Annotated in this window: 221 protein-coding genes, 6 tRNA genes and 5 pseudogenes (2 of these 232 cut by a window edge); 87 read left to right on the top strand and 145 right to left on the bottom strand. The window is 60.9% G+C overall.

Annotated features, from left to right (window positions below):
• The 3 genes in view from uvrA to ACD590_RS09690 are tightly spaced (at most 24 nt apart) and all read left to right on the top strand, a layout consistent with a single transcriptional unit that may run on beyond the window.
• Nucleotides 1-2791 carry the 3' portion of an excinuclease ABC subunit UvrA gene (gene uvrA / locus ACD590_RS09700; RefSeq protein ID WP_018242012.1) on the top strand. Its footprint begins 131 nt before the window's first position, so 2791 of the gene's 2922 nt are visible here — the last part of the coding sequence; its start codon lies off the left edge, out of view; its stop codon occupies nucleotides 2789-2791.
• The gene (locus ACD590_RS09695) at nucleotides 2788-3249 is read left to right on the top strand and encodes a GNAT family N-acetyltransferase (RefSeq protein WP_018242011.1); all 462 of its coding nucleotides are present in this window, start codon (nucleotides 2788-2790) and stop codon (nucleotides 3247-3249) included. The genes uvrA and ACD590_RS09695 overlap by 4 nt, the downstream gene beginning before the upstream one ends.
• A gap of 24 nt (nucleotides 3250-3273) precedes the next feature.
• Nucleotides 3274-4080 (top strand): DUF72 domain-containing protein, encoded by an 807-nt coding sequence (locus ACD590_RS09690; protein ID WP_130652381.1) that lies wholly within the window; start codon nucleotides 3274-3276, stop codon nucleotides 4078-4080.
• Between the two features lie 109 nt (nucleotides 4081-4189).
• Here ACD590_RS09690 and ACD590_RS09685 read toward each other — a convergent pair whose 3' ends face one another.
• Both ACD590_RS09685 and ACD590_RS09680 read right to left on the bottom strand, forming a co-directional pair.
• A complete protein-coding gene (locus ACD590_RS09685; protein WP_018242009.1) occupies nucleotides 4190-5209 on the bottom strand; it encodes a DUF808 domain-containing protein in 1020 nt (339 codons plus the stop codon).
• A 478-nt stretch (nucleotides 5210-5687) separates the two neighbouring features.
• The gene (locus ACD590_RS09680) at nucleotides 5688-7160 is read right to left on the bottom strand and encodes a bifunctional ADP-dependent NAD(P)H-hydrate dehydratase/NAD(P)H-hydrate epimerase (protein WP_018242008.1); all 1473 of its coding nucleotides are present in this window, start codon (nucleotides 7158-7160) and stop codon (nucleotides 5688-5690) included.
• Between the two features lie 343 nt (nucleotides 7161-7503).
• Between ACD590_RS09680 and ACD590_RS09675 the strand changes: the two genes are divergently transcribed.
• From ACD590_RS09675 to hspQ, 3 genes are all read left to right on the top strand, one after another.
• Nucleotides 7504-7842 (top strand): P-II family nitrogen regulator, encoded by a 339-nt coding sequence (locus tag ACD590_RS09675; protein ID WP_003579240.1) that lies wholly within the window; start codon nucleotides 7504-7506, stop codon nucleotides 7840-7842.
• Between the two features lie 78 nt (nucleotides 7843-7920).
• Complete coding sequence (glnA, locus tag ACD590_RS09670) at nucleotides 7921-9330, top strand: type I glutamate--ammonia ligase (protein ID WP_011651961.1); 1410 nt, start codon at nucleotides 7921-7923, stop codon at nucleotides 9328-9330.
• 159 nt (nucleotides 9331-9489) lie between these two features.
• A complete protein-coding gene (hspQ, locus tag ACD590_RS09665; protein WP_018242006.1) occupies nucleotides 9490-9819 on the top strand; it encodes a heat shock protein HspQ in 330 nt (109 codons plus the stop codon).
• A 113-nt stretch (nucleotides 9820-9932) separates the two neighbouring features.
• Here the strand turns inward: hspQ and ACD590_RS09660 are convergent, their stop codons facing one another.
• Entirely contained in the window at nucleotides 9933-10595 is a 663-nt protein-coding gene (locus ACD590_RS09660; protein WP_017994059.1) for an invasion associated locus B family protein, read from the bottom strand.
• 284 nt (nucleotides 10596-10879) lie between these two features.
• On the opposite strand from ACD590_RS09660, the gene ACD590_RS09655 reads away from it, so the two are divergent.
• Nucleotides 10880-12682 (top strand): extracellular solute-binding protein, encoded by a 1803-nt coding sequence (locus tag ACD590_RS09655; RefSeq protein WP_130652380.1) that lies wholly within the window; start codon nucleotides 10880-10882, stop codon nucleotides 12680-12682.
• Nucleotides 12683-12749: 67 nt separating this feature from the next.
• Nucleotides 12750-13421 (top strand): DsbA family oxidoreductase, encoded by a 672-nt coding sequence (locus tag ACD590_RS09650; protein WP_028731931.1) that lies wholly within the window; start codon nucleotides 12750-12752, stop codon nucleotides 13419-13421.
• A gap of 17 nt (nucleotides 13422-13438) precedes the next feature.
• Here the strand turns inward: ACD590_RS09650 and ACD590_RS09645 are convergent, their stop codons facing one another.
• From ACD590_RS09645 to ACD590_RS09635, 3 genes are all read right to left on the bottom strand, one after another.
• Complete coding sequence (locus ACD590_RS09645; protein ID WP_439002487.1) at nucleotides 13439-13906, bottom strand: OsmC family protein; 468 nt, start codon at nucleotides 13904-13906, stop codon at nucleotides 13439-13441.
• A gap of 88 nt (nucleotides 13907-13994) precedes the next feature.
• On the bottom strand, nucleotides 13995-17498 hold the full coding sequence (gene mfd, locus ACD590_RS09640; RefSeq protein ID WP_018242002.1) for a transcription-repair coupling factor: 3504 nt from the start codon (nucleotides 17496-17498) through the stop codon (nucleotides 13995-13997).
• Complete coding sequence (locus ACD590_RS09635; protein ID WP_018242001.1) at nucleotides 17495-17800, bottom strand: succinate dehydrogenase assembly factor 2; 306 nt, start codon at nucleotides 17798-17800, stop codon at nucleotides 17495-17497. Before ACD590_RS09635 ends, mfd begins: the two co-directional genes overlap by 4 nt.
• A 92-nt stretch (nucleotides 17801-17892) precedes the next feature.
• On the opposite strand from ACD590_RS09635, the gene recG reads away from it, so the two are divergent.
• On the top strand, nucleotides 17893-19998 hold the full coding sequence (recG, locus tag ACD590_RS09630; RefSeq protein ID WP_439003522.1) for an ATP-dependent DNA helicase RecG: 2106 nt from the start codon (nucleotides 17893-17895) through the stop codon (nucleotides 19996-19998).
• 81 nt (nucleotides 19999-20079) lie between these two features.
• Here recG and ACD590_RS09625 read toward each other — a convergent pair whose 3' ends face one another.
• The 14 genes from ACD590_RS09625 to pcsA form a co-directional block, all read right to left on the bottom strand.
• The gene (locus ACD590_RS09625) at nucleotides 20080-20787 is read right to left on the bottom strand and encodes a DUF502 domain-containing protein (RefSeq protein WP_018241999.1); all 708 of its coding nucleotides are present in this window, start codon (nucleotides 20785-20787) and stop codon (nucleotides 20080-20082) included.
• 135 nt (nucleotides 20788-20922) lie between these two features.
• Nucleotides 20923-22749 (bottom strand): glutamine--fructose-6-phosphate transaminase (isomerizing), encoded by a 1827-nt coding sequence (glmS, locus tag ACD590_RS09620; protein WP_131703142.1) that lies wholly within the window; start codon nucleotides 22747-22749, stop codon nucleotides 20923-20925.
• Nucleotides 22750-22857: 108 nt separating this feature from the next.
• Nucleotides 22858-24219: a bifunctional UDP-N-acetylglucosamine diphosphorylase/glucosamine-1-phosphate N-acetyltransferase GlmU gene (gene glmU, locus ACD590_RS09615; protein WP_131606737.1), complete on the bottom strand. Its 1362-nt coding sequence runs from the start codon at nucleotides 24217-24219 to the stop codon at nucleotides 22858-22860.
• A 164-nt stretch (nucleotides 24220-24383) separates the two neighbouring features.
• Entirely contained in the window at nucleotides 24384-25169 is a 786-nt protein-coding gene (locus ACD590_RS09610; RefSeq protein WP_018241996.1) for a FadR/GntR family transcriptional regulator, read from the bottom strand.
• 16 nt (nucleotides 25170-25185) lie between these two features.
• On the bottom strand, nucleotides 25186-26154 hold the full coding sequence (yjfF, locus tag ACD590_RS09605; RefSeq protein ID WP_065277512.1) for a galactofuranose ABC transporter, permease protein YjfF: 969 nt from the start codon (nucleotides 26152-26154) through the stop codon (nucleotides 25186-25188).
• Nucleotides 26151-27164 carry an ABC transporter permease gene (locus tag ACD590_RS09600; RefSeq protein ID WP_439002486.1) on the bottom strand — a complete coding sequence of 338 codons (1014 nt, stop codon included), beginning with the start codon at nucleotides 27162-27164 and terminating at the stop codon, nucleotides 26151-26153. Before ACD590_RS09600 ends, yjfF begins: the two co-directional genes overlap by 4 nt.
• A complete protein-coding gene (ytfR, locus tag ACD590_RS09595) occupies nucleotides 27161-28684 on the bottom strand; it encodes a galactofuranose ABC transporter, ATP-binding protein YtfR (protein WP_439002485.1) in 1524 nt (507 codons plus the stop codon). Before ytfR ends, ACD590_RS09600 begins: the two co-directional genes overlap by 4 nt.
• A 230-nt stretch (nucleotides 28685-28914) precedes the next feature.
• Complete coding sequence (gene ytfQ, locus ACD590_RS09590) at nucleotides 28915-29877, bottom strand: galactofuranose ABC transporter, galactofuranose-binding protein YtfQ (protein WP_003559333.1); 963 nt, start codon at nucleotides 29875-29877, stop codon at nucleotides 28915-28917.
• A gap of 145 nt (nucleotides 29878-30022) precedes the next feature.
• Nucleotides 30023-31099, bottom strand: a complete 1077-nt coding sequence (locus ACD590_RS09585) for a BMP family ABC transporter substrate-binding protein (protein WP_018241992.1) — start codon at nucleotides 31097-31099, stop codon at nucleotides 30023-30025.
• 49 nt (nucleotides 31100-31148) lie between these two features.
• Nucleotides 31149-32069, bottom strand: coding sequence for an ABC transporter permease (locus tag ACD590_RS09580; RefSeq protein WP_439002484.1), 921 nt, complete (start codon nucleotides 32067-32069; stop codon nucleotides 31149-31151).
• Nucleotides 32066-33151: an ABC transporter permease gene (locus ACD590_RS09575; protein ID WP_183620410.1), complete on the bottom strand. Its 1086-nt coding sequence runs from the start codon at nucleotides 33149-33151 to the stop codon at nucleotides 32066-32068. The genes ACD590_RS09580 and ACD590_RS09575 overlap by 4 nt, the downstream gene beginning before the upstream one ends.
• A complete protein-coding gene (locus ACD590_RS09570; protein WP_439002483.1) occupies nucleotides 33141-34709 on the bottom strand; it encodes an ABC transporter ATP-binding protein in 1569 nt (522 codons plus the stop codon). The genes ACD590_RS09575 and ACD590_RS09570 overlap by 11 nt, the downstream gene beginning before the upstream one ends.
• A 39-nt stretch (nucleotides 34710-34748) precedes the next feature.
• The gene (locus tag ACD590_RS09565) at nucleotides 34749-35729 is read right to left on the bottom strand and encodes a quinone oxidoreductase family protein (RefSeq protein WP_439002482.1); all 981 of its coding nucleotides are present in this window, start codon (nucleotides 35727-35729) and stop codon (nucleotides 34749-34751) included.
• Between the two features lie 9 nt (nucleotides 35730-35738).
• A complete protein-coding gene (pcsA, locus tag ACD590_RS09560; RefSeq protein ID WP_439002481.1) occupies nucleotides 35739-36467 on the bottom strand; it encodes a phosphatidylcholine synthase in 729 nt (242 codons plus the stop codon).
• Between the two features lie 345 nt (nucleotides 36468-36812).
• Between pcsA and ACD590_RS09555 the strand changes: the two genes are divergently transcribed.
• The gene (locus ACD590_RS09555) at nucleotides 36813-37625 is read left to right on the top strand and encodes a ferredoxin--NADP reductase (RefSeq protein ID WP_018241987.1); all 813 of its coding nucleotides are present in this window, start codon (nucleotides 36813-36815) and stop codon (nucleotides 37623-37625) included.
• A gap of 49 nt (nucleotides 37626-37674) precedes the next feature.
• Here ACD590_RS09555 and ACD590_RS09550 read toward each other — a convergent pair whose 3' ends face one another.
• The 7 genes from ACD590_RS09550 to ACD590_RS09520 form a co-directional block, all read right to left on the bottom strand.
• A complete protein-coding gene (locus tag ACD590_RS09550) occupies nucleotides 37675-38289 on the bottom strand; it encodes a GntR family transcriptional regulator (RefSeq protein WP_439002480.1) in 615 nt (204 codons plus the stop codon).
• Between the two features lie 209 nt (nucleotides 38290-38498).
• The gene (locus tag ACD590_RS09545) at nucleotides 38499-38858 is read right to left on the bottom strand and encodes a VOC family protein (protein WP_439002479.1); all 360 of its coding nucleotides are present in this window, start codon (nucleotides 38856-38858) and stop codon (nucleotides 38499-38501) included.
• 75 nt (nucleotides 38859-38933) lie between these two features.
• Nucleotides 38934-40136: an ABC transporter permease gene (locus tag ACD590_RS09540; RefSeq protein ID WP_003559312.1), complete on the bottom strand. Its 1203-nt coding sequence runs from the start codon at nucleotides 40134-40136 to the stop codon at nucleotides 38934-38936.
• Nucleotides 40126-40842: an ABC transporter ATP-binding protein gene (locus ACD590_RS09535; protein WP_439002478.1), complete on the bottom strand. Its 717-nt coding sequence runs from the start codon at nucleotides 40840-40842 to the stop codon at nucleotides 40126-40128. The genes ACD590_RS09540 and ACD590_RS09535 overlap by 11 nt, the downstream gene beginning before the upstream one ends.
• A gap of 12 nt (nucleotides 40843-40854) precedes the next feature.
• On the bottom strand, nucleotides 40855-42147 hold the full coding sequence (locus ACD590_RS09530; protein WP_018241982.1) for an efflux RND transporter periplasmic adaptor subunit: 1293 nt from the start codon (nucleotides 42145-42147) through the stop codon (nucleotides 40855-40857).
• A 261-nt stretch (nucleotides 42148-42408) separates the two neighbouring features.
• Nucleotides 42409-42783, bottom strand: a complete 375-nt coding sequence (locus ACD590_RS09525) for a GFA family protein (RefSeq protein ID WP_018241981.1) — start codon at nucleotides 42781-42783, stop codon at nucleotides 42409-42411.
• A gap of 8 nt (nucleotides 42784-42791) precedes the next feature.
• A complete protein-coding gene (locus tag ACD590_RS09520) occupies nucleotides 42792-43001 on the bottom strand; it encodes a hypothetical protein (protein ID WP_018241980.1) in 210 nt (69 codons plus the stop codon).
• A 380-nt stretch (nucleotides 43002-43381) separates the two neighbouring features.
• On the opposite strand from ACD590_RS09520, the gene ACD590_RS09515 reads away from it, so the two are divergent.
• Nucleotides 43382-43561, top strand: coding sequence for a hypothetical protein (locus ACD590_RS09515; protein ID WP_439002477.1), 180 nt, complete (start codon nucleotides 43382-43384; stop codon nucleotides 43559-43561).
• A gap of 153 nt (nucleotides 43562-43714) precedes the next feature.
• Here ACD590_RS09515 and ACD590_RS09510 read toward each other — a convergent pair whose 3' ends face one another.
• Nucleotides 43715-44269 carry a cytochrome c gene (locus tag ACD590_RS09510; protein ID WP_020572877.1) on the bottom strand — a complete coding sequence of 185 codons (555 nt, stop codon included), beginning with the start codon at nucleotides 44267-44269 and terminating at the stop codon, nucleotides 43715-43717.
• 217 nt (nucleotides 44270-44486) lie between these two features.
• Between ACD590_RS09510 and ACD590_RS09505 the strand changes: the two genes are divergently transcribed.
• The 8 genes from ACD590_RS09505 to ACD590_RS09470 all read left to right on the top strand — a co-directional run bounded on the left by ACD590_RS09505 (nucleotide 44487) and on the right by ACD590_RS09470 (nucleotide 50037).
• Nucleotides 44487-44990 carry a cytochrome b gene (locus ACD590_RS09505; protein WP_018241976.1) on the top strand — a complete coding sequence of 168 codons (504 nt, stop codon included), beginning with the start codon at nucleotides 44487-44489 and terminating at the stop codon, nucleotides 44988-44990.
• A 153-nt stretch (nucleotides 44991-45143) separates the two neighbouring features.
• On the top strand, nucleotides 45144-45557 hold the full coding sequence (locus ACD590_RS09500) for a hypothetical protein (RefSeq protein WP_245506135.1): 414 nt from the start codon (nucleotides 45144-45146) through the stop codon (nucleotides 45555-45557).
• Nucleotides 45558-45650: 93 nt separating this feature from the next.
• The gene (locus ACD590_RS09495) at nucleotides 45651-45878 is read left to right on the top strand and encodes a hypothetical protein (protein ID WP_018241974.1); all 228 of its coding nucleotides are present in this window, start codon (nucleotides 45651-45653) and stop codon (nucleotides 45876-45878) included.
• Entirely contained in the window at nucleotides 45875-47341 is a 1467-nt protein-coding gene (locus ACD590_RS09490) for a TolC family protein (RefSeq protein WP_439002476.1), read from the top strand. The genes ACD590_RS09495 and ACD590_RS09490 overlap by 4 nt, the downstream gene beginning before the upstream one ends.
• Before the next feature lie 13 nt (nucleotides 47342-47354).
• Complete coding sequence (locus tag ACD590_RS09485) at nucleotides 47355-48701, top strand: multicopper oxidase family protein (protein WP_018241972.1); 1347 nt, start codon at nucleotides 47355-47357, stop codon at nucleotides 48699-48701.
• A 32-nt stretch (nucleotides 48702-48733) separates the two neighbouring features.
• Nucleotides 48734-49213, top strand: coding sequence for a cupredoxin domain-containing protein (locus tag ACD590_RS09480; protein WP_018241971.1), 480 nt, complete (start codon nucleotides 48734-48736; stop codon nucleotides 49211-49213).
• 22 nt (nucleotides 49214-49235) lie between these two features.
• Entirely contained in the window at nucleotides 49236-49523 is a 288-nt protein-coding gene (locus ACD590_RS09475) for a copper-binding protein (RefSeq protein ID WP_247265356.1), read from the top strand.
• Nucleotides 49524-49578: 55 nt separating this feature from the next.
• Nucleotides 49579-50037, top strand: a complete 459-nt coding sequence (locus tag ACD590_RS09470; RefSeq protein WP_113544201.1) for a DUF411 domain-containing protein — start codon at nucleotides 49579-49581, stop codon at nucleotides 50035-50037.
• Nucleotides 50038-50071: 34 nt separating this feature from the next.
• Here the strand turns inward: ACD590_RS09470 and ACD590_RS09465 are convergent, their stop codons facing one another.
• The 6 genes and pseudogenes from ACD590_RS09465 to ACD590_RS09440 all read right to left on the bottom strand — a co-directional run bounded on the left by ACD590_RS09465 (nucleotide 50072) and on the right by ACD590_RS09440 (nucleotide 54417).
• Entirely contained in the window at nucleotides 50072-50440 is a 369-nt protein-coding gene (locus ACD590_RS09465) for a hypothetical protein (RefSeq protein WP_130716369.1), read from the bottom strand.
• A gap of 92 nt (nucleotides 50441-50532) precedes the next feature.
• Nucleotides 50533-50910, bottom strand: a pseudogene (locus ACD590_RS09460) (EF-hand domain-containing protein); the annotation flags it as partial.
• A gap of 69 nt (nucleotides 50911-50979) precedes the next feature.
• A complete protein-coding gene (locus ACD590_RS09455) occupies nucleotides 50980-51606 on the bottom strand; it encodes a methyltransferase family protein (protein ID WP_130652357.1) in 627 nt (208 codons plus the stop codon).
• Between the two features lie 90 nt (nucleotides 51607-51696).
• A complete protein-coding gene (locus tag ACD590_RS09450) occupies nucleotides 51697-52404 on the bottom strand; it encodes a helix-turn-helix transcriptional regulator (protein ID WP_115157554.1) in 708 nt (235 codons plus the stop codon).
• Complete coding sequence (locus ACD590_RS09445) at nucleotides 52401-53333, bottom strand: NAD(P)-dependent alcohol dehydrogenase (protein ID WP_115157677.1); 933 nt, start codon at nucleotides 53331-53333, stop codon at nucleotides 52401-52403. Before ACD590_RS09445 ends, ACD590_RS09450 begins: the two co-directional genes overlap by 4 nt.
• A 343-nt stretch (nucleotides 53334-53676) precedes the next feature.
• On the bottom strand, nucleotides 53677-54417 hold the full coding sequence (locus ACD590_RS09440) for an SDR family oxidoreductase (protein WP_130652356.1): 741 nt from the start codon (nucleotides 54415-54417) through the stop codon (nucleotides 53677-53679).
• A gap of 454 nt (nucleotides 54418-54871) precedes the next feature.
• Between ACD590_RS09440 and ACD590_RS09435 the strand changes: the two genes are divergently transcribed.
• From ACD590_RS09435 to ACD590_RS09420, 4 genes are all read left to right on the top strand, one after another.
• On the top strand, nucleotides 54872-55252 hold the full coding sequence (locus tag ACD590_RS09435) for a DUF2255 family protein (protein ID WP_439002475.1): 381 nt from the start codon (nucleotides 54872-54874) through the stop codon (nucleotides 55250-55252).
• 92 nt (nucleotides 55253-55344) lie between these two features.
• Nucleotides 55345-56328: an aldo/keto reductase gene (locus ACD590_RS09430; protein ID WP_130652355.1), complete on the top strand. Its 984-nt coding sequence runs from the start codon at nucleotides 55345-55347 to the stop codon at nucleotides 56326-56328.
• A gap of 135 nt (nucleotides 56329-56463) precedes the next feature.
• On the top strand, nucleotides 56464-57258 hold the full coding sequence (locus tag ACD590_RS09425) for a carboxymuconolactone decarboxylase family protein (protein WP_130652354.1): 795 nt from the start codon (nucleotides 56464-56466) through the stop codon (nucleotides 57256-57258).
• 133 nt (nucleotides 57259-57391) lie between these two features.
• On the top strand, nucleotides 57392-58285 hold the full coding sequence (locus ACD590_RS09420) for a LysR family transcriptional regulator (protein WP_011651929.1): 894 nt from the start codon (nucleotides 57392-57394) through the stop codon (nucleotides 58283-58285).
• A gap of 82 nt (nucleotides 58286-58367) precedes the next feature.
• Here ACD590_RS09420 and ACD590_RS09415 read toward each other — a convergent pair whose 3' ends face one another.
• Entirely contained in the window at nucleotides 58368-59273 is a 906-nt protein-coding gene (locus tag ACD590_RS09415) for a LysR family transcriptional regulator (protein WP_026230533.1), read from the bottom strand.
• A 209-nt stretch (nucleotides 59274-59482) separates the two neighbouring features.
• Here ACD590_RS09415 and ACD590_RS09410 point away from each other — a divergent pair, with 209 nt between their 5' ends.
• The 4 genes from ACD590_RS09410 to ACD590_RS09395 all read left to right on the top strand — a co-directional run bounded on the left by ACD590_RS09410 (nucleotide 59483) and on the right by ACD590_RS09395 (nucleotide 62197).
• Complete coding sequence (locus ACD590_RS09410; protein ID WP_018445403.1) at nucleotides 59483-60052, top strand: flavodoxin family protein; 570 nt, start codon at nucleotides 59483-59485, stop codon at nucleotides 60050-60052.
• Nucleotides 60053-60081: 29 nt separating this feature from the next.
• Nucleotides 60082-60381 (top strand): superoxide dismutase, encoded by a 300-nt coding sequence (locus ACD590_RS09405; protein WP_439002474.1) that lies wholly within the window; start codon nucleotides 60082-60084, stop codon nucleotides 60379-60381.
• Between the two features lie 138 nt (nucleotides 60382-60519).
• A complete protein-coding gene (locus tag ACD590_RS09400; RefSeq protein ID WP_439002473.1) occupies nucleotides 60520-61209 on the top strand; it encodes a type 1 glutamine amidotransferase domain-containing protein in 690 nt (229 codons plus the stop codon).
• Nucleotides 61210-61225: 16 nt separating this feature from the next.
• Nucleotides 61226-62197: an amidohydrolase family protein gene (locus ACD590_RS09395; RefSeq protein ID WP_439002472.1), complete on the top strand. Its 972-nt coding sequence runs from the start codon at nucleotides 61226-61228 to the stop codon at nucleotides 62195-62197.
• 16 nt (nucleotides 62198-62213) lie between these two features.
• Here the strand turns inward: ACD590_RS09395 and ACD590_RS09390 are convergent, their stop codons facing one another.
• The 5 genes from ACD590_RS09390 to ACD590_RS09370 all read right to left on the bottom strand — a co-directional run bounded on the left by ACD590_RS09390 (nucleotide 62214) and on the right by ACD590_RS09370 (nucleotide 69264).
• Nucleotides 62214-63293 carry an ABC transporter ATP-binding protein gene (locus tag ACD590_RS09390; protein WP_047621784.1) on the bottom strand — a complete coding sequence of 360 codons (1080 nt, stop codon included), beginning with the start codon at nucleotides 63291-63293 and terminating at the stop codon, nucleotides 62214-62216.
• Nucleotides 63294-63321: 28 nt separating this feature from the next.
• Nucleotides 63322-64371 carry a carbohydrate ABC transporter permease gene (locus tag ACD590_RS09385; protein ID WP_168278050.1) on the bottom strand — a complete coding sequence of 350 codons (1050 nt, stop codon included), beginning with the start codon at nucleotides 64369-64371 and terminating at the stop codon, nucleotides 63322-63324.
• Nucleotides 64368-65405: a carbohydrate ABC transporter permease gene (locus ACD590_RS09380; protein ID WP_018241965.1), complete on the bottom strand. Its 1038-nt coding sequence runs from the start codon at nucleotides 65403-65405 to the stop codon at nucleotides 64368-64370. Before ACD590_RS09380 ends, ACD590_RS09385 begins: the two co-directional genes overlap by 4 nt.
• 11 nt (nucleotides 65406-65416) lie before the next feature.
• Nucleotides 65417-66676 carry an ABC transporter substrate-binding protein gene (locus ACD590_RS09375; RefSeq protein WP_018241964.1) on the bottom strand — a complete coding sequence of 420 codons (1260 nt, stop codon included), beginning with the start codon at nucleotides 66674-66676 and terminating at the stop codon, nucleotides 65417-65419.
• Nucleotides 66677-66741: 65 nt separating this feature from the next.
• Entirely contained in the window at nucleotides 66742-69264 is a 2523-nt protein-coding gene (locus ACD590_RS09370) for a hypothetical protein (protein WP_439002471.1), read from the bottom strand.
• 246 nt (nucleotides 69265-69510) lie between these two features.
• On the opposite strand from ACD590_RS09370, the gene ACD590_RS09365 reads away from it, so the two are divergent.
• The gene (locus tag ACD590_RS09365; protein WP_439002470.1) at nucleotides 69511-70566 is read left to right on the top strand and encodes a LacI family DNA-binding transcriptional regulator; all 1056 of its coding nucleotides are present in this window, start codon (nucleotides 69511-69513) and stop codon (nucleotides 70564-70566) included.
• Nucleotides 70567-70587: 21 nt separating this feature from the next.
• Here the strand turns inward: ACD590_RS09365 and ACD590_RS09360 are convergent, their stop codons facing one another.
• From ACD590_RS09360 to ACD590_RS09340, 5 genes are read right to left on the bottom strand one after another with little or no spacing between them, the layout of a single operon-like run.
• The gene (locus ACD590_RS09360; protein ID WP_439002469.1) at nucleotides 70588-71331 is read right to left on the bottom strand and encodes an ABC transporter ATP-binding protein; all 744 of its coding nucleotides are present in this window, start codon (nucleotides 71329-71331) and stop codon (nucleotides 70588-70590) included.
• Entirely contained in the window at nucleotides 71328-72173 is an 846-nt protein-coding gene (locus ACD590_RS09355) for an ABC transporter ATP-binding protein (RefSeq protein WP_018445413.1), read from the bottom strand. Before ACD590_RS09355 ends, ACD590_RS09360 begins: the two co-directional genes overlap by 4 nt.
• On the bottom strand, nucleotides 72160-73062 hold the full coding sequence (locus ACD590_RS09350) for an ABC transporter permease (RefSeq protein WP_018241959.1): 903 nt from the start codon (nucleotides 73060-73062) through the stop codon (nucleotides 72160-72162). The genes ACD590_RS09355 and ACD590_RS09350 overlap by 14 nt, the downstream gene beginning before the upstream one ends.
• Nucleotides 73059-74087, bottom strand: a complete 1029-nt coding sequence (locus tag ACD590_RS09345) for an ABC transporter permease (protein ID WP_018241958.1) — start codon at nucleotides 74085-74087, stop codon at nucleotides 73059-73061. The genes ACD590_RS09350 and ACD590_RS09345 overlap by 4 nt, the downstream gene beginning before the upstream one ends.
• A gap of 21 nt (nucleotides 74088-74108) precedes the next feature.
• On the bottom strand, nucleotides 74109-75704 hold the full coding sequence (locus ACD590_RS09340; protein WP_018445414.1) for an ABC transporter substrate-binding protein: 1596 nt from the start codon (nucleotides 75702-75704) through the stop codon (nucleotides 74109-74111).
• Between the two features lie 133 nt (nucleotides 75705-75837).
• Between ACD590_RS09340 and ACD590_RS09335 the strand changes: the two genes are divergently transcribed.
• The 3 genes from ACD590_RS09335 (at nucleotide 75838) to kdgD (ending at nucleotide 78547) form a co-directional block, all read left to right on the top strand.
• Nucleotides 75838-76548, top strand: a complete 711-nt coding sequence (locus tag ACD590_RS09335) for a FadR/GntR family transcriptional regulator (RefSeq protein WP_018241956.1) — start codon at nucleotides 75838-75840, stop codon at nucleotides 76546-76548.
• A gap of 65 nt (nucleotides 76549-76613) precedes the next feature.
• Entirely contained in the window at nucleotides 76614-77588 is a 975-nt protein-coding gene (locus tag ACD590_RS09330; RefSeq protein WP_018445415.1) for a mannonate dehydratase, read from the top strand.
• Nucleotides 77589-77620: 32 nt separating this feature from the next.
• The gene (gene kdgD, locus ACD590_RS09325; RefSeq protein WP_112902968.1) at nucleotides 77621-78547 is read left to right on the top strand and encodes a 5-dehydro-4-deoxyglucarate dehydratase; all 927 of its coding nucleotides are present in this window, start codon (nucleotides 77621-77623) and stop codon (nucleotides 78545-78547) included.
• Between the two features lie 95 nt (nucleotides 78548-78642).
• On the opposite strand, the gene ACD590_RS09320 is transcribed toward kdgD, so the two are convergent.
• The 6 genes from ACD590_RS09320 to ACD590_RS09295 form a co-directional block, all read right to left on the bottom strand.
• On the bottom strand, nucleotides 78643-79143 hold the full coding sequence (locus ACD590_RS09320) for a GFA family protein (RefSeq protein ID WP_193442164.1): 501 nt from the start codon (nucleotides 79141-79143) through the stop codon (nucleotides 78643-78645).
• Nucleotides 79144-79229: 86 nt separating this feature from the next.
• Nucleotides 79230-79997 carry an alpha/beta hydrolase family protein gene (locus ACD590_RS09315; RefSeq protein ID WP_439002468.1) on the bottom strand — a complete coding sequence of 256 codons (768 nt, stop codon included), beginning with the start codon at nucleotides 79995-79997 and terminating at the stop codon, nucleotides 79230-79232.
• Nucleotides 79998-80339: 342 nt separating this feature from the next.
• A complete protein-coding gene (locus ACD590_RS09310) occupies nucleotides 80340-81413 on the bottom strand; it encodes an ABC transporter ATP-binding protein (RefSeq protein WP_439002467.1) in 1074 nt (357 codons plus the stop codon).
• Between the two features lie 22 nt (nucleotides 81414-81435).
• On the bottom strand, nucleotides 81436-82284 hold the full coding sequence (locus tag ACD590_RS09305; RefSeq protein WP_003539503.1) for a carbohydrate ABC transporter permease: 849 nt from the start codon (nucleotides 82282-82284) through the stop codon (nucleotides 81436-81438).
• Nucleotides 82277-83215 carry a carbohydrate ABC transporter permease gene (locus tag ACD590_RS09300; RefSeq protein WP_003559249.1) on the bottom strand — a complete coding sequence of 313 codons (939 nt, stop codon included), beginning with the start codon at nucleotides 83213-83215 and terminating at the stop codon, nucleotides 82277-82279. Before ACD590_RS09300 ends, ACD590_RS09305 begins: the two co-directional genes overlap by 8 nt.
• Before the next feature lie 82 nt (nucleotides 83216-83297).
• Nucleotides 83298-84602: an ABC transporter substrate-binding protein gene (locus ACD590_RS09295; protein ID WP_018445421.1), complete on the bottom strand. Its 1305-nt coding sequence runs from the start codon at nucleotides 84600-84602 to the stop codon at nucleotides 83298-83300.
• A gap of 202 nt (nucleotides 84603-84804) precedes the next feature.
• Here ACD590_RS09295 and ACD590_RS09290 point away from each other — a divergent pair, with 202 nt between their 5' ends.
• The 3 genes from ACD590_RS09290 to ACD590_RS09280 are packed head-to-tail and all read left to right on the top strand — an operon-like array spanning nucleotide 84805 to nucleotide 87810.
• Complete coding sequence (locus tag ACD590_RS09290) at nucleotides 84805-86004, top strand: ROK family transcriptional regulator (RefSeq protein ID WP_003559245.1); 1200 nt, start codon at nucleotides 84805-84807, stop codon at nucleotides 86002-86004.
• Between the two features lie 45 nt (nucleotides 86005-86049).
• Nucleotides 86050-87150, top strand: coding sequence for a Gfo/Idh/MocA family protein (locus tag ACD590_RS09285; RefSeq protein ID WP_439002466.1), 1101 nt, complete (start codon nucleotides 86050-86052; stop codon nucleotides 87148-87150).
• A gap of 18 nt (nucleotides 87151-87168) precedes the next feature.
• Nucleotides 87169-87810: a ThuA domain-containing protein gene (locus ACD590_RS09280; protein WP_182565974.1), complete on the top strand. Its 642-nt coding sequence runs from the start codon at nucleotides 87169-87171 to the stop codon at nucleotides 87808-87810.
• A 245-nt stretch (nucleotides 87811-88055) separates the two neighbouring features.
• Here the strand turns inward: ACD590_RS09280 and ACD590_RS09275 are convergent, their stop codons facing one another.
• Nucleotides 88056-88532: a DUF2938 domain-containing protein gene (locus ACD590_RS09275; RefSeq protein WP_439002465.1), complete on the bottom strand. Its 477-nt coding sequence runs from the start codon at nucleotides 88530-88532 to the stop codon at nucleotides 88056-88058.
• 111 nt (nucleotides 88533-88643) lie between these two features.
• Nucleotides 88644-89168, bottom strand: coding sequence for a MarR family winged helix-turn-helix transcriptional regulator (locus tag ACD590_RS09270; protein WP_183620179.1), 525 nt, complete (start codon nucleotides 89166-89168; stop codon nucleotides 88644-88646).
• Nucleotides 89169-89212: 44 nt separating this feature from the next.
• Here ACD590_RS09270 and ACD590_RS09265 point away from each other — a divergent pair, with 44 nt between their 5' ends.
• Nucleotides 89213-90709 (top strand): FAD-dependent oxidoreductase, encoded by a 1497-nt coding sequence (locus tag ACD590_RS09265; RefSeq protein ID WP_439002464.1) that lies wholly within the window; start codon nucleotides 89213-89215, stop codon nucleotides 90707-90709.
• A 286-nt stretch (nucleotides 90710-90995) separates the two neighbouring features.
• Here the strand turns inward: ACD590_RS09265 and ACD590_RS09260 are convergent, their stop codons facing one another.
• The 3 genes from ACD590_RS09260 to ACD590_RS09250 all read right to left on the bottom strand — a co-directional run bounded on the left by ACD590_RS09260 (nucleotide 90996) and on the right by ACD590_RS09250 (nucleotide 91815).
• Nucleotides 90996-91262, bottom strand: a complete 267-nt coding sequence (locus tag ACD590_RS09260; RefSeq protein WP_018445427.1) for a hypothetical protein — start codon at nucleotides 91260-91262, stop codon at nucleotides 90996-90998.
• Entirely contained in the window at nucleotides 91262-91432 is a 171-nt protein-coding gene (locus ACD590_RS09255) for a hypothetical protein (RefSeq protein ID WP_162039352.1), read from the bottom strand. Before ACD590_RS09255 ends, ACD590_RS09260 begins: the two co-directional genes overlap by 1 nt.
• A gap of 125 nt (nucleotides 91433-91557) precedes the next feature.
• On the bottom strand, nucleotides 91558-91815 hold the full coding sequence (locus tag ACD590_RS09250) for a DUF982 domain-containing protein (protein WP_011651896.1): 258 nt from the start codon (nucleotides 91813-91815) through the stop codon (nucleotides 91558-91560).
• Between the two features lie 438 nt (nucleotides 91816-92253).
• Between ACD590_RS09250 and ACD590_RS09245 the strand changes: the two genes are divergently transcribed.
• Together ACD590_RS09245 and ACD590_RS09240 are read left to right on the top strand one after the other, a co-directional pair.
• A complete protein-coding gene (locus tag ACD590_RS09245; RefSeq protein WP_439002463.1) occupies nucleotides 92254-93081 on the top strand; it encodes a nickel-binding protein in 828 nt (275 codons plus the stop codon).
• A gap of 302 nt (nucleotides 93082-93383) precedes the next feature.
• Nucleotides 93384-94046 (top strand): glutathione S-transferase family protein, encoded by a 663-nt coding sequence (locus tag ACD590_RS09240; RefSeq protein ID WP_047621762.1) that lies wholly within the window; start codon nucleotides 93384-93386, stop codon nucleotides 94044-94046.
• Nucleotides 94047-94335: 289 nt separating this feature from the next.
• Here the strand turns inward: ACD590_RS09240 and ACD590_RS09235 are convergent, their stop codons facing one another.
• Nucleotides 94336-94626: a DUF982 domain-containing protein gene (locus ACD590_RS09235; RefSeq protein WP_439002462.1), complete on the bottom strand. Its 291-nt coding sequence runs from the start codon at nucleotides 94624-94626 to the stop codon at nucleotides 94336-94338.
• A 595-nt stretch (nucleotides 94627-95221) separates the two neighbouring features.
• Complete coding sequence (locus tag ACD590_RS09230) at nucleotides 95222-95371, bottom strand: hypothetical protein (RefSeq protein ID WP_439002461.1); 150 nt, start codon at nucleotides 95369-95371, stop codon at nucleotides 95222-95224.
• Nucleotides 95372-95696: 325 nt separating this feature from the next.
• Here ACD590_RS09230 and ACD590_RS09225 point away from each other — a divergent pair, with 325 nt between their 5' ends.
• Nucleotides 95697-96434 (top strand): hypothetical protein, encoded by a 738-nt coding sequence (locus tag ACD590_RS09225; protein WP_439002460.1) that lies wholly within the window; start codon nucleotides 95697-95699, stop codon nucleotides 96432-96434.
• 18 nt (nucleotides 96435-96452) lie between these two features.
• On the opposite strand, the gene ACD590_RS09220 is transcribed toward ACD590_RS09225, so the two are convergent.
• Nucleotides 96453-97946, bottom strand: a complete 1494-nt coding sequence (locus ACD590_RS09220; RefSeq protein WP_439002459.1) for an FAD-dependent monooxygenase — start codon at nucleotides 97944-97946, stop codon at nucleotides 96453-96455.
• Between the two features lie 651 nt (nucleotides 97947-98597).
• Between ACD590_RS09220 and ACD590_RS09215 the strand changes: the two genes are divergently transcribed.
• Nucleotides 98598-98825 carry a hypothetical protein gene (locus ACD590_RS09215; RefSeq protein ID WP_439002458.1) on the top strand — a complete coding sequence of 76 codons (228 nt, stop codon included), beginning with the start codon at nucleotides 98598-98600 and terminating at the stop codon, nucleotides 98823-98825.
• 71 nt (nucleotides 98826-98896) lie between these two features.
• On the opposite strand, the gene ACD590_RS09210 is transcribed toward ACD590_RS09215, so the two are convergent.
• Nucleotides 98897-99100 (bottom strand): CsbD family protein, encoded by a 204-nt coding sequence (locus ACD590_RS09210; protein WP_018241935.1) that lies wholly within the window; start codon nucleotides 99098-99100, stop codon nucleotides 98897-98899.
• Nucleotides 99101-99355: 255 nt separating this feature from the next.
• Between ACD590_RS09210 and ACD590_RS09205 the strand changes: the two genes are divergently transcribed.
• Both ACD590_RS09205 and ACD590_RS09200 read left to right on the top strand, forming a co-directional pair.
• The gene (locus ACD590_RS09205) at nucleotides 99356-99550 is read left to right on the top strand and encodes a hypothetical protein (RefSeq protein ID WP_047621758.1); all 195 of its coding nucleotides are present in this window, start codon (nucleotides 99356-99358) and stop codon (nucleotides 99548-99550) included.
• 125 nt (nucleotides 99551-99675) lie between these two features.
• Nucleotides 99676-99876, top strand: coding sequence for a hypothetical protein (locus tag ACD590_RS09200; RefSeq protein ID WP_018241933.1), 201 nt, complete (start codon nucleotides 99676-99678; stop codon nucleotides 99874-99876).
• Nucleotides 99877-99906: 30 nt separating this feature from the next.
• On the opposite strand, the gene ACD590_RS09195 is transcribed toward ACD590_RS09200, so the two are convergent.
• Nucleotides 99907-99982: transfer RNA gene (locus ACD590_RS09195), tRNA-Lys, on the bottom strand.
• A gap of 254 nt (nucleotides 99983-100236) precedes the next feature.
• On the opposite strand from ACD590_RS09195, the gene ACD590_RS09190 reads away from it, so the two are divergent.
• The 3 genes from ACD590_RS09190 (at nucleotide 100237) to ACD590_RS09180 (ending at nucleotide 103289) form a co-directional block, all read left to right on the top strand.
• Nucleotides 100237-100986, top strand: coding sequence for a cytochrome c biogenesis CcdA family protein (locus ACD590_RS09190; protein WP_018241932.1), 750 nt, complete (start codon nucleotides 100237-100239; stop codon nucleotides 100984-100986).
• A 246-nt stretch (nucleotides 100987-101232) separates the two neighbouring features.
• Entirely contained in the window at nucleotides 101233-102168 is a 936-nt protein-coding gene (locus tag ACD590_RS09185; RefSeq protein ID WP_439002457.1) for an MBL fold metallo-hydrolase, read from the top strand.
• 158 nt (nucleotides 102169-102326) lie between these two features.
• A complete protein-coding gene (locus ACD590_RS09180) occupies nucleotides 102327-103289 on the top strand; it encodes an AEC family transporter (protein ID WP_439002456.1) in 963 nt (320 codons plus the stop codon).
• Here ACD590_RS09180 and ACD590_RS09175 read toward each other — a convergent pair.
• From ACD590_RS09175 to cysG, 5 genes are all read right to left on the bottom strand, one after another.
• A complete protein-coding gene (locus tag ACD590_RS09175) occupies nucleotides 103257-104468 on the bottom strand; it encodes a UbiH/UbiF family hydroxylase (protein WP_439002455.1) in 1212 nt (403 codons plus the stop codon). The two genes, ACD590_RS09180 and ACD590_RS09175, sit on opposite strands and share 33 nt — an antisense overlap.
• 89 nt (nucleotides 104469-104557) lie before the next feature.
• Nucleotides 104558-105070, bottom strand: a complete 513-nt coding sequence (locus ACD590_RS09170; protein WP_028731978.1) for a DUF934 domain-containing protein — start codon at nucleotides 105068-105070, stop codon at nucleotides 104558-104560.
• A gap of 10 nt (nucleotides 105071-105080) precedes the next feature.
• The gene (locus ACD590_RS09165) at nucleotides 105081-106751 is read right to left on the bottom strand and encodes a nitrite/sulfite reductase (RefSeq protein WP_439002454.1); all 1671 of its coding nucleotides are present in this window, start codon (nucleotides 106749-106751) and stop codon (nucleotides 105081-105083) included.
• An 8-nt stretch (nucleotides 106752-106759) separates the two neighbouring features.
• The gene (locus ACD590_RS09160) at nucleotides 106760-107074 is read right to left on the bottom strand and encodes a DUF2849 domain-containing protein (protein ID WP_439002453.1); all 315 of its coding nucleotides are present in this window, start codon (nucleotides 107072-107074) and stop codon (nucleotides 106760-106762) included.
• 2 nt (nucleotides 107075-107076) lie between these two features.
• Nucleotides 107077-108513: a siroheme synthase CysG gene (gene cysG / locus ACD590_RS09155; protein ID WP_439003521.1), complete on the bottom strand. Its 1437-nt coding sequence runs from the start codon at nucleotides 108511-108513 to the stop codon at nucleotides 107077-107079.
• 268 nt (nucleotides 108514-108781) lie between these two features.
• Between cysG and ACD590_RS09150 the strand changes: the two genes are divergently transcribed.
• Both ACD590_RS09150 and mazG read left to right on the top strand, forming a co-directional pair.
• Complete coding sequence (locus ACD590_RS09150; RefSeq protein ID WP_183620188.1) at nucleotides 108782-109369, top strand: deaminase; 588 nt, start codon at nucleotides 108782-108784, stop codon at nucleotides 109367-109369.
• Nucleotides 109370-109420: 51 nt separating this feature from the next.
• Entirely contained in the window at nucleotides 109421-110266 is an 846-nt protein-coding gene (mazG, locus tag ACD590_RS09145; protein ID WP_439002452.1) for a nucleoside triphosphate pyrophosphohydrolase, read from the top strand.
• Between the two features lie 31 nt (nucleotides 110267-110297).
• Here mazG and hflX read toward each other — a convergent pair whose 3' ends face one another.
• From hflX to ACD590_RS09110, 7 genes and pseudogenes are all read right to left on the bottom strand, one after another.
• A complete protein-coding gene (gene hflX, locus ACD590_RS09140) occupies nucleotides 110298-111623 on the bottom strand; it encodes a GTPase HflX (protein ID WP_018241923.1) in 1326 nt (441 codons plus the stop codon).
• Nucleotides 111624-111700: 77 nt separating this feature from the next.
• On the bottom strand, nucleotides 111701-111943 hold the full coding sequence (gene hfq, locus ACD590_RS09135) for an RNA chaperone Hfq (protein ID WP_003539403.1): 243 nt from the start codon (nucleotides 111941-111943) through the stop codon (nucleotides 111701-111703).
• A 112-nt stretch (nucleotides 111944-112055) separates the two neighbouring features.
• Entirely contained in the window at nucleotides 112056-112919 is an 864-nt protein-coding gene (locus ACD590_RS09130; protein ID WP_183620192.1) for a D-amino-acid transaminase, read from the bottom strand.
• Nucleotides 112920-112985: 66 nt separating this feature from the next.
• The gene (ntrX, locus tag ACD590_RS09125) at nucleotides 112986-114350 is read right to left on the bottom strand and encodes a nitrogen assimilation response regulator NtrX (protein WP_018241921.1); all 1365 of its coding nucleotides are present in this window, start codon (nucleotides 114348-114350) and stop codon (nucleotides 112986-112988) included.
• The gene (locus tag ACD590_RS09120; protein WP_439002451.1) at nucleotides 114340-116610 is read right to left on the bottom strand and encodes an ATP-binding protein; all 2271 of its coding nucleotides are present in this window, start codon (nucleotides 116608-116610) and stop codon (nucleotides 114340-114342) included. Before ACD590_RS09120 ends, ntrX begins: the two co-directional genes overlap by 11 nt.
• A 331-nt stretch (nucleotides 116611-116941) precedes the next feature.
• Complete coding sequence (locus tag ACD590_RS09115; protein WP_018241919.1) at nucleotides 116942-117931, bottom strand: potassium channel beta subunit family protein; 990 nt, start codon at nucleotides 117929-117931, stop codon at nucleotides 116942-116944.
• A gap of 606 nt (nucleotides 117932-118537) precedes the next feature.
• A pseudogene (locus ACD590_RS09110) lies at nucleotides 118538-118743 on the bottom strand (nitrogen regulation protein NR(I)); the annotation flags it as partial.
• Between the two features lie 78 nt (nucleotides 118744-118821).
• On the opposite strand from ACD590_RS09110, the gene ACD590_RS09105 reads away from it, so the two are divergent.
• The 3 genes from ACD590_RS09105 (at nucleotide 118822) to ACD590_RS09095 (ending at nucleotide 120798) form a co-directional block, all read left to right on the top strand.
• Entirely contained in the window at nucleotides 118822-119205 is a 384-nt protein-coding gene (locus ACD590_RS09105; protein WP_245484464.1) for an EF-hand domain-containing protein, read from the top strand.
• Nucleotides 119206-119403: 198 nt separating this feature from the next.
• Nucleotides 119404-120237, top strand: coding sequence for a universal stress protein (locus ACD590_RS09100; protein WP_245498939.1), 834 nt, complete (start codon nucleotides 119404-119406; stop codon nucleotides 120235-120237).
• Between the two features lie 204 nt (nucleotides 120238-120441).
• Complete coding sequence (locus ACD590_RS09095) at nucleotides 120442-120798, top strand: TraR/DksA family transcriptional regulator (RefSeq protein WP_018241915.1); 357 nt, start codon at nucleotides 120442-120444, stop codon at nucleotides 120796-120798.
• A 148-nt stretch (nucleotides 120799-120946) separates the two neighbouring features.
• Here ACD590_RS09095 and ntrC read toward each other — a convergent pair whose 3' ends face one another.
• Genes ntrC through dusB form a run of 3 tightly spaced genes read right to left on the bottom strand, consistent with a single transcriptional unit; the run spans nucleotide 120947 to nucleotide 124562 of the window.
• A complete protein-coding gene (gene ntrC / locus ACD590_RS09090) occupies nucleotides 120947-122398 on the bottom strand; it encodes a nitrogen regulation protein NR(I) (protein ID WP_017964172.1) in 1452 nt (483 codons plus the stop codon).
• Nucleotides 122395-123549, bottom strand: a complete 1155-nt coding sequence (locus ACD590_RS09085; RefSeq protein WP_018241914.1) for a two-component system sensor histidine kinase NtrB — start codon at nucleotides 123547-123549, stop codon at nucleotides 122395-122397. Before ACD590_RS09085 ends, ntrC begins: the two co-directional genes overlap by 4 nt.
• Nucleotides 123546-124562, bottom strand: coding sequence for a tRNA dihydrouridine synthase DusB (gene dusB / locus ACD590_RS09080; protein WP_439002450.1), 1017 nt, complete (start codon nucleotides 124560-124562; stop codon nucleotides 123546-123548). Before dusB ends, ACD590_RS09085 begins: the two co-directional genes overlap by 4 nt.
• A 145-nt stretch (nucleotides 124563-124707) precedes the next feature.
• On the opposite strand from dusB, the gene ACD590_RS09075 reads away from it, so the two are divergent.
• The gene (locus ACD590_RS09075) at nucleotides 124708-125925 is read left to right on the top strand and encodes a bifunctional 2-C-methyl-D-erythritol 4-phosphate cytidylyltransferase/2-C-methyl-D-erythritol 2,4-cyclodiphosphate synthase (protein ID WP_439002449.1); all 1218 of its coding nucleotides are present in this window, start codon (nucleotides 124708-124710) and stop codon (nucleotides 125923-125925) included.
• Nucleotides 125922-126425: a CinA family protein gene (locus ACD590_RS09070; RefSeq protein ID WP_197728257.1), complete on the top strand. Its 504-nt coding sequence runs from the start codon at nucleotides 125922-125924 to the stop codon at nucleotides 126423-126425. The genes ACD590_RS09075 and ACD590_RS09070 overlap by 4 nt, the downstream gene beginning before the upstream one ends.
• Nucleotides 126426-126439: 14 nt before the next feature.
• On the opposite strand, the gene ACD590_RS09065 is transcribed toward ACD590_RS09070, so the two are convergent.
• The 16 genes from ACD590_RS09065 to ACD590_RS08990 form a co-directional block, all read right to left on the bottom strand.
• Nucleotides 126440-126892 carry a type II toxin-antitoxin system RatA family toxin gene (locus ACD590_RS09065; RefSeq protein WP_003559123.1) on the bottom strand — a complete coding sequence of 151 codons (453 nt, stop codon included), beginning with the start codon at nucleotides 126890-126892 and terminating at the stop codon, nucleotides 126440-126442.
• A 9-nt stretch (nucleotides 126893-126901) separates the two neighbouring features.
• Nucleotides 126902-127498, bottom strand: a complete 597-nt coding sequence (locus ACD590_RS09060; protein WP_113542273.1) for an AAA family ATPase — start codon at nucleotides 127496-127498, stop codon at nucleotides 126902-126904.
• Nucleotides 127499-127538: 40 nt separating this feature from the next.
• Complete coding sequence (locus ACD590_RS09055; protein WP_247265550.1) at nucleotides 127539-128087, bottom strand: AAA family ATPase; 549 nt, start codon at nucleotides 128085-128087, stop codon at nucleotides 127539-127541.
• Between the two features lie 68 nt (nucleotides 128088-128155).
• Nucleotides 128156-129127: a lipoyl synthase gene (gene lipA / locus ACD590_RS09050; RefSeq protein ID WP_247265551.1), complete on the bottom strand. Its 972-nt coding sequence runs from the start codon at nucleotides 129125-129127 to the stop codon at nucleotides 128156-128158.
• Between the two features lie 46 nt (nucleotides 129128-129173).
• Nucleotides 129174-129422, bottom strand: coding sequence for a GlsB/YeaQ/YmgE family stress response membrane protein (locus ACD590_RS09045; protein WP_012757333.1), 249 nt, complete (start codon nucleotides 129420-129422; stop codon nucleotides 129174-129176).
• Nucleotides 129423-129442: 20 nt separating this feature from the next.
• Complete coding sequence (locus tag ACD590_RS09040) at nucleotides 129443-129697, bottom strand: GlsB/YeaQ/YmgE family stress response membrane protein (protein ID WP_003539329.1); 255 nt, start codon at nucleotides 129695-129697, stop codon at nucleotides 129443-129445.
• Nucleotides 129698-129773: 76 nt separating this feature from the next.
• The gene (gene lpdA / locus ACD590_RS09035; protein WP_439002448.1) at nucleotides 129774-131222 is read right to left on the bottom strand and encodes a dihydrolipoyl dehydrogenase; all 1449 of its coding nucleotides are present in this window, start codon (nucleotides 131220-131222) and stop codon (nucleotides 129774-129776) included.
• A 16-nt stretch (nucleotides 131223-131238) separates the two neighbouring features.
• A complete protein-coding gene (locus tag ACD590_RS09030; protein ID WP_247265553.1) occupies nucleotides 131239-131820 on the bottom strand; it encodes a GNAT family N-acetyltransferase in 582 nt (193 codons plus the stop codon).
• 2 nt (nucleotides 131821-131822) lie between these two features.
• On the bottom strand, nucleotides 131823-132464 hold the full coding sequence (locus ACD590_RS09025) for an SGNH/GDSL hydrolase family protein (RefSeq protein WP_018241905.1): 642 nt from the start codon (nucleotides 132462-132464) through the stop codon (nucleotides 131823-131825).
• Nucleotides 132465-132483: 19 nt separating this feature from the next.
• Complete coding sequence (locus ACD590_RS09020; RefSeq protein ID WP_439002447.1) at nucleotides 132484-133827, bottom strand: pyruvate dehydrogenase complex dihydrolipoamide acetyltransferase; 1344 nt, start codon at nucleotides 133825-133827, stop codon at nucleotides 132484-132486.
• Nucleotides 133828-133842: 15 nt separating this feature from the next.
• Nucleotides 133843-135228: a pyruvate dehydrogenase complex E1 component subunit beta gene (locus ACD590_RS09015; protein WP_018241903.1), complete on the bottom strand. Its 1386-nt coding sequence runs from the start codon at nucleotides 135226-135228 to the stop codon at nucleotides 133843-133845.
• A gap of 15 nt (nucleotides 135229-135243) precedes the next feature.
• The gene (gene pdhA, locus ACD590_RS09010) at nucleotides 135244-136290 is read right to left on the bottom strand and encodes a pyruvate dehydrogenase (acetyl-transferring) E1 component subunit alpha (RefSeq protein WP_247266260.1); all 1047 of its coding nucleotides are present in this window, start codon (nucleotides 136288-136290) and stop codon (nucleotides 135244-135246) included.
• Between the two features lie 145 nt (nucleotides 136291-136435).
• A complete protein-coding gene (locus ACD590_RS09005) occupies nucleotides 136436-136756 on the bottom strand; it encodes an FtsB family cell division protein (protein ID WP_018241902.1) in 321 nt (106 codons plus the stop codon).
• Between the two features lie 137 nt (nucleotides 136757-136893).
• Nucleotides 136894-138168 carry a phosphopyruvate hydratase gene (eno, locus tag ACD590_RS09000; RefSeq protein ID WP_018241901.1) on the bottom strand — a complete coding sequence of 425 codons (1275 nt, stop codon included), beginning with the start codon at nucleotides 138166-138168 and terminating at the stop codon, nucleotides 136894-136896.
• 248 nt (nucleotides 138169-138416) lie between these two features.
• The gene (gene kdsA / locus ACD590_RS08995; RefSeq protein WP_439002446.1) at nucleotides 138417-139262 is read right to left on the bottom strand and encodes a 3-deoxy-8-phosphooctulonate synthase; all 846 of its coding nucleotides are present in this window, start codon (nucleotides 139260-139262) and stop codon (nucleotides 138417-138419) included.
• Nucleotides 139259-140155: a VOC family protein gene (locus tag ACD590_RS08990; RefSeq protein WP_115157589.1), complete on the bottom strand. Its 897-nt coding sequence runs from the start codon at nucleotides 140153-140155 to the stop codon at nucleotides 139259-139261. Before ACD590_RS08990 ends, kdsA begins: the two co-directional genes overlap by 4 nt.
• A 198-nt stretch (nucleotides 140156-140353) precedes the next feature.
• On the opposite strand from ACD590_RS08990, the gene lexA reads away from it, so the two are divergent.
• Nucleotides 140354-141073, top strand: coding sequence for a transcriptional repressor LexA (lexA, locus tag ACD590_RS08985; protein WP_003539306.1), 720 nt, complete (start codon nucleotides 140354-140356; stop codon nucleotides 141071-141073).
• Here the strand turns inward: lexA and ACD590_RS08980 are convergent.
• Complete coding sequence (locus ACD590_RS08980; RefSeq protein WP_439002445.1) at nucleotides 141054-143486, bottom strand: ComEC/Rec2 family competence protein; 2433 nt, start codon at nucleotides 143484-143486, stop codon at nucleotides 141054-141056. The two genes, lexA and ACD590_RS08980, sit on opposite strands and share 20 nt — an antisense overlap.
• A gap of 290 nt (nucleotides 143487-143776) precedes the next feature.
• Here ACD590_RS08980 and gltA point away from each other — a divergent pair, with 290 nt between their 5' ends.
• On the top strand, nucleotides 143777-145066 hold the full coding sequence (gene gltA / locus ACD590_RS08975) for a citrate synthase (RefSeq protein WP_018241898.1): 1290 nt from the start codon (nucleotides 143777-143779) through the stop codon (nucleotides 145064-145066).
• Between the two features lie 31 nt (nucleotides 145067-145097).
• Here gltA and lpxB read toward each other — a convergent pair whose 3' ends face one another.
• The 14 genes from lpxB to ACD590_RS08905 form a co-directional block, all read right to left on the bottom strand.
• Nucleotides 145098-146276, bottom strand: a complete 1179-nt coding sequence (gene lpxB, locus ACD590_RS08970; protein WP_439002444.1) for a lipid-A-disaccharide synthase — start codon at nucleotides 146274-146276, stop codon at nucleotides 145098-145100.
• Nucleotides 146273-147154: an LpxI family protein gene (locus ACD590_RS08965; protein WP_018241896.1), complete on the bottom strand. Its 882-nt coding sequence runs from the start codon at nucleotides 147152-147154 to the stop codon at nucleotides 146273-146275. The genes lpxB and ACD590_RS08965 overlap by 4 nt, the downstream gene beginning before the upstream one ends.
• Before the next feature lie 3 nt (nucleotides 147155-147157).
• Nucleotides 147158-147976 carry an acyl-ACP--UDP-N-acetylglucosamine O-acyltransferase gene (gene lpxA / locus ACD590_RS08960; RefSeq protein ID WP_439020858.1) on the bottom strand — a complete coding sequence of 273 codons (819 nt, stop codon included), beginning with the start codon at nucleotides 147974-147976 and terminating at the stop codon, nucleotides 147158-147160.
• The gene (gene fabZ, locus ACD590_RS08955; protein WP_018241894.1) at nucleotides 147973-148440 is read right to left on the bottom strand and encodes a 3-hydroxyacyl-ACP dehydratase FabZ; all 468 of its coding nucleotides are present in this window, start codon (nucleotides 148438-148440) and stop codon (nucleotides 147973-147975) included. The genes lpxA and fabZ overlap by 4 nt, the downstream gene beginning before the upstream one ends.
• Entirely contained in the window at nucleotides 148433-149500 is a 1068-nt protein-coding gene (gene lpxD, locus ACD590_RS08950) for a UDP-3-O-(3-hydroxymyristoyl)glucosamine N-acyltransferase (RefSeq protein WP_018445462.1), read from the bottom strand. The genes fabZ and lpxD overlap by 8 nt, the downstream gene beginning before the upstream one ends.
• 50 nt (nucleotides 149501-149550) lie before the next feature.
• Nucleotides 149551-151890, bottom strand: coding sequence for an outer membrane protein assembly factor BamA (gene bamA / locus ACD590_RS08945; protein WP_113542290.1), 2340 nt, complete (start codon nucleotides 151888-151890; stop codon nucleotides 149551-149553).
• A 199-nt stretch (nucleotides 151891-152089) separates the two neighbouring features.
• Nucleotides 152090-153223, bottom strand: a complete 1134-nt coding sequence (rseP, locus tag ACD590_RS08940; RefSeq protein ID WP_018241891.1) for an RIP metalloprotease RseP — start codon at nucleotides 153221-153223, stop codon at nucleotides 152090-152092.
• Nucleotides 153224-153251: 28 nt separating this feature from the next.
• Entirely contained in the window at nucleotides 153252-154082 is an 831-nt protein-coding gene (locus ACD590_RS08935) for a phosphatidate cytidylyltransferase (protein ID WP_018445464.1), read from the bottom strand.
• The gene (locus tag ACD590_RS08930; RefSeq protein WP_247264243.1) at nucleotides 154082-154825 is read right to left on the bottom strand and encodes an isoprenyl transferase; all 744 of its coding nucleotides are present in this window, start codon (nucleotides 154823-154825) and stop codon (nucleotides 154082-154084) included. Before ACD590_RS08930 ends, ACD590_RS08935 begins: the two co-directional genes overlap by 1 nt.
• A gap of 37 nt (nucleotides 154826-154862) precedes the next feature.
• Complete coding sequence (gene frr / locus ACD590_RS08925) at nucleotides 154863-155423, bottom strand: ribosome recycling factor (RefSeq protein WP_018241888.1); 561 nt, start codon at nucleotides 155421-155423, stop codon at nucleotides 154863-154865.
• Nucleotides 155424-155474: 51 nt separating this feature from the next.
• Nucleotides 155475-156197: a UMP kinase gene (gene pyrH / locus ACD590_RS08920; RefSeq protein ID WP_003539289.1), complete on the bottom strand. Its 723-nt coding sequence runs from the start codon at nucleotides 156195-156197 to the stop codon at nucleotides 155475-155477.
• Between the two features lie 96 nt (nucleotides 156198-156293).
• Nucleotides 156294-157220, bottom strand: a complete 927-nt coding sequence (gene tsf / locus ACD590_RS08915) for a translation elongation factor Ts (RefSeq protein ID WP_018241887.1) — start codon at nucleotides 157218-157220, stop codon at nucleotides 156294-156296.
• A gap of 241 nt (nucleotides 157221-157461) precedes the next feature.
• Nucleotides 157462-158229, bottom strand: a complete 768-nt coding sequence (gene rpsB, locus ACD590_RS08910) for a 30S ribosomal protein S2 (protein WP_003559062.1) — start codon at nucleotides 158227-158229, stop codon at nucleotides 157462-157464.
• Nucleotides 158230-158604: 375 nt separating this feature from the next.
• On the bottom strand, nucleotides 158605-159441 hold the full coding sequence (locus ACD590_RS08905; protein ID WP_018241886.1) for a cell envelope integrity EipB family protein: 837 nt from the start codon (nucleotides 159439-159441) through the stop codon (nucleotides 158605-158607).
• A gap of 136 nt (nucleotides 159442-159577) precedes the next feature.
• Between ACD590_RS08905 and ACD590_RS08900 the strand changes: the two genes are divergently transcribed.
• The 4 genes from ACD590_RS08900 (at nucleotide 159578) to ACD590_RS08885 (ending at nucleotide 162620) form a co-directional block, all read left to right on the top strand.
• Nucleotides 159578-160048 carry a RidA family protein gene (locus tag ACD590_RS08900; RefSeq protein ID WP_018241885.1) on the top strand — a complete coding sequence of 157 codons (471 nt, stop codon included), beginning with the start codon at nucleotides 159578-159580 and terminating at the stop codon, nucleotides 160046-160048.
• Nucleotides 160045-160764 carry a glycerophosphodiester phosphodiesterase gene (locus ACD590_RS08895; RefSeq protein WP_439002443.1) on the top strand — a complete coding sequence of 240 codons (720 nt, stop codon included), beginning with the start codon at nucleotides 160045-160047 and terminating at the stop codon, nucleotides 160762-160764. The genes ACD590_RS08900 and ACD590_RS08895 overlap by 4 nt, the downstream gene beginning before the upstream one ends.
• Before the next feature lie 78 nt (nucleotides 160765-160842).
• Nucleotides 160843-162033 (top strand): GNAT family N-acetyltransferase, encoded by a 1191-nt coding sequence (locus ACD590_RS08890; RefSeq protein ID WP_439002442.1) that lies wholly within the window; start codon nucleotides 160843-160845, stop codon nucleotides 162031-162033.
• A 155-nt stretch (nucleotides 162034-162188) separates the two neighbouring features.
• On the top strand, nucleotides 162189-162620 hold the full coding sequence (locus ACD590_RS08885) for an HIT family protein (protein WP_028732006.1): 432 nt from the start codon (nucleotides 162189-162191) through the stop codon (nucleotides 162618-162620).
• Between the two features lie 73 nt (nucleotides 162621-162693).
• Here ACD590_RS08885 and clpA read toward each other — a convergent pair whose 3' ends face one another.
• From clpA to ACD590_RS08855, 6 genes are all read right to left on the bottom strand, one after another.
• Nucleotides 162694-165186 (bottom strand): ATP-dependent Clp protease ATP-binding subunit ClpA, encoded by a 2493-nt coding sequence (gene clpA, locus ACD590_RS08880; RefSeq protein ID WP_018241881.1) that lies wholly within the window; start codon nucleotides 165184-165186, stop codon nucleotides 162694-162696.
• Between the two features lie 10 nt (nucleotides 165187-165196).
• Nucleotides 165197-165547 (bottom strand): ATP-dependent Clp protease adapter ClpS, encoded by a 351-nt coding sequence (gene clpS / locus ACD590_RS08875; protein ID WP_017988219.1) that lies wholly within the window; start codon nucleotides 165545-165547, stop codon nucleotides 165197-165199.
• 277 nt (nucleotides 165548-165824) lie between these two features.
• On the bottom strand, nucleotides 165825-166196 hold the full coding sequence (locus ACD590_RS08870) for a phasin family protein (protein ID WP_047621678.1): 372 nt from the start codon (nucleotides 166194-166196) through the stop codon (nucleotides 165825-165827).
• A gap of 274 nt (nucleotides 166197-166470) precedes the next feature.
• The gene (locus ACD590_RS08865; protein WP_003539277.1) at nucleotides 166471-166674 is read right to left on the bottom strand and encodes a DUF3126 family protein; all 204 of its coding nucleotides are present in this window, start codon (nucleotides 166672-166674) and stop codon (nucleotides 166471-166473) included.
• Between the two features lie 140 nt (nucleotides 166675-166814).
• Nucleotides 166815-167648 carry a serine O-acetyltransferase gene (gene cysE / locus ACD590_RS08860; RefSeq protein WP_003539276.1) on the bottom strand — a complete coding sequence of 278 codons (834 nt, stop codon included), beginning with the start codon at nucleotides 167646-167648 and terminating at the stop codon, nucleotides 166815-166817.
• A 128-nt stretch (nucleotides 167649-167776) separates the two neighbouring features.
• The gene (locus ACD590_RS08855; protein WP_028732008.1) at nucleotides 167777-168562 is read right to left on the bottom strand and encodes an alpha/beta fold hydrolase; all 786 of its coding nucleotides are present in this window, start codon (nucleotides 168560-168562) and stop codon (nucleotides 167777-167779) included.
• A gap of 158 nt (nucleotides 168563-168720) precedes the next feature.
• Between ACD590_RS08855 and ACD590_RS08850 the strand changes: the two genes are divergently transcribed.
• Both ACD590_RS08850 and ACD590_RS08845 read left to right on the top strand, forming a co-directional pair.
• Entirely contained in the window at nucleotides 168721-168966 is a 246-nt protein-coding gene (locus ACD590_RS08850; RefSeq protein WP_018241878.1) for a zinc-finger domain-containing protein, read from the top strand.
• Nucleotides 168967-168993: 27 nt separating this feature from the next.
• Entirely contained in the window at nucleotides 168994-170148 is a 1155-nt protein-coding gene (locus tag ACD590_RS08845) for an FAD-dependent monooxygenase (RefSeq protein ID WP_439002441.1), read from the top strand.
• A 31-nt stretch (nucleotides 170149-170179) separates the two neighbouring features.
• Here the strand turns inward: ACD590_RS08845 and ACD590_RS08840 are convergent, their stop codons facing one another.
• Nucleotides 170180-171370 (bottom strand): cystathionine beta-lyase, encoded by a 1191-nt coding sequence (locus tag ACD590_RS08840; protein WP_247264252.1) that lies wholly within the window; start codon nucleotides 171368-171370, stop codon nucleotides 170180-170182.
• A gap of 362 nt (nucleotides 171371-171732) precedes the next feature.
• Between ACD590_RS08840 and ACD590_RS08835 the strand changes: the two genes are divergently transcribed.
• The 4 genes from ACD590_RS08835 (at nucleotide 171733) to ACD590_RS08820 (ending at nucleotide 176028) form a co-directional block, all read left to right on the top strand.
• A complete protein-coding gene (locus ACD590_RS08835) occupies nucleotides 171733-172758 on the top strand; it encodes an amino acid ABC transporter substrate-binding protein (RefSeq protein WP_018241875.1) in 1026 nt (341 codons plus the stop codon).
• A 103-nt stretch (nucleotides 172759-172861) separates the two neighbouring features.
• Nucleotides 172862-174064: an amino acid ABC transporter permease gene (locus ACD590_RS08830; protein ID WP_026230541.1), complete on the top strand. Its 1203-nt coding sequence runs from the start codon at nucleotides 172862-172864 to the stop codon at nucleotides 174062-174064.
• A gap of 1 nt (nucleotide 174065) precedes the next feature.
• Complete coding sequence (locus ACD590_RS08825) at nucleotides 174066-175220, top strand: amino acid ABC transporter permease (RefSeq protein ID WP_247264253.1); 1155 nt, start codon at nucleotides 174066-174068, stop codon at nucleotides 175218-175220.
• Between the two features lie 34 nt (nucleotides 175221-175254).
• Complete coding sequence (locus ACD590_RS08820; protein WP_003559021.1) at nucleotides 175255-176028, top strand: amino acid ABC transporter ATP-binding protein; 774 nt, start codon at nucleotides 175255-175257, stop codon at nucleotides 176026-176028.
• Nucleotides 176029-176190: 162 nt separating this feature from the next.
• Here ACD590_RS08820 and ACD590_RS08815 read toward each other — a convergent pair whose 3' ends face one another.
• Nucleotides 176191-176862 carry a hypothetical protein gene (locus ACD590_RS08815; protein WP_018445476.1) on the bottom strand — a complete coding sequence of 224 codons (672 nt, stop codon included), beginning with the start codon at nucleotides 176860-176862 and terminating at the stop codon, nucleotides 176191-176193.
• Between the two features lie 399 nt (nucleotides 176863-177261).
• On the opposite strand from ACD590_RS08815, the gene ACD590_RS08810 reads away from it, so the two are divergent.
• Together ACD590_RS08810 and ACD590_RS08805 are read left to right on the top strand one after the other, a co-directional pair.
• Nucleotides 177262-177711 carry a DUF3597 domain-containing protein gene (locus ACD590_RS08810; RefSeq protein ID WP_247264254.1) on the top strand — a complete coding sequence of 150 codons (450 nt, stop codon included), beginning with the start codon at nucleotides 177262-177264 and terminating at the stop codon, nucleotides 177709-177711.
• 170 nt (nucleotides 177712-177881) lie between these two features.
• Nucleotides 177882-178193, top strand: coding sequence for a hypothetical protein (locus ACD590_RS08805; RefSeq protein WP_080764114.1), 312 nt, complete (start codon nucleotides 177882-177884; stop codon nucleotides 178191-178193).
• 123 nt (nucleotides 178194-178316) lie between these two features.
• Here the strand turns inward: ACD590_RS08805 and ACD590_RS08800 are convergent, their stop codons facing one another.
• Nucleotides 178317-178496 (bottom strand): hypothetical protein, encoded by a 180-nt coding sequence (locus tag ACD590_RS08800; RefSeq protein ID WP_018241869.1) that lies wholly within the window; start codon nucleotides 178494-178496, stop codon nucleotides 178317-178319.
• Nucleotides 178497-178950: 454 nt separating this feature from the next.
• On the opposite strand from ACD590_RS08800, the gene ACD590_RS08795 reads away from it, so the two are divergent.
• Complete coding sequence (locus tag ACD590_RS08795; protein WP_247264255.1) at nucleotides 178951-179298, top strand: hypothetical protein; 348 nt, start codon at nucleotides 178951-178953, stop codon at nucleotides 179296-179298.
• A gap of 140 nt (nucleotides 179299-179438) precedes the next feature.
• Entirely contained in the window at nucleotides 179439-179729 is a 291-nt protein-coding gene (locus ACD590_RS08790; protein WP_018241867.1) for a DUF982 domain-containing protein, read from the top strand.
• A gap of 195 nt (nucleotides 179730-179924) precedes the next feature.
• Here ACD590_RS08790 and ACD590_RS08785 read toward each other — a convergent pair whose 3' ends face one another.
• The 7 genes from ACD590_RS08785 to ACD590_RS08755 all read right to left on the bottom strand — a co-directional run bounded on the left by ACD590_RS08785 (nucleotide 179925) and on the right by ACD590_RS08755 (nucleotide 187014).
• Nucleotides 179925-180320, bottom strand: coding sequence for a hypothetical protein (locus ACD590_RS08785; protein ID WP_439002440.1), 396 nt, complete (start codon nucleotides 180318-180320; stop codon nucleotides 179925-179927).
• A gap of 156 nt (nucleotides 180321-180476) precedes the next feature.
• Complete coding sequence (locus ACD590_RS08780) at nucleotides 180477-181454, bottom strand: formylglycine-generating enzyme family protein (RefSeq protein WP_439002439.1); 978 nt, start codon at nucleotides 181452-181454, stop codon at nucleotides 180477-180479.
• 297 nt (nucleotides 181455-181751) lie between these two features.
• Nucleotides 181752-182534, bottom strand: coding sequence for a hypothetical protein (locus ACD590_RS08775; RefSeq protein ID WP_247264258.1), 783 nt, complete (start codon nucleotides 182532-182534; stop codon nucleotides 181752-181754).
• A 138-nt stretch (nucleotides 182535-182672) separates the two neighbouring features.
• Nucleotides 182673-183962: an alpha/beta hydrolase gene (locus ACD590_RS08770; protein WP_439002438.1), complete on the bottom strand. Its 1290-nt coding sequence runs from the start codon at nucleotides 183960-183962 to the stop codon at nucleotides 182673-182675.
• Nucleotides 183963-183977: 15 nt separating this feature from the next.
• Nucleotides 183978-184190: a hypothetical protein gene (locus ACD590_RS08765; protein ID WP_018241862.1), complete on the bottom strand. Its 213-nt coding sequence runs from the start codon at nucleotides 184188-184190 to the stop codon at nucleotides 183978-183980.
• Entirely contained in the window at nucleotides 184187-184993 is an 807-nt protein-coding gene (locus ACD590_RS08760; protein ID WP_247264260.1) for a DUF2092 domain-containing protein, read from the bottom strand. Before ACD590_RS08760 ends, ACD590_RS08765 begins: the two co-directional genes overlap by 4 nt.
• A gap of 218 nt (nucleotides 184994-185211) precedes the next feature.
• Nucleotides 185212-187014: an adenylate cyclase gene (locus ACD590_RS08755; protein WP_439002437.1), complete on the bottom strand. Its 1803-nt coding sequence runs from the start codon at nucleotides 187012-187014 to the stop codon at nucleotides 185212-185214.
• A gap of 626 nt (nucleotides 187015-187640) precedes the next feature.
• Here ACD590_RS08755 and ACD590_RS08750 point away from each other — a divergent pair.
• The 3 genes and pseudogenes from ACD590_RS08750 (at nucleotide 187641) to ACD590_RS08740 (ending at nucleotide 193394) form a co-directional block, all read left to right on the top strand.
• A pseudogene (locus tag ACD590_RS08750) lies at nucleotides 187641-190057 on the top strand (arylsulfatase).
• A 50-nt stretch (nucleotides 190058-190107) separates the two neighbouring features.
• On the top strand, nucleotides 190108-190521 hold the full coding sequence (locus ACD590_RS08745; protein ID WP_247264263.1) for a hypothetical protein: 414 nt from the start codon (nucleotides 190108-190110) through the stop codon (nucleotides 190519-190521).
• Nucleotides 190522-191312: 791 nt separating this feature from the next.
• Nucleotides 191313-193394, top strand: a complete 2082-nt coding sequence (locus ACD590_RS08740) for a choice-of-anchor Q domain-containing protein (protein WP_247264264.1) — start codon at nucleotides 191313-191315, stop codon at nucleotides 193392-193394.
• Nucleotides 193395-193622: 228 nt separating this feature from the next.
• Here ACD590_RS08740 and ACD590_RS08735 read toward each other — a convergent pair.
• From ACD590_RS08735 to ACD590_RS08725, 3 genes and pseudogenes are all read right to left on the bottom strand, one after another.
• Nucleotides 193623-194196: pseudogene (locus ACD590_RS08735) on the bottom strand (AAA family ATPase).
• Between the two features lie 168 nt (nucleotides 194197-194364).
• Nucleotides 194365-194441 (bottom strand) — tRNA-Arg (locus tag ACD590_RS08730).
• Nucleotides 194442-194498: 57 nt separating this feature from the next.
• The gene (locus ACD590_RS08725; RefSeq protein WP_018241855.1) at nucleotides 194499-194804 is read right to left on the bottom strand and encodes an ETC complex I subunit; all 306 of its coding nucleotides are present in this window, start codon (nucleotides 194802-194804) and stop codon (nucleotides 194499-194501) included.
• A 659-nt stretch (nucleotides 194805-195463) separates the two neighbouring features.
• On the opposite strand from ACD590_RS08725, the gene ACD590_RS08720 reads away from it, so the two are divergent.
• A tRNA-Pro gene (locus ACD590_RS08720) sits at nucleotides 195464-195540 on the top strand.
• Nucleotides 195541-195601: 61 nt separating this feature from the next.
• Here ACD590_RS08720 and ACD590_RS08715 read toward each other — a convergent pair.
• Both ACD590_RS08715 and ACD590_RS08710 read right to left on the bottom strand, forming a co-directional pair.
• Nucleotides 195602-196090 (bottom strand): DUF192 domain-containing protein, encoded by a 489-nt coding sequence (locus ACD590_RS08715; RefSeq protein ID WP_018445583.1) that lies wholly within the window; start codon nucleotides 196088-196090, stop codon nucleotides 195602-195604.
• 1 nt (nucleotide 196091) lies between these two features.
• Nucleotides 196092-196670 (bottom strand): cold-shock protein, encoded by a 579-nt coding sequence (locus ACD590_RS08710; protein ID WP_018241851.1) that lies wholly within the window; start codon nucleotides 196668-196670, stop codon nucleotides 196092-196094.
• Nucleotides 196671-196865: 195 nt separating this feature from the next.
• Between ACD590_RS08710 and gloA the strand changes: the two genes are divergently transcribed.
• The 5 genes from gloA to ACD590_RS08685 all read left to right on the top strand — a co-directional run bounded on the left by gloA (nucleotide 196866) and on the right by ACD590_RS08685 (nucleotide 199214).
• A complete protein-coding gene (gene gloA / locus ACD590_RS08705) occupies nucleotides 196866-197306 on the top strand; it encodes a lactoylglutathione lyase (RefSeq protein ID WP_247264304.1) in 441 nt (146 codons plus the stop codon).
• 166 nt (nucleotides 197307-197472) lie between these two features.
• Nucleotides 197473-198540, top strand: a complete 1068-nt coding sequence (locus ACD590_RS08700; protein ID WP_247264301.1) for a YcbK family protein — start codon at nucleotides 197473-197475, stop codon at nucleotides 198538-198540.
• 197 nt (nucleotides 198541-198737) lie between these two features.
• Nucleotides 198738-198812, top strand: a tRNA-Glu gene (locus ACD590_RS08695).
• Between the two features lie 76 nt (nucleotides 198813-198888).
• A tRNA-Glu gene (locus tag ACD590_RS08690) sits at nucleotides 198889-198963 on the top strand.
• Between the two features lie 176 nt (nucleotides 198964-199139).
• Nucleotides 199140-199214, top strand: a tRNA-Glu gene (locus tag ACD590_RS08685).
• A 419-nt stretch (nucleotides 199215-199633) separates the two neighbouring features.
• Here ACD590_RS08685 and ACD590_RS08680 read toward each other — a convergent pair.
• Nucleotides 199634-200743 (bottom strand): DegT/DnrJ/EryC1/StrS family aminotransferase, encoded by a 1110-nt coding sequence (locus ACD590_RS08680; RefSeq protein ID WP_026188378.1) that lies wholly within the window; start codon nucleotides 200741-200743, stop codon nucleotides 199634-199636.
• A gap of 248 nt (nucleotides 200744-200991) precedes the next feature.
• Between ACD590_RS08680 and ACD590_RS08675 the strand changes: the two genes are divergently transcribed.
• On the top strand, nucleotides 200992-202971 hold the full coding sequence (locus ACD590_RS08675) for a glycosyltransferase family 1 protein (RefSeq protein ID WP_247266173.1): 1980 nt from the start codon (nucleotides 200992-200994) through the stop codon (nucleotides 202969-202971).
• A gap of 24 nt (nucleotides 202972-202995) precedes the next feature.
• On the opposite strand, the gene recJ is transcribed toward ACD590_RS08675, so the two are convergent.
• From recJ to ACD590_RS08650, 5 genes are all read right to left on the bottom strand, one after another.
• The gene (gene recJ / locus ACD590_RS08670; RefSeq protein WP_018241846.1) at nucleotides 202996-204798 is read right to left on the bottom strand and encodes a single-stranded-DNA-specific exonuclease RecJ; all 1803 of its coding nucleotides are present in this window, start codon (nucleotides 204796-204798) and stop codon (nucleotides 202996-202998) included.
• Between the two features lie 185 nt (nucleotides 204799-204983).
• Nucleotides 204984-205226 (bottom strand): hypothetical protein, encoded by a 243-nt coding sequence (locus ACD590_RS08665; protein ID WP_193443343.1) that lies wholly within the window; start codon nucleotides 205224-205226, stop codon nucleotides 204984-204986.
• A gap of 160 nt (nucleotides 205227-205386) precedes the next feature.
• Nucleotides 205387-206712, bottom strand: a complete 1326-nt coding sequence (locus ACD590_RS08660) for a homoserine dehydrogenase (protein WP_115157606.1) — start codon at nucleotides 206710-206712, stop codon at nucleotides 205387-205389.
• A gap of 61 nt (nucleotides 206713-206773) precedes the next feature.
• On the bottom strand, nucleotides 206774-207991 hold the full coding sequence (locus ACD590_RS08655; protein WP_018445590.1) for an LL-diaminopimelate aminotransferase: 1218 nt from the start codon (nucleotides 207989-207991) through the stop codon (nucleotides 206774-206776).
• Between the two features lie 221 nt (nucleotides 207992-208212).
• On the bottom strand, nucleotides 208213-208626 hold the full coding sequence (locus ACD590_RS08650; protein ID WP_027684875.1) for a hypothetical protein: 414 nt from the start codon (nucleotides 208624-208626) through the stop codon (nucleotides 208213-208215).
• 149 nt (nucleotides 208627-208775) lie between these two features.
• Here ACD590_RS08650 and ACD590_RS08645 point away from each other — a divergent pair, with 149 nt between their 5' ends.
• Entirely contained in the window at nucleotides 208776-210611 is a 1836-nt protein-coding gene (locus ACD590_RS08645) for a PHA/PHB synthase family protein (protein WP_439003520.1), read from the top strand.
• 209 nt (nucleotides 210612-210820) lie between these two features.
• On the top strand, nucleotides 210821-212161 hold the full coding sequence (locus tag ACD590_RS08640; RefSeq protein ID WP_028732027.1) for a DUF2778 domain-containing protein: 1341 nt from the start codon (nucleotides 210821-210823) through the stop codon (nucleotides 212159-212161).
• Between the two features lie 39 nt (nucleotides 212162-212200).
• Here ACD590_RS08640 and ACD590_RS08635 read toward each other — a convergent pair whose 3' ends face one another.
• A complete protein-coding gene (locus tag ACD590_RS08635) occupies nucleotides 212201-213358 on the bottom strand; it encodes a pyridoxal phosphate-dependent aminotransferase (RefSeq protein ID WP_439002436.1) in 1158 nt (385 codons plus the stop codon).
• 207 nt (nucleotides 213359-213565) lie between these two features.
• Between ACD590_RS08635 and ACD590_RS08630 the strand changes: the two genes are divergently transcribed.
• The 6 genes from ACD590_RS08630 (at nucleotide 213566) to ACD590_RS08605 (ending at nucleotide 218503) form a co-directional block, all read left to right on the top strand.
• On the top strand, nucleotides 213566-214324 hold the full coding sequence (locus ACD590_RS08630; RefSeq protein WP_028732029.1) for a DsbA family protein: 759 nt from the start codon (nucleotides 213566-213568) through the stop codon (nucleotides 214322-214324).
• Between the two features lie 262 nt (nucleotides 214325-214586).
• Entirely contained in the window at nucleotides 214587-215024 is a 438-nt protein-coding gene (gene aroQ, locus ACD590_RS08625) for a type II 3-dehydroquinate dehydratase (RefSeq protein WP_439002435.1), read from the top strand.
• A gap of 20 nt (nucleotides 215025-215044) precedes the next feature.
• Nucleotides 215045-215515, top strand: a complete 471-nt coding sequence (accB, locus tag ACD590_RS08620; protein ID WP_047622256.1) for an acetyl-CoA carboxylase biotin carboxyl carrier protein — start codon at nucleotides 215045-215047, stop codon at nucleotides 215513-215515.
• Nucleotides 215516-215519: 4 nt separating this feature from the next.
• Nucleotides 215520-216875, top strand: a complete 1356-nt coding sequence (gene accC, locus ACD590_RS08615) for an acetyl-CoA carboxylase biotin carboxylase subunit (protein WP_018241835.1) — start codon at nucleotides 215520-215522, stop codon at nucleotides 216873-216875.
• A 7-nt stretch (nucleotides 216876-216882) separates the two neighbouring features.
• Nucleotides 216883-217497, top strand: coding sequence for a leucyl/phenylalanyl-tRNA--protein transferase (aat, locus tag ACD590_RS08610; protein WP_018445596.1), 615 nt, complete (start codon nucleotides 216883-216885; stop codon nucleotides 217495-217497).
• Nucleotides 217498-217573: 76 nt separating this feature from the next.
• Nucleotides 217574-218503: a DUF2167 domain-containing protein gene (locus ACD590_RS08605; protein WP_439002434.1), complete on the top strand. Its 930-nt coding sequence runs from the start codon at nucleotides 217574-217576 to the stop codon at nucleotides 218501-218503.
• 50 nt (nucleotides 218504-218553) lie between these two features.
• On the opposite strand, the gene ACD590_RS08600 is transcribed toward ACD590_RS08605, so the two are convergent.
• The 5 genes and pseudogenes from ACD590_RS08600 to gatB all read right to left on the bottom strand — a co-directional run bounded on the left by ACD590_RS08600 (nucleotide 218554) and on the right by gatB (nucleotide 222101).
• Nucleotides 218554-218994, bottom strand: coding sequence for a DUF2155 domain-containing protein (locus ACD590_RS08600; protein WP_018241832.1), 441 nt, complete (start codon nucleotides 218992-218994; stop codon nucleotides 218554-218556).
• Between the two features lie 116 nt (nucleotides 218995-219110).
• A complete protein-coding gene (locus ACD590_RS08595; protein ID WP_018241831.1) occupies nucleotides 219111-219509 on the bottom strand; it encodes an NADH:ubiquinone oxidoreductase subunit NDUFA12 in 399 nt (132 codons plus the stop codon).
• A 103-nt stretch (nucleotides 219510-219612) separates the two neighbouring features.
• A pseudogene (locus ACD590_RS08590) lies at nucleotides 219613-220087 on the bottom strand (GNAT family N-acetyltransferase).
• Between the two features lie 4 nt (nucleotides 220088-220091).
• Complete coding sequence (locus ACD590_RS08585) at nucleotides 220092-220595, bottom strand: GNAT family N-acetyltransferase (RefSeq protein ID WP_439002433.1); 504 nt, start codon at nucleotides 220593-220595, stop codon at nucleotides 220092-220094.
• Between the two features lie 3 nt (nucleotides 220596-220598).
• A complete protein-coding gene (gene gatB / locus ACD590_RS08580; RefSeq protein ID WP_115157613.1) occupies nucleotides 220599-222101 on the bottom strand; it encodes an Asp-tRNA(Asn)/Glu-tRNA(Gln) amidotransferase subunit GatB in 1503 nt (500 codons plus the stop codon).
• Between the two features lie 129 nt (nucleotides 222102-222230).
• On the opposite strand from gatB, the gene ACD590_RS08575 reads away from it, so the two are divergent.
• The gene (locus ACD590_RS08575; RefSeq protein ID WP_210067348.1) at nucleotides 222231-222533 is read left to right on the top strand and encodes a DUF1294 domain-containing protein; all 303 of its coding nucleotides are present in this window, start codon (nucleotides 222231-222233) and stop codon (nucleotides 222531-222533) included.
• A 13-nt stretch (nucleotides 222534-222546) separates the two neighbouring features.
• Here ACD590_RS08575 and ACD590_RS08570 read toward each other — a convergent pair whose 3' ends face one another.
• Nucleotides 222547-223056: a GNAT family N-acetyltransferase gene (locus ACD590_RS08570; RefSeq protein WP_003558950.1), complete on the bottom strand. Its 510-nt coding sequence runs from the start codon at nucleotides 223054-223056 to the stop codon at nucleotides 222547-222549.
• 309 nt (nucleotides 223057-223365) lie between these two features.
• Between ACD590_RS08570 and ACD590_RS08565 the strand changes: the two genes are divergently transcribed.
• Nucleotides 223366-223623, top strand: coding sequence for a YjhX family toxin (locus ACD590_RS08565; protein ID WP_018241825.1), 258 nt, complete (start codon nucleotides 223366-223368; stop codon nucleotides 223621-223623).
• 49 nt (nucleotides 223624-223672) lie between these two features.
• Here the strand turns inward: ACD590_RS08565 and ACD590_RS08560 are convergent, their stop codons facing one another.
• The 4 genes from ACD590_RS08560 to ACD590_RS08545 all read right to left on the bottom strand — a co-directional run.
• Nucleotides 223673-223948, bottom strand: a complete 276-nt coding sequence (locus ACD590_RS08560; protein ID WP_047622260.1) for a hypothetical protein — start codon at nucleotides 223946-223948, stop codon at nucleotides 223673-223675.
• A 104-nt stretch (nucleotides 223949-224052) separates the two neighbouring features.
• The gene (gene gatA / locus ACD590_RS08555) at nucleotides 224053-225534 is read right to left on the bottom strand and encodes an Asp-tRNA(Asn)/Glu-tRNA(Gln) amidotransferase subunit GatA (protein WP_439002432.1); all 1482 of its coding nucleotides are present in this window, start codon (nucleotides 225532-225534) and stop codon (nucleotides 224053-224055) included.
• A 57-nt stretch (nucleotides 225535-225591) separates the two neighbouring features.
• Nucleotides 225592-225879, bottom strand: coding sequence for an Asp-tRNA(Asn)/Glu-tRNA(Gln) amidotransferase subunit GatC (gene gatC / locus ACD590_RS08550; RefSeq protein WP_003558942.1), 288 nt, complete (start codon nucleotides 225877-225879; stop codon nucleotides 225592-225594).
• A 69-nt stretch (nucleotides 225880-225948) separates the two neighbouring features.
• A protein-coding gene (locus tag ACD590_RS08545; protein WP_334543779.1) for a metal-dependent hydrolase crosses the window boundary here: on the bottom strand, nucleotides 225949-226221 show its 3' end. The gene runs 432 nt beyond the window's last position; the window shows 273 of its 705 coding nt (coding positions 433-705); its start codon lies beyond the right edge, outside the window — the gene reads right to left on this strand; it ends in the stop codon at nucleotides 225949-225951.

The raw sequence follows: 226221 nt of genomic DNA, 5'->3' as shown, positions 1-226221 counted from the left end.
CTTCGACACGATCTATGCCGAGGGCCAGCGGCGCTATGTCGAGAGCCTGTCGGCCTATGCCCGCCAGTTCCTCGAAATGATGCAGAAGCCGGATGTCGACCAGATCGACGGGCTGTCGCCGGCGATCTCGATCGAGCAGAAGACCACCTCGCGCAACCCGCGCTCGACGGTCGGCACCGTCACCGAGATCTACGACTACATGCGCCTGCTCTTTGCCCGCGTCGGTGTTCCCTATTCGCCGGCGACCGGCCTGCCGATCGAGAGCCAGACCGTCAGCCAGATGGTCGACCGCATCCTCGACTTCGGCGAAGGCACCCGTCTTTATATTCTTGCGCCGCTCGTGCGCGGCCGCAAGGGCGAATACAAGAAGGAACTGGCCGAGCTGATGAAGAAGGGCTTCCAGCGCGTCAAGGTCGACGGCCAGTTCTACGAGATCGCCGAAGCGCCGGTGCTCGACAAGAAATACAAGCACGACATCGACGTGGTGGTCGACCGCATCGTCGTGCGCTCGGATGTCTCGGCGCGCCTAGCCGACAGCCTGGAAACCTGCCTGAAGCTCGCCGACGGGCTGGCGGTCGCCGAATTCGCCGACAAGCCGCTGCCGCCGGAAGAGACGTCAGCCGGCGGATCCGCCAACAAGTCGCTGAACGAGACGCATGAACGCGTGCTGTTTTCGGAGAAGTTCGCCTGCCCAGTCTCTGGCTTCACCATTCCCGAGATCGAACCCAGGCTGTTCTCCTTCAACAACCCGTTCGGCGCCTGCCCGACCTGCGACGGCCTCGGCGCCCAGCAGAAGATCGATCCGGATCTGATCGTGCCCGAGCCCGAGCGGACGCTGCGCGACGGGGCGATCGCACCCTGGGCCAAGTCGACCTCGCCCTATTACAATCAGACGCTGGAAGCACTCGGCAAACATTACGGCTTCAAGCTCGGCACTCGCTGGAACGATCTTTCCGATGAGGCCAAGGACGTCATCCTCAACGGCACCAACGACAAGATCGAATTCCACTACGCCGACGGCGCCCGCTCCTATACGACCCAGAAGAATTTCGAGGGCATCATCACCAATCTCGAGCGCCGCTGGAAAGAGACCGATTCCGCCTGGGCGCGCGAAGACATCGAGCGCTTCATGTCGGCGGCCCCCTGCCCGGCCTGCAACGGCTTCCGCCTGAAGCCGGAGGCCCTGGCGGTGAAGATCGACACGCTGCATATCGGCGAAGTGACGGGTATGTCGATCCGCGTCGCCCGCGACTGGTTCGAGACACTGCCGGCAAGCTTCAATGCCAAGCAGAACGAGATCGCCGTGCGCATCCTCAAGGAGATCCGCGACCGGCTGCGCTTCCTCAACGATGTCGGACTGGAATATCTCAGCCTTTCGCGCAATTCCGGCACGCTGTCGGGCGGCGAGAGCCAGCGTATCCGGCTCGCCTCGCAGATCGGCTCCGGGCTGACGGGCGTGCTTTACGTGCTCGACGAACCGTCGATCGGCCTGCATCAGCGCGACAATGCCCGGCTGCTCGACACGCTGAAGCACCTGCGCGACATCGGCAACACCGTCATTGTCGTCGAACATGACGAGGATGCGATCTTGTCGGCCGACGACGTCGTCGATATCGGCCCGGCGGCCGGCATTCACGGCGGTCAGGTCATCGCCCATGGTACGCCGCAGGATATCATGGACAGTCCGAATTCGCTGACCGGCAAATATCTCTCCGGCGAACTCGGCGTTCCCGTTCCCGACGAGCGCCGCAAGCCGAAGAAGGGCCGCGAGATCAAGGTGGTCGGGGCGCGAGGCAACAATCTGAAGAACGTTACGGCGTCGATCCCGCTCGGTGTCTTCACGGCGGTGACCGGCGTTTCCGGCGGCGGCAAATCCACCTTCCTGATCGAGACGCTCTATAAATCGGCGGCACGCCGCGTCATGGGCGCGCGTGAAAATCCGGCCGATCACGACCGCATCGACGGCTTCGAGCATATCGACAAGGTGATCGATATCGACCAGTCGCCGATCGGCCGCACGCCGCGCTCGAACCCGGCGACCTATACTGGCGCCTTCACGCCGATCCGAGACTGGTTCGCCGGTCTGCCGGAGGCCAAGGCACGCGGCTACCAGCCGGGCCGTTTCTCCTTCAACGTCAAGGGCGGACGCTGCGAGGCCTGCCAGGGCGACGGCGTCATCAAGATCGAGATGCACTTCCTGCCCGATGTCTACGTCACCTGCGACGTCTGCCATGGCAAGCGCTATAACAGAGAGACGCTCGATGTTACCTTCAAGCAGAAGTCGATCGCCGAGGTGCTCGACATGACGGTGGAGGAAGGCGTCGATTTCTTCGCGGCAGTGCCTGCGGTGCGCGACAAGCTGCAATCGCTGAAGGATGTCGGCCTCGGTTACATCAAGGTCGGCCAACAGGCGAATACGCTCTCCGGCGGGGAAGCGCAGCGTGTCAAGCTTGCCAAGGAGCTGTCAAAACGCTCGACGGGGCGCACGCTCTACATTCTCGATGAACCGACGACCGGCCTGCATTTCCACGACGTCGCCAAATTGCTCGAAATGCTGCACGAACTGGTCAACCAGGGTAACTCGGTGGTGGTGATCGAGCACAATCTCGAAGTCATCAAGACGGCCGACTGGGTGCTCGATTTCGGCCCCGAAGGCGGCGACGGCGGCGGTGAGATCGTCGCGACCGGAACGCCGGAGGCGATCGTCAAGGAGAAGCGGTCCTATACCGGGCACTTCCTGAAGGAATTGCTGGAGCGACGGCCGGTGAAGAAGGCGGTTGCGGCGGAATGACGATGAGGCCAGCGTCGCCCGATGATCTGGAAACGATCGCGATGCTGACAACCGCCGCCTATCGGCCCTATACCGAGTTGTTCGGCGCTCCGCCGATCCCGGTGAGGGAGGATTACGCGCCGCGGATCCAACGCGGCGAGGTCTGGCTGCGCGAGATCGGCGGGCAAACGGCCGGCCTGGTGGTCGTCGAGCGGCATGCCGATCACCTGATGCTGTTCAGCATCGCGGTCTCGCCGGCCTTTCAGGGTGCCGGGCATGGAGTGGCGATGCTGCGCTGGCTGGAGGGCAAGGCGCGGGAATGGGCCGTGCCGGAGATCCGGCTCTACACCAATGCGCGGATGGAGCGGAACATCGCTCTCTACAGCGCCTTCGGGTTTCAGGAAACGGGTCGCCGGCCGAGCCCATATCGGCCAGGATGGACGCTCGTCGATATGACCAAAGAGATCGATGCGGCCTGAGCGGCTGCGAATGGGGAGGACAACATGACGAAATCCGGCACTATCCGCACCGGCATCGGCGGCTGGACCTTCGAGCCCTGGCGCGGGCATTTCTTTCCCGATGACCTGAAACAGAAGGACGAGCTGAATTACGCCAGCCGCCAGCTGAAGGTCATCGAGGTCAACGGCACCTATTACAGCACGCAAAAGCCTGCGGTCTTTGCCAAATGGGCGGCGGACGTGCCCGACGGGTTCATCTTTTCGCTGAAGGCGACACGTTTCGTCACCAATCGGCGGGTGCTTGCCGAAGCCGGTGAATCGATGGAGCGATTTCTGTCATCGGGCATCAGCGAACTCGGCGATCATCTCGGGCCGCTGCTCTGGCAGTTCGCGCCGACGAAGAGGTTCGATGCAGACGATTTCGAAGCCTTCCTGAAGCTGCTGCCGGCAAAACAGGACGGGCTGACGCTCCGCCACGTGGTCGAGGTACGGCACGATTCCTTCAAGGTGTCGGAGTTCGTGGCGCTGCTTTCGAAATACGGCGTGGCGCCGGTTTGCGCCGAACATTTCGAATATCCGATGATCGCCGACGTGACCGCCGATTTCGTCTATGCGCGGCTGCAGAAGGGCTCGGACGATATTGCGACCTGCTATCCGGAAAAGGACATGAAGGCCTGGGCAGACCGGCTCAAGACCTGGGCCGAGGGCAAGGTTCCTGATGACCTGCCGCTGATCGATGGCGATCGCAAAGTGAAGACCGAGCCGCGCGACGTCTTCGCCTTCATGATCCATGAGGGCAAGGTCAATGCGCCGCATGGGGCAATCGCCCTGCAGCAGGCGCTAGCGAAATAGGCGAGGCTGGATAGTCACAACAGGGATCGTGACATTGTGGGTATCACATCGTCGGTCACGCATTCCATGAGGCTGGATATGACGCCTTGCTCGTCGACGGACTCTGGCTTTATTTTTTCCCGTCCGCCAGCGCCTCTTTTCGCCGGCGCGGCAGGAGCGATTTGAGGTACCGCCATATCGGCGAGACGGCGTAGCCTGTGACCGGAATTGCGATCAAGCCGACGACGATACCGACGATGCCCGCGCCTGCGGCCTCGACGATCCAGCGCAGCACTGATGCCAGAACGGGAACTGCATGCGCCGTCGCCTCGCCGGCATCATGGATCAGATGCGCAAGTCCGCTGATGCCATAGGCTTCGAGGCCATGAACGATGATGCCGCCGCCGACCCAGATCATGGCCGCCGTTCCGACGATGCCGAGCACTTTCAGAAAATAAGGCATGCCCGTGACAAGCCCCTTCCCGATCGAACGCAAGAAGGCGCCCATTGGAGATGCCGTCTGCAGACGCGCCAGCATCAGACCCAGATCATCGGCCTTCACGATAAGCGCCACGCCGCCATAGACCATGATCGTGATCCCCAGTCCAACGACGGCAAGGATGAGGGCCTGCGTGAACATGCTGCCTGACGGCACCGCAGCGAGCGTAATCGCCATGATTTCGGCCGACAGGATGAAATCCGTCTTGATTGCGCCGGCAACCTTCTCGTCTTCTAGCGATTTGGCATCGAGGCTTGTCGTCTCGAGTGCCGATTCATGGGCATGGGCTGCATGCGGCATCACCAGTTCGTAGACTTTTTCCACACCCTCGTAGCAGAGATAAAGCCCGCCGATCATCAGCAGCGGCGTGATCGCCTGCGGTGCGACAAGGCTCAGGATCAGTGCTGCCGGAAGCAGGATCAGAAGCTTGTTCTTCAGCGAGCCGAGCGTGATCTTGCCGATGATCGGCAATTCGCGTGCTGCCGAAAATCCGGTGACGTAGCGGGGTGTGACTGCCGCATCATCAATGACGACACCAGCCGCTTTCGCGCCTGCCTTGGCAGCCTGGCCGGCAATATCGTCGAGCGACGCCGCAGCCACCTTGGCCAATGCCGCGATATCATCAAGAAGGGCGATCAGGCCAATACTCATTCGAGCCTCCGTCGAGAAGACAGACTTACGCAGTAAAAAACGGAAAGCCCGTCAACGAGAGGTGGAATCCTCCGCCGGGAAGATGCCACGCAAGGAGCGCGACGACAATGGCCGTTATTCAGCCGACATAGGGCTCAACCCGCCCTCGTCCAACGAAGGACGGACCTGCCCATTCCCGTTTCTGCGAAATCCGCGACAGAACACCCTGGCCGCATTTGCAATTGTAAAACAACCCAGCCTGCGCCCGGCCACACAGGTCGGGTGACGATGCGGATTGCTTCCGCGTTCGAGGTGCCGGAAGCCCGCAGCGCGCAGATCCGCCAGATGGCCGGATCCGCGGCGTCCGCGCTCCTAATCCTGGCCCATGCGGAGGCGCACGCGCATCGGCCCGAAAATCGGAATCGATTGCCGGAAAGCACGATGCGAGGATTAAAAGAGTTAGAGCGTCCTTTGCGCGTCCGAAAGGACGCACGGTGCTCTAAAGCGGCAATACACGGGCTGCAAGCTCCTCCGCCGTCAGCCCCTTGCCGGCGCGTTGACCTGCCTCGCCATGCAGCCAGACGCCGGCAGCCGCTGCCTCGAAGGCCGGCAGGCCCTGGGCGAGCAATCCGCCGATGATGCCGGCAAGCACGTCGCCGGAACCGGCGGTGGCAAGCCAGACGGGAGCGTTGGTATTGATGAGCGCCCGTCCATCAGGCGCGGCGATGACGGTATCGGCGCCTTTGTAAATTATCGCAGCATTGGCGCGGCGGGCGGCGGCCAAGGCCTTGTCCACCTTGCCGAGCCCCTCGTCGCCGCCGATATCGGGAAAGAGCCGCGCGAATTCGCCTTCGTGCGGCGTCAGCACCAGACGCGGCTCACCCCGGAAAAGATCAAACAGCTGTTGCGGATCGTCCTTGAACGAGGAGATGCCGTCGGCATCGAGCACCAGATGGCGATCGGCAAGGGCCGAGACGAAGCCGCGCGCCCTGGCGCCGATGCCGAAACCGGGGCCGAGGACGAAGGTTTGCAGCCGCTTGTCGGAGAGCCAGTCGCCGAGGTCGGCCTCGTCGTCGATGGCATGCAGCATGACGGCGGTCAGATGTGCGGCATTGGCGGCCATGGCCGCGCGGGGGGCGGCGATCGTCACCAGGCCGGCGCCGGCCTTCAGGCCCGAGATTGCCGACATGCGCGCGGCACCCGTCTTGTCGGCCGCGCCTGAGAAGACGACCAGATGACCGCGCTTGTATTTGTGGGTTTCCAGCTGCTCGGCCGGCAGCGCACGCTTCCAGGCGTCCGGCGTGTTCTCGGCGATGACACCGCCCGCCTCAGCGCGGATGATGCGGGCGGGAATGCCGATATCGAAGACCTCCAATTCACCGCAAAGCTCCCTGCCCGGCATCAGGAGATGGCCGGGCTTGCGGGTCATGAAGGTGATGGTATTGCAGGCCCGGAAGGCAGCCCCCAGCACCTTGCCGGTGCGGCCGTCGAGGCCGGAGGGCAGATCGATGGCCAGCACGGGAATAGCGGTCTCGGTGACGCGGCCGATCAGCGCGCGCACATCGGCCGGCACCTCGCGGCCAAGCCCCGCCCCGAACAGGCCATCGATGACGACGTCGCCGGTTTCGGGCCGATAGAGGTCGAGGTTTTGCCCCTGGAGCACGCAACCGGCTTGGGCACGGGCGGCATCGCCCTTCAGCCTGGAGGGATCGCCGAGGTGGAAGAGCGCCACCCTCGCCCCGCTCTCATGCAGATGACGTGCTGCGACATAGGCGTCGCCGCCATTGTTGCCGGGTCCGCAGAGTACGACGAAGCGCAACGCTCCGGGATGAAGGCGCAGAGCAGCGGCCGCGACCGCGGCGCCTGCCCTCTCCATCAGGCCGAAGGAGTCGATGCCGGATGCGGCAGCGGCCGCATCGACGGCGGCCATTTCGGCAGGCGTGAGAAGAAGGTCGGACAGATGTTTGATCATCACCCTATTCAATCAAAAAACGCCTAAAAAACAACCGCCTGAAACACCAAAGAGAAGGACGCAATTTAAGCATTTGCCTATATTTTCATCTCCTCGAGATGTGTATTCGCAGTTGCGAAAATACCTGACTTTTTCCGTTCCGGATGTGATTTTGATCGGAGACAATGTTTTTCCACCTATTCCGGCACCAAAACGACATGGAATTCCCCGCAAACGCGCCGGTTTTGGCAGAATCGACGACTTTTTTCGATAAGATGGATTTCAAACTGGCACGATATCTGCATCATATCCGGCGAGCGGGAAAATTCCTGCCATAACAAGAGAAGCGGAGAGACATTTTCTCATGAAAAAGATCGAAGCGATCATTAAGCCTTTCAAGCTGGACGAAGTGAAGGAAGCCCTTCAGGAAGTTGGCCTGCAGGGTATCACGGTCACGGAAGCCAAGGGTTTCGGCCGTCAGAAGGGCCACACGGAACTCTACCGCGGAGCTGAATACGTCGTCGATTTCCTGCCGAAGGTCAAAGTCGAGGTCGTACTGGCCGACGAGAACGCGGAGGCCGTCATCGATGCGATCCGCAAGGCGGCGCAGACCGGCCGCATCGGCGACGGAAAGATCTTCGTCTCCAATATCGAAGAGGTTATCCGCATCCGCACCGGCGAGACCGGCATTGATGCCATCTGACCACTTTGCCAATCGCGCAAAGTCCGTTACCGTCATCGCCGACCTAGACCGTCATCGCAAATCGGAGGAAACTCATTAATGGCGACCGCAAGCGAAATTCTGAAGCAGATCAAGGAGAACGACGTAAAGTTCGTCGATCTGCGTTTCACCGACCCGAAGGGCAAGCTGCAGCATGTGACGATGGACGTTGTCTGCGTCGATGAAGACATGTTCGCTGACGGCGTGATGTTCGATGGCTCCTCGATCGGCGGCTGGAAAGCCATCAACGAGTCCGACATGGTGCTGATGCCCGACACCGAAACGGTGCATATGGACCCGTTCTTCGCCCAGTCGACCATGGTCATCGTCTGCGACATCCTCGATCCGGTCTCCGGCGAGGCCTATAACCGCGATCCGCGCGGCACCGCCAAGAAGGCCGAAGCCTATCTCAAGGCATCCGGCATCGGCGATACGGTCTTCGTCGGCCCGGAAGCCGAATTCTTCGTCTTCGACGACGTCAAGTATAAGGCCGATCCTTATAACACCGGCTTCAAGCTCGATTCGACCGAACTGCCGTCGAATGACGACACCGATTACGAGACCGGCAACCTCGGCCATCGCCCGCGCGTCAAGGGCGGGTATTTCCCGGTTCCCCCTGTCGACAGCGCCCAGGACATGCGTTCGGAAATGCTGACGGTGCTCTCCGAGATGGGCGTCGTCGTCGAAAAGCATCACCATGAAGTCGCTGCCGCCCAGCACGAACTCGGCATCAAGTTCGATACGCTGGTGCGCAACGCCGACAAGATGCAGATCTACAAATATGTCGTGCACCAGGTAGCCAACGCCTATGGCAAGACGGCGACCTTCATGCCGAAGCCGATCTTCGGCGACAACGGCTCGGGCATGCATGTGCACCAGTCGATCTGGAAGGGCGGCAAGCCGACCTTTGCCGGCGACGAATATGCTGGCCTCTCCGAGAGCTGCCTGTTCTATATCGGCGGCATCATCAAGCATGCCAAGGCGATCAACGCCTTCACCAATCCGTCGACGAACTCCTACAAGCGTCTTGTCCCGGGTTACGAAGCACCTGTGCTGCTCGCCTATTCGGCCCGCAACCGTTCGGCCTCCTGCCGCATTCCGTTCGGCTCCAACCCGAAGGCCAAGCGCGTCGAAGTCCGCTTCCCGGATCCGACTGCCAACCCCTATCTCGCCTTCGCCGCCATGCTGATGGCCGGCCTCGACGGCATCAAGAACAAGATCCATCCCGGCAAGGCCATGGATAAGGATCTCTACGACCTGCCGCCGAAGGAATTGAAGAAGATCCCGACCGTCTGCGGCTCGTTGCGCGAAGCGCTCGAAAGCCTCGACAAGGACCGCAAGTTCCTGACAGCCGGCGGCGTCTTCGACGACGATCAGATCGATGCCTTCATCGAGCTGAAGATGGCCGAGGTGATGCGTTTCGAAATGACGCCGCATCCGGTCGAATACGACATGTATTATTCGGCCTGATCGGGCTCTGAACACAGAAAGTCCCGGCTCGCCGGGGCTTTCGCCTCCCAGGTCATGGACGCCACTAGGAGGATATGACGTTCATGTGACGAACTCGCGCAAAAATCTTGATTTGCGCGACACCAATCACCAAATTTGGTGATGAAAGGAAGTCGTACCATGAAAGAAAGAATAGCAAAGTTCAGTATTGGCGAAGTGGTTCGGCACAAGGTATTTCCGTTTCGCGGCGTCATCTTTGACGTTGATCCGGAGTTCGCGAATACGGAGGAGTGGTGGAATTCCATTCCGGCCGAGGTGCGCCCGAGCAGGGACCAGCCCTTCTATCACCTGCTCGCTGAAAATGACGAAAGCGAATATGTCGCCTACGTCTCCGAGCAGAACCTGATGAACGACGAAAGCGGCATGCCGCTTCGCAACCCACAGATCTACCAGATTTTCGATCAGGCCCCGTCAGGGCAGTTCAAACCCAAGATGAGCTTCGCCCACTAACTCAGTCGTGCCGATCGTTGAATCAAGGCCTCGCTTCTCCCGGCGAGGCCTTTTCTTTGCGCAACAAAAAACCCGGCGCAAAGCCGGGTTTCTGTTTAGTGATGGCGGCAGGATTACTGCGCCTTGGCTGCCTTCTGGGCGTCTTCCAGTTTCTTGCGGGCTTCCTCGGCCTTCTTCTGCATGCTGTCCTGCAGGCTGCGCTGGCTTTCGGCAAGCTTGGATTCGGAAACTGGTTCGCCGTCATACGCGCCAGTGAAGCCTTCAAGCGAAATCTTGATCGGGTTCGGAGCGCGGCGGAAGTTGATCGAGGTGAAGATCACGTCGCTGCCCTTCTTGAGGCTGGCGATCATCGCGTCGGTCAGCGGAATTTCGGCGGTGCACTTGTCTGGCAGGCAGACAGCGTAGTCGAGCTTCTGGCCCTTGCCGCCGTCGATCTGCATGATGACGCCGGGAGGAACGAGGCGTGCCGTGGGAACCGAGACCTGCAGGAGCTTGCGGTTGATCTTGCCGGAAACCGAGATCAGGCCGACGGCCGTAACGAGCTGGCCGCCATTGGCGAGGATCAGGTTCTGGACAACACAGATGTCGTTGTCTTCCTGCTTGCTGCAGGTCTTGTACCAGCCGAGCTTCGGCGCTCCTGCGGCCTGTGCCGGGGCATCGGCCGGAGCCTGCGCCGCCGCATCCTGTGCGAAGGAGGAGACCGGAGCCGAAGCGCCGAACACCACCGCCAGAACGGACAGTGCTGCCCGCATTTTCTTTTCAGACTTGAACATCATAACGAATTCCGTCTCCTGATATCCGTTCGGGGCAGCGTCTTGCCGCCCCAACCATCGGGTCGTTCGGCACTCCACCTCTTAAAAAAATAAGGCAAATGCATGACCCCGAAACTTCGGGTTCACCTGTTACATCGCAGCGTTCAAGATATCCAGCATTTCTTTGGCAATTTGAGGTGCATTTCGTCGCGATGCCAAAGAAATCGCCGCTCCGTGTTGGAATCGGTCGACCCCATGATAATCTCCGCGGTGAATCATGCCCGTTTTCACGGATCAAGGATTGCCGAATGCTCCGGATCGTCGTCCCCCTCGTCCTCTCGCTGCTGTGCGGCACCGTCGCCGCCGAGCCGCTGCATGGCATCGCGATGCATGGCGAGCCGGCTTTGCCGGCCGATTACAAACACTTCCCTTACGTCAATCCCGACGTGAAAAAGGGCGGCAAGATCACCTATGGCGTGGTCGGCACCTTCGACAGCCTCAATCCGTTCATCCTGAAGAGCATGCGCACGACGGCGCGCGGCATGTGGGATCCGGACTACGGCAATCTCGTCTACGAATCGCTGATGCAGCGCTCCAGGGACGAGCCCTTCACGCTCTACGGCCTGCTCGCCGAAACGGTCGAATGGGACGACGACCGGAGCTTCATTCAATTCGACCTCAATCCGAAGGCGAAATGGGCCGATGGCCAGCCGGTGACGCCCGAGGATGTGATGTTCACCTTCGAGCTGATGCGCGACAAGGGCCGCGTGCCCTTCGCCAACCGCCTCAACGTCGTCGCCAAGATGGAAAAGGTCGGCGAGCGCAGTGTGCGTTTCACCTTCAACGACAAGGCCGACCGGGAGACGCCATTGATCTTCGGTCTCTTCCCGGTGCTGCCGAAACATGCGATCGACCCCGAAACCTTCGACCGTTCGTCGCTGACGCCGCCGGTCGGCTCCGGTCCCTACAAGGTGAAGACGGTGAAGCCCGGCGAGAGCATCACCTATGAGCGCGATCCGAACTACTGGGGCAAGGACATTCCCGCCAAGGTCGGCACCGACAATTACGACCAGATCACCGTCCAGTATTTCCTGCAGGATACGACGCTGTTCGAGGCCTTCAAGAAGGGCGATGTCGACATCTATCCCGACGGCAATCCCGGTCATTGGGCCAATGCCTATAATTTCCCCGCCGTCACCTCGGGGGCTGTGGTCAAGGACGTGTTCACGCCGAAACTGCCGAGCGGCATGCTCGGCTTCGTGTTCAACACGCGCCGACCGATCTTTGCCGATCCCAAGGTGCGCGAAGGCCTGTCGCTGGTGTTCGATTTCGAATGGGCCAACAAGAACCTCTATTCCGGCGCCTACAAACGCACCCAGAGCTTCTGGCAGAATTCCGAGCTGTCAAGTTTCGGGGTTCCCGCCAATGCGGCCGAGCTTGCCCTGCTCGGGCCGATCAAGGACAAAATTGCGCCGGAGATTCTCGACGGCACCTACAAGCTGCCGGTCACCGACGGCTCCGGCCGCGACCGCAATGTGCTGAAACAGGCCGTCGAGCAGCTGAAACAGGGCGGCTACACGATCCAGGGCGGCAAGATGCTCGATGCCTCCGGCCGCCAGCTCGCCTTCGAGATCATGACGCAGAATGCTGACCAGGAGAAACTTGCTGTCGCCTATCAGCGTTCGCTGCAGACGATCGGCATTGCCGCTTCGATCCGCACGGTCGACGATTCGCAGTATCAGAGCCGGACGAACAGCTTCGACTTCGACATGATCATGAAGTCCTACACGTCCTCGCTATCGCCTGGAAACGAACAGCTCGGCCGCTGGTCTTCGGCCGCGAAGACCCGCGAGGGCAGCGACAGCTTCGCCGGCGCTGCGGACCCCGATCTCGATGCGTTGATCGATCACCTGCTCCGGGCGCGCTCGGCCGAGGATTTCACCGCGGCGGTGCGCTCCTACGACCGGCTGCTGCTGTCCAGCCATTACGTGCTGCCGCTCTATCATATGGGGCAGCAATGGGTGGCGCGCAGCAAACGCATCGGCCATCCCGATACGGTGCCGCTCTACGGCTACCAGCTGCCGCTCTGGTGGGATACGAGCGCCCAATAAGAAGCAGCCGGACCGCTCCGGCTTGAATGTCTCCCTTGGGGAGACGCACAGAATAAGGAAAATCATCATGGAGCGTATCACCATAGACGTCGTCTCGGATGTCGTCTGCCCCTGGTGCTATCTCGGCAAGGCGCGGCTGGAGCTCGCCATCGCCGAGGTGCAAGACCAAATCGGCGTCGACATCAACTGGCGGCCGTACCGGCTCAATCCCGACTATCCCAAGGAAGGCGTCGACCAGAAGAAGGCGCTGGCTGAGAAGCTCGGCGGCGAGGAGCGCGTGGCGCAGGCGCACAAGATGCTCTCCGATTACGGCCGCGAGGTCGGCATCGCCTTCGATTTCGAGGCGATCAAGATCGGCCCGAACACGCTCGATGCGCATCGGCTGATCCACTGGGCGATGATCGAAGGCCGCGAGAAGCAGGACAAGGTCGTTGCCGCACTGTTCAAGGCGAATTTCGAGGAAGGCCGCAATGTCGGCGACCATGCGGTGCTGCTCGATATCGCCGAGAAGGCCGGCCTCAACCGTTCGGTCATCGCCTCGCTGCTTGCTTCCGAGGCCGATCGCGATCTGATCGTCGCCGAGATCCAGGCAGCGCAGGAGATGGGCGTCAACGGCGTGCCATTCTTCATCTTCGACCAGCAATATGCCGTCAGCGGTGCACAGACGCCTGACGTCCTGGCGAACGCGTTGCGCGATATCGCCAAGGCGAAAGCCGAGGCACGGTCAGGCCTCAACTGACGTCGACGGCCCCAGCTCTAGCCTAGAACCGGAACACAACGCACCTCGGTCTTCACCGAATTGGCGATGAAACATTCGTCGTGGGCGCGATGGTGCAGGGCTTCGAGCTCGCTGAACGAGGGCTGCTTTTCGCCGCTGAAGACGACATGCGGACGGAGCGTCACGACGGTCATGGCAAGACGGCCGTCGGCATTCTTCTCCATGATGCCCTCGGCAGCATCGGTATAGCTGTCGACGCAAAAGCGCTGTTTGGCGGCGATCGACAGGAACCAGAGCATGTGGCAGCTGGAGAGCGAGGCGACGAAAGCCTCCTCCGGATCGACGGCATCCTCGGCGGAATAGGGCAGCGGAACGACATGCGAGGACGAGGATGCCTTCACCTCGATGCCGCCGTCGAAGGTCCAGCGGTGGGCACGGCTGTAGCGGTTGTCGGTGAAGGTTTCGCCGTTCCGCTGCCAGGCGATCGTTGCGCCGTATGTTCCCATCTCTATCTCCTTTTTCCATGCAATTCCCCGGCAAAATCGCTTCGCGCTTTGCCCAGCAAAACCGCGGCACAGTTTTGCTGGAATTGCTCTATTTCGCCAGTTCCGCCAGTTGCGTCATGATAACAGCTGCGCCCTGCAGGCGTTTTTCCGGCGTCGGCAGGTCGCGGGTCAGGAACAGGCTGTGATCGGGGCGGATCTTCGCCATCGTGCCCTGCTTGCCGATATAACCGACGAGGTTTGCCGGGTTGGGGAATTCCTTGTTGCGGAACTGCACGACGACGCCCTTCGGGCCGGCATCGAGCTTTTCGACATTGGCGGTGCGGCAGAGCGACTTGATGTAGACGATCTTCAGCAGATGCTGGACTTCGATCGGCATCGGGCCGAATCGGTCGATCATCTCGGCGCCGAAGCCATCGATCTCCTTGAGCTCGGTGATTTCGCCGAGACGGCGATAGAGCGCCATGCGCAGGTGCAGGTCGGGCACGTAGCCTTCCGGGATCATCACCGTCGTGCCGACCGAGATCTGCGGCGACCAGCCGGTGTCGTGGATCTCGTCGACACCCTTGACCTCGGCAACCGCCTCTTCCAGCATCTGCTGGTAGAGCTCGAAACCGACCTCCTTGATGTGGCCGGACTGCTCCTCGCCGAGCAGATTGCCGGCGCCGCGGATATCGAGATCGTGGCTCGCCAGCTGGAAACCGGCGCCGAGCGTATCCAGCGACTGCAGCACCTTGAGGCGGCGTTCGGCGGTGGCCGTCAGCACCTTGTTGACCGGCAGGGTGAAGAGCGCGAAGGCGCGCACCTTCGAGCGGCCGACACGGCCGCGCAGCTGATAGAGCTGAGCAAGGCCGAACATGTCGGCGCGGTGGACGATCAGCGTATTGGCCGTGGGGACATCGAGACCGGATTCGACGATGGTGGTGGACAACAGCACGTCGTAGCGGCCTTCATAAAAGGCGTTCATGATGTCTTCGAGTTCGCCGGCCGGCATCTGGCCATGGGCGATGGCGACCTTCAGCTCCGGCACATCCGATTGCAGGAAGGCATGCACGTCCTCGAGGTCGGCAAGCCTAGGGCAGACATAGAAGCTTTGGCCGCCTCGATAATGCTCGCGCATCAACGTCTCGCGGATGACCAGGCTGTCGAAGGGCGAGATGAAGGTGCGCACCGCCATGCGGTCGACCGGCGGCGTCGTGATCAGCGACAGTTCGCGCACGCCGGTCATGGCAAGCTGCAGCGTGCGCGGGATCGGCGTTGCCGACAGCGTCAACACATGCACGTCGCTCTTCAGCTCCTTCAGCCGCTCCTTGTGCTTGACGCCGAAATGCTGCTCCTCATCGATGACGAGCAGACCGAGATTGGCGAATTTGATGCCAGCGCCGAGCAGCGCATGGGTGCCGACGACGATATCGGTCTTCCCCTCAGCCACTTCCTTCTTGGTCAACGCCAGCTCCTTGGCGCCCACAAGGCGCGAGGCCTGCTGGATGCGCACCGGCAGACCGCGGAAACGCTCGGAAAAGGTCTTGAAATGCTGGCGGGAAAGCAGCGTCGTCGGCACGACGACGGCGACCTGGGCACCGTTCATCGCCGCGACGAAGGCGGCGCGCAGCGCCACTTCGGTCTTGCCGAAACCGACGTCACCGCAGACCAGACGGTCCATCGGCCGGCCGGCGCCGAGATCGGAGCGCACCGCCTCGATGGCGTTATCCTGGTCCTCGGTCTCGTCATAGGGGAAGCGGGCGGCGAATTCGTCGTAAAGGCCTTCAGGCGTCGTCAGCATCGGCGCATGGCGCGTCAGGCGCTCGGCGGCGATTCGGATCAGCGCATCGGCCATGTCGAGCAGGCGTTTCTTGAGCTTGGCCTTGCGCATCTGCCAGGCGCCGCCACCGAGCTTGTCGAGTTGGGCTTCGGTGCCCTCGCCGCCATAGCGCGAGAGAAGATCGATGTTTTCGACCGGCAGGAAAAGCTTGGCCTCGTCGGCATATTGCAGTTCGAGGCAGGCATGCGGAGCACCAGCGGCCTCGATGGTCCTCAGCCCTATAAAGCGGCCGATGCCATGTTCGGCGTGGACGACGATCGAGCCCTCGTCGAGGCCCGCGACTTCCGAGATGAAATCGGCTGCGCGCTTGCGGCGCTTGGAGCGGCGCACCATGCGGTCGCCGAGGATGTCCTGCTCGCCGATGACGACGAGGTCGCCGGCCTCGAAGCCGGCTTCGAGACTGAGCACGGCAGCGGCCGCCTCGCCTCTCGCCAGCGAACCGACATCCTTCAGCGCCTCGATCGGCTTGACCTTTTCCAGGCCGTGCTCGTTCAGCACCTGCAGCAGCCTCTCCAGCGAGCCTTCGGTCCAGGCGGTGACCAGCACTTTCGCGCCGGCGGCACGGCGATCGGCAATATGCTTGACGACGACGTCGAAGATGTTGATGCGTTCGGCATCGCCGCCGCCTTCGGCGTTCGAACGCGCCCAGCGCTGGCCCTGGCGGGCGTCGACATTGACGACCCGCCGCGCCTCACCCTCATGTTCATTGAAGGGGCTGATACGGATCGCGCCGAGCGCGTCCAGGGTTTTGACGAAAAGCTTGCTGTCGAGATAGAGCTGGCCCGGCGTCACCGGCTTGTAAGGCGTGCCCTGCGTCATCTGGCCCTTGGTCGGCTGGCCGGAATTCAGGCGGGCGTCGTAATAATCGAAAACGAGCTTGGAGCGCTCTTCTGCTGCCTCACGCACCGTATGGTCGATGACGATCCGGAAGCCGCTGAGATAATCGAAGACGGTATCGAGCTTCTCGTAGAAAAGCGGCAGCCAATGCTCCATGCCGGGGTAACGGCGGCCTTCGGAGACGGCGAGATAGAGCGCGTCGTCGCGTGTGGTCGCACCGAAGGCGGAGAGGTAATTCTTGCGGAAGCGGCTGATCGTATCCGGCGTCAGCGTCACTTCGCTCATCGGGTTGAGATCGAGGGATCGCACCTGCCCGGTCGTACGCTGGCTGGCCGGATCGAAGCTGCGGATGCTTTCCAGCGTATCGCCAAAGAAATCGAGGCGGACCGGCTCTTCGGAACCCGGCACGAAGACGTCGAGAATGCCACCGCGCACGGCATATTCACCGACCTCGCGAACGGTCGCGACCCGCTCGAAGCCATTGCGCTCCAGGCGACCGGCGAGATCGTCCATGCGCAGCTGGTTGCCGGGACGAGCCGAAAAAGTCAGGCTTTCGATGACATCCTGCGGCGCCACCTTCTGCAGCATGGCATTGGCGGTGACGAGCACGATTGCCGCGTGCGGCTTCTTGCGATGGGCGATGAGGCCGCCGAGTGCGGCAAGCCGGCGGGCCGAGGTGTCGGCACTCGGCGAGACGCGGTCATAGGGCAGACAGTCCCAGGCCGGCAGGGTGAGAACCGGAATGTCGGGGGCGACAAAGCCCAGCATCTGTTCCAGATCGGCCATGCGGTGGCCGTCGGACATGACATAGGCGACCGGCTCTCCCGTTCGGGCGAGCTCGGCGAGCAGCAGCGTCTCCAGACCTGCCGGCACATTGCCGATCGTCAGCGGCTCGGCAATGGCCGCAAGCTTCTTCGCATCGAAACCAGGGATCATTCCGGCGTCCTGAGGGGCTTGTCGAAATCGGGCTTGTAGGCGGCGATGCGGGCAAACATCGGTGTCTGGAAACGCTCAGGCACCGGCCATGTTCCCATGATCCAGCGGACGAGATCATTGTCCTCTTCCGCCATGATCGTCTCGAACTCGTCGAGTTCGGCTTCCGACAGATTCGCGACCTCGGCTTCGGCGAACTGGCCGAAGACCAGATCCATCTCGCGAATGCCGCGATGCCAGCAGCGGAAAAGGATTCTGCGGCGGCGCGGGTCAAGACCGGCACTCGTGAGCGTGACACCTGTCATGGCATTACCTTCCTGTTGATGCGCCTCTATAGACCCTGGAAAGCGGCTTGTCAGCCTTGCCAAGGCCGCATTGTTCATCGCATTTTGGCCACATGCGCCCCGCCATTCTCGATCCTCTGTTTTCCCCCATTTCGGGCCTTCCGGGCGTCGGCCCGAAGATCGCCGACCTGCTGGTCAAGCTGCTCGGGCGCGAGACGCTGGAAGATTGCCGGGTCATCGACCTGCTCTTCCACGCGCCCTTTTCGCTGATCGACCGGCGCAACCAGCCTGGAATCGCGCGCGCGCCGCAGGGCGCGATCGTGACGATCACGGCGCGCGTCGACCGGCACCAGCTGCCGCCGCGCGGCAAAAGCAACATTCCCTATCGCGTCTTCCTGCATGACGAGACCGGCGAGCTGACGCTGGTCTTCTTCCGCGGACAGGCGGCGTGGCTGGAAAAACAGCTGCCTGTTGACGCGGAGGTGACGGTCAGCGGCAAGATCGACTGGTTCAACGGCCGCGCCTCGATGGTGCATCCCGATTATATCGTCAGGGCGGACGAGACGGAGAGCCTGCCGCTGGTCGAGCCGATCTATTCGCTGACGGCGGGGCTCTCGCCGAAGACGCTGCGCAAGATCATCGACGCCGGCCTGCCGCGTTTTCCCGAGCTGCCGGAATGGATCGACCTGGCCTTGACTGAGAAACAGGGCCTGCCGTCGATCCGCGACAGTTTCCACATGCTGCACGAGCCGCGCGACCCTACCGATATCGACCCGCAGGCCCCTGCCCGGCGGCGGCTTGCCTATGACGAGTTCCTCGCCGGACAGCTGTCACTGAGCCTGGTGCGGCAGAGGCTGCGCAAGGTGGCGGGCCAGCCGGTGCATGCGACCGGCGCCATCAGCAGCAAGATCCTGAAGGCGTTGCCCTTCTCGCTCACGTCAAGCCAGAACGAGGCGATCGCCGAGGTTTTGAAGGATATGGCCGGCAACGAGCGCATGCTGCGGCTGCTGCAGGGCGATGTCGGTTCCGGCAAGACGCTGGTGGCACTGATGGCTATGGCGGCGGTGATCGAGAGCGGCGGCCAGGCCGTGCTGATGGCGCCGACCGAAATCCTGGCGCGGCAGCACCACGCGACAGTCTCGAAATTCGCCGCCGCCGCCGGACTCAGCATCGAGGTGCTGACCGGGCGCACCAAGGGACGCGAGCGGGAGGAAATCCTGGAGCGCATCGCCTCGGGTGCTGCCCAGATCATCATCGGCACGCATGCGCTGTTCCAGGACAGTGTCGCCTATGCCAATCTGATGCTTGCCGTCGTCGACGAGCAGCACCGTTTCGGCGTGCATCAGCGCCTGCGGCTGACCGCCAAGGGCCTCTCGCCGCATATGCTTGTCATGACGGCGACGCCGATCCCGCGCACGCTGGTGCTCGCCGCCTTCGGCGATATGGACGTCTCCAAGCTCACCGAAAAACCGGCCGGCCGCAGGCCGATCCAAACGATCACCGTGCCGATGGAACGGACCGGCGAAATCGTCGGCCGACTGCAAAGCGCGATCGCCGAGGGCAAGAAGGCCTATTGGATCTGCCCGCTGGTCGAGGAGTCCGAGGAGCTCGATCTGATGTCGGCCGAGGAGCGGCACGCGACGCTGGTCTCGGCACTCGGCCCGGATGTCGGCCTCATCCACGGCCGCATGAGCGGGCTGGAGAAGGACGCGGCGATGATGGCGTTCAAGAACGGCGAGACCCGGCTGCTCGTCGCCACCACCGTCGTCGAGGTCGGTGTCGACGTGCCGGATGCGACGATCATGGTGATCGAACATGCCGAACGCTTCGGCCTGGCGCAATTGCATCAGCTGCGCGGCCGCGTCGGGCGCGGCGACGAGGCCTCGACCTGCATTCTTCTCTACAAGGGACCACTCGGCGAGACCGGCCATGCCAGGCTTTCGATCATGCGGGAGACGGAGGATGGTTTCCGCATTGCCGAGGAGGACCTGAAGCTGCGCGGTGAAGGCGAATTGCTCGGCACGAGGCAATCGGGCACGCCGGGTTTCCGCATCGCCAGTCTCGAGGCGCATGCCGACCTGTTAGAGATCGCCCGCAAGGACGCCGCCTACCTCATCGAGCGGGATCCGGAACTGACCACGGAGAGGGGAACGGCGATCCGCACCCTGCTCTATCTTTTCCGCCGCGACGAGGCGATTCGGTTTCTCAGGGCTGGATAAAGCGCGCCGCGGCGCGCTTTAAGTCTTTGTTCTATGCATGTCGTTAACTCAAAACCGCTGAACACTTTTGGGCGACATGCATCAATCCGCTTTGGAAACCGCCACCGGCTTCGGCCGCGGCAAATGCTTCTGCTTGGGATCGGCCGGCTTGTGTTCGGGCGCCACAAGCCCGCCTGAAATCAGGTACTTGGCGGCGTCTTCCGGCGACATATCGAGCATGACGATCTTCTCGCGCGGCACGAAGATGAGGAAGCCGGCTGTCGGCACCGGCGTCGGCGGCAGGAAGACGGCGACCATATCCTGGCCCATGGCATTGAACTTCGAAGCGATTTCGCCCTTGGCGTCGGTGGCGATGAAGATCAGTGCCCAGAGGCCGGGACCCGGATACTCGATGAGGCCGACCTTCTTGAAGGAGTTCGCCTGTTCCTTCAGCACGGTTTCGAAAATCTGCTTCACGCTTCTGTAGATCGTGCGCACCAGCGGCATGCGTTGAACGATCGATTCGCCGAACCGGACGATGCTCTGGCCGATGAGGTTCTTGCCGAGGAAGCCGACGACGGTGATCAGGATAACGGCGGTCAGCAGACCGAAACCGGGAATGGCGAAATTGAGATAGCTTTCCGGATTCCAGCGCGCCGGAATATAGGGCCGGACCCAGCTGTCCGACCAATGGATGAAGGTCCAGGTCAGCCAGATGGTGATCGCGATCGGCGCGCAGATGATCAGCCCTGCGAGAAAATTATTCCTCAGCCGGGTCGCGACCGGCATTCTGGGGGTGTTGTCGGTCATCGTTTCCTGATGATCTCCATCTCAGTCGTGGACAGGCCGGTACGCCGGCCCTTCCCCCTTGTCCGTAGACCAAAATTGCCAGAATTCGGGGCCTGGCACAATATGTTTCGGCGCGAAGGTCCCGGCCTTACAGGCTTATTCCACGGTCACGGATTTCGCCAGGTTACGCGGCTGGTCGACATCGGTGCCCATGAAGACGGCAGTGTGATAGGCGAGCAGCTGGATCGGCAGCGAGAAGATCATCGGCGCGATAATTTCGTCGACCACAGGCAGGGTGATCGTCGCCATGGTCGGCAGTTTCGAGGCGGCCGCGCCGGCCTCGTCGGTGATGAAGATGATGCGGCCGCCGCGGGCTGCGACCTCCTGCATGTTCGAGACGGTCTTTTCGAAGAAACGGTCGTAAGGGGCGATGACGATGACAGGCATGTTCTCGTCGATCAGCGCGATCGGTCCGTGCTTCAATTCGCCGGCGGCATAACCCTCGGCATGGATATAGGAGATTTCCTTGAGCTTCAGCGCGCCTTCCATGGCGAGCGGGAAGCTGGTGCCGCGGCCGAGATAGAGCACGTCCTTGCACTTCGACAGCTCGCGCGACAGGCTTTCCATCTGCGGCTGGATAAGGTTCAGCACACGGCTCATGATGCGCGGCATTTCGGCGAGATGGCGCACCAGCGCCCTCTCCTCGTCGGCACTCACCGTGCCGCGCGCCTTGCCGGCGCCGATCGCCAGCGCTGCCAGCACCGCAAGCTGGCAGGTGAAGGCCTTGGTCGAGGCAACGCCGATTTCGGGGCCGGCCATGATCGGGAAGACGGCGTCGGATTCGCGCGCGATCGTCGATTCGCGGACATTGACGACCGCGCCGATTTTCAACCCGTTATCGCGGCAATAGCGCAGCGATGCCAGCGTATCGGCAGTCTCGCCGGACTGCGAGATGAAGAGTGCTGCCTGCGACGGCGACAGCGGCATTTCGCGGTAGCGAAACTCGGAGGCAACGTCGATCTCAACAGGCAGGCGGGCATAACGCTCGAACCAGTATTTGCCGACGAGGCCTGCGAGATAGGCGGTGCCGCAGGCCGAGATCGCAAGTCCGGTTGACGCCTTGAAGTCGATCGCGGCGGCATTGGCGCCGATCGTGTTCTCGGCGAAATCGACATAGTGGCTGAGCGCGTGGGAGATGACCTCCGGCTGCTCGTAGATTTCCTTTTCCATGAAATGGCGGTGGTTGCCCTTGTCGACGACATAGGCGGTCGCCTGCGAGATCTGGCGGGCGCGCTTGACCGGCTTGCCGGCGAAATCGAGCACTGCGACACCGTCCCGGGTGAGAACGGCGAAATCGCCGTCGACGAGATAGGTGATCTCGTTGGTGAAGGGCGAGAGCGCGATCGCGTCCGAGCCGAGGAACATCTCGCCGCGGCCGTAGCCGACGGCAAGCGGCGGTCCGGAACGGGCGGCCATGATCGTGCCGGGATGAGCCTTGAGCATAACAGCCAGCGCATAGGCGCCGGTCACCCGGTTCAGCATCTTCAGCATGGCGTCGCGCGGCTCGAGGCCCTCGCGCAGGTATTTCGCCAGCAGATGGGCGACCACCTCGGTATCGGTCTGGGTCTGGAAGACCGAACCCTCCTCGGTCAATTCGTCGCGAAGCTCGGAGAAATTCTCGATGATGCCGTTATGGACGACGGCGACGCCTTCGACGAAATGCGGATGGGCATTGGTCTCGTTGGGAACGCCGTGGGTCGCCCAGCGCGTGTGGGCGATGCCGACGGTGCCGGGCAGCGGTTCGCTGTCGAGGCGCTTTTCCAGATTGAACAGCTTGCCCTCGGCGCGGCGGCGATCCATCACGCCGTCATGAATGGTGGCGACACCGGCGGAATCGTAACCGCGATATTCGAGACGCTTCAGCGCATCGACCAGGCGCCCGGCAACAGGCGCAGTTCCGACGATCCCCACAATGCCGCACATGCAATATCCCCACTCGGTCTCAACAATGAGGCCAGTCCTAACGATTCCTGCTTATTTCTCAATCACCTCGGCGGTCACTTTGAATTTCCGCCGGTTACGCAAGGCCTGTCAGGCTTTCGCCTTCTTCGCCGCCTTGATGGCGAGCGCGCGTTCGCGCAGCAGCGTCGCGCGGCCGGGTTTGATCTCCTGCCGGGCGCGGCCGAGCGCCAGCGCGTCGGCCGGAACATCGACGGTGATGACGCTGCCGGAGCCGATATAGGCGCCGTCGCCGATCGTCACCGGCGCGACCAGCGAGGAGTTGGAACCGATGAAGGCGTTTTCGCCGATCACCGTCTCGCTCTTGTTGACGCCGTCATAGTTGCAGGTGATCGTGCCGGCGCCAATATTGCTGCCGGCGCCGATGACGGCATCGCCGATGTAAGTCAGGTGGTTGACCTTGGCGCCCTCGCCCAGCCGGCCGTTCTTGACCTCGCAGAAATTGCCGACCTTCGCGCCGTTGGCGAGATCGGCACCCGGCCGCAGCCGGGCGAAGGGCCCGACGGTCGCACCCTGGCTGACATGGGCGCCTTCGATATGCGAGAAAGCATGAATGACGGCGCCGCTGTCGATCACCGCGCCGGGACCGAAGACGACGTTCGGCTCGATCAGCGCATCCTGGCCGATGACGGTATCGTAGGACAGAAAAACCGTTTCCGGTGCGATCATGGTGACGCCGGCCAGCATCATCTCGTGGCGGCGGCGCTCCTGCCAGAAACGCTCGATGACGGCGAGTTCGGCACGGGTGTTGCAGCCGGTCATCTCGATCTCGGGAGCGTCGACGGCGGTGACGCGTCCGCCGAGCGAACGAGCGATCTCGACGAGATCGGTCAGATAGAATTCACCCTTGGCATTGGCATTGCCGATGCGCGCGAGAAGATCGAGCGCCTTTCTGCCGTTGATCGCCATCAGCCCGCTGTTGCACCAGGTGACGGTGCGCTCGGCATCGGTCGCGTCCTTCTCCTCGCGGATGGCGATGAGTTCGCCGTCCTTGACGAGCAGGCGGCCGTAGCCGGTCGGGCGGTCGGTGTGGAAGCCGATGACGACGACATCGCTGCCATCGGCAAGGCCCTGGCGTGCGGCTTTGAGCGGCCCGTCGGTCTGGAGCGGCACGTCGCCATAGGTGACGAGGATATCGTCGTAACCCTTGGCGATCGCGTCGCGCGCCGCCAGCACCGCGTGGCCGGTGCCGAGGCGTTCCTTCTGCAGATAGGATTCGATGCCGACGCCGTCGATGCTTGCGGCCTTCGCGACGTCCTCGGCGTCACGGCCGACGACAAGGGCGACGGACGAGATGCCGGCGGAGGCGACCGCCTCGACCACATGGGCGATCATCGGCCGTCCGGCGACCGGATGCAGCACCTTCGATTTCGAGGATTTCATCCGCGTGCTGTCACCGGCGGCGAGGATGACGGCAAGACAAGTGCGTTCCATGATTTGCTCCGCGAATCCGCGCCATGAGGCGGCTTTATCGCCTCATACTGCATAATTCCCCAAATCGGAATCGATTTAAGGATAAATTACGCAGCCATTCAAAGTGCTGCAGCGGCCTTTGCGGCTCTCGAAAAGACGCGCGGCGCTGTCGGAAAGCAAAGCCTTCACAAAGGTGAAATCGCGGCCGAAATCGGCCCCGTGACGGCGTCGGAACCGCGGGCCACGAAGGCTTCGTGCACATGAACGCGGCCATCCAGGATGACGTCCTCCATCGCGCGGCGCGCGGCGGCGTTATCGCCGGAAACGATCGCATCGACGATGCGCATATGGGTGTCGGCGATATTGGCGAAGCCGTTTTCGGTTGGCGGCGTGCTTATGCGGAACATGCCGACGAGAGCCGCTTCGATGAGGCTGCCGAGCGTCCGCATGAAGGGATTGTGCGAGGCTTCGGCGATCGCGAGGTGAAAACGAAGGTCGGCGAGTGCGAGGCTGTCGGCCGTATGACCGGCCGCGGCCATCTCGAGCGCCAGCCCACGCAGCATCTCGATATCCTCGGCATTCGCCCGCTCGGCGACGAGACCAGCGGCGAAGGGTTCGAAGGCGAGTCGAATATCGTAGAGCTGCAGCAGAAACTCTTCGGTCACACCATTATCGAAGTGCCAGGCAATGATCTCGCTGTCGAACATGTTCCAGAGGTTCTTCTCGGTCACACGCGTGCCGACCCGCGCCTTAGCGACGACCATGCCCTTGGCGGCAAGCGTCTTCATCGTCTCACGCAAGACGGTGCGGGACACTTTGAAACGCTGCGCCAGTTCCGTGTCACCTGGCAGGATCGAGCCAACGGGATAGGTGCCGGCGACGATCGCCTTGCCGAGTTCGTCGACGACCTGGGCGTGGCTCGTCCGGGTTCTGCGCCCCGTCTTGCGTGTCTCGTCCAATTTGTAGCGCAAGCGATCCGTCTCCCCCTCAGGCGTACCTCTTGTTCAGACTGGAAACGAACAGGATGGCTTTCTGCATCAGGATGAATGCAAATAGCAGAAGGCCAATCAGGATCTTGGTCCACCAGCTCGACAGCGTACCGTCGAAGGTGATGTAAGTCTGAATGAGCCCCTGGATCAGGATACCGATCAAGGTTCCCGCCACGAATCCCGCTCCTCCGGTCAGCAGCGTCCCTCCAATGACCACCGCCGCGATGGCATCGAGTTCGACGCCGACTGCTGCAAGAGAATATCCGGCAGAGGTGTACAGCGAAAAAACGATCCCGGATAGGCCTGCAAGAAAGCCCGACAGCGCATAGATCTGGATTGTCGTGCGTCCGACCGGCACGCCCATCAGCCGCGCCGTCTGCGTGCCGCCGCCGAGTGCATAGACGTTGGTGCCGAAGCGGGTGCGCTGGGCGATGAAGATGCCGACCGCAAAGACCAGAAGCATGATGCCGCCGATCAGCGTCAGCCGCCCGCCGCCGGGGAGACGGTAATAGAGGCTCGTCAGCGTCGAATAATATTCGTGATCGATCGGAATGCTGTCGATCGAGAGCACGAAGGCCATGCCGCGTGCCAGGAACATGCCGGCAAGCGTGACGATGAAGGCCGGCATTTCCAGATAGTGGATGATCGCGCCCATGATACCGCCAAAGGCAGTCGTGATGACGAGCACGATCGCAAAGGCGAGCAGCGGATGGATCGCGGTTTTCTGCAGGATCACCGCGAGGAACACGCCCGTAAAGGCGATGACCGAGCCGATCGACAGATCGATGCCGCCCGAAATGATGACGAAGGTCATGCCGACGGCGGCGATGCCGAGAAAGGCGTTGTCGGTCAAAAGATTGCCGATGACGCGCGTCGACAGAATGTTCGGATATTGCAGCGCGCATCCGGCATAGGCGAGCACGAAGATGACGATGGTCGCAAGCAGCGGCAGGTATTTTGAGTTCATTTCGGCTGCTCCCTTCCGCCCTGCCGGCGGCTGGCGAAGATGGCGAGCGATTGCACCGCCGGCGACTGGATGACGAGGATGACGATAATGATGACGGCCTTGATGATCAGGTTGAATTCAGGCGGGAAGCCGGCGGACAGGATGCCGGTATTCACCGCCTGAATGATCATCGCGCCGATCAGCGATCCGAGAATGCTGAAGCGACCGCCGAGCAGCGAATTGCCGCCGACGACGACGGCCAGGATCGCGTCGAGTTCCAGCCATAGGCCGGCATTGTTGGCATCGGCGCCCTTGATGTCGGCTGCAACGATGATGCCCGCAATCGAGGCGCAAATCCCGCTCAGCATATAGACCGCCATCAGCAGCACCGGCGTTTGAATGCCGGAGAGCGTGCTGGCGCGGCGATTTATGCCGACGGCCTCGATCAGCATGCCGAGCGCCGTGCGGCGAACGAGCAGGATGACGAGCAGGCCGACGAGAAGCCAGATGACGACAGGCATCGGCAGGAGCAGCAGCGAACCGCTGCCGAAGAAGGTCAGCCCGTCATCGTTGAAGGTCAGGATGGCGCCTTCGGTGATCAGCTGGGCGATGCCGCGGCCGGCCACCATTAGCACCAGCGTGGCGATGATCGGCTGGATGTTGAGGACTGCCACCAGGAACCCGTTCCAGACGCCGCAGGCAAGCCCAATCGCAAGTGTCAGGATAATGGTGTAGGCAACTGAATTTCCTGAAACAATCGACGATGCGGCGACGGCGCCGCAGATCGCGATGACCGCACCGACGGACAGGTCGATGCCCTTGGTGGCAATGATCAGCGTCATGCCGATCGCCAGCAGCGCCACCGGCGCGCCGCGGTTCAGCACATCGATCAGGCTGCCATAGAGCCGGCCATTCTGAACAACGACATTAAAAAACTGCGGTGACGTGATGAAATTCAACAAAAGAATGACAACGAGCGCAATCAATTGCGGCGCCAGGCGATATGCCAGCGCTTTCACGGAGGACCTCATGCATCCTCCATCTTGTGTTCGGCGGCGGCAATGGCTTCGACGATGCCGGCAGCGGTGATACGCTCGCCTGTCAGTTCAGCGATATGCTGTCTGTCGCGAAGTACGATGACACGTGAACTATAGGCGACAAGCTCTTCAAGTTCCGAGGAAATCACGATCAGCGACATGCCGCCGGCACAGAGCTCTTCGATGAGCCGGATGATCTCGGCATGGGCGCCGACATCGATGCCGCGGGTCGGCTCGTCGAGGATCAGAAACTTGGGATTGGTCGCCAGCCAGCGGGCGAGGATCGCCTTCTGCTGATTGCCGCCGGAGAGCAGCCGGATAGGCTTCTCGCGATCGGTGGTGCGGATATCGAGCGCCTTGATGTAGCGGTCGGCAAGCGTATTCTGTTCGGCGCGCGAGAGCGGCCGCGTCCAGCCGCGGCGAGCCTGCAGCGCAAGTGCGATGTTCTCCCTGATCGACAGGTCGCCGATGATGCCATCGGTTTTGCGGTCCTCGGGGCAGAAGCCGAAACCCTTTGCGATCGCGGTGCGCGGACTCGAAAGCGTGACCGGCTGGCCGTCGATCGTGGCGCTGCCGCTGTCGGCATGCTCGATGCCGAAAAGCAGTTCGGCGGTTTCGGTGCGGCCGGAGCCGAGCAAGCCGGCAACACCGACCACCTCTCCGGCGCGCACCTCAAGGTCGAATGGTTTGACCTTGCCGCGTTTGCCGTAGCCTGCGAAACGATATCGGACCTCGCCTGCCGCGAGGCTGTGTTGCTTGACCGTCTCCTCGACATGCGCCAGTTCGCGACCGAGCATCATGGCGATCAGGCCCTGGCGCGGCAGATCGGCGACCTCGCGGGTACCGACGAGCTTGCCGTTGCGCAGCACGGTAATGCGGTCGCTGATCGCATAGACCTGCTCGAGAAAATGGGTGATGAAGACGATGCCCAGGCCGCGCTTCTTGAGGTCTTCGATGATGCGGAAGAGCAGCGCCACCTCCTGATTGTCGAGACTTGCTGTGGGCTCATCGAGGATCAGCACCTTGCCTGAAAGATCAACGGCACGGGCGATGGCAACCACCTGCTGGACGGCGACGGAGAAACGGCCAAGTTCGGCGGTGACGTCGATATCGACGCCATAGCCGGCGAGCAGATCGCGTGCCTTGCGGTTCATCGAACGCACGTCGGTCATGCCGAACCGCCTTGGCTGGCGTCCGAGAAAGAGGTTTTCGGCGACGCTCAGATTGGAAAGGAGATTGACCTCCTGATAGACCGTGCCGATACCGAGCTTCTGGGCGGCGAGCGTATTGGCCGGATTGATTTCCTGGCCGTCCAGCGTCAGGCTGCCCTCGTCGCGATGATAGGCGCCGGTGATGCACTTGATCAGCGTCGACTTGCCGGCACCGTTTTCGCCCAGCAATGCGTGCACCTCGCCTCTGCGGAGCGTGAAATCGACCTTATCCAGCGCCACTGCGCCGGGAAAGAATTTCGATATTCCGGAGGCCGCGAGAACGTTCTCGAAATCGTGAATCATAAGGGTCTGTTTTCCTGATATTGACGGCAAAAGCCGCGCCGCGGCCGGACATGACGTCCCAAGGCGGCAAAGGCAGTTCCGCACCGGTCCATGACGGGCCGGTGCGGTTCTACAGCGCCGCCTGTGTCTTTCGAGACGCATAAGGACGCTGTAGCGCTTTGAATTGCTGCATGATTTTATCCCGAAATCGAGTTCCGATTTAAGGAATTATGCAGCGGTGTCACATCAGATCAGTAGCCCTGACCCTTCTTCTCTTCGTAGACCTTCATCGGTTCGTCGGCAGGCGTGTAGAGCTTCGACTCAGTCTGGATCCACTTGGCCGGAGCCTTCTTGTCCTTCAGATAGGCTTCGAGCGCATCGAAGGCCGGACCTGCCATATTCGGTGTCAGCTCGACCGTGGCATTGGCCTCGCCTTCGGACATCGCCTTGAAGATATCGGGCACGGCGTCGATGGAGACGACGAGGATATCCTTGCCGGGCTTCAGGCCGGCTTCCTTGATCGCCTGGATGGCGCCGACGGCCATGTCGTCGTTATGGGCGTAGAGAGCGCAGATATCCTTGCCGCCATTCTCGGCCTTCAGGAAGCTTTCCATGACTTCCTTGCCCTTGGTGCGGGTGAAGTCACCGGTCTGGCTGCGAACGATCTTGAGGTTGTCGTGGCCGGCAAGCGCCTCTTCGAAGCCCTTCTTGCGGGCGATGGCCGGCGACGAGCCGGTGGTGCCCTGAAGCTCGACGACATTGCACTTCTTGTCGCCGACGGTCTTGACCAAGAAGTCGCCTGCGACCTTGCCTTCATGGACCAGGTCTGACGTCACCGCCGTCAGGTAGAGATCGTCGGGAGCCTTGATGGTACGGTCGAGAAGGATGACCGGAATCTTGGCTTCCTTGGCTTCCTTGAGAACGTCGTCCCAGCCGGTTTCGACGACCGGAGCAATGAGAATGGCATCGACGCCCTGAGCAATGAAGGAGCGCAAAGCCTTGATCTGGTTTTCCTGCTTCTGCTGCGCATCGGCAAACTTCAGATCGATGCCGCGCTTCTTGGCCTGCTCCTTGGTCACAGTCGTTTCAGCCGCACGCCAGCCCGATTCCGAGCCGATCTGCGAGAAGCCGACAGTGAGGCCGGCGGCCGAAGCAGAACCGAACATGCAGGCAGCCAGAATCGTGGCACTCAAAAGTGCAGTCTTCAATTTCATGATTTCCTCCCAATGCCGCATCTCGCGGCGCAGGGTCAAAAAATCATATAGTATTACTTTTGTAAATCGGAATCTTGGGATGCATTGCAGCAAAAAAAGAGCGCCCACAGGGGCGCTCTTCGCATCTGCGAGACAGCTTGCGGGATTATTTGCCCGGCAGCTTGTCGTCGACGCCTTCGATGTAGAAGTTCATGCCGAGCAAAGTGCCGTCATCGGCCTTCTCGCCGGCCTTCAGCCAGGGCGTGCCGTCCTGCTTGTTGATCGGGCCGGTAAAGGGATGCAGCTCGCCTGATTTGATCTTGGCTTCGGTTTCCGAGGCGAGTTTCTTCACATCGTCGGGCATGTTGGTATAAGGCGCCATCGTCAAGATGCCGTCCTTCAGGCCGTCCCAGCTCTGCTCGGACTTCCAGGTGCCGTCGAGAAGCGCCTTGACGCGCTTGGAGTAGTAATTGCCCCAGGTGTCGATGATCGCAGTCAACTGGACGTTCGGGCCGGCCTTGATCATGTCCGAAGCTTGGCCGAATGCCTTGACGCCGCGTTGTTCGGCGACCTGCATCGGAGCCGTGGTGTCGGTGTGCTGGGCGAGGATATCGACGCCCTGGTCGATCAGCGCCTTGGCGGCGTCAGCTTCCTTGCCCGGATCGAACCAGGTATTGACCCAGATGACCTTCATCTTGAAGTTCGGGTTGACCGACTTGGCACCGGCTTCGAAGGCATTGATGCCCATCACCACCTCAGGGATCGGGAAGGTGGCGATATAGCCTGCCGTACCGGTTTTCGAGAGCTTGCCGGCGATGATGCCGCTGATATAGCGACCTTCATAGAAGCGCGAATTGTAAGTCGCGACGTTGTCGGCGGCCTTGAAACCGGTCGCATGCTCGAACTTCACCTTCGGGAACTTCTTGGCGACGGCAACGGTGGCGTCCATGTAGCCGAAAGACGTGGTGAAGATCAGCGAGCAGCCGGAGCGGGCCATGCGCTCAATGGCGCGTTCAGCATCCGGGCCTTCCGGGACGCTTTCGAGATAGGGCGTCTCGATCTTGTCGCCGAATTCCTTCTCGACCTGGAGGCGGCCGTTCTCATGGGCCTGCGTCCAGCCGCCGTCGGTGCGGGTGCCGACATAGACGAAGCAGACCTTGGTCTTGTCGGCGGCCTCGGCGGCCGAGCCGATGCTCAGGACGAGGGCAGCGGTTGCTGCGAGAGCAAGTGCTAGTTTTTTCATTTTGATCCCTGTTGGTTGGAAGTTTCGAAACCCGTCTTTTTGTTGTTGCTCACCGGTCGGGCACAAAGGCCTTGCCGAGCGATGCCGGCGTATTGATCAACGTCGTGCGTCGATTATGCGAGATGATGATGAGGACCACAACCGTCGCCGCGTAGGGCAGCATCGATAGGAACTGCGAGGGAATGCCGATACCGAAGGCTTGCGCATGCAACTGAAGGATCGTCACCGCGCCGAAGAGATAACCACCGGCCAGCAGACGCCACGGCCGCCAGGAGGAGAAGACCACAAGCGCGAGTGCGATCCAGCCGCGCCCGCCCGACATGTTCTCGGTCCATTGCGGCGTATAGATCAGCGATAGCTGCGCGCCGGCAAGGCCCGAGCAGGCGCCGCCGAACATCACGGCGAGGTAGCGCATGCGGATGACGTCGATGCCGAGCGCATGTGCGGAGGCGTGATTATCGCCGATGGCGCGGATCTTCAGGCCGGTGCGGCTCCTGAACAGGAACCAGTTGACGGCGATGACGAGCAGGATCGACAGGTAGAAGATCAGATCCTGCTTGAAGAGGACCGTTCCGATATAGGGAATGGCTGAAAGCACCGGGATTTCGATCGGCAGCAGCCGGATGCCGGGGGCGCCGACGAAGGCTTCGCCGAGCATGCCGGAAGCGCCGAGGCCGAGGATCGTCAGCGCAAGGCCTGTTGCCACCTGATTGGCGACGAGCGTCAACGTCAGGAAGGCGAAGAGCCAGGAAAACAGCGCACCGCTGACGATGCCCCCGACAATGCCGATATAGGCCGAACCGGTGAGCTGTGCCGCAGCAAAGGCGCCGACCGCACCCATGATCATCATGCCTTCGACACCGAGATTGAGAACGCCAGAACGCTCGGTCACCAGTTCACCGAGTGCGGCGATGACGAGCGGTGTGGAGGCGGTGATGACCGTCAGCAGAATGGCTTCGAAGATGCTCATGCCGCCCTGCCCCTTAGCCGCGACCAGACAATGCGGATTTTGTAATAGATCAGCGTATCACAGGAGAGCACGAAGAAGAGCAGCAGACCCTGGAAGACGCGGGTGACCTTGTCGGAAACGCCGAGCGAAAGCTGTGCTGCCTCGCCGCCGAGATAGGTCAACGCCAGCACCAGGCCGGATGCGATGATGCCGAGCGGATTGAGGCGGCCGAGGAAGGCGACGATGATGGCGGTGAAGCCGTAGCCCGGCGAGATCGCCGGCTGCAAATGGCCGATCGAGCCGGAAACCTCGCTGATGCCGGCAAGCCCGGCAAGCGCGCCGGAAAAGAGAAAGCTGAACCAGATCATCTTCTTGGAGGAGAAACCGGCAAAGCGCCCTGCCCGTTCCGATTGGCCGAGCACGACGATCTCGAAGCCTTTCAGCGTATAGCGCAGCATGAACCAGACGCCGATTGCGGCGACAATGGCGAAGATGAAGGCCCAATGGGCTCGGCCCGATTCCTCCCAGATCGCCGGCAGCACCGCTTCCGGTGCGAAATCGCGCGAGACTGGAAAGTTGAAGCCCTTTGGATCGCGCCAGGCGCCGCGGATCAGCCAGTCAAGGAAGAGCTGGGCGATATAGACCAGCATTAACGACGTCAGGATCTCGTTGGTATTGAAATGCGCCTTCAGCAGCGCCGGAATGGCGGCGAAGAGCGCACCGCCGAGCGCACCAAGAACTAGCATCAGCGGCAGCACGAGCGGCGAATGCCAGTCGTAGAAGACGATCGGCAGATAGGAGCCGGTGATGGCGCCGATGGTGAACTGGCCTTCGGCGCCGATATTCCAATTGTTCGAGCGATAACAGACGGCCAGGCCGACGGCGATCAGGATCAGGGGCGCGGCTTTGATCGCCAGCTCGTGCAGCGACCAGACCTCGAGCAGCGGCTCGATGAAGAAGGCGTCGAGTGCCTCGACCGGGTCCTTGCCGAGCATGGCGAACATGATGGCGCCGAACACCAGCGTCAGGACAAGGGCAAGCAGCGGCGAGACGAAGGCGAAGAGCTTCGAGACGTCGGGCCGTTTTTCAAGTTCAATGCGCATGGGGCGCCTCCGGGCGAGAGCTGCTCTCGTGCAGGCCGCCCATCAGCAGTCCGATCCTTTCCCGCGTCAGTTCGCCTGCCGGAAACGGGCGGGAAAGACGGCCTTCGCAGATGACGGCAATATCGGTCGCCACTTCGAAGATCTCGTCTAGATCCTGGCTGATGACGACGACAGCCGAACCAGCTCTTGCGAGATCGACGAGCGCCTGGCGAATGCGGCTTGCAGCCCCGGCATCGACGCCCCAGGTCGGCTGGTTGACGACGAGTACTGCGGGCTGCCGGTCGAGCTCGCGGCCGACGATGAACTTCTGGAGGTTGCCGCCTGACAAGGAGCCGGCAGCCGGGTCATCGCCGCTCTTGCGGACATCCATCGCCTCGGAAATGCGCCTTGCGGCAGATTTCACTGCCGCGTGGCGGATGATGCCGAGCAGGCCCAGGAACGCCTTGCGGTCCGACTGGCTGCGGGCAAGGACGAGATTGTCGGACAGTTTCATGGCGGAGACGGCGGCATGGCCGTGGCGCTCCTCCGGGACGAAGCCGGCGCCGAGAAGACGGCGAGCGGTAATGCCCTGATTGCCCACGTGCTTTTTGCGGATGACGATCGCCTCGGCCGAAGCAACCGGATATTCGCCGGACAGAGCGTCGAAGAGTTCACTCTGCCCATTGCCCGCGACACCGGCGATGGCGAGGATCTCGCCCGAGCGCACCGCCATCGACACATCGCGCAGCGGCATGGCGAAGGGTGTGCGGGCTGCGACGGAAAGGTTGGCAACGGCAAGCTGCACCTCGCCCTTGTCGCTACGCTCCGGATGCGTCACGGTCGCCACCTCGCTGCCGACCATCATGCGGGCGAGCGAGGCCGGCGTTTCATGCTTGGGATCGCAGGCGCCGGTCACACGGCCATGGCGCAGCACAGTGGCGCGATCGCAGATGCGCTGCACTTCCTCCAGACGGTGGCTGATATAAAGAACCGAACGCCCCTCGGCGCGCAGCTTGAACAGCGTCTCGAACAGCTTGTCGGCCTCCTGCGGCGTCAGCACCGAGGTCGGCTCGTCGAGGATGATGAGTTTCGGGTTCTGCAGCAGTGCGCGGACGATCTCGATGCGCTGGCGTTCGCCGACCGAGAGATCGGCGACATGGGCATGCGGATCGAGCGGCAGGCCGTAGGCGATGGACAGCGCCCTTGCCTCCTCGGCGATTTTGTCGATCGGGATAGCGTCATCGAGCGACAGGGCGATGTTTTCGGCCACCGTCAGCGCCTCGAACAGCGAGAAATGCTGGAAGACCATGCCGATGCCGAGCTTGCGGGCCTCCCCTGGCGAGGCGATCGCGACCGGCTGGCCCTGCCAGAGGATATGCCCGCCCGTCGGCTCGAGAACGCCGAATAGCATCTTCACCAGGGTGGATTTGCCTGCACCGTTTTCGCCGAGAAGCGCATGAATTTCGCCCGGCGCGATATCGAGATCGATTTCATTGCAGGCTGCAAAGCCACCGAAGAACTTCGTCAGCTTCTGAACCGATAATAACGCACCGGAATCCGGCACATTCAATGGCGACACGTTCCCCTCATTTCTTCTGCCAACCGGTCCGTTCGGATCTCATGGAATCAGCAGCGTCGTTCCTGTTGTTTTTCTTGTTTCCAGATCCGCGTGAGCCTGCCCAACCTCACGTAACGGATAGGTTTGATTGATATTGATACGCACTTTGTTGCTTTGCACAATATCAAATAGCGCTTTCGCACTGTCGATCAGTTCCTGGCGCGCGGCGATGTAGGTGAAGAGCGTTGGCCGCGTCGCAAAGAGCGATCCCTTCTGCGCCAGTGCCGCAAGGGTGAAATTCTCGATCGGCCCGGAGGATTGGCCGAAGGAGGCAAAAAGGCCGCGCGGCTTCAGGCAGTCAAGTGACTGTGGAAAAGTATCGCGGCCGATCGAATCGTAGACGACATCGACGCCCTTGCCGCCGGTGATTTCGCGGACACGGCCGACGAAATCTTCGCTCTTGTAGTTGATCACATTGTCGTAGCCATGGGCGAGCGCCAGCTCGATCTTGTCTTCAGAGCCCGCCGTGCCGATGACGGTGGCGCCGAGCGCCTTTGCCCATTGGCCGGCGATCAGGCCGACGCCGCCGGCAGCGGCGTGAAACAGCAGGACCGTCTGTGGGCCGACCTTGAAGGTGCGGTTCAAGAGATATTCGGCGGTCATGCCCTTCAGCATCATCGCCGCTGCCGTTTCGAGCTCTATGCCGTCAGGCACAAGCACCAGGTGCCGCGTCTCGATATTGCGTTCGGCGCTATAGGCGCCGTCGGCGCCGGCATAGGCGACGCGGTCGCCGACCTTGAAATCCTCGACGCCGGTGCCGACCGCTGTCACGGTGCCGGCGCCCTCCTTGCCGGTGACGAAGGGCAAATGCGGGGTCTTGTAGGTGCCGTTGCGGAAATAGACGTCGATGAAATTGAGCCCGACCGCCGCCTGCCTGATCTGCACTTCGCCCGCCGAGGGTGGCGGAAGATCGATCTCGACATAGTCGAAAACCTCTGGCCCGCCCGTCCTCGAAAATGAAACCGCCTGCGTTTTGGTCATCTGCCTATCCTAAGCTTCGCGTCCAAGAGCGGGGAAGAATTGCAGCACTGCGCCGATGACGTAAAGATAGATTCCGGTCACGATAAAGAGAATGAGCGCCCATTCGGGCGTGTCGAAATGCATCAGCAGCGAAAAAATCCCGAGCGCCGACCACAGCAAAAAGACGCCGAGATTGAGCGGGCGCAGCCTTTTGACCCGAACCGGGTGGAGGAAATTGATCGGCAGGAAGGTCAGCACCACCGAGACGATGACAACGGTGAGCGCCGTCGTGGCGCTCGCATCGATGACGAACAGCGTGAAGACGATCATGTTCCAGACGACGGGGAAGCCGGAGAAGAAATACTCGTCCGTCTTCATGCCCATATCGGCATAGTAGATGGCGCTGGAGACGACGATCATGCCGGCGGCGACGAACGACCAGGGCTCGCCTATCATGCCGCTCTGATAGAGCGCGAAGGCCGGCAGAAGCACATAGGTGACGTAATCGATGATATTGTCGAGCGTATCGCCCGACCAGTTCGGCAGCACTTCCTTGACGCGCACCTTGCGGGCGATCGGCCCGTCTATGCCGTCGACGAGAAGGGCAAGTCCCAGCCACCAGAACATGTCGATGAAGCGGTGTTCGGCGGCGGCAACGACGCCGAGAAAGGCAAGGAAGGAGCCGGATGCCGTCAGGATATGGACGGAAAAGGCGCGCATCTCCGCATAAGGAACACGCTTGTAGTTGAAAATCTTCATATTCCCCCGACCGCCCTATCGCGCTCGCCCCGGCAAGCATCTTTTTTTCGCCACTATCGCCGAACCCTGTTGCTGAATCGGGTTCGACGCCGTAGGTCTTTGTTGTCGCACCGTTTTTGCCGAAAACCGGCATCCATTTCCGGCGTGCTGCTCTAATATGCATCCTTTGCCGGGCTTCGCCAGCGGGAAATACGACTTTCCCGCCAGCCATTGAATCCTGACAATGACATGCATATTTCCCTTTAGAAGCGTCGCGTGGAATGGAATGCCTTTAATTCCGGCCCGATTTGTAATATCTCGCTCGCATCCGACTGTTCATCCGACGAAACGGGATCCGCTACCGAAATGAACGCGCCTGCAAAGACCGAAGACTTCGCCTTGTCCATCCCCGCCGGCGTCTATGCCGAGACGGTGCTCGATGTCACGCACTATACCGACCGGCTCTTCCGCTTCACGATGACCCGGCCGCAGGGCTTCCGTTTCCGTTCCGGCGAATTCGCGATGATCGGCCTGATGGTCGAGGGCAAACCGGTCTTCCGCGCCTATTCGATCGCCAGCCCCGCCTGGGCCGAGGAGCTTGAATTCTTCTCGATCAAGGTGCCGGACGGTCCGCTCACCTCACATCTGCAGGCGATCAAGCCGGGCGACCAGGTGCTGATGCGCAAGAAGCCGACGGGCACGCTGGTGCTCGATGCGCTGACGCCCGGCCGTCGTCTCTACATGTTCTCGACGGGAACCGGCATTGCGCCTTTCGCCAGCCTGATCCGCGATCCCGAGACCTATGAGAAGTTCGAGGAAGTCATCCTCACCCATACGACACGTGATGTCGCCGAGCTGAAATATGGCTTCGACCTCGTGCACGAGATCCAGAATGACGAGCTGCTGAAGGAAGTCGTCGGCGACAAGCTGCGCCACTATCCCACAGTCACGCGCGAGGATTTCGAATATCGCGGCCGCATCACCGACCTGATCTCCTCCGGCAAGCTTTTCACCGATCTCGGCGTGCCGCCGCTCGATCCGGAAATCGACCGCGGCATGATCTGCGGTTCCTCGGCCATGCTGAAGGATACCAAGGAACTGCTTGAGAAGGCCGGCCTCGATGAAGGCGCCAACAGCAAGCCCGCCGAATTCGTCATCGAGCGCGCTTTCGTCGGCTGACGTTTTCCGACAATCAGATCTGACAACGGCTCCGGAAACGGAGCCGTTTCTATGTCTGGCTGAGGTAATCGATCAGCACCGCCATGGCGGCGCGCGCCTCATCCGGCCTGCCCTGATGGATGGCGCGAATGACGGCGACGTGCAGCGCGATGGCGCGATCCATGCGCTCCGGGCTTGCCTTGGAGTACCAGAGGCGACGTGAATGTGTCTGCACCGGGCCGAGTGCTGCCGTGATGAAGCCGTTCGGGCAGGCATCCTCAAGGATTTCGTCGAAAGCCTTGTCGGCGGCGAAGAAGCCGGCGAGATCGCCGGTGACGGCGCATTCCTCCATCGCGCGGGCGCAGTCGATGAGGCGCGCGCGCTGCTCGTCGCTGGCATGTTCGGCGACCAGGCTTGCCGCGATCGGCTCCAACTCGCGGCGCACCTGCATGACGTTGCCGTGATCGTCAGGTGCGATTTCGGCCACCTGCAGCCCGACGCGCGGCTTGACCAGGATCAACCCCTGCCAGGCAAGCTTCTGGATCGCCTCGCGCACCGGCGTACGCCCGTGGCCCGCCATATCGATCAGCTGCTTTTCGGTGACGAGTGCACCGGGCTTCAGCGCCAGCGTCACGATCAGATGCTCCAGCGCGAGATAGGCAAGATGGCTTTGTGAAGTCTGCAATACGGAGCTCCGTCGCCAAATCTGATATATCACATTGTCGCACGGTCGAAAACCGAAGACAAGGCGGCACTGAATATCAGAATAGAGACAGATAGATAACAAGGCGAGGCTGCTGAAAACCGGCGAGGCATTGACGTCTGCGCTGTGAAGGCTCACCCGCCCCGATCTACAGAGGCATTTCGCGTCGGCTGCTTCATCAGGCCGGCAGATCACCGCTTGCGGAACGCCCGGCTGGAAACCGAGATCGAATTTTGACACGGGTCTTTTGCATTGGCGAACAAATAACCGTCAGCTTTATGGATCGGACCGAACTCCAGCCCATTCTCCGCGCATCGCCTGCAAAAAGCCTCGACATCCTCTACGTCGAAGACCAGCTTGACGATAGATTGACCGCTCCGCTGCCCCTTGGCGGCCTGGTGCAACATGATATTCGCACCACCGTCCTGAGCGATGAGTTCAACGATCCTGTCGCCAGGCTGGCTGGTCGCCTTGAAACCGAAGTGCTTCTCATAAAACCGCGCCGTTTCCTCGACGTTCCCAGCGTAGATCACCAGTCTGTTGAGCGGCATGATGGCGCCCTCCCGATAGCGCTTGCGTTCGATTAACAGGAGTAGAGGGACATCACGCGTTTTGCCACGGCCCTTTCACTCGTGCCGCAGCGCCTCGATGGGGTTCAACTGCGCTGCCCTTCTCGCCGGGAAATAGCCGAAGATCATGCCGATCGCCGCGGAGAACAGGAAGGCGACGGCGACCATCAGCGGACTGAAGACGAAGGGCACTTTCAGGAGCGTCACGGCGCCGAAGCCTAGGCTCAAGCCGAGCACGATGCCGGTGATGCCGCCGAACAGCGACAGCGCCACCGCTTCGACCAGGAACTGGGTGAGCACCTGGTTTTCGAGCGCGCCGATCGCCAGGCGGATGCCGATTTCGCGGGTGCGCTCGGTGACGGAGACCAGCATGATGTTCATGATGCCGATGCCGCCGACGAGCAGGCTGATCGCGGCGACGGCGCCGAGCAGGCCGGTCAGCAGCGTCGTCGTGCCGGTCATCGCCTCGGCGATCTGCGTCATGTCGTTGACGTTGAAATCGTCCTGGCGGCCGGGCACGATCTTGCGGCGCTCGCGCAGGAGATTTTCGACATCGGACTGCACCTTGGCTGTGGAGACGCCGTCGCGCGCCGAGATGATGATCTGCGGCACGTTGCTGTTGCCGCTGATGCGCCGCTGAAACACCTTGACCGGCATGATGACGACATCGTCCTGGTCGTTGCCCATGCCGGACTGGCCGCGCTTGGCAAGCACGCCGATGACGGGGCATGAGACCTTGCCGACGCGGATCTGCTGGCCTGTAGGGTCGGCGCTGCCGAAGAGCTGCGAGCGCACCGTTTCGCCGATGATGCAGCGCGCCTGGCCGCGTTCCTCGGCGGGCAGGAAATTGCGGCCGAGCGCCAGATTCCAGTCCTGTGCGATGAAATAGTCATTCGTGGTACCGGAGACGCTGGTCGAATGGTTCTGGCCGCCGAAAATGACGGTCGCTGTGGACTGGTTGAGCGGCGCCACGGCCCTGAGGCCGCCGATCTGGTCGCGGATAGCCGCGACGTCCTTGACGCTGAAGCGCTTGGCCTCGGAGCTCGCCCGGCCGGGGCCGAACTGGCCGGGGCGGACGAACAGCATGTTGGTGCCGAGCCGCGACAGCTCGGTCGAGACCTGTGCAGTCGTGCCGTTGCCGATCGTCACCAGCGCGATGACGGCGGCAACGCCGATGACGACACCAAGCACGGTCAGGAACGAGCGCAGCATGTTGCGGCTGATGGCCCGCAGCGCCAGCTTCAGCGTCTCAAAGAACATGATCCGCCCTCCTCCGGTGCTCGACCTCAGTCTCCAGCTTGCCGTCGACGAAACGCAGCAGCCGCTGGGCATAGGCGGCGATATCGGGCTCATGGGTGACCATGACGATGGTGATGCCCTGCTCGCGGTTCAGCCGCGTCATCAGATCCATGATCTCGACGCTGGTCCTGGTGTCGAGATTGCCTGTGGGCTCATCGGCGAGGAGCAGCGCCGGCTCGGTAACGATGGCGCGAGCGATAGCGACTCGCTGCTGCTGGCCGCCTGACAGTTCCAGTGTCTTGTGATGTTCGCGCCCGGTGAGACCGACCAGCGCCAGGGCTTCGCGGGCCCGCTCGCGCCGCTCGCGCACCGCCATGCCGCGATAGATCAACGGCAGCTCGACATTTTCGACGGCCGAGGTGCGCGACAGGAGGTTGAAGCCCTGGAAGACGAAGCCGAGCATGTGGCGGCGCAGCAGCGTCAGCTGGCTGCGGTCGAAGCCGCTGGTCGGAATGCCTTCGAAGATGTAGTCGCCGGCGCTCGGCACGTCGAGGCAGCCGAGAATATTCATCGCCGTCGACTTGCCGGAGCCAGACGGCCCCATGATCGCGACGAATTCATGGGCGTTGATCGCAAGGTCGACGTGGTCGAGCGCGCGGATCGCCGCCTCGCCCTCGCCGTAGATTTTCGAGACCTGTCTGAATTCGATGAGCGGCGGGCTTGCCATCCGTCTCTCCGCCTAGTTCGCACGCGTCGTGGCGTCGGTCACCAGTGCGTCGTTTTCCTTGATGTCGCCGGAGACGACCTGGGTGAACTGGCCGTCGGATGAGCCGACCTGGATGACAACAGGCGCCGGGCGACCGTTGCGCAGCACCCAGACACGGCGCTCAGCGCCCTTCAGCGCCGGGCCGGCATTGTTGTTGCGCTGGCGTGGCGGGCCGAAGATGCCGAAAATGCCGCGGCCGCGCCTTTCGGCCTGCGCCGGGGCGTAACGCAGCGCGGCGTTCGGCACCATCAGCGTATCCTTGACGGCCTCGACGGTGACGTCGGCCGTCGCCGTCATGCCGGGGCGCAGCAGCAGATCGGCATTGTCCACGGATAGAACTGCCTTATAGGTCACGACATTGTTGACCACTTCGGAGGCGAAGCGGATCTGCTCGATCTCGGCGGGAAAGCTCCGGTCGGGATAGGCGTCGACTGTGAATTTCGCCTTCTGGCCGACAGCGATCTGGCCGACATCGGCCTCGTCGACATCGACCTGCAACTCCATCTTCTTCAGGTCGCCGGCAATGGTGAAAAGGATCGGCGCCGAAAGCGAGGCTGCGACCGTGGCGCCCGGATTGACGGAGCGGGTGAGGATGACGCCGTCGATCGGCGAGATGATCTTCGCCTTGGCGAGATTGACTTCGGCAAGCTGCAGGTCGGCCTCCGAGGCAAGGACCTCGGCCTCATTGATCTGTTTGGCGGCGACGGCGGAATCATATTTGTAGCTGGCGTCGTCGAGGCTCTGCTGGGTGGAGACGTTGCTCCTGACCAGGCTCTTCAACCGCTCGAGCGAGGTGCCTGCCGATTGCATATCGGCATTGGCCTTGACGACGTTCGCCTTGGCCGAATTGAGCTTGGCGCGCGAACTCTTCACATCCGCCTCGAGCTTATTGGTATCGAGGAGAGCGAGCACTTCGCCTGATTTGACCGTGCTGTTGTAATCGACGTTGACGTCGCGAACCGTGCCGGAAAGCTCGCTCGATATATCCACCTGCTCGGTCGGCTGGACGGAGCCGGTGGCAGTGACCAGCACCGTCAGGTCGCCGCGTTTTGCTGGCTGGGTGTCATAGCTCAATTCGCTTTGCCCACGACCCATGTAGAAATAAACGGCGACTGCGGCAGCAGCGATGAGGATCAGCAGGATGATCAGGCGTCCGCGCCAGCGGCTGCGCTTGCCCTGCCGTCCCGATGCCGCAAGGACTGCGGCGAGATCGGACGCTGCGCCTGTCTTTGCTCCGGTTTCGCTGCCGCTTACGATTTTGTTCATGTCGTCCTCAATCAGTCAGTGGCCGCTTGCGGCCTCTGCGGCAAAATAATCACAACGCAGATGAACCGGCGATTAGCACTGCCGCCGAACTGGCACGGAATTGCAGATGGGTGAAATGAAATATTGGTAAGGAAAGTCAAGTTTCGGTGCGACTGAGCATGTCGCGCAAAACTGTGCAGCGGTTTTGCGATCACGACATGCGGAAAATCAAAGATCTAAAGCGTGGCAAGCGATCTCGATCGCGACGCGCTTTAGCGCCGGTCAGTTCGCATCCTCGGCAAATTGGGCCGCGCCGGGCAACGGATGCAACCACGGTTCACGCCGCTTGATCCAGACCTCATAGCTAGGCGCAAGGTCGGTCGGTGGAGTGTCTAGGGACCCCAGACGGAGTTCCGCCTCATCTTCCCTGAGGCAGAAAAGCCTGCCGCCGCAGACGGGGCAGAAGCTGCGACCAGCGAAGGTGGCGATCTCGCCGCTGTGGGAAAAAGCCTGGCGCGGCCAGACCGCAAAGAAGACGAAGGCGGAGCCGCTCGATTTGCGGCAATCGGCGCAGTGGCAGAGGCCGGTGCGAAGCGGCTCGCCTTCCACCCTGTAGGCGACCGCCCCGCAAAGGCAGCTTCCGGTTCGGATCCCCATGGCGCGCGTCAGGCGTCGAGATTAGTCGGCAGGCCCGGTGGGCGCCGCTTTGCCGCCATCAACAGGTCGAGTTCGGTGGCGGACGGGCCGAACTTCTCGTAGAGGCGCTTTGCCTCCTTGTCGTCGAGCCGATATTTCCTGGCAAATTCGCCGATGCTGTAGGGGCGGCCACGCAACACTCTCCGCGCCGGGGTCGCCGTATTCGGTGCGTCGGTCATGGTTTTCTCCTTTTCGTCAGGTACCCTTTAAGCTAGAGCGACCCGTCGATTTGGAAAGAGCCCGCAAGCCGCATTGAGGCTTCCGGCATGGATGGATGCGGTTGTTTTCCTGGAACCTTTTCGTCGACATGCGCATTTTTTTGATCGAGGTTGCGGGCCGCGCCAAGCGGACGCGGCGGTGCTGGAGAACATCGGGATTTTTCCGCTTTCTCCCGGTGGCCAACGCAATGGCAGGCGAGCTCCCTACCCGCCCGGTTCGCTTCCTTATCCGGTTCTTTTCGAGCGGAGATCACGAAATATTAAAATGCGGAACGCATGCGCCGGAGCGAGATTTCCCATCGAGGTCGACGTGGCCTCGTTCAACAACCAAGGAGAACCGAATGGCAAACCAAGGTGGATCCCATGAACAGCACGTCAAGGTTGGGCAGCAGAGTCACAAGAACGACTCGAATGCCCGCAACGCCTCAGCCGGCCGCGACGCGCAGTCCAGCGGAACCCGCGGCGGCAGCCAAGAACAGTATGTAAAGGCTGGTCAACAAAGCCACAAGAACAGCCACTAAAGCTGCTCTGATATGAATTAGGCTCGCGCTTCGGCGCGGGCTTTTCTTTGTCGAGTCGCTACGACTAGGGATCGACCGCTGCCGGGAAGCCGATCTGTCCTCAATCAGTATTCGGGCGTGTTGCGAGTAGACGCGTCCCGCGAGTGGCCGCCGTCATTCCATCCTGAACCGGGTGTGGCAGGTCGCGCAGGTCTGCAGCATGAGGTGGAACGCGTGTTCCGCCGGCATCGCCGACAGCTCGTGCTCGTTGCGGACGTGAGTGCCGAAAGGACCGCCGCCCATGGCCTCTCCGGGCTTCATGCGCATGCTGGCGGTCATCGGCCCAGGGTTCTTCTGCGCGGCGGCATCCAGCGCGACGGCGTAGTCGCGCAGGTCGTTGGCGATGCGGTCGAACCGGTCGCGCTCATTAAGAATGTTCGGTCCGGCCTTCGACTGCCGACTATCGGTCGCGGACGCGAAATGTGCAGAGAGAACGCCTCCAGACTTGTCGCGGATGGTGTCGGCCGCCCATTGAAACTCGCTGGCCTTGTAGGTCGTCGAATCCTTGAACATGCCGGAGATCGTCTTTGCCGCTGCGGCCATAGCTTTCATGTCCGCTTGCCGAATGGCGACGATGTCCTCCTCGGCGGAAACCATGGCCGCCGTCATCAGGACCGCCGCCATGAAGGCAAACAGTCCGAGTTTGCTGATGTCAGCTGTTAATCTCATCGACGAAGCCGTCTGGATTTGGTGACCATGATGCTGCACGGATATCCGATGCCGTGACCGGATATCCGTCTTTATCTGGGCAGCAAGAGGGCGGATGCGCGCCCGTCAGGCGGCGGGCGCATTCCCAGCTTCCAATCGGCGATTTTGCAACCGAGCGATGAGAAAGCATTAACTGCCGCCGGTTAGTCTGCGCCTCTCGCTCGGAGAGGATTGATCGATGAAGAGTGGCTACTCGCTCGCCCAGATAGGACTCCACTGGCTCGTCGCCTTCATGGTGCCGGTTCAGTATCTGACCGGCGGCAGCATCGAGAGAACCCACCACGCCGTCCACATGGGTCTCACACCGTCCTATTGGGACGTCGTCCAGCACCAGCTTCACAACTATGCGGGAATGGTGATCGGCCTGCTGATGGGCGTGCGGCTAGTTCTTCGTCTCCTTCAACCGCCCGAAACCAACGGGCCGAATTCATGGGCCGAGCGAGCCGCGAAGGCGCTTCACTACGGCTTCTACGCCGCAATCATCGGACAGGCCTGCATGGGGTTCGTCGCGAGCTATCTCTCGTTCGCCATCGCGCCGTATCACGTGATCGGGTCGAAGATTATCTTGGCGATGGTCGCGCTGCACTTCGCCGCGGCGGCCTTGCACACGCTGGTCGCCCGCGACGAGACGGTCGACCGCATGGTGTTCTCGCGCCGGAAGCGGTCAGCCGAGAATTTCTAGGGTGGCCAGCGTCAGCACAACATAGCGGCCGGTCTTGGCGGCGAACACAGGGATCGTGAACGGGATGATGTTCGTGCCACATAAAGGACTCGAACATTGACGACAGGTGAGTTGCAATTGAAATCGAGCTGCTTTGCATGTAGTTCGAGGGGCATGGGCAAGATGTACCGAATCGCAATGAGCAGGCTGCTCGTGATGATGCGGCTGGTGATGATCATATCACTGGCGGGGTACTCGCTGTCGAACGCCAGCGCCGCCATGCATGGCTCCTCGTTCCCCGAAATGGCAGCGGCCGTGTCAGAAACCGATGCCATGCAGCATCACGATGGCCATGACATGACGAAGATGGCTGTCCATGATCACTCCCAAGGCGAGGCCAGCGGTGACGCCGATGGCGTATCGAAGCCCGTCAAGCAAGAGTGCTGCAAGGATTTCTGTGGCGGGCTCGGCATTATTTGTGAAGGCCAGGACGTCGGCGGACCTGTCGTAACCTCGATCCGGCAGTTCATCGACGACCGGACGACCCTTGGCGAACTGCCGACCCTCAACCGTCCCCCGAATATCTGAATAGAGACGCACCCGCTTGATCGGGTCTAGTCGGACGCTTGCCTGTTTCTGGGCGAGCGCGCCGTAGGCTATCTCCTATTCGGATATTTCAAAATGAAACCCTCGCTTTTCGTGGTGGGGCTGCCGCTTGTTGCCGGTGGCTGCGCATCCACGCTTCCTCCCGACGTGGTGGCATTTCCCACCGCGGTCATTCAGCCGTCCGCGCTTCCGCCGGCATACAGGTCGCCGATCACAGGTTACGTCGCCCGCCAGCCGGTCGATCCCAAACCCTGGCGCAGACAGAACGATCTGCAGTCTCCCATGAATGGAGACGGCTCATGATCGGCACCACAAGACTGATCGCGGCGCTGGCATTCCCGCTCGCCTTGAGCGGCTGCGTTACAGGTACCGACTATTCCCGCAAGGAGGCGGGCTTCACCTCCGTTGCCAACAAAACCGCTACTGTCACGGCGAAAGAGACCGTCTGGATCCAAAACCAGAACCAGGCCCGATCGGCGGCCGCGCAGGTCAAAGGCCTGCTTGCTCGAACGAAGCCTCTCGACGTCGAGACGGCCGTCCAGATCGCGCTGCTCAACAACAAGGGCCTCCAGGCCGCCTATGCCGATCTCGGCGACAGCGCCGCCGACGCCTGGCAGTCGACGATGTTCATCAATCCGACCGTCTCCATCGGCACGACAGGCATGGGGACGCCGGAGCTGGGGGCGTTCAAAACGATCGAAGGAATGATCACGACGAACATCCTGGCGCTCGCCACGAGGAACCGGGACGTGGCGATCGCCGACACCCGCTTCCGGCAGGCGCAGTTGACCGCTGCAGTGAAGACACTCCAGGTCGCTGCTGACACCCGGCGCGCCTGGATCGGCGCGGTCGCGTCATGGGAAAACGTCGGGCAGCTCCAGCACGCCCAGGCGACTGCCGACGCAGCCTCGGAACTCGCCGAGAAGCTGGGCGAGACAGGCGCGATGGCCAAGGGCGCCCAGGCCCGTGAACATGTCTTCGTCGCCGAGCTCGCCGGAGAAACGGCAAAGGCCCGGCTGGCGGCCCGTCTCGCCAAGGAGGATCTAACGCGGCTGATGGGCCTCTGGGGCTCCGATCTGGACTACCAGGTCCCGAACAGCCTGCCCCCGCTCCCCAAATCCGTCGTCAGACGCGATACCATCGAGGCCGAAGCCCTCAGGAACCGTATCGACCTGCAGATCGCTAAGCTCGACCTTGAGGCCACGGCCAAGTCCTACGGCCTCACCGAGGCGACACGCTATGTGACCGACCTCGAAATCCTGACCGGTTTCGAAACGGAACGCGAAATCGAGGACGACGAGACGAAAACGAGGACCACTGCGCAGGTCGAGCTTGAGTTCGCCATCCCGATCTTCGACACCGGCAAGGCCCGGATGCGCAAGTCCGAGCTGGCCTACATGCGGGCGGCGAACCTGCTGGCCGAAAAAGCCGTCAACGTCCGATCGGAAGCACGCTCCGCCTACGAGGCTTACCGCTCGCACTACGATATCGCGCGGCACTACCGCAACAACGTCGTGCCGCTGCGCACCAAGGTCGAGGAGGAATCCCTGCTGACCTACAACGGCATGATCTCGAACACCTTCGAGCTGCTGACGGACACCCGCGACAAGATCAACTCCACCCTGCTTTCCGTCAACGCGAAGCGAGATTTCTGGCTGGCCGAAGCCGATCTGGCGCCTGCGATCTACGGCGGCGGCGCGACGAAGGCGGCGGCAGAGACCGAGGTCGCCGCTGCTTCCGAAAGCAGCGCTGGCGGCGGTCATTGAGAAAGGACACACCATGTTCAACAGACGACAACTTTTTGGAGCCAGCGCTGCCCTGCTCACCACAGCCGCCTGGACGAAGACCTCGGCGATGGGTCTGCCCGAGGCCCCGACGATGGAATCGGCCGACATGCAGCCGCCACTCCGCCCTAGCTCCGGTCCTGACTATCAGCCCGTGGTCACCCTCAACGGCTGGACCCTGCCGCACAGGATGAACAATGGCGTCAAGGAGTTCCACCTCGTCGCCGAACCGGTCGAACGCGAGATGGCGGACGGCATGACCGCCTATCTGTGGGGCTACAACGGGCAGTCACCGGGACCGACGATCGAGGCTGTCGAAGGCGATCGCGTCCGCATCTTCGTCACCAACAAGCTGCCGGAGCACACGACGATCCACTGGCACGGCATGATCCTGCCGTCGGGCATGGACGGCGTCGGCGGCCTGACGCAGCCGCATATTCCAGTCGGCAAGACCTACGTCTACGAGTTCGACCTCGTGAAATCCGGCACCTTCATGTACCACCCGCATTCCGACGAGATGGTGCAGATGGCCATGGGCATGATGGGTTTCTTCGTGATCCATCCGAAAGATCCCAAGTTCATGCGCGTCGACCGAGACTTCGTCTTCCTGCTCAACGCCTACGACATCGACCCCGGCTCCTACGTGCCGCGGATCATGGAGATGACCGACTTCAACATGTGGTGCTGGAACAGCCGCGTGTTCCCGGACATCAGTCCTCTCGTCGTGTCCAGGAATGACCGGGTGCGCGTCCGCGTCGGCAACCTGACGATGACCAACCATCCGGTCCACATGCATGGCTACGATTTCGAAGTGACCTGCACCGACGGTGGCTGGGTGCGGCCGGAAGCGCGGTGGCCGGAGGTGAGCATCGACATCCCCGTCGGCGCGATGCGTGCCTACGAGTTCGACGCCAAGTATCTCGGCGACTGGGCGATCCACTGCCACAAGTCGCACCACACGATGAACGCCATGGGTCACGACATCCCGACCTTCATCGGCGCGGACAAATCGAAGGTCGCCGAGAAGATCAGGAAGCTGCAGCCGGAATACATGCCCATGGGCACCAAGGGCATGGCCGACATGGGCGAAATGGAAATGCCCATCCCCGAGAACACCGTTCCGATGATGACCGGCTGGGGGCCGCATGGTCCGATCGAAATGGGGGGCATGTTCTCGGTCGTCAAGGTCCGCGAGGGGATCTCGGCAGACGATTACTCAGATCCCGGCTGGTACGAAAACCCGCCCGGAACGCAGGCCTGGGAGTGGACCGGAGAACTTCCGGACGCGACCAAGGCCAAAGACGCGGAAACGCAAATCACGCCGAAGCCGACAAACGGCTGAGGTCCAATCTCAACATCGAAAAGGAATTACGGATGAAGAATTATCTCATGGCACTGGCCTTCGCAGCAATCGCGTCACCAGCACTTGCCTCAGGCAACCACGCCGGCGGCCATGGCGAGAAGATGGCCATCGGAGAACCCGGCGACAAGGCCAAGGCGACGCAGACGATCCGCGTCACGATGAAGGAAACCGACGACGGGAAAATGTTGTTCACCCCCGCCGTCTTCAACGTCCGCAAAGGGCAGACGGTCAAGATCGCGATCAAGAACGCCGGAACAGTCGACCACGAATTCGTGCTCGATCAGGAAGACAAGATCCTGGAGCACAAGAAGGTCATGGAGAAGTTCCCGGAAATGGAACATGCCGACGCCAACTCCATCCGTCTTCCGGCCGGCCAATCCGGCGAGATCGTCTGGAAGTTCACCACCGACGGCGAGTTCAAGTTCGCCTGCCTGATCCCCGGCCACTACGAGGCCGGTATGCACGGCGACGTCACCGTCGCTGGCAAGTAACCCGCAAAAAGGAGCCACAAGCATGAAAACTGCAATGATCAAAATTGGCCTCGCCGCCCTGCTCTGCACCAGCGCAGCCTTCGGCGCACTCGCCGAAGAATACACCAAGGGTATCGTCAACAAGGTCGACACAAAGGCAAAGAAGGTCACCATCAAGCATGAGGACCTGAAGAACCTCGACATGCCGGCGATGACGATGGTCTTCCGGGTGGAAGACCCGGCTCTGCTCGAAAGACTGAAGGAAGGTTCGAACATCGAGTTCGTTGCCGAACGCGTGAATGGCAAGTTGACCGTCACCGAAGTAAAATAGCCACCTCCCGCCGCCCGGACGGGTCTGGGCGGCGGGACATCGAGGAGTGGAGACGATGCACAGGAGAAGCTTCATCGCGTTGGCGGCATCAGCCTTGGCTTTCCTTGGCGCAGGAGCCCGCGCCGCCCCGGCGAAGATGACCGTCTACAAGGATCCGAACTGCGGCTGCTGTCATGAATGGTCGAAGGCGATGGCCGCGGCAGGATTTTCCGTCGACGCCCGCGACACCGACGACCTTGGCGCGGTCAAGGCACGGCTGGGCGTACCTGCCGACTTGGAGGGGTGCCACACCGCCGTCGTCGAGGAATACTACCTTGAGGGACATGTTCCGCTCGAGGCCGTGCAGCGCCTGCTCCGAGAGCGGCCGCCGGTCCGAGGACTGGCCGTGCCGGGGATGCCGTCCGGCTCATTGGGAATGGGTGTCGATCCGGCCGCGGTCTATGACGTCTATGCGATCCCCTCGGGAACCGCCGCCCCATACGTGTTTATGGAGGTTCGTCCCCGGAAGGTCTGACGCCTCGATCAATCAAGCCACGCTAAGCTGCCGCTCAGGAAACCGGAGCGGTGCAGAGCGCCGCCCAGAGATCGTGCTTCCAGTCGGTTCCCGGCCGCGTCGACAGGTCGATCACATAGTCGGCGGAATTGATCCGCACCATGGCGGGCGCAACGCAGCGCACGCTCGCCTGGTGTCTTCCCCCGTCCCGATAGAGCACCGTCCCGTCACCGTCGAATTCCGACAACGTGATGACGACATCGAAATCAAAGGCGCGATCGCGGGCGGGACCGCCCTCTGCCAGGCTGAGGCTGACCGACCGGCTGCCGCCGAACGAAGCGGTGTGGAAAATGGCGAGCTCGGACGCCGCCGCCGTCGATGCGGATTGCGCGCAAAGGATCAGACACAGAAGGACTCGGCGCATTTACCCCTCCCGTGGTCAATGCATTGCGATCCTATCATATCCTCGGCGGCTCCGCGACTATTCGCAGAGCCGAGGCTGGATCCCAGGCCCCGCTACGGCCGCATGAACGCCTGCAATTCGTCGGTCGTGACCTTGCCGTCGTTGTTCGCGTCCACGCCGTCGAATATCCGCTTGTGGATCGCCGTCACCTCCTCGAAGGACAGCGCGCCGTCTCCGTCGGCGTCGGCGACCGCGAACATGATTTTCATCATGTGTCCGCGCATCGACATCATCGGCATGCCGTCCATCATGCCGGACGGCATCATCATGCTCCGCCCGATCATTCCGTCGGGCATCATGCCGGATCCGCCGGGCATAGCTTCCTGGCCCTGCCCCATCGTCCGTCGTCAGCGTCGGACGGCTGGCTTGCCTGCGCCGATGTCGCAGGATGATGGGGGGTCGGCGTCGTTTGTCTGCGCGAGCGCGAGACCTGCTCTCGCAGCCTATCAGGACAGGCGCCGCCCGTCCTCGCCGAAGAGGTGCTGTTCACACAGTCACTTTCAAGGAACAATAATAGCCATGGTTAGAAAGCCGCTTTCTCGAAGGTATTCGACCAGTTCGGAAAATGGGATCATGGCGATGGTGAAGAGAGAATCTCTTGATGTCACCAGCAGCGCCCGGTTGGAAATCACCGGAGCCTGCCCCCACTCAAAGTTGGAGAAATTGGGCCAGAACAACGGTGTGCGCCGGGCGTATTCCGCATATGGCTCAGCGAAGAGGTGAGACAAATATACAGCCTCCCGCTTCGCCGTATATCTGAACACAAGATAGGCGAGCAGCGTGAAAATTGCGGTGATAAGCAGACTTCCAAACACCAGGCAGACGCCGCTGATCGTGCAGAGCGAAAAGAGATAAAGAGGGTTGCGCGTGATCGAATAGGGTCCCTGGGTCACAAGCGCGGAATTCTTTCGACCTCCAATATAGATGGTCGCCCAGATTCGTCCGATTATGCCAAAAGCGATCAACAATGTTCCAAACTGAGCGAGCAGTGTGAGAAAAAGGCTTTCAGGTCCGAAGCCCGGATGCGCGATGAGCTGGAAGGTGACAAAGGCAACGGTCAGCACCCAAAAGGCCCAAATTCGCCGCTTCTGCTTGAAGGGGCGGTCGGAGGAAGTCGTATAAGCCATCATTATTTCCGATCTCTATAAAGTCTTCGAAACGCTCTGCAGGCATGCCTGCAGAGCGAGGTTAAATTCGGGGGCCGAGGCAACAATCAGCTATCCGCAATCCCTCTGTTTGCAGGGATGCTTTTCCTGAGCGCGCCACTCCTTGACGAGTTGGCGGCGGTTTCCCGGATAGTGATCGTCCAGGAAACTGACGGTCATGACGTGGTCAGCTTGGAAAATGCGAAAGTCGCCCAGCAATTCGCACCAACCCGCGATAAATCGCTGTGAATCAATGAATCCCAGCATGATTGGCCATATGTTCCTTTCGGACACAGCCCCGCTTTGATCTGCGTGCGTGATGCGGATCTTTCGCTGCTCGCGCATCGCTCGCCTGACCTGCGCCAGATCAAGCACCGATGAACCTTTTTCAGAACGACCAACAAAGAACGTGTTGTCGTCCAAGCCCCGTCGCAGGTCGGGGGGAAGCACACCGCCGATTTTTGCGAGCGCGTTTTGAACAGCGTGCGCCAAAGCATCGTCTGTGTGCCGACTAACCCACTGCGCGCCAGCGACAAGCGCCTGGATCTCTTCTTCCGTGAAAGACAGAGGCGGCAAAAGGAAACCCGGCTGCAGTATGTAGCCGACCCCGGGCTCTCCATCGATATCCGCGCCCATGGCCTGCAGCGTCACGATGTCACGACGGATGGTCCGCAGCGAAACGCCGAGCTCTCGCGCAAGCGTCAAGCCGGGTACCGTTCCGCGGTGACGACGAAGAACTTGCATCAGGTCAAATAATCGATGGCTTCGTGACACGCTCACTCCATCGTGACGAGGGCTTTTCCGGCGAGCTTCCGTCCGGACTCAAGAGCCGTGATGAGTGGAATGGCTTCGCTGAGAGGCACGATCTCGGCGATCGGAAGGCGAAGATTTTCGTCCTTGGCGGCACGAGCGATTCTATCGAGAATCTCGGACCTCGGTGTGCACACCACAACCTTCAGTCTTCGGTTGAACATCGACCGAATGAATTTCCCTGGCGTGGGATTGAGGTCGACGAACCGGCCATTCTGACGCAAGAGCCCAAGCCCCACGGCGTCCGTCATCGTCGCAGCCGTGTCGTAGACCACATCGAAACGCTCGCGAACCGTCGACAAATCAGTTGTCCGATAGTCGAACACGGTTTGAACGCCGAGGGCCCGCGCCCGTTCCGTCGCCACCGCGCTGCAACTGCCCGAGACCTTTGCGCCCAGAATCTGCGCGATCTGCACAGCCGCTTCGCCCACCGCACCGGTACAGCCATTGATGAAGACGTGCTCGCCGGCAGTCAGCTTCGCTTTGTCGACCAGCCCGTTCCAAGCAGTGGCTCCAGGCGTCCCGAGACAAGCCGCCTCCTCAAACGAAACGGTGTCGGGCTTCTTGGCCAAGAAGCTGTCCTTGGTGACGACAGCCTCTCCCAAGGCCCCGCTCTCCTTGAACCGGGCAAGACCGAACACGGCATCGCCGATCTTGAAGCGCGTCACCCCTTCACCGACCGAAATGACGGTCCCGGAAATATCCATCCCCATTGCGCGAGGAAAAGCCCTTCCCGTAACGATCTTCATCCGTCCCGCCCGCAGCTTCCAATCGATAGGATTGATCGCTGCGAACTTGATCTTAACCGCCACTTGTCCTTTACCCGGCGAAGCCAGTTCGAACTCCTCGAGCCGCATCAGATCGGGGCCGCCGTACTGGTGATATTGAATGCGTTTCATAGTGGGCCATTCTTCCTGTTTTGCTGAAGGCACGACTGTGACGGTGGCAGCCGCCGCGAGCCCGGGCAGCGCCATCGGCCCGATGACCAGGCAACCTCCCCTGCCCGCGTTTGATGGGAATGCTTGGGGATCGCATGGACATCCGCGGAGGCAATTTCCGGCGTCGCCGCGAAGTCTGATGACCATGGCTTTCCTGAATTCCGTCACGTCGATGCAGGTTAGACCACCACGGTGCCAAATTCTGGCACCATCGTTAGTGTGACGTCGTCCGCTTGCAGATCTAGCGGCCGAGCGGCGATCTTCGGGAGGGATTGCCGCGACCGGTCACGGCAATCCACACCCATCAGGAGCGGCTGTTCATGCGCTCGAACAGGGCTTCGCCCATCCGGCGCGTGTCGGCGGAGATACCGACGAGGATCTCATCCTTATCCGCTTCAAGCTGCGCCAGCGCATCGGCAGCGAACTCTTCCGAGGAGACCATCATGCGGCTTGCTGTGCCTTCGCTGCGCGTACCACCGCCGAGAGCGGTATCGACGATCGGTGGCGCGACCTCGATCACCCGAATTGCTGTGGATTTCAACTGATGGCGCAGGCTGAGCGTAAAGGAGTGGATCGCGGCCTTCGTGGCGCAATAGACCGGCACATCGGCCATCGGCGAAAAAGCGAGGCCCGAGCTGACGTTGATGATGAACGCATGTTCTTGCTGCCGCAAGGTAGCGAGCAGCTGAGCGATCAGATGGATCGGCGCCGTAAGATTGATCGCCACTTCCTGATCGAGAGTTTCGATCGCCGGATCCGTATTGAAATCGCGCCGATGCTGAACGCCGGCGTTGTTGACGACGACGTTGAGTGCCGGATGCTCCGCCTTCAGCCATTCGACCATAGAATGGCGGCTCTCGCCGTTGGCAAGGTCGCAAATGCGGGTGATCAGCGCAGGCACGTCCTCCTGTGCCTTCCGGAGCGCGCCTTCGCTTCTACCGCAAATGATGACGTGATTGCCCTTTTCGGAAAGGCGCCGCGCGAGCGCAAAACCGATGCCGGTTGCGCCGCCAGTAATGAGAATTGTGTTTCCTGTGAGCTTCAAGGTCGTCCATCCTTCCAACAGTTGAGAAGGTGCGCCGACGATGACGTGGTTATCAGCGGACACACCTTTGCGACCGGCAAGCCGGTCTCGGGTGTCGCGGATACCCTTGGAGGGAGAATTGCCGTCCCTTGAGACGGCGACCGGGCTACCATCCGGTCAGCACTCTTTCGACAGGCCGTTCGTAGCAGAATGCCGATCGAACCGCAATCGATCACCATGTTCCGGTGCGCCGAGTTAGCCCCCCTACTGATGTGAGCGAGGACGGATGTCCGCTTAAGCCACCCTTCCAGCCGAGTGGTTGCTTAGCCCCCTGTGACCGGCCCGCATTGATGATTCACGCTCATAAGTTCATGCGATTTGCTGTGCCTAATCATGGCTGGGGGGCGCCCTATATTCAGAGCATAAGATTGAGAAGCAGTATGACGGCTGCGGCCGACACAAGCGGAGAGCGACGATGAACTGGTCGGATGACGAACTTAGCAAAATCGATCAGGCCGACGATCTGAAAATCGCACCGTTTCGCGAAGATGGCGCCACCTATGGCACCCCGACCTGGATCTGGGAGGTCGTTGTCGATGGCTGGCTCTATGTACGCGGCTACTATGGTCAGAAGTCCAGATGGTATCAGGCGGCGGTCCACCAGAAGGCCGGACGGATCATTGCCGCCGGGATGACGCGCACGGTCGCCTTCGAGCCTGTGGACGGCCCAATCAACGATCGCATCGACGACGCTTACCGCGCCAAATACGGCAAGAGCCAGTATCTCGCGCCGATGGTCAGTGCCCGAGCACGCGCGGCAACCGTCCGGATCACGCCGCGCGAGGAAAAAACCTGACGGCGGTCGGATCGCATGAGATCGGCATGCGATCGCCTCAGGGCGCGCGTCGTCGATAGCTCTTCAAATCAACCTGAAAAGAGGAGAAGCAAATGATCAAGCGCACACTCGGCCAGGGCCTGGAGGTCTCCGCTTTGTCGCTGGGCGCCATGGGCTATGGCAAGGCCCGCGAGCTCCCCGACCGAATGGAGATGATCGACCTGCTTCGCACCGCTGTCGAACGCGGCATGGATTTCTTCGACACCGCTGAAGTCTACGGCCCCTGGACGAACGAGGAGATGGTGGGCGAGGCGCTTGCTCCGGTTCGCGCCAAGGTCAAGATCGCCACGAAATTCGGCTGGGACATCGATCAGCAGACGGGCGAGCACCGCGGTGGCGTCAATAGCAAGCCGGCGCAGATCCGCCGCGCCATCGAGGGCAGCCTAAAGCGCCTGCGCACCGACCACATCGACCTCTACTATCAGCACCGGGTCGATCCAGACGTGCCCATGGAAGATGTGGCCGGCACGGTCAGGGAGCTGATCGCCGAGGGCAAGGTGCGGTGGTTCGGTCTGTCCGAGGCCGGTGCCCGATCGATACGCCGTGCGCATGCGGTACAGCCGGTGGCCGCGTTGCAAAGCGAATATTCCTTGTGGACCCGCGAGCCGGAGGCCGAAATCATTCCGACGCTCGAGGAGCTCGGCATCGGGCTCGTGCCTTTCAGCCCTCTCGGCAAGGGATTTCTGACCGGCAAGATCGACCTCAACACCACATTCGACAGTTCCGATATCCGAGCGGGAATCCCCCGCTTCTCCGAGGAAGCGCGTCTTGCCAACCTGAAGCTGGTCGAGCTGACCGGCAAGATCGGCGAGAAGCATGGTGTGACGCCGGCGCAGGTCGCGCTAGCTTGGCTGCTGGCGCAGAAGCGCTGGATTGTTCCGCTGTTCGGCACCCGCAAGCTCGAACGGTTCGAGGAGAATATCGGGGCGCTGAACGTCACCTTGGACAAGGCCGATCTCGATGAGATCGAGCAGACCAACATCGTCATTCAGGGAGCTCGTTATCCCGAAGAAATGCTGCGTCGATCCGGTCTCTAGCGGCACATTCTGCAGCAGCAATACCACAGAACCGTGCTTCGACGCTGACGACGGGCGCATTGCGGCTTTCGTCGTTGCGCCGTTGCAGGCCCATTCCAGGCGATGCCGGAACAACCGAGTTGGAAGGATATCATCATGAAACGAATTTTGGCCGCCACGGCAATCTCGCTCACGATGGGCGAGCCTGTCATGGCCCAGGAAGGAAGTGGAGGCGGAGCCATGCCGGCAAGTGCTTCATCATTGTCGGTCAGCGATATCCAGTCCGTATCGCCGGCTCTTGGCCGATACGCTGAAGAGGACGTGCTCGGAAACCTGTGGCAGCGGCCGCAACTGTCACGTCGCGATCGCAGCATCGTCACGCTCGCCGTTTTGATCGCCCGAAACCAGGCAATCGATCTGAAGCACTACATCGACGTCGCTCTCGATAGCGGGGTGACCTCGACGGAGGTCTCCGAGATCATCACGCATCTGGCTTTCTACTCGGGCTGGTCGAACGCGATGTCGGCAGTCGCGGCGACCAAGGACGTCTTCAAAGATCGGGGCATCACCACCGATCAGCTGCCTGCGGCCTCTCCGCAACTGCTGCCACTCAACGAGGAAGCCGAGCGCCAACGCGCCACCGGCGTCGAAAAGAATGTCGGTCCGATCTCTCCGGGGCTCGTGCAGTTCACAACCGACCCGCTGTTCCTCGATCTCTGGCAGCGGCCGGGCCTTGCACCGCGAGACCGCAGCCTCGTGACGGTCAGCTCGCTGATCGCATCGGGCCAGAGCGCTCAGATCACCTATCACCTCAACCGCGCCATGGATAACGGCCTGACCGCCGACGAAGCCGGCGAGGTCGTTGCCCATACGGCCTTCTACGCCGGCTGGCCGAACGCCTTCTCTGCATCGTCGGTTGTCGGAGAGGTGCTGCGTAGCCGGGCAAAGTGAAGCTCCAGCCTGCAGCGAAAGCACGCCGGTCCGGCGCAAAGGGGTCCGGCGTGCTTGCTGGTCCAGAGTTGATTGCTACCATTTCATAGGCAGGCGTTTATGATGGGCGTCGGTCTATGAGGAGGAATCATCAGTGGAGCGCCAGAATATCAACGACCTGATGGTGTTCTTGGTGGTTGCGAGGGAGCGCAGTTTCACCAAAGCCGCCGCCAAGTTCGGCGTCTCGCAGTCGGCGCTGAGCCATACGCTCCGTCAGCTCGAGCAGCGGCTGGGGGTGCGGCTGCTGACAAGGACGACGCGCAGCGTCTCACCCACCGAGGCCGGCGAACGGATGCTGCAGAGCATCGGTCCGCTTTTCGACGAGATCGGATCTGCGCTCGATGGGCTCAACATTCTTCGGGACCAGCCGGCTGGAACCGTCCGATTGACCGCCGGCGATTACCAGATCCAGTGCTACATATGGCCAAAGCTTCGAACCTTTCTCCAACAATATCCCGACATCAGGCTCGAACTGGACGTGAACTACGGTCTGCAGGACATCGTCAGTGAAGGCTACGACGCCGGCGTGCGCTTCGGCGAACAGATCGCCAAGGACATGATCTCGGTGAGGATCGGGCCGGATGTTCGCTTCGCCGTCGTCGCCGCAGAATCCTACTTTGCCTCACGCGATATTCCAAGACATCCGAAGGACCTCATGCAGCACAGGTGCATCAATCTGCGCCTGCCCACCTATGGCGGTCTCTATGCCTGGGAGTTCGAAGAGAACGGCCGCGAGATCAAGGTTCGGGTGGACGGACAGCTGGTCTTCAACACGATCTACAACGTTCTTGAGGCGGCTCTCGACGGCTTCGGCTTTGCCTATGTCCCGGAAGATATCGCCAAGCTCCATCTCGGAACTGGTCGCCTCCACCGGTTTCTGGAAGATTTTTCGCCCTATTGGGAGGGCTTCCATCTCTACTACCCAAGCCGACGCCAGTCTTCGCCCGCTTTTTCCCTTCTCGTGAACGCATTGCGTTATTCAACGTGAGCGGCTGCGACGACACCATGGAGAGCCACTTCAGGCACCGTTGCGCGGCTCTTGCGGGAAATGAAGCCCGAAGGGATCCGCTTCAGACAACGAAACGCTTCGGCAATTCGGTGGCAAGCGCATCGATCGCCAGTCGCGACCGCAACGGCAGATATTGGGTGGTTGGCCAGACGGCGTAGCATTCCATCGCCGCCCTCGGTCGATCGGTCCAGAGTTCGATCAGTTCGCCTGCCTGCACGCGGTCATGGATCAGCCAGTAGGGAAGCCAAGCCAGGCCCATGCCATCGACGGCGGCATCGGCGATCACTTCGAGATCGTCAAAGCGCAGTCTTGAAGTGACCGACAGGTCGATGAGAGCACCGGTCGCATCGGGAAGCTGCCAGGTCAGGCCATAATCGTTGCGCCAATATACGAGCGTGTCATGTTCTGACAGATCCCCCAGAGAACTCGGCTCCCCTCGTGCGGCAAGATAGGCTGGAGAGGCGCAGAGCGCCTTGCGTGGGCTGACCAGTCGCCGGGCGTGGAGCGCGGTTCCGTTGCCAAGGGCGCCGTTGCGCACCGCCAAATCGAAGCCGTCGGCGATCAGATCGATCTGGCGGTCACTGAAGCTGAGTTCGAGTTCAAGCCTCTCGTGCTGGCGCGCATAGGCACGCAGGATGGGTGCGGCGCAGTAGCGGCCAAACAAGACGGGCAGCGACACGCGCAACCTGCCGACGACCTCGCGCCGGCCCGATTCCAGCAGACACTCGCCCGCGCGCAATTCCTCGATCGCACGCACACAGCGCTCGTAATATTGCTGACCATCCTCGGTCAGGCTCTGCGTCCGCGTGGTCCTGTGAAACAACCGGACGCCCAGGCGCTCCTCGAGACGCGCGATGGCCTTACCGACCGCGGAGCGCGTCAACGACAATCGCTCGGCAGCTTTGGCGAAGCCGCCCGTCTCGACTGCCTCGACAAAGACTTGCACCCCATCAAACCTGTCTCGCACCGTGCGGATCCTCGCAAAGAACGGTCCTGAGATTGGAGAACCTAAGGAACCAAAGAAGAGAAAAACGATTTCTAATCGTCAACTATATTCAACGATATAAGGCTGGCCAAGCAATCGATATTTCATGGCAACCGCAACCTGAGCAGGCCGGACACATCGCAAACATCGCCCACCGTTCGCGCGCCATCTCATCAACGGAAGGACGGCAATTGCTGGTATCCATCGTCTATGACAGCGGCTACGGCCATACCGCGCGTGTCGCCGAGGCGGTTGCCGAGGGCGTACGGGAAGTGGAAGGAACCGAGGCGAAACTGGTCGCCGTCGCGGATGGCGCGATGGACTGGAATGCGCTGGAACGGAGCGACGCCATTATCTTCGGGTCGCCGACCTATAACGGCCTCATTAGCGCCAAGCTCAAGCAGTTCTTCGAGGACTCCACCAAAGCGGCCTGGTCGGAGCTGAAGTGGCGCAACAAGATCGCTGCCGGGTTCACCAACTCCGGAGCCCAGCACGGCGACAAGCTGAACTCGCTCGTATCGATGGCGCTGTTTGCCGCGCAACACGGCATGATCTGGGTTGGTCTCGATCTGATGCCGGGCAACAGCAGCAGCACCGGCAGCACAGACGACCTCAACCGGCTCGGGAGCTGGCTTGGCGTCATGACCCAATCGAATGTTGATCAAGCGCCAGATATCACGCCGGCCGGAAGCGACCTCAACACCGCGGGCTACCTCGGTCGTCGCGTGGCCGAGACCGTGCGCCGGTTTCAACCCGCCTGATCCATCTTTCTCAACCAAGGAATTTTGCCATGAAACTGCTTTGCCTCGATATTCCCCAGCCTGGCGCTAGTCTGGAAAAGTACCAGCCGCATATGACGGATGAAGCCCGACACGCCTGGCAGATGTACAAGGGCGGCATCATCCGCGACATCTATTTTCGCCAGGACCGTCCGGGTGTCGCCATCATCGCCGAATGCGAGTCGGTCGAAGCCGCCAAGGAGGCCCTGAGCGAATTCCCGCTGGCCAAGGCCGGACTCATCGACTGGGAGGTCATCCCGCTTGGCCCCTTCCTCAACTGGGAATCGCTGTTTGCTTCAGGCAACGCCTGAGATTCCCCGTCTGCGATACAACGGAACAGTTTGCGCCCGATCGCGAATTCGGTGGGCGCAGCAGAGCCTACGAGCGCATGTTGAAGAGCGACCTTCGTGATCGACATTGCCTCGCTCAACTCGTGCGGAGCCAAGACAATGGCAAATAACATCAAGCCCATCCTTTGCGTGGTCACCAGCCATCCGATCAGAGGCGATACCGGCGAGCCGACCGGCTTTGCGATGGTCGAACTCACGCATCCACTCAAGGTTTTCCGCGCGGCCGGAATCCCGACCGAGATCGCCTCGATCCGGGGCGGCCATCCGCCGATCGACTTCTTCGACCTCACCGATCCGGTCAACGCCCGCTTCTGGAAGGACCGCGAGTTCCGCGATGCGCTCGCCCACTCGCTCATCCTCGACGAACTCGATCCCGCTCGCTACTCAGCGGTGTTCTTCGCCGGCGGTCATGGCACGATGTGGGATTTCGCCGACAGCCCGGCTGTGCAACGCGTCATCCGCGACATCTACGAAACCGGCGGCATCGTCTCGGCGGTCTGCCACGGCCCCGCTGCATTGGTGAACGCAACGCTCTCGGACGGCAGCCATTTGGTCGCGGGCAAGAAGCTCGCCGCGTTCACGGACGAGGAAGAGGCGGAGGTCAAGTACACCAAGGTCGTGCCTTATCTGCTGGCAACGACCCTCAAGGAGCGAGGCGCGCGGCATCAGCCGGCGCCGAACTGGACGGAGAAGGTGGTGGTCGATGGCCGTCTGATCACAGGTCAGAACCCCGCGTCTGCACACGGCGTCGGCCAGGCGATCGTCGATCAACTCACCCAAAAGTCCTGACCGAAGGAATTCACCAATGAAGATCATCGCAATCGAAGAGCATGTCCTGCCCGATGAGGTGAAGCATGGGTGGAACACGATCCCCGGCGCCGACGACGGAACGCTTGGGCTCAATCCGGGTCTGCTCGGCGAACGGCTGGCGGATCTTGGAGAGCAGCGGCTGGCTCTGATGGACGAGACCGGCGTCGATGTGCAGGTTCTGTCGTTGACGACCCCGGGTCTCAATAATCTCGGCCATCTTGGCATTGATCTTGCTCGTCGCGCCAATGATTATCTGGCCGAGGCTGTTTCGGCTCACCCATCCCGCTTCCAGGCGATGGCGGCTCTCTCCTTTGCGCAACCGGACGAGGCGGCGCGGGAGCTACAGCGAGCCGTCGAGGAACTCGGCTGCAAAGGTGCCGTTCTGTTCGGCCGGGTCGGCGACAAGAATCTCGATCATGTGATCTTCGAACCGACATTCGCCAGCGCAGCGGAACTCAATGTCCCGCTCCTGATTCATCCTCAGATCCCGCAGACAAGCATTAGCGACAGCTATTATGCGGGCTTCGGCGCACCCATCGATCTCGCCCTGTCCACATTTGCCCTCGGATGGCATTTCGAGGCCGGCATCCAGTTCGTGCGCCTGATCCTGGGCGGCGTCTTTGACCGTAACCCGAACCTCCAGGTCATCCTCGGGCACTGGGGTGAGCTGGTGCTGTTTTATCTCGAGCGGCTCGTCATGCTGGATCGGGTGTCCAAACTCCAGCGGCCATTCCTCGACTATGTCCGAAACAATCTCTATGTGACGGCAAGCGGCATGTTCAGCCCGGCCTATTTGCGACAGGCGATCGATGCCGTCGGAGGGGACCGCATCCTGTTCTCGACAGACTACCCATACCAATATCGCCCCGGAGGCGAGGCGCGGCGATTTGTCGAAGATCTGGAGCTCGATGCGGCCAAAAAGGCAAAGTTCGCGCATGCGAATTGGGAGCGCCTGACTGGAAGCTGACGAGCGGTTCAGCCCATCAGGACAGACGCCGGCCGTCCTCGCCGAAGAGGTGCAGCACATGGGGATCGAGATGCAGCGGCAGGCTGTCGCCCGATTTCATCCGCTGCTGGCCGGCAAAGACCGCAATCAGCTTCTTCCCGCCTGCGTCGGCGTGGACGACGGTCTCCGAGCCCAGTTCCTCGACAAGGGTGACGCGGGTGTCCAGTCTGCTCGCTGAGGCCGCATCGGCCAGGGTGATGTGTTGCGGGCGGATGCCGATGCTGACCCTTTCGCCCGTCGGGCGTGCCTCCTTGGCAATCACCGAGAGACGATGGCCACCAACGGTTTCGACCTCAGCGAAACCGCCCTGGTGACCGACAATCGCACCTTCGAGGAAATTCATGTGCGGCGCGCCGATGAAGCCGGCGACGAAACGATTGGCCGGGTTGTTATAGAGTTCCAGCGGCGTTCCCACCTGCTCGACCCTGCCGCTTCTCAAGACGACGATGCGGTCGGCCAGCGTCATCGCCTCGACCTGGTCATGGGTGACATAGATCATCGTCGCCTTCAGGCGGGCGTGAAGGGCCGCCAGTTCGGCCCGCATGCTGACCCTGAGTTCGGCGTCGAGATTGGACAGCGGCTCGTCGAGCAGGAAGGCATCCGGCCGCCGCACGATGGCGCGGCCGATCGCGACGCGCTGGCGCTGACCGCCGGAGAGCTGGCCCGGACGGCGCTGCAGGAAGGGCTCGATCTCCAACATGCGGGCGGCGTCCGTGATACGCGCTTCGATCTCGGCTTTCGCCACCTTGGTGTTCTCCAGACCGAAGGCGAGGTTTTCCCTGACACTCATATGCGGATAGAGCGCATAGGACTGGAAGACCATGGCCAGGCCGCGATCGGCGGCGCTGATAGCGGTGACATCCTTGCCGTCGATGGCGATGCTGCCGCCGGTGGGCTTATCGAGGCCGGCGATGAGGCGCAGCAGCGTCGATTTCCCGCAGCCGGAAGGGCCGACGAAAGCGACGAACTCGCCGTCATTGACATGCAGCGAGACATCGCGAATGACCTCGACGGCGCCGAAATTCTTGACGATGTTCCTGAGCTCGAGCCCGCTCATGCACTCTCCTGTTCAAATTATAGCTGGCCTATTTGAGCCCCGAGCCGGCGATGCCCGTCGTAATGAAGCGCTGCAGGAAGACGAAGATCAGCACGACCGGGATCATCGAGACGACGGTCATGGCGAGGATGTAGTGCCATTGCACATTGAGTTCGCCGGCATAGACGTTGAGGCCGACCTGCAGCGTATAGAGTTCCTTGCGCGAGAGCACGATCAGCGGCCAGAGGAAGTCGTTCCAGCGCCAGACGACCGAGAAGATCGCCAGCACCGCCAGTGCCGGCGCCGACAGCGGCAGGATGATGCGCCAGTAGATCTGCCATTCGCTGGCCTTGTCCATGCGCGCGGCGTCGAGCAATTCGTCGGGGATCGTCAGCATGTATTGCCTGAGCAGGAAGACGCCCGTCGGGGTGGCGACCGTCGGCAGGATGACGCCCCAGAGGCTGTCGAAGAGGTTCAGCGTGCCGATGACGGAATAGAGCGGCACGACGATGACCGAAAGCGGCACCATCAGTGTTGCCAGGATCATCAGCATGACGGCGGTGCGGCCGGGGAACTGGTATTTCGACAGCGCGAAAGCGGCCATGGAATTGACGAGCAGCGTGATGGCCGTCGCGACGACGGTGACGAAGACGGAGTTGCGCAGGAACAGGAAGAAATCGAAGCGCTGGAAAGGTTCGGTGTAGTTGCCGCCGGCGAATTTGACCTGGCGCACCGGTGTGCGGTCCTTGATATTCGCCTTGACGATTTCGCCCGGCTGTTTCGGATCGACCATCTGGCCGATGATGCCGATGCGGCGCACTTCGGCGAGCACACGGGTGCTGCCATCCGGCATTGCGACATTATAGAGCGGCAACGGCTTGTCGTAGCCCGGCACCACTGCCTGTTCGGTGACATAGGGCAGGAAGGACGGCGGAAACTCGGCAAGGGCGGCCGGCGTCTTGAACGATGAGAAGACCAGCCAGACGGCCGGGCCGAACATCAGGATCACGCCTGAGATCAGCCAGATCCAGGTGACGACATCCGTCCAGTGCCAGCCTCGGCCGCGGCGGCGGAGCAGGAAGGCAGAGACAGCGCTCATTGGCGTGCTCCCTTCTTCTCGTTGCGGCTACTGACGCCGAGCTGGACCAGCGTCAGGATGACGAGCACGAAACCCATCAGGATCGAGGCAGCGGAAGCCAGCCCCGGATTGCGCAGCGAACTCGCAAAGCCGGTCTCATAGATATACTGGGTGATGTACATGGTGCTGGTGCCCGGCCCGCCGCCGGTCAAAACGAAGACCTCGTCGAAGATCTGCACGGCGCGGATCAGCGCCAAGACCAGCACGACGATGAGGTTCGGCATTAGAAGCGGCAGGGTGATCCGCCGGAAAATGCGGGTTGGACGGGCGCTGTCCATCGCCGCCGCCTCGTAGAGATCCCGCGGGATCGCCTGCAGGCCGGCGAGCAGGATCAGCGCATAAAAGCCCATATGCGCCCAGACCGAGACGAAGACGGCGAAGAAGAAGGCCCAGAAACGATCGCTGAGCCAGGAGAACGGCTCGAAGCCGAAGGGGCTCAGCGCATAGTTCAACAGGCCCTCCCGCTGCAGTATCCATTTCCAGATCAGGCCGACGACGACGGGCGACAGCAGCACCGGAAAGAAGAAGACGGCGCGCCAGAAGCCGCGATTGGAAAGCTCACGGTTGAGGATCAGCGCCGTTGCGAGCGCTGCGACCAGCATCACAGTCACCTGGAAGACGACGAAGACGGCGGTGTTGCGCACGGCCGCCCAGAAGGTGTCGGCAGCGCAAGTCGAAGGGTCGAGATAGCTGCCGCAATCGAAGAGGATACGGTACTGGTCGGCGCCGACATAGGTCCTGTTCTGCAGGAAGATGGCGCTGCCGCTCGTCGTCGAATAGATGAAGTTGATGACCAGCGGCAGCAGCACGAAGACGGTGAAGATCAGCATGTTGGGCGCCAGGAAGACGCCCGCCATGCCGTTCAGCCCGGTCAGCTTCTGCCAGCCGCGCATGGGAATATCGACGAGCCCCATGGCAAGCCGGACAGGCGCCAAGAGCGCCTGCCGCAGACCGGTTTTGACAGGTGGTTCAGAAGAAACCGTCTTCGCCGTCATCTGTTCTTCCGTCAGTTGCCGGCAACCTTGGCCTTGATGTCCTCGTCGATGCGGGCATAGGCGTCGTCGAGCTTCATTTCGCCGGCGATCACCTGGCTGATGCGGGCGACGATGGCGCTGTAATAGGCGTCCGACCACTTCCAGCCCGGCAGCTTCATGGCCGGTGCCGCCGTCTGGCCGGCCGCTTCGACGAAGGCCTTCAGCGCCGCCTGCACATGCGGATTGTCGGTCTTGAAGTCCATCTGGCCGGCGGCAACGCCCTTATGCGCCGGAATGAACAGGCTGCGTTCGGCAAATTCCTTCTGCACGTCGGCACCTGCCAGGTAGTCCATCACCTTGGCGACGTCCTTCGGGTTCTTGGTGTATTTGACGGCAACCAGACCGGCGCCGCCCTGCATGCCGGAGCATGCGACCGAACCGCAGGGGCTGCCCGCCATCACCCAGTCGAAATTGTCGCCAATCTTCTGGGCAAAACCCGAAACCTGCCAGCTGCCCGAATAAAGATAGGCAAGGCCGCCATTGATGAAGTCCTCGGCGGCGGAGCGGTAGGTGGTGCCGGCAGCACTGACCCAGACATCCTTGTTGATGGTGCCGTCCTCATTCCACTTGACGAAGCGGCTGAGGAAGTCCTTGGCGCCCTGATCGATCGGCGCCGGCTTGCCGTCGGCGGCGATATAGTTGGCGCCGTAGGAGATGTTCGGGCCGGAGACGCGATGGCCGGAGCGGTCGATCGCCATGGCGAAGACCTTCTGGCTGTCGGCGACCTTCTTGGCGGCCGCCGCCCAGTCGTCCCAGGTGGCTTTCGGGCCGGGGATCTCGACGCCGGCCTGCTCGAACAGCGTCTTGTTGACGAAGCCGCCGGTCAGCGTCAGCTGCGTCATGAAGCCGGTGATGGCATTCGAGCCGTCCGGACGCATCCAGTCGGCCTGGGCGCCGAAATTGTCGTCCCAGTATTTCGCATCGGCAAGGAGTGGGCGAAGATCAAGCCAGTGCTGCGCCGGCGCCTTCAGATTGGTGACGCGGGCGATATCCGGGCCCTGCCCGGCTTCGAGCTGCACCGGCAGCTGTTCCTTGACGACGTCGTAGGAGACCTCGTCGAGGATGACGTTGACGTCGGGATTGGCCTTGGAGAAGCGCGAGAGCAGGTCCTTGATTACCTCGCCTTCGCCGCCGTCGGAATACCACATGATGCGCACGTCACCGGCATGGGCGGCAACGGAACTCAAGAGAACCGCAGCAAAAGCCGCGCCGATCGATTTCATTCTGGTCATTTTCTCCTCCTCTTGACCGATCAATTCCTGCGTCCGGCCGGTCCTCCACCTGCCGGACACGTCGTCTACGAGGCCGCGCGCCGAGGCTGCCTGCCCGGTATCTTCAGATGTACCGCGTCTCCCCGCACCGACCAGTCCGCCGGGCGAAGAATGCGGCCTTCGGCGCGCATGGTACCGTCCTCTTCGAAAACGACCCGGCCATAATCCGGATCGATAACGATCAATGCACCCTCGTCGTCTCGCCGCGCCGAGAGCGTGGCGAAACGCGCCTGCATGCCGTCAAGGCTACCCTCGCGCCCGACATCGGAGAGACGGACAATCCAGCGGCCCTTGCGGCCAGCCAGCCGCAGCTCGATATCCGTCGTCGGCCCTTGCTTTACCGGCTCCAGCGCGCCGTTGCCGATCAGCATCGCAATCCCGTTGCCTGAGCGGGCGAGCGCCAGATTGCCGTCGACCACCGTGTCGTCGAAGGCCTCGAGCGGGAACCAGGCATGGGTGAAATCCGGCTGGCCCTCATGGATCTCGAAATCGAGGATTGCCAGATCGCGATACTGATGGACGCGCGGCAGCGTTCCGCAGCCACCCCAGAAGCTCGGCCGGCCATACCCGAACTGGATGGTTTCGCCGGGATGGTTGATCCAGATCTGCGCTTCCGGCCGATCGCCCAAGCGCAGATGCAGCACCGTCTCCTGGTAGCCCCAGGCGCCGGGACGATAATGGGCGATGGTGCCAAGCGCGGTGTCGCGGGTCTTATAGTGGTAGAGCGCGGCGAAACGGTTCTCGCCCTGGGAAAAGGTCCATTCCTGCGCGTCGTCGGACTGGTGCGCCGCAATCGCCGCAAGAGCTTCTGGAAAACGCAGGCCATGATCGCGAATGCAGACGGCAAGCTGCGGCAAAGCGTGGACACGCCGGCCGTACCAGCCGCGGCCCCAGAGCAGCCTAGCAATAGCGGAGAGTTCGACCGAGCGGCCGGGGCGCAGCGTATGTTCGTAAGAACGGCCCTGGCTGCCGGTCAGCATGCCGTGATGGGCCGAGCGGGCGACGATCTCCATCAGGCGGACGATGCTAGCACTCGCCCGGCTGCGGATCGTCTCATCTGGCGCACAGGCGGCCAGCGCCGTCAGCCCCTTGAGGTCGATCGGGAAATAGGGAACGGAATTCCACTCGGCCATTTCCCAGCGCTCGAAATGATCGAGCCAGGCGCGAACACGCTGTTCGCCGACCTGCATCTGCTCGGCGCCGGTGCGGCCGGAACGGACGAAGACGGCATCGGGGAAAAGCCTGCCGCCGAGATAGGCGGCGGTATGGAAGAGAAGCGCGTGGTTTTCCGAAAAATACCACTGAACGTCGTTGCCCGGTTCGTCCATCCAATAGCGGTAATTGAGGACGGCGTGCTCGATCCTGTCGCGCAGCTCGGGTGACAGCAGATCGCTCCAGCGCGTATAGGCAAAGAGCAGCGGCACCAGCACGAAATCGGCGCAGTCGTGGCAATCCTCGATGACCGGCAGCATGGCCGAGATCATCGCCTCGGTTTCCTCGCCGCCCTGCCCCTGCGCAAGACGCGCGAAAGCACAGACCGTATCGGGTTCGGAATGGGCGGCGACCTCGGCCAGCGCCTCGGCGACGCGGTCCTCCAGAGCGGCGGGCGCTTCCCCCTGGCGTTGGGGATGACAGATCTCGACGCCGAGCGTTCGGCCGAGCGAGAGCTCGCCTGTTTTGAAGGTGATGCGGAAATGGCGGAAATCGGCGGGCATATCAGCCGAGGTTCCGAGTTCCAGCTTGGTTGCTCCCGCTTCCAGCTCGAAATCATAGTCGAAGCGCTCGATCGACATGAAGTCGCCTTCGATCTCGACATGGCAGCTCAGCGCCACCGGCAGCGGCACGGGGAAGAGGATCGTGACATCTTCGCCGAGATAGGCGGTGCGGTCGAAGCGCATGCCCTCGAGGATGACCTCCAGCGCATCCGCGTCGCCGGCGGCGATGGGAACGGGCACGGCGGCTTCAACTTCCGGTCCTTCGACATAATCCAGCTGGAAATAGAAACGCGCGTCGCGCTCGGCGAGATCGTCGAAATAGACGCGGATCTCGTTGAGGCCGGCCGCCAGTTCGATCTCGAAGAGCTGCTGGGCTTCAAGATTGCGCTGATAAGGCGCCATGAAGCCCTGCTCGCGGCCATTGACGAAGAGGATCGCACCGCCGCAGGTCGACAGGCGAAGCGTCGCGGGTCCCACTGAGCGGGCATCGAGGAAGGTGCGCGCCCAGCAGCCGATGCGCGTCGGGCGAAACCAGAAGCCGGAGAGATCGACACGCGGGGAGGCAAAGGGAAGCCACCACCGGACAGCGTCGAACTCGGCAGCCGGCTGCGGCCGCCGGCCGGAGAAGGATTTCTTGAATTCGGTGCGGCAGGGATATTCATGCGGGATGAAATTCTTCGTCTTGGTGACGAAGAAAAACGGATCCATGTTGCCGTCCATCGGACGGTCGGCGACGTCATAGCGCTCCTGCCACAGGTTGGCGAGCTGCCAGTAGACGATCGGGCTATCCTTCGCCGTTGCGCGGCGGAGATGGGATTGCTGCTCAGTGGTCATATTTCAGCCCGCCCCAGAACAGTTGGAGCATGATGTCGCCCGAAAACCGCTCACACTTTTCGGCATCATGCTCAAGCCTTGGGACGCCGGGTAAAACGCCGACGCATGGACTGGCCGCCTAGCCACATTTCAAAGCCTCCCTGCTCTGCCGCTTGTCGCGGACTCCTCAGGCAACAATTGTGCATAGGCATTCCATTTGCGCAATCTGAAAGATTTTTGCATAGTAGTCGGGAGCGAGGAGAGGACATGGCGGCGGAAGAGAAAAAAGGCAGGCGCACGCGCCTCGACAACATTGCCGCCAGATGCGGTGTCTCGATCAGCACGGTGTCGCGTGCGCTGGCTGGCGAAAAGGGCGTCAGGCCGGAGATTCGCAAGCTGGTGCTGGAAACGGCGAGTGCGGTCAGCTACGCCCTGCCGGCGAGCGTTGCCGGCAAGAAGGTCATGCTCGTCGCCTCCGGCGCGGCGATGATCGACTATGTCCGCAACCAGTTCACGCTCTATGTGCTCGAAGGATTGAATGCGCGCGCAGCCGCTCTCGGCATCGAACTGGCGATGCGCCCTATCGCCGACAAGGGGGATGAAGCCCGGGTCGTCGCCGAGATGCGTGACGATCCGAGTTTTGGCGGCATGCTGATCCTGACCGTCGACGAGGAGGAGATGCTGGCGGCGGCCGCCGATCTCGGAAAGCCCGTCGTGCTCGTCAACAGCGACGATCCCTATATGCGGCTTTCGAGTGTTACGCCCTGCAACCGATCGGCCGCCTTCATTGCCGCCGAGCGGCTGATCAAGGCGGGACATCAACGTATCCTGTTCATGCTGAGGCCGGGGCGGCGGACGATCGAGCGGCGCCTGGAGGGCTGGCGCGACGCCCTGCAGCATCATGGGCTGACGGCCGATGCCGATCTGGTGCTCGAGGTCGACGACTGGCTGCCGGAACTCGGCGCCGAGGCGGTCACCCGTCTCGTCCGCGAGAAAGGCCTCACCTTCACCGCGATCCTGACGGCGGGCGACAGTCTGGCCAATGGTGCCGTGCGCGGATTGCAGGCCATGGGTTATGCCGTCCCGCAGGACATCTCGGTGATGGGCATAGACGACCTGCCGCAGTCGGCCTTTCTCAATCCGCCGCTGTCGACGGTGCATATTCCGATGCGCGAACTCGGCGCCACCGCGCTCGATCTGCTGCGCGACATGATGCTCGGCCTTGCGGCCCCACGGCGGCGGGTAGAGCTTGCCTGCCATCTCGTCGAAAGGGGTAGCGTCGCAGCGGTCAACCGCGTCCATGTCGCAAAAGAGGATCGCTGAACCCCATCACGCTCGAGGATATCAAGCTTCGATAAAGCTCGCTTCGAACAGCTCTCGCGCATAGGCATCATGCGTGGTGCCGGCCTGCAGATCCGCTTTGGTGAGTTCGTCGACGAAGCAACCGTTCTTCATGATCAGCACCCGGTCGCACATATGGCCGATGACCGCGAGGTCGTGACTGACAAGCAGATAGGTCAGGCCCTTTTCCTCTCGCTGATCGGCAAGCAGGTTGAGGATCTCCGCCTGGACCGAGACATCGAGCGCCGATGTCGGCTCGTCGAGCAACAGGATGGGCGGCGACAGGATCAGGGCCCGGGCGATTGCCACCCGCTGTCGCTGGCCGCCGGAAAGCTCATGCGGAAAGCGGTTTGCGAAGCTCGCCGGCAGCCCCACCTGGATCAACGCCCTCTCGACCTTCGACCAGATATCGGAATGGCGCATGGCGCGCAGCGGCTCGGCCAAGGCGGTGCCGATACGATGGCGCGGATGCAGGGATCCGTATGGGTCCTGAAACACCATCTGGGCAAATTTCAGCTCCTCGCGAGAGCGCTTCTTGCCGATCGGTTTGCCGCCAAGCTCGATGTGACCGGTCCAGCCGGACTCCATGCCGGCGAGACACCGCAGCACCGTCGATTTGCCGCATCCGGATTCACCGACAATGCCAAGGGTCTCCCCCTGGTTGACCTGAAAACTGATGCCCCTGACGACATGGTTGCTTGATCTGCCGGAGGCAAAGACGACATCGAGGTCACGCACATTGATCATTGCGCCGTCTCCAGATCGAGTTTCGTCCTGTCGAGAACCGCAAGGCGGCGAACCGGGTTCCTGGGGTCGGGCAGCGCCGCGATCAGCCCGCGGGTATAGGGATGGCGGGCGTCTTCGAGACGAGTCAGGGTCTCGACGATCCGGCCGGCATACATGACGATGATGCGCTCGCAAAAGGCTGCCACCATGCGAATGTCGTGGCTGATCAGGAGCAGTCCGGAATTGTTCTCGCGCACCAGCTCATCGAGCAACAGCAGCACGTCCTTGCGGACGCTGACGTCAAGCGCCGAGGTCGGCTCGTCGGCGATGACAAGCTTCGGGCGCGCCAGCAGCATCATGGCGATCATCACGCGCTGGCCCATGCCGCCCGATATCTGGTGGGGATAAAGCGCCATGACCCGCTCCGGATCGCTGATGCGCACGCGCTCCAGCATGGCGCGGGCAGCCTCATGCGCCTGTTTCTTGTGAAGACCGAGGTGAAGGCGGGCGGCTTCGGCGATCTGTTTACCGATCGAAAGCACCGGGTTCAGCGAATAGCGCGGATCCTGCATGATCAAGGCGATGTCCTTGCCGCGCAGCGCGCCCATCTGACGTTCGGACTTCGACAGCAACGAACTGCCGGCGAGATCCAGACGTTCGGCGGAGACCACCGCGGCCGGCGGCAGAAGACGCATGATGGCGCGACCGGTCGTCGATTTTCCGGAACCGGATTCTCCGACGATCCCGACGCGTTCGCGCCCGACGTCGAAACTGACGTTGGAGACGGCAGGCACGGCGCCTCGCCCGAAACGGACGCTCAATCCTTCGACGGATAGAACGGGCTGCAGATCACGATCTTGCATGGCGGGGATCCAGAATGTCGCGCAGAGCATCTCCGGCGATGTTGAAGGCAAGGCTGGTGAGGAGGATGGCGATACCCGGCATCACGGCAACCCACCAATAATCCAGCATGAACTTGCGGCCGCTGGAGATCATCGCGCCCCATTCCGGCGCCGGCGGCTGGGCGCCAAGGCCGAGGAAGCCAAGTGACGCTGCCGTCAGAATGATACCCGCCATGTTGAGCGTCAGGCGAACAATGACCGACGGGACGCACATCGGCGCGATATAGAGGAGAAGAATGCGGATCGGCGAGGCGCCATAAAGGCGGGCGGCGACCACGTAATCGGCGTTTCTGACGACAAGCGCCTCGGCGCGCGCGAGCCTGGCAATCGGCGGCCATGCGGTCAGCGAGATCGCGATGATTGCCGTGGTCAAGCCGGCGCCGAGTGCCGCAGCAAAAGCCAGAGCCAGGATCAGCGACGGGAAAGACAGAACGATATCGGTGGCGCGCATCAGAAGCGCATCGATGCGTCCGCCGAAGAAGCCGGCGACAACGCCGATCAACAGGCCGATCGGGCCGACGATCAAGGAGATCGAAAGCACGGTCTGGATGGTGATGCGCGTGCCGAAGATGAGGCGGCTCAGGATATCCCGGCCGAATTCGTCCGTGCCTGCCAGATGCGCGAGGCTCGGCGGCTGCAAGGCATCGCCAAGCGCCTGTATCGCCGGATCGTAGGGCGCCAGGAGCGGCGCGAAGATCGCGATCAGGCAAAGCAGGCCGAGGATGACGAACCCTCCAAGACCAAGCGGCTCGGCCGCCAATTTGCGGCCGGCGCGCGCAAACGACGCCGCGACACGGGTCGACACGCTTGGAGGGCGGATCTGAATCTCGCTGCGGATGACGTCGCTCATCGGGCCGCCTCCCGCATGCGCGGATCAAAGACGGCGTAAGCGACGTCGGCCAGGAAGTTCAACAACATGAAAATGAATCCCACAATGATGGTGCCGGCGACGATGGCGTTCATGTCGCCGATCATCAGCGCGTTCGTCATGTACTGGCCGATGCCCGGCCAGGAGAAAACGATCTCGGTCACGACAGCGCCCTCGAGCAGACCGCCATAGGAAATGGCCAGGATGGTGATCAGCTGCACCGCAATGTTCGGCAGGACGTGGTGCCAGATCGTGCCGAGCGGGCTCACACCCTTGGCTCGGGCCGCAATGACATAATCCTGGCTCAACTGCTCCAGGGTGAAGCTGCGGGTCATGCGCGTGATGTAGGCCATCGCCGCATAGGCGAGGATGACGGCCGGCAGAATGATATGGCCGAGCGCATTCCAGAAGATTTCGGTCTCGCCCTGCAGCAGGCTGTCGACCAACAACAGGCCGGTGCGCGGTGTGACGAGGCCTTCGTAAAACACATCGATCCTGCCCGGCCCGCCGACCCAGTTGAGGCCGGCATAGAAGATGACGAGGCCGACGATGCCGAACCAGAAAACCGGGATCGAATGACCGACGAGCGCGACCACCCGGGCCGTCTTGTCGATGAAGCTATCGCGAAACAGCGCCGCGACCAGCCCGAGCGGGACACCGACGAAGGTCGAAATGATCACCGCCAGCGTCGCAAGTTCGAACGTCGCCGGAAAGGCCTGGGCGAGGTCCGAAGAGACGGGATTGCCGGTGAGGACGGCCGTGCCGAAATCACCATGCGCCAGCCCGTTCAGATAGAGGAAAAACTGCTGGTAGATCGGCAGATCGAGCCCCAGGCGCGCCCGCATCGCCGCATAGGCGGCGGGATCGGCGAGCTCGCCGACAATCGCGCCGACCGGATCGGTGGGCAAGACGCGGCCGATCACGAAGGTCACGCATAAGAGGATGAACAGGCTGACCAGCAAATGCGCCAGGCGTCGGCCAAATTCGGCTACGGAGAGTTCCTTCATGATCGGCTGTCCTGGGAAGTATTACTGGGTTTCGACCTTCGTCACGTTCTCGAGACGCGTTAACTGAGACGGATGCCCCACATATCCCTCGACCTTGCTGGACAGGACGATCGGCTCAAAGCGCTCGAAGAGCGGAAGCACCGCCGGCTTCTGTTCGACAAACATCTTCTGCATCTGAACGTAGAGTTCGCCGCGCTTCTTGGCGTCCGGTTCCATCGATGCTTTCGCCGTCAGCGCCGTGAGTTCCGGGATGTCCCAGGCCGAGCGCCAGACGAAATTGCCCGCATTGTTGGCTTCCTTCGAGTTGTCGGGATTGGAGGAAAACTGCTCCATCGAGCCGAGCACGTTCGGCATATAGGCACTGGTCTGCGGGATCAGCAGATCAAAATCCCTGGCGCGATGGGCGGCGATGATTTCCGAGCCGTTGCCCTGCTGGATGTCGATCTTGATGCCGACCTGGGCAAGCGATGCCTGGATGGCGGTGGCAAGATCGATGCGCGGCGTTTGCGCGATGGTCTTCAGCGAAAGCGAGAATCCGTCCTTGAAGCCTGCCTCGCTCAGCAGCTGCTTGGACTTTTCGACGTCGAGATGCCAATCGGGATTGGGGATGGCATATTCGAAATTCTCCGGAACGGGAACGTTTCTGGCCCGGCCGTAAGGACCCATGATGGTCTTTTCGATGCCCTTATAGTCGATGCCGTAGGCAATGGCTTCGCGAACCTTCGGGTTGGCGAGGTATTTGTTGCCGGCATTCATCGACAGCACATAGAAACCGCCCGTCGGAATGCGCTGGATGGCAAAGCCCTTCTTGCTCTGGAAAGTCGCGAGATCCGAGGCGGTCAGGGCGCTGGCAATATCGATATCGCCGCGTTCGAGCATCAGCCGCTCGACCTGGCTTTCAGGCACATGCCGGACGATGACACGACGCATCTTCGGCGCGCCGGCCATATAGTCCTTGTTGGCATCGAGAATCACCAGTTCGTTCGGAGACCAGCGATTGAGGGTGAACGGACCGGAGCCGGCCGAATGGGTTCGCATCCAGGCGTTTCCGTAGTCATTATCAACGGCGTGGCTCTCGACCTCGACGCTGTCGACCACGCTGGTGGTGGTCGTCGTCAGCCGGTAGAGCAGAAGCTCTGCCGTCACCTGGTCGGAGAGATCGATCCGCACGGTCTGGTCGTCGACGGCCTTGACGAGCTTTTCGACATTGTCCTTGTCGTAACCGACGCGCTTGAGGTTGGCGGCGGCGGCCTGATCCATCTTCAGGAGCCGCGCCAGCGAGTAGACGACATCCTTGGAGGTTACCGGGTTACCGGAGGCGAAATTGGCCTTGCGCAGCGTAAACGTGATGCCCTTGTCGTCAACCTTCCAGCTTTCCGCCAGCTGCGGAAGAATCTTACCATCAGCCGTGCTGGCGACGAGCCGATCGTAAAGATTCGACATGATCTCTACCGCTTTGCCTTCGGTCGCCTGCTGCGGATCCAGCGACAAAACCTGCGCCAGTGAGGTGCCGACCACCAGCTGGTCCTGTGGGGTGGCAGCCTGCGAGAGCGGTGCAGCGATCGTCAGGGCGCCGATGACGGCGCCGACGAACAAGCCCTTAGAAAAATGCTTCATTGTAAGTCCTCCCTAGACTACTATAAAAGACATATTATGTCGCCCGTATGTCGTATTATGATTTATCGAAGTCTGATATGATTTGCAAGACCCGAGCGGGAGACTTGATGCAAAGGGATTGGGGGAACGGACAATGACAACATTCGGCGGCGGCCGGCAAAGACTGGCGCAACAGGTCATCGATCAGCTGCGGGCGCAAATCGAGACGGGGACGCTGCGTGTCGGCGATCAACTGCCGACCGAGCCGCAGCTTGAAGCGACATTCGGCGTCAGCCGCACCGTGGTGCGCGAGGCGATAGCCGATCTAAGGTCGGCAGGCTTCGTCAAGCCGATCCAGGGCAAAGGCGTTTTTGTCGCGGATCCGAAGGCGCATTCGGTCCTGCCGCTGACGCCGGTGGAAATCAAAAGCATTCCGGAAACCTTGGAGTTGCTGGAGTTTCGTATGGCGGCCGAGGGTGAAGCGGCGGCAATTGCCGCCTATCGCCGCACCGCCGAGCAGGAGGCGGCAATCCGTGAGGCCAACCGCAGAATGGCGCACCTGATCGAAACCGGACAGCAAACCGTGGAAGCGGATTACGCCTTCCACATGGCAATTGCCGCCGCCACGAACAACCGATTCTATGTCGATGTCCTGCGCCATTTCGGCCCCAGAGCCATCCCCCGCGGCCAGTTTCCGACACTCCCCGAGGCCAATGACCGCAGCTATCTTCAGAAGGTTTATGCCGAACATGTCGAAATCCTGTCGGCAATCGCCGATCAGGATCCCGAACGCGCCCGCCAGGCAATGCGCGCACATATGCTGGCCAGCCAACGCCGCTACCGCATGCTCGCCGAGCAGCAATAGGGCTCGACACTCTTCAAAATTCATATTATGTCATATGACATTGTGTAATTTCGAAAGAGACTCAAATGTATCTGGGAACACAGGTCGCGGCGCGGGATGACGACGATTATCGTATCTTCGCGCAACTGGGTGTGAAGCATATCAATGCCGACCCGCCGGGAAAGCCGAGCAGCTGGACGCTGTCCGACCTCGAGCGCCATCGCGACAAGGTCGAAAGCTTCGGCCTGATCCTCGACATGATTCAATTGCCGCTGCCCTCGCAGCCGATCGAGAAGGCTTCCTATCCCGATATCCTGCTTGCCGGCCCCGAGCGCGACAGACAGATCGACGCCGTCTGCAAGCTGATCGAGAATGTTGCGGCGGCCGGCATTCCTTCGGTGAAGTACAATCTCAACCTGATCGGCATTCCCCGCACGCCGGATGAGCCGGGACGCGGCGGGTCGCTGAATGCCAGCTTCCGCTGGGACAAGACGGATCAGCAGGCCGAGCCCGGTCTTGCCGGCGTGCTTTCCGAGGACGAAAACTGGGAACGGATCGACTATTTCCTGGAACGCGTCGTTCCTGTCGCTGCAAGCAACCGCGTCCGGCTCGCCTGCCATCCGCACGATCCCTATACGCCGCCGGGCTATCGCGGCGTCACGCGGGTGCTGGGCACGGTAGAAGGCCTGAAGAAGTTCGTGCTGATGCGCGAAAACCCCTATCACGGCCTCAATTTCTGCCAGGGCTCGATCGGCGAAATGCTGGAAAATCCCGGCAAGGAGATCGACGATGTCATCCGCTGGTTCGGCCAGCGCGGCAAGATCTTCAATGTTCACTTCCGCAACATTCGCGGCGGCAAGCTGTCCTTCATGGAGACCTTCCCTGAAGAAGGCGACATGGACATGGTCCGTTCGGCCAGGATCTACAAGGAGGTGGGCTTCAAATACATGCTGATGCCCGACCATGTACCGACCGTCAGCGGCAAGGACCCAACCGCCACCGCATTTGCCTTCTGCTACGGCTATATCGCTGCACTTCTGCAAGTGCTCGACAGCGAGTGACCCGGTTTTCAACACCTAAGAAATAGGACTTCATGATGAACCCGATTGAATTGAAGAAGGCCGTCGGTAGTGGTCTCCTGTCGTTTCCGGTGACCCATTTCGACGATCAACTCAAATTTGACGAAGCCAAGTACCGCCGTCATGTCGAGTGGCTTTCCGGTTACGACGCTGCTGCGCTGTTTGCCGCCGGCGGCACCGGGGAGTTCTTCTCTCTCAATCCGGCCGAGATTCCGCAGGTTGTCCGGGCGGCCAAGGCGTCGGCCGGCAAGACGCCGATCATTTCGGGAACCGGCTATGGTACGTCACTCGCCATCGAGATCGCCGTCGCGGCCGAGAAGGCCGGCGCCGACGGACTGCTGCTGTTGCCGCCCTATCTGATGTTTGCCGAACAGGCGGGTCTCATCGCCCATGTCAAGGCGGTCTGCCAATCGGTCGGCATCGGCGTCATCGTCTATAACCGCGACAACGCCATTCTTTCGGCCGACAGCATCGCGCGCCTGGCGGAGGAATGCCCGAACCTGATCGGCTTCAAGGACGGCGTCGGCGATGTCGACAAGGTGATCGAGATTACCACCCTGCTTGGTGACCGTCTCGTCTATGTCGGCGGCATGCCGACCCATGAGGTTTACGCCCAGGCCTATTTTGCCGCAGGCGTGACGACCTATTCATCGGCCGTTTTCAACTTCGTGCCCGCCCTCGCCCAGCGCTTTTACGGCGCCTTGCGCACCGGCGATCAGGCGACTGTCGACGAGATCCTGAAGGGCTTCTTCTTCCCCTTCGTCGCCTTGCGCAACCGCAAGAAGGGATACGCCGTCTCGATCATCAAGGCCGGCCTTCGCGTCCTCGGGCAGAACCCAGGCCCCGTGCGCCCGCCTTTGACGGATCTTACCCAGGACGAGCTCGCGCTGCTGGAAAAGATCGTCCAGGCCAACGGCGTCACACGGATCGCGGCGGAATAATATATCGCTGTAGTAGGCCGCCGGGGTGGCCCGGCGGCTGTCCGGTTCGCACCAACAACGGACCAGCCCCGCACCGGCAAACGCCGGAATAGGACTCAGCCATCACGCCGCCTCACCGCCCATGAGGTGGTATCGTGATCGGGGTGCTGGTTGCTGCTCTCCTTGATCGCCGCGGCCCAGTCGGCGCCGTTGTCTTCGGTCGCACCGGTATTTTCTATGCCCGTGATCGTATCGAACCATGCCACCATGTTCTCGGTGCAGGTATTGGCCAGCGGCGAAAAGGCGTGCGGATCGTCAAGCGAACCGATCATCAGGTTGGTGCGACCGTTTTCGAGATGGTGGAAGAACAATGGCGTGCCGCAATTGGCGCAGAAGCCGCGCTCGACAAGCTCCGAGCTCTTCCAGACGCTCGGCTTGCCGCGTGTCCAGCTGAGCGCATCATCGGGCGCAGCGACGAGTGCTGCAAAGATGTTGCCCGAGGCTTTCTGGCACATGCGGCAATGGCAGAGATGCGAATTTTCAAGCATAGCGGTTGCGTGGTAGCGCACGGCACCGCACTGGCAGCCGCCGCTCACCTCCATCTCGATGCGTTTCATTTTTCTCCTCCTTCAAGAGGCGGGTTTGGGCTTAATCTCTTTTAGGTTTTCGTCACTTTCCCGCTGCCCGAAGCTGTCATGCTGCCTTAGTGGTACGTCACGACGGGATTGAACACCCTTTGCAGGAAGGGCCTGAGAGCTCCCTGCATGTCATTTCTCGGAATTTGATGTCCGCACTCAAAGACGTGAAGCGACTCCAGGACTCCGGCATTGGACAGAGCTTTTGAGAAGAGTTCGGCTTGGGCAACAGGAGCACGGTCGTCATGCTTTCCATGCAGCAACAGCGTCTCAGACCGAACTTCGGGCGCATAATGCAATGCAGAGCGAGCCAGAAACGCCTCTCTCGATAGGCCCGCCTCTTTCTCGATAGCCCAGCGCAAACCGTCTGAACTCTCGTGATAAGCGACTTCAAGATCGTAGACGCCGCTGGACAGAATGACTGCTCGCAGATCAGAAACCTGGGTGGCGACCATTGCCGATGCAACGGCGCCACGACTGTTTCCATAGAGAACAATTCGGTCAGGATAGACGAAAGGCTGGCCCTGCAGGAAGGCGAGAGCAGCTATGATCGCTTGCTGGGTTTTGGGACCGCAGAAATCCGGAGGGCCATCCGACGCCCCAAAACCAGGCTGCGAGACTGCCGCCGCAGTGATATTCAAACCAGAACAGAACCGAAGCAACGCGCCGCTGTTGACCGCCTCTATCCCTCCAAGCAGACGGCCACCCTGATTGCCGTGGACAAATAGGATTGCTCCTGCGGGCGTTTCACTTTCGGCTTGAGCTTGAAAAAGCTCGACCGTGGCTCCGTCACCCCGGTCAATGAGATGTCGCGTTACTACCGGCATAACCACCATCAGGTTTTCGCGTGCCGGACAAACAATAGTGCAACTTGTGGCATTGGCAACGTCCGGTGGCGGGGGAAATCGTTGAGAAACCAAATGGCTTAGCCGCTCATCCGTTCTCCCCTCGGCCAGAACGCGCCCATAGGGCGGATAAGGGGGCGAAGCTGGTCTTTTCAACAACGCGTCATACGCCTGCGGCGGAATGGCGGGATAGGTTATGAGGAGAGAGCGTGCCGTGCAGCCCCCTCATCCGCCTGCCGGCACGTCTCCCCGAGGGGAGAAGAGGATATGCCGCACCCTCGCGTTCCCCGCTCGTCGCCGCAAATCGGACAGCCGTGGGACAAACCGCCCCGGCTACAGCGCCACACCGGTGCCGCGGTCGAAGACGTGCACCTGATCGCTGGTAATACTTGCCTCGAACACGGCGCCGTAACGGGCGGGATATTCGCCGTCGACGATGGCGGTCACCTGCTGTCCGGCGAGGTCGAAGACGACATGGGTCTGGGCGCCGGTGGGTTCCACCAGCATCGTCCGGCCGGCGAGCGGCGTGCCGCCTGATATGCCGGGAACGAGATGTTCGGGGCGCAGGCCGATGGTGACCGCCTGGCCGGCCTTGACCTTGCGGTCGGGCGCGATGCGGATCGCGGTGCCATCACCGAGGCGGGCGGCCGGCTCACCGTTTTCGCCGTCGACGGTGCCGTCCAGCATGTTCATCGCCGGCGATCCGATGAAGGCGGCGACGAAGAGATTGGCCGGTTTCCTGTAGAGTTCGAGCGGCGTGCCCTGCTGCTCCACCCTGCCCTGATTGAGCACGACGATACGGTCGGCAAGCGTCATCGCCTCGATCTGGTCATGGGTGACATAGATCGAGGTCGTCCTGACCTTCTGGTGCAGCGTCTTGATTTCCGAGCGCATCTGCACGCGCAGCTTGGCATCGAGATTGGACAGCGGTTCGTCGAACAGGAAGACGGCCGGATTGCGCACGACGGCGCGGCCCATGGCAACACGCTGACGCTGGCCGCCGGAAAGCTGGGCCGGCTTGCGGTCGAGGAGCTCGGCGAGATCCAGCATACGGGCAGCCTCCGCCACCCGGAGCTCGATCTGGGGTTTGGCAACGCCGGCGAGCTTCAGATTGAAGCCCATGTTTTCAGCCACGGTCATGTGCGGATAGAGCGCGTAGGATTGGAAGACCATGGCAATGTTGCGTTCGCGCGGCGTCATGGCGTTGACGACCTTGCCGCCGATGGCGATTTCGCCGTCGGTGATCTCCTCGAGGCCGGCGATCATCCGCAGCAGCGTCGATTTTCCGCAACCGGACGGGCCGACGAGCGCGACGAATTCCCCATCCTCAATATGAAGCGAAATGCCGTGGATGACGTCGACGGCGCCATAGGTCTTGCTGATATCGGTGAGTTCAACGGATGCCATGATTGCACTCCAACGGTTCGGCTCAGGACTTCACGGCACCGGCGGTCAGACCGGCGATGATGTGTCTCTGGGCGACGAAAAAGACGATGATGGTGGGAAGGATGGTCAGCGTGATGAAGGCCAGCACCAGCTGCCACTCCGTGCCGTACTCGCCGCGATAGACCATGATGCCGAGCGGCCAGGGATATTTCGATTCCGAGTTCAGCATGATCAGCGGCAGGATGTAGCTGTTCCAACTGCCGACGAAGGAAATGATGCTGACGGTGGCGACGATCGGTCGCGAAAGCGGCAGCGAGATGTGCCAGAAGAATCTGAGATAACCGCAGCCGTCGACGAAGGCCGCCTGGAACAATTCTTCCGGAAGGTTGCGGAAATAGTTTCGAAACAGCAGGATGCTCATGCCAAGGCCGAAAGCCACCTGCGGCAGCACCACACCCCAATAGGTATCGAGCAGGCCGAGATCGCGGATGCGGATGAAGAGCGGCAGGATCGCGGTCGCCGCCGGAAACATCAGGCCGAGCAGGAAATAATTGAGCAGGAACGACGATCCGAAAAACCGGACATGGGCAAAGGCGAAAGCCGCCATCGACGAGACGATCAGCGTCAGGAGGACGGTGAGCGACGCGATCACTAGCGAATTGCCGATCTGCAGCCAGTAGCGCTCACCGAAAAGAATATCGGTATAGTTTGCCCATTGCCACTCCGTCGGCAGGCCGAAGGGATTGGTGCGCAGGTCGCCCAGCGTCTTGAAGCCGCCGAGCGCCGTGGTCAGCAACGGCACGAGCACGATTGCGGCAATGAGGCTCAGCGACACGTAGAGATAGACGCGCGTGGACGTGCTCATGCGGATGGAAGAGCTCATATCAGTCATGGCGCATGAATATCCTTTTGTAACCGAAGGCGAGCGTCACGCAGATGATGAAGAGCACGACGCCGACGGCGCTGCCGAGGCCGACCTGCATGCGCATGACGCCATAGGTGTAGAGGAAGGTGACCATCGTCTGCGTGGAGTTGGACGGCCCGCCGCCCGTCAGCGGCATGATCATGTCGAAGAGCTGCAGCGAGCCGACGACGGCAAAGAAGATGGAAAGACGCAAGGTCGAGCCGAGCAGCGGCAGCGTGACGTAACGGAACTTCTGCCAGCCGGTGGCGCCGTCGATTTCGGCTGCCTCCAGCACGCTCTTGTCGACGGATTGCAGGCCGGCGATGAACAGCATCATGTGAAAGCCGAAATATTTCCAGACGATGACCCCAAGCACGGCATAGATCGCCACGTCCTTGTCGGCGAGCACGTAAGGGTTGGCGAAGCCGAAGAAGTTGGAAACGGCGGCAAACAGGCCATAGTCGCCATCATAGACGAAGCGCCAGATAAGGCCCGCGGCAACGTCCGCCAGCACATAGGGCAGGAAGAAGATGAGGCGATAGCCGACGACACCCGGAATGCGGTGCGCCAGCATGGTGGCCAGCCAGATGGCGAGCGGCACCTGGATGCAGATCGAGATGACGATGATCAGGCCGTTATTGACCAGCGCCTGGGTGAAGGCCGCATTTCGAAACAGAACCTGGAAATTGCGCAACGCGATGAACTCGGTCGGCGTGCCGTAGCCATTCCACTTGTAGAGGCTGTACCAGGCCGCCTCGCCCATCGGCATGATGACGAAGAGCGTGAAAAGCAGCAGCGCCGGCGGCAGGAAGATCAACAGCACCGCCAGCCGGTCGTGGGCGACTGAACTCTTGCTGTTTGCGGCTCTTTTTGCCGGCCTTGCGGCAGTGGTTATCGACGGGACTGAAATATTGGCCATGGATCCTGCTTTCGGCATGTCGGCAGCAATGCCGGCGCTCCGTTCTTGGCTGGGAGCGCCGGGAATGGTCTGCAGGCGCTGGTTATTGTTCCAGCTCGAAAGCGTCCTGGATCATCTGGGCGCCGTCCTTGGAATTCATCTGACCGGAGACGATTTCCACCGACACGTCGTTGACGACACGGCCGACCGCCGCACCCAGATCCTGGTCGAAATAGTTCTGATGCCAGGTCGAGGCGGCCAGCTGTTTTGCCGATTCGGCAAGCAGAGGGTTGGTAACGCCGTCACCGGCGCCGACGGCGACAGGCAGAAGCATGCCTGATTTGGCCATCGCCCGCTCGTTCTCGGCACTCGTCAGGAAGGCGAGGAAATCGATCGCTTCCTTGGATGCCTTCTTGGTAACGGCCCAGCCGTTCAGACCGCCAAGCGTATCGGTCGGCTTGCCGGCGCCGCCATCGACTGCCGGGAAGGCGAAACGGCCGATATTGTCGGGTGCGAGACCCTTGCCGTCGCCGGCATTCTTGCGCTGGTTGGCCTCGGTATTTTCAAAGCCGAGGATGATCGCAGCCTTGCCGTCACCGAAGACGCCGAGCGCCTGCGGCCAGGTCGAGCCGAGATAGCCGGGCTGGAACGGTTCGAGCTTTCCGAGTTCGGCAAGGTCGTCGCCGGCCTTGATGATTGCGGGATCGAGGAAACCTTCGCCCTGGCCGGTCTTTGCGGCTTCGAAGACCTTCTGTCCGCCTTCGCGCATGACGAGATAGCTCCAGTAGAAGTGGATCGGCCACTTCTCACCGCCGCCGCCGGCGATCGGCACGATGCCGGCTGCCTTGATCTTCTTCACCGTGGCGAGAAAATCAGCCCAATTCTTGATGTCCTCGGCCTTGACGCCGGCCTTGGCAAACAGCTCCTTGTTGTAGAAAAAGCTGACCAGACCGACCTTGTAGGGAATAGCCCAGGTCTTGCCTTCGAATGTCAGGCCGCTGACCGAAGCCGGGCTATAGGCGCTGCGCAGTTTGCCGCCATCGGCATCGAGGGCCGGCGTCACATCCTGGAGCGCACCGGTCTCGGACTGCTGCTTCAAGACGCCGCCGCCCCAGCTGAAAAAGAAATCCGGCACGTCGTCGGATTGCAGCAATGTCGGAAGCTTGGCCTTGAAGGCCTCGTTTTCGAGAAACTGCATCTGGATATCGACGTCAGGGTGCTGGGCTTCGTATTTCTTGACGATGTCTTCCCAGGCCGCGACATATTTCGGGTCGAGCTCGAGATGCAGCCACTTGACCACCGTCGTCGCCGAGGCTGCACCTGCCCCGGCCAGCAACATGCCGGCAGCCGCGGCCATGGATGCGATGCGCCTGCCGCCGAGACCGGCGTTCTTCAACATAAAATTCATGATTTTTCCTCCCAGGGGGCTGTCCTCACAATTTTTCCCCTATGCGGATTAATTCAACGGAGCTTTGACCCAATGTCAACCCAATGCCTCTATTTTTATCAAATGCGCTTGACAGGACCGCAGAATTGCCCGCTATTTATTTCGTAACCCGTTAAAAATATTTGGGTTCCGCCCCAATGAAACGCTCGCCTGGCTGATTCCGATGAAGACCGCAGATCCCGAATTAATGCGCGCGATCAATCGCTTGAACGTGCTCGATACCGTCCGGCGCCATGGTCCGATCTCGCGGATCGAGATCAGCGAGCGTACCGAACTTTCCACCACTACCGTTTCGGCCATCACCGCCTCGCTGCTCGACGACGGGTTGATCCTGCCGCGTCACGAAGGCGATATCCGCAATGAGGCTGTGCGCGGACGGCCGCGGGTGATGCTGGAGCTCAATCCCGATGCGGCCCGCGTGGTGGGCGCCAAGATCGCCGCCAACAGGATGGTTTTCGTCGTCACCAATTTCCGCGGCGACGTGCTGTCGAAGCTCGCCTTGCCGATCCGCATCGACCGGCAGCCGATCGGCGTCATCGCCGATCTGGTCGAGGATGGGGTCAGGCGCTGCGTCGTCGATGCCGGGCTGTCGCTGGAGGATGTCGACAGCGTCTGCCTCGGCTTTCCCGGCGTCATCGAGCACCGCACCGGCTATATAAGAAGCAGCCCGATCTTTCGCGACACCAATGTCGATTTCGCCGCCGAGATGTCGACGCGGCTGGCGACGCCGACCATTGTCGAAAGCGACGCCCACGCCATCACGCTTGGCCATCACTGGTTCGGAAAGGCCCGCGATCTCGAGGATATGGTGCTGATTTCGCTGGAGCAGACGCTGGGGCTGGGCGTCCTGCACGGCAACAGCCTGTTTCGCGGCGCCGGCGGCCTCAGCCACAATCTCGGCGATCTCGTGCTCGGCATGGGACCGAATGGCGTCGTCCGGCTTTTCAGCCAGGCCGGCGAAAGCGCGATCCTCGGCGAACAGCAGGCCGACGGGCGTTTTGCCGAAGCGATCCGTCTCGGCCGCGGCATGAACCATGCCCAGGCGCTGATCAAGGCCGATGACGACCGGCTGATCAGCGCCGCCATCCGCGCCGGCGAAGCGGTCGGATTGACCATTGCCAATATCGTCACGCTGTTTGCGCCGCCGCGGGTCATTCTTGTGGGCTCGAGCCTGGCGCTCGGCGAACCCTTTCTCAACAGCCTGCGCGATGCCTATGCACTCGCCATTCCGCCGTCGCTGCGCGGCGTGAGCGAACTCGTCTTCGACGATTCGACCGATGATTTCTGGGCGCAGGGTGCGGCTGCGGTGGCGCTCTACGAACTCTACGAATCGCCCTGGAGCACGACGGGGCCGGCGCTCTGACGGGCGCCCCAATCACCATCAATAGCACGATCAATGGAGGAATTCATGGACAAGGTCGGTATCGGCATCATCGGATGCGGCAATATTTCGGGCGCCTATCTCACGGCGATGGCATCCTTTCCCATTCTCGACATCCGCGGCGTCGCCGATCTCAACCGGGAGCTGGCCGAAGCAAAGGCTGCGGAATTCAACGTTCCGGTCAAATCAGTCGAGGAGCTTTTCGCCGACCCCAATGTCGAGATCATCGTCAATCTGACAATCCCGAAGGCCCATGTTGCCGTGGCGTTGCAAGCGCTCGAGGCCGGCAAGCATACCTATTCGGAAAAGCCGCTCGGGATTAATTTCGCGGAAGGGAAAAAATTGGCGGAAGCCGCCAAAGCGAGAAATCTTCGCATCGGCGCTGCCCCCGACACTTTCCTCGGCGGCGGCCACCAGACGGCCCGCACCCTGATCGACAAGGGCGTCATCGGCCAGCCGGTCGGCGGCTCGGCAACCTTCATGTGCCCGGGCCATGAGCGCTGGCATCCGAACCCGGCCTTCTTTTACGAAGTCGGCGGCGGGCCGATGCTCGATATGGGTCCCTATTACATCACCGATCTCGTCAATCTTCTCGGACCGGTTTCCCAGGTGGCGGGTTTTGCGACGACGCCGCGATCGGAACGGCTGATCACTAGCGAACCGCGAAATGGCGAGCGTATTCCCGTGCATGTGCCGACCCATGTCACCGGCATGATGGCCTTTGCCAATGGCGCCGTCGTCCAGATCGCCATGAGCTTCGATGTCGCCGGCCACAAGCATGTGCCGCTGGAAATCTACGGAACCGAGGGCACGCTTGTTGTGCCCGATCCGAACAAGTTCGCCGGCCCTGTGGAATATCTGAAGAAGGGCGGTGCGTTCGAGGACCAGCCGGTCGCAGCACCCTATGCCGACGGCAACTACCGCTCGCTCGGCGTCGCCGACATGGCGCATGCGATCCGCTCCAACCGGCCGCATCGCGCCAATGGCGATCTGGCGCTGCATGTGCTCGAAGTCATGGAAGCGTTCCACAGCGCTGCCGCGACCGGCCGAACGGTCACGATCACCACGGCAACGGAGCGCCCTGCCCCCTTGTCCGATTCCATCGTCGACGGACGGCTGGCGAAATAAGTTTCAGGAGGAAAGACTATGCGTGAAGCACTGATCGTCTGGGGCGGCTGGAGCGGGCATGAGCCGCAGGAGTGCGCCGAAATCATCAAGACCATGCTCGAGGAAGACGGCTTCAAGGTCTATCTCGAGCACGGCACCGAGGCGCTTGCCGACCCTTCTGTCCATGATCTCAGCCTCGTTGTGCCGATCATGACGATGTCGAAGATCGAGAAGGAGGAGGTCAAGAATCTCGCCACGGCGATCGAAAGCGGCGTCGGCATCGCCGGCTATCACGGCGGCGCGGGCGATGCCTTCCGCGACTCCGTCGATTACCAGTTCATCATCGGCGGCCAGTGGGTGGCTCACCCCGGCAACATCATCGACTATACTGTCAACATTACCCGGCCCGACGATCCCCTCATGGAGGGCATTGCCGATTTCCCCTATACGTCAGAGCAATATTACATGCATGTCGACCCCTCGAACGAGGTTCTGGCGACGACCAAGTTCACCGGCGAGCACGCCTACTGGATCGACGGCGTCGTCATGCCTGTCGTCTGGAAGCGGACATACGGCAAGGGCCGCGTCTTCTATTCCTCGCTCGGCCATCAGGCCAAGGAGTTCGACGTTCCCCAAATGAAGACCATCTTCCGCCGCGGCGCCAACTGGGCGGCGCGGTGAGGCGAGGCTGTTCGATTGAGGTGGACGCTGCCCCTCACCCTAACTCAATCCAGTTCGTGCGGATGGCTGCCCCTCACCCTAACCCTCTCCCCGTAAACGGGGCGAGGGGACGTGCCCTGCGAGAGGCCAGTGGGGAACGGAGAGGTCGCAACATGTCCCCTTCTCCCCGCCTGCGGGGAGAAGGTGGCGGCAGCCGGATGAGGGGCAGGCGGCGATCTCATGAGCGAAGCCGACCGCCCCCAGGATCAGCCAATGATCAACGCCGTGCCATAAAGCCCCAGGGCAAAAACAGTGTGGGCGAGAAGGTTGAAGCACCGGACCTTGTTCGGGGTCGGATGTTTGGAGGCGGCCCAGCCGATGCCGAGGCCCGGCTGCAGCAGGAACCACCCTGCCCCGACGGTGACGATGCCGAAGATCCAGGCGGGAAGAAATGTCGGGGCCGCCAGCCAGGTAGAGCCCATGATGATGGCAAAGATCACCCCATAGAGAAGGCCGACGGCGTAGTGGCTGATCCAGCCGAGCGCCAGTTCATGAGCATAGGGTTCGGCGTCGGCGATGCTGTCGTGAAAGACCTTGCCGCGGCGGAGATGCCAGAACCAGCGTCCCACAGGTGCCCAGTTGGGCGCCGCCTGGCCGAACTGGGTGAGCAGGATCGCCCAGAGATCCATGAGGATGGTTGCGCCGGCGCCGATCACCAGGCCGCGCCACAGAATATCGAACATTGGGAATCACCGGAAAGCGTTGCGATTGCAGGACGCTACAAAATCATTGCAGACGCGCCGGCGCAATGGCTGCGGTGAATTCACCTGCCACATCAAGGAAGGATTCCGAGGCTAATCCGCGTGCGGTCCGCCCTCGCCCTCAGTTTCTCCCGCGCCATTGCCGATATCGCCGCTGATATCCTGCGCAAACTTCCGCATCAGCCGCACGAGTTCATTGAAGTCATGTTCCTCCCAGCTCTCGAAGATGGCGCGGCCCATCCGCTCGCGGGCGACGTCGATGCGATCGGTCATTGCCTTGCCCTTTGGGCTGATGACCGCCTCGCGCACGCGGCGGTCGGCGGCATTTCCGCGGCGCTCCACCAGATCGAGGCTTTCGAGCTTGGCGACCTGACGGCTGACGGTGGTGTAGTCGCGGCCGGCGCGGTCGGCGAGTTCGACCACTCCGATGGGACCGAGCCGCTCTATCGTGACGAGCAGCGGAAACAGGGCGCGATCGAGCGAAATGCCCGCCTCGCGGACCATCTGCTCGTCGCGCTGCGGGCGGTTCATGACGCTGACGATCTCGATCAAAGCTCCATGCAGTTCGCGCAGTTTTTCGCTGATATGTGTATTTTGCACATTCTTTGTTGACGTCATGCCGATTCCCCTATTATGTGCATAATACACATATGGAGAAACCAATGACAGAAAATTCCACAGTCGACGTGCTGATATCAGGCGCCGGTGCGGCCGGCCTGACGCTGGCGATCGAGCTGGCGCGGCGCGGCGGATCCTTCCGCCTGATTGAAAAATTGAACGACCCATTCCGCGGCTCCCGCGGCAAGGGTATTCAGCCGCGAAGCCAGGAGGTGTTCGAAGATCTCGGCTTTCTCGACCGGATCGTCGCCCGAGGCGGCATCTATCCCCGGCAGCGGGAATATCGCGACGACGGCAGCTTCAGCGAATCCGACGCCGTGGTGGGTGGGGAGCCGACACCGGCCGAGCCCTATCATCTTCCCCTGATGGTGCCGCAGTTCCTGACCGAAGGGGTGATGCGCGAGCGCCTGCTCGAGCTAGGGCACCGGCCCGAATTCGCCAGTGAACTCATCGGCTTCGAACAGGACGAGACGGGCGTGACTGCGCAGCTTAAGGGCATATCCGGCGAAGAGACCATCCGCGCGCGCTGGCTCGTCGGCGCCGATGGCGGCCGCAGCTTCGTGCGCCATGCGCTGGATATCGGCTTTCCCGGCAAGACGCTCGGCGTGCGCGCCATCGTCGCCGATGTCATTCTGACGGGATTGGATCGCGACGCTTGGCATCGCTTCGGCGATGGCGACATGCAGCGACAGATCGCGATTTGCCCGCTGGCGGGGACGGATCTGTTCCAGATCCAGGGACCCATCCCGCTCGAAGGCGAGGTCGATCTCTCCGCGGCGGGCTTGACCGCCCTGGTCAAGGAGCGCACCGGCCGCGACGACATCGAGGTCCACTCGGTCTCCTGGGCGTCGGCCTTCCACATGAACGCCCGGCTTGCCGATCGCTACCGGCTCGGCCGCGTGTTCCTGGTCGGCGATGCCGCCCATACGCATCCGCCGACCGGCGGACAGGGTCTGAATACCAGCGTTCAGGACGCCTATAATCTCGGATGGAAACTGGCGGCGGCTGCGGCAGGCGCCCCAGACGCGCTGCTCGACAGCTATGAGGAGGAGCGCCGCCCGGTCGCCGCCGCCATGCTTGGTCTGGCGACCAATCTTCTCGACGCCCTGAAGCGAGGCGAGATGCGGCGCGGCCGCGAGGTCCATCAACTCGATATCGGCTATCCCTCCTCCTCCCTCACGCTGGAAATGCCGGAACGACGCGCCGGCCTGCTTGCCGGCGACCGAGCGCCCGATGCACCGCTCAGAGGTGTCGGCGGCCAGCCGACGCGGCTGTTCGAACTGTTCAAGGGCGCGCACTGGACGCTGCTGGGCTATGAGGTCGAGCAAGCCGCCATGCCGCCGCGCCCAGGCCTGCACATCCACAGGATCGGCCGGCGCGGAGACGTCATCGACGAAGGCGGGCATTTCCATGATGCCTACGGTCTGGCATCGGGCGACTGGGTGCTCGTGCGTCCGGATGGCTATGTCGGCGCCATCATTGCCTCCGCTCACGCCGGGGCGCTGGAAGCCTATCTCGCAAATGTCGGCCTTGCTGCATAAGCGGCAACTCAAAACGCCACGGCGCTGTTGGCGCGTCTGAAAGACGGGCGCCGTAGCCAACCGCCACCACGAGTAGCGCGCTTTCGTTATTCGCCGCCGCACAAGGCCCAAGAGAGCAGGCCAAAAGCCGGAGCCTCGAAGGACGAGGCGGGTGTTCGGCACCAGATGTGAGGTGGCAGGAAGCAGCGCTGCGGCAGATCCTTCGAGGCTCCGCCCGATGGGCTACGCACCTCGCGATGAGGAGCATCGGAGGATGCCGCACCATAGACCAGGCGGCATCAATCTTTCAGAGGGCGTCCCGCTCGTATCGCGGCGCCCAGCCGCGGGCCATCCCGCGGCTCATCACGCTTTCCGCCAGCGCCAATTGCTGGCGGAGATGTTTGCAGTCATCGAGCAGCGAGCGTATCGCCGCCTTGGCATTGTCGTCATGCCAGGCAAGCACCGCTTCGACTTCCCAGGCCTGATCGGGCCAGGTTTGATCGGGCCAGGCTTGATCGGCCCCAGCTTGTTCTGGGCGTGCCTGACCGGGTTCCAAGATCCTTGCCGGCCGCATCAGTTCAGCGCCAACGGCAATTGAACCGGACGCGGCAAGGGCGGCAGCGGCCGGCTGAGTTCGACCTTTCTCTGCCAAGCGGCACGTCGCTGTTGATCTCGCTCGCGGGCTGCGCGGGACGCCTCGACAAGCGCAAGGGCGTTGGCGATCACCTGTTCCGTATGCGTCATGATCATCTCCAATGTTCCTGTTTTGTTCTAAGTTAGAACTTTGGCAGGAAAAGTCAAGCGCCGGAACGATCTGGCTAAGGATAGGTGTTGCAAAGCCGGCACTGGCGTCGAAGCGCGGCCGATAGTCAGTCCGCTGCTTCTATGACGGCGATGCCGGCCTCCTGCGCAGCCCTGATGAAGGCCGCCCGCACATGTTCCGGTGGGAGATCGCCGATAATCGCATCCAGGCACGACTTGACGGCCTCGAAATACTCTTCGCCGTCATCTACCGGCCAGTCGCGCAAGAGCGTGCGCGCGGCGTCCCACACAGAGTTAATAACGGCATAATGGCCGAGCCCCATTGAGGCCAAGCCAACCGGTCGAAAATGTGCCGTCTGTCTCACTTTGCTACAGCTTTTCCCAATTTCGGTGGCGCTCATGGGTACGATGCAATTTGCGTGCCGTCGGCGGGCCGCGTCACCAGCCGAAGCACGGCCCTACGAGACTTGATTTTCGGCGAGGCTCGCAGTGTAGACGTACCTCTTCGTCGCCTCCAGATCCCCTGCAGCCGGTGCTTTCGAGAACATGGAGCTTGAAGTGGAGTCCTGCGATCAGTCATTAAGCGACTGATTATGGTAAATATCGGGCTTCCCATCCCACGCCTGCTGATTAAAACTCAGTCTTTCCTTTTATACTCTATAAGGATTACAGCAACTCATATGCATTGCTGGACGCAATAACTTTCATAATCATTCATGGATTGTGCCAGAGGTGGACGGAGTTTCATCCGGATCGTACAATGCGATCTATCCTGCACGCGGCGGATCTCGGAGGAGCACGCGATGCCTATCTTCATGGACCGGCACTTTCTTGAAGGAACGTCAGCGGCTGACGTTGCTCAGGCACATCGCATGGATCTCGACATTCAGGACAAGTACGGCGTCAAGTTCCTGACCTATTGGTTCGATCAGCGGCGCGGGACCGTCTTCTGCCTCGTGGATGCGCCGGATGCGGAAACTGCGCAATGTGTGCATCGTGAAGCACACGGCTTCGTCGCCGGCGAGATCGTCGAGGTCGCCCTGTCAGCAGTCGAGGCTTTTCTAGGCCGAATCCATGACCCTGAGTCGGCGCCCGGCCAATCCTCCGCCCAGGTGGATCCCGGCCACCGGGCAATCCTCTTTACCGATATCGTCGGATCGACAGCGATGACATCGCGCCTCGGCGACCGGATTGCGACCGAAATGGTCCGCGCCCATGACTCTATCGTGCGCCGATGCCTCAGCCAGAATTCAGGCCGGGAGGTGAAACACACCGGCGACGGCATCATGGCGGCCTTCGCCGCGACAACGGCAGCCGTCGAATGCGCCATGGCGATCCAGCGGGAATTCGAGCGTTACAACGGCGGAAACACCGAGCCGATCCATATCCGCATCGGACTGGACTGCGGCGAGCCGGTCGAGGACAGCAACGACCTCTTCGGCACGACCGTACAACTTGCCGCACGTCTCTGTGCGGCAGCCTCCAGCGACCAGATCCTCGTCTCGGAGAATATTTTTCGGGAATACGGCGCCGCCGATCTCTTCGCTCACGCAACGCGCCGACGGTTCAAGGGGTTTTCGAAGCCCATGCTGGTGTTCCGATGCGAGTGGGCGAATGCCGGCGTAAATTAAGATCGGCTGAGATCCGACACCCGCATGGCGAGTTGGCTCCAGGCAGGGCTTGCTGCGGCGTTTTTGTGGCCAAGAAATAGGCGATCATCAAAGCATGGCGCGCAAACTGTGCCGCGGTTTTGCGACAACGACCTGCGGCCTTGCGGAATTGGCCACCGCGCTCACGACCTTTGATCGGAAGCGGCATTGGCGATTTGCACCCGGCAATCAAAATAGTTCAAGACCGATGTCGGCTTCCAGCAGGCTCATGCGTCGTCACGATAGGAAGCCAAAGAAATTCGCCCAAGCAAGGAAACGATGCGATGACAATCACGATCACAGCATTTGAACGATCGCCCGATGGCGGCAAGGGACTGGCGCGCGATACGCGCGTTCGCTGGGCGCTCGAAGAAGTGGGGCAGCCTTATGAGGTTCGCCTTCTTTCCTTCGCGGAGATGAAGACGCCTGACCATCTGGCCATCCATCCCTTCGGCCAGATCCCCACCTATGAGGAAGGTTCTCTCTCGCTGTTCGAGACCGGCTCGATCGTCTTTCATCTTGCTGAGCAGCATGCGGGCCTGCTGCCCAGGGATCGCGATGCCCGAGCGCGCGCGATCACCTGGATGTTTGCCGCACTTAACACCGTCGAGCCGCCGATCCTCGAATTGACGACGGCAAGAATATTCGAAGCAGACAAGCCTTGGAGCGAGGAGCGCTTGCCGTTGGTCAAGGACCGTGTCCGCGCTCGGCTGGACAGGCTCTCGGCTTACTTAGGCGTCGCCGACTGGCTCGATGATGCGTTCAGCGCGGGCGATCTGTTGATGGTTTCAGTACTGCTGCGACTAAGAATGTCAGGCATTTTGGACGAATATCAAAATCTGGCTGCCTATGTCGCGCGCGGGGAATCTCGGCCCGCTTATGCCAGGGCTTTCGCCGCGCAATTTGCGATCAACGCCCCATCGTCCAGCTCAATCATGAACTCATAAAGCCGAGCCGAAAGCGGGTTCAAAAACAGGATGCCGCCGAGCAGTTGACCAATGCTCGGCGGCATCCCGCTCACCCCCGCTTTGGGCGTCAACTTCGCCGTGATCAAACGGCCGCGAGGCCACCCCCACGCAATGCTCCAACTCACCTCAATCCGGCTATGGCTGCGCGCTTATGCGTCGACGACCTAAAGCACGTCGCGATCTTTCAGATTCGCTCCTCGCGCTTTAGCTCTTTGTTTTTACGCATGTCGTTATCGCAAAACCGCTGCACACTCTTGCGCGACATGCTCTAAGCATTGCCCATATCTTCGTTCATCAGCCGCTCGAATTTGGGGCCGCCCTCGACCTTCGCCAACACGCCCGACATTTTCAGGAAACGCCGGAAATTCTCGCGTGCAGCGCTCAGCGGGAAACGCCCGTTGGCCGTATCTCTGCACGCCTTCAACAGCGTATCATATGCCAAACCCCGTTTGTCCTCCGGCCACCCGTCCAGAACATCGAAGATTTCATCGAGGCACGTGACCTCATCGATGAAATGTTGGCGATGAAGCAGAATCGGATCAAACCGAGTTGACGACATAGTATCCTCCCATTTATATTACTTTTTTATGCTGTAATTTTACTGAAAAACCGTGACTTATTCAAGTCAAAATCGTGTCAATTTGGCTATTAACGCCGTGCAACTACTTCCATAACGACAGAATAACCCTATCAGATTAGACTTAAGCGTATTTGATCATCGGCCGAGGGTCGACGCATCACGAATATAGATTGATTGATCAATCGCGCGAATGTTGCGGGTCAAGCGAGCGTGATCAAATGCACCGGAAGTTTCGTATAGTCTCGTGTTGGCATGGTATATTGCGACCATGACAACCTTGCGAGGAGACGTTCAGATGAACCGATTTTTTACATTGGTAGCGGGCGTGCTGATCGGTGTGTCCGCGATCACGTCTTCCTGCACATCGCCGGCAAGGCAGGATCACCAGGATTTTCAATATCAGCGGGATAGCTCAACAAACCCGGCATGCGCGGATGGGTTCAGACCCAGCAATGCCCGCTCGTGCAGTTATTGAAGGCATAGAGCCGGAATTGGTTTTGCGCCGGAGGTGGCACGCGACAGCAATGGGGCCGGTCGGGAACTCCTAACCCTGCTTCACCGTTATGTGATCGGGTCACAGTTGGCCCGATGCTAAACAGGAGAACGGTTCCCCATGAACAATTTGATCTGGCTTGTCGGCGCTGTCGTTATCGTGCTCGCGATCTTGAGTTTCTTCGGCTTCCGCTGATTGCAGACGCATGCTGATGGAAATGTCGTGGTCCAACCACGTCTTCCCTTTCCGGCGATCGGATGGACGATGAATCCTCCGCGCCGGTGGATCTATAAGGATTAAGAGCGCCTTGTCCTTCTTGGCCGCTTAGCCGGGCTGCGGCCGATATCTGCACGTCGAGCGACGTCCCGCCGAGTGTAGCTGTATTGTCTTTAGCCTACTTCCTGAAAGCGTCAGGGGTCTAATCGAGACTACCGCCGTTTCTTCGAAAATCCGCCGATTGACGTGTGACCAGCGCGAAAAGTGGATGATCACCCCCTCGGTCTTCCTTTACAATCAGTCGTTTCGGCCTCTCAAGGCAGATCGTAAGGGAAGATCGATGGCTTGCCTTGTTGGCGCAGATGAAGCGACGCAATCGGAGAAGCCGGCTGTAAAAGCGGATCGGCCGGATGGCCTGGCGCGGGATGTTACGGCCATCAAGGTCGGCGACTGTCTGCTGGGTTACAAGGCCGTCCAGCGCCGTATGCGGGCCAGCCGTTGGAACCATTTCCGCGGCCGGATGCGCGAGATCGAGAAATTGATCCGGCATCGTCATGGAGACGTCGTGCCCGAAGCCGACGACGCATTGATCTATGTCGAGGTGATCGCCAGCCTCGCCGTTGTCGAATTCAAGGAAGAGTTCGTCGATGTGGTTCTCGGCTGGGCGACGCGATGGCTGCCATGGGCTGGGAAAGCCGACATAGAGGAAGTCATCTACGAGCGAACAAAGCTGCGCTTTTCTCCCTTGTCCGCCGATGCGCTCGGCCACGCTCTGCACTTAAGCTACGCGGAACGGAGCACCCTCAATATCCGCACCATCGGTGCCTTCGACGTGCCGAAGCGGAAAAGAGCAAAACTTCAAAAGGAAAAGCGGCGCCAGCGCGACCGAAGCCGAAAGGAGGAGCAACGCCGTGCCGCCGGCGCGCTTTCCAGAGCCGACTATCTCGCCAATTCTTTCAGCCAAGCGCGCCCCTGGGAGGCTTTCGGCATCAGCCGCCGGACCTGGGAACGCCGCGGCAAACCGATGCCGGATCCGGAGATGATATCGGACCGCGGTTCGATCTCGCTCGCCGCTTAGGTCAGAACTTTTCGGCTTTTAGCCGGATGGTCCGAACCAGCTATTCACAGCCTCCTGTAGACCATCCTGCGTCCCGTCGCCCACCCAGGCCACATATCCATCGGGCCGGATCAACAATGCGGCTGGCGCGGAGACCGCACCCAGCGCAGGCAGCTCCCATGCACCGTCATATCCGGCGTCGACCAACCTCATGCGGTCCGACCACCGCGGGAGGCCGATGCTGCCGGGCGCGCCGAGGTTCAAGAACACCGGTCGCGCATCTTGCAGCAACGTAAAGACACGCACGGGACTATCTGATGTGACCAGGTCGAGGTCAGGTATGCGGCGGCCGAGCAGCGGATGCCCGTCGCCGAGATCGTAATGGATACCAAGTCCGGACATCTCGGCCGCGATGCGTTTGCGCGGCTCCTCCATGCCAAGCAGCTCCGTTACGATGTCACGCAAGGCTTCGTTGCGATCGTCGGTGCGCTGCAATGCGACCTGCGCCATCGTCGTGCGCAATACGCGCGCCGCAACCGGATGCCGCTCGGCGTGATAGGTGTCGAGCAAGGCTTCAGGCGACGTCCCTTTTACCACCTGGGCCAATTTCCAACCGAGATTGACGGCATCCTGCACGCCCGTGTTGAGGCCCTGCCCGCCCACCGGTGAATGCACATGGGCGGCATCGCCAGCGAGGAGTACCCGGCCCTTGCGGTAGGCCGTTGCCTGCCTGGACATGTCGGTGAACCTGGAAATCCAGTTGACGCGATGGAGTCCGTAATCGGTTCCGAATGCGGCGATGAGCGCTTCTTTGAGATCGCCGAGCGTCGGCTCGGTTGTCGCGCCGGCATTCTTCTCCGGCACCATCACGCCGATCGGCCCCTCTTTGGCGAAGACGATCTTGCCGTCGTGGATTTCGTATTCCTCCCTGCCGAAGGCATAGATGCCAAGGGCGGTGCGATGGATGCCCAATGGCGGCTCCTCTTCCATCTCCACCTCGGCGAGAACGTTGCTGGTCGTCGGATCCCATCCTTCAAACGCAATGCCGGCAGCCTTGCGAACCAGACTGCGGCCTCCATCGCAACCGACGAGATAGCCTGCCCTGAGCGACGCCCCATCGGAGTTTTCAATGGTGACGCCGGTATCGTCCTGCGCGAAACCCGTTACCTCAAGGCCGCGATAGATCGGCACCGCCAGCTCGCCGACCCAGCCGGCCAGAATGCGCTCGATATGCTTCTGCCGCAGCGCCAGCCCGTAATTGTGCCGGGTCGGAAAATCGCTGATATCCAGACGCGTGACCGCGAAACCCGTGACCTGGGCTATCTGCCCTTCCGCGAGGAACCGGTCGACGATGCCCCGCTGATCGAGAACCTCGAGCGTGCGTGCGCTCAGACCGCCGGCACGCGTACCGGCAAGCTCCTGGTTGGGTCGCCGTTCGACAATGGCGACGTCGACGCCTGCCAGGGCCAGCTCGCCTGCCAGCATCAGTCCCGTCGGCCCTGCCCCGGCAACCACGACTGCATGTTCCCTCATCCGCAAACTCCCTTGTTCCGGCTGTTGCAATGCGATCTCTCGGGTTCCAGACAGACCTGGCCCGTTTGCATTTCTCCGATCTAACCAGTCCTGCCCAGGTGCCGATTTTCTCTGTCGCAGGTTGTTCTCCCTATAAATATAAGCTCCATACTGGTTGGAAGGACTTGCGACAGGATTTCAGGCTTGCTCTCCAAAGCCCTGTTCGCTGCCACTTGCGGATTTCTTGCTGTGGAGCCCAGGCTTTTCAATACGACCTGACCGGGCGGGCGCGGGATGTGGCAGGCGCCGTCCGGGGCCGATCCTCTCGAAGGGATCAATCAATTGCTTGGCGACCTATCTCACTGCGGAGCTGGAGCTTTTTGCGGAATTGTCTCAGTCGCTGGTCGCTCTGACGGATCGGCGGGATGGCCATAGATTGTGTACACGGCCCCCGCCAGCACCCCCAAGACGAGAAGAGCGAGGACGTACAGCATCATTCCGCGGATAGCCGTTTTCGGTGTCTCGTCCATCGGGACCTCCAAGATGCTCAGCGGTCAATTCAATCCGGGCGCTTTTGGTTCCGACGCGGGGGTTGTTCAAGTGCGTAGCATTCACGGAACGATCCGGTCCGGATCTGGTTAACCCCAGATCGTGGTTGCTATGGAGGTCACTATGTGGGCCATCCTGACCGGAGCCGCTCTCATCATCGGCGGACTTCTTTTTCTCTTTACCTCGGCGCTTGGTCGAAGACCGAGTGATCCGCATCAAATGCCGCAAGGCGGCACCACGCTGGAGCCACGGCGCCAAGGCCTCAGGTTCCTCGGGGTAACTAAAAACTGGCCGGCGCTGGCCCTTATCGCGATCGGCGCACTTCTATTGGCTTTTGGTGGATATTCATGACATCCGACAGGTCTTGGGCACCTTAGCTCCTTCAGCAAAAACCCGGCTTTCACCGGGTTTTTGTTCAGGCACTACCAAGTCTGGCGACCGGTCCAGTCATCGATGTCGCGTCTGATACGGTCCTTTTCGATGCCATAACGCTCCTGGATCTTGCCTTCCAGCTGGTCGCGCTTGCCAGCGATCTGGTCAAGATCATCGTCGGTGAGTTTGCCCCACTGCTCCTTGATCTTGCCCTTCGCCTGCTTCCAGTTTCCTTCGATCCGATTCCAATCCATGGTCGATTTCTCCTCTTTGTTGATGAGAAGAAAACGGACCGCAGTGGAAGTTGGTTCCTGTGTCTCAGCGGATTTCTGCGAAGCTCAATTCCTACGGCAAAGACGCGAAGCGCTGCCGATATCAAATATCCACACCCGAATGAAGAAAAGCATAAATAATTCGTGAAGAACGAATAGATGTATAAAATATTTATTTATGTATGAAGCAAATATTCCCCTGTTCTTGTGTTATACTGTTCCACGGGGAGAAGAACAATGGCACTCGATGTATTCGTGAACCTCTACAATTTAGGTGGCCTGGACGCACTTAACGTTTCTCTGCGAAGCCTGTCAGATAACGAAAGGCTTGGCACTTTACTCTCGCTTGAAAAGATAGGGTACGAAGTGATCTGGAATGCCCAGAGAAAGCCGGCTTCTGCCTATGTGTGGAGCGGGCCGAACGAGAATTAGCTGCCAGATGGGACAAAGACCTATCCCGACCATGGGGGTGAGACCTCACGACCTTGTGTCTCCCTTCATGCGCTTAAAAAGCAGATGTTCCATCCTCCTATCGATCCGAGGAAGCGAGGGCGATCATGATCCGATCCCAGATAGCCGACGCACAAACCGTATTGGGGGACGAAGAAGTCGCCCTCTGCCAGAGAGTATTTGACCACGTCATCTCGGTGCGACAAATCACAACAGACACCGAGCGCGAAGATCTAGCTCAGCGGGTTATCCATTCGTACCAGCATGGAGTGAAGGACGAGGGCGCGTTACTGCGACTGCTGATCTAAGATCGCGGCAGGTGTCTTGAAGACTAGAAATGGTGAGAGCGTCGGGGTTCGAACCCGAGACCTACTGATTAAAAGTCAGTTGCTCTACCGGCTGAGCTACGCTCTCCCTCTCCGCGGGTGTGACCACCCCGGCTGGAAGTGGGCGGAACATAGGCAGGCGACCCATTGCGGTCAACCGAAAAATTTGTCTTTTTCCGGCGGTCGGCACATTTCTTGCGGGCAAAGGCATCTTGCCTTGCGGGCGCAAAGACAAATGTCTTGCGTGCAAAGGCATCTTGTCTTGCGCGCGCAAAAAGGTGATTGGCAATCCCTGGCCTGCAAAGCTAGGAACATCACGCAGATTGCAGCCGGAGAGAATGCGTGTCGATTGCCGATATTTCCCTGTGGAGCGCGTTGATTGCCGGGGCGCTTTCCTTTCTGTCGCCCTGCGTGCTTCCCCTCGTCCCGCCTTATCTCTGCTATATGGCCGGCATTTCAGTCGAGCAGTTCCGCGGCGGCGGTGCGGTTGTGGTCGCGCCCGACGTCAGACGCGGCGTGTTCTTCTCGGCACTCTTCTTCACGCTCGGCTTTGCCACCGTCTTCGTGGCGCTCGGTGCCGGCGCCTCCAGCATCGGCATGGCGCTTCGCCAGCATCTCGACCTGTTGTCGAAGATCGGCGGGCTGATCATCATCGTCATGGGGCTGAACTTTCTCGGCCTCTTTCGAATCGGGGTGCTTGCCCGCGAGGCGCGCTTCCAGGGCAGCGGCAAGCCGGCGACGCTGACGGGCGCCTATATCATGGGCCTTGCCTTCGCCTTCGGCTGGACGCCCTGCATCGGCCCGGTGCTTGGCGCCATTCTCGGCGTTGCCGCCTCGCGCGAGACGGTCGGCTCCGGCGCCGGGCTGCTCGCCATCTATTCGCTCGGCCTTGCCATCCCGTTCTGGATCGCCGCCGGCTTTTCCGGCGCCTTCATGCGCTTCCTCTCGCGCTTCCGCCGCCATCTCGGCACGGTGGAAAAGGTGATGGGTCTCTTCCTCGTCCTCACCGGCCTCGCCTTCCTGTTCGGTTGGGTCAGCAATGTAGCGATCTGGTTCCAGCAGACCTTTCCGATCCTGATGCAGATCGGCTAGGCCACGGGTTGCGGATTTTCCAGGCTATGCAGCAGGCAGGCTTGACGCGTTCGCCGATCTGATCGACTCCGCGCTCTTCAGCACGCCGCCGGCAGTAAAAAGCCACGCCTGCACCTATGCCCTGGTATGGCTTGCCCTGTCCCTCGGCCCCACCCGCCCTTATCCCTCGACCCAATCGATCGCAAATACGCCTCGATGTAGCGTCGTCGATGCCGTGTTTAAGGCGGCGGTCAGAAGGAGACGAACATGAACCTTGAGACAAAGACGAGCCGGGAAAACACCGCACACACCGGCAGACCTCGGCTCGACGAACTGGTTCCGTCGCGCTACGCGGTGCGGGTCGGCGAGATTGAGGTGCTGGTGGTCAGCGATGGAGTGCTACCGCTCCCTACCGCGATGCTGGGCCACAACATCGATGCGTCCGTCCGAGCGACCTGGCTGAAAGACATGTTCCTGCCAGCGGAAGCTTTCGACTGGGCGCTGAACGTGGTCGTGGTGCGCAGCGGCGACCAGACCATACTCCTCGATGCCGGGCTGGGGATCGACCCGGACTTACACCTGCCGCGGGCCGGGCAGCTAATCAAGCGATTGGAAGCCGCCGGCATCGATCTTGCGTCGGTGACCGACGTGGTGCTGACCCACATGCACATGGACCATATTGGCGGGCTGCTGGTCGACGGGGTGAAGGACCAGCTGCGTCCGGACCTGCGGATCCACGTGGCCGCCGCCGAGGTCAAGTTCTGGGAGGCGCCCGATTTCTCCCGGGTCTCCATGCCGCCGGGGTTCCCGGACGCGCTTCGGGCCACCGCCAAGCGGTTCGCGAAGGAGTATCGCAGCTATTTCCGGCTGTTCGATGACGAGTACGAGGTGGCGCCGGGCGTGGTCGTCCATCGCACCGGCGGCCACACCCCCGGGCACAGCGTGATCCGCGTCGCGTCCGGCGGCGACAGGCTGATGTTTGCCGGCGACGCCGTGTTCGCGGTCGGGTTCGAACACCCCGACTGGTACAACGGCTTCGAACACGACCCCGAGGAGGCGGCGCGCGTTCGGGTCCGTCTTCTGCGGGAACTGGCGGAGACCGGCGAGCAGCTGGTGGCCACTCACCTGCCGTTCCCCTCCGTCGGCCGGGTGGCGGTCGACGGCGACGCCTTTCGCTGGGTAGCGGCCTTCTGGGATTACTGATCGCGTGTTCGGTTGGCGGTAGAGCGTGTACTCAATGAGTCCACGCTCTATCGATTTGTTTTTACGCAATTCCGGACGCAAGACCGCTACACAGTTTCGCTGGAATTGCTTAAGTCAGATCCTGACCCGCCGACCATCCCCGCGCACTGGAAGACCTCTTGGCCGATATCGTCAGCCTGCTTTTGCCGTTCTTCGGCCTGATCCTGATCGGTTACATCGCCGCCAAGGCGACCAAGCAGCCGGCCGAAGCGCTCGGCTGGCTGAACACCTTCATCATCTATGCCGCCCTGCCCGCTCTGTTCTTCAAGCTCGTCTCGCGCACACCGATCGAAGAGCTGACGCGCGTCGATTTCATTGTCACCGATATCGCGGCGACCTATGCCGTCTTCATCCTGCTTTTCGTCATCGGCCGTCTCGTGCGCGGCAATTCGCTTGCCGATTGCACCATCCAGTCCTTTGCCGGCGCCTATGGCAATATCGGCTATATGGGGCCGGGCCTGGCGCTGCTAGCGCTCGGCGAAGGCGCAGCCGTGCCGGTGGCGCTGATCATCTGCTTCGAGAACGCACTGCATTTCATCGTCGCGCCGGCGCTGATGGCGGCAGCCGGCGACGACAAGCGTTCAACAGGTCAGCTTGTCGCTGATATCGTCCGGAAGGTCGCGCTGCATCCCTTCATTTTGTCGACGGCGGCAGGCTTTGTGGTGGCCGCTTTGCACATCGACCAGCCGCCGGCGTTTCAGCGCTTGGTCGATTATCTCGCCCAGGCGGCGGCGCCCTGCGCGCTCTTTGCCATGGGCGTGACGCTGGCGCTCCGGCCGCTGAAACGAATCCCGGCCGAGATCTCCTATATCGTGCCGGCGAAGCTGATCCTGCATCCGATCGCGGTTTTCGTTGCGCTCACGGCGGTTGGCGGTTTCGAGCCGGTCTGGATCCAGGCCGCCGTACTGCTCGCCTGCCTGCCGACGGCGACCAACGTCTTCGTCATCGGCCAGCAATATGGCGTCTGGCAGGAGCGCGCCTCGGCGACGATCCTGATCACGACGGTGCTATCGGTGGTGACTGTTTCGCTCTGGCTGATCGTGATCCGATCAGGACTTCTTCCGCTTCAGCTTTTCCCGTAGCGCCTCCGGAATATCGCGGAAGCCGCGGCCTGGCTCGATGCCCTCACGCATGACGATGTTGCGCAGCGGCGGTATGGCCGAGAGGATATGCAGGCCGGCGGCGCGGAGCATCTGGACGGGCAGGAAATCCGAAAGCAGCGAGCGGTTGAGAAGATCGACGCTTGCCGTGCGCGTCATGATGTCGGCGCGGCGCCTGCGGTCGAAGCTTTCACCGGCATCGGCCGGCACCGGCAATTCCGCCCGGTCGCAGAGGATCTCGGCAAGCGCCATGATATCGCGCAGGCTGAGGTTCAGCCCCTGTGCCCCGATCGGCGGGAAGACATGGGCGGCCTCGCCAATCAGCGCGATGCGTCCCTTGCCGAAACGATGCGCCATCATGCCGGAGAGCGGCCAGACCTGGACGCCCTCCTCGACATCAACCTTGCCGAGCATGGACTGCATGCGCGCCTCGACGAGCGCGCCGAGTTCGGCAAGCGGCAATTCCATGCGGCTCGCGGCTTCCGCGGGATCCTGCACCCAGACGAGGCTGGAGCGGCTTCCCGGCAGCGGCACCTGGGTGAAGGGGCCGTGTTTGGTGTGGAATTCGGTCGAGATATTCTGGTGCGGCAGCGAATGGGCGAAATTCAGCACCATGGCAGATTGCGGATAGGACCAGTTGCGCACGGTAATGCCGGATGTCTCGCGCAGCTTCGAGCTGCGGCCATCGGCGCCGACGGCAAAATCGGCCGACAGCGTCTCGCCGCCGGTCAGCGTGATCGAGACTGAAACGGCTGATATTTCGATCGATTCGGCCATATCGGTGAAACGGGTGATATTGCCCTCGCCGGCCGCAGCTTCTTCCAAAATGCCGGTCAGCGCCTTGTTCGGGAAATTGTAGCCGAAGGCATCGAGACCGACCTCGGCCGCGCGGAAGGTGGTCGTCGGCGCGCGCAGCAGCCGATCGGTACCGTCGACGATGCGCATGCTGGTGAGAGGAGCGGCTGCGGGGCGGAGCTTTTCCCAGAGCGCCAGGCGATCGAGGAAACGGATCGACTGATCCATCAGCGCCGTGGTGCGCCGGTCCTCTTTCGGGGCAACGGGTGCCACCAGCGCCACGCTGCGACCGCCGCGCGCCAGCGCGATTGCGGCGATCATGCCGGCGAGACCGCCACCGATCACCGCCACTTCGAATGTCTTCATGCTATCATTCCGCCATTCTAAAGCATGTCGTTATCGCAAAACCGCTGCACACTTTTGCGCGACATGCACTGCAACGGCGGACCGGTCGCTTATGCGGCCGGCTTCGCCTGACGGCGCCAACTATAGCCCTTGCCGGCTTCGGCGTCACGCACCGCCGGCTGATAATGATGGGGAATGGCGGGAAGACGGTTTTCGCCCAGCCGCTTCAGCGCCGTGGCGTTGGTGACGGAAAAGCTGTCGATGCCGACGCGCAGCATCAGCGGCACCTGATCGATCAGCACGTCGCCGACGGCGCGTAGCTCATTGGTGTAGCCGAGGCGCTGGCGCAGCAGCGAGGCATGGCTGAAGGCGCGGCCGTCGTTGAACGCCGGAAAGGCGACGGCAACGATTTCGAGGCGATCGAGATAGGGCTCCAGCCGGCGCACATCGTCGGCCGGCTTGATCAGCACGCCGAGGCCGACATCGTTGCTTTCATCGGCCTTGGCGATCAGTTCGTCGAGACCGAGCAGCGGCTTCTGCTCCTCGGTCGCCTTCACCTCGTCGGTCTCGATCACCCAGGGATCGTTTTCGACAAAACCGGTTTCTCTCCAGATCTTCGTCATCATCCCCTCCTTATGCCGCTTCGGCGGCCGAGCCGTAGAGCGCAGTCTTGAACGGCTTCGGTCCGACACGGCGATAGGCGGCGAGGAAGTTCTCGGACTGATCGAGGCGCAGGCCGAGATAGGTATCGACGATCGTCTCGATCGCGTCGGTCACCCGGTCCGGCTCGAAGCCGCGGCCGATGATCTCGCCGATCGAGGTATGTTCGTCGCCGGAGCCGCCGAGGGTGATCTGGTAGAGTTCGGCGCCCTTCTTCTCTACACCGAGCAGGCCGATATGGCCGACATGGTGATGGCCGCAGGCATTGATGCAGCCGGAGATCTTGATCTTCAGCTCACCGATCTCGGCCTGGCGTTCGGCATCGCCGAAGCGGCGAGAGATTTCCTGCGCCAGCGGGATGGAGCGCGCATTGGCAAGCGCGCAGTAGTCGAGCCCCGGACAGGCAATGATATCGGTAATCAGGCCGGCATTGGCTTCCGCCAGATTGATGGCGACGAGGCCGCGATAGACGGCTTCGAGATCGGCAAGCGCCACATGCGGCAGGATCAGGTTCTGCTCATGGCTGACGCGGATTTCGTCGAAGGCATATTCCTCGGCCAGATCGGCGATCGCATCCATCTGCGCGTCGGAGGCATCGCCCGGAATGCCGCCGATCGGCTTCAGCGAGATCGTCACCATGCCGTAATCGGGGTTCTTGTGCGGCTGCACGTTCTGCTGGACCCAGCGGGAGAAACCGGAATCAGCCTTCTTCCAGCGAGCAAGGTTTTCCCAGCCTTCGGCGCGCTCGGGCAGATCAGGTGGCGCGAAATAGGCTGATATCGACTGGACGTCCTTTTCCGGCAGCTTGAGCTCCGTATCCTTCAGCGCGGCGAATTCGGCTTCCACCTGGCGCGTCAGCTCCTCGGTGCCGGTTTCGTGCACGAGAATCTTGATGCGGGCCTTGTATTTGTTGTCGCGGCGGCCGTGCAGATTGTACACACGCACGATTGCCGTGGTGTAGGAGAGCAGGTCTTCCTCGGGCAGGAAGTCGCGGATCAGCTTGGCGATCATCGGCGTACGGCCCTGGCCGCCGCCGACATAGACGGCAAAGCCGATCTCGCCCTTGTCGTTCTTCTTCACGTGCAGGCCGATATCATGGACCTGGATTGCGGCGCGGTCACGCTCGGCGCCGGTGACGGCGATCTTGAACTTGCGCGGCAGGAAGGAGAATTCCGGGTGGACCGACGACCACTGGCGCAGGATTTCGGCGTAAGGACGCGGATCGGCGATCTCATCGGCGGCGGCACCGGCGAAGTGATCGGCGGTGACGTTTCTGATGCAGTTGCCCGAGGTCTGCAGAGCATGCATCTCGACGCTGGCAAGGTCGGCGAGCGCATCGGGAATATCGGACAGCTTCGGCCAGTTGAACTGCAGGTTCTGGCGCGTGGTGAAGTGGCCGTAGCCGCGGTCATAGGTGCGGGCGATATGGGCGAGCATGCGCAGCTGGCGAGAACTCAGCGTGCCATAGGGAATGGCGATGCGCAGCATGTAGGCGTGGAGCTGCAGGTAGACGCCGTTCATCAGGCGCAGCGGCTTGAACGCGTCCTCGGCGAGCTCGCCGGAAAGGCGGCGCTGGACCTGATCGCGAAACTGCTCGACGCGCTCGGTAACAAAGGCATGGTCAAATTCGTCGTAACGGTACATCGTCTTCCTCAGACTGCAATGAATTCGGGATCGGCAGGAGCGTAGCCCGGGGCATATTCCATGGTCGGGCCTTGTGCGCGGATGCGTTCGCGCAAGCGAAGCGGCCAGAGAATGCCGTTGGTTTCCTGAACGTCGACGACGGCGACGTCAACGACCTCGTTGTCGGCATAGGATTTTTTGCCGATCGCCTCCAGCGCGGCAACGGCCTCGGCACGACGGGCAACGAGCGCCTCCTGCAGCGAGGTGGACCACTTGCCGTTCGCATCCAGCCAGACGGCAATGCCGTCCGTCAGCCGGTTGGCGGTCAGAACCTTGTCACCCATATTCAGCTCCTTGCAAGTTCCTCGAGCCGGGCGTTTGCGCGCACCAGGGGCTCGGACAGTTCGAAATTGGCGCCGGCGACCGCATCGCCGATGATGACCATGACAGGCCCGGTCAATTCGTCGCGGTGCTGCAGATCGGGCAGATCGGCGAGCGTGCCATGCAGCAGGCGGCGATCGGCGCGGCTGGCATTTTCGATGACGGCAACGGTCGTTTCGGCGGGAATGCCCGCCTGCATCAGCCGCTCGGCGACGGAGGCAGCAACCGTGCGGCCCATATAGACGGCGATGGTCGCGCCGGAAACGGCAAGGCTTGCCCAATCGGGCAGCACGTCGCCGGTAAGATCATGGCCGGTGGTGAAGACCAGCGAGGAGGCAACGCCGCGTAGCGTCAGCGGCAGCTCGAAATCGGCAGCGGCGGCGAAAGCCGAGGTGATGCCAGGCACGACCTCATAGGTGATGCCGGCGGCGCGCAATGCGGCCATCTCTTCCCCTGCCCGGCCGTAGACCAGGGGATCGCCGGATTTCAGACGGACGACGCGCTTGCCCTGACGGCCGAGATCGACCAGCAGGTCGTTGATTTCTTCCTGGGACTTCGAGTGGCAGCCCTTGCGCTTGCCGACGGAAAGCCGCTCGGCATCACGGCGGCCCATATCGACGATCGCCTGCGGCACGAGGGCGTCATAGACGATGACGTCAGCTTCCATCATCACGCGCTGGGCGCGCAACGTCAGCAGATCCTCGGCACCCGGACCGGCGCCGACCAGCCAGACGTGGCCGGCGACCTTGTCCATCGCGTGCAGCAGCCGGTCGGCAGCATGGCGGGCCTGCAGCAGGTTGCCATTGGCGACCGCATCGGCGACGGCACCGGAGAAGAAACGGCGCCAGAAGACCCGGCGCGAGACGCCTCTCGGAATCAGCTGGTCGACGGCCTTGCGGTAGCTCGTTGCCAGCCCGGCAAGGCGGCCGAGCGAGGGCGAAAGAAGCTGGTCGATCTGCGCGCGGATCATCTGCGCCAGAACCGGCCCTGCCCCTTCGGTGCCGATCGCAACGGCGACGGGCGCACGGTTGACCAGCGCCGGCGTGAAGAAATCGCAGTAATCGGGCTGATCGACGGCATTGGCCGGAATTCTGGCGGCGCGCGCAGCGTCGACGATGCTGCGGTCGTCGGCTTCATTGCCAGTTGCGGCGAAGACGAGCGCCGAACCCTCGACCTGTTCGGCGGAGAAGGCAGCGCGCACGGTCTCGATGCGGTTGGCGATCAGGAACGCGTGGTAATCGGCTTCCGGCCGGTCGGCATAGGCGACAACCCGTGCCTTTGTGTTGAGCAGCAGCCGCACCTTGGCGAAAGCTTCATCGCCATTGCCGAAGACAGCCGTCTTCTGGCCTTCCACGCGAAAGAAGGCGGGAAATACCGAAAGCTGTTCAGTCTTGGGAGGCATCATCAATCCACTTCGAAGTTGCCGGAATATGCCCTTGATCGACAAGGGATTGAAGGAACAGAAATTCGAAAGCCCAAGCAAGCAGGTATTCTTTTGCTCGTCCCGTCCGTGATTTGAGAAAAGTCACCCGTGCTGCCAAAAAGCCGCATATTCCCAGCCCGCTTGCTGCAGTGCAGTATAAAGCCTGTGACAAAAAACGTCCACCGGTGCTTCACGCATTTCACTCGCGCCGCCAAGGCGATAGACTGAGGAAAACTGGAGGGCCCTCATGCCTGATAAGACCATTGCCTCCCGCCTGCTTTCGGTGATGGAAGACGATATCCTGCCGCTGACGGAGCGTGGCGTTTCGCTTGGCAATAAGGTGTTCGGTGCGGCGATCCTGCGGAAATCCGATCTTTCGCTTGTCGTCGCCGAGACCAATAACGAGCTGGAGAACCCGCTCTGGCACGGCGAGGTGCATACGCTGAAGCGTTTCTACGAGCTTGGCGACAAGCCACCGACCAAGGATCTGATCTTCCTGTCGACGCACGAACCCTGCACGATGTGCATGTCGGCGATCACCTGGGCCGGCTTCGACAATTTCTACTATTTTTTCAGCCATGAGGATTCGCGCGACGCCTTCGCCATTCCGCACGACCTGAAGATCCTCAAGGAGGTCTTCGGACTTGAACCCGGCGGCTATCGCAGGCAAAACGGCTTCTGGAACAGCTTTGCCGTCGCCGATCTCGTCGAGACCGAAGACGCGCTCCAGAAAAACGCGCTGAAGACACAGACCGCCCGCATCAAGGCGCGCTACGACGCGCTGTCGACCAGCTACCAGTCGTCGAAGAGCGCCAACGACATTCCTCTGAACTGAGGGCCACTGAACTGGGGCCCACCGAACTGAAGCCTGCTGAACCGAGGCAACATGCAACCTTCCAAAGACATTTCGCGGCTGATCGAGATCATGGCGGCGCTGCGCCATCCCGAAACCGGCTGCCCCTGGGACATCGTGCAGAGTTTCGAGACGATCAAGCCCTATACGATCGAGGAGGCCTATGAGGTCTCCGATGCGATCGAGCGTGGCGATATGGACGATCTCTGCGACGAACTGGGCGACTTGCTGCTGCAGGTGGTCTTTCACGCCCGCATGGCCGAGGAGGCCGGTGAATTTTCCTTCGGCGACGTGGTCAACGCCATCACCGCCAAGATGATCCGCCGCCATCCACACGTCTTTGCCCGCTCGGCGGCGGATACGCCGGACGCGGTGAAGATACAATGGGACGAGATCAAGCAGGCGGAGAAACGCGAGCGCGCCGAACGGCGCTCGCGGCGCGGCATCACCGAGGACATCAACAGCGGCTTCCTCGGCTCGGTGCAGCGCAGCTTCCCGGCCCTGACGGAAGCCCTGAAACTGCAGGAACGCGCCGCCAAGGTCGGCTTCGATTGGTCAGCACCGGAGCCGATCCTCGACAAGATCGAGGAGGAGATCGGCGAATTGCGGGCAGCCCTTCGCGAAGGCGATCAGGCAAAGGTCAGCGACGAGCTCGGCGACCTGATCTTCGCGGTCGTCAATATCGGCCGCCACGTCAAGGCCGATCCGGAACAGGCAGTGCGCGGAACGAATACGAAATTCCGACGTCGCTTCAGTCACATAGAACATGTTCTTGAAGCAGAAGGTGAGACGCTGGAAGAGGCGACGCTGGAGCGGATGGAGGAAATCTGGCAGGCAGCGAAGGCGATCGAGCGGGCTGTGACGTCGGGGGCGGAGTGAGCGGAACGTTGCCACATCCCCCTTGAACGCCTTACCGCTCCCAATCTTCCTTTGAAGACTTCGGTCCATTGCCGATGCGGCGCTCGAGTTCGGTCGCCTCGGTTTCGGACAGGCGCAGATCGAGGGTGATCGTGCCGTCCTCATTATCCTCGCGGCCGTCGACGATCGCATGGTCGTAAAGCCATGGCAGCAGCGCCAGCTTGTCGACCGGAAGGCGGATCGTTGCAACGGTCATCACGCCTGACAGTCTGCGGCTGATCTCTTCCATCAGCGTGTCGACGCCCTCGCCGCTGACGGCTGAAACCGCCACCACGTTGCTGGCGCCGGCCGATTTCTGCACCATGGCATCGTGCACCTCGGGCTCCAGCCGGTCGATCTTGTTCCAGACCTCGATCAGGCGCTTTTCGGCTTCGGCCTCGTCAATGCCGAGGTCGTTCAGGATGCGCATCACGTCGGAGCTCTGCGCCTGGTTGTCGGCATCGGACATGTCACGGACATGCAGGATGAGATCGGCTTCCAGCACCTCTTCCAGCGTCGCCCGGAAGGCGGCGACCAGATGGGTCGGCAGGTCGGAGATGAAGCCGACGGTGTCGGACAGGATGACGGTGCGGCCGTGGGGCAGTTTCATGCGCCGAAGCGTCGGGTCGAGCGTGGCAAAGAGCATGTCTTCGGCCAGCACGCCGGCGCCGGTGATGCGGTTGAACAGCGTCGACTTGCCGGCATTGGTATAACCGACGAGCGCCACGATCGGGTGCGGCACCTTGCGGCGTTTGGCGCGGTGGAGCTGGCGGGTGCGCACGACCTGCTCCAGCTCGCGTTCGAGCTTGATGATGCGGTCCTGCAGCATCCGTCGGTCGGCTTCGATCTGGGTTTCGCCGGGGCCGCCCATGAAGCCGCCGCCGCCGCGCTGGCGTTCAAGGTGGGTCCAGCTTCGCACCAGACGGCCCTTCTGATAATTCAGATGGGCGAGATCGACCTGCAGCGTGCCTTCCTTGGTGGAGGCGCGGCGGCCGAAGATTTCGAGGATGAGGCCCGTCCGGTCGATGACCTTGGCGTTCCATTCCTTTTCCAGGTTGCGCTGCTGCACCGGCGTCAACGGATGATCGACGATGACGAGACCGGAATCGCGCTCGTCGAGCAGCGCCTTGATCTCCTCGATCTTGCCGGTGCCGAGCAATGTGGCCGGCCTTGGATCATTGACCGGGACGATCTGGCCATTGACGACATCGAGGTCGATCGCCTGGGCAAGGCCCGTCGCCTCTTCGAGCCGGCTTTCCGGCGTGCGGGTCGAGGCCGATTCGCTCTGGCCGCCGCGACTGCGCGATTTCAGAACCGGCACAACGACAGTCGCGCGCATATCGTCCCTGTGCTTGGCGGCCTCAGGGATGATCGAATCGTTCTTGGTATCGCGTGTCGAAATGACGGCTGATCCTGTTAGGACGCTGCTTCTTCGCTCTCGAACATCTGCATGGGCTGGCCCGGCATGATCGTAGAGATCGCATGCTTATACACGAGCTGCGAATGGCCGTCACGGCGAAGAAGAACACAGAAATTGTCAAAAGACGTAACAACGCCCGTGAGTTTCACGCCGTTGATCAGAAAGATTGTCAGGGAAATCTTTTGCTTGCGAACAGTATTGAGAAATAAGTCCTGAAGATTCTGAGAACGTTCCGCCATCGCGCCGCTTCTTTCTTTATTGCCGACCTGATCTGGCCGGTAGAATATCAATCAACCTCACCATGCGAAGACCGGTGGCATCCTCATTCCACCTGTCCAGCAAATCTTGGTATCAAATCGCAATCTTTTCCGCAACGTCGAAAAAGGCTTCGCGAACTTTCTGCGAAACGCTGCCCGGATGGCCGTTGGCAATGGTCTGGCCATCGACGGAAACGACTGGAAAACAAATGCTTGTGGCTGCAGTGAGGAAGACTTCGCGGGCTGCGAGCATCTCCGAAACGGAGAAGCTCCGCTCGGCGATCTGCAACCCCAACTTGGCTGCGACATCCATCAGAGTGGTGCGGGTAATGCCGCGCAGAATGCCGTGTTCGGCCGGGCGCGTCACCAGCGTTCCGTCCGGATCGACGATCCAGACATTGGTCGCCGCCCCTTCCTTCACCATGCCGTAGCCGTCGACATAGATCGCTTCCTGGGCGCCGGCCTCCTTGGCTTGCTGGCGGGCCATGGCATTCGGCAGCAAGCCGACGGACTTGATGTCGACGCGGTCCCAGCGATTGTCGACAAGGGTGATCGCCTTGATGCCGTTGGCGTTCTTGGCGGCGATGATCTTGGCATCGGTGCTTTTGGCGGTGATGACCAGCGAGGGCGGCGTTCCCTCGGCCGGGAAGACATGATCGCGGCGGGCGACGCCGCGCGTCACCTGCATGTAGAAAAGCCCGTTGCGGACATGGTTGCGGCGCAGCGTCTCGCGAATGACCTGCGTCAGCGCCGCCCGGCTCATCGGCCAGGCGATGCGCAATTCACCGAGCGAACGGTCGAGACGGTTCAGATGGCGCGTGAGATCGACGATATAGCCGTGGCGCACTTCGCAGACCTCGTAGACGCCATCGGCAAACTGGTAGCCGCGATCCTCGATATGCACGCTGGCATCGGAATGCTTGACGTAACGGCCATTCACATAGGCAATTCTCGGCATGGGAAACCTGGTCTTCCGGGAAGCAATATATAGGAGGCGGCGCGGCCTCGGCCGCGCCGGATACAATCAGACGCCGAGCGACTTCAGCTTGCGGTGCAGCGCCGAACGCTCCATGCCGACGAATTCCGCGGTGCGAGAGATATTGCCGCCAAAGCGGTTGATCTGGGCGATCAGATAATCCTTCTCGAACATCTCGCGGGCTTCGCGCAGCGGCAGCGTCATGATGTGATAGTCGTTCTTGGCGGACACCTTCGGCAGCATGTCGCCGAGATCGGTCGGCAGCATGTCGGCGGTGATCGGCGCATCCGGGCCGTCGGTGCGGGCAAGGATCATCAGTCGCTCGATATTGTTGCGCAGCTGGCGGATGTTGCCGGGCCAGTCGTGCGCCTGCAGCACGGCCATGGCGTCGTCGCCGATGCGGCGCGGACGGATGCCGGCCTGCTCTGATATCTGGCGCATCAGCTGATCGACGAGGAAAGGAATGTCCTCGCGCCGTTCGGCCAATGCCGGCACACGCACCGGCACGACGGCGAGGCGATGATAGAGATCCTCGCGGAACCAGCCCTCGGCGATGCGGCTCTCGAGATTGTAGGCGGTCGAGGAGATGATGCGGACATCGACCTTGACACGCTTGGAACCGCCGACCCGCTCGAACTGCTGATCGACCAGGACGCGGAGGATCTTGTTCTGCGTTTCGCGCGGCATTTCGCCGACTTCGTCGAGATAGAGGATGCCGCGATGGGCTTCCTCGAGCGCGCCAATCTTGCGCGCCTGGCCGGGCGTGCCCTCGGTGCCGAACAGCGCCACCTCCATGCGTTCGGGCGTGATGTTGGCGGCGTTGATCGCAACGAAGGGGCCGTTGGCGCGGGCCGACTTCTTGTGGATCATTCGCGCCACCAGCTCCTTACCGGAGCCAGAGGCGCCGAGAATCATGATGCGACTGTTGGTCGGCGACACCTTCTCGATCGTCTGGCGCAGCTGCGAAACGGCGACCGATGTGCCGATCAGCTCCAGTGCGTCGCCGGTGCGGCGCTTCAGCTCGGAAACCTCGCGCTTCAGCTTGGAATTCTCCAGCGCGCGTTCGGCGATCAGGATCAGCCGGTCGGCCTTGAAAGGCTTCTCGATGAAATCGAAGGCGCCGCGCTTGATCGCCGAGACGGCGGTCTCGATGTTGCCATGGCCTGATATCATCACGACCGGCAATTCCGGATGGCGGGTCTTGATCTCGTCGAGTAGCGACAGGCCATCGAGCTTGCTGCCCTGCATCCAGATATCGAGGAAGATCAGCCGCGGCACGCGATCGGAAATTGCCGCCAGCGCGCTGTCGCTGTCATGGGCGGTGCGCGTCTCGTGCCCTTCGTCGGAGAGAATGCCGGAAACGATCTCGCGAATATCATGCTCATCGTCGACGACGAGAATATCAGAGGCCATAAACGCTTTCCTTGTCATTGGCTGCGGGGGCAGCAGGCGTCGGATCCAGGCGTGGCAGATGCACGCGGATCATGGCCCCTCTTCCCCGGTCAAAATCGGCGGGCGCATCATGCAGCTCGAGCTGCCCGCCATGTTCCTCGATGATCTTCTTGACGATGGCGAGGCCGAGGCCGGTGCCCTTCTCGCGCATCGTCATATAGGGTTCCAGAATGCTGTGGCGGTTCTCCACCGGGAGGCCGCGGCCATTGTCGATCACGTCGACGGTGAAGCGGTCGCGGCCGGTATCGAGTGCGGCGCGGACGAGAATCTTGCGTTCGTCCCGCTCGTCGCTCGGCACCGCCTCGATCGATTCCACAGCATTCTTGATGAGATTTCCGAAGGCCTGGCCGAGCATGCGGCTGTCGAACAGGCCCTCCAGCGGCTGGTCGCCGAAATCCTGTTCGAAGGTGACGTGATGGTTGCCCATCTCACGCAAGAAGATCGCGTCGCGCAGGATATTGCGCAGGTCGCTCGGCTCCTTGGTCGGCTTCGGCATGCGGGCAAAGGCGGAGAATTCATCGACCATGCGGCCGATATCGCCAACCTGGCGGATGATCGTATCCGTGCACTGGTCGAAGACGGTCCGGTCGCCCGGATCGATCTGCTTGCCGTAGCGGCGCTGGATGCGCTCGGCGGAAAGCTGGATCGGCGTCAACGGGTTCTTGATCTCATGGGCGATGCGCCTTGCCACGTCACCCCAGGCGGTCGAACGCTGGGCGATGACGAGATCGGTGATGTCGTCGAGCGTGATCACGTAGGATTCGCTCATGTCGCGCACTTCCTCGCGGGTGACCTGCACGCTCAGCGTCCGCACAGTGCCGCCGCGCACCAGCGCAATCTGCTTGCGGAAATCGCCGCGATAACGCACCGCCGCCTCGGTCAGCACCTGATCGACCTCCGGCGCGATGTCGACCAACTGCTTTCCGAGCATTTCGTCGGCCGACAGTGACATCAGCGTCTCGGCCGAGCTGTTGACGATGGCGATGCGGCGGTCCTGCTCGACGCCGATGACGGCGGCGGTGACGCCCGATAGCACCGCTTCGATGAAACGGCGTCGGTCGTCGACCTCGTCCTTGGCCTCGAGGATCTCGTCGCGCTGGGTGCGGATTTCCGAGATCATCTTGTTGAAGGTGCGCGAGAGATTGGCGACGTCGCCGTCGACGGCATGCACCGGCACGACGATATCCATATTGCCCGAAGCAACGCTGTCGGCCGCCGTGATCAGCAGGCGGATCGGCCGGACGATGCGGTCGGCGACGGCGATCGCAGTCCAGATCGCCGCCAGGAGCACGATCAGCGCGAAGCCGATGTAGAGCACGGCAAAAGCGATCTGCAGCGAGAAGCGGTTGGCCTCCATCGAGCGGTATTCGGTGGCGTTCTCCTCCATCATGCGCATGGCGCCCATGACCTTGGGATCGACGGCGCGCACCGTATAGAGAAAGGTGCTCTGGATGGCATCGAGCTTGATGATAGCGCCGACGAGATTGGTAACGCCGGGCGGGATCAGCGTCGGCTGGCCGGCGGCGGCCTTTTCCAATGCGTCCTGCGGAATGGCCGGCAGCGGCTTTTCGGTGGCGATATCGGCCTGGACGATCACCGAGCCGTCGCGCTCGACGAGGAAGGCGCCAAGCAGGCCGCGGCCCCTCGCCTGGCGGGTCATCAAGTCTGCAAAGCCCGTCCTGTCGAGGCTGTAGAGCGCGCGGTTGCGCTCCAGGTCGTTGGCCATGGAGACCGTCTGCCCCTGCAGGTAGCTGGCATTCTCCATCATGTAGGCCTGGCCGATATTGCGCGACGAGCTGACGATCGACTGGGTGCGCAGGGCAAACCAGCGGTCAAGGCCGGCATTCAGCGTGATACTGGCAAAGATGGCGACGAGGATCGCCGGCGTGATCGCGACGATCGAAAAGAGCACGACGATGCGGATATGCAGGCGGGCTGCGGCACGGCCGCGGGTGCGCGCCTTCAGCAGCCTTGCTACCTCGCGAGCGATCAAGGCGAGCAGCGTCAGGACAAAGAAGGAATTGACGATCACCGAGGTGATGACGACATGCGACGTCGGCGCGATCGGCGTCAGGCCGAGCAGCACGAAAAGCGTGGCCGTGGCGCAGAGAAGCGCGCCGCCGGCGAGCACGAGGCCAGGCACAGCAAAAAGGGCGCGGCGATCGGTCACCGTCGTCACCGTCTCGCCCGCCGCCGCCGGCGATACCCCATCCTGCGTCATTCGGCCTCTCTTCGGACGGCACCTGCCGCCCTCGCCATCAATCGAAACCAAGCAACGCCGGCTCAGAAAGCCAGCGTCGCAACGACTCGATCGGGAGCGAAATACCTAAACCCTTGCGTGACCTTTAAGCAACGCATTGTGGCGAAAATGCAACGCGTCTCGTCACGTTGTCAAGCCGTGCTTCCCTCGACGAGCCTTAATCTGACCCGTCGAGGGAAGTTGTTTCACCTGAAGCGCGTCGCAATCTTTCAGATCGCTCCTCGCGCTTTAGGTCTTTGTTTGACGCATGTTCGTTAGCGCAAAACCGCTGCACACTTTTGCGCGACATGCTTTAGAACCGACGTGGTCCTTCGGGCTTGTTTCCGACGATCGTGTCGATCCGGTCCAGCACGTCAGACGTCACCTTCTCTCGGTGTGAGAGGGCCGCGAGATTGTCCTGCAACTGGCTGGCGCGCGAGGCTCCAAGAATGACGGTCGAGACGTTCCGGTTGGCAAGGCACCACAAAAGGGCGAGATGCGTGATCGATATCCCGATCTCGTCCGCGAGCTTTGCGAGTTCGCCAACTTGTTTGAGCTGGGCCAGGCCGGCATCGCTCGACCACTTTTCCTTCAGCCATTCATAGCCCGGCAGGTTCATACGGCTGTCGGCCGGCACACCGTTATTGTACTTGCCGGTCAGGACGCCCGAGGCGAGCGGTGACCAGATCGTGGTGCCAAGGCCGATCAGGTCATAGAGCGGCAGATAGTCGGACTCGACCTTCTGGCGTTCGAAGATGTTGTACTGCGGCTGCTCCATGGTCGGCGGCGTGATGCGCAAGTCCCGGGCAACGGCGTAGGCTTCTGTCAATTGCTGCGCCGACCATTCCGACGTGCCCCAATAGAGCACCTTGCCCTGGGCAACGAGATCGTGCATCGCCCGGACTGTTTCCTCGATCGGCGTGTCGATATCCGGGCGGTGGCAGAAGTAAAGGTCGAGGTAGTCGACCTGAAGCCGCTTGAGCGCTGCGTGGCAGGCGTCGGTCACATGCTTGCGCGACAGGCCGCGCTGCGTCGGCTTCTGGCCTCCCCAGAAGACCTTGCTGGAAACGACAAAGCTGTCGCGGCTCCAGCCAAGCCTGCTGAGCGCCTCGCCCATCACGATTTCGGACTTACCGCTCTCGTATCCTTCGGCATTGTCGAAGAAGTTCACCCCGTTGTCATAGGCAAGCTTCATGAGGTCGACGGCGTCGCCTCCATTGACCTGCTTGCCGAACGTGACCCATGAGCCGAAGGAGAACTCGCTCACTTTCAGGCCCGACTTTCCCAAACGTCGATATTCCATCATGCAACTCCCGTAAATTATGAATATGTGCCGGTCTGTCACCGGGGTCGGTGTCGCCCGATTGATCGACGACCGATTCGCGTAATCTATGGCATGCTCAACGATATGCGAGGCTCAGCCCGGCAAGTTGACCAAAACACAATGTCGCAGTTCCCGTCAGCCCGACTGTAAAGAAAAGGGCGCTCCACGACATCAGTCGGAGCGCCCGTGGCATGCGATCGACGACGTTTGCGGCGGAGGTCGATAGCAGCGACCGCAGAATGATGAGATTCGGAACGGATAGGCAACATGCGATTGGTATCTGCGACGTTATCGCCCGCTGGTTGATCGTGTCGTCCACCGGATATCCACAGCTTATCCACAGGCATGGCGACGACGACCGCAGCAACTTCAATGACATTCGCCTGGCGCCAAATCACTCCTCACAAATGCTTATGTGACTGTTGAATGACACCGCACCTTTGTTTGTCTGCTTGGATATAAACCGCGACCTGGCTCAGATAGGCTCACCTCTCCTCCCGACCGTGGCGGCGGACGCCGGGAGGGGTGGGCGGTGGGCAAACATGAGGGCCCGCCGCCTTCTTTTTATCGCGCCCCCGAGCGAGCTCAGGCGGTGCGGGAGCTTCTGTAGACCGAGACGCCAAGTTCCCTGATCTCCTTGCGCAAGGTGTTGCGGTTGAGACCGAGAAGATCAGTGCGGCGAGGATCAGCGGATATTCCATTTCCGTCAGCACACGATCATAGAGGCCGGGCGGCGGCAGATTGTCCCCGAAGCCTGCGAAGTAGCACAGGCAGTTTGATCCAACGCAACGCTTGAATCCGGCATTCGTCGTATCTCTAAAAGCAGCTCCATAGTCATGGAGGATACTGGCTCAAAGAGGAGATGCAGAATGTCCATGTTCAGACTGCCAACTATCACTGTGCTGGCCTTGCTCGGTGGCGTCGGTGCCGTGGGCATCGCGTCCGCCCAGACGAAAAGTCCAGACTCGGCTCAGTCGGAGGTTAAGCCCGCGGCCGAAGGATCGGAAATGATGCCCGGCATGATGAGCCGCAACATGATGTCATCGGACATGAATGAAGGAATGCGCATGATGGGGCCAATGCGCGGTCATATGATGAAGATCATGTTCGTCGTCGCCGATACCAACGGGGACGGCGCAATTTCTTTCGAAGAGTTGACCGCAATCCACAAACGCGTCTTCGACGCGGTCGACGCAAACAATGACGGCAAAGTCACACCTGAAGAAATGCAGGCGTTTATGCAGGACATGTGACCGGCGCCTCGGCATTTGCCACCCCATGTGAGCAGCGACCACCAACTCCAGGTGCAATGCTCCTTCGGGGCCAGCCTTCCGCGGCGCCGTGCCAAGACCAGAGAAGCCGGAGCGCCGGCAATTGCGTTACATCAATGCCGACTTGCGACGAATGGAATAGATTGCAATCGTGACAGTCCGCGAGAGATGGAGCAGGACATGACGGCACAATATTTTCTCCCGCTGGCAACATATCCCGATTCAAGTTCCGGATTGATCATTTCGAACGCTGTAGCGTTTGCTGGGTACTACGGTGCAAATCTTCACGCCTGCGCGCTAAGGGTCGAGATCCCGCACATTCCCAACGCCTGGTCGTCGTTGCTGCTCGATACTCCACAGATGATCGAGCATGCCGAGACTTTGAGCCGCGATCGCGCCGCAACCCTGGTTGCCGCGGCGACCAACCTCGCAGCGAACGCCATGGTTGAATTATCTTGTCGAACGGTCAAAACCACCTTGCCTCTATTGCACGAGACGGTGGCCACGGAAGCAAGGTTCTTCGATCTGGCTATTCTCGAATGTATCGCGGACGTTCCGGATACCCGTATTGTCGCCGAAGCGGTCATATTCGGATCCGGCCGGCCAGCCATCATCTTTCCCAACAAGACCCTTGCGGGCCCAATCGACCATCTGGTCATCGCCTGGGACGGAAGTCGAGCCGCCGCTCGGGCCGTCAGCGATGCAAACCCATTCATTCACAAGGCCAAACGGGTTTCGGTCCTATCTCTGACGGGCGAAAAGCCGCTGCCGGAGACAACCGGGGCGCATCTCGCTGAGATCTTGGTTTCGAGCGGCGTCAATGCAAGCGCAACGGTCACTCGCTTTACTTCGTCATCGACCGGTCAGAGCATTCAACAAACAGCACTGGAACTGAGCGCCGATATGCTGGTCATGGGAGGATTTGGACACTCGAGGTTGCGAGATTTCGTCCTGGGCGGAGCAACCGATGGCGTCTTGGAAAAGCCTCTGCTGCCGGTGCTCATGTCACATTGAAGGAAACTGCCCGCATGGGTCTGTGACCTTCTTCTGCCCGAGTCACGGCCGTGGGCGAAGCCAATGTAAAGCGGTATACTGCAAGTTGGCTCTTCGGACAAGGAAGCCTGGACACTCGCGGACCGAAAGCTACTTCCCGTCAGGGACGAAATTCCCCGCAAAACAAGGTGTCGGTCACGAACATAGGCCGGCTGGAGAGCGATCATGCAGAAGCAGTCCTCCTCGCAAACGAGGCAGTATATCGAAAAGCACAAGGCGATCCTTGAGCAACGCCGGCGCGAGCTAGAAACCCGCCTGCAAGCGATCGAGAATGATTTCGAAGAACCTCGGAATCCTGACGATGATGATCGTGCCACAGAGCGAAATAACGATGAAGTCCTGGAAGAACTCGGCGAAGCTGGACAAAAGGAGCTCCTCGCCGTCCAAGCGGCGTTGGACCGGATTGAAGCCGGAACTTTTGGCACATGTGTGAAATGCAGCAAGCCGATCGGCGAGAAGAGGCTTGACGCCGTCCCCCACACACCTTTCTGTCAGTCTTGCGCTCAGTCGTTTGAAGCCTGAGTTGCAAGGTCACCATGCTCATGAAGCACTATCTGATATCGGGCCAGCCCAGCCGGCGCGTGCGCTGATGAGCCATTCATGAGCGTCATCGCGACCGGGAGGATGCGCGTCCGACATCCCTCCGCAGCACCGTGCAAGCCCAACACGCTCAGGCGGTGCGGGAGCTTCTGTAGACCGAGACGCCAAGTTCCCTGATCTTCTTGCGCAAGGTGTTGCGGTTGAGACCGAGAAGATCGGCGGCCTTGATCTGGTTGCCGCGCGTCGCCGTCAGTGCGGCGAGGATCAGCGGATATTCCATTTCGGTCAGCACACGATCATAGAGGCCGGGCGGCGGCAGATTGTCACCGAAGCCTGCGAAGTAGCTGCGCATGTTCTCTTCGACGGCTTGCGCGATCGTCATCGAGCCGCTGCGGATCGGCCCCTTGTCGATCGGGCTGTCGGGCACGTCGGAGCGCAGTTCCGCGTCGATGATCTCGCGGGTGATCACATCCTGCGGATAGAGCGCCATCAGACGGCGGATGAGGTTTTCCAGCTCGCGGACGTTGCCCGGCCAGGCATAGGCCTTCATCAGTTCCAGCGCTTCCTGATCGAAGCGCTTGGAGCCGAGGCCTTCCTTTTCGGCCTGCTGGATGAAATGGCGCACCAGGTCGGGAATATCCTCGGCGCGGTCGCGCAGCGGCGGCAGGCGTAGCGGCACGACATTGAGGCGGTAATAGAGATCCTCGCGGAAGAGGCCCTGGTTGATCGCCTGCTTCAAGTCCTTGTTGGTGGCGGCAACGATGCGCACATCGGTGCGGATCGGCGTGCGGCCGCCGACGGTGGTGTATTCGCCCTGCTGCAGGACGCGCAGAAGCCGTGTCTGGGCGTCCATCGGCATGTCGCCGATCTCGTCGAGGAAGAGGGTGCCGCCCTCGGCCTGCTCGAAGCGGCCGGTCGAGCGGGTCTGCGCGCCGGTGAAGGCGCCCTTCTCGTGGCCGAAGAGTTCGGATTCGATCAGATCACGTGGGATCGCCGCCATGTTGATTGCGACGAACGGGCCGTTGCGGCGCTTGCCGTAGTCGTGCAGCGCGCGGGCGACAAGCTCCTTGCCGGTGCCGGATTCGCCGGTGATCATCAGCGTCAGGTCCGTCTGCATCAGGCGGGCGAGCACACGGTAGATTTCCTGCATCGCCGCCGACCGGCCGACCAGCGGCATGCCGTCCTGCATGTCGTCTTCAAGCTTGGCAGGCTTGCGCTTCGGCTCGGCAAGCGCCCGGCCGATGATGCCGATCAGCTCGGTGAGATCGAAAGGCTTCGGCAGATAGTCGTAAGCCCCCTTCTCCGAGGCCTTGATGGCGGTCATGAAGGTGTTCTGAGCGCTCATGACGAGAACGGGCAGGTCGGGCCGCGCCTTCTTGATGCGCGGCAGCAGATCGAAGGCGTTCTCGTCGGGCATCACCACATCGGTGACGACCAGATCGCCCTCGCCTGCCGAAATCCAGCGCCAGAGGGTAGCGGCGTTGGAGGTGATGCGAACGTCATAGCCGGCGCGGCTCAAAGCCTGGTTGAGCACGGTCCGGATGGCCGCATCATCATCTGCAACGAGGATCGTGGCTGTCATCGAGAAGGTCCTGTCGAGCTTGCTATAGAGGCGTCCTCGAGCGAGGCGTCCTTCGACGCCGGCATGAGAACGCGGAATGTCGTGCGGCTGTTCTGGCTGTCGCATTCAATGATGCCGCCGTGATCGCCGATGATCTTGGCGACCAGCGCCAGGCCGAGGCCGCTGCCGTTCGGCTTGGTGGTGATGAAGGGATCGAAGAGATGCGGCACCAGATCGGCGGGAACGCCGGGACCGTTGTCATGGACGCAGAATTCCAGCGGCAGCGAGATCTTTTCGCGCGTGCCGGCGACCGAAAGACGGATGCCCGGGCGATAGGCCGTCGTCAGCATGATCTCGCCGTCCGGCCGATCGCCGACCGCTTCGGCGGCGTTCTTCACCAGATTGAGGAAGACCTGGACGAGTTGATCGCGATTGGCATAAACGGCCGGCAGCGACGGGTCATAACTTTCGGTAACTCGGATGTTGCGGGCAAAACCTGCCTTGGCGACGGCCTTCACGTGATCGAGCACGGAATGGATATTGACCGGCATGCGGTCGACGGGGCGTTCGTCGGAAAAGACTTCCATACGGTCGACCAGCGAGACAATGCGATCGGTCTCGTCGCAGATCAGCCGGGTCAGCGCCCGATCGTCATCGATCGCAGACTGCTCAAGCAGCTGGGCGGCGCCGCGTATGCCGGAGAGCGGGTTCTTGATCTCATGCGCCAGCATCGAGGCAAGGCCGGTCACCGAGCGGGCGGCGGCGCGATGTGTCAGCTGCCGGTCGATCTTGTCGGCCATCGAGCGTTCCTGAAAAACGATGACGACGGCGCCGGGCTCGCTAAGCACCGGGGCGACATAGAGATCGACGAGCTTGTCCTGGCCGAGACGGGGCGAACTCAGGTCGACGCGATATTCGTTGACCGGCGCCTTGCGCTCACGCACCTGGTCGATCAAGGCGAGCAGCGGGCTGCCGAAGGGAATGAAGGTCGAGATACGGTAACGGGCCAGATGCGAGGCGCTGGCGCCGAAGAAGGCCTCCGCCTCCCAATTGGCGAAAACGACAAAGCCGGATTCGTCGACCATGATGACGGGGTTCTGGATGGCGTTCAGCACGGCCATGGCGACGGTCCCGCCAGCGTGATCGGACGGAGATGTCATATCCTTTGTCATGCCGCCTCCCGGCTGTCGACAATACTCGCCGCAAGCGCATCGTAGAGGCGCGCGGCCACCTCGCGCGGGTCGCGCGAGGTCATAATCTCCGCCTTTTCCGCGCCTGACAGATCAGGCGCGAAACGCTGGAGATACCAGCCAAGGTGCTTGCGGGCGTGGCGGATCGCCACCGCTTCGCCGTAGAAATCCAGCATCATGCGGTAATGCTCGACGGCGAGCTCGGCGATCTTCAGGGATTGCGGTGGAGGCGCACCTGATATGACGCCGGCATGCCACGGCCTGCCCTGGCAGCCCCTGCCGATCATCACGGCATCGGCGCCGGAGCGGCGCAACATTTCCTGCGCGTCGCCTGCGGTTTCGACATCGCCATTGGCGATCAGCGGGATTGAGATTACGTCGCGGACGGCGCGTATCGCGTCCCAATCGGCCCGGCCTTCATAGAATTGCATGCGGGTGCGCCCGTGAATGGTCACAAGCTGGATGCCGGCGGCCTCGGCGCGACGCGCGATGTCAGGCGCGTTAATCGAATTCTCGTCCCAACCGAGGCGCATCTTCAGCGTTACCGGAATGTCGACGGCCTTGACCGTCGCCTCGATGAGGCCGAGCGCATGATCGGGATCGCGCATCAGCGCCGAGCCGGAATAACCGCCGATCACCTTCTTTGCCGGACAGCCCATATTGATGTCGATGATATCGGCGCCATGATCGGCGGCGATCTTGGCAGCCTCGGCCATCCAGTGCGCCTCGCGCCCGGCAAGCTGCACCATATGCGGCCGGAAGCCCGCAGCCCGCAGCCGCGACCAGGACTCGGCCGTGTCATTGACCAGTTCGCGGCTCGCCACCATTTCGGTGACGACGAGGCCGGCGCCGAAGCGCCACGCAAGCTCGCGGAAGGGCATATCCGTGACGCCGGACATCGGCGCCAGCACAACGCGGTTCCGCACGGACACGGGTCCGATTCGGAAAGGCGCTGCGAGGTCCTTGGAAATCAATTGATTATCTTTCGGGCACACAATAGAACTGCATTATTTTTAGCCATTATTCCCTAGCTTGCCAAGGGGGCTGGGATGGGAATTGATATTTTTCGGGCAGATGCTGGAAAAGGCCAAAGCAAGACGTTAGAGCACTCGGGTCAATTCCGCATATTTTAGGGGATTTATGCTGCAAATGCCTTCTAAGCAACCGATATCGGCTGGAATTGTCATCGTGGCCGCCGGCCGCGGCGAGCGCGCGGGATCCTCCACGGAGGGCCCCAAGCAGTATCGCATGATCGGCGGCAAGCCGGTTATCGTGCATACGCTTGAAAACTTCATGACATGGGAAGCAGCAAAGCAGATCGTCGTCGTCATTCATCCCGATGACGAGGCGCTGTTTGCAAGAGCCTTCCGCCACATCATCTCGGCAACGCCGATCGAAACGGTGCATGGTGGCGCCACCCGGCAGCAATCCGTGCTTGCCGGCCTCAGATACCTCAAGGACAAGCAAATCAGCCATGTGCTGATCCATGATGCCGTTCGGCCGTTCTTCGACCATGTGCTTCTGGACCGCATTGCCGAGAGCCTTGACGCCGGCGCGCAGGCGGTCCTGCCGGCAATCCCGGTCACCGATACGCTGAAACGCGCCGACAGCGCCGGCACCGTGCTGACGACGGTTTCACGCGAGCATCTCTACGCGGCGCAGACGCCGCAATCCTTCGCCTTCGAAACGATCCTCGAGGCGCATGAGAAGGCGGCGGCGAGCGGACGAAGCGATTTCACCGACGATGCCTCGATCGCCGAATGGCTGGGCATTCCGGTGACGATCGTCGAGGGCACGGCCGACAACGTCAAGCTGACGGTCAGGAACGATATCGCCATGGCCGACGACAAGCTGTCGACTTCGCTGCTTCCAGACGTGCGCACCGGCAACGGCTACGACGTGCACCAGCTCGTAGCCGGCGATGGCGTGACACTCTGCGGCGTGTTCATTCCGCATGATCAGAAGCTGAAAGGTCACTCGGATGCCGACGTCGCGCTGCATGCGCTGACGGACGCGCTGCTCGCCACCTGCGGCGCCGGCGATATCGGCGATCATTTCCCGCCGTCCGACCCGCAATGGAAAGGGGCGGCCTCGCGGATCTTCATCCAGCATGCCGCCCGGATCGTGCGCGAGCGCGGCGGCACGATCATGAATGCCGACGTCTCGCTGATCGCCGAGGCGCCGAAGGTCGGCCCGCATCGCGAGGCCATGCGCGCGAAACTGTCGGATTATCTCGGCATCGATATCGAGCGTTGCTCGGTCAAGGCGACGACCAACGAGACGATCGGCTTCGTCGGCCGGCGCGAAGGCATCGCGGCGATCGCGACTGCCACCGTCGTCTATCGCGGAAGGAAATGATGAGCCTTTTTCCTCAGGATATAATTTCGATGGCGGAGGCGATCATCCGTGACTTCACGGCTGCGGGGCTGATGTTCTCCACAGCCGAATCCTGCACCGGCGGACTGATTGCCGGGGCGCTGACGGAGATATCGGGTTCATCAGCCGTCGTCGACCGCGGCTTCGTCACCTATACGAATACCGCAAAGATGGAGATGCTCGGCGTACAGGCGGAAACGCTGCTGCGTTTCGGGGCCGTCTCCGAGGAAACGGCGCAACAGATGGTGCATGGCGCCCTCTTCCGTTCACGCGCCGAGATCGCCGTTGCTGTCACCGGTATTGCTGGCCCTGGCGGCGGATCGGCGGAAAAACCGGTCGGCCTCGTGCATCTCGCCGCCAAATCGCGCGCCGGCGCGCTCATCCATCGGAAAATGCTCTATGGCGATATCGGCCGCAGCGAGGTTCGGCTGGCGACGATCAGGACGGCGCTGGAGATGGTGCGCTCGCTCCTTGCTGCCTGACGCGGGTTCGCTCATCAAGCCGGCGTGTAGATCCTGTTTGCCCTGGTCTCGAAGGCCTCGGTGAACATGCGGAAGGCGCGGTCGAACATCGAACCCATCAACGCGCCGAGAATGCGGCTCTTGAACTCGTAGTCGATAAAGAAATCGACGGTGCAGCCGCCGGAGGGCGTCTCGGCGAAGTGCCAGCGATTGTCGAGATATTTGAACGGGCCATCGATATACTTGACCTCGATGACGTGCTCGGCCCGGTTCAGCAGCACCTGCGTCGTGAAGGTCTCGCGGATCGCCTTATAGCCGACCGTCATGTCGGCGACGAGCAGGATCTTGCCGTCGCGCTCCTTGCGGCTCCTGATGGCCAGCGCTTCGCAGAGCGGCAGGAATTCCGGATAGCGCTCGACATCGGCGACGAGGTCGAACATCTGCTCGGGCGTATGCGGGACGGGACGGTGCGTTTCGAATTGCGGCATAGGCGGCAATTAATCGGGCCGGCCGAGAAGATCAAGAAGCTCGCGCATCTGGCGGCGGGATTTTAGCTGAAGAACCGGCACGTCAGGGCCATGTGCGGCGATGCCGGCGACGAGGCGCGGCGCAAATTTCTCCTCGAAGGTCCAGATGAAGCGGAGGAATTCCCAATCGACCTTCTCGATACAGCCCCGCGCCATTTCGGGGCGAGTGCGGCCGATCCATTTCGCCCACCGGCTGATTGCGCCCCAGATACAGAGAAGCCGCGGCATGCGGACCCAGATGACGAAATCGGAGCGCGGCAGCCGAATGTCCAGGGAGGATGGGTTCGTGCCGTCCATGATCCAACGTTCTTCGAGGATCCGGCTGGCGATGATATTTCTCTGCTCGACTCTGTCGCGCACCACCCAGCCGGGAAGCCAAAATACGTCGCGATCGAGCGAAATGTAGGAAAGCCCGAAGCGCTTGGCAATCTTCAGCGATAGCGTGGATTTGCCGCCGCCCGAGCAACCCATGACGAGGATGCGGCGGGCTGTGCGAATATGCTCAGCAGCTTGTTTAAGATCGGTGATCTGCTGACGCGGCGGCAAGTCTACTCTCTGATCCATCATGCAACTCCCTCGAGCCAAACGTGCGTTTCGCCGGCGCGACTCAAGCGCTAAGAGCGGCGAACCGGTTAGCTGCCTTGCGCGATCTTAAGATGATGGTGGAATTGAAAAGCCCGTGATCGCGAAGTGCTGCCTCGATCAGAGGTGCGGCATGCCGTTCGAAATTCCAGATATAGGCAAGCGCGTCCAGCGAGAGGCGTTCCGGGCAGCCGGCAGGCAGTTCGGGGCGGTTGCGCCCAAAGTAGCGGAACGCTCTCGATAGGGCGCCGTAGAGGCATGCATATCTGGGCAGCCGAAGCCAGATGACGAGGTCCGCGCGCGGCAGGCGAAGATGGAAGGAGCTGAGGCCGGTTCCATCAATGATCCAGCGTTGTTCCGCCACCGCCTCGGCTATCCGGCGGTCGATCTCGTCGCGCGGCCTCTTTCGCCAGCCCGGTAGCCAGTAGAAATCGCGGGCCATGGAGATGTAGTTGAGGTCGAGCGCTCGCGAAAGCCGCGTTGCGAGTGTGCTCTTGCCGCCGCCGGGGCAGCCGATCACCAGGATACGGTCGGCTTCGACCAGCGTCGATTTCACTCCGGAGGTGATGTTCATCGTCGGCCTCCCAAAGAAAAACCGCGGCGAAAATCGCCGCGGTTCAATCAAAAAGCAAGTACCAGATGTTACTCGGCTGCCATCAGCAGCTTCTTCTCGCGCGCCGCTCTCAGCCGGGCAAAGTCGTCGCCGGCATGGTGGGAGGAGCGGGTCAGCGGGCTGGAGGCGACCATCAGGAAGCCCTTGCTGTAGGCGACGGTCTCATAAGACTTGAACTCGTCGGGGGTGACGAAGCTTTCGACCTTGTGGTGCTTGCGCGTCGGCTGCAGGTACTGGCCGATCGTCAGGAAGTCGACATCGGCTGTGCGCAGATCATCCATCAGCTGGAGGACTTCGTTTCGCTCTTCGCCAAGACCGACCATGATGCCCGATTTGGTGAACATGGTGGGATCGAGTTCCTTCACCCGCTGCAGCAGGCGGACAGAATGGAAGTAGCGGGCGCCGGGGCGAACCGTCAGATAGTTGCCGGGCACTGTTTCCATATTGTGGTTGAAGACGTCGGGCTTGGCGGCGACGACGCGTTCCAGCGCACCCGGCTTCTTCAGGAAGTCCGGCGTCAGGATCTCGATCGTCGTCATCGGCGAGGCGGCACGGATTGCCCAGATCACCTTTTCGAAGTGTTCGGCGCCGCCGTCCTCCAGGTCGTCACGGTCGACCGAGGTGATGACGACGTGGGATAGGCCCATCTCCTTGACCGCCTTGGCGACATTCTCCGGCTCGGCCATGTCGAGCGCATTCGGCTTGCCGGTGGCGACGTTGCAGAAGGCACAGGCGCGGGTACAGATCTCGCCCATGATCATGAAGGTCGCGTGCTTCTTGTCCCAGCACTCGCCGATATTCGGGCAGCCGGCCTCCTCGCAGACTGTGACGAGCTTGTGCTCCTTCACGATCGCGCGCGTTTCGGCATAACCCTTGGAGGTCGGCGCCTTGACGCGAATCCAGTCCGGCTTGCGCATGACTTCCGTATCAGGCCGATGCGCCTTCTCGGGATGCCGCACGCGCTTGGCGTCGCGATTGATCGTATCGAGGATCGTCACCATTGCAGTTTCAGCTTTCTACCGCCCCTATGCGGCAAATCGATCGGATCTAGCGCCGCACCAGCCGCGCAAGGAATATCAACAGGCAGGCTCCGAGGAAACCCGTCACGAAATAACCGAGCCGTCCGCCGACCACCTCGACATGGAATTGCGCGAGGACGGCGCTTGCGACGACCGAACCGACGATGCCGAGCACGATGTTCAGAAAAATCCCGTATCGCGCTTCCATCAGCTTGCCGGCGAGCCAGCCCGCAAGCCCACCGATGATGATTGCCGAAATCCAACCGACGCTTTCCATGCCCTGCCCTCAGTTACGCCTCAAGCGACCGCCCTTGCGATCAGAACCACGATGATGGCGCCGACGGTGGCGTGGATGATCTGCACCACCAGCGCGTTTTCAATGCCCAGCGAAATACCGAGCGCGCTGAACAGATAACCGCCGACGAAGGCGCCGATGATGCCGCTCAGCAGGCATCTTATCAGCCCGCCGCCACCGACGACCAGGCTTGCGAGGAAGCCTGCAACCAGGCCGATCAGCAAAAATACCAGCAACGCCTGCGTCTCCATAGACATGATGATTTCCTTTCGTTTTTTCCACCCCAGCGGCGTGGCTTTCCACTCCGGACATAAAGGGCAGCTTCGGAAATTCTCAAGCGTTCAGCACACGGCCGTAAGCATCGAGCACCGCTTCCTTCATCGTTTCGGACACGGTCGGATGCGGGAAGATCGTGTGCATCAGCTCTTCCTCGGTCGTTTCGAGGTTCATCGCCACGACGAAGCCCTGAATGAGCTCGGTGACTTCGGCGCCGACCATGTGGGCGCCGAGCAGCTCACCGGTCTTCTTGTCGAAGATCACCTTCACCATGCCCTGGTCCTCGCCGAGCGCGATCGCCTTGCCGTTCGCCGCGAAGGAGAAGCGGCCGACACGGATGTCGCGGCCCAGCTCTTTGGCTTTCGCTTCGGTGATGCCGACAGAGGCGACCTGCGGATTGCAATAGGTGCAGCCCGGGACCTTGCCCTTGTCTGTGGGATGGACGTTCGGCAGGCCGGCGATCTTTTCGACGCAGACGACGCCCTCATGCTCTGCCTTGTGCGCCAGCATCGGTGGGCCGGCGACATCGCCGATCGCATAGATGCCGGCGACATTGGTCTTGCCGTAGCCGTCGATGACGATGCAGCCGCGGTCGGTCTTGACGCCGAGCGCCTCGAGACCGAGGTTTTCGATATTGCCCTGAACGCCGACGGCAGAAATCAGCCGGTCGGCGGTGATCTGCTGCACCTTGCCATCAGCCGTCTCGACATGGGCGGTAACGCTGCCGGCGCCCTTCTCGACCTTCGTGACCTTGGCGCTGGTGAAGATCTTGAGGCCGCGCTTTTCAAGCTGCTTGCGGGCGATCGCCGTTACCTCGGCATCCTCGACCGGCATGATGGTCGGCATGACTTCGACGACGGTCACATCGACGCCCATCGAGCGATAGAAGCTTGCAAATTCGATGCCGATCGCGCCTGAGCCCATGACGATCAGCGACTTCGGCAAAACATCCGGCTTCAGCGCCTCGAAATAGGTCCAGATCAGCTTGCCATCCGGCTCGATGCCAGGCAGCGCGCGTGGACGGGCGCCGGTCGCGATGATGATGTGCTTGGCGGTATAGGTGCCCTCGCCGCTCTTGACGTTCTTCGGCAGCGGATGCTGCGGCTCGACAACGGGCTTCGACGCCTTGCCGACAACGATCTCGCCGGGCTTGGTGATCTTCGCTTCGCCCCAGATGATGTCGATCTTGTTCTTCTTCATCAGGAAGCCGACGCCGGCATTCAGGCGGGCGGAGACGGCGCGCGAGCGGCCGACGACGGCCTTGGCATCCGGCTTGACCGTGCCTTCGAGAACGAGGCCGAAATCCTTGAAGTGATTGGCGTGGTCGAGCACCTCGGCCGAGCGCAGCAGCGCCTTGGTGGGTATGCAGCCCCAGTTCAGGCAGATGCCGCCCATATGCTCGCGCTCGACGATCGCGGTCTTGAGGCCGAGCTGGCTGGCACGGATAGCAGCGACATAGCCGCCGGGACCCGAGCCGATGATGATGACGTCGTAGGATTCAGCCATGTGTTTCCTGCCTTTGTTACGCTGCGCTGCGGGTCATGAGCACCCACGCGTGTCTCTTGCTGTTTTCGAAGAGCGGCACGGCATCGGCGCGCGCAGCCTCCAGGAATCCGTTTCTTCCATAAAGCGACAAAGCCGCTTCGTTGTCGCTTGCGGTGATCAGGCTGACGGGCCGCCGATCGGCCCTTTCGATCTGATCGTCCAGCAGCCTGCGTCCGATGCCGATGCCGCGCAGATGGCGATAGACGCCGAGACTGCCGATGAACCAGCTTCCCACAACCGCTTTCTGCAAGGCGAGCATCGGTGCGGTTGCCGGAATCGTCGCCTCGATATCGCCTATCCCCTCACCCAGCGCATGGCCGATCGCCACACCTGCGACCTCGCCATAGGCCTCGGCAATGACGGCATCCCGCCAGCCGCCGACGGCTTCCTCCTCGCTCATCTTCAGCCGGCCCCGCTCCAGCGGCGTATCGCTCACGCCGTTTTCCACACCGGCAAACCAGAGCCAGGAGGCAAACCCGCGCGATGCGATATCCGCCAGAATCGCCAGCTCCGAGGCATCCCGCCGTGAGGCCTGCCGGAGGGCGATGAAGGAGGCCATGGTCAGATCCCCAGCATCATCCGCACGATCGATTCCAGCCCGCGTCCGAGCGCACGCGTATTGTCCGCATCGAGGTGAATGCCATCGATCGGCGTGGTCTTGGCGACGGAATTGCCATCGAAGAAGCCACAACCGAGTTCGTCGGCAAGATCACGATAAAGCGTTGCAAGCTTTGCCGATTCCTCGATACCGCCGGGAAAGGATGCGGCGAAAGGCACGTTGCCCGTCGCGCGGATCGCCGGCGGCGCCACGATCAGAATCTCCGGCCCATCAAATTCGAAGGGCCAGGCATGATTGCGGATCAGCCGCACGAGGCGGCTGATGCCCTGGCATGCGGCAAAGGCGGAACCTGCCACAACCGGCTTCATGTCATTGGTGCCGAGCAGAAGGATGACGAGGTCGAGCGGTGCATGCGTCTGCAGGATCGTCGGCAGGATGCGCGCACCGTTGCGGTCGCAATCGGCGAGATGGTCGTCGAAAGCGGTGGTGCGACCGTTCAAGCCTTCGGCGATGACGCGCGCCTCATGGCCGAGCGCTGCCTGAAGCACGCTCGGCCAGCGATTTTTGTAATCATGACGGCCGATCGTCTCGGCGTCATAACCCCAGGTCAGCGAGTCACCATAGCAAAGAACGGTCTTGGTCATTTCCGCCTCCGCGCCGCTATCAGACAAGCATGCCCATCGGGTTCTCGATGTAGCCCTTGAAGGCCTGGAGCAACTCGGCGCCGAGCGCGCCGTCGACGCAGCGATGGTCGGTCGAGAGCGTGACGGACATCACGGTGGCAATCGTCATTTCGCCCTTCTTGACGACGACCCGCTGTTCGCCGGCGCCGACCGCGAGGATCGTCGCATGCGGCGGGTTGACGACGGCTGCGAAGTTCTTCACGCCCATCATGCCCATGTTCGAGACGGAACTGGTGCCGCCCTGATATTCCTCAGGCTTCAGCTTGCGATCCTTGGCCCGCTTGCCGAGATCGCGCATCTCGTTGGAGATTGTCGACAGGGTCTTTTCCTCGGCCTTGCGGATGATCGGGGTGATCAGGCCGCCGGGGATCGAGACGGCGACGCCGACATCGGCGTGCTTGTGCTTGACCATGTTGCTGTCGGTCCAGGAGACGTTGGCATCCGGAACGTCGCGCAGCGCCAGCGCCATGGCCTTGATGACCATGTCGTTGACCGAGAGCTTGTAGGCCGGAGCGTTGTCCTTGCGCGGAGCCGCATCGTTCAGCTGGGCGCGTAGCGCCAGCAACGCATCGAGCTCGCAATCGACGCTGACGTAGAAATGCGGGATCGTCTGCTTGGATTCGACCAGTCGCCTGGCGATCGTCTTGCGCATGCCGTCATGCGGCACGAGCTCGTAGGAGCCCGGTTCGAAGAGCTTGAGCACGGCTTCTTCGGACGCGCCCTTCGCAGCGGTTGCCGGAGCCGGCGCGGCAGCGGATACGGGCGCAGCAGCAGCCTTGGCGCCGCCACCGGCAACGGCGGCTTCGATGTCGCTCTTGACGACGCGGCCGTGCGGGCCGGAGCCTGCGACTGCCGAAAGGTCGATACCGGCTTCCTTGGCCAGCCTGCGGGCAAGCGGCGAAGAGAAGGTGCGGCTGCCATCCGATGAAACCGAGGCGGGTGCGGCGGCGGTTACAGGTGCCGCAGCCGGAGTGGACTGGGCCGGAGCCGGTGCAGCTTCGGCCTTCGGCGCGGCTGCACCGTCAGCCTTCGGCGCTGGGGCGGCGGAACCCGCACCGCTTGCGGCAGCGGAGACATCCTCGCCATCGGCGGCGAGAACCGCGATCAACGCATTGACTTTGACGCCTTCGGTGCCGGCGGCAACGACGAGCTTGGCGACCGTGCCTTCATCGACGGCTTCGACTTCCATCGTCGCCTTGTCGGTCTCGATCTCAGCGATCACATCGCCAGACTTGACCTTGTCGCCTTCCTTGACCAGCCATTTGGAAAGATTGCCTTCCTCCATGGTCGGAGAGAGGGCGGGCATCGTGATATTGATCGGCATCGAAACACCCTCCCCTTATTTGTAGCAAACAGCCTTCACCGCATCGACCACTTCGCCGACGTTCGGAAGGGCAAGCTTTTCGAGATTGGCGGCGTAAGGCATCGGAACGTCCTTGCCTGCGATCGTCAGGATCGGCGCATCGAGATAGTCGAAGGCCTGCTGCATGACGCGGGTGGCGATTTCGGTGCCGACGGAGGACTGCGGATAACCTTCCTCGACGGTGACCAGACGGCCAGTCTTCTTCACCGATTCGATGACGGTCGGCAGGTCCATCGGGCGGATGGTGCGAAGGTCAATCAGTTCGACGTCGATGCCGATCTTCTCGAGTTCGGCGACAGCCTTGGTCGCATAACTCATGCCGATGCCGAAGGAGACCACAGTGACGTCCTTGCCCGGACGATGGATGCGGGCCTTACCGATCGGCAGGACGAAATTGTCGAGCTTCGGCACATCGAAGTGCTGGCCGTAGAGAATTTCGTTTTCGAGGAAGATGACCGGGTTCGGATCGCGGATCGCAGCCTTCAGCAGGCCTTTGGCGTCGGATGCCGTATAGGGCATGACGACCTTCAGGCCGGGAATGGCGCTATACCAGGCTGCATAATCCTGGCTGTGCTGGGCGCCGACGCGAGCCGCGGCACCATTCGGACCGCGGAAGACGATCGGAGCACCCATCTGGCCGCCGGACATATAGAGCGTCTTGGCGGCGGAGTTGATGATGTGGTCGATCGCCTGCATGGCGAAGTTGAAGGTCATGAATTCGACGATCGGGCGAAGGCCGGCCATTGCGGCACCGACGCCGACACCGGCAAAGCCGTGCTCGGTAATCGGCGTATCGACGACGCGGCGGGGGCCGAATTCCTGCAGTAGCCCCTGCGTGACCTTGTAAGCGCCCTGGTATTCGGCGACTTCCTCGCCCATGACGAAGACGTTTTCGTCGGCGCGCATTTCTTCGGCCATGGCGTCGCGGAGCGCTTCGCGCACGGTCGTCGACACCATTTCAGTGCCGGCCGGGATTTCGGGGTCGTTCGGAACGACAGCCTTCGGCTCGGCCGGAAGCGGCGCGGAGGCGGAACCGGTGTTGGTCGGCTTCTCTTCCTGGGCAACCGCGGGCGCTGCCGCGGCAGCGGGCTTGGCGGCGGAAATGTCCGAAGCGGATTCGCCGTCCTGCAGCAAAACGGCGATCTTGGTATTGACCTTGACGCCTTCAGTGCCGGCATCGACGAGCAACTTGCCGATGATCCCTTCATCGACAGCTTCGACTTCCATCGTCGCCTTGTCGGTTTCGATTTCGGCAATCACGTCGCCGGAGGTGACCTTGTCACCTTCCTGCTTCAGCCATTTGGACAGTGTGCCTTCTTCCATGGTCGGAGAGAGGGCGGGCATGAGGATATCGATAGGCATGGGTTCCCTCCCCGATTAGAGCAGAATGTCGGTGTAGAGCTCGGATGCATCCGGCTCCGGATCGGCCTGGGCGAAATCGGCACTGTCGGCGACGATATCGCGGACATCCTTGTCGATCGCCTTCAGATCGTCTTCGGAAGCCCAGCCCTTTTCGACGAGGCGAGACTTGACCTGTTCGATCGGGTCATGCTCGGAGCGCATCTTCTGCACTTCGTCCTTGGAGCGATATTTCGCCGGGTCGGACATGGAGTGACCGCGATAACGATAGGTCAGCATTTCGAGAATGATCGGGCCCTTGCCGGAACGGCAGTGTTCGAGCGCCTCGTCGGCCGCAGCCTTGACGGCGCGGACGTCCATGCCGTCGACCTGAATGCCTGGGATGCCGAAGCCGGATCCACGAAGCGAGTAGTTCGACTGCGCAGTGGCGCGCGCGGTCGACGTCCCCATGGCGTAACGGTTGTTCTCAACGATATAGACGATCGGCAGCTTCCAGAGAGCAGCCATGTTGAAGCTCTCGTAGACCTGGCCCTGGTTGGCGGCGCCGTCGCCGAAATAGGCGATGGAGACATTGTCGTTGCCGCGGTAGCGGTTTGCGAAGGCAAGACCCGTTCCGAGCGAGACCTGGGCACCGACGATGCCATGACCGCCGTAGAAATGCTTCTCTTTCGAGAACATGTGCATCGAGCCGCCCTTGCCGTGGGAATAGCCGCTGCGACGCCCGGTCAGTTCCGCCATGACGCCGCGTGCTTCCATGCCGGTTGCCAGCATATGGCCGTGATCGCGATAGGCGGTGATGACCTGGTCGCCTTCCTTCTGCGCCATCTGCATGCCGACGACGACAGCTTCCTGACCGATGTAGAGGTGACAAAAGCCGCCGATGAAGCCCATGCCGTAAAGCTGGCCGGCCTTCTCCTCGAAGCGACGGATCAACAGCATCTCGCGATAGGCCTTGAGCTCTTCATTGCGATCGAAGTCGGCTACAGGGCCTCCATTCGATGCTTTGGCTGCCGGTTTTGCTGCAGTTTTGCGGCTGGAAACGGTCGCGGTCTTTCGCGGCGCCATTCAACCCTCCCTATGGGTTTGTCGTTTCTTGGTGGGGCGTACCATAGGGAAGAAATATGACCACAGCAATGCCATAATTGCATGGCTCGTATTCGCTGCTAAATTATTGGAAGAACTATGAAAATTCCAATTAACCTGTTTTCGGTTAATTGGAATAATGGTTGAATATGACGATCTCGTCCGCGCGCGACATGTTGAGCTGATAACGCGCTTTTTCGTCCAACATATCCTTGTCGAGCGAGCCGTCACTGAGGAGCGCGACCTGATTTTCCAGATGTTCGCGCTTCGCCTTCAAGACTGCAAGCTCTTTTTCACGCGCGACACGCTGATGCTCGAACGTCTCCGTTGCGCGCAGGCCGTAATCGCCATGGATGCAATGATAACCGAAATAGGAGAGGAAGGCGACCGTCATGGCCGGAATGACGAAGCGACCGATCTTTCTCTTCTTATGATGCTTTGTCCACATACACGCATGCTCTTGAACGCATTACCAATTCGTTCAATCTAACGCGCAGAGATTAACCGTTCGTTGACTCTAAAAACCGGGCAATAAAAAACCCGCGCCGGAAAGGCGCGGGTCAAGCCATTGAACATCAGATCCGATCAGCCGCGAATGATCGAGCGGCCGGCATACTGGGCCTGCGGGCCGAGGCCCTCTTCGATGCGGATCAGCTGGTTGTACTTGGCAAGACGGTCGGAACGCGACAGCGAGCCGGTCTTGATCTGACCGCAGTTGGTGGCGACCGCAAGATCGGCGATGGTCGAATCTTCGGTCTCGCCGGAACGGTGGGACATGACGGCGGTATAGGCCGCCTTGTGCGCCGTGTTGACGGCATCGAGCGTTTCCGTCAGCGAGCCGATCTGGTTGACCTTGACGAGGATCGAGTTGGCGACGCCCATGCGGATGCCGTCGCGAAGACGGGCGGAGTTGGTAACGAAGAGATCGTCGCCGACGAGCTGGGTCTTCTTGCCGGTCAGGTCGGTCAGCGTCTTCCAGCCGTCCCAATCGTCTTCGGCCATGCCGTCCTCGATCGAGATGATCGGATACTTGGCGGCGAGCTCAGCCAGATATTCGGCCATGGCGCCCGATTCCAGCGTGCGGCCTTCCCCTTCGAGAACGTATTTGCCGTCCTTGAAGAATTCGGTCGAGGCGCAGTCGAGGCCGAGGTAGATGTCCTCGCCCGGCTTGTAGCCGGCTTTCTCGACCGACTTCATGATGAAGTCGAGAGCTTCCGAAGCACTCTTCAGACCCGGTGCGAAACCGCCTTCGTCGCCGACATTGGTGTTATGGCCCTGCGCGGCAAGTTCCTTGCGCAGCGTATGGAAGACTTCCGAACCCATGCGCACGGCTTCGGCGATCGAATCGGCGCCGACTGGCAGGATCATGAATTCCTGGAAATCGATCGGATTGTCGGCGTGGGCGCCGCCGTTGATGATGTTCATCATCGGCACCGGCAGCAGGCTGGCGGAAGCGCCGCCGACATAACGGTAGAGCGGCAGGCCGGACGCCTGGGCAGCAGCCTTGGCGACGGCGAGCGACACGCCGAGGATGGCGTTGGCGCCGAGGCGCGACTTGTTCGGCGTGCCGTCCAGCTCGATCATGATGTTGTCGATCTGGATCTGGTTTTCGGCGTCGATGCCGCCGATCGCGTCGAAGATCTCGGTGTTGGCGGCTTCCACCGCCTTTTCGACACCCTTGCCCAGGTAGCGCTTGCCGCCGTCGCGCAGTTCGACCGCCTCATGCGCGCCCGTCGAGGCGCCCGAGGGAACGGCCGCGCGGCCCATGCTGCCATCTTCGAGATAGACATCGACTTCGACGGTGGGGTTGCCACGGCTATCGAGAATCTCGCGGGCGATGATATCGGTGATTGCAGTCATGGGTTCTTCCTGCTCGGTGGGTGGTGATAAGTCGGTTCGAAACCTGTCTTAGTCGAAGGCGTGCAAATTACAATGCTGCAATTTCCAGCCTTCGAACCAGCGTTTGGATCTCGCCTAAAGCGCGTCGCGATCTTTCAGATTCGCTTGCCACGCTTTAGGTCTTTGGCTTTCCGCATGTCGTTGTCGCAAAACCGCTGCACACTTTTTCGCGACATGCCTATAGCACGATCATGTCAGGCTGTTGAACGTCAAGCCTTGGCGACCGCATCGAAGGCAAGCAGCTTTTCAAGCAGCCGCGGCATGTCCTCGAGATAGACCATGTTGGGGCCGTCGGAAGGTGCATTGTCGGGGTCCTGGTGGGTTTCGACGAAGACGCCGGCAATACCGGCAGCCACTGCTGCGCGCGCCAGTGTTTCCACGAATTCCCGCTGACCGCCGGAGGAATCGCCCTGCCCGCCCGGCTGCGCAACGGAATGGGTGGCATCGAAGATAACGGGCGCGCCCATCGCCGCCATGATCGGCAGCGAGCGCATGTCGGAAACCAGCGTGTTATAGCCGAATGAGGCGCCACGCTCGCACAGCAGCACGTTCGGATTGCCGCTGGCGTTGAGCTTCTTCAGGACGTTCTTCATATCCCAGGGAGCGAGGAACTGGCCCTTCTTGACATTGACGACGCGGCCGGTCTTGGCGGCGGCGATGAGAAGGTCGGTCTGGCGGCAAAGGAAGGCCGGGATCTGCAGGACGTCGACGACCTTTGCCACCTCCGCGCATTGCTCGGCGGTATGAACGTCGGTCAGGACAGGAAAGCCGAATTCCTTCTTGAGGGCGGCAAAAACCTCCATGCCCTTTTCGATCCCGATGCCGCGTTCAGCCGAGAGCGAGGTGCGGTTCGCCTTGTCGAAGGAGCTCTTGTAAACGAGGCCGATGCCGAGCTTTGCGCAAAGCTCTTTCAGCGTGCCGGCAACCATGAAGGCGTGGTCGCGGCTCTCCATCTGGCAGGGACCGGCAATCAGCGACAGCCGGCCGGTATTGGAAAAGGTCACCTGGCCTTGGCCTTCGCCGATCTTGACTTCGGAATTCGTCTCAGTGCTCATCGTGTCTCCTCGAAGGCGAAGAGCGTGCCCTGCCCGGGCGCGGGCTTCACCAGAATGCGATTGTTCTTGCGCGTGTATGTCACCCCGTTAGCAGCCAAATGCGCTTCTGTCACGGCAAGATCGGCGACAATGAAGAGGATTGCCCGGCCACGCAGGCCGCGATCGGCGGATGAGCCGGCGATCTCGAAATAGGCTTCTAGCCCTTCCGGCGTCATCAGACTGATTTTCGCGTTCGAAGCAGCAACATTGACGCCAAAACCGGTTTTCTCGACTGCCGCCTGCGCCACGGCAAGGCCGACGAAGGCTCCGAAAGCGGCAGCATCAGGCGCGCAGAGCGCGATCTCGGCAATGCCGGTGACGCCATTGGCATGCGTCTCCAGCGCGCCGCGGTCGGCCGGCAGCGGATTGACGCGTTCGACGCTGAAAAGGAAGAGATCGGGCGCTCGCAGGTCGCCGGCAAAAGCCAGCTTGAAGCCGGCGATGCTCTCAGAACCGTCCGGCATCGTCATCGGCCGGGTGAACTGCAGCATCTCGCCGGCGCTCGATCCGTTGCCGACGAAGTTCTGATGATCGACGCCGGCATCCTTACTGCCGAAAGCAAGCCCCGAAAGCCCCTCCTCGCCGCAGCGGAAGCGGAAGGCCCGGTTGCGGGCCGTGAAAACATTGCCTTGCCGCGCTGAGGCCTCGCTCTCCTCGACACTCGCAATCCCGAGCGGCTCCAGATAGGTCTTGTCGGCAAAAAAGACGCAGGCGTTTTCCGTTCCGAAGGGATGGCGTGCATCGGCGGCAACGGTGAAGCCGAGCTTGCCAAGCCTCTCGCGCGCCAGATCGATATTGACGACGGGCAGCACCACATGATCCAGCGGGTGCGGCTTGGCGGAACGCTCGTTCATGATATCCCTCCTGGAAACGGCAAGAGATGTGCGATGGCGCGCCCCTCAATGCAAGAGATGTGTCCCAATCCGGCGAATGAAAATAAAAATCTCAACGAGTTGGCGCCAAGTTTTACGGAAATTTAGCTACTTGCGGAACACATATGGAACATATAGTGTCTGTTCTGGATTTGTTTCAATCACGAGGTCACAACGTCGATGCTCACGCGCAAACAACAGGAGCTTCTCCTTTTCATTCATGAGCGCATGAAGGAATCCGGCGTTCCGCCATCTTTCGACGAAATGAAGGATGCCCTGGACCTCGCTTCCAAGTCCGGGATTCACCGGCTGATTACGGCGCTCGAGGAACGTGGCTTCATTCGCCGCCTACCGAACCGCGCCCGTGCGCTCGAGGTTATCAAGCTTCCGGAGGCCTACAGCCCCAGCATTCAGCCCCGGCGGGGCTTTTCGCCCAGCGTCATCGAGGGCAGCCTTGGCAAGCCGCAGCCGGTCGCCACTCCTGCTCCCGCAAAACCCGTCGCCGACAACGGCAACTCGGTCTCCGTGCCGGTCATGGGCCGTATCGCCGCCGGTGTTCCGATCTCGGCGATCCAGAACAACACCCACGACATCGTCGTTCCGGCCGACATGCTCGGTTCCGGTGAACATTATGCGCTCGAGGTCAAGGGCGATTCGATGATCGACGCCGGCATCTTCGACGGCGACACCGTGATTATTCGCAACGGCAGCACCGCAAGTCCTGGCGACATCGTCGTTGCTCTCGTCGACGACGAAGAAGCGACACTCAAACGCTTCCGCCGCAAAGGCGCCTCGATCGCGCTGGAGGCGGCCAACCCGGCTTACGAGACCCGGATTTTCGGGCCGGACCGCGTCAAGGTTCAGGGCAAGCTCGTCGGCCTCATTCGCCGCTATCACTGACATCAGGCAGTCCGGATTCGGCAAAACTGTTGCTGCGCCAGTCATAGGCGCGATGCCGCATCCATGGCCGCGACAATGCATCGAATGCGGTTGCGACCTCCAGGCCGGCGTCGGCGAAGCGCAACTCGACGGAGCCGGTCCTGCGCAGCGTTTCGCCGGTGAAGAGCGTCGCCCCTGAGCGGCAGCTGTTGAAGCGCAGGCGGACCGACGTCACGACGATATCGGCCGCGTCGCATGCCGGACCGAGATAGGCGGCATTGTCGATGACAGCAACGACATGACCATTGCCAAGCCTTGATGTGCACCAGGCCTTCTTGACGCAGGAAAAGCGGTTGGCTTCACCGGCCGCTGCAGCCGCCCGCATCGCCGACCTTGCTTCGTTCTGCTGATCGCGGGAAAGCCTGACGCGGCGGTCTTCTCCCTCCGGCGGAATAACAGGACCATCCAGCATCTTCGGCGGGTGATGCGTCGGCAGGACCAGCGCTCTCTGCCACTGGTCGAAGATGAAATCCGGCGGTCTTTCACGGTTGGAAGCCATGGCCCCCGCCTCGACGATTGCGACGAGACCACCATCCTCCGAAATCGCCAGATCCGGCGGCCGGGGAACCGGCTGAAGCAAGAGGACGAGCGTCGACACCGCGATGATCGATGTGCCGATATGGCGCAGCCGGGTGCGGAGCAGCGTCAGCAGCAGAAAGCCTGCGACGGCGATCGCGAAATACCAAGCGGGCAAGCGGCCGATGCCGATGTCGCCACCCCAGCCGGACACCGTCTTTGCGATCGCGATCACCAGATCGAGGCCGAATCCGACGACCTTCCAAGGCAAAACGTCCAGACCGAAAGGCATGAGCAGCATCGCCAGCAACCCGGCCGGCATGATGATGAAGGAGATGATCGGCATCGTCGCGAGGTTTGCCGGCAGGCCATAGGCAGTCAGGCGATGAAAATGCTCGATCGAAAACAGCGCGGTGGAAAAGCCGCCGATCAGCGAGGTCAGGAAGACGCCGCCGAAGAAACCCGCAACCGTAACGACGGGCCGAAAAATCGGCAGCTTCAGGAAAGCGTTTTCGCGGACGCGCCGGTCCTTCCACAGCTGGTAGCCAGATACCAACGCCAATGTCGCGGCAAAGGACATCTGGAAGCTCGGACCCAAGACCTCGGACGGTGAAATGGCGAGAATGACGAGCGCCGAGAGAGCGACATTGCGCAGGCTGATCGACGGCCGGTCGAAGAAGACGGCAATCAACATGATCGCCATCATGATGAAGGCGCGTTCGGCCGAGACGGCAAAGCCGGAGATCAGGAAATAAGCCGTGACGGCGATGAGCGCGCCGGCAGCGGCGATCTTCTTGGTCGGATAGGCTTGGGCGACACCGGGAAAGAGGCTGAGCAGCATGCGGAAACCGACGAAGAAGATGCCGGCTGACAGCGCCATATTGAGGCCGGAGATAGCGATGATATGAGCCAGACCGGACTGGCGCAGCGCCTCCGTCGTCTCATTCGAGATGGCGCGCCGCTCGTCCGTCACCAGAGCAGCGGCAAAAGCGCCGGTGTCGCCGGGCAGGATCGACCTTATGCGGTCTCCGATACCGCTGCGCAGCCGGTAGAGACCTTCGAGCAGCGCTTCCGTCGTCGATCTGGCCGCTTGCGGACCTGCCTGCAAATCGACCTTTGTCGGCGCACCGTAGAAGAAGCCGTTGGCGCCGATGCCATCGAAATAGGCACCGAAGGAGAAGTCGTTGAGCTCAGGAAGCGCTGGACCTGCTGGCGGCGTCAGCCGTGCCCTGCCGGTTATGATATCACCGATCTCGAAAGGCGCGTCCGCGCCGCGGGCGATCGCGGTTATGCGCCCCGGCGGCCGCTTCACCTCCGGCGCCTCAGTGCCGGTGACGGCAAGAATATAGCGCCACCGCCCGCGACCATCGCCTTCGCGCCGCTCGACACGGCCGGTCACCGTCGTCGTCACTGATGAATCGAGGATCACGGTCGAAGCCCGCCGGCTCTCGAGCTGCGCCGAGACCACGCCGCAGGCGACAAGTGCAAGCGCCAGCAGCGTTGCCCGCAATGCCGCCCGGTTGCGGCTGGCGATGAGAACCGCGACGGTCAGCACCAACAGGCAGAGCAGCGATGCAACGAGCGGGAAGTCCGATGCCGCTAGAAACCAGAAGGCTGAGCCGGCCCCGAGGAAGACCGGTGAGAACAGCAGCAGGCGGCCATGGTCCGCCTCTTCGCCCAGCATGCGCATGCCACCACGCAGCGATTGCAAGGCTACTGCCGGCAGCCGGTGGCGCCACGGTGTCGCCGACTGCGTCGTTGGCGGCCGCGTCACCACGACAGCCGGAGAAAAACCGGCGGAGTCGGCAAGGCCGGCGCCTGCTTCCGGCCGCAATTCGACTGTCGTCAACTCCTGCATGTGCTGCCCAAAGTCACTCGCCCCGACAGGCAGAATGCAACCGCCAATCAAATCCGGCAAGAATAATCGATTGAAAAGTGAGGGAAAATTGAAAGAGCCAAAAGAGCAGTCGAATCATCGGCTTCCGATATGCATGCGGCTCATCGCTGCAGTGCCTAAAAGGTGATACTGCAATGCACAAAATGCCATCACGGTAACTTGGCATTAGCCTCGCGATCATATAGCTATCGGTGAGGACGCTTAACCCCTATGGCGCTTTTATGGCGCCACCGCCATTTCGGAGGATCAGCATGACGGATCAAAGCGCTACAATAAAAATCGGTGACAAATCAGTCGACCTTGCCGTTAAAAGCGGCACGATCGGCCCGAGCGTCATCGATATCGGTGCCCTCTACAAGAACACGGCTTCCTTCACCTACGATCCGGGTTTCACGTCGACTGCATCCTGTGAATCGAAAATCACCTACATCGACGGCGACGAAGGTGTCCTGTTGCATCGCGGCTATCCGATCGAGCAGCTCGCCGAACATGGCGACTTCCTCGAGGTCTGCTACCTCTTGCTTTACGGCGAACTGCCGACCACCGTGCAGAAGAAGGATTTCGATTATCGCGTCACGCACCACACCATGGTGCACGAGCAGATGAGCCGCTTCTTCACCGGCTTCCGCCGCGATGCGCATCCGATGGCCGTCATGTGCGGCTGCGTCGGCGCGCTGTCGGCCTTCTACCACGACTCCACCGACATCACCGATCCGCACCAGCGCATGGTCGCCAGCCTGCGCATGATCGCCAAGATGCCGACGCTTGCCGCCATGGCCTACAAGTACCATATCGGCCAGCCCTTCGTTTACCCGAAGAACGACCTCGACTACGCCTCGAACTTCCTGCGCATGTGTTTTGCCGTGCCTTGCGAGGAATATGTGGTCAATCCGGTGCTTGCCCGCGCCATGGACCGCATCTTCATCCTGCATGCCGATCATGAGCAGAACGCCTCGACCTCGACCGTCCGTCTCGCCGGTTCGTCGGGCGCCAACCCGTTCGCCTGCATCGCTGCCGGCATCGCCTGCCTCTGGGGCCCCGCGCATGGCGGCGCCAACGAAGCAGCGCTCAACATGCTGAACGAGATCGGCTCGGTCGACCACATTCCGGAATATATCGCCCGCGCCAAGGACAAGAACGATCCGTTCCGCCTGATGGGCTTCGGTCACCGCGTCTACAAGAACTATGATCCGCGCGCCAAGATCATGCAGAAGACGACGCATGAAGTGCTTGGCGAACTCGGCATCAAGGATGATCCGTTGCTCGAAGTGGCGATGGAGCTGGAGCGCATCGCGCTCACCGACGAATATTTCATCGAAAAGAAGCTCTATCCGAACATCGACTTCTATTCCGGCATCACGCTGAAGGCGCTGGGCTTCCCCACGACCATGTTCACCGTGCTCTTCGCGCTTGCCCGCACCGTCGGCTGGATCGCGCAGTGGAACGAGATGATCGAGGATCCGGAACAGCGCATCGGCCGTCCGCGCCAGCTCTATGTCGGCGAACCGAAGCGCGATTACATCCCGGTTTCGAAGCGCTGATCGCTTTAAAAGAACCCAAAAGAAAACCCGGTCAGAAACGACCGGGTTTTTTCTTTTTCAGCACGTCGAGAAGGATCTCGGCGGCGTGCTCGCCGGGCGGCTTTTCGGTCTGCATGCGTTGCCAGACGAGATCGTAACCCTCGTTCATTGCCTTCAATTGGAGCGTATCGGCCGACAGCCGCTCCATCCAGCGCGCCAGGCTGGCGCCGCGGACCACCTCGTTCAGATATTCCGGCACGACGGCATAATCGGCGATGATATTGGGCAATGCGCCCGTCCATACCTTGATGCGCTTGGTCAGCAGGCTGATGATCCAATCCGTCTTATAGACGGACACCGTCGGCACGCCGGCAAGGCCGAGTTCGAGGATTACCGTACCGGAAGCCGCCATCGCGGCATCCGCTTCGGCAAAGGCCTTCCACTTCTGCATGGATCCGACCACGACCTCCGGCGGCGTGGCCCAGCCGGCGACGAGACCCTTCACCAGCGCTTCATTGTGCGGCACGGTGGGCAGCAGGAAACGCATCGGGCCGTTGCGGGCGACGAGTTCGCTGGCCGCGTCCTCGAAAAACGGCAGCAGCCTGCTGATTTCGGAGGATCTTGACCCAGGAAGCATCAGGATCGTCTTACCCGCTTCGCCGACGGGTGCGCGCCCGGCGCGCAACCGCCGCGCTTCGAGCAGCGCCGGATCGGCGGTCAGGCGATGGCCGACATAGGTGGTCTCAGGCCCGCCGAGCGTGCGCATCACTGCCGGCTCGAAGGGCAGGACGGCGAGCACATGATCGACGTAGCCGAGCATGCGCGTGGCGCGATATTCCTTCCAGGCCCAAACGCTCGGACAGACGTAATTGACAACAGGCAGATCGGGCAGCGCGGTGCGGACACGCTTGGCGACGCGATGGGTGAAATCCGGGCTGTCGATAATGAGAAGAATATCAGGCCTTGCGGCAATGATGGCAGCCGTCGTCTGGCGGATCAGGGTATAGAGCTTCGGCAGCCGACTCAGCACCTGGGTGATGCCCATGATCGACAGCTCGGAGAAATCGAACAGGGACCGCAAGCCTTCCGCCTGCAGCCCCTCGCCGCCGACGCCGACGAGTTCCACCGGTCCTCTATGAATCCGCTTCAGGGCGGCAATGAGATCTGCTCCAAGCAGATCCCCCGACACCTCGCCGGCAATGACGGCGATCTTCAGCGGCGCCCCGTTCATTCGAGCCCCCATGACGGCAGGCCGCGATCGATGCCGCAGACGAAAAGCCCGGCCTCATCAGCGGCTTTGATGACGGCGGCGCGATCGAGCACCAGCGAGCGGCCGGCCTCGACGGCGACGCCGGCAAGGCCGGCTTTCCTCGCGTTCAACACCGTGGAAACGCCGATCGCCGGCAGGTCGGCACGGATATCCTGTTGCGGCTTGCAGAGCTTGACAAGCGCGCCGCGGCGGCGCGGCGAGATGCGCCCGGCGGCTCTGAGACCCGCGACACGCTCCAGCATCTCGTCCGTGCCCTCAAGACCCTCCAGCGCGACGATACGCCCGCCGATGGCGACGGCGCCCTGGCCGACATCGAGCCGGCCGAGCATTTCGGCGGCTTCCGCCGCGCGGTTGATATCGCGCCGGTCTTCTTCGCCCGGTATCGCCGTGCCGAGCGGGCCGACGGCGGCAAGAAGGTCGGGGGCGATCTCATGGGCACCGACGACGCGCCGGCCGTTTCCCTCGATCAGCCGGATCACCATCTGCAGCACCGTATCGTCGCCGCCGGACAGCAAGGTGCGGATCGCGGCCGGCATCTTCATCAGAGTGCGCAGAGTCGGGCGCACCTCGCGCCATTCCGGCCGGCGCCGCACGCTGCCGGACATGACGACACGGCCGATGCCGTAGCGGTTCAAGAGGCCCTCGAGAGCTGCAAAATCGCCGATGCCGATGACGGCATGGTCATACCCTTCCCAGCGCCGGTCGCTTTCGTCCTTCAGCGCGACGATGACGGGATTTTCACCCGCCGCTCGCGCGGCTTCGGCGACATAGGAAGGCAGAAGGCCGCCGCCGGCGATGATCGCCAGCCGGCCCGCAGCGGTGTCGCCGGATAAAGTCACGGACTAGCCCTTCTGTCCCCGGGTCGGCGAGGACAAGGCGCGGTCGCTGTCAGCGGCGATGAAATCGAGGATGTGGACCACCTGCTCGCAATCGGCATATTCTTCGCGGATGGCGGCGGCGTTTTCGCGGACCGAGCCCGTTCCTTCGAAGATCGACTTGTAGGCGCGGCGCACTCTATGAATGACGGCGCGGTCGACACCGGCGCGCGTCATGCCGACGACGTTGAGGCCGCTCAGCAGCCCGGGATTGCCGTTCAGCATGCCGTAGGGGATGACGTCGTAGCTCACTGCCGAGAGCCCGCCGACGAAGGCCTGACGGCCGACGCGGGTGAACTGGTGAACGGCCGAGCCACCACCCAGGATGACACGATCCTCGATGACGACATGACCGGCGAGCATGACGTTGTTCGACATGATCACGTGATTGCCGACCCGGCAGTCATGCGCGACATGGGAATTGGCAAGGAAGAGGTTGTTGTCGCCGACGATCGTCTGCCCGCCGAAATCGGCCGTGCCGGTGTTCATCGTCACGCCTTCGCGGATCGTGCAGTTGGCGCCGACCGTCAGCGTCGTTTCCTCGCCGCCGTGATGCACGCTCTGCGGATCGCCGCCGACGACCGCCATCGGGAAGATGCGCGTGCCCTTGCCGATCACAGTGCGGCCGGTAACGACCGCATGCGACAAAAGCTCGACATTCGCATGCAGGACGACGTGCGACCCAACATGGCAGAAGGGACCGATCTTGACGCCCTCACCGATAACAGCACCGTTTTCGACGGCGGCCATCGGATGAATGCGGGCGCTTTCGGCGATAGTGCTCATGCCTGATCCTTACGAACGATCATCGCGCCGATATCGGCTTCGGCGACAAGCGCGCCGTCGACCTTGGCATCGCAATGGAATTTCCAGATATTGCCGCGCTGCTTGTGCTTCTTGACATGGAATTCAACACGATCGCCGGGTACGACGGGCTTGCGGAAGCGCGCATTCTCGATGGTCATGAAATAAACGAGGTTGCCGGGCTGGCCATCCTTCTTGGCACAGATCGCACCCGCGGTCTGGGCCATGCCCTCGATCAAGAGAACGCCGGGCATGATCGGAGATTCCGGAAAATGGCCAGTGAAATGCGGTTCGTTCACGGTGACGTTCTTGATGCCAATCGCTGTGTTGTCGCCGTCGATCTCGATGATCTTGTCGACCATGAGAAACGGGTAGCGATGCGGCAGCAGTTTCATGATCTCGATGATGTCAGCCGAAGAAAGCGTTGTCGTGGCTTCCTCAGTCATTTTGCTCGCCTCCAGGTTTCTTCCCGCGCACTCTCGTCTTGGACATCATTTGCGCGACATCTCTCAGATAGTCATTTAGCGGACGCGCAGGTGTGCCACCATATTGTCCGCCGGCGGCAAGATCGGTCATGATACCGCTTTGGGCGGCGATCTGCACGCCGTCGCCGATCGTCACGTGCCCCTTGATGCCGACCTGGCCGCCGATCTGCACGCCATTGCCGATCTTCGCGCTACCGGCGATGCCGACCTGCGCAACGACGGCGCAATGGCGGCCGATCTGAACGTTGTGGCCAATCTGGACCTGGTTGTCGATCTTGGTGCCCTCGCCGATCACCGTATCGTCCATGGCGCCGCGGTCGATCGTGGTGTTTGCGCCGATCTCGACATTGTCCTGAATGATCACCCGGCCGATCTGGACGATCTTGATCATGCCGCGCGGACCCGGCGCGTAGCCGAAACCATCCTGGCCGATGCGGACGCCGTTGTGGATGATGACGCCATTGCCGAGCAGTGCACAGAGAATGCTCGCACCGGCCGCAATCGAACAATCCCGGCCGATCTTGACGCCCGGACCGATGATGCTCTGCGCGCCAATGCGCGTCCCCTCGCCGATCTCGGCATGCGCACCGATGACGGCCATCGGCTCGACGATCACACCTTTTTCGAGTTTGGCGCTCGGATCGATCACCGCGCTTGGCGCGATCTCGCCTTCACCTGGCGAAAAGGTGACCGGGCGCAAGGCTGCGGGATAAAGCAGGCCGCCCGCCATCGCGAAGGCCGCATGCGGATTGGACGACAGAATGACCGGGATATGCTGAGGTACGAGATCAGCAAGCGCCTTGTCGCAGATCACCACCGAGGCTTCGCATGTCGCCAGCTCATCGCGGCTGCGGCGCGACAGGATATAACAGACATCGCCTGCCCGTGCCCGGCTGATGGGGGCAACGGACCTGACAATAACACCGGCATGGTCGGAATTGACAAGTTCCGCCCCAAGAAACTCTGCCAGCTCAGCGAGCTTCAGACCTTCATGGGGCAGAAAGAAAACGTTTTGCTCCATCGGCAATGCTCCAGAACGGAATTGAGTCTTACAGTTCCGGACTGCCGATATCAGAATTGGTTGTTGATGCCAAACTTGAAGTTCTGCGTCTTGTCGAAGTCTTCCTTGAGGACCGGGATCGCGTAATCCAGACGCAACGCACCGAAGGGAGACTGCCAGACGACACCGACACCGACGGAAGCGCGCAGGGAGGCGTCTTCGCCTTCGATGCCGTCGCCCCTCAGGTCAACGTCGTTGCCGAACAACGTGCCGGCGTCGGCGAAGACCGCGCCGCGCAGGTTGAAGTCACGCGGGAAGCCGGGCATCGGGAAGGTCGCTTCGGCCGATGCTGTGAAATAAGTGGTACCGCCCAGCGGATCGTCGTTGGTACCGGAAACGCGCGGGCCGATACCCTTGTTTTCGAAGCCACGAATGTCACCGTTGGTCAGCGTGAACTGGTCGAAGACGTTCAGATGGTCGCCAAAGCCGATGACATAACCCGCCGAAGCCGAGACCGAACCGATGATATCGGCATCGTCGGCGAGCAGACGGTAGTAACGAGCCTTGCCGTAGATCTTGTAGAACTGCGAGTCACCGCCGAGACCGGCAATTTCCTGCGTCGCCGTCGCATAGATGCCTTCGCGTGGCAGGACCGTGTCGTCAAGCGTGTTGTAGGTCAGCGTCTGCGAGACGGAAGAACGTGTCCACGGGCTGTCCTCAACCAGGTGCTGATACGGAGCAGACAGATCGGAAAGATCGCTGTTATCAGCGTCATACTTCATCTGCTTGTAGTTATAACGGAAGGTCGTCGCCAGATCCTCGGTAATCGGCGCGGTGACGCGCAGGACGACACTGGTTTCCTCGTAATCGTAGTTGTCATTGCTCGACGTTTCGCTGCGGTTGACGTCGAAGCCTGCCGCCAAACGGTAGCCAAGGAAATAAGGCTCGGTGAAGCTGACGCCGTAGGCGCGCGAGCCTTCCTGACCGCCGCCGGCCGAGATGCGGATATACTGGCCGCGGCCGAGGAAGTTCTTTTCCTCGATCGAGGCTTCGAGCAGCAGGCCGTCGCCGCCGGCGGCATAACCCGCACCGACACCGAACGAACCGGTCGACTGATCCTGCACATCGACAACCACCACGACCCGGTCCGGGGAGCTGCCCGGCTGGGTGGAGATGTTGACTGAGGAGAAATAGCCGAGCGCTTCGAGGCGACGCTTGGCCTTGGTGATCATCTGCTGATTGAAGGCGTCGCCTTCGCTCATGTCGAATTCACGGCGGATGACGTAGTCGCGCGTGCGGCTGTTGCCGCGAATCTCGATGCGCTCGACATAGGCGCGCTCGCCCTGGTCGACCAGATATTCGACACCGATCGTGTTGTTGTTGAGGTCGCGGTTACCGCGCGGCGTGACGCGCGCAAAGGGATAACCGGCAGACGCCACCTGATCGGAGATCGCCTCGATCGACTTCTGCACTTCCTTGGCGTTGTAGACCTGGCCTTCGCGAGTGCGTACGAGCGGCTGCAACTGGTCGGAGCCGACGCCTTCGACGGTCGACTGGACGGTCACTGGTCCGAAGTCGTAACGCTGGCCTTCCTCGATGTTGAAGGTGAGCGTGTACTTGTTGGTCGCGTCGTCGAAGGCGGCATCGGAAGAAACGATGCGCATGTCGGCGTAGCCGCGATTGTAATAGAACTGGCGCAGCGCTTCTTCGTCGGCGTGGAGCTTGTCTTCGTTATAGACGTCCTTGCGGGTCAGGAACGACAGGAAGTTCGAACGCTTGGTGTTGATGACGGCAGCCAGGCGGCCGGCGCTGTAGGCATTGTTGCCGACGAAGTTGATCGAATCGATCTTGGTGCGATCACCTTCGTTGATGACGAAGGCGAGGTTGACGCGGCCTTCGCCGAGCGGCACCACCTGCGTCGTGACTTCAACCTCGCTGCGGCCGGTGGCAGCGTAAGCTTCCTTGATCGACTGAATGTCGGATTGGATCTGGGTGTCGCTGTAGGGACCAGCAGCGTGGGTCTGGACGATCGTCGCGAGCTTGTCGTCCTTGATCTTGCGGTTGCCGTTGAAGACGACCTGATTGACGAGCTGGGCTTCCTGAACGTTGACGACGAGCGTGCTTCCGGAGACCGAGATCTTGACGTCGGAGAAGTAACCCGTCCCGTAGAGCTGCTTGACCGATGCATCGATATCGCTGTTCGAAAAACTCTTTCCAGGAGCGATGGTGAGGTTCGACCGAACGGCTTCCGCGCCGACACGGCTTGCGCCGCGCACATCGATGCGCTGGATAACCGCGGCCTCAGCGGCCGTAGCGGAAACGAACGTCAAAGCACCTGCGCCCGAAGCAACAACACTAGCAGACAGCGCAACCGCCGATACTGCGTTCAAAAACTTTGAACCAGCCTTCATTTCACCCATTACCTTTTGTTTCCCTCGTCCCCGGTTCCAGGAGAACCCGATTCCGGTCACGTGTGTCGTTTTACCCGCTTTTGACATACAAGCAAGGCAGGTCGTTAATTTCTGTTTACTTCATTTGCAAGCGTGACCCATTCGCCACTACAGCCTTGAAACATCGTAAATAAATAGTAATTACCCTCGCCTTGCTCGTTTACCCTCTCAACGAGCCAATATCGTTCCAGGTCGTGAAAACCATCAATGTCAGTATCATCGCCAGGCCGATGCGAAAGGCAATTTCCTGGGCCGAAGAGCCCAGCGGTTTTCCCCTCACCGCTTCCACCGCATAGAACATCAGGTGGCCGCCATCAAGTACCGGAACCGGCATCAGGTTAAGCAATCCTATCGAAACGGAAAGCACCGCCGCAAGCTGCAACACCGCGCCTATCCCAAGCGACGCCATCTGGCCCGAAGCTTGCGCCACGCGGATCGGCCCACCCAATTGATCGGCGCGCATCGTTCCGCTGAAGATGTTGGCGATATATTTGAAGGTGCCGGTAACGATATCCCGGGTCTGGAGCACAGCCTCACGCAGCGCCTGCAGCGGCGTATAGGTCTGCAGGCGGAAATTGCCGGCCTGCTGGTTGGTGACGATGCCGATCTGGCCGACCTCAGCCTTGTTGCCGAACTGGTCAGTCATGTCGACGCGTTGCGGCACCATCGGCAGATCGAGCTTCTGCCCACCACGCTCGATGGTCACGACGATCTTCTGGCTCGGACGGATGCTGACATAGCGGCGCACGTCGTCGAAGGTCTCGACCTTGCCGCCATCGATGGCGACCAATAGATCGCCTGGAAGCACGCCAGCGGCAGCCGCGGCGCCATCAGGCTTGACCTCGGCAACGACAGGATCGGCGATCGTGCGGCCATAGACCGAGAAAAGAATGGTGAAGATGGCGATCGCCAGCAGAAAATTGGCGATCGGGCCAGCCGCGACGGTTGCAGCGCGTTTCCACAGCTTGGCGCCAGCAAAGGAGCGCGCCCTGTCTTCCTCGGACATGGCGGCGATCTTGTCGGTGTCGGGCTTGCTCGAGGCATCCTCGTCGCCGAAGAACCGGACGTAGCCGCCAAGCGGGATCGCCGCGATCTTCCAACGCGTTCCGTGGCGATCGGTGAAGCCGAATATCTCCGGACCGAAGCCAACGGAAAAGGCAAGGATGCGAATGCCGCTCCAACGCCCGACGAGGTAATGGCCCATCTCATGCACGAAGACGAGCAGAGACAGCACGAGGATGAAGGTAACGATATTCCCCATCAAAAATGCGTATATGCCGCTCAGCGTTTCCATGAGTGCCTTCCGTCAGACTGCCGCGTTGTCAGAGTCCGAACAATGCCGCGCCAAGCGACGTCATTCCGGTCCCCTTTATCAGGGAAAAAAGCCCTGCAAGCAAGAACGCCGAAAAACAGGCAAAAATCAGTCCGTCGACACGGTCCATGACGCCTCCATGGCCCGGAATGAGACGGCTGGAATCCTTGACGCCGAATCTCCGCTTGATGAACGATTCGAAAAGATCGCCGGACTGGCTGCAAATGGAGAGAACAAGCGCTGCGAAGGCGGCGATGATTTCAGCGCCCGGAAGGAGAAAATGGACGAGAACGACGCCGGCTGCGACCGCCGAAACGGCGCCGCCGATTGCGCCGGACCAAGTCTTTCCCGGCGAGATCGAAGGAGCAAGCTTCGGTCCTCCGAGCGCCCGGCCGACGAAATAGGCAAGGATATCGGTTGCCCAGACGACGGCAAAAACGAAGAGCATGGCGTAAAGGCCAAGCCGGTCATCGCTTCTGATCGCGGCAAGCGCCAGGCCGGTGACGCCGGCATAAAACAGGCCCACTGGCAACCAGCGGCTCGTACCATGCAGGATGACCAGGGCTATGCCGACGGCGGTGACGCCGGCCAACATGCCGGCGGCGAATTCGAAATTGCCGACAAGCACGAGGAAGGCGACCGCCGCCTCACCGATCCAGCCGACGGCATTGACGATCCAATCCCGCGCGATGCCGGTGATCTTCGACCATTCATAGTAGATCAGCAGGCCAATGGCGACCGCCAGGATACGGAAGGCAAGGCCGCCATACCAGGTGGCGGCAAGAACGATGGCCGCAAGAATCAATCCTGAAACGATGCGGAGCTTCAGTTCCCTCTGCATCAGGTGCCGACCGCAGCCGCCTGCGACGACAGGCCGCCGAAGCGCCGGTCGCGAGAGGCGAATGTCTCGAGCGCCGAGCGGAAGATCTCAGGGCTGAAATCCGGCCAGTATTCCGGAAGGAAGATGAATTCCGAATAGGCGGCCTGCCACAGGAGGAAGTTGGAAAGCCGCTCTTCGCCGCTGGTGCGAATAATAAGATCCGGGTCGGGGATACCCGCGGTATCGAGGCGGGCGTTAATCAGCGCGGGTGTAATATCCTGCGCCCTCAGGCGGCCGTCCTCGACATCCCTGGCGAGGCTCACCACGGCGCGGGCGATCTCGTCGCGCGAGCCATAGTTGAAGGCGATGACGAGCGTCAGTGACGTGTTGTCCTTGGTCGTCTCCTCCGCCTCCAGAAGCAGGCCGAGAATATCGCTGCGCAGGCTGTGGCGGTCGCCGATCACCTTGATCCGCACGTTCTGGCGGTGGAGCTCGGCGAGGTCGCGCCGGATGAAAGCCTTGAGCAGGCCGAGCAGATCGGAGACCTCGGCTTCGGGCCGGCGCCAGTTCTCCGAGGAGAAGGCAAAGAGGGTCAGATATTTTATGCCGGCCGCACCGGCGGCGCGTACTGTCTCGCGCACCGCCTCGACGCCCTTGCGATGGCCCATCGTGCGCGGCAGACCACGCTGCTTGGCCCAGCGGCCATTGCCGTCCATGATGATGGCAACATGCTCTGGCACAGTCACAAATATAGATTCCGACATTTCCCGTCCGGTCTTTCCAGGCAAAGGCACAGATCCACTAGACCTGCATGATTTCCTTTTCCTTCTCGCCAAGCAAGCGGTCGATTTCGGAAATCGTCTCGTCCGTCATCTTCTGTACACGTTCCGACTGCGCCCGGCTCTCGTCCTGGCCGATGACGCCGTCCTTTTCGGCTTTCTTCAAGCCGTCCATGCCGTCGCGGCGGACATGGCGAATCGCCACCTTGCTCTTTTCGGCATAGTCGTGCGCCACCTTGACGAGCGATTTGCGGCGCTCCTCGTTCAGTTCCGGCAGCGGAATGCGCAGGTTCTGGCCGTCGACGATCGGGTTGAGGCCCAGATTGGATTCGCGGATGCCGCGCTCGACAGCACTGACCATCGATTTGTCCCAGACGGAAACCGACAGCATGCGCGGCTCGGGCACGGTGATGTTGGCGACCTGGTTCAGCGGCATGCGGGAACCATAGGCCTCGATCGTCACCGGGTCGAGGATGTTGGCCGAAGCACGGCCGGTGCGCAGCGATGCGATGTCGCTCTTAAATGCGGAAATGGCGCCGTCCATGCGGCGCTTCAGTTCCTTGATATCGATACCTTCACTCATGTCGATGCTCCCGTCTGGCGAGGGCTGCGCCGAAACCGCGGCGCAGCTTTATCAGTTGTCGGAGACGATGGTCTTGAGGCCACCGCCCGTCAAGATTTCAGCAAAACCACCCTTCTCGTGGATCGAGAAGACGATGATCGGAATGGAATTTTCCCTGGCGAGCGCCACGGCGGCAACGTCCATCACCGCAAGCCCCCTGTCCAGCACTTCCTGGTGCGTCAAGCGGTCGAGGCGAGTCGCATCGGGATATTTCTTCGGGTCGGCGGTGTAGATGCCGTCCACCTGTGTACCCTTGAAGATCGCTTCCGCGCCCATTTCGGCGGCGCGAAGTGCTGCGGCGGAATCGGTGGTGAAGAAGGGGTTGCCGGTGCCACCGGCAAAGATCACCACGCGTCCCATCGACAGATGATAAAGGGTTGCGCGCTGCGAAAAGCTCTCGCAGATCTCGGGCATGGAGATGGCCGAAAGCACCACCGTATCGATGTTCAGCTTGCGCAGCGAGGTCGCCAGCGCCAGCGCGTTGATGATGGTGCCGAGCATGCCCATATGGTCGCCGGTGACCCGGTCGCCGCCCTTGGACGCCACCGCGACACCGCGGAAGATATTGCCGCCACCGACGACGACGCCGACTTCCACGCCCATATGCCGTGCCTCGGCGATGTCGGATGCAATGCGGTCCGCCACCGTCACATCGATCCCGAAACCCTGGCCACCCATGAGCGCTTCGCCGGAAGCCTTGAGTAGAACGCGTTTATAGACAGGCTCTAAAGACATCTTGGCTCCTCGTAAATTGCCGTGAATGCCCGATACACGAAGGGCACCGCGTTGTCACGCGATGCCCTTCGTGTTTTCCCAATTATGACTGGAAGATCAACCCTTGACGGCAGCCGCAACTTCGGCCGCGAAGTCGGTTTCTTCCTTCTCGACGCCTTCGCCGAGCAGCAGACGGGCCATGCCGGCAACTTCGATCGGCGCGCCGACGGCCTTTTCAGCTTCCTTGATGGCGGCGGCAACCGTCAGATCCGGATTGATGACGAAAGCCTGCGAGAGAAGAGCGACTTCCTCGAAGAACTTGCGCATGCGGCCTTCGACCATCTTTTCGATGATGTTGTCAGGCTTGCCGGAAGCGCGCGACTGCTCGATGAAGACGTTGCGCTCGCGCTCGGCGACGGCGGCATCGACTTCTTCCGGGCGGATCGCCAGCGGCGCGGTCGCCGCGATGTGCATGGCGACCTGACGGCCGATGGCGTTCAGGGCTTCCTTGTCACCGGTCGACTTCAGCGCCACGAGAACGCCGAGCTTGCCGAGGCCGTCGGAAACAGCATTGTGGATATAGGTGGCGACGACGCCGTCCTCGACGGAGAGAGCGGTCGAACGGCGCAGGTTCATGTTCTCGCCGATCGTTGCGATCGCATCCTTGATCGTGTCGGAAACGGATTTGCCGGATGCCGGGTAGGTCGCAGCGGCAACGGCGTCGACTGTGCCGTCGGTCGAGACGGCGACCTTGGCGATGCCGCGGACGAGTTCCTGGAAGGCATCGTTACGGGCGACGAAGTCGGTTTCGGAATTGACTTCGACGACGACGGCCTTGGTGCCCTGGCTCGAAACGCCGATGAGGCCTTCGGCAGCGGTGCGGCCGGACTTCTTGTCGGCCTTGGCGATGCCCTTGGCGCGCAGCCAGTCGATCGCCGCTTCCATGTCGCCACCGGTTTCAGCAAGAGCCTTCTTGCAGTCCATCATGCCTGCGCCGGTCTTTTCGCGCAGTTCCTTCACCATTGCAGCCGTAATCTCGCTCATTAGCTTCCTCTTGTCGGTTCATACGGTGGGCCGTAAAGCGCGGCTCAGCACCGGATTGAGGCACGAAATGTACCTGTATGTATGACAGCGTGATGAAGACGCGCCATAACGAAACTTCTCTGGCGAAGAGCCTGATGCCTTCGCCCTGAAACAGGCAAGGCCGCCGAACTTCGATGAGTCGCGAGCGGCCTTTCCCCAGTCTCTGTAAGCTTTGGCGGATCTTTCGATCCGCCCGCTTTCATCAGCCTTCGGCTGCTTCCTCGAGAGCCGGTTCGACCGGAAGTTCGGAGGATGCGCCGAGATCGCGGCCGGAAGAGCCCTGCTGACGCGCGATGCCGTCGATGGCAGCGCGTGAGATCAGCTCACAGTAAAGAGCGATCGCGCGCGATGCGTCGTCGTTACCCGGGATCGGATAGTCGATCAGGTCCGGATCGCAGTTCGAATCGATGATGGCGACAACCGGGATGCCGAGGCGCTTGGCTTCGTCGATCGCGATCTTTTCCTTGTTGGTGTCGATGATGAACATCAGGTCAGGCGTGCCGCCCATATCGCGGATACCGCCGAGGGCCTTGTCGAGCTTTTCACGCTCGCGCTCGAGGTTCAGGCGTTCCTTCTTGGTGAAGCCCTGGGCTTCGCCGTTCAGGATCTCGTCGAGCTTGCGCAGGCGCTGGATCGAGTTGGAGATCGTCTTCCAGTTCGTCATCATGCCGCCGAGCCAGCGCGAGTTGACGTAGTACTGGGCCGAGCGCTTGGCGCTGTCGGCAATGATCTCAGACGCCTGGCGCTTGGTGCCGACGAAGAGAACGCGGCCGCCGCGGGCAACGGTGTCGCTGACGACCTGAAGGGCGCGCGACAGCATCGGAACGGTCTGGGCCAGATCGATGATGTGAATGTTGTTGCGATCGCCGAAGATGTAAGGCTTCATCTTCGGGTTCCAGCGATGCGTCTGGTGGCCGAAGTGGACGCCTGCTTCAAGAAGCTGGCGCATAGAAAAATCAGGCAATGCCATGCCTTGTTACTCCTTTTCCGGTTGAACCTCCGCAAGGCGAACAGCACCCTCTTCGAGGATGCCACCGGGCGGAACAGCCCGGATTTCTCCCGGACGATCCCATGCCTTACGTGTGGAATGCCGGTGCCCATACATTCGATTTGGCACAAAAGCAAGACTTATGCCGAAAAAACCTGGCGGCTCAGCTTGCCAGCGTCGGCTGCAGCGACAGCATGACGCCTGCATCCGGCATCGGCAGGATGGCATCGACCTCGGCCGGCAGCAGGATCGCACCGACCCGAAAAGCAGGACGACAGACGGCGACTCAGTCATCGCTGATCGCCGAACCATAGTGAATTTTATGATACAGTTTTATGACGGGCGAGAGCTCGTCGCCTACTTGCAAACCTCGGCCTTGCGGTCGAGCAGCTCCAGCTTGGCGAGCTTGCCGGTCAGGACGAAATCGCCGTAATCCATCGTCAGGTCGCGGGTGATGCCGTTCTCATAGAGCTTGAAAGACATGCGGTAGACCGGCAAAGCATCGGATTTCGCATTCTCGTTGAAATAGGCGATCGTCACCGGCCAGAAGGCCGTCTTCGAGAAGGCGCCGGCATTGCCGGCATCGGCTTCCTCGGCGATCGGCGTCTCCTGCTTGCCGACGATCGTCGTCGTCGCCAGCGACTTGTCGCCGTCATCGGAACCGTCGAAGACGCGCGCCTCGAAGAAGCGCTTGCCGTCCTTGGCGTGCTGGATCACATCGAGCATATGTTCAGTGGGAAAACGGCTTTCAGCAAGCTGCAGTTCACGGTTCGCCGGCTGCTTGAGATCGACCTTGACACCATCCGGCTGGTCCTGCGCCGCCCCGTTGACCTCCTTGTCGAGCTGCTCGTCGGTGAAGGATTTGGTGTCGAAGGTGAACTTGCCGTCCTTCAGGTTCTCGAAGGTCTTCGTCTGCTGGTCGCTGACACGCACGCTGTCGCCGGTGTCGATCTGTGTCACGAAGCGGAAATTGGTGGTGAAGCCCTGGCAATAGCTGCCGTCGAACTCATAGACCATACGACCATACATGCCGGCGATGCCAGAGCGGTCCGAGGCGTCCTTCAGTTCCAGATCGTAGACCGCGCGATGTGCGACGAGGCCGGTCGCGATCGCAGCGCTAACCGCGGGCGCAGCCGCCCATGCATTGGCGGAAACGCTGGCGAGAAGCAGAGCGACAAGACTCGATCGGAACATTCATTAACTCCTGTTGGACTCGGTCGCGATGTTATAAGAACGCTTTCGGCCAAATCGAGGCTCGAAACTGTCATATTAAAGATTCTAGTCTTGATGCATAATTTTTGAAGAATTGACAACAAAAGCGGAGACGAAAATGTCCGATGAAATTGCAGCGCGCCTGATTGAGATGGGGATAACCCTGCCCCAAGCCGCAGCACCTGCTGCAAATTACGTTCCCTATGTGATCAGCGGCAATCTTCTCTACATCTCCGGCCAGCTGCCGCTCGAAGGCGGCAAGGTCACTGTCTCGGGCCATCTCGGCAAGACCGTCGACGTTGCAACGGGCCAGCGCGGCGCAGAACTCTGCGCCATCAACATCCTTGCCCAGGCAAAGGCGGCACTTGGCGGCGATCTCGGCCGTATCCGGCGCGTCATCAAGCTGAACGGCTTCGTCGCCTCGGCGCCCGACTTCGTCGAGCAGCATCTCGTCATCAACGGCGCTTCGAACCTGATTGCCGGCGTGCTTGGCGAAGCCGGCAAACATGCGCGTGCCGCTGTCGGCATGGCGGCCTTGCCGCTGAATGCCGCCGTCGAGATAGACGCTATCATGGAAATCGCAGAATGACCAATGTTGCCTGGATCAGGGACCTGCCGGTCGCCCATCGCGGCTATCACGATCTCAACACGCATGTCTGGGAAAACACGCCTTCCGCCTTCTCGCGCGCCGTCGAAGCGGGGTTTGCGATCGAATGCGACCTGCACTACGCCTCCGACGGCGTACCGGTCATCTTTCATGACGAGGACCTGCAGCGCCTGTGCAACCTACACGGCGACATCCGCGAGCGCACCTCCCGGGAACTCGGACTGATCGCCATTGGCGGCACCAGCGACAAGGTGCCGACGCTGCGCCAGCTCCTCGATCTCGTCAAGGGCAAGGTGCCGCTGGTGCTAGAACTCAAGGGGCGGGAGGCCGATGACGAAGGTTTCGCCGAAGCCGTGCTCGAGGTGCTCGAAGGCTATGAGGGCAAGGTGGCGCTGATGAGTTTTGACCACTGGCTGCTGCGCGATCTGAAGGCGCTTGGCGCACCCTACCCGCTCGGGCTGACGGCCGACGGCAACACGCCGGAGGCGTTCAAGACGCATGCGAAGGCGATGGAGATCGGTCTCGATTTCATCTCCTATCATTATGGCGATCTGCCGAACGCCTTTATCACCAGCGAACGCGAAAAGGGCATTCCTGTCATCACCTGGACGGTGCGTGACGAAGCGGCGCGCCGGCTTACATTCGCAAACGCAGACCAGATGACATTCGAAGGCTTCGATCCGCGTGTGGCTGCTTGACGCTCGCTTTTTGGCCAAGATCATGCGCAGACTGAGACAGAGCCGAAACCATCCTCCCACAGGCTTCGCATTTGTCCGATGACTGACGAACTATCCATTCGCGTCGAACGCTCCTTCACCGCGATTTCCCCGGAGAGCTGGGCCAAGCTTTCCGGAGCGTCGAAGACCTGCGCTACGATTGCCTACAACCCTTTCGTTTCACACGCTTTTCTATCGTCGCTGGAGGAATCCGGCTCGGCCGACGCAGAGACGGGATGGCTCGGGCACCATCTGCTGCTCGAGACCGATCGCGGCGAGTTGATCGGTGCCCTGCCCGGCTATCTCAAGAACCACAGCCAGGGCGAATATGTCTTCGACCATGGCTGGGCCGACGCCTTCGAACGGGCCGGCGGGCGTTATTATCCCAAACTTCAGTGCTCGATCCCGTTCACGCCGGCGACAGGCCCGCGTCTTCTTGTCGCCGAGGGGCTGCAGCGATTGCCGATCCAGAGCGCGATCGCCGAAAGCCTGAAGGAGGTCGTACGGCGGCTCGGCATCTCCTCGGCCCACATCACCTTCGTGCCGGACGAAGAGATCGGCGTCTTCGAGATGGACGGCTATCTGCACCGCACCGATCAGCAGTTCCATTTCATCAATGACGGCTATGCCAATCACGAGGAATTTCTCGAAACGCTTGCCTCGCGCAAACGCAAGGCGTTGCGCAAGGAGCGCCGCGCCGCCCTCGAAAACGGTATCAGCATCGACTGGCTGACCGGCCGCGACCTGACGGAACGCATCTGGGACCAGTTCTTCAAATTCTATATGGATACTGGTGGGCGCAAGTGGGGCCGGCCCTACCTCACCCGTAAGTTCTACTCGCTGATTGGCGAGCGCATGGCCGACGACATCCTGCTCGTCATGGCCAAGCGCGACGGGCGCTATATCGCCGGCGCGATCAACTTCATCGGCGGCGATACGCTCTACGGCCGTCACTGGGGCTGCATCGAGGACCATCCCTTCCTGCATTTCGAGGTCTGCTATCACCAGGCGATCGACTTCGCCCTTTCGAAAGGGTTGAGAAGGGTCGAGGCCGGAGCGCAAGGCGAACACAAGCTCGCCCGCGGCTATCTGCCGGTGACGACGCATTCCGCCCATTATGTCGCTCATGCCGGCCTTCGCCGGGCGATCGGCGACTATCTCGCGCGCGAGCGCGCCGATGTCGAACAGATGAGCGAATTGCTGACCGAGCACAGTCCTTTCCGCAAGGGCGAACGTCTGCAGGAGGATTGACGCCGCCGCACCGGCCGCGCTACCCGCTCAACGACGCATATTCCTTAAATCGGAATCGATTTAAGGATAAAACTATGCAGAAATTCAAAGTGCTACAGCGTCCTTTGCGCGTTTGAAAAGACGCACGGCGCTGTGAAAAACGAGGAGATTTCGTGATGACCAGCCCGGCCGCTTATGACGACAACAACATCTTCGCCAAGATCCTCCGCGGCGAAATCCCCTCGCACCGGGTTTACGAGGACGAGCATACTATCGCCTTCATGGATGTGATGCCGCAGGCGCCGGGCCATGTGCTCGTCCTTCCCAAGGCGCCGTCCCGCAATCTCCTCGATGCCGATCCAGCCACCCTCACCCATGCGATATCAGTCGTCCAGAAGGTCGCCAATGCGGTCAAGGACGTCTTCGACGCCGATGGCGTGTTCATCGCCCAGTTCAACGAACCGGCCGCCGGGCAAACGGTGTTCCATCTGCATTTCCACGTCATCCCGCGGCATGAGGGCACGGCCCTCAAGCCGCATTCCGGCAAGATGGAGGACGGTGCCGTGCTTGCCGCCAATGCCGAAAAGATTAGGGCAGCGCTGGCGTAACCGGTCGCTGCCGATGCCTGAAAACGAAAAAGGCCGCTGAGAACGCGGCCTTTTCCAATTCGGTGACGGTATCTTACTTCTTGCGTGGAACCTTCGGAACCGCGCTTCCCTTCTTCGGGGCGTCGCGGACCTCAGGCTCGGCCTGCGGCACTGCTTTGGCGCGGGTCTTGCGGGCCGCCTTCGTCTTCAGCTCGCCGTCATCCCCATCATCGCCTTCGGGATGCACGACCTCGGCTTCGGGCTTCGGCTTGATCGGCGCCGTTTCCGAAATGGCTTCCAGCACGATGCCGGGCTTGCCATCTTCCTTCGGGCCGACGGTGACGTTGACGACGCCGCCCTTCTTCAGCTTGCCGAAGAGGATTTCGTTGGCGAGCGGCTTCTTGATCGTATCCTGAATGACGCGAGCAAGCGGGCGGGCGCCCATCTTCTCGTCGTAACCCTTTTCCGCCAGCCAGGCGATCGCATCCTCATGCAGGTCGAAGGTGACGTTCCTTTCGGAAAGCTGGGCCTCCAGCTGCATGATGAACTTCTGCACGACCTTATGGATGACGGCCGTCGGCAACGCCGCGAAAGGAATGATCGCGTCGAGACGGTTGCGGAATTCCGGCGTGAACAGGCGGGTGAGCGCCTCCTCGTCCTCGCCGGTGCGCTTGGACGAACCGAAGCCGATCGCCGCCTTGGCCATTTCGGACGCACCCGCATTGGTCGTCATGATCAGGATGACGTTGCGGAAGTCGATCTTCTTGCCGTTATGGTCGGTCAGCGTGCCGTGGTCCATGACCTGCAGCAGGATATTGTAGATGTCGGGATGCGCCTTCTCGATTTCGTCGAGCAGGACCACGCAATGCGGGTGCTGATCGACGCCATCTGTGAGAAGGCCGCCCTGGTCGAAGCCGACATAGCCGGGAGGCGCCCCGAGCAGACGCGAAACCGTGTGCCGCTCCATATATTCCGACATGTCGAAGCGCAGGAGTTCGACGCCGAGCGACGATGCCAGCTGCTTTGCCACCTCGGTCTTGCCGACGCCGGTCGGACCGGAGAAGACATAGGCGCCGATCGGCTTGTTCGGCTCGCGAAGACCGGCACGCGCCAGCTTGATCGAGGTCGAAAGGGCTTCGATCGCGATATCCTGGCCGTAGACCACCGAACGCAGTTCCTGCTCGAGATTGGCGAGCACGGCCTCGTCGTCCTTGGAGACGGTCTTTGGCGGAATGCGCGCCATCGTGGCGACCGTCGCCTCGATCTCCTTTTCGGTGATCAGCTTGCGGCGCTTGGACGGCGGCAGCAGCATCTGGGCCGCACCGGTTTCGTCGATCACGTCGATCGCCTTGTCGGGCAGCTTGCGGTCGGAGATGTAGCGGGCCGACAGTTCGACGGCCGACTTGATGGCGTCGTTCGAATAACGCAGGTGGTGATACTCTTCGAAATAGGGCTTCAAGCCCTTCATGATCTCGATCGCATCATCGATCGACGGCTCGCTGACGTCGATCTTCTGGAAACGACGGACCAGTGCCCGGTCCTTCTCGAAGAACTGGCGGTATTCCTTGTAGGTGGTCGAACCGATGCAGCGAATCGCGCCCGATGACAGGGCCGGCTTCAGGAGGTTCGACGCATCCATTGCGCCGCCCGAAGTGGCGCCGGCGCCGATCACCGTGTGGATCTCGTCGATGAAGAGCACAGCGCCCGGATATTCTTCCAGTTCCTTGACGACCTGCTTCAAGCGCTCCTCGAAATCGCCGCGGTAGCGCGTGCCGGCCAGAAGCGTGCCCATGTCGAGCGAGAAGATCGTCGCATCGGCGAGCGCTTCCGGGACCTTGCCTTCGACGATGCGCTTGGCAAGCCCTTCGGCGATCGCCGTCTTGCCGACGCCGGGATCACCGACATAGAGCGGATTGTTCTTCGAACGGCGGCACAGGATCTGGATCGTGCGGCTGACCTCGGCGTGACGGCCGATCAGCGGATCGATCTTACCGCCCTTGGCCTTCTCGTTGAGATTGACGCAATAGGCCTTGAGCGCATCCTGCTGCTTCTTGGGGCCGCCCTCTTCCTCGCCGCCGCGCGCCGTCGGCTTGCTGCTTTCGGCTTCGTCTTCGGCGCCGCGCGGGGGACGCGCTTCGGAAACGCCCGGGCGCTTGCCGATGCCGTGGGAGATGTAGTTGACGGCATCGTAGCGGGTCATCTCCTGCTCCTGCAGGAAATAAGCGGCGTGGCTCTCGCGCTCGGCGAAGATCGCGACGAGCACGTTGGCGCCGGTCACCTCTTCGCGACCGGACGATTGCACGTGGATGACGGCGCGCTGGATGACGCGCTGGAAGCCGGAGGTCGGCTTCGAATCCTCGTCATAACCGGTGATCAGGTTGGAAAGTTCGTTATCGACATATTCGACGAGCGTCTTGCGCAGCGCGTCGAGATCGACATTGCAGGCACCCATGACCGCGGCCGCATCGGCATCGTCGATCAGGGCAAGCAGCAGATGCTCGAGCGTCGCATATTCGTGGTGCCGCTCGTTGGCAAAGGTCAGTGCCTGATGGAGCGCCTTCTCTAAACTAGGCGAAAATGTTGGCACGTTCAGATCCTCACTTCTTTTCCATGACGCATTGCAGCGGATGCTGGTGCTGCCGGGCGAAGTCCATCACCTGGCTGACCTTCGTTTCCGCTACCTCGTATGTGAATATTCCGCATTCGCCGACGCCGTGGTTATGGACATGGAGCATGATGCGGGTGGCACTTTCACGATCCTTCTGAAAAAAACGCTCCAGAATATGGATGACGAATTCCATGGGAGTGTAGTCGTCATTCAAAAGCAGCACACGATAAAGATTGGGCTTCTTGGTCTTCGGCTTGGTGCGCGTGATGACCGAGGTTCGATTTGCGTTGTCCCCGTTCCTTTCGCTGTCGTTCTGCATCCGGATCGGCTTTGCGATCATTGTCATTTATTCCTCAAGCAATCCAGCGGAGCATGGGAGGGTGCTTTTCCCGCCGAATATCTGAAACACTAACTTAGTTCATAATAGGCTGATTTTAAGCCCCCTGTCAGACACTGCAATCAAGAAATGGCCGGCATGCACGGGAAAGACCAAAAAAGTCCTCGGCCGATCCCATGCGGGCGCTGCAGCGAAAGTGGAAACAAAAAGACCGGCTACAGATGCGTAGCCGGTCTTCTTTTTTCAATATGTAGCGCAGGTTGCGCCTTTTGAAATCAGTTCATGCAGCAGCAGGCGTCGCCGCCGACACCGACTTGGCGGTCTTGACGACGGCAGCGGCGATCGGCGCTTCATAGGGCTTGTAGGCTGATTTGGCGAGATCGGCATACATCTCACCGAGCTTCGTCGTCTCGGAGACGAAGCCTTCAAAATACGCCTTGACGTAGCTCGTCTGCAGCTCGAAGGCAGCCTCAAAGCTCTTGACGCCGGCCAGCGTTTCGAAATGCGTCACCGCGTCCTGAAAGGATTTCTTCGAATATTCAGTGGCTTCTGCGGCGATTGCCTGAAAGCCCTTGGTCGTGTCCGAATAGGTTTTCAGGGCCGTGTCGACGGCTTCCTTGCTCTTCTTGTTGGCGTCTTCAAAGTTGAACATGAGCCATCCTCCGTTGGGCTGTTGATGGCGGCAGGGTAGCTGCAATGCACAAATAGTCAAGTAGTCTTGTGCGCCGCAAAACATCCATGAGTTGCATTACAATTATATAACAAAGCCCGCGCGCCGGGGCACGTACGTCTTTAACTGATTTTGCTAAAATATATCAGAATGCCACAACCGGAAGTTTTGAAAAAATTCTCGTTCCGAATCGAAAAAACGAAAAAAGGACCGAACGGATCGCGCCGTTCGGTCCTTTTGAAGCTTTCGAGCGCGATCAGAGATCGACGTCGAGGATCGCCATCGAGAAGTTGTAGGAGCGGTCGCCGTCCTCGTCATCGATATAGACGACACCCAGAAATTCTTCGCCGAGATAGACTTCCGCAGAATCATCCTTGCGTGGACGCGCCTTGACGATCATCTGCGGATTGAACATGCGCTTGAAATAGGCGTCGAGCTTCTTGATTTCTTCTGGCTTCACTCTGTCATCTCCGTAAGCGGTCTTGATTGGCCGCTTCTTGCACAGGAAATGCAGCGGTGTAAAGGCAAGGTTGCCGTTTGCTCATGGCTCTCCCCGCTCGGATCCCGCCGACTTTTCCTATCCTTGTTTCCAACGGGCGCTCAGATATCGGCGCCGATCACCTGGTCCATATTGCGCGACGGCTCAGAACAACCGGCCTCACCAACGACCTTGGCCGGCACACCCGCGACTGTCTTTTTGGGCGGCACTGCCTTCAAGACGACGGAGCCGGCGGCGACGCGCGAGCAATAGCCGATCTCGATATTGCCGAGGATCTTGGCACCGGCGCCGATCATGACGCCGGAGCCGATCTTCGGATGGCGGTCGGCGCCCTCCTTGCCGGTACCGCCGAGTGTGACGCCGTGCAGGATCGAGACGTTGTCGCCGATGACGGCCGTCTCGCCAACGACGAGGCCGGTGGCGTGGTCGAGGAAGATGCCCTTGCCGATACGGGCGGCCGGATTGATGTCGGTCTGGAAGACGCTGGAGGAGCGGCTTTGCAGATAGAGCGCAAAATCGCGCCGGCCGCGGTTCAGCAGCCAATGGGCCAGACGATGTGTCTGCAGCGCATGGAAGCCCTTGAAATAAAGCACCGCCTCCATGAAGCGCAGGCATGCGGGATCGCGGTCATAGATCGCCTGGATATCGACGCGCAGGATGGAGCTCCAGTCAGGCCAGTCGAGGAGCATTTCCTCGAAGGTCTGGCGCAGCAGGTTCGCCTGCATGTCGGGGTGATCGAGACGTTCGCAGATGCGGTGGATGACGCATTCCTCGAGCGAATGGTAGTTGATCACCGTAGAATAGAGGAAGGCGGCGAGAACCGGGTCCCGTTCGGCGGCGAGACGGGCTTCCTCACGCAGGCTGTCCCAGATGGGATCCATCACCTTCAGCGGATGGCCTGTGTCAAAAGCACGAATGTCAGTCTTTGCGACCATCGCCGCTCTCCTCGCTGCCAGCCGGAATGCCGTTTTCGGAATGCCAATATATAGAGGAAAACGCCAATAACATAAATGGGTGCCGTCGCCATGGTTTTTTAGCATGGTTTTTCGGCATCACGATGTTGTTAGCGATGGGCGACCCTTGCATAGAAGGCCAGCACCGCCTGCTTGAAAACCCTGTCGCCGACGGCGAGCATATGATCGCGGCCCGGAATATCGAGCGCTTCGGCATTCTGCATCAGCGCCGCCAATTCCTGCGGCGAGCCGGCGATATCATCCTTCGTGCCGACGCCGATCAGCGTCGGCATGTCGAGCTTGGCCATATCAGAACGGGCGACGAGATCGCGCGAACCGCGGATGCAATCGGCAAGAGCGACCCGGTCGCTCTTCGTCTGCTCGGCGAAGGCGCGGAACATGCGGCCGCGGGCATGGGTCACCGCGTCCAGCGAGGGCGCCAGCAGCGCATCGGCGATCGGGTCCCAGTCGCCGACACCGTCGGTCATGCCGATGCCGAGGCCACCAAGAACCAGCGAACGGACGCGATGCGGATTGGCAAGTGCGGCAAATACGGAAATGCGCGCGCCCATCGAATAGCCCATGACATTGGCTTCTGGGATGCCCAGATGATCCAGCAAGGCGATCGCATCACCGGCCATGACCCATGGACGATAGGCTTCGGCATGGTGCGGCTTGTCGCTTGCCCCGTGGCCGCGATTGTCCATGGCGATCACCCGGTAGCCGGCATCGCCGAGCGTCTTCAGCCAGCCCGGATGGACCCAGTTGACGTTTGCAGTCGAGGCAAAGCCGTGGATCAACAACACCGGCACACCGGCCGGATCGCCCTCATCAAAGAAAGCGAGCTGCAATCCATCATGGGTGAAGCTTGAAAATGCGGGTGTATTCAGGTTCATCGGGCCTTCCTTTTTGGCGCGAACATAGTCGAGCGGCCTTTCATCGTGAAGCCAAAAACTGCGGCTAAAAACTGTGCCCGGCGTGGCTGTTTGGCTCTACACATTTGTGGCGAAGGCTTATAAGGTTCGCGCACATTTCAAAGCATTCGGAGAGCGACATGGCCGGCCACAACATTCCCCACTTCCAGAACGACGGCGGTCACCGCGTTATCGAAGTCGGTGTCAAGGAATTCATGTGCACCGGCGCTTCGGCTCCCTTCGATCATCCGCATATCTTCATCGACATGGGCGACGACAATGAGAAGGTCTGTTCCTACTGCTCGACGCTCTATCGCTTCAATTCCACGCTCAAGCCCAGCCAGACCAATCCGGCCGGCTGCGTTTTCCACGTGAAGGCGGCGTAGTCGGTCCAGATCCGGATCGGACGGACAATGCCGGTCGAACATGCCGCCATCATCGGCGCCGGGATATCAGGGCTGACAGTTGCCCTTGCGCTTTCGCGCCGGGGCATCAGTTCGGAGATCTTCGAGCAGGCGGGCGAACTCACGGACGTCGGCGCCGGATTACAGGTTTCGCCAAACGCTTCGCGCATCCTTGCCGAACTCGGTATCCTTGAAAGACTGTCAAAGGTCTGGCTCGAGCCCGACGCAATCCGGCTGATATCGGGCGGATCGCTGCGCCAGCTCGCGGTGGTGCCGGCCGGCAAATTCGCGCGAGAACGCTGGGGCGCTCCCTATGGCGTCCTGCATCGCACCACATTGCAGAAAGCCCTTTTGGCTGCGGTTACGGCCGATCCGCTCTGCCGGCTTCACCTTGGCGTGCGGATAGATTCGACCCTACCGTCTTTCGAGCGCGCGGCCGATGTTGTGATCGGCGCGGACGGCGTCTGGTCAAAGGTTCGGCAATCCATTCCGGGCAGCCCCTCGCCGCGCTTTTCCGGCAATATCGCCTACCGTTTTACGATTGCCGAAACTGAGGCGCCCGGCTTCCTCGACCGGGCAAGCGTTTCGGCTTTTCTCGGCGGTTCGGCGCATCTCGTCTGCTATCCGCTAAGGGAGACCGGCAGCTTCAACATGGTGGCGATCACCGCCGGCAATATTGCGCCGCAGGCCTGGCAAAGCGAGCCGACGGAAGAACAGCGGACGCAGCTGCGGGCGCGCCTTTCCGGCTGGAATGCCGCGATCGTCTCGCTGCTCGAAAAACACCGGAAGCTGACGTTCTGGCCGCTGTTCGAAACCACGACAGGCTCCTGGCAGGATGGCCGCGAGACGGTTCTGATCGGCGACGCCGCGCATGCGATGATGCCCTTTGCCGCCCAGGGAGCGGCGATGGCGATCGAAGACGCCTATGAACTCGCTGCGTTTCTTTCGAACCGCTCCGCGGCGGAAGCGCTGGCGCAGTTCGAAAGACATCGCGCGCCCCGCATCGCCAAGCTTCGCCAGCGCGGCGCCTTCAACCGGTTTGCCTATCATGCGAAAGGGCCGATCCGGATCGGCCGCGATCTCGTGCTCGGCCTCAAGCCACCGCTAAGCCTGGCGGCAGATCTCGACTGGATCTACGGCTATAGGGCTGTCGATCTGCCGTGAGGCGCTGCCAGCCACGACAAAGCGTGTCCGGTCAAACCGCGCTTGCCGCGGCAAAACCCCGTTCGATATCGGCCTTGAGGTCGGCCACGTCCTCGATGCCGATTTGCAGCCGAATGACCGGACCGTCCGTCGGCGCCTTGGCGACCTTGCGATCATTGAGATAGGCGTGCAAAGCGAGGCTTTCATAGCCGCCCCAGGAATAGCCAAGACCGAAAATCCTGAGAGCGTCGAGGAAGGCGTGCGCCTTTGCTCTGGACTTTTCGGGGCCGTCGGCGGCTAGCACGAAGGAAAAGATGCCGCTGGCGCCTTTGAAATCCCGCTTCCAGAGATGGTGCGAGGGGAAACTCGGCAGGGCCGGATGCAGCACGCGGGCGACGTCCTCCCTGCCCTCCAGCCATTCTGCGATATCAAGCGCGCTTTCATAGTGCCGCTCGAGGCGCAGGCCCATGGTGCGCAATCCACGCAGGATCTGATAGGCGTCATCGGGTGCGCCGCAGATGCCGAGCACACCGTTCGATTCCTTCAGCCGCTCCCAGTGTTCGGCATTGGCCGAAACCGTTCCGAGCAGAATATCGGAATGGCCGGACGGATATTTCGTCGATGCATGGATCGAGATGTCGACGCCGTGATCGAGCGGCCTGAAATAGAGCGGCGTCGCCCAGGTATTGTCCATCATGACGACGGCGCCGTGACGGTGCGCAACCGCAGAGATCGCCGGAATATCCTGCATTTCGAAGGTATTGGAGCCGGGAGCCTCGGTGTGAACGAGCTTGGTGTTCGGCCGGAACAGAGCCTCGATGCCGACGCCGACCGCCGGGTCGTAATATTCCACCTCGACACCGAGGCGGTTCAGCATCGTATCGCAGAAATGGCGCGTCGGGCCATAGACCGAATCGACCACCAGCGCATGATCGCCGGCAGCGACGAAACCCAGAAACGGAACGGTGACGGCCGCAAGGCCCGAGGGCACGAGGATCGTGCCGGCCGAGCCTTCGAGTGCGTCGATCGCCTCGCAGAGCGCATCCGTCGTCGGTGTGCCGCGCGTTCCGTAGGTGTATTTCTGCGTGCGTGTCTCCATCGCCCGCGCATTCGGAAACAACACCGTCGAGGCATGCACGACCGGCGGGTTGATGAAGCCGTGATAGTCGAAAGGGTCGTTGCCGATATGGGTCAGGCGGGTGTTGATGCCGGCATTCTGCAGCAAGCTGTCTTTGTCTTTCATGTCGGGAATAGCCTTTGGCGACGGAGACGCAAAACCGGACTTTTGGACGCCCCGCCATATCAGGTCAACCCCTAGGAGTTGATCGCCGGCGACGTAGCGAAGCGGTGAAAGCCACGATTTTCGCGTTATTTTTCCGCAATCAGGCGCCTATTTCATAGCCAAGTGCCCACGAACGCAGCGCAATCTACCAAAATGCTGAAATTTGCCGCAATTATTGACCGCGACACTTGACCATGGTGACATTTGCGACTGTGATAGAACAACTCGCGCCGGGAGGGTGTCGAGAAAATGGGGAGGCGGCAGAGTTTTTCCGCTGGAACTTCCCACAAGAAAATACAAGACAACGGAAAAGGTTGGGAAAAATGAAGAACAAGCTTCTGTCCGCAACGATCGGCGCAGCAGTTTTCGCTCTTGGCGCTTCGGCTGCTTCGGCCACGACACTCACAGATGTCAAGGCAAAGGGTTTCGTTCAGTGCGGCGTCAATACCGGCCTTACCGGCTTTGCCGCACCTGACGCTTCCGGCAATTGGGCCGGCTTCGACGTCGACTTCTGCAAGGCCGTCGCTTCGGCCGTGTTCGGCGACCCCACCAAGGTCAAGTACACGCCGACAAACGCGAAGGAACGCTTCACCGCTCTGCAGTCCGGTGAAATCGACGTTCTCTCGCGTAACACCACCTGGACGATCAACCGCGACACCGCACTCGGCTTCAACTTCCGTCCTGTCACCTATTATGACGGTCAGGGCTTCATGGTGCGCAAGAGCTTGAACGTGAAGTCGGCTCTCGAACTCTCCGGCGCCGCAGTCTGCGTACAGTCGGGCACGACCACCGAATTGAACCTCGCTGATTACTTCAAGACGAACAATCTGCAGTACAATCCGGTCGTCTTCGAAAATCTTCCTGAGGTCAACGCGGCTTACGACGCCGGTCGTTGCGACGTTTACACGACCGACCAATCCGGTCTCTATTCGTTGCGTCTGACGCTGAAGAATCCCGACGAACACGTTATCCTTCCTGAGATCATCTCCAAGGAGCCGCTTGGCCCGGCCGTCCGTCAAGGTGATGATCAGTGGTTCGATATCGTTTCCTGGACGGCTTATGCGCTGATCAATGCCGAAGAGTTCGGCATCACCCAGGCAAATGTCGACGAGATGAAGAATTCGCCGAATCCGGACATCAAGCGCTTCCTCGGCAGCGAGACCGACACCAAGATTGGCACCGATCTCGGCCTGACCAATGATTGGGCCGCCAACGTCATCAAGGGCGTCGGCAATTATGGCGAAATCTTCGAGCGCAACATCGGCCAGGGCAGCCCGCTCAAGATCGCACGCGGCTTGAATGCTCTCTGGAGCAAGGGCGGCATCCAGTACGCACCGCCGGTTCGTTAATCGAGCTTTGGCATGAAATCCCGGGAAGGCGGCCGAGCCGCCCTCCCATCTTCCAAAAAGCAAAAAGAAAGCCCGAAAACGGGCACAAGGGGATTGGCGCGGCATGACGCATGGGGCTGTGGATACGACACCTTTGCATGGCACCGGCTGGAGTTTCCGGTCGGCAATGTACGACCCGAAATACCGGAGCATATTTTTCCAGGTTCTAACAATCGTTATTCTCGTGGGCATTGTGTGGTGGGTAGCCCACAACACGGCCGTGAACCTTGCCCGCAGCAATACGGCATCGGGTTTCGGCTTCCTTCGCGGTCGCGCCGGTTTCGAAATCGGCCAGTCGCTGATCAGCTTTTCGAGTGACTCGACTTATGCGCGCGCACTTGTCGTCGGCATTCTGAATACCTTGCTGGTGGCGGTGACCGGTATCTTCACGGCGACCATCATCGGCTTCCTGATCGGGATCGGCCGGCTGTCGCACAATTGGCTGATTGCCAAGCTCTGCACGGTCTATGTCGAGGTTTTCCGCAACATTCCGCCGCTGCTCGTCATCTTTTTCTGGTATCTCGGCGTTCTCTCCGTTTTGCCGCAGCCGCGCGAGTCAGTGGGTCTGCCGTTCAGCATGTTCCTCAACAACAGAGGACTGGCCTTCCCGAAGCCGATCTTCGAGACAGGTATGATAGCGGTCGGCATCGCCCTGGTGATTGCGATTGTCGCCACCATCATCATCGCGCGCTGGGCCCACAAACGCCAAGCCGCAACCGGCCAGCCGTTCCACACCGTATGGACATCGATTGCACTGATCGTCGGCTTGCCATTGCTGGTCTTCGTCGTCTCCGGCTTTCCGCTCACCTTCGACGTTCCGGTTGCCGGAAAATTCAACCTCACGGGCGGCTCGGTCGTCGGTCCCGAATTCATGTCGCTGTTTCTCGCTCTGTCCTTCTATACCGCCTCGTTCATCGCCGAGATCGTTCGCGGCGGCATTCGTGGCGTTCCAAAGGGACAATCCGAGGCAGCCGGCGCGCTGGGGCTGCATCCGTCGAGCGTGACGAGACTTGTCGTGGTGCCGCAGGCGCTGCGCATCATCATCCCGCCGCTGACGAGCCAGTACCTGAACCTGACCAAGAACTCCTCACTCGCCATCGCGATCGGTTTCTCGGATCTCGTTGCCGTCGGTGGCACGATCCTCAATCAGAGCGGTCAAGCGATCGAGATCGTCTGCATCTGGGGTATCGTCTATCTCAGCTTGAGCATTCTCACGTCGCTGTTCATGAATTGGTTCAATGCCAAGATGGCACTGGTGGAGAGATAAGATGTCGGTCGCCGATAAACCCTTCGTCAGAACGTCCATCCTTGCCGCCGAACCACCGCCCCCCGGCGAGAGGGGAGCCGTCGCCTGGATACGCCGCAATCTCCTGGCAACCCCGAAGGACGTGATCCTGACAATCCTGGCTCTTGCGCTCATCGCATGGGCCGTGCCGCATCTCGTCAACTGGCTGTTCATCCAGGCCGTATGGACCGGGCCGGACCGCACATTCTGCGCGACGACGATCCAGGGCGGCATTCAGCCTGACGGCTGGAGTGGTGCATGCTGGGCCTTCGTCAGCGCCAAGTACGATCAGTTTATATTCGGCCGCTATCCGCTGGATGAGCGTTGGAGACCGGCGATCGTCGGGATCCTGTTCATTCTGCTGCTGGTTCCGATGCTGATCCCTTCGGCGCCGCGCAAGGGCCTGAACGCCATTCTTCTGTTCGCCGTTCTGCCGGTCCTCGCCTTCTGGCTTCTTCACGGCGGCTTCGGCCTCGAAGTGGTGGACACTCCGCTTTGGGGCGGGCTGATGGTGACGCTCGTCCTGTCCTTTGTCGGTATTGCCGTCTCCTTACCCTGCGGCATTCTGCTTGCGCTGGGGCGCCGCTCGAAGATGCCCGTCATCCGGATGCTCTGCGTTACCTTCATCGAGGTCATTCGAGGCGTTCCGCTGATCACCGTTCTGTTCATGGCAAGTGTCATGCTGCCGCTCTTCCTTCCCACAGGCTGGAACGTGGACAAACTGCTTCGGGCGCTGATCGGTGTGTCGATCTTCACCTCGGCCTATATGGCGGAAGTGATCCGCGGCGGCCTTCAGGCGATCCCGAAGGGACAATTCGAAGGCGCCGATTCGCTTGGCCTCGGCTATTGGCAAAAGACCCGGCTGATCATCATGCCGCAGGCCATCAAGCTGGTCATCCCGAGCATCGTGAACACCTTCATCGGAACCTTCAAGGACACGTCGCTGGTCACCATTATCGGCATGTTCGATCTGCTTGGCATCGTCAAGCTGAACTTCTCCGATGCCAACTGGGCAAGCGCCGTCACGCCGATCACGGGTCTGATCTTCGCGGGCTTTATCTTCTGGCTGTTCTGCTTCGGCATGTCGCGCTATTCAGGCTTCATGGAACGCCATCTCGATACCGGCCACAAACGATAAGAACGCTAAAACGATAAGAATGAGGGAAAATATCATGGCTGAAGCTCCAGCGAAAAAGCTCACCGTTTCCGCGACGGAAGTGGCGGTCGAGATTGTCAACATGAACAAGTGGTACGGCGATTTCCACGTGCTGCGCGACATCAACCTGAAGGTCATGCGCGGCGAGCGGATCGTCATTGCCGGCCCGTCGGGCTCGGGCAAGTCGACGATGATCCGCTGCATCAACCGCCTGGAAGAGCATCAGAAGGGTCGCATCATCGTCGACGGCACCGAGCTCACCAACGACCTGAAAAAGATCGACGAGGTGCGGCGCGAAGTCGGCATGGTGTTCCAGCACTTCAACCTCTTCCCGCATCTGACGATCCTCGAAAACTGCACACTGGCGCCGATCTGGGTGCGCAAGATGCCGAAGAAGCAGGCCGAAGAAGTGGCCATGCATTTTCTGAAGCGGGTCAAGATTCCGGAGCAGGCCAACAAGTATCCGGGACAGCTTTCCGGCGGTCAGCAGCAGCGCGTGGCGATCGCCCGGTCGCTGTGCATGAACCCGAAGATCATGCTGTTCGATGAGCCGACCTCCGCACTCGATCCCGAAATGATCAAGGAAGTGCTCGACACCATGGTGGGGCTTGCCGAAGAAGGCATGACCATGCTCTGCGTCACGCATGAAATGGGCTTTGCCCGCCAGGTCGCCAACCGGGTTATCTTCATGGACCAGGGTCAAATCGTCGAACAGAACGAACCGGCCGCCTTCTTCGATAACCCGCAGCACGAACGCACCAAGCTGTTCCTCAGCCAGATCCTGCACTAAAGCGCGTCGCGATCTTTCAGATTCGCTCTTCGCGCTTTAGGTCATTGTTTTTACGCATGTCGTTGTCGGAAAACTGCTGCACAGTTTTGCGCAACATGCTTTAGATCGAAGCATCCTTTGAAAAGGACCCGCCGAGCCGCTGGCTCGGCGGGTTTTGTATGTTCAGCGGGAGGCGGTCGCCTGCAGCAGACTGCAGAGACCGGCAAGGCCGGAATCACCGCCGGAGGCGGAGATGTCGGCGCAACGGACGAGCATCTTGCGCTGGTCATTGACAGGCATGCTGCGAAAGGCCTCCAGGGTACGTGCCCGCGACGCGCTGAGCGTGCTGCCGGGCGCAGCCGTGGTATTGCTGCCGCCAGCTTCATCCACCCCGCCGATGGCGAGATTGGCATCGACGTCATTACGGTTGCCAACCGAGGCCGTGGCCTTGGCATCGATTCCGCTAGAACCGCCGACGCGTGCATTGACATCGGCATTGATGCCCCGGCCGCCGCCAGCATTGGCGGTCGCATCGGCATTGACGCCGTTCGAACCGCCGACGGAAGCATTGGCATCGGCGCTGATGCCACTCCCGCCGCCGAGTGACGCGCCGACATCGGCGCTGACAGCATTGCCGGCATTCACCGACACGCCGACATCGAGCGCACGCGCATCGCTTGCCGGCATGGCAAGGAGGGCGCAGCTGGACGCGAGCACTGCAAGGGATAGTGTCTTGTGATTACGGGTCATGTTTTCCTCCGTTTCCATTCTGTCGGACGATCTGTCCGGCAGTCGAAAATCGAGGAACGCGCGTGCCTTCGATCGATCGGACGCCTGCAACTCCAGGACGTCCATGGCAAGGCAACGTGAAGGGATCACGAATGTTTCACGAGACGGCGCGGCAAGTCGGTTCGGTAGCGTGCGATGATGTTTCACGGTTATTGAAATACGAATTATCTGACAGACTGCGCCAAAAGCAAACATATATCGCAGCGGCTGGAGAGCCGACAGTGTATTTCCTCCCCCATTGCGCCAGGAAACTTAGGGCCAGCAAGCAAATCTCAGTTTGCGATACCATTGGCGGCGATTAATCCACTTGCAGCGTTTTCGCGCAGGTCGACTACACCCTTCCCTCGAATTGACTTTTCCACCTCCGATTTAGATTGCTAAAAATAACTCCCCTTCCGTCTGGATATATCAGGCGCGAAGTCCATGTTTCAGCTTGTTCTCATCTGATGGAACTGGAGGTTTAGAATGGGCATTTTCGACAAGATCAAACATGCAATTTTCGGAGAGGCGAAAGCAGCCGAACCCGTTGCTGCCGGCGCGCCGAAGACAGAGCCGGCGCAAGCGCCTACCTCACCGTCGGCAGCGCCCAGTCCTACGCCTGCGGCCCCTGCCCCGCAGAGCAAGCCGGCCCCCACGGCCACTGCTCCAGGCACAGGCACAGTCGATATCGTCCCGATCCTTGACGCGGCAGTGAAGAAGAGCGGCCAGAAGCTCGATTGGCGCCGCTCGATCGTGGACCTGATGAAAGCCGTCGGGATGGATGCAAGCCTGACCGAGCGCAAGGAACTTGCCGCTGAACTCGGCTATACGGGCGACAGCAACGATTCCGCAAAAATGAATATGTGGCTGCACAAGGCGCTGATGAAGCGGCTTTCGGAAAATGGCGGCAAGGTACCTGCCGATCTCCTGGATTGATCGATGACGGATGGCTGCCGCCATTTTTGTGGTGGCAGCTATGCGATTGCTGTTCCGCCGAGGTCACGGCCGATCAGACCGGGGGCCGGCAGGTCCCCTTGCCCGCAGGCACTGGAACGAATAACGTTCCGCTCGATACTTCGATAATCGATCAGGGGGAATTAAATCCGATGAGATTGATGGTAGTCGTTGGTCTTGCACTTAGCCTCGGCTGTATATCGGCCGCAGAATCTCCTTCAAACTATCATTCCTACAGCGGCATTCGGGTCGATACCGACCCGGCGCTCCTGGCTCGATACGATAAAGCGCTTCAACGCTGCGTGCCGGAAGCAGGCTCATGGCGACGAGGCTCGCCGGACCCGCGAAGCCTGCATTACAATGCGGCTCTCAGAAGTTGCCTCTATAGGTACAGCTTCGTCGACAGAGGCGTCTACGCGTACCCCATCCCCCAGGTCTACTTCGATCACTTCCTGGATCGCTGAGAAGAGACTGGCCCTTCAGGGCCTATCAAACAAGAACCCCGCCATTTTGGCGGGGCTGTCTTCAATCGAGATGCTGCGACCTCTGCATAATTCCTTAAATCGGAAAGACGCGCGGCGCTGTCGTCAGCGTTTGCCGCCAGTTGGTGGACGACCCTTGCCTGCCGGGCGATTGCCGCTTCCGGACGAGGTCTTAGCGTCATTGCCCTGACCGAAGTTGGTGCCGCCGAGATGGCCACCGCCGCTGGTATTGGCAACCTGGCGCTGCGCTTTGCGCAACAGTGCCTCTGCATTGGTCTTGCTCATGAAATTCTCCTCAATGGCTGGAAAACCCAGCCGGAATGCCGCTACTGACATCCGCGGTCAAAGACCGAAGGCATATCAGGCAGCGGCGATGGGTGTTTGGCGGAGGCTTGCGTCGATCAAAGAATTGCCTGCGTTCATGACGATTCCCCCTCAACCGGCATGACAATCACCCTCCGGCGGCTGCCGGGCGGCGCAGAAATCGATTTTGAAAGGAAAGATCAGCTGGGACGCCGGGGCGCAAACCAAGCTCGACAAGCAATTTCGATAGAAGAATCAATAGGACGGCAATGTGTTTAAAACAAGTTCCCGGCCACCTGGTTGTGTAATCATTGCTTTGAATTGCTGCCCAATCGGACAAGAGGGCAATAGCCCTAAGCATTTTAACAATCCAGATAATCCGATCGAAAGCTGCGCCTGACAAAACAACAACTTAAGATTTCAACGGAGAAACGAGATGTCACGGCTTTTGATAGGATCGATGGTATTGGCCTTCATCGCGGATATGGTGATGAACATCGTGTTGTGGCTTGGAGGATTGGACACCGTGGCTTCGGTGTCCTCTGGAGCAATGGAGGTATTCGCGGGGACAATGGGCGAAGTCCTGGTCTTTTGGTTCTTTGCTTTCGCGGCTGGCTTTGTGTTCCTCTGGGCGGGTCGAAACTCTCCGGTTCCCGTGTTGAGCATCGTCGCATCATTCCCTTCGGTGTCGATCATGGTAACGGCGGCCCTAATTGGAGCCTATCATCCGTCCGAGAAGCACCCCAAGATCAATTCGGATCTGCTCCGCAGCGCTTTGACGTAGATCGGCTTGATCACTCTGCGACTGGATAATTCCTTCAATTGGACTTGACCTCCCCGTTCAGTTGCCGACAGTTTTGCGGAACCATCTGCGGATGATCATGCTGCAGCTCCGGTTGGAACGCTTCTTGCAGAGTTACTAATATGTTTATGATGCAAGGACCAAATGTCATGAATCGGTACACATCGCATCAGTTTCCCGCACTGAGGATCCTCATGAGCGGCCAAGATAAATACAGCGTCGTCAGGACCCTCGGCGACGCAGCCACCATGCTCATTTCCGAATGGCCTGGGGATGATGGCGAGGAGTATGTCGTGGCAGTGAGGACATGCCTCGACGCCATCCGCGGCACCACGCCCCCAAACGCCGCGCGGGAAGCGCTGATGAGAGCGGCTGATGAAGCCGGCATCCGCTACCTCTCGGTGGTTCACTGAGATCACTGCCTGGATCCGGCAACACGCAATAGGCGCGCAGCCGACGCTGATCGCCGAAGCCGAATACACCGCTTGGACGGATGACGGAAAGCTGCAGCTTGCCGCGTATAAGGGCTGGGGGAAGTGCGGGGTAGCACCGGGTTCTATGAGCCCTCCCAGATTGAGCCGCGGCAGTGAGCGGAGAGATCCCCAACCTCACCCGACAGTCGAGATTGCATGGACTTTCATGTCATCTCGAACTTCATAGAACTTATCCCCGTCGATATAGATAAAGTGGCAATTTGGCTTTTCGCCTTTACCGTTGGAACAAGCTTTATCGCCCCTGAACGTGAGTTTCGTTTTCACGTCGATCATTTTGCCGCCGACATCCGCCTTACCGGTAATGGTGCCCTTCTTCCAACTCCATACGAGATCAGCGGTCACGGGCTTTTCCAGATCGAGAATTTCCACCTTTACAGGCTTGCCATCAGCAAACGCTTTGAACTCTTCCATCGTGACCTTCTTGGCCCCTGCCGGGAGATCGGCGGCATAGGTGTTCACTGCCGACAGCAAGAGTGCCGCCGCACCAACGCTCGAAAGGATGTTTCTCATGTTTGGGCCCCTAAAGATTGACGGCCAAATTACAACCCATCGGGCGAAACGACATCCCACCTATTGTGATTAGCTGCCCATACCGCAGGCTGAACTCGCCCCAGCGCGAAAGGGCAAGCGCTGGAGATGTCATGTCCGACGGGTATCGTTCTGAAATCAAGGTGCGGTCTTAGCTTCTCCGGTCGCGGGTTTTCTCTTGATGCAACGGAACCCGACATGGCTGGTGGAGGTGTCCTCCGGCTCGGCGTGACGAGCCGCCGGGCGATAACGACGGCAGTAGTTCGGAGCGCAGAGATGCGATCCGCCCTTCAGCACGCGCCGATAGATGCGTATCTCGGGCTGGCGGGGGTCGAAGCTCGCCTCGGCATCGCCGCCGCGCGGGTTGCTTGGAATGCAGCACGAATGGCTGGCAGGCTCCGGATGGCGTGTCGACCAGTAGTCGGACGTCCACTCCCAGACGTTTCCGATCATGTCCTGGAGGCCGTAGCCGTTTGCCGGAAACAAGCCGACGGGAGAGGTGCGCTCATGGCCTTTCGGCTTTGTCGTCGTCGTGGGAAAGACGCCTTGCCAGGTGTTGGCCATGGCGACGCCGTCCGGCATGAATTCGTCGCCCCATGCATATTCCGTGTCGTCCGAACCGCCGCGCGCCGCGAGCTCCCATTCCGCTTCGGTCGGCAGGTCGAGGCCAGCCCAGTCGGCATATGCCTTGGCGTCGGACCACGCGACGTGGACGACGGGATGATCGAGCTTGCCGCGAAGATCGCTCAGACCGCCGAGAGGCCGCCGCCAGGTCGCGCCGAACTTGAACGTCCACCACTGCGAGATATTGGGGCCATTCACCGACTTCGGCCGGGTGAACACCAGCGATCCCGCCCTCAGCATCTCCGGCAGCGCGCCGGGATAGTCCTTCGGATCGGGCACCTTCTCGGCGACGGTCACGTGTCCGGTCGCCTTTACGAATTCCATGAACTTGCGGTTCGTGACCGGTGTCCGCTCTATCCAGAAGCCGTCGACCTTCACCGGGTGGGCCGGCGCCTCCTCCGGATAGTAGTCGTTCGATCCCATGGTGAACGTACGGCCCTCGATCCACACCAGATCGTCGGGCACGTGTTCTGCTCCGAATGCCAAGGCCATTGCCGCCTCCATGGTATGACCGCCGAGCATCGCGCGGCGGGTACCCGCTCAGCTCAACCATATCTGCATCCCTATTTGGCCATCAAGGAAGCCGCTCCCGTAACGGTCGCCCTTCAATGACCGACCTCTCATCGACGCTTTAGGACGGATGACAAGCTATTGCCGTTCGTTGACAAACTCCGACTGGCTTTGAACTGATGGTGCCGCGGGAACCGCGGCATCACAATTCACCTGACGGTCTGTTCGAATAGTGCGAGAACCGCTTGTCGACCCATCGCGACCATCCAAGTCCACCCGCTAGAAATGGATAGCGAGCCCAACGATCGGCCCTTGCTGCACGGCGTCGAAGACGAACCCGTCGTTGCTGTAGTTGACCCCCAATGCCCGGTACCCCGCGACCGCGGACACCGTCTCGTTGAATTTGTAGCCGAGGGCCAATGCGACGTCCCAGTCGATATCAGCGCCGCCTGCCCCGACCAGTCCCCATCCGGTCATGTAGATTTCCGGCGTAAAGAAGTAATTGCCCCGGAAACCTGCGATGCCATCGACCCAGGTATCACCATCGTCGCCTTCCACGCCGTCGAGCAGCCCACCGTTGAATCCGATGGTCGTGTCGACCGACCAGACCCTGATACCCCCGACGATATCAAGGTGGCCGGATGGGCTCTCCAGCACCGAGTAGCCGACACCGAGCAGGCCGGCAAACGTCTTCGAGGTGACGTCGACACTGTCGGCCAGGATGCCGGCAGGCGTGCTCGCATCCGCCCCGAGTTTGGTATAGATGACGTCGCCGAAAATGCTGAAGCGGTCGTAACGCGCCTCACCTGCCGCCATGAAGGCAAAGTCGAGATTTGACAGCAGGTCGCCGAAGTCGGCGTCCATGTGGACCTCGGGCAATCCGAACTGTGCGGTATCTCCGGAGATGCCGGCCGCCCAGAAATAGGGGGCGACCGTGAAGGTCCACCCGCTTGAGCTTTCCACCTGCTTTGCATCGGGCGTCAGCGGCGTGATGTCGGCCGTCCTGGCAGGTGATGCAATCGCAAGCGCGGCGCAGACGGTGGCGATATAGATGGCTTTCATGTCCTATCCCTCAATCAGCAAGCGAGTGCGAATCCCGCCTGACAGTTCCCCCAAAACAAAATATTCCAGATAACTAATAAAATTATAAATAAATTTCCATTACGCAAGCGCGCATAAATTGTGTTCCGCCGGTAGCAATCACTGCTTTTGGCATTCCTGCGTCGAATGTCCCGCGGCACAGGCCGTTGCCGCCGTGCGGGCACGCTTGTCGCCACCTATCAGCGCGTTTGCCCTGTCCCCATAATTCTCTCTTGTATTCTGATCGACGACCGCAACCGGGGCGGTGAGGATCAGACCGGCGGCGTGACCTGCTGCCGCGGCCGTTCCGATCGTCGCATCGAGTATGTGGTCACCCAGCCCCACCTTGTCTTCGCTCAGCGTCTGCCCGTCGGAAATCCTGGAACCGATCAGCCGAACGATCTCGGGAGATTCTGCAAACTTCGTGTGGTAGAGACGGTCGCCCTGCTTGACCTTGGTGAGATCGATCACGCTGATCTTGTTGATCTCCAGTTCTTCCTTGTAGGGCGATTGCTCCGGATCGATCGCGCCGAGGCGCGACACATCTCCCCAAACGCGGCGCGAGACGGCAAGCGCCCGGTCGTCTCGTGATACGAACAGCGTGAACTGCGGGTGCTGCTTGCCCATATCCACGATCTGCTGGCTGAACACGTCGACATCGACGTCGGGTGCGGCGAGAATGACGTTCCTGAACTTCGCCGGCAGCCTGCCGTTGCGAATGGCCATCTGACGCAGTGACTCCAGTGTCAGCCAGTTCCCCATCGAATGGGCGAGGATGGAAACCTCCTTCACCTCTTTGTCGCGGGCCAGGTACTGAAACAGCGTTTCGAGCGCATTGCGGGTGTAGTTCGTACTTTCCCGGTCATAGCCATAGGCAAGCAGGCTGCCGCGCGATGGCCATGTGACGAGAATGGGCGCGCTGTGGACGCGGGAATCATGGACGATCTGGGCAAAGCGGTAGACGGAATCTTCGAATCGCGTGTTGAAACCGTGGATGAACACCAGGACGCTTCCATCCGGTGTCTTGCGCACGCTGGCGCTGAGCCAGGATTTTGCGGCGTCGATATTGATCTCCTTGGCCTTCAGCGTCGCGAAATCCCTTGCAGGATTCGGAGGCAACCTTCTTGGCCATGCGACACTTCCCACCTTGCGGGCACTGTCAGGTGGGATGGAGATAGTCATTTCCGCAAAGGTGGGCTTCAGCGCACGTTCGCCCGAGAACATCTCGCCGGGAACGGTCGAGCGGCTCCTGGTCGTTGCGACAAGGAGGTTCACCCGGCTCAAACCAGGTGAAGAGGTATCGGCGATCGGCGTAAGGACGCCCTTGGGATGGCCACCGCAACCAGAAAGAAAAATGAGCGAAATGCAGAGAATCACCAGGAGGTTGGTAGGCAATTCGTTGATCCCCATAGGTGCCCTTTGCTTTCAGCAGTAATAGACACCGACCGCGCATCGCCTGACGGTGCGTCGTGCAACACCTGCCACGCTGACGGGCGTGAGGGGCCGCCCGACACGCGCCTCGGCCGGCGTAAAGATTCCCGTCATTCCAGGGACCGCCAGCCGTTCGCCGAGTTCAAGACCGGACATGGCCACAACGATGGTCAGCAGCAGGATTTTGATTTTTTGCAACGAGGTCATTTGCTGTCTCCCTTTGCGAAACGATCCGGAAGCTCATCAATGTCCACGAGCTTTTCCAGCTCGACTTTCTTTGCATCCGTGGTGTTCTTGAAACTGTAGTCTTCGGCAACGACATCGGTGCCTGTTTTCCAGTCGCTGATCTGGATGCTGTATTGCGGTCCCAGATCGACCTGTGTGGCGGTAATCACGTATCGGCAAGGATATGGTTTTTCGCCTTGCGCGATCCATAACTGCCAGTCGAGTTCCTTGGTTCGGAATGCAAGATGATCGCATTCAACGCCGCCAATCACGCCGCTTCCGAGATCCTTGACGTCAACAACGTCGCGCATCAGTTCGTCATAGACATTGGGCAGCAGGAGATCGGCGCCGGGAACCGGGCGGTGAAGTTTATCCCGCATTTCATCGACGAGATGATCGATCGTGCCGGGCAGATCAGCCTGAGTGTAAAGATTGAGATGTTTTCCAAGGACCGTCGCCGTCTTGCCGTCAAAGGTCATCTCGACATCGGCAAAGCCACCGGTGCGAGTAACGCGGAGCTTGTCGGGTCGGCCCATCTCCACTTTTCCGGAACTTGCGAGCAGTAATTTCTGGTGCTCGGTGGTGACAATCTCAAAATTGGTGTCGTAGGCGAATGAAATCGCCTTCTGGGCCGAGAGATAGTCGGACATCGCCTTGACGAGCTTCCTGGCATCGGGCTGTTCGGCACGGGCGGCCAAAGGTGAGATCAACGTGACGGCCAGCGCAAGCGCTACGGAGGATCGCCAGTTTGCGGTCAGGCAATGCTTGCAGGAAAGTTTTACCATCGACCTGTGCTCCTTGCGTCTTGGTGGCGAGCGAAGTCAAACGTGTCGGGAGAGGATGAGATCGCGATCCAGGGATGACCGCCTCATTCGCTCCGCCCCTTTGTCCTGTTGCATCAGCTATTGTGCGGCAAAGACGAGCTCGGCGCTCGTAACATCGGGTATGCTCTGTAGTACACGCACCGTAAAGCAGATACGGACAACGCCTCAGGGCTGTGGGATCAAAGACCTGACCCAACGGTCGAAACTGTGGTTGCGGTTCGACTGCTTATGGCCAGTCCCGCCTTTCGGATTGCGGCGCTGAACCGCTCCTGATCCACGGGGCGGACGTTTCGGGACTGAAGTTCCGCCGCTAAGTTGGGCAGGAAGTCCGGGCGCATTTCAACGAACTTTGCGCCTTCGCGCCGTGCCTCAGCCTCAAATCCATTCTCGGCATAGATAACCGCGGCAACGAGGTGGAATAGCGGGAATTTCTGCAAATCGGCCTGTCTGATTTCCGCGACCGCCGTCTTGCCGTCGTTCAGCATGAACGCAGCAAGCGCTCGTGTCCCGTGATAGTAACCGCCGCCACCCGGATTGAGAACGATGGCCCGCTCAAGAAGTGCTGCCCCGCGAGCCCAATCCCCGCCCATCGCCACGCGTGTCCCGAACTCTCCAAGCAGTTCCGTGTCGTTCGGGTTGGTTGCGAGCGCCAGTTCGCCAACGCGTAAAGCCTCATCCAGCTGCTGATTGAAGAACAGCGCCATCATCAATGCCTGATGCGCGCGCGTGCTGCCGGGATCAAGCTGGATTGCGCGCCGCGCCGCGACGAGGCTACGCTCGATTGGAATGGACGATCCCCGCCGCGCATTGAAGTCGAACCGATCTTCGTCGAGGTAGACGATCGACAGCATCGCCCATGCGGTCGCGAACGATGGATAACGAGCGACCGCACTTTCAAGGCAATCCCTGACCTGCCGATGCCGTTCCGGACTCAACTCGGTTCGATAGGTGTAGAAGCTTAATGTGCAGGCATAGGCGCCGAGATCGTCGGGAGGTTGATTGGCGACATCTTCCTGCGCGATAACTCCATAGGGTTGAGCAATGGCCGTCGCCACCCTGTTTGCGACGTCTGCCTGGATCGCGAACAGATCGCCCGAACCCATGTTCTCGTCATAGATCTGCGACCACAGGATTTCGCCGTTGTCCGTATCAAGCAGCCGCGCGGTAACTCGCATCTTGTCCCCCGAAATACGCACTCCTCCCATCAACAGATAGCCGGCACCGAGTGCGTTCCGGACGCGAGAAGCATCGACTTCGGGCGACAACGATCTGGACGTCTCACGGCCGAAGACCTTGATCTCCCTGAAGCGTGGCAAGGCTGTGAGAAGCTCCTCGGTCAGGCCGGCCGAAAAAATCTCCGCCTTAGGATCCTCACCAAGATTCGCAAACGGGGCAACGACCAGACTTGCCGTATGCATTTCCGGCATCGCCGTCGGATTGCGGACAAAAGACGGTGATCCGCTTTGCACCTGATACAGGAAGGTCGATATCAGAGCTGGAATCAACAGACTGGCGACAAGCCACCTTCCATACCCGTGAAACCTGCCAATACCGACTGGTCCATCTGCGGGCGCAGATGCGCCAACGGAAGACTTGGTGTCTCCCGGGCTGCTCCAGACGAACGTTGGAACATAGCCCCCTTTCGGAATGTCCATTCGAACAGGATCATCCTGTCCGGCTACAAGATAGTAGCGCTCCAAGCTTTGCCGCAGCCGTCCCGCCCCGATCCGCACGACCGGGTCGTCCTGCGAGAAGCCTTGGGAGCGCTTGAACACCTCCACCGCAACGGAATAGCCCTTGATGCGCTTGGCGTTGCCTGCGAGCGTCTCTTCTGTGATGTACCGCAGGAAATCGGCGCTACGGCCCGTGTGGGGAAACTCCGGATTCGCGATGATGCGCTCAAGCTGCCTGCGAATATCATCAGGTCCGGGAGGCGGTCGCGTGGAAGGTCGTGCAGCATCGGCTGCCATCGCATTCTGCATGACATGCTCCTCACCGCTCTTGAGGGCGCAACTACCAGAAATTTTATTAGTGTAATCTACTGCACAAAGTCATCCGCGTCCACGGAGATGTCGTGGACGCGCCTTGGCGTTGCCTGCACGGCAGTTGCGGGCTTACCGTGTGTTACCGTCACATACGTTGCTTTTTTCAGTGCCCCGGCCAGGATGCAATCGGCGGTCGACATCCCACCCGAAGTGAGCGTGCCCGCCGTGGAGTGGCGACACGCTCCGTTGTGCCTAATTGGTTTGCTGGAGCAACGGCTCATCAAGCGCGAGGTATAACGGTGACACGGCAAAATCGGGATGGCGTCGTCAACAGCCGCGGACTTGCCGCATGAGCGCATCGACGATCGCCGCAATTGTCTTCGGTTGCCTCGCACTTGCTTCGGCGGTCGGAATGATCGTGCGGTATCGGCTGCCGCATCAGGGTGAAGGCCCTGCCGCGTAGTTGCTGCCGTTGTTACGGTAACATACGTTGATTGTGGATCGCGTTGAGCGATCATCGCGGACGTCCGCCCCCGTCGCGATGGGCGCGAAGCCGTCGTGCCCACCTGTTGGCAGCCACCATACCGGTCCGCGCCGCGACGTTATCCAGGAGGAGAAATTCCATGTGCCGTCGAAATGCGTTGCACTTTTCTCGCGGCGCGCTCGCCGCGCTGGGTTTCACAGCTTTGACCGGGTTGGGCGGCTGTCCTGCGGCATTCGCGCAGGCGGTCACGGGAGCGCCCGGAGCGACGATCACCCTCGACGGCAAGCAGCTTCCGCCTCCCGCACCGAATTTCGGCGGCGTCATCAAGGAGAAAGCCTCGGAGTCACAGCCTTGGTGGGCGCCGCGCGTCGTGCCGCCAAAGGGTGCGCCGAACGTATTGCTGATCATGACGGACGACCAGGGATTCGGTGCACCCAGCACCTTTGGCGGCGTCATTCCCACCCCTGCAATGGACCGCATTGCAAACCAGGGGTTGCGCTTCACCAATTTCCATTCAACGTCACTTTGTTCGCCGACACGGGCTGCATTGATTACGGGGCGAAACCACCATTCGGTCGGCGCCGGGGTCGTCGGCGAAATTGCGACGGGCTATCCGGGTTATGATTCCATCATCCCGATCGAGAAAGGCACCATCGGCACGATCCTCAGGGAGAATGGCTACGCGACATCGTGGTTCGGCAAGAACCACAACACGCCTTCCTATCAATCGAGCCAGGCAGGGCCGTTCAATCAATGGCCAACGGGTATGGGCTTTGAATATTTCTACGGTTTTGTCGGCGGTGACGCCAGCCAATGGCAGCCCAACCTCTACCGCAATACGACTGCGATCTATCCCTTCGAAGGAAATCCGACCTGGAACCTGGAAACGGCGATGGCCGACGAGGCCATCCACTACATGAAGCAATTGAAGGAGATTGCCCCCGAGAAACCTTGGCTTGTCTATTACGTCCCGGGCGCCACCCATGCACCGCATCACCCCACACCGGAATGGGTCAAGAAGATCAGCGATATGCACCTCTTCGACGAAGGATGGAACAAGCTGCGCGAGACGATCTTCGCCAACCAAAAGCGGCTCGGCATCATGCCCGAGAACGCGCAACTGACGCCGTGGCCGAAGGAACTTCCGGAATGGGATAGCTTAGGCCTGGAAGAGAAGAAACTCTTTATCAAGCAGGCAGATATCTATGGCGCTTATCTCGCCTATGCCGACAATGAAATCGGTCGGGTCATTCAGGCCGTCGACGATCTCGGCGAACTCGACAATACGCTGATCATCTATATCGGCGGCGACAATGGCGCGAGCGCTGAAGGCATGCTGAACGGCACGCCGAACGAATTCACCACCTTCAACGGAATCCCCGTGCCGGTGAAGGATCAATTGCTTTGGTATCCGTTCTGGGGATCGGAACGAACCTTCCCGCATTTCGCCGCGGCCTGGGCATGGGCGATGGACGCGCCTTTCAAGTGGGTGAAGCAGGTGCCGTCGCATTTTGGCGGAACCTCTCAAGGTGTGGCGATGTCCTGGCCTGGCCATATCGATGACGTCGGCGGCATCCGTCGCCAGTTCCACCACGTCATCGACATCGTGCCCACGATCCTCGAAGCGACCGGCATCCCGACGCCTCAGACAATCAACGGCATCGAGCAACGCCCCATTGAAGGGGTGAGCATGATGTACACATGGGATAAGGCAAATGTCGATGCTGCCACCCGGCACACGACGCAATATTTCGAGATGCTCGGCAACCGCGCCATCTACGACAATGGCTGGGTGGCTGCGACGACGCCGGCGACCCGTCCATGGGAGTTGAGCACTGCGACGCCTCCCGATGTCATCAGCGGCTACAACTGGGAACTCTACAACGTCAACGATGATCCGACCCAGTTCAACGACCTTGCCGCCAAGCTGCCGGACAAGCTCAAGCAGATGCAGGACCTCTTCTATTCCGAGGCGAAGAAGTACAACGTCCTGCCATTGGACAATTCGACGCTTTCCCGCTGGAACACGCCGCGCCCGAACCTGACTGCCGGACGAACCGAGTTTGCCTATTCGGGAGAACTCAGCGGCGTGCCGCCCAGTGCAGCGCCGAGCGTCTTGAACAAGTCCTATACGATCACGGCCGAGGTCGAGATACCCGAAGGCGGCGCGGAGGGCATGATCGTCACCGAGGGCGGCCGGTTCGGCGGCTACGGCTTGTTCCTCAGCAAGGGCGACTTCGGCGTCGGGCGAGGCAGGGTGGTGTTTCTCTACAACCTTCTCGACCTGAAGCGCACCATGTGGGAAGGGCCGGAACTGGAACCCGGCAAACACGAGATCGTCTTCACGTTCAAGTCCGATGGTCCAGGCCTGGGAAAAGGCGGCACAGGCGTGCTGTCGGTGGACGGCAAGGACGTGGCGACGAACTCGGTCGAACACACGATCCCGGTCACCTTTCCGGAGGATGAAAGCTTCGACGTCGGGCAGGATACGCGCACCGCGCTCCGTTCAAGTTCACCGGCAAGATCAACGAGCTGACTTTCAAACTCGGCCAGTAGAAGCGAACGTGGGTCTCCGACGCAAACGCCGAGATGTTCAAGGAGGCGACATGCCTGAAACCATGCGAGCGAATTCCAAGCTCCTGCTTTCGGTGACGGGCGTGGTTGAAGCAGCCACGGGCCTGGCGTTGCTGCTGGTACCCGCTCTTCTGATTGAAGTGCTGCTCGGGGCAGCGCCAGATACCCCTGTCGACATGACCGTCGCCCGTGTCGCTGGTGCGGCAGTGCTCGCCTTGGCCGTCGCCTGCTGGCTTGGGCGGCACGAAGCGGGAGGCAAGGCCGTCAGAGGACTGGTATCGGCAATGCTTCTCTACAATGTTGCCGTCACCGCAATCCTGGCATTTTCCTGGCTCCGTCACGGCATTTCCGGCATCGCGTTTTGGCCAGTTGTCGTGGGGCACGTCGGGCTGACCGTCTGGTGCGTGGCGTGCGGATTGGCGTCACCGCGCATCGCAGACCGTTAGCTGGCTGTCATCGATATCCTCATGTTCACCTGCCGCAATCTGCTGGCAACCTTTACCGTGTCATTGCAAAGCAGCCTTTTTCCCGCAACGCAATTGGCCAGATGCACCCGCTGCGGTCATTGCGCGATATCCGAGAAGTCGCTCAGTCTGCATCGTCATTTGTCATACTCAGAGATGATGTGAGGCGGTAGCGAGACGATGACTGCTTTCGTGTTTCTCATGCCGTGGAGAGAGACTTCGGTCATGGAGGAACGTCTTCGATTTGTCGCCCGGCTGCTCGAGGGCAAGAGTATGAGCGATGGGTGCCGAGGCATATTCGCGGCGGTGGCGCGCTTGAAATGCTGCGCAATGGGTTTGGTCGAATCAGCTACGGTCATGCCCCCATTACCATCTCGATCAGCACGAATTGGTAAGGCGACGCTGCCCAAAATTGCGAAATTCACAAAAAATGTCGATTCCGCCTTTGGCGAGAGGAATCCAGTCACGCCCCCTGGGTTTTTCTAATGTTTTCAATGGATGCGTTTCGCTATAGTTGCAGAAAGAATAATTCTCGGCATGCGGGACCTTTATACTGCCGTAATTTGGGCGACTCGAATTTCCGCAAATATTTCAAAATGTAACTTCGGAGTGATCGGGATAATGTGGCAGCAATATGGCTATGTTTCTCAAGCACTTACTGTCGCGTTGCTGTTGCGCCTTCCAGAATGTCGCCCTATAACCCCCCGCCGTAACGCCTGATTAACTAAAAATAGTAACCGGCAAAGACAACGCTAAGGTTGAGGAACAAGACCATGACGACATACTACGTAGCTTCGAGCAGCAGCGGCGGCGGTAACGGCAGTGCCACGTCTCCTTTTCACACGATCAGCGACGCGATGGCGTCGGACCTTAAGCCCGGCGACGAGGTTGTGGTGCGCGCCGGCGTCTATAATGAGTCGGTGAACATGTACAAGGATGGTTCCGCCGCCGGCTACATTACCTTGCGGTCGGAGGTACCGGGTGGAGCGGTGATCCACTCAGCGTCGGGCGGCGCAAATGGTATTAACATCACTGCTAACTATGTGGCGGTCGAGGGCTTCGAGGTCTACGGGAGCGCTTCGCACGGCATTGTTGGTGATGGCGTCCACCATGTGAGGATCGCCAATAACGTTTCCCACGACAACGGTGCGTCCGGCATCGCCTTCGCCGGATCCGACTTCATCACGATCGAAGGGAACGAGACTTACAAAAATGCGAGTTCTGGCTGGTTTTCAGGCATCTCTCTCTACCAGAACCGGAATATCACCGGGGCGCCGGACGATGGCAGCTTCCGCAACATCATCCGGAACAACATCTCGCACGACAACGTCACGAAGTCGGGTGCGCACACCGATGGCAACGGCATCATCATCGACGATTTCCAGAGCACGCAGACGAGCGGTCATCCGAACTACACGTTTAAGACCCTGGTCGACAACAACCTCGTCTATGAGAACGGCAGCAAAGGCATCCAAGTTACCTGGAGCGACTCCGTCACGGTGAAAAACAACACCGCATACCACAACAATCAGGACCTGCTGAACGACGGCACCTGGCGCGGCGAACTCAGCAACGCGCAGTCCAGCAACAACACCTGGATCAACAACATCGCCGTAGCCGACCCGTCGGTGAACAAGAACAACACTGCGGTCGATAACACGTCGTACGGCGGCTATACCAACGCCAACGTCGTCTGGGCCAACAACGACACCTACAACGGCACGGCCGGCCAGGCCTCGGTCAGGACCGACGGCGGCAACGCTATGCCGAGCACGGCGAACGGCAACAAGCTCGGCGTCGACCCGAAATTCCTGGGAGCAGCGAGCGACAACTTCCACCTCGGCTCCGGCTCGGCAGCGATCGACGGCGGAACCGCCAAGTACGGCGTCGGCTCGGTCGATCTGGACGGCCACGCTCGCGTCGTTGGAACTGTCGATATGGGTGCCTACGAATCGGGCTCCAGTGCGACACCGGGAACGCCAACCACGCCGACGCAACCGACAACGCCAACCACGCCGACGAATCCGACAACGCCAACCACCCCGACGGAACCGACAACGCCGACCACGCCGACCACGCCGACGCAACCGACAACGCCAACGGCGCCGACAAAGGAATTCATCGGCACCAACGGTAACGACATCCTGCCGCACACCGGCCAGTCCAACGGCGGCAACGAAACCTTCAAGGGTCTCGGCGGTAGTGACGTGTTGAAGGGCGGGGCCGGCGCGGACGTGCTCGACGGCGGTACTGGCAATGACACGGCCAGCTATGCGGGCTCCGACGCGGTCAACGTCAACTTGGCGACTAAGGTCGCATCGGGCGGTCAGGCGACCGGCGACAAGATCGCCGGCATCGAAAACTTGACCGGCTCAAGCTACAACGACGTACTGACCGGCGGCAACGGCGGCGGCAACGTTCTCACTGGCGGGGCTGGCGCGGACAAGCTGGACGGCGGCGCCGGCAATGATGTCCTCATTGGTGGTGCCGGAAAGGACATTATGACCGGTGGCATCGGTGAGGATACGTTTATCTTGAAGGCACCGACGGAAACCGGGTCCGGCTTGAACCGCGACGTCATCACCGACTTCCAGCACGGCGTCGATAAGATCGACATCTCGGCGATCGATGCGAATGGCTCTGCGGCGGGCAATGGTACCTTCCATTTCCAGGCACAGGAGAATGCCTTGTTCGATCACAAGGCTGGCGCGCTCGCTTGGCACTATGACGACAACGCCGGATCCGCGAGCGATGTTACCGTTATCCAGGCCGACACGAACGGCGACGGCATTCATGACTTCGAGGTTCAGCTGAAGGGCCTCGTCCACCTGGGGGCAGGCGATTTTCTCCTGTAACGATAGCGTTGTGGCGGTCGTCCGATCGCCACAACACGCTGGCCGCAAAAGTCGGCTACTTCGGCGCGCGGATGAGGGAGCCCCATCCGCGCGCTGCGATTTTTCGGCAGGCGTCAGCCGGCCTTTCGGGCCGGCTTTGCGTAAACCGATAGCTCGTCAGAACGCCTCACCTCCCGCCATCAGGCGTATCGACGATCGTAGCGCGAATAGAATCAACTCCGACGAATTTCAGGCTGACAGGTCGCCAAGGACCTTTAGAATATGCTCTCGGATCGTGTTGGCCGTTTTTCCCGGTGATGCGGAAGTGACGTCGAGCACCAATGTGTTTGGGTGGAGTGGATCGAAAACCCCCGCCCTCCGACTGCGATCCCTCGAGGCTGCCACATCCGTGGATTTCAACCTTTGGCGTCGCTCGGGGTTCGAAACCCGGCGAGCCAGCTCCTCTTCATCACAGCAATCGCACCGGCACCAAAACGGCGTCGCAGCCTTCGGCAGCACCGGCGATCTGTTGAAAGGTACGAAGGCTCCGCTCATCACCATCCAAGCCGGCATGCGTGAAAATGAAATTGGCGGACGGCGCGTAAGCGGTGATTGCATCAAGGACGGTTTGTCGAACTCGACCTGTAAACTCCCATATTCCCTTTGGAAACGGGGCCGTTCCATCCTCATCCGGCAGACGCAGAATCGGGTTGTTGACCCGGTGGTTGTCGACAATTTTTGCCGAAACCATGGCGCTCAACTCTTTCGCGATGGTCAACTTCCCAACGCCCGGGAAGCCTATGAGCACGATGCGGACACCCATCTTTCGCGACACCTACATAGTTTTCGTTGATAATCATGTCGCCCGAAGACATGGCCGTAAATGCATGTTCCAATCGGATAGACGGTCCACGGCCCAGCAGCTTCGTTTTACGGAAGCCGCTCTACCTGTTTGGCGAAAGGCATGCTGCATGGATGGACACTTGAAAAATGGCGACCCCTGCAGGAATCGAACCTGCGACAACCTGCTTAGAAGGCAGGTGCTCTATCCAGCTGAGCTAAGGGGCCGTCCGGCGGCCGCGTCTCATGAGCGCGACCGGATGCGGCATATCTGGACGAGAAATCTCAATGCGTCCAGGGCTGCGTGCGGGTATAGCGGAAATTGTCGGGATAGGCGACAACCTGGCGTGTCGGGTCCTTCGGCGCGATGACGCGGTATTCGATGCCGTTGCGCTGGGCATAGGCTTCGGCGAGTTCCTGCGATTCGAAGGTGAGCTTCACCTGCTGGCGCATATCGCCGGAGGAGGTATAGCCCATGATCGGATCGATCTTGCGCGGCGACTCCTGATCGAACTCAAGCACCCAGAGATGAGTCTTGGCCTTGCCGGACTGCATGGCGGTCTTGGCTGGACGATAGATCTTGGCAGACATGACTGCAGCGTCTCCGACTATGCGGGCAGCGCCCGCCTTACATGGCTCGATCCCCGTTTCCGGGGCTTTTGCTTCATCGCTAGAGATAACGCAAAGAGATGAATTTTGCTTAGCCGCGAATCCCCGCTTTTTCAAGAAAAAAGGCGGTGTACGACGCTGCTGGCGACTCCATAACGAGCCGATGCATTTGGGAAACAAGGATATCGACGGAGATGGCGGCAGCCATCTCTTGAAACCTCGGATTTCCACCCGGATTGCGCAATATTACCGATTGTCTCATGTTTTGATCACAACCCGATTGCCGCTGCCCGCCCTCGGCACTAGTTTACGGCTCAATCGCTTTCAGTGGATTTGCATTCATGATCAAACGTTCGGCGGAGTTCAATGCCATTGTGATTGGCGCGAGCATCACGGCGTTCTTCTACGTTGCCATCAGCTATGCTCAATATATCGGCCTGATCGCCCACGGCTGAGGCAGCCTTGTCCTGACGTCCAATTGCGCCAGTCGGATGGACTCGTGCGCCCGGCAAGCAGACTGGCGACCTATCAAGATTTTTCTGTCTTGCATCCACAGGTCCGGCGAGGAATCTTCGGCCAGAGCTGGATTTATGGGTTGCGACGGCGAAGTGAACCGTGTATCTCCCCTGCCATTCACGGTACGGAGTGTAGCGCAGTCTGGTAGCGCATCTGGTTTGGGACCAGAGGGTCGGGAGTTCGAATCTCTCCACTCCGACCATTCAATATCCCGATATAATTGAATTCCTTGACAGGCGCACCGCTGCTCACGGTCGCGCGCGCTACTTCGCCTTCTTCGTCGTCGTGGCGCTGACGATCCTGTCGCCCGGCTTGATTCCCAGTTTGGCGACGATGCCGGCATTGAGTTCGACGACGTATTTCACCGCGCTCATCGAATCGATGATGTCGCGCGAATAGGGCACTGCCTTTTCCTTGATGTGGCGGATCGTGCCGGTGTCATCGGCAAAGAGCATATCGAGCGGCAGGATGGTGTTTTCCATCCACATGGTGACGCGCCGCGGCTCATCGAAATCGAAGATCATGCCGGCATCGTCGGCCATGACCTTGCGAAACATCAGTCCGCGGGCGCGCTGATCAGGGGTCGAGGCAATCTCGACGGTGAAATGCAGCACCTTGCCCGCAGCGGTCTGGATGAGCAGCGGCTCCTTGTCGAACCGCATTTGCTCCTCGGCCAAAGCCGGCAGCGCGACCATGAAAAAAAGCGCCAATATGGCGCTTCTGATGGCATGAAACAGGGTAAGGCTGCTCATATTAGTGAGACCGGCTGGCCGGGCTCGGAACGTCGGGATGGATCTCAGCGGCCATCAGGCCCTTTTCGCCGTCGCCGAAGCGGACAAGAACCACCTGGCCGGGGCGCAGTTCCGTCAGGCCGAAGCGGCGGAGCGTTTCCATGTGCACGAAGATATCTTCTGTGCCCTCGCCGCGCGTCAGGAAGCCGAAGCCCTTGGTGCGGTTGAACCACTTGACCAGCGCACGCTCGAGTCCGCTCGTCGCGGTGACCTGCACATGGGTGCGCACCGGCGGCAGCTGCGAGGGATGAATCGCGGTCGACTGGTCCATCGAGAGGATCTTGAAAGCCTGGTAGCCGCGCTCGCGGCGCTGGATGAGTGCGACGATGCGCGTTCCCTCGAGGATCGTCTGGTAACCGTCGCGACGCAGGCAGGTGACGTGCAGGAGAACATCCTGCAAGCCGTTGTCCGGCACGATGAAGCCGAAACCCTTGGCGACGTCGAACCACTTGACGACGCCGGTGATTTCAACAAGATCGACTGGCTCTCCCGATAGCTCGTCGAGGTCGGAGTATTCGTTCGATGAAATCCTATCAGCCATTGTCGCCAGCCCCTCGAATACGCGTCACACTGTTACGGTTAACTGATTCTTCAAATCAAGATTAACATCTTGGTAACGGATAAGCGCAAGTCCTAGTTTTCGGTTATTCCCAGCTGCACATTTTATAAAGATGACTTGCCCGAAGCTGACCTCGGCTTGCTGAAAAAAGCCAGCCCCAATAAAGGAGTAGATAGAATGCGTTATCTCCACACAATGGTACGCGTCAAAGACCTAGACGCCTCGCTCGCTTTTTACACCACGCTGTTCGGGCTGGAGGAGATTCGCCGCCACGAAAACGAGAAAGGCCGCTTTACCCTGGTTTTTCTGGCCGCTCGCGACGATCTCGACCGTGCGCGCAGCGAAAAAGCTCCCTGCCTCGAACTAACCTACAACTGGGACACGGAAGATTATAGCGGAGGACGCAATTTCGGCCACCTCGCTTATGAGGTCGACGATATTTACGCGACCTGCCAGAATCTGATGGACAACGGCGTCACTATCAACCGGCCGCCGCGCGACGGCAACATGGCCTTTGTGCGCTCGCCCGACGGCATCTCGATCGAAATCCTGCAAAAGGGCAGCCCGCTTCCGGCCACCGAACCCTGGGCCTCGATGGGCAATACCGGCGCCTGGTAAGGGTTTTCGCCGCAAGGCTTTTGCGAGGCTTGCGGCTTTTTCGATTTCGGGTCCGGCCGGCGCCTTGGCGCTTGCCGCGATCCAGCCCCGCAGGCAATCTCCTGGCGACTCGAAGCAGAAGAGAAGCGTTTTTCGCCGATTTTCCGCATCAACTGGAGACTGTCGCTTGCCTAACATGCAGATGCGGATGCCCGTAACGGGCGCTTTGCTGATCGCCACCTCGGTGCTGGCGCTGTCCGGCTGCGCGTCGGACAAGAAGGCGCTCGAATCCGCCGCAGCGGCTCCGGTAGCGCCGACCGCAGCACCACAGCTTGCCACGGCAACGGCTGCAAGCCCTGCCCCACGTTCGGTCTATACAGATCCCCGGCTCGTCAACGTCTCCGGCGCCCAGGGCGCGCCTCAGGTCGTGGCACAAGATCCGAATGCCGCCGTCCCGCCCGCCGGTTCGGCAACGGCAGCGCCCGCCAATATTGGCGGGCTGGTCCTGCAGTCGACCCGGATCAACGCGCAGGCGATGAGCATCTTTTCCGATCACCAGCCGGCGCCGCAGAACAACAGCACGTCCACCGTCATTCAGCCGCAGGCCTATGCGCCGGTGGAAGGTGCAGCGCCGGCGCGAAGCAGCGTCTACAGCCAGCCGCCCGCGCCCACACAGCCGGCAGAACCGGTGCTGCCGCAGCAATCCTCGCAGAATAGCGGCACGCAGCTTGCGCCCGTGCAAACGGCGTCACTGACGACGGGCAGCATTCCGGCCTCGACAATGAATGCCCTCTACAGCGCGCCGAAGCAGAACCTGCTCGGCAGTCTCTCCGGCCTGCTGCACAAGGCCGCCCTGCCCGGCATGACGCGTATCGCGCCGAATGGGCTGCATCTGCAAAACGACAAGGTCGAGGTCGGCTGCTTCAAGCCCGACCTCTTGAAAGTCATCAAGACGGTCGAAAGCCATTTCGGCCGACCGGTTATCGTCACCTCCGGCTATCGCGACGAGGAGCATAACCGCCTCGTCGGCGGTGCCGACGAATCGATGCACAAGAGCTGCGAGGCCGCCGACATCCAGATCGACGGTGTGACGAAATGGGATATCGCCGCCTATATCCGCTCGTTGCCGGACCGCGGCGGCGTCGGCACCTATTGCCATACGGATTCGGTCCACCTCGATACCGGCAAAACCCGTGACTGGAACTGGGGCTGCGGCGGCAAGCGAGCACCCATAACGACCGCAAGAGCGATCTGACCACCGCGCGATTTTCGCATTACGTTACGGCAGCGCCGCCTCGTCTCGATAAAGAAACAACCGACAGCCTATTGATTCAGCTTCAATAATCGGCTTCTCAAACGCACTCGGATTTCCTGTCATTTTTTTGAAAGAAACCGCAATTGCCGCTTGCGGGATTCAAAACGCCTGACTATAAGGGCGCCACCACGAAGGAAGCGCCCTTCGTCTATCGGTTAGGACACCAGATTTTCATTCTGGGAAGAGGGGTTCGACTCCCCTAGGGCGTGCCACTTTCTCTCCACATAGAAGCCATCACATCCGCTTGCAGAAGCCGGCGCGCGCTCCTATTTTAACGACGCTGGCTGCGCGCCCTTCGTCTATCGGTTAGGACGACAGATTCTCATTCTGTAAAGAGGGGTTCGACTCCCCTAGGGCGTACCAGCGGACCTGCTTAATGGCGCCTAAACCAGCCCGCTTGCTTATCTTTCCCGGCACCGTCGCCTCACGATACGAGGTTTTCCACAGCCGAAATAAATCGGCGAAAACGATGATTTTTTCGCGCCTTGGCGCTTGCGGCCTTCGACGGTGCTGACTATAAGGGCGCCACCACGAAGGAAGCGCCCTTCGTCTATCGGTTAGGACACCAGATTTTCATTCTGGGAAGAGGGGTTCGACTCCCCTAGGGCGTGCCACTTTTCTTCCAGAGATTCATCCATCTGTTCGGACCAGATTAGCGGCCTTATTTGCCGCTTGTGCCCCTCCTGCGCAAGCCTCGCCTCACGTCCGCGCTCTATGATCATGGCAAGTGGTGTACTTCGGTCGTTCGGAGCGCCGATCACCGCACTCGCCGGCGGGGCTGGAGAGATGCTTCGCATCCGACCTCCGCAACTGGCGCTTTAATCTAGCGTCTATGAGATGAAGAAAGCGGCGTGATCGATGGTCACGCCGCTTTCGTATGAGCAGCCACTTGCAATGCGCCGGCTCGCGATTTCTTATCTGGCAGGCAGAACTCGCGCTTCAAGTCTTTGATGACAAGTGAGGCGGCTAGAACAGGATGATTTTAGGCCCGGTCGGCCTAGCGGTGCGAGATGACTGTCGGAATACCGTGTTTTTAAGCCGACTCGATCAGCGCGCAGACCTTGTCGACGATCTCCATCTCCATGTCCGGATAGATGGGAAGGCAGAGCACCTGCTGTGCGGCCTCGGTTGCGACCGGCAGATTCGAGGGCTGCGAGGAAGGCAGGCTGCGGTACATCGAGAAGCTTGAAATCAGCGGATAGAAATAGCGGCGCGGATGAATGCTGTTTTCCTTCAGCCGTTCATAGAGCCCATCGCGTGAAATGGGATAGTCAGGGCGTACGAGGATCGGGAAATAAGAGAAGTTGGAGACGGTCTCGCCGGAACGGTCCAGGCATTCTATGCCGGCCACGCCGCGGAGCCGCTCACGATATGCACTGTCGATCAAACCACGCCTTTCGAGCGCGAGCTTGATGTATTTCAGCTGCAACAGGCCGAGCGCAGCGTTGAACTCGCTCATCTTGCCGTTCGTGCCTGGCGCCACCACGGTCACTTCGTCGACGTAACCGAAGTTCTTCAGCTGGTCGATGCGGGTCTTCGTCTTGACATCCGGGCAGATGATGGCCCCGCCTTCGAATGTGTTGAAAACCTTCGTCGCATGGAAGCTCAGGATGGAAAGGTCGCCGTGATTGAGAATGCTTCCCCGCTCGTCTTCCACGCCGAAGGAATGGGCGGCGTCATAGATGACCTTCAGATTGTAGAGATCGGCGATCTTCTGGATAGCATCGACGTCACAAGGGTGGCCGTAGCAATGCACCGGCATGATCGCCGTCGTCTGCTGCGTGATCGCCGCCTCGATCTTCGCTGGATCGACATTGAGCGTCACCGGATCGATGTCGACGAAGACGGGCTTTAAGCCGTTCCAGAGAAGTGAATGCGAAGTGGCCACGAAGGAATAAGGCGTGGTGATGACTTCGCCCGTGACGCGGAGCGCCTGAAGCGCCGTCAGCAGCGCGACCGTGGCGTTGGAAAAGAGGCTGATGTGCTTCACGCCGAGATGGTTGCAGAGCTCCTGCTCCAGCTGCTGGTGGAATGGCCCGCCATTGGTCAGGACGCGATTGTTCCAGATTGCTTCCAGCGACGGAATGAATTCTTCGAGCGGCGGCAGGCTGGGCTTCGTTACATAGATCTTTTCGTTTTTCATGACGCCGTCCAGGAGGTTGGGCATTATCGCGCAATGGGCCTGGTACGAACATCACGGCCTAACCTGTTCCCAGGCTGACCAGAACATGATGCCGAAAAGTGTCAGCGGTTTTCGGACGACATCCTGTTCTAGCGAAATTCCTGCCAACAGTGTGGCGCAAGCTTCACGTCCAATAGTCGGCACCCAAACCAGCCCGAATGCCGTTTCGTGAATCATGGAGACGGCGGCAATTCACGAAGGACGATTCATTGACGATCAATCAGCCCATTGCCGCTCTGCCGTCCGGTCTTCCTGATCTGGCACTTCTCACGGAGAAAGCTGCCAGCACAGGGTCTGTCATTGTCTATCAGCCCTATCTCGATCCTTCGCAGCGCAGCCAGCTGGATGCGGCTGCCGTGCCGCTCGACATTTCGTTCAATACGCAGGCTACGACCCGCGAATATGAGCTCTTCCACATCCTGCATCAGCATCACGAGGCGATCGGCCTCGGCGACGACGTGTTCTGGGGGCTGCTCTCCAGCAAATTCGAGATGAAGTCGGTGACGAGCTTCCCGTCCTTCGTCACGGAGGCGGAAAAGGCCAGGGCGGAAGGTGCGGACGCCTATCTTTACAATCCGCTGATCGGCCACGCGGCGATCTACAGCAACGTTTGGGAACATTCGCTGCTTGGCGGTCATCCCGGTATGGACCCGATCTTCCTGCATATTCAGGAGCTCGGTCATCCGATCGCGCCGCCGCAGGACAAGACGGCCTTCATGTTCTGCAACTATTTCTGCGGCAACCGGAAATTCTGGTCCGGGTATTTCGCTTTTTGCGAACGCATTCTCGAATCGCTGGAAAGCGAAGCGCTCGCCGGCTCGCCGGCGGGGACCGCCTATGCCGGTGTGGCTCACTATTCACGCGATGCCAACGCGAAGATGCGGCCCTTCGTGATCGAGCGTCTGCTCGGCCTCTATGTCCAGCAGGCTGCCACCTCCGGAATGAAGATCGCCGCCTTCGTACCGACCGTTGCCGATTTCGAATGGAAGTTCGGTGTCCGCCTCGGCCGTATGCTGCATGGTCTCTTCGCAGCCAAGGAAGCCTTTCTGCAGAGCCGTGACCAGGCTCTCCTGACCTCGTGGCAGGAAGGCCGCCAGCCACTCATCAAGCAGCCGCATCTGATCTGGGGGGGTGATGATCCGCCCGCCTGGATGCCGCGCGGCCAATTCATCGGCCGCCGCGAATTGATGCGCGCCTATGCTCCGCAGGCTTCAGGCGCCTCTCCCGTGCCGCAGCAGCCGGCTCGGACGGAAAGACCCGCAATACCAGCCGCGCCGAAGATCGTGCAGCCGCTCCGCAACCCGTTGCAGCCCTTTGCCCGCGGATGGCAGGCACATAAGGACCGTCATTGCATCTGGATCGTGACGCCCGCCAACTACAATCACAGCCACGCCTTCGACGAAGTCGCGCTCGGCCTCCGGGGCGCCTTCGAGGAACTCGGCGGCTCGGCACCGATCGTCCGCGACATGAACGCATTCGCCGGCCGTGCGCCGATCATCTATGGCGGCAACCTTCTCCCCACCGAAATCGTCAGCCATCTGCCGAAGGACAGCGTCGTCATCAATCTTGAGCAGGTGTCCGAAGAAAGCATCTGGATCAATTCGCGCTACACCTCGATCCTGAAGTCACTTCCGGTTCTCGACTACAGCCCGCGCAACCGGGAAAATCTCGCCGCCAAGGGCATTGATCATGCTGGCGTGCTCGAAATCGGCTATAGCCGCTGCCTCAGCCAGATAAAACACGCCCCCGTCAAAGATATCGACGTGCTCTTCTACGGCTCGATGAACGAACGCCGCCACCATATCCTGAAGACACTGGAGCAAGGCGGGCTTAAGGTCGCGCACCTCTTCAACATCTATGGCGCGGAACGCGATGCGGCGATTGCCCGTTCCAAGATCGTCATCAACATTCATCATTATGCGAGCGGCGTTTTCGAGATCGTGCGCATTTCCTATCTGCTCGCCAATCGCGTCTGCGTGTTGACCGAAGGCGATATCCGCGACCCGGATCTCCAGCCCTTCAGCGGCGGCCTGGCGGTCGAGCCCTATGACAAGATGATCGAGCGCTGCCACAAGCTGATCGCAGATACCGCCGAGCGTGATTCCATCGCCGCGAAGGGCTTTGCTGCCATGGAGAGCCGGTCGCAAGCGGACATGCTGATGAGCGTCATGACCGCCGGTTGTACCTGACGAGACTCTCTTCCGAATGGCAGATTACCGCGCCGGAGCTGCGTCGCAGACGCGCAGCTGGATGCGGCGCGCACCCTGATAATGCTCGGCACTGAGCGAACCCGCGACATGAAGGCTGGCGCCGCGTGAATTGATGAGAAGATTGCCGAGCGCCGTATCGGCGGCGCGGAAGGCGATGCCATCGAGCCGCGATCCGTCCATTGCCTCCAGGGTCACCTTCACGTGTTTCTCGCCGACCAGGCGCGCGTCGCGCACCCGATGCGCCGGCACGGCAAAGAGCGGCTGGGCGTGGCCGGAGCCATAGGGGCCAGCGGCCTCCAAGCGGTCGATGAGTTCGAGCGTGGCGCCGCTTGCACCGATCGCGCCGTCGATCTTCAGTGTCTCGTTGGCGACAAGGCTGGCCACTGTCTTTGTGGCTTTCTCCGTGAAGAAGCTCCTCAGCCTGCCGAGATTGGCGCGCTCGACCGTCAGCCCGGCGGCCATGGCGTGGCCGCCGCCCTTGACGAGGATCCCCTCGTCGACCGCAGCTCGCACCATCCTGCCCATATCGAAGCCGTTGATGGAGCGGCCCGAGCCGGTGCCGCGGCCGGAGGGATCGAAGGCGATTGCGAAGGCGGGCCGTTTGAACTTCTCCTTCAGCCGTGCCGCGATCAGGCCGACGATGCCGGGATGCCATTTCTCATGGGCAGTGACGATGACGGAAGCGCCCTCGCCGTCGCCATATTCGGCGAGCGCCTCGGCCTCCGCCTCCTGCAGCATGACGGCCTCCATCGCCTGGCGTTCGCGGTTGAGCTCGTCGAGGCGCTGCGCGATCACCTCTGCCTCGCCGGCGTCGTCGAGCGTCAGCAGGCGGCTTCCGAGTGCTGCATCGCCGATCCGCCCGCCGGCATTGATACGCGGGCCGATCAGGAAGCCGAAATGATAGGGTGTCACCGGGCCTGCAAGCCCCGCCTTACGGAAGAGTGCGGCAAGCCCGGCATTGCTCTGGTGCCGGGCGGCGACCAGCCCCTTCACCACATAAGCGCGGTTGAGGCCCTTCAGCGGCACGACATCGCAGACCGTCGCAAGTGCGACGATATCCAGCCATTGCAGCAGGTCGATCGCCAGGATCCGCTTGTTGCCGGCCGCGCGCAGCAGCCTCAGCGTTGCGACCAGGACCATGAAGACAACGCCGGCCGCGCAGAGATGCCCCTGCCCCGAGAGATCGTCCTCACGGTTCGGGTTGACGAGGGCATGACAGGGCGGCAGCTCATGTGTCACCTGATGGTGATCGATGACGACGACATCGATATTGCGCGCAGCAGCGGCGGCCAGCGCCTCGTGACTGGTGGAGCCGCAATCGACGGTGACGATTAGCTGGGCGCCATTGTCGATCAACTGATTGATCGCCGCCGGATTGGGGCCGTATCCTTCGAAGACGCGATCGGGAATATAGATGGTCGCCCTGACGCCGAAATGGCTGAGAAAACGGTACATCAGCGCCGAGGAGGCCGCGCCGTCGACATCGTAGTCGCCGAAGATCGCGACGCTCTCGCCGCGCTCGATGGCACTCACCAGGCGGATCGCCGCCTTTTCGCAATCGGTCAGCTTATGAGGATCGGGCATCAGGCTGCGGATCGTCGGATCGAGGAATTCGATCGCCTCGTCTACCGTCACGCCGCGCCCGGCCAGCACCCGGGCGATCAGATCCGGCAATCCATGGATCTGCGACATGGCCAGTGCGCGGTTCTGCCCTGCCTGGTCGAGCCGCGCCACCCAGCGATTGTCGAGCGCGGATTTCTCCACACCGAGAAACGCGCGCTGTACCGGATCGACGAGATCTGCCATGCCACACTCCGCTGACTTCATCTGCTCTTTCTACAGGAGCAGCGGAGATAACATAGCGATGGATTTGCAGACACGGGTTTTTACCAAAGCATGTCGCGCAAAAGCGTGCAGCGGTTTTGCGATAACGACATGCGTAGAAATTAAGCCCGTAAAGCGCGAGCGAATCTGAAAGATCGCGACACGGTTCAGAATACCGCCCAGACGATCAGGGCGATGCCGGCCAGTTGCACCAGCATGACGGAAAATAGCGTCAGCAGAATGGCCCAGTTGCGGCCTTCCGTGTTTTCTTCGCCATCAGCCTCCTCAGAGACCTCCTGAGGAATTTCACTGTAGGCCGGCTTGGGGATTTCCTCAGGCTTATCAGGATGGTTCGGCGGCACGTCGCTCGGGTAGCCATACCCTTTCCCGGCGTGGCTGTCCTTGCTCATGAAATTCTCCACCCAGACGACTCACCATCTTAGGTTTAGTTATATCAATATTTCGGTATCTGTTAATATAGACTTCCGCTAGGGAAGGTTGAACAAATGACAGAAAAATCGCCCTGCAGAGACAGGGCGGCTTAACGGTCCTCCGGGACGGGAAAAAGGCTCAGCCTTCCTCTTTCGGCCGTTCGATGCGAATGACCTGCGGCTCGCCGAAGAGATAACCTTCCGACTTGATCGAGGCGACCGCCCTGCGCACCGATTCTTCCATCGTTGCGTGGGTGACGAGAATGATCGTCTGGTGGTGCGATGGCGCCAGATGTTGTTTGGAGCGCTGAACGATCGATTCCAGCGAGATGTTGTTTTCCGCCATGCGGGTTGCGACGCTGGCAAAGACGCCGGTGCGGTCGAGCACGGTCAGCCGGATGAAGTAGCCGCCCTCGTGGCTCTGCATCTGCGCCTTGCGGTAGGGTTCAAGCGTCGTTGCCGGATGGCCGAGCACCGGCACGCGCTGGGCACCCGGCTGGCTCTTGGCGATATCGGCGATATCGCCGAGCACCGACGAGGCCGTGGCATTGCCGCCGGCGCCGGGGCCGACCATCAGCAGTTCGCCGAGCACGTCGGATTCGATCGCCACCGCATTGGTGACGCCGTCGACCTGGGCGATGACCGAATCGACCGGCACCATGGTGGGATGGACGCGCTGCTCGATGCCGGTATCGGTGCGCTGGGCAACGCCCAGCAGCTTGATGCGATAACCGAGCTCGGCAGCGGCGTGGATATCCTCGATCGAAATGTTGGTGATGCCTTCGAGATAGATGTCGTCGGCTGCGATCTGATTGCCGAAGGCGAGCGTCGTCAGGATGGAAAGCTTATGGGCCGTATCATTGCCCTCGATATCGAAGGCCGGATCAGCCTCGGCATAACCCAGCCGCTGCGCTTCCTTGAGGCATTCGGCGAAGGAAAGTCCCTCCTTCTCCATCTTGGTCAGGATGTAATTGCAGGTGCCGTTCATGATGCCATAGATGCGCGAGACGGAATTGCCCGTCAGCGATTCACGCAGCGCCTTGATGACCGGGATGCCGCCGGCGACCGCCGCCTCGAAGTTCAGCAGCGACCCCTTCTCCTCGGCGATCGTCGCAAGCTCGACGCCGTGATAGGCAAGCAGCGCCTTGTTGGCTGTCACCACATGGAGACCACGCTGGAGTGCGGCGCGTACAGAGATGTTGGCAGCTCCTTCGGCGCCGCCCATCAGCTCGACGAAGACGTCGATATCGCCCTTTTCGGCAAGCTCTTCCGGCCGGTCGAACCAGGTAACAGTGGAAAGATCGATGCCGCGGTCCCTCGCCTTGTCACGCGCGGAGACCGCCGTGATGGTGATCGGACGTCCGCAGGTGACGGCAAGCTCGTTGCTTTTCTGCTGAATGATGCGGACAAGCGAGGCGCCAACGGTGCCCAAGCCCGCAATGCCGATTTTGAGGGCATCTGCCATGGATCGATCCTGAAATGTCTGTGTGGCGGCAGCCGCATGACGCGGCTGCCCAACGGTTGGATTAGCGGTGTGCGTTCAGTGAGATGACGTTGTGCATTGTCTCGTCAGCCGTCGACATGAACTTCTTGATGTTGCGCGCTGCCTGGCGGATACGGTGTTCGTTCTCCACAAGTGCCAGACGAACGTAGTCGTCGCCCATTTCGCCGAAGCCGATGCCCGGGGCAACGGCGACGTCGGCCTTCTCGACCAGCAGCTTGGAGAATTCCAGCGAACCGAGGTGACGGAACTTTTCGGGGATCTTCGCCCAGGCAAACATGGTGGCAGCCGGCGGCGGCACGTCGAACCCGGCCTTGCCGAAGCTTTCGACCATGACGTCGCGACGGCGCTTATAGACGTTGCGGACTTCCGCAATGTCGGAGCCGTCGCCGTTCAGTGCGTGCGTCGCCGCCACCTGGATCGGCGTGAAGGCGCCGTAGTCGAGATAGGACTTGACGCGGGTAAGCGCCGCGATCAGCCGCTCGTTGCCGACGGCAAAGCCCATGCGCCAGCCGGGCATGGAGAAGGTCTTCGACATCGAGGTGAACTCGACAGTCACGTCCATTGCGCCCGGCACTTCGAGAACCGACGGCGGCGGAGCGCCGTCGAAGTAGATTTCCGAATAGGCAAGGTCGGAGAGCACGATGATGTCATGCTTTTTCGCAAAGGCGATGACGTCCTTGTAGAAATCGAGCGTCGCGACAAAGGCCGTCGGGTTCGAGGGGTAGTTGAGGATCAACGCTAAGGGCTTCGGAATCGAATGCCGGACCGCGCGTTCGAGCGGCTCGAAGAAGCTCGCATCCGGCTCCACCGACATGGAACGGATCACGCCGCCCGCCATCAGGAAGCCGAAGGCGTGGATCGGATAGGTGGGGTTCGGGCAGAGGATCACGTCGCCAGGCGCGGTGATTGCCTGCGCCATGTTGGCGAAGCCTTCCTTGGAGCCCAAGGTGGCGACCACCTGCGTATCCGGGTTGAGCTTGACGCCGAAACGGCGGGCATAATATGCGGCCTGGGCGCGACGCAGGCCCGGAATGCCCTTGGAAGAGGAATAACGGTGCGTGCGCGGATCCTGCACGACCTCGCACAGCTTGTCGACGATCGACTGGGGAGTGGGAAGGTCGGGGTTTCCCATGCCGAGATCGATGATATCGGCGCCGCCCGCTCGCGCGCTTGCTTTCAAACGGTTGACCTGTTCGAAAACATAAGGCGGCAAACGCCGGACTTTGTGAAACTCTTCCATCTCATTCCCCATGGAAAGGCGGCATTTCGGGCCGCTGTCGAAGTTCGTTCCGTCTCCCGGCGGCTGCGACACGAACTTCAGAATCGCAACGCCGTATTCATCAGACCCAAGCGACGCGGCAAATCTTTGACGGAAAGGCCGCGTAACGCGCTTTATCGGGAAAATTATATCTTCCGATCCATCCGGAAGGCTTTGCGTCCAAATTGCCTGAAAGGCAAGGTCTATTTGGAGATTTCGGAGAGCGTATCAGTGCCGTGCTCGGCGGCGAGACGCCGCATTTCAGCGACCTTGGCCTGATATTCGGCCTCCGAGATTGTGCCGGCCTTGCGCCGAGCGGCAAGTGCCGTCAGCTGATGCTGCAGTTCGGCAGCCTGCTCGTCGCTCATCTGGACGTTGGCGGCCGTCAGCGGCGCGCCGAAATTCGGATAGCCGTCCGGTGACTTCGCAAGGCCACCTTCGACCGCCTCGCCCTTGGTGGCCGGCATGACGACGGCGGTCGGCGCCGCTCGCTTGGCAGCGGCAGCGGCCTTTTGTTCCGCCGTCAGATTGCATCCGGCAAGGGCCATCGCCGCCGCGGCGCAGATCAGTGCGGTGCGGTTGAAGGTTGCGATGCGCCGAATGCCGTTCTTCGTCATGCCTCAAAATCCAGTTCTGACTGCTTCGACTGTTAAATTTGTCGCAGCCACAAAGCAATAGCATGAGCCGATGCGGGTGGAACTTGTTTTCTCGTTCAATCACGATGTACAACGAACGGATAAAAAGAGTGGTGCTGCCGCCGGAGGAAATGGTGACCGACAGCAAGCAGGAGAATGGCGGCAAGGCCGGCTTCGACGCGACCGATCTCGATCCCTATCTGTTGAAGGATCCTGAGGCCATGGCGATGAATTTCGCTCGGGCGCTCGAAAATCTCGGACAAGCAGCGTCTGCCTGGCTTGCGCCGCGCGAACGCGGCGAGATCACCGAAAGCACCGTCGATCCGATGACCGACATGGTCAAGACGCTTTCCAAGGTCACCGAATACTGGATTTCCGATCCGCGCCGCACTTTTGAGGCACAGACACAGCTGATGTCCTCGTTCTTCGGCATCTGGATGCGCTCGATGCAACGAATGCAGGGCGATCCCACGCCTCCCGAGCCGGACACCCGCAAGGACAAGCGCTTCTCGGACGAGGACTGGCAGAAGAATCCGTTCTTCGATTTTCTCCGCCAGGTCTATTTCGTCACGACCGACTGGGTGGAAAAGATGGTCTCGGAGACCGATGGCCTCGACGAGCACACCAAGCACAAGGCCGGCTTCTACGTGAAGCAGATCACCGCAGCGCTTTCGCCGACCAACTTCATCGCCACCAATCCGCAGCTCTACCGCGAGACGATCGCGACCAGCGGCGCCAATCTGGTGCGCGGGATGAAGATGCTGGCCGAGGATATCGCTGCCGGACATGGCGACCTTCGTCTTCGCCAGACCGACATGACGAAATTCGCCGTCGGCCGCGATATGGCGCTGACGCCAGGCAAGGTGATCGCCCAGAACGACATCTGCCAGATCATCCAGTACGAGGCTTCGACCGAAACCGTGCTGAAGCGACCGCTGCTGATCTGCCCGCCCTGGATCAACAAGTTCTATATTCTCGACCTCAACCCGCAAAAATCCTTCATCAAATGGTGCGTTGACCAGGGTCAGACGGTTTTCGTCATTTCCTGGGTCAACCCGGATGCGCGCCACGCCGAGAAGGACTGGACGGCTTATGCCCGCGAAGGCATCGATTTCGCGCTCGCAACGATCGAGAAGGCAACCGGCGAGAAGGACGTCAACGCCGTCGGCTACTGCGTCGGCGGCACGCTGCTGGCCGCGACACTGGCGCTGCATGCCAAGGAGAAGAACAAGCGCATCAAGACCGCGACACTCTTCACCACCCAGGTCGATTTCACCCATGCCGGCGACCTCAAGGTCTTTGTCGACGAGGAGCAGCTTGAATCGCTCGAAGAGCATATGCAGGCGGCCGGCTATCTCGACGGCACGAAGATGTCGATGGCCTTCAACATGCTGCGCGCCTCGGAACTGATCTGGCCTTACTTCGTCAACAACTACCTCAAGGGCCAGGATCCCCTGCCCTTCGACCTCTTGTTCTGGAACGCCGATTCGACCCGCATGGCGGCGGCAAACCATGCCTTCTATCTGCGCAATTGCTACCTCAATAATGCGCTGACGCAGAACGAGATGATCCTCGATGGCAAGCCCGTGTCGCTGAAGGACGTGAAGATCCCGATTTATAATCTCGCCACCCGCGAGGATCACATCGCACCTGCCAAGTCCGTCTTCCTCGGCAGCCGGTTCTTCGGCGGCAAGGTGGAATTCGTCGTGACCGGCTCGGGACATATCGCCGGCGTCGTCAATCCGCCCGACAGGAAGAAGTATCAATTCTGGACGGGCGGCCCCGCCAAGGGAGACTACGAGACTTGGCTCGACCAGGCGACGGAGACCCCGGGGTCATGGTGGCCGCATTGGCAGGCCTGGATCGAGACGCATGACGGCAGACGGGTGCAGCCGCGCAAACCCGGCGGCGATGCGTTGAACGCGATCGAGGAAGCGCCTGGAAGTTATGTGATGGAGCGCGCCTGAGAGGCGGCCCAACGCATCTCTTTTTGAGACGTCGTGAAAAACTGCAACGCCGCGTAAACAAATTAGAAACCATAATTCGTCATCCTTGCGAGACAGTCGGACGTCGTGGGTGGTCTAAATTCGGCCCATTTGCGCCTGTACCGGCCCCGGCGAAGTTAAGTCAGTCAGTGCCGCCGGCCTGCGTAGCGAGTTTGAAAGACGAGTGTAGTATGGCGTGTGCGGTCGGGACGTTCGATGACGTCACCCTTCTTGGCGGATCTGCTTTCCGTTGGCGCAGATCTCGCGGTTTCCTTTACGGTGTTGTCGGCGCCGGATTTCTGACCTCCACATGGCTGATCGCGACCTTCGCGACGATGCACTCGATAGCCGCTCCCTATTCTCCGTCCGATCGCCTGGCACAGGTCGGCACTGCGCCGAAGGTGGCTCCGTCACCGCACCATGAGCGGCTGATCCATGTCGGCAAGGCCGATCGGCTGGCTGCCTTCGATGCGAAGCCGAAGGTACCGCTGACGGCGAGCCTCATTCAATCCCATGCCGAAAAGACCGCCGCCGCTGCAACGGCGCTCGCGGTTCTCGCCAAAAACAATCGGCTCGCCATGGCTGTCGAGCAGCCGGTCGTGGCCGCGATTTCCGATAGCGTCAAATTCCGCAAGGACGATGTGATCGCGCCGCCGCCGGTCGAACTCGCCTCGGCAGAGACGGAAGAAGACGACGGCGACCGGATCATCGTTCCCTCGAAGGAGGCCGTCGCCGCAGTTGAACTCCCGGCCCTGCTTGCGCTTGCCGATGCCGGATCCCGGCAAATCGCGCCGGCTCCGGTCGAGCCAACCACACCTCCTGTTAGAACGGCCTCCATTCCCGCATCGGAACCTGCACCGGTGGTCGTTGCCGCCGCAGATGACGCGCCACCCTTCGATCTCGTGCTGGCGCCGGACGAAGGTTCCGTGCCGCTGCCGATGGCACGTCCTGATGGCCTCATCGGCAAACCGGCACTGGCCTCCAAGGGCTCGCAGCGTTCTGGTGAGCCAGCGCTTGCCTATGCCCAGCCGAACTCGCCGATCGAGGATGACGAGGACGACGCAGTGCCGCGCTACGACAAGCCGGTCTTCTCGCCGAAGCTGCGCGCAGGCGTGGCGATCTACGATATCGAAAACAGCACCGTCTACCTGCCGAACGGCGAACGGCTTGAGGCCCATTCCGGGCTCGGCAAGATGCGCGACAACCCGCGTTTCGTGAACAAGAAGATGCGCGGACCAACGCCGCCACACACCTATGTCCTCACCATGCGCGAGAGCCTTTTCCATGGTGTCGAGGCGCTGCGGCTGACGCCGGTCGAGGGTTCGGACGCCATCTATGACCGTGTCGGCCTTCTCGCCCATACCTACATGCTCGGCAAGAACGGCGATTCCAACGGCTGTGTCTCCTTCAAGGACTACCGCCGTTTCCTCGCCGCCTACAAGCGCGGCGACATCAAGCAGCTCGTGGTGGTGCCGCGGCTGAACAACAAACCGTCTTCGACCTTTGCTTCGTTGTTTTCGCGACGCAGTTGAGGATTGGAGAGCGCACTGCCGCTTGCCGGGCAGCGGACGCTACTTCAACCAGGCTGCGATTCGCTCCACCGCCTCGGCGATCTCCGCTTGCGAGCCCGCATAGGACAGACGCAGGGTTCGATTTCCCTCCAGCGGATCGAAATCCAGACCGGGCGTCGCGGCGACGTCGATTTCCGCGAGCATGCGTTTGGCAAAGCCCATGCTGTCATTGGTGAAGCGGGTGACGTCGAGATAGGCGTAGAACGCACCGTCCATCGGCGACGCGATCGAAAACCCGATCTGCGGCAGTCGCCGCATTAGCAAGTCGCGGTTGGTGGCATAGCTCGCCTTATAACGATCGAGCTCCGCGCCAGCGCTCAGAGCGGCCGTGGCGGCGATCTGGGAGAGCTCCGGCGGGGAGATGTAGAGGCTCTGCGCCACCCGCTCGATCGGCCGCACCAGGCGTGCCGGCAGCACCATCCAGCCGATTCGCCAACCGGTCATGCAATAATATTTGGAGAAGGAGTTGATGACGATCGCCTCGTCGGTCAGTTCCAGCGCGCTCGTCTCCTCACCGGCGAAGGTCAGCCCGTGGTAGATTTCATCGGAGATGAAGGCGATGGAATGGGCCGCGCAATAATCTGCAAGCGCCTGCAGCCCATCGCGGCCGGTCACGGTGCCGGTCGGGTTGGCGGGGCTTGCGAGCAGCACGCCCTTCAGCGTCATGCCGCTTTCTTTCTGTGCGGCCTCGAGGCTTTGCGGCGTCAGGGTGAAGTGGGTCTCGGCCGTTACCGGCACTTCGAGAACCTTCAGGCCCAGCGCGCCGAGAATATTGCGATAGGCGGGATAACCAGGTCTTGCGATCGCCACCGCATCGCCGGCATCGAAGAGTGACAGGAAGGCGAGATTGAAACCTGCCGAGGAGCCGGTGGTGATGGCGATGCGCGTGGGATCGATCTCCAGGCCGTGGCGGTCCCTGTAGTGCCAGGCGAGCGCCGATTTCAGCCGCGCCGTTCCCAGCGCATCGGTATAACCGATCCGGCCTTCGGCAAGGGCTGCGCGCGCCGCTTCGAGTGCCGCCTGAGGTGCCGGATGCGAGGGCTGACCGACCGCCATCGAGATCACGGGATGGCCGGCCGCACGCCGCTTCGTCGCCTCCGCCAAGACGTCCATGGCGTGAAAAGGCTCGACTTCGCTGCGTTTCGATATGGAAAACAAGATCGTTTCTCACTTGGCTTCTTCAATGACGGCCAGACAATTGCCGCATTAATCGGCTCATCACAATCCCGCGAGGGTCGCGCGGGGGTGAAAATTCCTGTTTGAGCAGAACCGAACGCACCGTACCTTGACGCGACGCATTCAAGTCCATAACCCGGCGATGGTCTTCTTGACCAAGACGACCACATTGCCGATGACGAGGATATCATGGCCTTCTTCTCGAAAACCTTCACCGCACTGGCGCTGGCCGCATCGATCGCCCTTCCGCTTCCGGCGGCAGCGCTCGACGACCAGCAGAAGAAGGAGTTCGGCGAATTCATCAAGCAATACCTGATCGAGAATCCCGAGATCATGCTGGAAGTCCAGGATGCGCTGCAGAAGAAGCAGGAAGCCCAGCGCCTGGTGAAGGCCAATATGGCGATCGAAGAAAACACCACCGACATCTTCGAGTCGAAGAACGACGTCACGCTCGGCAATCCCAAGGGCGATGTCACTGTCGTCGAATTCTTCGATTACAATTGCAGCTACTGCCGTCATGCGCTTCCCGACATGCAGGCCATGCTGAAAAAGGACAAGAACGTCCGTTTCGTCCTCAAGGAATTCCCGATCCTCGGGCCTGATTCGGTCGCCGCCCACAAGGTGGCCGACGCCTTCCGCAAGCTGGCACCGGAGAAATATGCCGATTTCCACGTCGCCCTTCTCGGCACCGAAGGCCGCGCCTCCGACGAAACAGCGATCGCTGTCGCTACTTCGCTCGGCGTCAGCGAGGACAAGATCCGCGCCGAGATGGCAAAGAGCCCGAATGACGGAATCGTCCAGGCGACCTACCAGCTCGCCTCCAGTCTCGGCATCAGCGGCACGCCGTCCTACGTGATCGGCAACGAACTGGTGCCAGGCGCCGTCGGGCTCGACGATCTCGAAGCCAAGGTCAAGAACATGCGCAGCTGCGGCAAGACCGCCTGCTGAGCAAACCAAAGCGCGTCGCAATCTTTCAGTTTGCGCCCCTCGCGCTTTAGATATTTATGTTTGCGCATGTCGTTGTCGCAAAACCGCTGCACACTTTTGCGCGACATGCTTGAGCTCCCGGCCGCCCATCAAATCGCCAAAATCGAAGCGTTTCAACCATGTGGACAAATGTGGCGCGATTCCTGCTGGCCAATCCGTAAGGGCTTTCAATCGGCCTTCGCGGAGTCTATAGGTTGCCGTCGTACATTTTACGGAACATTCGATGACGAAAACGATTTTTGTCCTGAACGGCCCCAACCTGAACATGCTGGGTAAACGAGAGCCCGGCATTTATGGCGGCAAGACGCTCAAGGACATCGAGGTAGACTGTAAGGCCGCAGGCCGCGAACTCGGCCTCGATATCGACTTCCGCCAGAGCAACCACGAAGGCACGCTCGTCGACTGGTTCCATGAGGCCGACGAAAAGTCCGTCGGCGTTGCCATCAATGCAGGCGCCTATACGCATACATCGGTCGCGCTGCATGATGCGATCCGCGCTATATCAGTTCCCGTCGTCGAGCTCCACATATCCAACGTGCATGCACGGGAAGAATTCCGCCACAAGTCGATGATCGCGCCGGCATGCAAAGGCGTGATCTGTGGCTTCGGGCCTCACAGCTACATCCTGGCGCTCCACGCGCTGAAGAACATCACGGCATAAGAAGAAGACAGGGCAACACCATGGCTGAAAAGAAATCGGGTATCGACCAGGCACTGATCCGCGATCTCGCCAATATCCTCAACGAAACGGATCTGACGGAGATCGAGGTCGAGCAGGACGACCTGCGTATCCGGGTTTCGCGCGCCGGCACGCCGCAATATGTTCAGGCGCCGATCTCAGCACCTGGTTATGCCGCGCCTGCAGCCGCCGCTGCGCCAGTCGCTGCCGCCCCGGCCGCAGCTCCCGGCCGCAACCCGGCCAATGTGGTCAATGCACCGATGGTGGGCACCGTCTACATGGCGCCGGCTCCGGGTGCGCGTGCCTTCATCGAAGTCGGGGCGACCGTCAAGGAAGGCCAGACGCTCCTCATCATCGAAGCGATGAAGACGATGAACCAGATCCCCTCGCCCAAGTCAGGCAAGGTGACCGAGATCCTCGTCGATGACGGGCATCCCGTCGAATACGGCCAAGCCCTCGTCGTCATCGAATAGGCCCATGCCCATGATTTCGAAAATCCTCATCGCCAATCGCGGGGAAATTGCCCTTCGCGTGCTTCGGGCCTGCAAGGAGCTCGGCATCGCCTGCGTCGTGGTTCATTCCACCGCCGACGCCGATGCCATGCATGTGCGCCTTGCCGACGAAAGTGTCTGCATCGGCCCACCCTCCTCGCGCGAAAGCTATCTCAACATCCACCAGATCGTCGCCGCCTGCGAGATCACTGGCGCTGACGCCGTGCATCCCGGCTACGGCTTTCTGTCGGAGAATGCCAAGTTTGCCGATATCCTCGAAGCCCACGGCATCACCTTTATCGGGCCGACGGCGGACCATATCCGCATCATGGGCGATAAGATCACCGCCAAGACGACGGCACTGGAACTCGGCATTCCCGTCGTTCCGGGTTCGGACGGCGAAGTGAAGACCGAAGAGGATGCGCTGAAGACAGCCGCCGAAATCGGCTATCCCGTGCTGATCAAGGCAACCGCCGGCGGCGGCGGACGCGGCATGAAAGTCGCCAAGAGCGAGGCCGACGTGATCGAGGCCTGGTCGACGGCGCGCACGGAAGCGGCAGCCGCCTTCGGCAATGATGCCGTCTATATGGAAAAATATCTTGGCAAACCGCGCCACATCGAAATCCAGGTGTTCGGCGACGGCGAAGGCAATGCCATCCATCTCGGCGAGCGCGACTGCTCGCTGCAGCGCCGCCATCAAAAGGTCTGGGAAGAGGCGAATTCGCCGGCGCTCAACGTCGAGCAGCGCATGAAGATCGGCCAGATCTGCGCCGACGCCATGAAGAAGCTGAAATATCGCGGTGCCGGCACGATCGAATTCCTCTATGAGAATGGCGAGTTCTATTTCATCGAAATGAACACCCGCCTGCAGGTGGAGCATCCGATAACGGAAGCGATTACCGGCATCGACCTGGTGCATGAGCAGATCCGCGTCGCTTCCGGCGGCGGTCTCTCGGTGACTCAGGACGAAGTGCATTTTTCCGGGCACGCCATCGAGTGCCGCATCAATGCCGAGCACCCGCGTACCTTCGTGCCCTCACCCGGCACGATCACGCATTTCCACGCGCCGGGCGGCCTTGGCGTGCGCATCGATTCCGGTGCCTATCAGGGCTACAAGATCCCCCCTTATTACGACAGCCTCATCGGCAAGCTGATCGTGCACGGTCGTACCCGCGTCGAATGCATGATGCGCCTGCGCCGGGCGCTTGACGAATTTGTCGTCGACGGCATCAATACGACGCTGCCGCTGTTCCAGGATCTCGTCTCGAACCAGGATATCGCCAACGGCGACTACGACATCCACTGGCTGGAACACTACCTCGCCAACAACCCGGCGGCATAGGACAGGAATGGCAGGATCGCGCAGGAAGTCACCAGGCATCACCCCTGACATTCTCCTGCGCGCCTATTCCATCGGCCTCTTCCCGATGGCCGAATCCGCCGACGACCCGGAGATCTTCTGGGTCGAGCCGGAATTGCGCGGCGTGCTGCCGCTCGACCATTTCCACGTGTCGAAAAGCCTTGCCAAGGCGGTGCGCAAGAAACCCTTCGAGATCCGTTTCGATCACGCGTTCGATGAGGTGATCGCTGCCTGTGCGGAGGAGACATCCGGGCGCCCCAGCACCTGGATCAACAAGACGATCAGATCACTTTACTCGACGCTCTTCGACATGGGCCATGCCCATACGGTCGAAGCTTGGGAGGGCGATGAACTGGTCGGCGGCCTCTACGGCGTCTCGCTCGGCTCGGCCTTCTTCGGCGAAAGCATGTTTTCGCGCCGGACGGATGCCTCGAAGATCTGCCTCGTGCATCTCGTCGACCGGCTGCGGGAAAGGGGCTTCACGCTGCTCGACACGCAGTTCACCACCGAGCACCTGAAGACGTTCGGAGCGATCGACGTTCCGAAGGCCGACTATGCCCTGATGCTTTCTGCGGCAATGGAGTCGCCGCACCTTAAGTTTTAAGCGCGATCAATTCGTCCATGCGTTGATTTTTCAGCCGATTTGGCTAGGTTCGAAAAATACAACGGGGGATAGAATTTTGAAACGATATTTTGCAGCCGCGATCCTTTTGACCTTGTTTACCGGTCAAGCCGGCGCACGCCCATACCAGGACATGTTCCCCAGCAGGACCGATTTTTCCGACGCGGAAAAGCCGTTGCTGGAGAAGCTTGATTTCCAGCAGGGCGTGATCAAGCTGCCTGAAGCGAAGGCAACGCTAAACGTGCCCGCCGACTTCTACTATCTCAGCCCTGCCGACACGAAGACGGTGCTCGTCGATATCTGGGGAAATCCTCCGGCGGCGGCGGAGGGAACGATGGGAATGATCTTCCCGGCGAAATACGCACCGACCGATGTCGAGGCCTGGGGCTCCATCGTGGAATACAGCGCCGACGGCTATGTCTCGGATGTCGACGCCGCCACGACGAATTACGACGAATTGCTGCAAAACATCAAAGATTCCATCAGGGAAAACAACGTCGAACGCGAAAAGCAGGATTTTCAGAAGATCACGCTTGTCGGCTGGGCTTCCACGCCGCACTACGACACATCGGCGCATGCCATGCACTGGGCGCGTGATTTGGTGTTCGGCGATGACACGCAGGCACAGCACACGCTGAACTATTCCGTGCGCGTGCTCGGCCGCCAGGGTGTATTCCAATTCGACTTCGTCGCCGGCCTCGCTCAATTGAGGGAGATCGAGGGCGTCATTCCGTCCGTCACCAAGCTCGTGCAGTTCGACAAGGGGATGGCCTATACTGACTATGTCGAAGGCGACAAGATCGCGGCCTATGGGATGGCGGGAATGATTGCTGCCGGCGCGGGCGCCAAGATTGCCGCCAAGGTGGGATTGCTGGCATTCGCCCTCGCCTTCTTCAAGAAGGCCGGCGTCCTCGTCTTCATCGTGTTCGCCGCTGCGCTTCGCTTTGCCAAGGGTCTTTTCAGCAGGAACAAGACACCCACTGCATAGGCTCACCAGGCTACTGCGTAATTCAACGCTGTAAGGCGTGATGAGAGGTGTTAGCGGGCTGTCGCCTTGGTGCCATCGGGAGCCGGGACGTCCGAGGTTGTCTTGCAGTCTTTCAGCCAGACGTCGTAGATCGGGTGCTCGACGGCGTTGAGGCCGGGGCTGGCGGCGAACATCCAACCAGTGAAGATGCGGCGGATCTTGCGGTCGAGGGTGATCTCGTCAACCTCGACGAAACCGTCGATCTTCTGCGCTTCCGACTGGTCGCGCGAATAACAGGCCTTCGGCGTCACCTGCAGTGCGCCGAACTGTACCGTCTCATTGACATAGACGTCGAACGTCGTGATGCGGCCGGTGATCTTGTCGAGGCCGGAGAAGACGGCAACCGGATTTTCGATGCGTGCGGCATTTGCCGCAACTGGCGGAAGCAGGGCCGAGAGCGCCAGCAGCGATCCGGCGGCACGCAGGACCTTGTTCCGCGTGAAGAGCTTCATGTGTACCCGTCTCCAGACATTTTCAGTTCACGGCCGCGGTCAAGCGCGGCCAACCTGCGGGTAAAGGTCAATTGTGGCCAAAAGCCGGGTCTTGGGATCGCCCCGGTCGGGCCGTCTCAGTTGCCCGGCGTCCAGGCGTCGTAATCGCCGGTGACGCGTGGACGCTCGCCCGGAACGGCGATGGAGCCCGGGGGACGATAGGCCTGCGGTGAACCGGTATGGTTGGGACGGTGCGGCTTTTGCCATTCCTTGGCGACGTAGCTCTCCTTGGACGGAGGAACATCGGTGCGATGATGCATCCAGCCATGCCAACCCGGCGGAATGGCGGAGGCTTCGGCATAACCCTTGTAGATCACCCAGCGCTTCGGCAGACCGTAGGAAGACATGCCGCCTTCGTAATAGACGTTGCCGAATTCATCCTCGCCGACGCGCTTGCCAAAACGCCAGGTCGCAAAACGCGTGCCCATCGTCTGACCGTTCCACCAGGTAAAGGTCTGAACCAGAAGATTCCACATGTCTTTTCCTTGTGCCCGCCAGATGCGAGCCAAACCAGAATTCGTTTCCTCGCTTATGCCGTCGCCAAGCCGAATTGTCCAGCGATTCCACGACAGCCACGGGTCATTTCAAAGCCATCTTAAAGCCCAGATGCGAGGGCTTGAAGCCCAGCCTTTCATAGAAACGATGGGCATCCCTACGCACCGCATTCGAGGTTAGGGCTACCCGCCTGATACCGCGGCCTTTTGCCTCGGCAATGGCGAACTCGATCATCGCGGCACCGACCCCCTGCCCGCGCATATCGGCACGCGTCTGCACCGCCTCGATGATCATCGCCGAGGAGCCACGGCCAGTGAGCGACGTGGTCACCATCGGTCTGGAACGTGCCGACCACCTCGCCGCCGCGCTCTGCGACGTAAAGTGTCTGGTCGGGCGAAGCCTCGATGACGGCAAAGGCCCCGAGATAATCCGGGAAGGCTTCAGCTTCCGTGGTATCGCCATGACCGCCAAGCGCATCGGCGGCAAACATTGCCACAAGCGCCGGCAGATCTTCCCTGCTTGCCTGGCGAATGACAATGTTGGGCAACTCGACCACCACGGCCTCAATGCGCTTCGAGCGGCTTTTCAAAGATCAGCGCCGGAATGCCGGATTGGCCGTCTCCGCTATTCTCGTTGCGGCCGACTTCGGTGAAGCCGTGCGAGAGATAGAAGGCGATCGCCGCCGCATTCTGCGGTTCGACTTCGAGACGCATGATCTCCGCATCCGGGAAGCAGGTTTCGAGCTCGGCAAAGATATCGCGGCCGATGCCTTGGCGCTGCAGCGCCGGCCTGACGTAGAGGAGATGCAGCATGACCGTCTTCGTCAGTGCCTGCGACATTGCCGCATAACCCATGCCGCCGATATTGCGGCCGTCGTCGGCGACGAGGAATTCGGCATCCTTTCGCACGAGGCGCGCCTTCAGCGCCGCCGGCGAAAAGAGATTGGCGATCAGATCCTCCACCTTGGCTACGCCATGAAGCCCGTCATAGGTGGCGTGAAAGCTCTCGGCCAGGAGGGCGCGCACCTTCTCCAGGTCGCGCTCACCGGCAGTGCGGACGAAATACACCGCTTATTCCTCGATGCCGAGCTTCGCCTTGACGAGGGCCTGGACAGCCTGCGGATTGGCCTTGCCGCCGGTCGCCTTCATCACCTGGCCGACGAACCATGCTGCCATGGTTGGCTTCGCCTTGACCTTTTCGACCTGATCGGGATTGGCGGCGATGATCTCGTCCACGGCCTTTTCGATCGCGCCGGTATCCGTCACCTGCTTCATGCCGCGCGCCTCGACGATCTCGGCGGGATCGCCGCCCTCGGTGAGCACGATCTCGAAGAGATCCTTGGCGATCTTGCCGGATATGGTTCCCGCCTTGATGAGATCGATGATGGCGCCGAGCTGGGCCGGCGAAACCGGCGTCTGCTCGATATCCTTGCCGGTCCGGTTCAGGGCGCCGAGCAGATCGTTGATCACCCAGTTGGCGGCCGTCTTGCCGTCACGGCCTGCGGCGACGGCTTCGAAATAATCGGCAATCGCTTTTTCGGAAACGAGCACCGAGGCGTCGTAGATCGACAGGCCGAGCTCGCGCACGAAGCGCTCCTTCTTGTCGTCGGGCAGTTCCGGCAGATCGGCTTCGAGCGCCTTGATGAAGGCATCGCCGAATTCGAGCGGCAGCAGATCCGGATCGGGGAAATAACGATAGTCGTGCGCATCTTCCTTGGAGCGCATCGATCGCGTCTCGCCCTTGTTCGGATCGAAGAGGCGGGTTTCTTGATCGATCGTGCCGCCTTCCTCCAGAATGCCGATCTGGCGACGGGCTTCATATTCGATCGCCTGGCCGATGAAGCGGATGGAGTTGACGTTCTTGATCTCGCAGCGCGTGCCGAAACCCTCGCCCGGGCGGCGGACGGAGACGTTGACGTCGGCGCGCATCGAACCTTCGTCCATGTTGCCGTCGCAGGTGCCGAGATAGCGCACGATCGAGCGCAGCTTGGTCATATAGGCCTTGGCCTCGTCGGACGAGCGCATGTCGGGCTTGGAGACGATCTCCATCAGTGCGACGCCGGAACGGTTCAGATCGACATAGGACATGGTCGCGTGCTGGTCATGCATCGACTTGCCGGCGTCCTGCTCCAGATGCAGGCGCTCGATGCCGATCTCGATATCCTCGAACTGGCCCTGACGGTCCGGCCCGAGCGAAATGACGATCTTGCCCTCGCCGACGATCGGATCCTTGAACTGGGAGATCTGATAGCCCTGCGGTAGGTCGGGATAGAAATAGTTCTTGCGATCAAAGAGGGAGCGCTTGTTGATCTGGGCTTTCAGGCCGAGGCCGGTGCGAACAGCCTGCTTGACGCATTCCTCGTTGATGACGGGCAGCATGCCGGGCATGGCGGCGTCGACCAGCGAGACGTTCGAATTCTGCGGCTTGCCGAATTCCGTCGAGGCGCCGGAGAAGAGCTTCGAATTCGACAGCACCTGGGCATGGACTTCCATGCCGACGATGACTTCCCAGTCGCCGGTGGCGCCGGGGATGAAGCGTTTCGGATCAGGCGTGCGGACGTCGACAAGGGTCATCTGATGCTCTTTGCAGGCTGTTCTTTTCCACTGGTGAGGTAAAGGAAATGGTGTGCCGGTGCAAGGCTTTCGCCGTGGTCCGCATCACGGTTTTGCCGTTCGTTAACGGAGCCACGCTAGGGTTTCCCGATGACGATGATCGATATCCTCAAATCGGCCTTGCTGTTTCTGACGCTGAACCTCTTGGTGTTTTCGATCTATTTCATGGACAAGCAGGCGGCGCGCCACGGCAGGTGGCGCATCAGCGAGCGCACGCTTCTCATCCTTGCGCTGATCGGCGGCAGCCTTGGCGCGCTGGCTGCACAGCAGTTGCTGCGGCACAAGACGAGAAAGGAGCCGTTCCGGTCAATCCTGGCGGCGATCCTGATTCTGCACGGCGCACTAATTGCTGTGCTGGCCTTCCTGCCGCAATGGAGGCCTCTCCTTCTTTAGGATTCTTGAAGCATCAGAATTCCAGCCCATAGCCACCTTGGCCATCCGAAACGAGCTGTTTCGTCAGTCCAACGGAGGGCACGTCTCGGTCGAGCTTCGGATTGTAGGCAACCGAGAGCCAGTGAATGCTGTAGCCGTGCTTCTGGAAGAAGCCGATCGCTTCGCTATTGCCGGAATGGGTCTGCATCGCCGCCTTCTCGAGGCCCTGATCGGCGATCTCCTTTTCGATGCGGACGAGAAGGGCCGAACCGAGGCCCTGGCGGGTGAAGGCGGGATCGATCCAGAAATCCGAGATGGTTTCGTCCAATCCCTCGCGCGCCGCCCAGCCTGCCACCTGGCCGTTCTGCTCGACAACGGTGATGGTCAGCCAGTCGTTTTCCACGAAGTTCCGAAAGGCGTTGCGCGCTGCATCGATCATCGCGTCCGATTCGCCGATCGACGCCATCGCATTTTGCCAGGCCCTGAGCCCAATCTCGCTCAATAGCTCCGCTTCACCGTCGCGGGCATTGCGAATGTGGATCAACGACACCTCCGCGTTACCCCTCAACTAGACCATTGAGTCGCGGAATTTACCAGTACCTCCAAAGGGATGATCGGCCAAAAGTAAGGTTTTCGACTGGTTTTGACCGGAGACCACGCTCTTGACCGAATTTTCCGGGCTGAATAATAAACCCTATCGAGGTGTTTTATGTTGAGCCTGCCTGAGACCCGGTAAAGGCCCTGCCCGCAAGTTCGCTTGCGCGCATGGGCCCGAAAAACGAAGCCCTGACGTTCGAATGAGCGCCAGATCGTTTTTGTGCGCCCTGCCGGGCGCGATACCGGATCTCAACACATGGACATTTCTCGCACGGAGCAGCGCATCCTGCATCTCATGGCCCAAGGCGGCCGCATTGAAATTACCCGCGACGACGACAGGAAGATCGAGGCAGTCAGTTGCTTCACCCGCGATGGCTGGGTCTATCCCGGCGTCGACCTCGATCTCTTCCGCAGGCTGAAGCGGCTAAGGGCAATCAAGTCCTCAGGCGGCCAGCCCTACCGGATCACCGAAAGAGGGCTGAGGCTGGTCAGGTCACAGCTGAACAACAGGTAATAGTGGCACTCCTGATCGCGTCTCAAACGGGCGCGGTCAGGGTATCGCCTCAAGCCTTTGCAGAGAGTTCCGTCCGCATCGCCGACCACTCGTCGGCCATCGAGCCCGTGCCGCGCGTCTTGCCGGCACGGCGATACCAGTAATCGGCGTTCCAGTCATCGCCCTCGATGCGATGGCAAAGGGCGTGCCCCCAGTCGAACGGCTGTTCGCCTTCGTGGCGCTGGCAGATGTCGTGGAGCGCCTGCCAATCCGGGCCCATGGTGAAACCGCCGGCAGCGAGGCGATCAGCTGCCTCGATCAATCGCACAAGATCCTGTTTCGGCATGAGGCCTCCTCCCGGTTCCGGCTGTCAATTAGCCAACCATGCGGCAAAGCCGAGGGCGCCGACCGCTTCGTGGTCGGCAGCCGCTATCGGGATCGTTAGGTCCGTTACCACCACTTGGCCGGCGTAAACCGGCCGGCTGCCTGCTCGATGACGTGGGCGGTCTTGAAGAGGGTTTCCTCATCGAAGGGCTTGCCGATCAGCTGCAGGCCGAGCGGCAGGCCCTTGTGATCGAGACCGGCCGGCACGGCGATGCCGGGAAGGCCTGCCATGTTGACCGTCACAGTGAAGATGTCGTTCAGATACATCTTCACCGGATCGGCGGCGAGGTTCTCATCGGCAACGCCGAAGGCCGACGACGGCGTTGCCGGCGTCAGGATGGCGTCGACGCCGGCGTCGAAGGCGAGTTCGAAATCGCGCTTGATCAGCGTGCGGACTTTCTGGGCGCGGATGTAATAGGCATCGTAATAACCGGCCGACAGCACATAGGTGCCGATCATGATGCGGCGCTTGACTTCTTTGCCGAAGCCCGCGGCACGGGTCTTCTCATACATGTCGACGATATCCTTGCCGTCGACGCGCAGGCCGTACCGCACGCCGTCGTAGCGCGCGAGGTTCGAGGATGCCTCGGCCGGAGCGACGATGTAATAGGCCGGAAGGGCGTATTTGGTGTGCGGCAGCGAGATGTCGACGATCTCGGCGCCGGCATCCTTCAGCCAGGCGATGCCCTGGCGCCAGAGGGTTTCGATCTCGTCGGGCATGCCCTCGACACGGTATTCGTTCGGGATGCCGATTTTCATGCCCTTCAGCGATTGGCCGAGAGCTGCTTCGTAATCCGGCACCGGCAGATCGACCGACGTCGTGTCCTTTGCGTCGACGCTTGCCATCGACTTCAAAAGGATTGCGGCATCGCGCACGTCGCGGGCGATCGGGCCTGCCTGGTCGAGCGAGGAGGCAAAGGCGACGGTGCCCCAGCGCGAGCAGCGGCCATAGGTCGGCTTGATGCCGACGGTGCCGGTGAAGGCGGCCGGCTGGCGGATCGAGCCGCCGGTATCGGTCGCGGTGGCGCCAGCGCAAAGATGGGCGGCGACGGCTGCGGCCGAACCGCCGGAGGAGCCGCCGGGCACGAGTTGCTGGTTGGAGCCTGCGGCGCGCCAGGGATTGATCACCGGGCCGTAATAGGATGTTTCATTCGACGAACCCATGGCGAATTCGTCCATGTTGAGCTTGCCGAGCATGACGGCGCCGTCATCCCAGAGGTTCTGCGTGACGGTCGATTCATAACGCGGCTCGAAACCATCGAGAATGTGGCTGCAGGCCTGGGTGTGAACGCCGACGGTGGCAAAGAGATCCTTGATGCCGAGCGGAATGCCTTCGAGTTCGCCTGCCTTGCCGGTGGCGATGCGCTCGTCGGAGTTCTTCGCCATGACGCGGGCGAGATCCGGCGTGACCTTTATATAGGCGTTCAGCCGGCCATTGGCCGCATCGATCGCCGAGATATAGGCTTCGGTCAGCTCGATCGCGGTGATTTCCTTGGCGCGCAGCTTCTGGCGGGCTTCGGCAATGGTCAGGCTGGTGAGTTCGCTCATCGTGTTTTCGCTTCAGATCTGGAAATGGCAACAGGGTCGGAAAGAGGCTTCGAAGCCTTATTCGACGACTTTCGGCACCAGGAAAAAATTGTGGTCGGTGACGGGCGCATTGGCGACGATATCGGCTGCCTTGCTGCCGTCGGTCACCTCATCGGTCCGCTTCTTCATCGCCATCGGGGTAACCGACGTCATCGCCTCGACGCCGTCGACATTAACTTCGGAGAGTTGCTCGACGAAGCCAAGGATGCCGTTCAGCTCGCCGACCATGCGATTTGCCTCGTCCTCGGAGACGGCAATACGGGCAAGGCGGGCGACGCGCTTCACGGTGGCAAGATCGACGGACATGGCATTCTCCGGATAGGATTTTTCCTACCCGCTATAAAGGCCATGTCCGCCTGACGCAACGGGATTTCGTCAGATCGACAGGCTCTCGGAAGGCTTGATCGCCCTCACATCCGTCTGCGATCCCTCCATGCCGGCAATGAATTTTTCGGCCGTCTGATCGATGATCGGGAAGGTGCCGTAATGGCAGGGGATTGCGGTCTTGAAGTTGAAATAGCGCCGGCAGGCAAGTGCTGCCACCGCGCCGCCCATGGTGAAGCGGTCGCCGACCGGCACGAAACCGATATCGGGCTGGTGCAATTCGTTGATCAGCGCCATGTCGGAGAAGATATCGGTATCGCCCAT

It is taken from the genome of Rhizobium sp. 862_C5_N1_2 (assembly GCF_051811205.1).
Lineage (GTDB): Bacteria > Pseudomonadota > Alphaproteobacteria > Rhizobiales > Rhizobiaceae > Rhizobium > Rhizobium leguminosarum.
Note: the sequence above shows the minus strand (reverse complement) of the source record. Positions and strands in the feature narration are given on the sequence as shown.

Bases quoted from the DNA above. Each gene is read 5' to 3' on its own strand.
- kdsA (WP_439002446.1), bottom strand. From the start codon at position 139,262: ATGAGCACTGAGACGAATTCCGAAGTCAAGATCGGCGAAGGCCAAGGC.
- bamA (WP_113542290.1), bottom strand. From the start codon at position 151,890: ATGAAGGCTGGTTCAAAGTTTTTGAACGCAGTATCGGCGGTTGCGCTG.
- ACD590_RS08980 (WP_439002445.1), bottom strand. From the start codon at position 143,486: ATGCAGGAGTTGACGACAGTCGAATTGCGGCCGGAAGCAGGCGCCGGC.
- ACD590_RS08830 (WP_026230541.1), top strand. From the start codon at position 172,862: ATGACGCATGGGGCTGTGGATACGACACCTTTGCATGGCACCGGCTGG.
- ACD590_RS09175 (WP_439002455.1), bottom strand. From the start codon at position 104,468: ATGAAGACATTCGAAGTGGCGGTGATCGGTGGCGGTCTCGCCGGCATG.
- gatB (WP_115157613.1), bottom strand. From the start codon at position 222,101: ATGACCCTTGTCGACGTCCGCACGCCTGATCCGAAACGCTTCATCCCC.
- ACD590_RS08765 (WP_018241862.1), bottom strand. From the start codon at position 184,190: ATGACCTCGTTGCAAAAAATCAAAATCCTGCTGCTGACCATCGTTGTG.
- ACD590_RS09205 (WP_047621758.1), top strand. From the start codon at position 99,356: ATGGCACTCGATGTATTCGTGAACCTCTACAATTTAGGTGGCCTGGAC.
- ACD590_RS09655 (WP_130652380.1), top strand. From the start codon at position 10,880: ATGCTCCGGATCGTCGTCCCCCTCGTCCTCTCGCTGCTGTGCGGCACC.
- ACD590_RS09355 (WP_018445413.1), bottom strand. From the start codon at position 72,173: ATGCAAGATCGTGATCTGCAGCCCGTTCTATCCGTCGAAGGATTGAGC.
- ACD590_RS09470 (WP_113544201.1), top strand. From the start codon at position 49,579: ATGCACAGGAGAAGCTTCATCGCGTTGGCGGCATCAGCCTTGGCTTTC.
- ntrC (WP_017964172.1), bottom strand. From the start codon at position 122,398: ATGACAGCCACGATCCTCGTTGCAGATGATGATGCGGCCATCCGGACC.
- ACD590_RS08890 (WP_439002442.1), top strand. From the start codon at position 160,843: ATGACTGACGAACTATCCATTCGCGTCGAACGCTCCTTCACCGCGATT.
- ACD590_RS09300 (WP_003559249.1), bottom strand. From the start codon at position 83,215: ATGGCCAATATTTCAGTCCCGTCGATAACCACTGCCGCAAGGCCGGCA.
- aat (WP_018445596.1), top strand. From the start codon at position 216,883: ATGGCAGGATCGCGCAGGAAGTCACCAGGCATCACCCCTGACATTCTC.
- pcsA (WP_439002481.1), bottom strand. From the start codon at position 36,467: ATGAAGATTTTCAACTACAAGCGTGTTCCTTATGCGGAGATGCGCGCC.
- ACD590_RS09485 (WP_018241972.1), top strand. From the start codon at position 47,355: ATGTTCAACAGACGACAACTTTTTGGAGCCAGCGCTGCCCTGCTCACC.
- ACD590_RS09100 (WP_245498939.1), top strand. From the start codon at position 119,404: ATGACGGCACAATATTTTCTCCCGCTGGCAACATATCCCGATTCAAGT.
- yjfF (WP_065277512.1), bottom strand. From the start codon at position 26,154: ATGAACTCAAAATACCTGCCGCTGCTTGCGACCATCGTCATCTTCGTG.
- ACD590_RS09260 (WP_018445427.1), bottom strand. From the start codon at position 91,262: ATGCGGCCGGCAAGGATCTTGGAACCCGGTCAGGCACGCCCAGAACAA.
- ACD590_RS09540 (WP_003559312.1), bottom strand. From the start codon at position 40,136: ATGTTCTTTGAGACGCTGAAGCTGGCGCTGCGGGCCATCAGCCGCAAC.
- ACD590_RS09225 (WP_439002460.1), top strand. From the start codon at position 95,697: ATGGCTTGCCTTGTTGGCGCAGATGAAGCGACGCAATCGGAGAAGCCG.
- kdgD (WP_112902968.1), top strand. From the start codon at position 77,621: ATGATGAACCCGATTGAATTGAAGAAGGCCGTCGGTAGTGGTCTCCTG.
- ACD590_RS09150 (WP_183620188.1), top strand. From the start codon at position 108,782: ATGCCTGATAAGACCATTGCCTCCCGCCTGCTTTCGGTGATGGAAGAC.
- ACD590_RS08850 (WP_018241878.1), top strand. From the start codon at position 168,721: ATGGCCGGCCACAACATTCCCCACTTCCAGAACGACGGCGGTCACCGC.
- ACD590_RS09455 (WP_130652357.1), bottom strand. From the start codon at position 51,606: ATGGCTTATACGACTTCCTCCGACCGCCCCTTCAAGCAGAAGCGGCGA.
- ACD590_RS09235 (WP_439002462.1), bottom strand. From the start codon at position 94,626: ATGTCGTCAACTCGGTTTGATCCGATTCTGCTTCATCGCCAACATTTC.
- ACD590_RS08645 (WP_439003520.1), top strand. From the start codon at position 208,776: ATGGTGACCGACAGCAAGCAGGAGAATGGCGGCAAGGCCGGCTTCGAC.
- ACD590_RS08785 (WP_439002440.1), bottom strand. From the start codon at position 180,320: ATGAGAAACATCCTTTCGAGCGTTGGTGCGGCGGCACTCTTGCTGTCG.
- ACD590_RS08990 (WP_115157589.1), bottom strand. From the start codon at position 140,155: ATGAACGAGCGTTCCGCCAAGCCGCACCCGCTGGATCATGTGGTGCTG.
- ACD590_RS08600 (WP_018241832.1), bottom strand. From the start codon at position 218,994: ATGAAGCTCTTCACGCGGAACAAGGTCCTGCGTGCCGCCGGATCGCTG.
- ACD590_RS08870 (WP_047621678.1), bottom strand. From the start codon at position 166,196: ATGTTCAACTTTGAAGACGCCAACAAGAAGAGCAAGGAAGCCGTCGAC.
- ACD590_RS09370 (WP_439002471.1), bottom strand. From the start codon at position 69,264: ATGACCACTGAGCAGCAATCCCATCTCCGCCGCGCAACGGCGAAGGAT.
- mfd (WP_018242002.1), bottom strand. From the start codon at position 17,498: ATGATCCCTGGTTTCGATGCGAAGAAGCTTGCGGCCATTGCCGAGCCG.
- ACD590_RS09585 (WP_018241992.1), bottom strand. From the start codon at position 31,099: ATGAAAAAACTAGCACTTGCTCTCGCAGCAACCGCTGCCCTCGTCCTG.
- rpsB (WP_003559062.1), bottom strand. From the start codon at position 158,229: ATGGCATTGCCTGATTTTTCTATGCGCCAGCTTCTTGAAGCAGGCGTC.
- ACD590_RS08770 (WP_439002438.1), bottom strand. From the start codon at position 183,962: ATGGGGATCAACGAATTGCCTACCAACCTCCTGGTGATTCTCTGCATT.
- ACD590_RS09310 (WP_439002467.1), bottom strand. From the start codon at position 81,413: ATGGCATCCGTTGAACTCACCGATATCAGCAAGACCTATGGCGCCGTC.
- ACD590_RS09330 (WP_018445415.1), top strand. From the start codon at position 76,614: ATGTATCTGGGAACACAGGTCGCGGCGCGGGATGACGACGATTATCGT.
- ACD590_RS08800 (WP_018241869.1), bottom strand. From the start codon at position 178,496: ATGAGCAAGACCAATGCAGAGGCACTGTTGCGCAAAGCGCAGCGCCAG.
- lpxD (WP_018445462.1), bottom strand. From the start codon at position 149,500: ATGGAGCAAAACGTTTTCTTTCTGCCCCATGAAGGTCTGAAGCTCGCT.
- ACD590_RS09445 (WP_115157677.1), bottom strand. From the start codon at position 53,333: ATGAAACGCATTCAATATCACCAGTACGGCGGCCCCGATCTGATGCGG.
- gloA (WP_247264304.1), top strand. From the start codon at position 196,866: ATGCGTTATCTCCACACAATGGTACGCGTCAAAGACCTAGACGCCTCG.
- cysE (WP_003539276.1), bottom strand. From the start codon at position 167,648: ATGGTCGCAAAGACTGACATTCGTGCTTTTGACACAGGCCATCCGCTG.
- ACD590_RS09380 (WP_018241965.1), bottom strand. From the start codon at position 65,405: ATGACGGCGAAGACGGTTTCTTCTGAACCACCTGTCAAAACCGGTCTG.
- ACD590_RS09695 (WP_018242011.1), top strand. From the start codon at position 2,788: ATGACGATGAGGCCAGCGTCGCCCGATGATCTGGAAACGATCGCGATG.
- ACD590_RS09115 (WP_018241919.1), bottom strand. From the start codon at position 117,931: ATGGAATATCGACGTTTGGGAAAGTCGGGCCTGAAAGTGAGCGAGTTC.
- ACD590_RS09515 (WP_439002477.1), top strand. From the start codon at position 43,382: ATGGCAAACCAAGGTGGATCCCATGAACAGCACGTCAAGGTTGGGCAG.
- ACD590_RS09360 (WP_439002469.1), bottom strand. From the start codon at position 71,331: ATGATCAATGTGCGTGACCTCGATGTCGTCTTTGCCTCCGGCAGATCA.
- ACD590_RS09130 (WP_183620192.1), bottom strand. From the start codon at position 112,919: ATGCCGAGAATTGCCTATGTGAATGGCCGTTACGTCAAGCATTCCGAT.
- ACD590_RS08775 (WP_247264258.1), bottom strand. From the start codon at position 182,534: ATGAAAGCCATCTATATCGCCACCGTCTGCGCCGCGCTTGCGATTGCA.
- accC (WP_018241835.1), top strand. From the start codon at position 215,520: ATGCCCATGATTTCGAAAATCCTCATCGCCAATCGCGGGGAAATTGCC.
- ACD590_RS08725 (WP_018241855.1), bottom strand. From the start codon at position 194,804: ATGTCTGCCAAGATCTATCGTCCAGCCAAGACCGCCATGCAGTCCGGC.
- ACD590_RS08820 (WP_003559021.1), top strand. From the start codon at position 175,255: ATGGCTGAAGCTCCAGCGAAAAAGCTCACCGTTTCCGCGACGGAAGTG.
- ACD590_RS09030 (WP_247265553.1), bottom strand. From the start codon at position 131,820: ATGGCCTCCTTCATCGCCCTCCGGCAGGCCTCACGGCGGGATGCCTCG.
- ACD590_RS08680 (WP_026188378.1), bottom strand. From the start codon at position 200,743: ATGAAAAACGAAAAGATCTATGTAACGAAGCCCAGCCTGCCGCCGCTC.
- lpxB (WP_439002444.1), bottom strand. From the start codon at position 146,276: ATGAACGGGGCGCCGCTGAAGATCGCCGTCATTGCCGGCGAGGTGTCG.
- ACD590_RS08905 (WP_018241886.1), bottom strand. From the start codon at position 159,441: ATGTTCCGATCGAGTCTTGTCGCTCTGCTTCTCGCCAGCGTTTCCGCC.
- ACD590_RS09530 (WP_018241982.1), bottom strand. From the start codon at position 42,147: ATGAACAAAATCGTAAGCGGCAGCGAAACCGGAGCAAAGACAGGCGCA.
- ACD590_RS08565 (WP_018241825.1), top strand. From the start codon at position 223,366: ATGGACATTTCTCGCACGGAGCAGCGCATCCTGCATCTCATGGCCCAA.
- gltA (WP_018241898.1), top strand. From the start codon at position 143,777: ATGACGGATCAAAGCGCTACAATAAAAATCGGTGACAAATCAGTCGAC.
- ACD590_RS09065 (WP_003559123.1), bottom strand. From the start codon at position 126,892: ATGCCGCAATTCGAAACGCACCGTCCCGTCCCGCATACGCCCGAGCAG.
- ACD590_RS08815 (WP_018445476.1), bottom strand. From the start codon at position 176,862: ATGGACGTCCTGGAGTTGCAGGCGTCCGATCGATCGAAGGCACGCGCG.
- ACD590_RS08825 (WP_247264253.1), top strand. From the start codon at position 174,066: ATGTCGGTCGCCGATAAACCCTTCGTCAGAACGTCCATCCTTGCCGCC.
- ACD590_RS08930 (WP_247264243.1), bottom strand. From the start codon at position 154,825: ATGTCGGAATCTATATTTGTGACTGTGCCAGAGCATGTTGCCATCATC.
- rseP (WP_018241891.1), bottom strand. From the start codon at position 153,223: ATGGAAACGCTGAGCGGCATATACGCATTTTTGATGGGGAATATCGTT.
- ACD590_RS09660 (WP_017994059.1), bottom strand. From the start codon at position 10,595: ATGATGTTCAAGTCTGAAAAGAAAATGCGGGCAGCACTGTCCGTTCTG.
- accB (WP_047622256.1), top strand. From the start codon at position 215,045: ATGGCTGAAAAGAAATCGGGTATCGACCAGGCACTGATCCGCGATCTC.
- aroQ (WP_439002435.1), top strand. From the start codon at position 214,587: ATGACGAAAACGATTTTTGTCCTGAACGGCCCCAACCTGAACATGCTG.
- ACD590_RS09465 (WP_130716369.1), bottom strand. From the start codon at position 50,440: ATGCGCCGAGTCCTTCTGTGTCTGATCCTTTGCGCGCAATCCGCATCG.
- ACD590_RS09280 (WP_182565974.1), top strand. From the start codon at position 87,169: ATGCGTGAAGCACTGATCGTCTGGGGCGGCTGGAGCGGGCATGAGCCG.
- ACD590_RS09245 (WP_439002463.1), top strand. From the start codon at position 92,254: ATGCCTATCTTCATGGACCGGCACTTTCTTGAAGGAACGTCAGCGGCT.
- ACD590_RS09500 (WP_245506135.1), top strand. From the start codon at position 45,144: ATGGGCAAGATGTACCGAATCGCAATGAGCAGGCTGCTCGTGATGATG.
- ACD590_RS09040 (WP_003539329.1), bottom strand. From the start codon at position 129,697: ATGTCTATGGAGACGCAGGCGTTGCTGGTATTTTTGCTGATCGGCCTG.
- ntrX (WP_018241921.1), bottom strand. From the start codon at position 114,350: ATGGCCTCTGATATTCTCGTCGTCGACGATGAGCATGATATTCGCGAG.
- ACD590_RS08885 (WP_028732006.1), top strand. From the start codon at position 162,189: ATGACCAGCCCGGCCGCTTATGACGACAACAACATCTTCGCCAAGATC.
- ACD590_RS08845 (WP_439002441.1), top strand. From the start codon at position 168,994: ATGCCGGTCGAACATGCCGCCATCATCGGCGCCGGGATATCAGGGCTG.
- ACD590_RS09075 (WP_439002449.1), top strand. From the start codon at position 124,708: ATGCTGCAAATGCCTTCTAAGCAACCGATATCGGCTGGAATTGTCATC.
- ACD590_RS09265 (WP_439002464.1), top strand. From the start codon at position 89,213: ATGACAGAAAATTCCACAGTCGACGTGCTGATATCAGGCGCCGGTGCG.
- ACD590_RS08745 (WP_247264263.1), top strand. From the start codon at position 190,108: ATGCCTGAAACCATGCGAGCGAATTCCAAGCTCCTGCTTTCGGTGACG.
- ACD590_RS09490 (WP_439002476.1), top strand. From the start codon at position 45,875: ATGATCGGCACCACAAGACTGATCGCGGCGCTGGCATTCCCGCTCGCC.
- ACD590_RS09070 (WP_197728257.1), top strand. From the start codon at position 125,922: ATGATGAGCCTTTTTCCTCAGGATATAATTTCGATGGCGGAGGCGATC.
- ACD590_RS08560 (WP_047622260.1), bottom strand. From the start codon at position 223,948: ATGCCGAAACAGGATCTTGTGCGATTGATCGAGGCAGCTGATCGCCTC.
- ACD590_RS09025 (WP_018241905.1), bottom strand. From the start codon at position 132,464: ATGACCAAGACCGTTCTTTGCTATGGTGACTCGCTGACCTGGGGTTAT.
- ACD590_RS09535 (WP_439002478.1), bottom strand. From the start codon at position 40,842: ATGGCAAGCCCGCCGCTCATCGAATTCAGACAGGTCTCGAAAATCTAC.
- ACD590_RS09685 (WP_018242009.1), bottom strand. From the start codon at position 5,209: ATGAGTATTGGCCTGATCGCCCTTCTTGATGATATCGCGGCATTGGCC.
- gatA (WP_439002432.1), bottom strand. From the start codon at position 225,534: ATGAGCGAACTCACCAGCCTGACCATTGCCGAAGCCCGCCAGAAGCTG.
- ACD590_RS08790 (WP_018241867.1), top strand. From the start codon at position 179,439: ATGTTTATGATGCAAGGACCAAATGTCATGAATCGGTACACATCGCAT.
- ACD590_RS09675 (WP_003579240.1), top strand. From the start codon at position 7,504: ATGAAAAAGATCGAAGCGATCATTAAGCCTTTCAAGCTGGACGAAGTG.
- ACD590_RS09055 (WP_247265550.1), bottom strand. From the start codon at position 128,087: ATGAACATCACCTCCGGAGTGAAATCGACGCTGGTCGAAGCCGACCGT.
- ACD590_RS09105 (WP_245484464.1), top strand. From the start codon at position 118,822: ATGTCCATGTTCAGACTGCCAACTATCACTGTGCTGGCCTTGCTCGGT.
- ACD590_RS09160 (WP_439002453.1), bottom strand. From the start codon at position 107,074: ATGGGTGACAAGGTTCTGACCGCCAACCGGCTGACGGACGGCATTGCC.
- ACD590_RS09095 (WP_018241915.1), top strand. From the start codon at position 120,442: ATGCAGAAGCAGTCCTCCTCGCAAACGAGGCAGTATATCGAAAAGCAC.
- ACD590_RS09335 (WP_018241956.1), top strand. From the start codon at position 75,838: ATGACAACATTCGGCGGCGGCCGGCAAAGACTGGCGCAACAGGTCATC.
- ACD590_RS09690 (WP_130652381.1), top strand. From the start codon at position 3,274: ATGACGAAATCCGGCACTATCCGCACCGGCATCGGCGGCTGGACCTTC.
- ACD590_RS09365 (WP_439002470.1), top strand. From the start codon at position 69,511: ATGGCGGCGGAAGAGAAAAAAGGCAGGCGCACGCGCCTCGACAACATT.
- ACD590_RS09185 (WP_439002457.1), top strand. From the start codon at position 101,233: ATGAACCTTGAGACAAAGACGAGCCGGGAAAACACCGCACACACCGGC.
- ACD590_RS09575 (WP_183620410.1), bottom strand. From the start codon at position 33,151: ATGCGCATTGAACTTGAAAAACGGCCCGACGTCTCGAAGCTCTTCGCC.
- ACD590_RS09525 (WP_018241981.1), bottom strand. From the start codon at position 42,783: ATGGGGATCCGAACCGGAAGCTGCCTTTGCGGGGCGGTCGCCTACAGG.
- glnA (WP_011651961.1), top strand. From the start codon at position 7,921: ATGGCGACCGCAAGCGAAATTCTGAAGCAGATCAAGGAGAACGACGTA.
- ACD590_RS09255 (WP_162039352.1), bottom strand. From the start codon at position 91,432: ATGACGCATACGGAACAGGTGATCGCCAACGCCCTTGCGCTTGTCGAG.
- ACD590_RS09350 (WP_018241959.1), bottom strand. From the start codon at position 73,062: ATGAGCGACGTCATCCGCAGCGAGATTCAGATCCGCCCTCCAAGCGTG.
- ACD590_RS09015 (WP_018241903.1), bottom strand. From the start codon at position 135,228: ATGCCTATCGATATCCTCATGCCCGCCCTCTCTCCGACCATGGAAGAA.
- ACD590_RS09215 (WP_439002458.1), top strand. From the start codon at position 98,598: ATGTGGGCCATCCTGACCGGAGCCGCTCTCATCATCGGCGGACTTCTT.
- ACD590_RS08660 (WP_115157606.1), bottom strand. From the start codon at position 206,712: ATGGCAGATGCCCTCAAAATCGGCATTGCGGGCTTGGGCACCGTTGGC.
- ACD590_RS09200 (WP_018241933.1), top strand. From the start codon at position 99,676: ATGATCCGATCCCAGATAGCCGACGCACAAACCGTATTGGGGGACGAA.
- ACD590_RS09495 (WP_018241974.1), top strand. From the start codon at position 45,651: ATGAAACCCTCGCTTTTCGTGGTGGGGCTGCCGCTTGTTGCCGGTGGC.
- ACD590_RS09120 (WP_439002451.1), bottom strand. From the start codon at position 116,610: ATGACGCAGGATGGGGTATCGCCGGCGGCGGCGGGCGAGACGGTGACG.
- ACD590_RS08740 (WP_247264264.1), top strand. From the start codon at position 191,313: ATGACGACATACTACGTAGCTTCGAGCAGCAGCGGCGGCGGTAACGGC.
- ACD590_RS08900 (WP_018241885.1), top strand. From the start codon at position 159,578: ATGTCCGATGAAATTGCAGCGCGCCTGATTGAGATGGGGATAACCCTG.
- ACD590_RS08630 (WP_028732029.1), top strand. From the start codon at position 213,566: ATGGCCTTCTTCTCGAAAACCTTCACCGCACTGGCGCTGGCCGCATCG.
- ytfR (WP_439002485.1), bottom strand. From the start codon at position 28,684: ATGATTCACGATTTCGAGAACGTTCTCGCGGCCTCCGGAATATCGAAA.
- recG (WP_439003522.1), top strand. From the start codon at position 17,893: ATGCGCCCCGCCATTCTCGATCCTCTGTTTTCCCCCATTTCGGGCCTT.
- ACD590_RS08810 (WP_247264254.1), top strand. From the start codon at position 177,262: ATGGGCATTTTCGACAAGATCAAACATGCAATTTTCGGAGAGGCGAAA.
- ACD590_RS08640 (WP_028732027.1), top strand. From the start codon at position 210,821: ATGGCGTGTGCGGTCGGGACGTTCGATGACGTCACCCTTCTTGGCGGA.
- ACD590_RS09400 (WP_439002473.1), top strand. From the start codon at position 60,520: ATGGCAAATAACATCAAGCCCATCCTTTGCGTGGTCACCAGCCATCCG.
- ACD590_RS09020 (WP_439002447.1), bottom strand. From the start codon at position 133,827: ATGCCGATCAATATCACGATGCCCGCCCTCTCTCCGACCATGGAGGAA.
- ACD590_RS09170 (WP_028731978.1), bottom strand. From the start codon at position 105,070: ATGACGAAGATCTGGAGAGAAACCGGTTTTGTCGAAAACGATCCCTGG.
- fabZ (WP_018241894.1), bottom strand. From the start codon at position 148,440: ATGACTGAGGAAGCCACGACAACGCTTTCTTCGGCTGACATCATCGAG.
- ACD590_RS09285 (WP_439002466.1), top strand. From the start codon at position 86,050: ATGGACAAGGTCGGTATCGGCATCATCGGATGCGGCAATATTTCGGGC.
- ACD590_RS09505 (WP_018241976.1), top strand. From the start codon at position 44,487: ATGAAGAGTGGCTACTCGCTCGCCCAGATAGGACTCCACTGGCTCGTC.
- ACD590_RS09345 (WP_018241958.1), bottom strand. From the start codon at position 74,087: ATGAAGGAACTCTCCGTAGCCGAATTTGGCCGACGCCTGGCGCATTTG.
- tsf (WP_018241887.1), bottom strand. From the start codon at position 157,220: ATGAGCGAGATTACGGCTGCAATGGTGAAGGAACTGCGCGAAAAGACC.
- pyrH (WP_003539289.1), bottom strand. From the start codon at position 156,197: ATGTCTTTAGAGCCTGTCTATAAACGCGTTCTACTCAAGGCTTCCGGC.
- ACD590_RS09680 (WP_018242008.1), bottom strand. From the start codon at position 7,160: ATGATCAAACATCTGTCCGACCTTCTTCTCACGCCTGCCGAAATGGCC.
- ACD590_RS08575 (WP_210067348.1), top strand. From the start codon at position 222,231: ATGACGATGATCGATATCCTCAAATCGGCCTTGCTGTTTCTGACGCTG.
- ACD590_RS08650 (WP_027684875.1), bottom strand. From the start codon at position 208,626: ATGACGAAGAACGGCATTCGGCGCATCGCAACCTTCAACCGCACCGCA.
- ACD590_RS09635 (WP_018242001.1), bottom strand. From the start codon at position 17,800: ATGACAGGTGTCACGCTCACGAGTGCCGGTCTTGACCCGCGCCGCCGC.
- ACD590_RS08755 (WP_439002437.1), bottom strand. From the start codon at position 187,014: ATGCAGAATGCGATGGCAGCCGATGCTGCACGACCTTCCACGCGACCG.
- ACD590_RS08595 (WP_018241831.1), bottom strand. From the start codon at position 219,509: ATGTGGAATCTTCTGGTTCAGACCTTTACCTGGTGGAACGGTCAGACG.
- ACD590_RS09340 (WP_018445414.1), bottom strand. From the start codon at position 75,704: ATGAAGCATTTTTCTAAGGGCTTGTTCGTCGGCGCCGTCATCGGCGCC.
- ACD590_RS09545 (WP_439002479.1), bottom strand. From the start codon at position 38,858: ATGCCGCTCAACAGACTGGTGATCTACGCTGGGAACGTCGAGGAAACG.
- ACD590_RS09375 (WP_018241964.1), bottom strand. From the start codon at position 66,676: ATGACCAGAATGAAATCGATCGGCGCGGCTTTTGCTGCGGTTCTCTTG.
- mazG (WP_439002452.1), top strand. From the start codon at position 109,421: ATGCAACCTTCCAAAGACATTTCGCGGCTGATCGAGATCATGGCGGCG.
- ACD590_RS09475 (WP_247265356.1), top strand. From the start codon at position 49,236: ATGAAAACTGCAATGATCAAAATTGGCCTCGCCGCCCTGCTCTGCACC.
- ACD590_RS09085 (WP_018241914.1), bottom strand. From the start codon at position 123,549: ATGACAAAGGATATGACATCTCCGTCCGATCACGCTGGCGGGACCGTC.
- ACD590_RS08840 (WP_247264252.1), bottom strand. From the start codon at position 171,370: ATGAAAGACAAAGACAGCTTGCTGCAGAATGCCGGCATCAACACCCGC.
- ACD590_RS09580 (WP_439002484.1), bottom strand. From the start codon at position 32,069: ATGAGCATCTTCGAAGCCATTCTGCTGACGGTCATCACCGCCTCCACA.
- lpdA (WP_439002448.1), bottom strand. From the start codon at position 131,222: ATGGCTGAATCCTACGACGTCATCATCATCGGCTCGGGTCCCGGCGGC.
- ACD590_RS09390 (WP_047621784.1), bottom strand. From the start codon at position 63,293: ATGAGCGGGCTCGAGCTCAGGAACATCGTCAAGAATTTCGGCGCCGTC.
- ACD590_RS09290 (WP_003559245.1), top strand. From the start codon at position 84,805: ATGAAGACCGCAGATCCCGAATTAATGCGCGCGATCAATCGCTTGAAC.
- glmU (WP_131606737.1), bottom strand. From the start codon at position 24,219: ATGGAACGCACTTGTCTTGCCGTCATCCTCGCCGCCGGTGACAGCACG.
- ACD590_RS08835 (WP_018241875.1), top strand. From the start codon at position 171,733: ATGAAGAACAAGCTTCTGTCCGCAACGATCGGCGCAGCAGTTTTCGCT.
- ACD590_RS09625 (WP_018241999.1), bottom strand. From the start codon at position 20,787: ATGACCGACAACACCCCCAGAATGCCGGTCGCGACCCGGCTGAGGAAT.
- ACD590_RS09165 (WP_439002454.1), bottom strand. From the start codon at position 106,751: ATGTACCGTTACGACGAATTTGACCATGCCTTTGTTACCGAGCGCGTC.
- ACD590_RS09425 (WP_130652354.1), top strand. From the start codon at position 56,464: ATGAAACGAATTTTGGCCGCCACGGCAATCTCGCTCACGATGGGCGAG.
- ACD590_RS09395 (WP_439002472.1), top strand. From the start codon at position 61,226: ATGAAGATCATCGCAATCGAAGAGCATGTCCTGCCCGATGAGGTGAAG.
- recJ (WP_018241846.1), bottom strand. From the start codon at position 204,798: ATGGCAGATCTCGTCGATCCGGTACAGCGCGCGTTTCTCGGTGTGGAG.
- ACD590_RS09520 (WP_018241980.1), bottom strand. From the start codon at position 43,001: ATGACCGACGCACCGAATACGGCGACCCCGGCGCGGAGAGTGTTGCGT.
- ACD590_RS09275 (WP_439002465.1), bottom strand. From the start codon at position 88,532: ATGTTCGATATTCTGTGGCGCGGCCTGGTGATCGGCGCCGGCGCAACC.
- ACD590_RS08805 (WP_080764114.1), top strand. From the start codon at position 177,882: ATGAGATTGATGGTAGTCGTTGGTCTTGCACTTAGCCTCGGCTGTATA.
- ACD590_RS08795 (WP_247264255.1), top strand. From the start codon at position 178,951: ATGTCACGGCTTTTGATAGGATCGATGGTATTGGCCTTCATCGCGGAT.
- ACD590_RS09565 (WP_439002482.1), bottom strand. From the start codon at position 35,729: ATGACCAAAACGCAGGCGGTTTCATTTTCGAGGACGGGCGGGCCAGAG.
- ACD590_RS08895 (WP_439002443.1), top strand. From the start codon at position 160,045: ATGACCAATGTTGCCTGGATCAGGGACCTGCCGGTCGCCCATCGCGGC.
- ACD590_RS09480 (WP_018241971.1), top strand. From the start codon at position 48,734: ATGAAGAATTATCTCATGGCACTGGCCTTCGCAGCAATCGCGTCACCA.
- ACD590_RS08760 (WP_247264260.1), bottom strand. From the start codon at position 184,993: ATGGTAAAACTTTCCTGCAAGCATTGCCTGACCGCAAACTGGCGATCC.
- ACD590_RS08710 (WP_018241851.1), bottom strand. From the start codon at position 196,670: ATGGCTGATAGGATTTCATCGAACGAATACTCCGACCTCGACGAGCTA.
- ACD590_RS09270 (WP_183620179.1), bottom strand. From the start codon at position 89,168: ATGACGTCAACAAAGAATGTGCAAAATACACATATCAGCGAAAAACTG.
- cysG (WP_439003521.1), bottom strand. From the start codon at position 108,513: ATGCCTCCCAAGACTGAACAGCTTTCGGTATTTCCCGCCTTCTTTCGC.
- ACD590_RS09405 (WP_439002474.1), top strand. From the start codon at position 60,082: ATGAAACTGCTTTGCCTCGATATTCCCCAGCCTGGCGCTAGTCTGGAA.
- ACD590_RS09295 (WP_018445421.1), bottom strand. From the start codon at position 84,602: ATGAATTTTATGTTGAAGAACGCCGGTCTCGGCGGCAGGCGCATCGCA.
- ACD590_RS09305 (WP_003539503.1), bottom strand. From the start codon at position 82,284: ATGACTGATATGAGCTCTTCCATCCGCATGAGCACGTCCACGCGCGTC.
- ACD590_RS09210 (WP_018241935.1), bottom strand. From the start codon at position 99,100: ATGGATTGGAATCGGATCGAAGGAAACTGGAAGCAGGCGAAGGGCAAG.
- ACD590_RS09220 (WP_439002459.1), bottom strand. From the start codon at position 97,946: ATGAGGGAACATGCAGTCGTGGTTGCCGGGGCAGGGCCGACGGGACTG.
- ACD590_RS08780 (WP_439002439.1), bottom strand. From the start codon at position 181,454: ATGGCCTTGGCATTCGGAGCAGAACACGTGCCCGACGATCTGGTGTGG.
- ACD590_RS09060 (WP_113542273.1), bottom strand. From the start codon at position 127,498: ATGATGGATCAGAGAGTAGACTTGCCGCCGCGTCAGCAGATCACCGAT.
- lpxA (WP_439020858.1), bottom strand. From the start codon at position 147,976: ATGAGCACTATCGCCGAAAGCGCCCGCATTCATCCGATGGCCGCCGTC.
- hfq (WP_003539403.1), bottom strand. From the start codon at position 111,943: ATGGCGGAACGTTCTCAGAATCTTCAGGACTTATTTCTCAATACTGTT.
- ACD590_RS09385 (WP_168278050.1), bottom strand. From the start codon at position 64,371: ATGAGCGCTGTCTCTGCCTTCCTGCTCCGCCGCCGCGGCCGAGGCTGG.
- lipA (WP_247265551.1), bottom strand. From the start codon at position 129,127: ATGGTGACGATCCTCGATACGATCAATCGCGACGCCAAGCGCGTGCGG.
- ACD590_RS09650 (WP_028731931.1), top strand. From the start codon at position 12,750: ATGGAGCGTATCACCATAGACGTCGTCTCGGATGTCGTCTGCCCCTGG.
- ACD590_RS09240 (WP_047621762.1), top strand. From the start codon at position 93,384: ATGACAATCACGATCACAGCATTTGAACGATCGCCCGATGGCGGCAAG.
- ACD590_RS09435 (WP_439002475.1), top strand. From the start codon at position 54,872: ATGAACTGGTCGGATGACGAACTTAGCAAAATCGATCAGGCCGACGAT.
- glmS (WP_131703142.1), bottom strand. From the start codon at position 22,749: ATGTGCGGCATTGTGGGGATCGTCGGAACTGCGCCTGTTGCCGGGCGC.
- eno (WP_018241901.1), bottom strand. From the start codon at position 138,168: ATGACTGCAATCACCGATATCATCGCCCGCGAGATTCTCGATAGCCGT.
- hspQ (WP_018242006.1), top strand. From the start codon at position 9,490: ATGAAAGAAAGAATAGCAAAGTTCAGTATTGGCGAAGTGGTTCGGCAC.
- pdhA (WP_247266260.1), bottom strand. From the start codon at position 136,290: ATGGCGCCGCGAAAGACCGCGACCGTTTCCAGCCGCAAAACTGCAGCA.
- ACD590_RS09645 (WP_439002487.1), bottom strand. From the start codon at position 13,906: ATGGGAACATACGGCGCAACGATCGCCTGGCAGCGGAACGGCGAAACC.
- gatC (WP_003558942.1), bottom strand. From the start codon at position 225,879: ATGTCCGTCGATCTTGCCACCGTGAAGCGCGTCGCCCGCCTTGCCCGT.
- ACD590_RS08935 (WP_018445464.1), bottom strand. From the start codon at position 154,082: ATGCAGAGGGAACTGAAGCTCCGCATCGTTTCAGGATTGATTCTTGCG.
- frr (WP_018241888.1), bottom strand. From the start codon at position 155,423: ATGAGTGAAGGTATCGATATCAAGGAACTGAAGCGCCGCATGGACGGC.
- ytfQ (WP_003559333.1), bottom strand. From the start codon at position 29,877: ATGAAATTGAAGACTGCACTTTTGAGTGCCACGATTCTGGCTGCCTGC.
- ACD590_RS09555 (WP_018241987.1), top strand. From the start codon at position 36,813: ATGAACGCGCCTGCAAAGACCGAAGACTTCGCCTTGTCCATCCCCGCC.
- ACD590_RS09045 (WP_012757333.1), bottom strand. From the start codon at position 129,422: ATGGAAAGCGTCGGTTGGATTTCGGCAATCATCATCGGTGGGCTTGCG.
- ACD590_RS09430 (WP_130652355.1), top strand. From the start codon at position 55,345: ATGATCAAGCGCACACTCGGCCAGGGCCTGGAGGTCTCCGCTTTGTCG.
- ACD590_RS08665 (WP_193443343.1), bottom strand. From the start codon at position 205,226: ATGAGCAAGGACAGCCACGCCGGGAAAGGGTATGGCTACCCGAGCGAC.
- ACD590_RS09320 (WP_193442164.1), bottom strand. From the start codon at position 79,143: ATGAAACGCATCGAGATGGAGGTGAGCGGCGGCTGCCAGTGCGGTGCC.
- clpS (WP_017988219.1), bottom strand. From the start codon at position 165,547: ATGATCGCAAAGCCGATCCGGATGCAGAACGACAGCGAAAGGAACGGG.
- ACD590_RS09510 (WP_020572877.1), bottom strand. From the start codon at position 44,269: ATGAGATTAACAGCTGACATCAGCAAACTCGGACTGTTTGCCTTCATG.
- ACD590_RS09005 (WP_018241902.1), bottom strand. From the start codon at position 136,756: ATGTGGACAAAGCATCATAAGAAGAGAAAGATCGGTCGCTTCGTCATT.
- ACD590_RS09600 (WP_439002486.1), bottom strand. From the start codon at position 27,164: ATGAGGTCCTCCGTGAAAGCGCTGGCATATCGCCTGGCGCCGCAATTG.
- ACD590_RS08655 (WP_018445590.1), bottom strand. From the start codon at position 207,991: ATGGAAGAGTTTCACAAAGTCCGGCGTTTGCCGCCTTATGTTTTCGAA.
- hflX (WP_018241923.1), bottom strand. From the start codon at position 111,623: ATGCGCGCGACTGTCGTTGTGCCGGTTCTGAAATCGCGCAGTCGCGGC.
- ACD590_RS09315 (WP_439002468.1), bottom strand. From the start codon at position 79,997: ATGGTGGTTATGCCGGTAGTAACGCGACATCTCATTGACCGGGGTGAC.
- ACD590_RS08715 (WP_018445583.1), bottom strand. From the start codon at position 196,090: ATGAGCAGCCTTACCCTGTTTCATGCCATCAGAAGCGCCATATTGGCG.
- ACD590_RS08855 (WP_028732008.1), bottom strand. From the start codon at position 168,562: ATGAACCTGAATACACCCGCATTTTCAAGCTTCACCCATGATGGATTG.
- lexA (WP_003539306.1), top strand. From the start codon at position 140,354: ATGCTCACGCGCAAACAACAGGAGCTTCTCCTTTTCATTCATGAGCGC.